A 230,686-nucleotide genomic window follows, 5' to 3' on the forward strand; every position below is an offset into this window, starting at 1 on the left:
TGTTTCGTTTTTGAAAGGAATTACTGCAATCCTGGAATTCTGAGGTAAATGGAATTTTGATGAGTCTTCTTTTTGAAAAAAATAAATTCCGAATGGAACTATGATCAAGAGTGTTATCCAAATCAAACTTTGATAGTTTTTTTTAGGACTTGAATCGCTATCCCAAGGCAATGGGATGGCTTTTTTTAGTAGTTCATGAATTTCCGGATGCAAATAAAATTCGTAGATATCTTTCCCTTTAGGGCTAAAGTTATCTTCCATTTTTTTGATCTCACCTGGACTAATTCCAATATCATCTTTGAAACACTTATTAAAGTATGAGGGGTTTTCAAAACCTACTTTATAACTAATCTCTGATCCGGTATAATCAGTTTTTAGCAGAAATTCATAGGCTTTGAGTAGTCTTATATATCTGATAAATCTACCCGTAGATAATGAAGTGGATTTTTTTAGTTTCCGATGAGTTTGTTCTCTACTTAGGGATAAAGCTGAGGCCAATTCATTTCCATTAAAATCGCTATCATCCAAATTGGACAATACTATTTCAATAGCTGAATGAATAAAACTTGAACTTTGTAAATCCATAATAAAAAAGTATTGTACTGAATTTAAGGTTTTTAAAGTTGGGATTGATGAATTTCAGACTGATTCCATTCCTAGGCATTTTTCGAAATGACCTTTTTGTTAAGAATTAGGCTTTCATTCCTACATCCTTGGTCCTATCTCATTCTTTCAAGGTATTTTAAAAGAGAACATGCTGAAGCCAAATAACCATGAAAAACTTTGCCCCCATTTTTTTATTGATCCTTATCGCAGGATGCACCCATACTGAAAAGCAATCAAGTGTTTCTGAACAACAAACCGTATCAAACGAGCTTCCTCAATCCCCGCATCACGTCAAATTGACCTGGGAAACTTCCCCAAGCACAAGTCAGGCAGTTTCTTGGAGAACTTCTGATGAAATCAAATCTGGAACCGTAGAATATGTAAAAGCAACGGCTTCTCCATTTTTTGAAGTAGATGTCCGCCAAATCTCAGCAGAAACAGACACCTTAACTTCAGATGACCGAACCTGGGCATATCACCAGGCAAATATCACTGGATTAGAACCTGGAACTACTTATTCTTATCGAGTGGGAAGTGGAGATTTTTGGTCTGAATGGTCGGAATTCACCACCGCCATCGGAACTGATGAGCCTTTTAAGTTTATCTATTTCGGCGATGTGCAGCGATTTATCTATTCCAAAGGAAGTAGGATTCTCCGCCAAGCAATTCTAAATGTTCCAGATGCTAAATTCATGGTTTTTGGTGGAGATCTGGTTCATCGAGGTGCTCAAAACATTGAAAATTACGGTGAGTTTTTTCCTGGGGGAGGCTGGATTTTTCAAAATATTCCAACCATCGCTACTCCCGGAAATCATGAGCATGATAATGCTAAATCAGGAATAGATTTGTCTGATCTCTGGTTCCAAAATTTCAATTTTCCCAAAAATAGCCCTGAAGGTCATGAGGAAGAAACCTACTTTGTTGATTACAACAATATCCGGGTCATATCACTCAACATGTGCCGCTATCGGTATGAGGATGATCGCAAAGAAATCTACGATTGGACCAAGGAAAGTCTTGAGGAATTTGAGGGAGATTGGGTATTTATCACCTTCCATTATGCCATGGATGCCTTGGCTAGAAATCGCGATGCCGGTATTCGCTTTCCGGAGTTCAAAGCCCTTTTTGAGCAATACAATGTTCCCTTGATTTTGACTGGACACGAACATTTATATGCTAGAGGAAGAATGGATGCTCCATTTCCAGTTTATGTAGTTTCAGTGGCAGGTCCCTACCAAAATGCAATCCGATTTGCAGATTGGATAGAGAGAGCAGGAACCAATATGCAGCTCTTCCAAGAAATAGAAGTAAGTCCAGATACCCTTCATTATTACAGCAAAACTGTCCTAGGAGATATTTATGATGAGTTCAAGATTGTCAAAGATGGAGCAGGAAAATTGACATTTATAGAAGGCAAAAATCTTCCTGAAGAATCATTGGAACCAACACAGGATTTTGAAGATCGCTATGATCAGGATTTGGTAGAATCCTATGAAAAGGATAGGGCAGAGTATTTAAATCGGAAGAGGAAATAATTTTGGAATGGGCTAAAGCACCATTCCTATTCATCATTCGGCCTCCGAAATTAAATTAAAACAATAGACCTTAATTCCTGCCTGGCGTTCTCTTTTCGTATTTCGTACATCGAATCTTATTCCATTTTCACCAACTCTATCTTTTTGCTAAAGCCCACTTTATCCAAAACAATCACTCCTTTATCAATCTGGTCAAAAACATACATTATTTCTGAGATATGGTAAGGGTTAAATTCCGGGTTTTTGGATTTCATCTTATCCAGCTCGAAAACGTACTTTTGAAAAACGATTTCTGAACTTCCATCTCCATCCAAAAAGTCCATTTTCATGGTATTGGTAACAATTTGACGCTGCAAAGCTGAAAACTCACTCAATAAAAAAGAAACCTGATTTCCTGCAGAATCAATCATTTGAATCCTTAGATCCAAAGGTTTTTCAGGCTCTTTTTTATCATTCTCCTCTTCCTCCATTTCTTCCTCTACTTCCTCATCATTTTCATTGGATTTTTCCGAAACCTCAAGCTCTTCATCGTCTTCGGACTCATTCTCATTTTCATTATTGTTGGAAATCCACTTTCCACCAGTTTTAGGATTGGAGCTTTCTTTGGATTCTGCCATTTCAAAGACAAAAACAGAGGTAGAATCCAATTGAAACTTTTCCAAATTCGGAAAAATGGAATAGGAAGCGATCAAAGAATCAGCTACTGCTTCATTCACTTTTTCTTCTTTCAAAGAATCAGCGATTTCGTAATTCCAGCCCAAGAAAACTGCACGAGTCCCTTTTTTATTATGCTTGAGATCGATTTCACCCTCTCTCCAAACTTTTAGATTTTCTCCAGAAATTTTCCCACCAAAACCGGTAGTGGTTACATCAAAATCTCCATTGAAATCTGTTATATATCTAGTATTAGAATCTTCAAATTGGTTCAGATAAATCGTCTCCGGCAACCATTGCTTCCCAGCTCTTGCATCCAAAAATAGTGGCAAATACTCCTTTTTGTCATTCAGCGTAATATCCAGAAAAGCAGAAATATAGACTTTGGCTATTTCCTGCTGGCTTTCGGCATCCATTTGCTGCTCCAAATTGAGTAAACCCTTCAATGGATTTCCAGTATCATTATCTCCCCAAGAAGTATTGAATTGACCATGATTGGCTCCTTGGATATACAGGCCGGTTTTGAAATGATAGGCACTGTCCTCAAATGTCACCCGCTCAAATTGCATTGATCCCATAAAAGAAGTCACATCTGCATCCTGAGATCCATGAAAAACGAAGTAATCGATATCCTTCAATTTTGTACGGGTATTCCCGGGTTGATACTGACCATCCACCGGTGCGATGGATACGATGGATCGAATGTTGAAATGATAACCCAAAGGAATAGAAGCATCATCAGGATAATAATCCAATTCATTGAGCATGGCTGCATGAGCGACTGCTTCACCACCTCGGGAGTGTCCCATCAAGGAAATACGATTCATATCAACTTTCCCAGCAAAAAGATGTTCATCCGCTCCATTCCACTTCTCCCAAACCTTCAGATGCTCCAATAACAACCAGCCACGAGCGTCATTTTCTTTTTCCAAGCCTCCAAATAAGTCAGACCAAGATCCATTGATGAAATTTTCATCCACAGACACCAAAATCATTCCCCGAGAAGCCAACAATTCTCCTAAATAATCATAGCCTGGATCCGAAAAATCTTGCATGGAGTGATTTCCATGAACTACCAAGACTAAAGGAAAAGGGCCATCTCCTTCCGGAAACCAAACTCTGCCATTGATCGGAAGAGATTTGGAATCAAAGCCCCAATATTTTTCTCTCCACCAACCACCTATGCCATCCCAATTATCCAAAAAGGCTACCCCATTTACTGAATCCGTTTTGAAGGTTACATCTTCTCCAAATTCCGGTCTATGCTTATCCTTTCCACTACCATAAGTCATTGTTAAGACTTCATAAGTTCCTTCTTTGGCAGGTGAATCACCAGGAATTTGAGGAATCTCGACATTGGAATAGAGTGCAGCATTTTCGATTTTTTCCATTTCTATTCCTTTCAAAGAATAGTAATAAATACTCAAGCCCAATCCTGCAATTCCCAAAATTGCACCTAGGATGAAAACCACTTTTTTGGGTGTGGTCAATGGCCTGAAACCTGTTTTCGAAAAAGTGAACCAAGTGGCTCCCAAAAAAGAACAAAGCAAAATGCTCCACCCGATCAATTTGATATTCCCAAAGTAGTTGATCAGGAAAAGGGGAAATGCCATCAACAACGCTATTCTATACCATTTAGGAATTTGATTTAGTTTTTTGATCAACCATGAATTAATGAATGCCAAAAGCGTGGCAGCCGCAATCATCAAAAGGCCTAAAACGAATATCCAAGGATCTCGAATATTGAAAGCTGACAAAAGAGCATAAATCAGCATCAAACCAATACTTCCGATCAATAACCCTACACCTGCTCCTTTGATGGCTGTCTGTCCGGGTGTAATTAATTTCAATTTAGCTTGAACCCAAGCCCAAGCTTGTTTGAATTTCTTCTTGATCATTTTCAGTAGGTTGATGATAAATATCTAAAAATTAACAGGTTCTCTAATCTACCGAAATTTTGGGATAGAACAGAAAATTCAGAAAATGGTCCAATTGTCAAAGTGGGAAATCAAAAAAACCCTCAGGAAACGAATCCTGGGGGTTTTAACTCTATCTATTTATTTGGTTTACTCTTAAATTAGAACGGATACTTGCCTTGAGCTATCATATAATCAGCGATCTCTCTTCTTAGTGCTTTGGTATTGATCAGATCCATTTTGGTAAATCTCTTCAATCCCATCAGCATCACCTTTTGTTCATCCCCTTTGGTAAAGGACGCAATAGCCTCTTTGGCTGCAGAGTTGATTTTTTCAACTGCTTCAAACAAATAAACCTGTGCCATAGAAATCTGATGCTTGGTCGCCTCCTCACCTTTCAAACTAACCAGTTTTTCAGATCTCAAAATCGCGGATTCGGCCGCATAAATCTCGATCATGATATCAGCCAAATTCATCATGATTTCTTGCTCGTCTTCGATTCTATCCTGTAGAGCCATGGCAGCTTTACCACCCACCATCAAGAATACTTTTTTCACTTTTTTCAATACTTCCTTCTCAGCTGCAAAAAGCTCTGAAGTATCGATCGTCTCAAAAGAAGGAACAGCTGTCAATTCATTGGATACTGCCATAGCTGGTTCGAAAAGATTGATCTCCCCTTTCATAGCTCTTTTCAAAACCATTCCAACCATCAGCATGCGGTTGATTTCATTGGTACCTTCATAAATTCTGGAAATTCTGGCATCCCGATAAGCTCTCTCCATTGGAGCTTCAGCAGAATAGCCCATACCTCCATAGACTTGAACCCCTTCATCTACCACATAATCCAAAACTTCTGAGCAATGAACTTTTGCCAGGGCTGCCTCAATGGCAAATTGCTCCAAGGCCTTCAATTTTGCTTCTGCATCAGACATACCCTCTGCAGCTAGACTGTTCATTTTATCTTCAATATCCTGACCAGCTCGATAGCATAGAGATTCAGCCACATAAGATTGGATTGCCATTTCCGCCAGTTTATGCTTGATAGCTCCAAAAGTATTAATGGCAACTCCAAATTGCTTTCGCTCAGAAGAATATTTAATCGCGTGAGATGTTACTGTTCTTACTCCTCCCAAAACTCCAGCTCCTAGTTTTACACGGCCAATATTTAAGATGTTAACCGCGATTTTGAATCCGTTGCCGCGTTCAGAAAGCATATTTTCAACTGGCACTTTACAATCATTGAAGAAGACTTGACGAGTTGAAGATCCTTTGATCCCCATCTTCTTTTCTTCTTCATTCATAGTGATCCCACCAAAGGTCTTTTCAACAATAAAAGCTGTCAGGTTCTTATCATCTTCAATTTTTGCGAAGACAATAAACAGATCTGCAAAGCCTGCGTTGGAAATCCACATCTTCTGTCCATTGATCAGATAGTGCTTCCCATCTTCAGTCAAAGTCGCTTTGGTTTTGCCACTATTGGCATCCGATCCCGCATCTGGTTCAGTCAGGCAATAGCAAGCTGCCCATTCTCCAGTGGCTAATTTTGGAAGATATTTTTGCTTTTGATCTTCAGTACCGTAATAAAGAATTGGCAAGGTTCCGATTCCAGTATGTGCACCATAAGTGGTCGAGAAAGAGCCTGCAGCACCAATAATATCGGCAATCAACATGGAAGTGTTAAAGCTCATTCCCATTCCTCCGTATTCTTCAGGAACGGAAATCCCCAAAAGACCTAATTCTCCAGCTTTTTTGAAAATGGAAGGGACCAAATCAGGATTTTTCATGCTGTCGATTTCTTCGATATTGGGAGTGATCTCTGTATCGATAAAATCCTGACAGGCCTGAGCCATCATTTTCTGTTCTTCGGTAAATTGTTCAGGAATAAAGATCTCTTGAGCATCTGTTTCCCTGATAAGGAATTCTCCTCCTTTTATAGTTTTGGATGTTATTGTTGACATGGTTTTAAAAGACTTTAGATTATAGACAATAGACTTTTAGGTTTCAATTCAATATTGAATTTCGAATGATGAATTCTGAATTCTGAATAATTATTTCAATAATTCGAAAACTCCAGCTACTCCCTGACCACCTCCTACACAGGCGGTTACCATTCCATACTTTTCATTTCTTCTTCTCATTTCATTGAAAAGCTGAACAGAAAGCTTGGCTCCCGTACAACCAAGCGGGTGACCCAATGCTACTGCTCCACCATTGACATTGACGATTTCCTCATCCATGTCCAAAGACTTGATGACTGCCAAAGCCTGTGCTGCAAATGCTTCATTCAATTCGATCAGACCGATATCACTTAGATTAAGCCCTGCTTGTTTCAATGCTTTTGGAACTGCTTCTTTTGGTCCAATACCCATGATTCGAGGGTCTACACCAGCTACTGAATAAGCCATCATGCGAGCAACTGGGTCCAAATTGAGTGACTTCATCAATCGCTCAGACATCACCACCACGAAAGAAGCTCCATCTGAAGTTTGGGAAGAATTTCCAGCAGTAACCTGACCTCCATTTTTAAATGCCGGTCTCAATCCTGCCAACACTTCCATCGATGTGCCTGCTCGAGGTCCTTCATCTGTATCAACCAAAAATTTTCGGGTCTTCTTTTTTCCCTTTTCATCTACATAGGTTTCTTCAACTTCTACAGGGACTATTTCATCTTTGAATTTCCCCTCGGCAATCGCAGCCAAAGCCCTTTCGTGAGACCTTACAGAAAATGCATCGGATTGCTCTCTAGTGATATCATAATCTTTGGCAAGCTCCTCTGCAGTCAATCCCATACTTAGATAATAGGAAGGATGTTCCGTTGCAATTTTGTAGTTAAGCACGGTCTTGTATCCCATCATCGGAACCAAAGACATAGATTCGGTACCTCCGGCAATAATACAATCAGCCATTCCAGCTTTGATTTTTCCTACTGCCAAAGCGATAGCTTCCAAGCCAGATCCGCAATACCGGTTGATAATGAAACCTGGATTATCTATTCCTAAAGCCATGAGGGAAATCATTCTACCCATCTGCATACCCTGTTCTGCTTCTGGTACGGCATTTCCAACGATCAAATCGTCCACCATACTTGCTTCCAAACCAGGCGTATTTGCAATCAGGTGTGTAATCACATCAGTTGCCAAATCATCAGGTCGATAAAATCGAAACCCTCCTTTTTTGGCTTTTCCTACAGCCGATCTATATCCATTTATTATATATGCGTCCATGTTATGTTAGTTATTCGTTATTTGGGAATATGTTTATAAGAATCGAGAACCAAGAGTCAAGATTTTAGACATTCAAGGTAGATTTCAGACCTATTATCATCTTTTGAATCTCAGCGATATCAGACTCAATCAAATTTGCCTTTTCAGTAGAAATTAGATTTACTCTTTCAGCAATTATCAATTGAGTTTCCAATTCAAAACTTTCTCCTAGACTAATCTCAAGAGAATTTGAAAAGGATTTGGATGAAGATTTTGCTGTACCCTCAGCAATAGAATTGAAACTCCAGCCCTTCTCATCTGAGAAGTGATACCAAACTTTTCAGAAGATGGAAATTCAGTAGTTGCCTGATAAATTTTTACGGCTAGGTCTACTGACTTTTGCCAAACCTTTAAATTTTTGAAATTATGCATAACTCTTAATTTTAGGATTAGTCTTGGTTCTAATTTCTTGACTCTAGCTTCTTGGTTCTTGATGCTAGTTTCTAAGTGGTTTTCCTTTGAACAAAATGCTGTGAATTCGTTCCAAAGTTTTCTTTTCACCGGTAAGGCTCAAGAAAGCTTCTCTTTCCAAGTCCAATAAGTACTGTTCTGAAACCATTGTCGGTGAGGACAGGTCACCACCAGACATCACCCAAGCCAATTTTCTGGCAATTTTTGCATCATGCTCAGAGATATATGCACCATAACTCATTCCTGTAATTCCCGCATCAAACAATGCCAAAGACTGCTTACCTAAAACCTGAATATTGGTTTGCTGAATCGGTTGAGTATAGCCTTCATTCGCCAATTCTAGGACTTTCTCTTTTGCTTCGGAAATCTGTCGCTTTTTGTTCATTGTGATTCCATCCTTTGCTTGGAGATAGCCCAATCCTTTGGCCTCCATAGCAGATGTCGAAACCTTCGCCATTGCTATGTTTAGGAATGACTCCTGAAGTCGATTTAACTCCACATCACCGGAAACAACAGAATTGGCAAATCTTCTGGTCATTTCTTTGGTACCGCCACCGGCCGGAATCAAGCCAACTCCAACTTCCACCAAACCCATATAAAGTTCAGCATGTGCTTGAATATGATCGGCATGAAGGGAAAGCTCACAACCACCTCCCAATGCCATATTGTGCGGTGCAACGACTACCGGGATGGAAGAATACCTTGCTCTCATCATGGTATTTTGGAATTGAGCAATCATTAGATTGATTTCATCAAAATCCTGATCTCCGGCAAACATAAAGAGCATGGCCAAATTGGCACCTGCTGAGAAGTTTCCTCCTTCGTTTCCAATGACCAATCCTTTGTAGGATTTCTCCGCCATCGTAATGGCTGTATTGATTCCTTCGACAACTTCCTGACCCATCGTGTTCATTTTGGAATGGAATTCCAATCCGATCACATCATCTCCTAAATCATAAACTGAGGCTCCAGGATTTCCCCAAATTTTCTTGCCAGCAGCGTTTAGGGTATCCAGAATGATAAATTCTTCGATTCCCGGAATTTCTTTGTAGGATTTGGAAGGGATATCATAGTAAAGCCTTTTTCCTCCCTCTACTTTATAGAAAGTATCATTTCCATTGTCGAGCATTTCCTGAACCCAATCAGCTGGCTTCATTCCCATGGAATTCATTTCCATGATTGTTTCTCTCAAGCCCAAAATGTCCCAATTTTCGAATGGACCATATTCCCATCCAAAGCCAGCACACACAGCTTGATCGATTCTGTATAATTCATCTGAAATTTCAGGAATTCTGAATGAGCAGTATCTGAAGAGATCATAAAAAGTGGTCTTGTAAAACTCACCTGCCTTATCGTCAAAATTGACCAGGAACTTGATTCTTTTCTTCAAATCCTCAATCTCTTTAGAAGCCTCTAAGGCTTTAAATTTTGGCTTTTCTACATTCTTATATTCGAATGTTTCAAAGTCAATCTCTTTCAGTTCTTTTCTCCCATCTTTATGACGGATCATTTTGAAATAACCCTGTCCAGTTTTATCTCCAAACCATTTATTGTTGTAAAGTACCTCTACAATTTTTGGAAGCTTGAAAACATCTCTGGATTCATCATGTGGTAGAGCTTTGTAAAGGTTGTTTGCCACGTTTACCGTAGTATCCAATCCAACCACATCCATGGTTCGGAAAGTCGCTGACTTCGCACGACCAATCACAGTTCCTGTCAGTTTATCCACTTCAGAAACGCCCATTCCCATTTTTTCAATGGTATGCATCGCTGAAATAATAGCATAAACCCCAATTCTATTGGCAATGAATGCAGGTGTATCTTTACAGAGAACCGTTTCTTTACCTAAATACAGATCCCCATATTTCATCAAGAAATCGATGATTTCAGGTTTTGTTTTTGGTCCGGGGATAATTTCCAAGAGTCTCAAATATCTCGGTGGATTGAAAAAGTGGGTTCCGGCAAAGTTTTCCTGAAAATCTTCGCTTCTTCCTTCACACATCATGTGCATCGGAATCCCAGAAGTATTGGATGTGATTAGGGTACCCCGTTTTCTATACTTTTCAACCTTTTCATACAGTTGCTGCTTGATGTCCAGTCTCTCTACGACTACCTCAATGATCCAATCATAATCTTTGATTTTAGGTAGATCATCGTCAAAGTTTCCGGTAGTTATTCTGGAAGCCAATCCGATCTCATAGATGGGAGAAGGCTTAGATTTTAATGTACTTTGAAGAGAACTATTTACAATTCTATTTCTCACAAGAGGACTTTCTTTCGTCAGCCCTTTTTTCTGTTCATCCTCAGAAAGTTCAAAAGGCACAATGTCCAGTAAAAGCACCTGCACACCAATATTGGCAAAATGGCAGGCAATTCTGGATCCCATTACTCCTGAGCCTAGGACGGCTACTTTTTTAATGGTTTTGTTCATTTTTTTGGGTTTTTGGTAGTCTCTGATTTATTCAATCAGGTTTAAAGTTCATAAATGGGTTTATTCACATCATTGCCACTAACCTGGTCAATGACCATTTGCAATTTTTCAAATACTGAGAAAAATGTTTCCAAATCAGATGCAGGAATTACCTCTCTGACTTGCTCATTGAAATCCATGATCGTTCTTACGGAGATTTCTTTTTTCTTTTTTCCTTCATCGGTTAAGAATATCCTAACGGATCTCTTGTCCACCAGATCTGGCTTTTTGTAAATAAGTCCCTTTTCCTCCATGGTTTTGAGCATTCGAGTCAAGCTACGAGTCTCCAAACCAATCATGGGGGCAATTTTCGTGGCTGGCGTTCCTTCCTTGGAGTTGATGTTGATCAATACAAATCCGATGGCTGTGGTAAAACCCTCTTCAGCTGCTTGCTGATTGTACATCCTAGATATGGCATGCCAGGCACTTTTAATATGGTAATCGACAGTTTCTTCTCTCTTCATAGGTAAACCCTTCAATTGAGCTCACCTAATTTAAAAAAATTATGTATGCATGCATACTAATTAAAGTTAAAAGTGATGCATGCATCACAAATTTTCCTTGGAAAAAACGAAGAATATGAAATTAACTTCCAAAAAATATTACAATCAGGAACCTAAGTAAAATTTTATTTAAATAAGTGCCATTTTTCGGAATTTAATTCTGAATAATTGGAATATGAAGAAATGATTACTTTTTGATATGAATCAAACTAGTCTTAGTTCTCATAAATACCCTCAATTTCTTGAGCATATTTTTGATGGATTATCTTCCTTTTTAATTTCATGGTTGGAGTCAATTCACCAGTATCAATTCCCCAGGCGCTTGATAAAAGTTTAAATCGCTTGATTTGCTCCCACTTTCCAAAGTATTTATTCAGTTGATCGATTTCTGATTGGAATTTCTCAATTATATCATCCCTTAGAATCATTTCCTCATCGGTAGTATAAGGGATTCCCTTTCGTACGCAATATTCCCGGAGAGCTTCAAAATTTGGAACAATCAGTGCTGAAGGATAATTTTTACCTTCACCAATTACCATGATCTGTTCAATCAGGACAAATTCTTTAAATTTATTCTCCATGACTTGAGGAGCAATGTATTTTCCCCCAGATGTCTTGAACATTTCTTTTTTTCGATCAGTAATTCTTAGGTAATCTCCGTCAAGCTCACCTATGTCGCCAGTGTGAAACCAACCATCCTGTAACACCTCTGCAGTAAGTTCAGGCTGTTTATAATAGCCCATCATTACATTGGGACCTTTTACCAAGATTTCTCCATCCTCAGCGATTTTAACAATTACATCATCCATCAATCTTCCTACCCATCCAATTCTTATTTCTTTATGTGTAGGAACTGAAGCTGTGATCACTGGTGATGTTTCTGTAAGTCCATAACCTTCGCAGATCTTAATCTGTGCTGCCCAAAATATTCTAGCCAATCTAGGTTGAAGAGCAGAAGCTCCAGAAGTAATCTGCTCGATATTTCCACCCAAAGCTTCTCTCCATTTTGAAAAAATCAACTTGTTGGCAAGTTTAAGCTGAAAATCATACCAAGCACCCATTTCTTGATTTGGTTCGTATTTCATCCCAAGATTCAAAGCCCAAAAGAAGAGCTGTTTTTTAATACCTTTTAGCTCATATCCTTTAGCCACTATCTTATCATATATCTTTTCAAGAAGACGCGGTACGCAATTGAACATTTGAGGTTGAACTTCGCGGATATTATCTCCAATCTTTTCTAGACTTTCAGCATAATAGATCGAAAAGCCTTTTTGCATGAAACAAAATGCTCCGGTCCTTTCATAAATATGACAAAGGGGAAGAAAACTCAATGCTTTTGAAACTCCTTCTTCTGGAACAAAATACTTGGATACAGCCTTTACATTGGAAAGAACATTTCTATGCGAAAGCATGACGCCCTTAGGTCTCCCTGTTGTTCCAGATGTGTAAATGATTGTAAAAAGATCCTCTTCTTTGACATTATCCTTTAAAGATTCCAAAACCGAAATATCTCCTGATTCTCCTAGAGTACTTACTGAAGTCCAATGCTCAAGATCATTAAGTTCATTAAAGGAATATATTTTCCTTTCGCCAACTACCTCGACAGCTTTTTCGTAGATCGTTTGATCTCCTACAAAAATCATCTCAACCTCAGCATGATCAAAAATATAGGCATAATCATCGCTTGAAATCGTTGGGTACATCGGAACTGATATAGCTCCAATCTGTTGAACTGCTAAATCAACAAAATTCCATTCTGGTCTATTTTCAGAAATTATCGCAACTTTCTTTCCAGGAGAAATTCCTAAAGAGATCAGACCCAAACTCAAATTGTCTACAATCTCTTTGACCTTTTTAGATGAATAAGTAATCCATTCTCCATTTTCTTTTTTTGCGAGCGAAATTTCTTTATCGAAAGTGGCGATTTGATAAGGAATCAAATCAAAGAGTCGTGTTAAGTTCATTTTGGGTTTCGGTGGGCTTCCATCTAATATAACCAAAATCTTCTTGCCTAAACAGTCTTATCCACAGTATCCACTCGCATATAACCCTATTAGATTAATTTTTAAAAAGTTTCTTATTAAGGTTATTAAGGCTGTGGAAATGTGGGTAAGTAGGATTTTTATTTTTCTCAACGTAGATCTTTTGTTTATACATGCCTTATCTACTACTTATCCCCAGCTTATCCACTTGTATGAATTTGAATAATAATTACTTATGTAATTTGATACTTTTTTGTGGATTATAGAGCTTTTATCCTTCGTGGTTAAATCTCCTGTGGAAATCTTGATTTTGGATTGTTGAAAATTGATGGTTTATCCCCGAAGTGAAAGTCCTTTGTTTTGATTTTGATACCTTCTGTGTATAAATGTGAATTAGCCACTAGTTTCCGTTGCTTTATCAACAGGTTTATTGAGGGTTTTCCACAGGTTTTTTAACCTCTACTCCGGTCGATTTTGATGGGTAAATATCTATGCCTTCATTAGTCCATCCCCCTCTTATTACAATGCTTTTACTTTTGGTTTCTGTATCTTGGTAATAGTAGACTTTCTCAGCTTGTCTGTTTTCAAAGAAATTGCTAGGGTCCCATCGGTGGTTCCCATTTTTATCTTCTATAACCCTTATTTGATAGGATCCAGCTTCTACTTTATCAAATTGGTAGGTATTTCCTTCATCTATGAATAGCTCTCTATAAAGGTTTCCTTTGGAATCTAAAAGCTGTACTATAAATGGTCCAGAAGCATCTATTATTGTTCCCTGGATTAAATCCGCTAAGGTTTCAGGTCGTATCTTTTTATAATTGGCCGTGATCGCTTTTTCGTTGTATTGACCTTGGATATCCTTAAAAGTCGAATCTGCAGCTGTAATGACAAATGATTCTATTTTGGTGCTGTCTGTTAAAGGAATTTTAAATTCAAGAATATTCCTCATTAAAGAATCCTTGAAATAGAACATTTCCTCTTTAATAGCGATTCTTGTAGTAGAATCAATTGGAATGAATAATGAATCCGTATTGATCTCTACAATGGGTCTGCTAAAAGTAAATGTGGCTCTGAGAGTGTCTATGAAATTCTTTCCAGCATTGGTTGATGTAGTTAGCTCATCTGGTTTTCTGTTGTTCTCTGGAAATTTTGCCCATATAAGCGTGTCTACTTTGTTACCAACAGAATCTATTAAATTGATTTGGTAGGAAAGACTGTCCTCTCTTACTTTATCTGAGAATAATTTGATTCGTTTATCTTCTTTGGTATAGAAGATAGATTGACCCAATTCTTCATTCTCCAGGCTGATTTCAATTGGATTTTTATTGAGTATGAAATCATAGCTTCCATTTGAATAGGATGATCTTAATAGCCTTAAAGGAGTTAAATCAGATAATGATAAATTGAAATTTAAGCCAGCAATGTTTTCATTGATATCTAATGTATCTAAGATGAAATCATTCTGTTCTGATTTGTATTCAGCTTTTAAACTGTTGTTTTCATCATTCCAAGCGTAAGCTCTATATCTCCCATTTTTGATGTTTGTGATCTTATAATTTCCTGCAGTATCTACTTGTGATATGTAATAAGGCGAAGCAGTAAATAAGTCTGTAGTGTCATTTTCTGGATAGAGACCAACGATTACATTTTTATATTCAGTTCTTCTTTCTGGAAAGTAATAATTGATAGAACCAGTTACTTCCAAACTATCTATGGTTGGACCTGTTGAGAAAACCAGCTTTAGATTTTCTGCTGGATTTCCCTCGGAAAAATCTTGAACAGATTTCTGGAAGTTGAAAACATAGGTTGTGTTTTCTTCAAGATCCTGATTCAATTTAATGTTGAGTGTATTCTTTAAAGCAGTTGTAACAATCTCATCTTTATTCAATCTAGGTGTGATGATGATATTCTTGCTAGGATTGTCCAGTTTTATATATTCATCAAAAATCAGATTGATCTCTTCAGGTTTCGTATTGAGACTTTGATCTACTGGATCAGCTTCCAAAAGTTGAGGTGGATCTTCATCCCTTGGACCTCCTTGTGGAGCACTTTGCTTTGCACAATTTGTTAGGCTTAATAGAAGAGATAGGAAGAATATGGACTGAAAAGATTTCACTTCTTTCTTAAGATGTAAAGGTTACTTGAATAATTGCCACTTTTAGATGCGGCTCTGTTTGACTTGAATCCCGCTATCACGGATTTCGAATAATTAGAAATAACGGATGCTTCTGGATTTTGATACTTTTCTGAAAGTAGTGAAACATAATAACTGTCGAAGACCATCGGTTTCTTATCAATTATCTCTAGATCATACTTTTCAGCTAGGTACTCTATAGAAGAATCATTGAAATGGTAGAGGTGTCTTGGAACATCCCAACCAGCCCAATATTTGCCATACTTTTCTGCATCCTTACTCTCATGATTTGGTACGGCTATTATGATATAACCATTTGATAATAAAGATGTTATAATTGATTTTAGACCTTTTTTAAGCTCATGTATATGTTCTAATACATGGAAAAGAGTAATAACTCCAAATTTCTGCTTTTCATCTAATTTCTCCAGGCTTTTAAGGACTTTTACACCTAGTTTTTCTGAAGCTTGAGTTCTTGCTTTCTTGTTAGGTTCTAGGCCTTTTACAGTCCAACCTTTGTCTTGGACATATTTCAGGAAATCTCCCGTTCCGCATCCAATATCCAAAATTGATTTCTCAGTATTTAGAGATTCTACCAGTTTGTATTTCTTACTAATGGCAAGATTCCTAACCTGTCCATAGATTACAGATGTCAATGATTTCCCTTCATTATTATGAGAGTAGTATTCTGGAAAATCGTAATAAGGTTGGATGGCGGTTTCTGTTGGACGTGGATTGGTAAATACCAATTGGCACTTGGTACACTTACATAGAATAAATGATTCCTTACTTACGGCAAAATCTGTTATCTCCGTATGATTAAGAAAAAGCCCACTCTTGCAAAGTGGGCATTTAGTAAGTCTTTCTATCTTTTTATTTTCCAAGGTATACTGTAAGTATAGATAGGTCAGCTGGTGATACACCGCTTATTCTTGATGCTTGACCTAGTGTTTCGGGTCTAATTTTATTCAGTTTCTGCTTTCCTTCTGCGGATAGTGCTGGTATAGCTAGATAATCAAATTTGATTGGAATTCGATAGTTTTCCATGTTTGAAAGCTTTTCAACCATTTGTTGTTCTTTCTCTATGTAGCTATCGTATTTGATTTGGATCTCAGCTTGCTCCATTATTTCTTTTGAATACTTATTGAGATAAATTTCTAAATCCTTATCCAAAGTTTTCAAATCATTAATTCCTACTTGAGGTCTTTTCAATAATTTTTCAACACTTATTTTTTCTTTAATTTCTGCAGTATTGATTGCATTCAAAGCTTCATTTACTTCGTCTGGAACAACCTTCTTTTGTTTCAAATCATTGATCAATTTGGCTGTTTCATCCCTTTTGGAATGCATTTTTTCCAATCTCTCCTCACTTGCCAATCCAATTTGATAACCAATATCAGTCAATCTCAAATCAGCATTATCCTGTCTTAAGAGCAATCTAAACTCAGCTCTTGAGGTAAACATTCGATAGGGTTCTTCTGTACCTTTGTTGATCAAATCATCAATCAATACTCCAATATAGGCATCAGATCTTTTTAGGATCAAAGGATCTTTTTCTTGGGTTTTTAAAGATGCATTGATACCTGCTACCAATCCTTGAGAAGCTGCTTCCTCATATCCTGTTGTACCATTGATCTGTCCGGCGAAATATAGATTCTCTACTAATTGAGTTTCTAATGTCAATTTCAACTGTGTTGGTGGGAAGAAATCATACTCAATAGCATATCCAGGCCTGAACATCTTTGCATTCTCAAAACCTGCTATTTTTCGCATAGCTTTGAATTGAACATCTTCTGGAAGGGAAGTTGAAAATCCATTTACATAGATCTCCACTGTATCCCAACCTTCCGGTTCTACAAAGATTTGATGTCTTTCTCGTTCAGCAAAGCGATTGATTTTATCTTCAATTGATGGACAATATCTTGGTCCTAGACCTTGAATTCTGCCATTAAACATTGGAGATCTATCAAAACCAGTTTCCAGCGTTTCATGAACTTCTTTATTGGTATAAGTAATCCAGCAGCTTCTTTGCTCTTTCAGAGGTGCTGTTGAGTCAGAATAGCTGAATTTTTCCGGATTTTCATCACCATATTGGATTTCCATTTTGGAATAGTCCAAACTTCTTCCGTCTACTCTTGGTGGTGTTCCAGTTTTCATTCTGCCTGATTCAAAGCCTAGGGATACCAATTGTTCAGTAATTCCTTTAGCGGCTGACTCTCCTGTTCTTCCTCCTCCAAACTGTTTCTCGCCTATGTGGATGATACCGTTTAGGAATGTTCCATTGGTAAGGACAACAGAATTTGCTTCTATTTCAATACCTATTCCGGTTCTAACTCCAGTAACTCTACTATCCTTTACAGTGATTCCGGTGACCATTTCTTGCCAGAAATCTACATTTGGTGTCGCTTCAAGTGCCAATCTCCATTCTTCAGCGAATCTCATTCTATCATTCTGAGATCTTGGAGACCACATTGCAGGTCCTTTTGATCGATTGAGCATACGGAATTGTATCATGGATTTATCAGAGATTATTCCAGACATTCCTCCTAGCGCATCAATTTCTCTTACTATCTGACCTTTTGCCACACCACCCATTGCTGGATTACATGACATTTGGGCGATAGTATTCATGTTCATTGTACATAATAATACACTTGAACCCATCTTTGCTGCGGCATGGGCAGCTTCACAGCCTGCATGTCCTGCACCTACAACTATGACATCATATTTTGGAAACATGATCTTATGTTTTACTGTTCCACGTGAAACATCTCTCTTTTCACGAAATTGTGATTGTTAGGTGTTCCACGTGAAACGTTTAATATTTCTTATATAAGTTGATAGCAAATTCCTCTTTGCTTCTCATTAATTCTGCTTCAGCTTTTTTCTTGTCTTTGTATCCCATTAAATGAAAGAGGCCATGACTAATTACTCGGCTTAATTCATCTTCTATAGGTACATTCAATTTGGAAGCATTTTCTTTTACTCTGTCTACACTAATGAAAATATCAGCTTCTATTTCGTTTTCTATTTCAGAATTGTCAAAGGTGATAATATCAGTATAGGTATCGTGATTTAAATATTCTACATTGATTTGATAGAGATATTCATCAGTGCAGAAAATGTAATTCAAATCGTTGATTGAATAGTTTTCTCCTTTTGCTATTTCCTTCAACCACTTTTTGCGATTGAGTTTTTGCTTTAGTTGAAAGGGTGTTTCTTCGGTAAAGAAGTGAATTGCCATCTTAATCCATGTAAAAGGATAAAACTGTTCTTTTTCCACCTTCTTCGAATTTGACTTCGTCTGTAAGGTTTTTGATCAAATAGATTCCTCTTCCACCTGGTTTTTCAATGTTTTCAGGAGCTGTGGGGTCAGGTAAAGATTCTATTTCAAAACCTTCTCCTTCATCTTCTATGATAAATTGAAGTTGATCCTCTTCAGCTTTCAATTCCAAATGAACCAATTTCTGCTTGTTGCTTTGATTGCCATGAATGATAGCATTGCTGATACATTCGGTCACAGAAATCATAATATTCCCATAGATATCGTCATTGATCTCGAATTTTTCTCGGGCATTATCAATAAAACTCTCTATGATTTTTATGTTCTCAATTAGAGATGGTATTGAAATTTTTATTGAATTCATTCTTTTTATATGCTATGGGTAATATTTTTTTGTATTTAATCTTCAATTTCCAATACAATTGGACAATGATCCGAATGGACTACGTTTGGCAAAATTACGGCACTTTTTAATTTGTTTTGCAAAGGTTCTGTTGCCATATGGTAATCAATTCGCCAACCCAAATTCTTTGCTCTCGCTCCAGCTCTATAACTCCACCAGGAATAATTGTGAGGCTCTTTATTGAAATGTCTGAAAGTGTCTATAAAACCTGATTCGGTGAACTTGTCCATCCAAGCTCTCTCATCAGGTAAGAAACCAGATGAATTCTTATTTGAAACTGGATTATGAATATCTATGGCTTTGTGACAGATATTATAATCACCACTCAAGATCAAATTGGGATGATCCTTTCTTAAGTCTTGCATGTAACCATAAATATCATCTAGGAATTCATATTTGAAATCCTGTCTGATATCTCCTGTGGTTCCAGAAGGGAAATAGGCTGATAGGAATGAGAAGTTATCAAACTCGGCCTGGATCAATCTCCCCTCATCATCGTACTTCCCTAAATCCATTCCTATTTTGACAGATTTAGGTTTGATTTTGGTGAAAATAGCAACTCCAGAATACCCTTTTTTGACAGCTGAAAACCAATATAATTCATAGCCCAAGTCTGTAAAAACACTGGGGTCTATTTGGGAAATATCTGCTTTAAGTTCCTGAATACCAATGATATATGGGTTTTCTTGCTTTAGCCATTCTACAAAACCTTTTTTCATGGCTGCCCTGATTCCATTGACATTATAAGATATAATCTTCATGCTTTATTTAATCTCTATTTGGTATTCCTTCTCAAAATATTCAAGAATTTGAATCTTTAGGAGCTTTTCCTGATCTAAAAGATCAAAATGGGGTAATTCTTTCATTAGTTTCCAATGTGGCCATCCTTCCTGATCCACAAAATCCAATTCATAGTAGCCTGCATAACTCAATACTTTGCAGACTGCAATATGCATCAGATCTTGCTTCTGTTCTTTTGAAAAAACCTTGGTTCCCTGACCCAACTCTTGTACTCCGATAAGAAAGAGTACGCCATTTAAGTCTTTGGGTTTTTTCCCAATGCTTTCTTCCAGTCCAGTTAATAATTTGGACCACTTTTTTTCTAAATCAAGATCTCTTTTAAACACTTTATATTATTGGTTTTCAAGTTCTTCCCAATATTCTACAGCTCTTCTAAGATGTGGAATCACAATGGATCCTCCAATAAGAGTTGCAATGGAAAATACTTCGAATATTTCTTTTTTGGTGAGGCCAACCTCATAGCATTTGCCCAAATGGTATTTGATACAATCATCACATCTCAATACCATGGAGCATGAAAGCCCAATCATTTCTTTGGATTTAATATCCAAAGCACCTTCAGCATAGGCATTGGTGTCCAAATTGAAAAACCTCTTGATTACCTTATTATCCTCCGCCATGATTTTATCATTCATGCGGGCTCTGTAATCATTGAATTCCTCTATCAAATTCATTAAATTAATAGTTAAGGATGAATTAACTGCAAATATACAGCATATAAGTCAGCAGTTTGAATAACAGAGCAAAGCGTCTATGCGTTTACTTTTTGTCAAAGATTTTTTAGATCTCATTTTTCCACGGAACTGTGAGCTTTGCGGTCGTAATTTGATCGATGCAGAAACCTGTCTTTGCACTCTTTGTCAGGGAAAATTACCCATTACTAATTATCATTTGAGATCCTGGGACAATGATTTAAAGTCCAAAATTGAAGGTTTGACAAAGGTTGGTCAGGTAATGGCTTTTTTAAACTTTTCTAAATCAGGTAAAAGTCAAGAAATACTGCACAAGCTGAAGTATAGAAACAAGCCAGAAATCGGAAGGTATTTGGGTAATTTGTATGGTAAATTATTGATAAATAGTGATTTCTTCTTCAATTGGAATGTAATTGTGGCTGTTCCACTTCACGAAATGAAACGGGTAAGAAGAGGCTATAATCAAAGTGATGAATTTGCAAGAGGCCTAAGTGAGGTTTTAAATATTCCAGTTGTACAATCTTTAAAAAGGGTAGTTTCTACAGAAACACAAACCAAGAAATCCAGATTGCAACGATTGGAAAATGTAGAGAATGTTTTTGTTGTCGAGAATCCTGAAAGTATTAAAGGAAAGAATATTTTGCTCGTGGATGATGTGATGACTACCGGAGCAACCTTAAGTTCTTGTGCCAATGTGCTTTTGGCTAGTCATGCAAAAAATGTAGATTTAGCATGTATCGCTGCAGGCGGAAAAATCTAAGAAAAATGACTGACATTGAATTCCTAAAATATCCCATTGGAAAATTCCAATTTGATCCAAATTCTGATGAACATAGCCTTCAAAAGGCAATAGAGACCATAAAATCATTGCCTGAACACTTGATGGAAACAGTCAAGTACTTGTCTGAACCGCAATTGGATACTCCCTATAGACCCGGAGGATGGACTGTAAGACAAGTGATTCATCATGTTGGTGATAGTCATATGAATGCTCTGATTCGTTTCAAATTGGCTTTGACAGAGGATAATCCGACAATCAAGCCTTATGATGAGGCAGCTTGGGCCAAACTTTCAGATTATTCATTCGAAATTGAATTATCTCTCGCTTTGATCCGATTGATACATGCAAAGTGGGTGGCAATCCTGGAACATATGACTGAAGCAGATTTTCAGAGAACATACTTTCATCCCGAAAGCCAAAAAGCACAGACCTTGCTTGAAGTAGCACACATGTATGCTTGGCATTCTCAGCATCATCTTTCCCATATTCAGCAATTGATGATTCGTGAAAATTGGACGACTCCGACGCCATGAATATTTCTTTAAAAAATCAACGAATTCTGGTAACTGGTGCATCTCGAGGAATTGGGAGAGCTATTGCCAAACAATTATCTGATTCAGGAGCTGAAGTGATCATTCATTTCAATTCCAATCAAAAAGAAGCTGAAAAACTGCTTCAAGAGCTGAAAAATCCAGCTTTTATAGAAAAATGTGATCTGTCCGATTCAGCTCAGGTTTCAGGATTTATTCCTTTTTTGGTTGAAAAATATGGCCATTTATCTGGATTAGTAAATAATGCGGGGATTGCTATATCGGCTCCTGATACTTTGGCAACTGATGATTGGTTGGCTATTTGGGAAAAGACAATGGCTGTGAATTCGACAGCCGTTGGGATTTTGTGCAAAGAATTTGTAGACCAGGCAAAGCCGCAAAAAGAAGGAAGAATAGTCAATATCTCTTCTAGAGCAGCATTTAGAGGTGATACAACAGATTATTTGGCTTATGGAGCCTCCAAAGGTGCTTTGGTAAGTTTGACCAGATCCATAGCAAGGCATTATGGAAAACAAGGAATTAAAGCCTTTTTGATAGCCCCAGGCTTTACTAGAACGGATATGGCTGAAGAAATTCTTTCTGAATACGGAGAAGAGTTTGCCTTGAATGATATTGCGCTTAATGAATTGACCCGCCCGGAGGATATCGCACCTATGGTCACATTGCTTTGCTCAGGTTTGGCAGATCATGCGACCGGCACATCCATCGATATTAATGCGGGCTCCTACGTTCGATAAAACCTCAAGAGCTTTGAAGAGTTTATTGAATTGAAAGCATCTAACCAGACCTGAATTTCAATTCATGGCTTCAAATGACCCAATTTTCACTCCTGAATTAGTCAAAATCATCAAAATATTTGGTCTAGCCTCGATTTTGATGGTTTTGGCTCTTTCTTTTTTCAATACCAAACGAGCCAATAATACTGGAGAGGATCATACTTTTCGGATGAGCGATTCGGCCAGATTGTATTTTTTGAATTTGAAAGCCATAGAATATAATCGGGAAGTTCGATTAGATGCAGGAATGACTCTGTTTAGACATCAGGATATCAATGCATTTGATAATTCCCCCTTCGTCAATTTGATTTTAATACTTAATCCTGTTCAGGATGAATCCTATTTATATTTAGAACCTGTAAACCTGGAATGGCCCATAGAAATTGAACTTCAAAATGACTCTGGGACTGAGACATTCATATTGGATGATGGAAACAAATTTCAGCATTTTGAAAATATTCAAAAGCTTATCCCCTATATCGAGTCAGATTCTCAATTCTTCATTTTTGATCAAGGACAAAAAATACCTCTTTGGGAGAAAGAAGTGGAAAAAGAAGGGCTGAAACGGATTTTGGAAGATTATTTTAGGATTCTTGAATCCTAAAAATAAGAAATGACAGCTCTCGATCTCTTTAAATCCCAAATCGGAAAAACTTTAGACAAAACTCCTTCTCCCGCTGGCAATTGGTTAGCCGGGACACTTTTGGAAATAGAGGTGGGTAAAATTAAAGTCTCCTATACTGTTCAACCTTACATGTGCAATCCCGCCAAAATCCTTCATGGGGGAGTCGCTTCTCTGATGATGGATGACGTGATCGGAATGGCTAATTACGTTGCCGAATCTGAATTCCTGATGACCACTGTCAATCTGCACGTAGACTTCCTTTCCTCCGCACAAATTGGGGAGACTTTAGAAGTGACTGCCAAGTTGGTAAGAAGCGGTTCCAACCTGAATCATTGGGATGTTGTAATTAAAAAAGAGTCGGGTAAAATCGTTGCCAAGGCCAGCTCCAATATGATTAAAACTCGGGTTAAAATTTCGGATCTAGGGTTTTAGTTTTATCATTGTGTTTAGTTAAACCACAATTTAATTTTACACAATGAAAAAAGTCCTATTTTTATTTGCTTTTTGTACTATTTCCACTCTGTCCTTTGCACAATGGGGTGTTTCCTACCATCAGAGTAATCTTCCTTTTATTGGTATAAATACTCAATTGGGAGAAAAATGGCTTCCTGAATTCCGAATAGGAACAGATAATTATGTGGAAAACTTAGGTTTTGAGCTCGTAGCCAATTATTTGATCAAGTCAGAGGAAAGTACTCAGATTTATGTTGGTGCTGGCGCAAGGGCTAACATATTTGGAGGAGCTGTAATTACATCAGGGATTAATTATTATCCATTCAATAAAAAAGATTTTGGCTTTCATATGGAAGCAGCACCTTTGATCAATGTAGAAAGCGGATTGATTTTCCGAGGATCATTTGGGATTCGATATCGATTCTTAAAGGAATAGAACCTATAAAGAGGAAAGGGAGAGTTTAATATTCTCCCTTTTGAGAATTTTATTCTTTTTTCCATCCTTTTTCTTGTAGGTGAAAAAGGACCAAAAAACCCACCGCTGTCCATTTTTGGGTTAAAATCAATTTCCTGCCCACACGTCGGCAAACTCCTCAATTTTGCATGGATTCTTGTCTAACCCTGAAGTTTGAGGAAGCAAAATTTTCGTCAAACAAGCCTCCTAATTTCAACCCTCACAATTGATTTCTTAACACCCAAAACTGGAAGGCGGGTCCTTCCAAAAGTTGAATTTCTGGACTCAATTTAAAGACTCCATTTTTTCCTTTTTAGGATGTTTAAAGAATTTGAAGGTTATAGGTGTGACAATCGGAAAAGATAAATTCTTTAAAACTGCTCCAACTTCACCATCAAATCCCAAACGGCAATCCCCAGGGAAACAGAAATATTCAAAGAGTGTTTGGTCCCCAATTGTGGGATTTCCAACACTTGATCGCAAGCTTTCAAAACGCTCTCTTCTACACCAAAAACTTCATTTCCGAAGATTAAAGCATATTTTTTATCCTTTTCAGGTTTGAATTCATTGAGCATCACAGATTGATCTACTTGCTCCAAAGCACAAAGTTGATATCCATCGGCTTTCAATTTATCGACAGCAATTCCGGTATTCAAGCAATATTCCCACTCGACGGATTCGGTTGCACCCAAAGCAGTTTTTTGAATATCTCGATGAGGGGGAGTACCAGTGATTCCGCAGAGATAGATTTTCTCTACACGAAAAGCATCACCAGTTCGGAAAGCAGAACCCACATTGTTCAAACTTCTCACATTATCCAAAACGATAACGATAGGCGATTTTTCTGTCTCTTTAAATTCTTCAACGGAGAGTCTTTCGAGCTCTTCCATACTTAATTTCTTCATCTTTTTTGATCTGCCTTGCTTATACTCTATTTTCAAACTTTATTCGTTCCCCCAAATTTAAGAGAATTAAACTGTACTCATGAGTAAAGCCAAAGACGGAAAAGAAACTCCCTTGATGAAGCAATACAATGCCATCAAAGCAAAACATCCAGGAGCATTATTGCTATTTCGGGTGGGTGACTTTTATGAGACATTTGGAGAGGACGCTGTCAAAGCAAGCAAGGTGTTGGATATCGTATTGACAAAAAGAGCCAATGGATCTGCTTCCCATATCGAATTGGCAGGTTTTCCACATCACTCCTTGGATAATTACTTGCCAAAGCTTGTTCGTGCTGGTAATCGAGTTGCGATTTGTGATCAATTGGAGGATCCAAAATCTGTCAAAGGGATTGTAAAGCGCGGTGTCACAGAATTGGTGACTCCGGGACTTTCTTACAATGATCAGGTATTGGATACTCGAAAAAATAATTACCTGGCATCTATCCATTTTGGAAAAGAGAAGCATGGAATCTCATTTTTGGATGTTTCCACAGGCGAATTCATGTGTGCAGAAGGTAATTCATCCTATTTGGAAAAATTGCTTCAGAGCTTTTCTCCTTCGGAAATTATTTTTTCAAAAGCTTCCAAAAAAGTAGCAGCTGATTTATTCAAGACGGATTATATCACTTTCCATTGTGAGGATTGGGTTTTCCAATACGATTATACCTACGAGCGACTAAAAACACATTTCGGCACTTCCAATTTGAAAGGCTTTGGGATCGAGGATTTGGAATTGGGAATCGTGGCTGCTGGTGCTATTCTTTATTATCTGGAAGAAACCGAGCATAAGGAGATTCAACATATTTCAGCTATTTCTCGAATTGCAGAGGAGAAATACGTGTGGTTGGACAAATTCACCATCCGAAACCTTGAATTGGTTTTCCCTCAGCATGAAGGAGGGGTTCCTTTGATTCAGATTTTGGATCAGACGGTGACTCCTATGGGTTCGCGAATGATGAAAAAGTGGATGGTTTTGCCGCTTAAGGAGAAAGCCCCTATTGAAGAGCGATTGAATGTAGTTGATTTCTTCTATCAAAACCCTGGAACAATTGATGAGATTGTAGATCAATTAAAGCATATCGGTGATTTGGAGCGATTGATTTCCAAAGTGGTGGTTGGTCGTGCCAATCCTCGGGAAATGAATCAAATCAAAAGAGCCCTGAAAGCAATCTTGCCGATCAAGGATCTATTGAAAAATCAGGAAAATCCTACACTAAAAAGACTTTCTGACCAGATTCATCCTTGTGAATTCATTCTTGAAAAGATCGAAAGGGAATTGCAGGAAGATGCTCCGATGCTAGTTCATCAAGGGGGAGTGATCAAGGATGGAGTTGATGCGGATTTGGATGAGTATCGCAACTTGGCCAATAAGGGCAAGGACTATTTGGTACAAATCCAGCAGCGTGAGATCCAGAATACTGGAATTACTTCTTTGAAGATCGCTTACAATAAGGTTTTCGGGTATTATCTGGAAGTGACTCATGCTCACAAAGATAAGGTGCCCGAAGAGTGGATTCGTAAACAAACTTTGGTGAATGCTGAACGGTATATTACCCAAGAACTGAAAGAATACGAAGAGAAGATTTTGAATGCTGAAGAGCGAATGATCGCTTTGGAGCAAAAGTATTTTTTGGAATTGGTAACTGAAACTGCTCAGTTCGTTACTCAAATCCAGCAAAATGCCCGAGTTATTGGGACTTTGGATGCATTGCTGTCATTTGCAAAAGTAGCCTTGACAAATAATTATTGCAGGCCGAAAGTATCTGATACAGAAACTCTGGAAATCAAGGACGGACGTCACCCAGTAATTGAAAAGCAACTTCCTCCAGGTGAAGATTATATTCCGAATGATATTTACTTGGATCATGATAGTCAGCAGATCATCATCATCACGGGTCCAAACATGGCCGGTAAGTCCGCTCTTTTGAGACAGACTGCCCTAATCGTATTGATGGCTCAAATGGGATCTTTTGTCCCTGCTTCTTTTGCAAGAGTGGGAATCATTGATAAAGTATTTACTCGTGTGGGAGCTTCGGATAATTTGTCTCGTGGAGAATCCACTTTTATGGTGGAAATGACAGAGACTGCCAGCATTTTGAATAATCTCTCTGATCGAAGCTTGGTCTTGATGGATGAGATAGGTCGTGGTACTTCTACCTATGATGGGATCTCTATTGCTTGGTCTATCGTAGAATACCTACATAATCATGAAAATTTCAAGGCAAAGACCCTTTTTGCCACCCATTACCATGAATTGAATCAATTGACTGAAGATTTTCCTAGAATCAAGAACTTCAATGTTTCTGTGAAGGAAGTGGGAAACAAAGTCATTTTTATGCGAAAGCTTAAGGAAGGCGGAAGTGAGCATAGTTTTGGAATCCATGTGGCTCAAATGGCTGGGATGCCAAACCCAGTCGTACTAAGAGCTGCAGAGATCATGGGGCATTTGGAAAAAGACAAAGCAGTGGCCCAGGATCGCGAAAATTTAAAGTCTGTTCCTAAGAATAATTATCAAATGAGTCTCTTTGAAATCGATCCAAAATTCAAGGATGCGAAGGAGTTATTGGACCAAATTGATATAAATTCTATCTCTCCAATAGAAGCTTTGTTAAAATTGCATGAGATAAAGAAAAAATTAGACTAGGATTGAATTTTTAGTATCTTATGCCTAGTAATTAGTTAATAGTGGCTGTATGGATAAGGTATTTTTAGAGGACCTTAAAAGGCAGGAAAAGTATTTAAAGTATTTTAAAAAGTGGTCGGATCAGGAATTCAAGAGCCATCCGAATGAAGAAGAGTTAATCAAAAACCTCAAAACCCTGAGTGAAAATCTTGGGATGAGGGATGGTTTAATGCTTTGTAGTTTTGACTATAGAAATTTGGACCTGGCCTTTTTTGCGGGAAGAATTGAAAAGTATACTGGAGTTCACCCTTCGGTTTTTGAGAAGATGGGTTTTGAGGCGACCATGTTTATCTTTCATCCGGAGGATAGAATGGAAATGTTGAAATTCTGGACCCTCGTCTTGGAGTCATTTCAACAGATAAGTATCAAAGAGCGTCATTCATTCGAGTATTCTTATACTACAAGAATTGTTCACCGGAAAACGAAGAAGGAAACTTGGATTGTCGGAAAAGTGAGACCTTATTTGATTGATGGTGATGGGAATTTTGTGATGGATTTACACATCATATTACCATTGATGAATACTCCCAAAATCAAAGAATATGATTGGAATTACTCTTTTACGAGTGATGAAGGAAATCGAGTCATCGTTTCTAAAACTTCACCGAGCAAAAGAGAGGTCAAGCTTACCAAAAAGGAGAAAGTGATTGTTGATTTGATGCTAAGTGGAGCTGTATCCAAAGAGATCAGCCAGCAATTGAATATTTCAGTAAACACCGTTGGGACACATCGGAAAAATATACTTCGGAAGCTTGGTGCCAGAAATATTGGGGAGGTTGCAAATATTTTAGCCTCTTATGATTTTTGAAAAATGGCTGATAATCAGTCAGAATGGACTTTTTGGAAAAAATCTTTAAAAAATTTCTCTTCCCAACTATTGTAAAAACCAATCTGGGTCTTACCTTTGCATCCACAATTCGCTCGGATCACGTTCCGAGTTAGTCCAAATAAGCGAGAGTAGCTCAGTTGGTAGAGCACGACCTTGCCAAGGTCGGGGTCGCGAGTTCGAATCTCGTCTCTCGCTCAAACAGCCCTTGATTCAAGGGCTTTGTTGTTTTAGGACAATAATAAAGCCTCTCTATTTTCGAATAGAGCAAGCCGGGATGGTGGCCCTCGATAGCTATCGGGGAGGTAACACCAAGAATTCAAATCTATGGTTTCCGAACCCTAGATGAAGCCGGGATGGTGGAATAGGTAGACACGCAAGACTTAAAATCTTGTGGCCTTTAGGCCGTGCGGGTTCGATTCCCGCTCCTGGTACTTTAAGCCTCGCCCCGATAATTATCGTGGGTGGGGCTTTTTGTATTTATAAGCCTTGCTGATTTCAAATTTTTTCAAAAACAATCCCATGTTCCTTGGGTCTGGTTATTAAGACTTATAAATTTGAATGACCATTCAACTTTTGCCTTTTTTCTATTTTATTCAAATTCCAAAAGGCTTAAAAAAATCCCAAGAAATGCAGACCATCCCTTTATTTATCGATAACAAACCTGTTGAAGGAATAGGTAAATCCTTTGATAACTTCAATCCTGCAACTGGTGAAAAGACACATCGAGTGACCAGTGCTTCGCAGGAGGATTTTGAAAAAGCCATAGAGTCAGCTAAGAAAGGCTTTAAAGTTTGGTCATCCATGTCTCCGACTGAGAGAGGAAGGATTTTGCATCGAACTTCTATGCTTTTGAGAGAAAAGAATGAAGAACTTGCAAGCCTGGAATGTCAAGATACCGGTAAACCAATCCGCGAGGCCATTGCAGTGGATGTGATCTCAGGCGCGGACTGTCTAGAATATTATGCTGGCCTTGCCCCCGCTCTTCATGGAGAGCATGTCAATCTGGGAGGAGACTTTGCTTATACCAAAAGGGAGCCTTTAGGCATCTGCGCAGGAATTGGAGCTTGGAATTACCCGATTCAAATAGCCTGTTGGAAAGCTGCGCCGGCATTGGCTTGTGGAAATGTCATGATTTTCAAACCGGCAGAATTGACACCTTTGACGGCATACAAATTAGCAGAGGTTTTCAAAGAAGCGGGAATGCCTGATGGCGTTTTCAACGTCATTCAAGGGGATGCCGAAGTAGGTAAAATGATGACGGCTCATCCAGCGATAGCCAAAGTCTCTATAACAGGAGAGGTTGGAACTGGCAAAAAAGTGATGGCTGCATCTTCCAATACATTGAAGCATGTTACTTTAGAACTGGGAGGTAAATCTCCAATTGTCATTTTTGAAGATGCGGATTTGGATGAAGCTGTAAATGGAGCATTACTTGGAAATTTTTATACCCAAGGAGAAATCTGTAGCAATGGAACCAGAGTTTTTGTCCATGAAAATATACGTGAGGAATTCTTGGAAAAATTAGTAGCACGCACCAAAGAGTTAAAAGTTGGAGACCCTACAGATCCTAAAACTCAATTAGGCGCTTTGATTAATGAGAATCATTTTGATAAAGTGATGCACTATATCTCTGAGGGAAAGAAAGAAGCAGAATTGATTTTGGGAGGAAATCAGAAAGAGGTAGCGGGTTGCGAAGGAGGATTTTTTGTGGAGCCTACAATTTTCCTTTGTGATTCAGATGATTTAAAGATCGTGAAGGAGGAAATATTTGGCCCGGTGATGTCTGTTTTGACTTTCCAATCAGAAGAAGAAGTAGTCGATAGAGCCAATGATACTCCATTTGGACTAGCAGCAGGTGTTTACACTCAAAATATCCGCAAAGCGCATCGAGTGGTTGGAAACTTACAAGCGGGAATGTGTTGGATCAATACTTACAATATCAACCCGGTAGAAATACCTTTCGGAGGATACAAACAATCAGGAATTGGTAGAGAAAATGGTTTGGCAGCAATTGAGCATTATTCTCAACTCAAAACGGTTTATGTTGCCATGAACGATTTGGGAGATCCCTTTTCTTAATCCTTGAAAATTCTGAAAGCCTCATAAAAAAGTGAGGCTTTTTAATTTCTACCTTGTCCTCTCCAATGCTTTTAGTTACATTTCTTTATGGAATTTTTCGACATCAATTGGGATGAGACTTATGGTACTCTCAAGATTCTAGGGATCTCTTTGGGGATTCTGATACTATTTTATTTTCTGGCTAATTATCTCCAAAAAACCCTCAAAAGGTGGCTAGTTAACAAAATGGATGATCCTCTTTTGGCTAATTTCCTATCTGTGATATTCCGGCTGGTTATCATTCTTGCTGGGTTTATGGTGGTCTTCAAATTTGTCGGCTTGTCGGGAGTAGTTTCAGGATTGCTTGCAGGTGCTGGGATTTCCGCATTTGTCATAGGGTTTGCTCTAAAAGATATTGGTGAGAATTTCCTCGCTGGAATTCTTTTGGCTTTCAAAAGACCTTTTCGAATTGGAGATGTGGTGAATATCAATGGTATGAGTGGAACTGTTTTGACCTTGAACCTAAGAGATACTCAAATCAAAACTGGGGATGGAAAAGATGTCTTTATTCCCAATGCTCAAATCATCAAAAATCCATTAATCAATTTTACAATTGATGGCTTCCTCCGCTATGATTTTATCATCGGTTTGGACTATGGTTCTGATTACAAAGGAGCCATGAAAGTAATTCTGGAGGCAATTAGCGATGTAAAAGGTGTTTTGAACAATCAGAAAAAGCCGAACGTCTGGATTTCAGACCTGGCGGAAAGTACCCTCAACCTTCAGGTAACTTTTTGGGTGGATACCTTCGATCGGGAAATTGGCGACATGGAGGTAAAAACAAATGCGATTGTCCAGGTCTTGGAGGAATTAGAAAAGGCAGGTTATAATTTACCTGCCCGTGTACTTGAAATCAAGAATTATAGAGATCAAGGCTTTAAAGAAGCCTAATTCTTATTTTTCCAATATTCCTTTCAAATCCGCTGGAGAATAATTCACGGACTTCAATGTCTTGTGATCTCCTTCTCTGAAAACAAGGAATAAGTCTCCTTCTTTTTCATAAAAACTAGGGGTTCCTTTTGCTTCATAATGAGCAACTGTAGCTTTTGCTTCCTCTTCAGTTTTACAAGCTTTGCTCATATTGGATCTCTGCACTTCATCAAAAAGAGTCTTGAACTTCTCTCCTAGCCCAAATTCCAAAATGGCTCCGGAAAGTACGTATTGCAAATCGCAAAGAGCATCGGCGATCTCTACCAAATCTTTGTTTTCAATCGCTTCTTCTAATTCTTTCAATTCCTCGGAAAGCAATGAAACTCTCAGGTTGCATCTGGTTTCAGATGGAATGGTTGGCTCCGGCAATACAGGGTGTTTGAAAGTTTCGTGAAATAAAGCGACGGAAGTAAGTGACTTGGGATCTTGCATGATGTTTTAAATTATTGCTCGAAATAAATGAAAAAGGCCGGAATTTCCGGCCTTTTTTTGATTCAATTCTATATTACATAGATGCTGCAGCAAATCTATCTGATACCATATTCCAATCGATGATATCCCAGAAAGCTGAAACGTAATCTGGTCTTCTGTTTTGATAATTCAAATAGTAGGCATGCTCCCACACATCCAATCCCAAAAGTGGTGTTCCTTTGAATTCAGAAATATCCATCAATGGATTGTCCTGATTTGCTGTGGATCCTACGGCTAGTTTTTTATCTGCACCGACTACTAACCAGGCCCATCCTGAACCAAATCTGGTTTTTGCGGCATTGTTGAATTCTTCAGAGAAGGCATCAAAGCTTCCAAATGAAGAGTTGATCGCTTCTGCAAGATCACCTTGTGGCATTCCGCCTCCTTCTGGAGACATGATTTTCCAGAACAATTCGTGATTATAATGACCACCTCCGTTATTTCTCATTTTGGTGGAATACTTGGAAATATTTGCCAATACATCTTCCAATGGCTTATTCGTATCCACACTTTCTTCTTCGATCGCAGCACCAAGATTTTTGGCATAGCCTGCCGCATGCTTGGTGTAGTGGATCTCCATTGTCATCGCGTCAATATTCGGTGCCAAAGCAGAATAATCGTAAGCTAATGGAGTTTGGGTGAAAGAAGTTGCCAAAATGGCCTTGTCTGCTCCTGAGGCAGAATTGCTGCAAGCGGTCAAAATTCCCGAACCTACTAATCCTACTGCCAAACCGGCTTTAGAGCTATTTGAAAGAAATTTTCTTCTGGATATTGCGTGATCTAATGGATTCATAATTAGTTAAACTGGTTTCGTTGGCTAAAATTTTTGATTAAAATAAAGTATGAAGCTAACCAATATCGGGTAGAATTGAAATTGGTTATCAGACATTAAGTCCGATTTTGTGACAAGTTGGTTATGTTTGCATCCGAACTAGGGCTTGGTTGGGTTTTTGACCAAGCATTTTATCGAATTATGCAGACAACCTTCTATAAATATCAAGGTACTGGAAATGACTTTGTCATGATTGATGACCGAAGTGAGAGTTTTGATGTTCAAGACTTGGCTTTGGTAACAAAACTTTGTGACCGAAAGTTTGGTGTGGGTGCCGATGGCTTGATTTTAATTAGAAATCATCCTGATTTTGACTTTGAAATGATTTATTTCAATGCCGACGGATCCCAGAGTATGTGTGGAAATGGTGCAAGATGTGCCGTTGCATTTTCAGGATTTTTGGGAATCATCCAGGTCAAAACCAGCTTTTTGGCTGTTGACGGACCCCATGAGGCGATATTGAAGGATGGGATCGTCGAGCTTTTGATGATCAATGTCCCTGGAATCGAAGCCAAGGGTGACGATTGTTTTGTCAATACAGGAACTCAGCACCATGTTCGATTGGTCGAGGATATCCAGAATTACCCGGTATTTTCCGAAGGTAAAAAAATGAGATACCATGAAATGTATGCTCCAGGTGGCACCAATGTTAATTTTATGGAGCCAATCTCGGAGGATGAAATTTTCGTAAGAACCTATGAAAGAGGCGTCGAAGATGAGACTCTTTCATGTGGTACGGGTGTTACGGCTGCAGCCATTGTTTTTGCTCAGGATAAGACTGATGCAGAAGTGAAAATCAAGACTTTAGGAGGAAACCTTTCTGTTCGTTTTCATAAAAATGAAGACGGAAGTATGGACAATGTCTGGCTAATCGGGCCGGCTACTCAGGTTTTCAAAGGAGAAATAGAAATTTAATCATCCAAATAGTCAACTGAGAGATCGGCTGGCGAATTATCAATTGTAATAAAAAGGGTTTAATTTTAGAGCCCGATTTTAGAATCACATAGAGCAGACATGTTAGATTTTATAGCAAAAGGATTAGCCAAAGTTTTTGGAACCAAATCCGACAGAGATATCAAAGAATTACTTCCCAAAGTTCAGGAGATCAACCAGATTTTTGCTGGATTCAAAAGCTTGTCAGATGATGAGTTGAGAGCAAAAACCATTGAGATCAAATCTGAAATCAATGAGCATCTGAAATCATTGGATGATCAAATCGCTAGTTTGAGAACAGAAATCGAAGGCTTGCCAGCGGAAGCAATCCACCAAAAAGATCAGCTTTTCACCCAAATCGAGCAAATCGAGAAGGATAGAGATACTTCCTTGGAAGAGGTTTTGGAAAGAGTTATGCCTACAGCTTTTGCTGTAGTCAAAGAAACTGCTCGCCGATTTAAGGAAAATGGAAAGTTGGTAGTAACCGCTACTATTCGCGATCAGGAATTGGCAGCTGTGAAGCAGAATGTCGAGATCGATGGAGACAAAGCTATCTGGCACAACAAGTGGCTAGCTGCTGGAAACGAAGTGGTCTGGGATATGGTCCACTACGATGTTCAGTTGATCGGTGGTATGGTTTTGCACAAAGGTAAAATCGCCGAAATGGCCACAGGTGAAGGTAAAACGTTGGTTTCCACCCTCCCATCTTATCTGAATGCATTGGCAGGTAGAGGTGTTCATGTAGTAACTGTAAACGACTACTTGGCAAAGCGTGACTCCGAATGGAATGCCCCATTGTTTGAATTCCACGGTCTATCTGTAGACTGTATTGATAAATATCAGCCAAACTCACCAGGACGTAGAAAAGCATACAACTGCGATATCGTTTATGGTACCAACAATGAGTTTGGTTTCGATTATCTAAGAGACAACATGGCTCGAGATCAGGGTGATTTGGTGCAAGGAAAGCATCACTTTGCAATGATTGATGAGGTTGACTCCGTATTGATTGATGATGCAAGAACGCCATTGATTATTTCAGGACCTGTTCCTCGTGGGGATGTTCATGAGTTTGATCAGATGAAGCCTCGTGTTTCTACTTTGGTGGAAGAGCAGCGTAAATTGATTCAAGGATATTTGGCATCAGCGAAAAAGCTGATTGCTGACGGAAATGAAAAAGAAGGTGGTTTGGCACTTTTCAGAGCATACAGAGGGATGCCGAAGTATAAGCCATTGATCAAGTACCTTTCCGAACCGGGTATCCGAGTGGTTTTGCAAAAAACTGAGAACTACTATCTCCAGGATAATAAGAGAAATATGCCAGAGGCGGATGAACCGCTTTTGTTTACCATCGATGAGAAAAGCAATGTAGTTGACTTGACCGATAGAGGTATCGAGACCATGACTACCAAAAATGAAGACCCTTCTTTCTTCATTATGCCAGACATCGGTGTTGTGATTGCCGAATTGGAAAAAGACGAATCTCTTGACGATAAAGAAAAATTGATCAAGAAAGAGGAAGTCATCAAAGATTATGGCGTAAAAGCTCAGCGTATACATACTGTAAATCAGCTTTTGAAGGCTTACTGTATGTTTGAGCGTGATACAGAGTACATCATCGTGGATGGAAAAGTGAAAATCGTAGATGAGCAAACTGGTCGTGTGATGGAAGGTCGTCGTTATTCTGACGGTTTGCACCAAGCGATCGAAGCCAAAGAAAATGTAAAAGTGGAAGACGCTACTCAGACTTATGCGACGATCACTTTGCAGAACTACTTCAGAATGTACCACAAACTGTCGGGTATGACAGGTACTGCAGAAACTGAAGCTGGCGAATTCTGGGAAATCTATAAGTTGGATGTGGTGGTAATCCCTACCAATAAACCAATCCAGCGTGACGATAGAGAGGACAAAGTTTACAAAACTGTCCGTGAGAAATTCAATGCAGTAGTTGACGAAATCAATGAATTGGTTGCCCAAGGCAGACCAGTATTGGTGGGTACTACTTCAGTAGAGATTTCTGAGGTATTGAGTAGAATGCTCACTTTGAAAAAGATCCCTCACCAAGTATTGAATGCGAAACAACACGCTCGTGAAGCGGATGTAGTAGCTGAAGCAGGTAAGGCTGGAACTGTAACCATCGCAACCAACATGGCGGGTCGTGGTACGGATATCAAATTGTCTGCTGAATCAAGAAAAGCAGGTGGTTTGGCGATCATTGGTACAGAAAGACATGAATCTCGTCGTGTAGATAGACAGTTGAGAGGTCGTGCCGGTCGTCAAGGGGATGTAGGTTCTTCCCAGTTCTTTGTTTCCCTGGAAGATTCTTTGATGCGTTTGTTCGGATCAGATCGTATTGCCAAGTTGATGGATAGAATGGGCTTGGAAGAAGGAGAAGTGATCCAGCATTCCATGATTACCAAATCCATCGAACGTGCTCAACGTAAAGTAGAGGAAAACAACTTCGGTACTCGTAAGAGATTGTTGGAATACGATGATGTAATGAACTCTCAACGTGAGGTAGTTTACAAGCGTCGTAAAAATGCCTTGAAAGGTGAGCGCTTGGAGCTAGACATCTTGAATGTGATGTATGATGTCTGCGAAAGCTTAGTCGAGATGGGTAAATCCACTGAGGATTTCGAAAATCTTCGAATGAACATTTTCACTTCTTTGGGATTGGATTATCAGATTTCAGAAAATGATCTGAAAACTAAATCAGCTCAGGCATTGACTGAAGAGCTATATGCTGCTGCTTTTGAAAATTACCAGAAGAAAAATAATCAGATTACTACTACTGCCCTTCCGATCTTGAGAAGAGTTCAGGAAGAAAGAGGTGCTACTGTGAAAGATATCATGGTGCCTATTTCTGATGGAATCAAGCAAATGGGTGTTGTGGTGAATTTGGAAAAAATGTTGGAATCTGAAGGTCAGGAATTGATCAGATCTTTGGAGAAAAATGTTACCCTTGCCATCATCGATCAAAACTGGAAAGAGCATTTGAGAGATATGGATGATTTGAAGCAGTCTGTACAGAATGCGGTTTACGAACAAAAAGATCCATTGTTGATCTATAAGTTTGAAGCATTTGAGATGTTCAAGAGATTCATCGGCAAGTTGAATGAGGATATGGTTTCCTTCTTGACTAGAGCTGATTTGCCTAAGCAGGATCCTACTCAAGTTCAGCAGGCTCAACCTCAAAGAGCTCCGGAGCCAAAAGTTCAGGCTTCTAAAGAAGAAGCTGGAAGTACGTTGAACCCAGGAGCAAATCGTGCGGCAGCAGCAGCTGCAAGTGCAGGAAGACCAGCGCCACAAGTGGTTGCTCCCCGTAAGTCAGACAAGTCCTACGGCAGAAACGATAAAGTTTCTGTTCAATACACCAATGGAACTACCAAAACGGACGTTAAGTACAAGAGTGTTGAGCAAGACGTTCAGGACGGAAAGTGTGTAATCATTGAAAATTAATAGTATGAAAAAGGGTCTTTGGATATTGGTTGCTATGGGATTGATGACTGCTTGTAAGACGAGCAGCTCTTCCGTGAAAAGTTCTTCCACATACGATTCATATTCCGAAGATCTCAGTGGGTCTTTGCCCACCTATCCAAGTTTTGAGGAGAAAATAAAGGCTCAGCAACCAGCTGAGCCGACTACCTCTCCCCAAGCGATGGATGCTAGATTGAATAATTTGGCCCAATCTCAATACGACAAGAATAAATCAGAGCCCTATTTCAATGGGTATAAAGTTTTGGTTTATTCTGGCTTGAACCGAGAAGAGGCTTTTGAAACTCAGGAAAAGATCAATGAGCTTTATCCTGAATTAAAGGCGGATTTGCAATACCAGCAACCGAGATATTTGGTGAAAGTTGGTCGATTTGCCTATAAGGTGGAGGCGCTGAAAAGCTTTAACCTAGTAAAAACAGAATTCCCATCAGCACGGATTATCCCGGACAGAATTCAAAGACAAGAATTCTCCGTGCCATCTCAAACCAGTGATGCTGAAAGACAAAATTAAATCTTTGGCGAAAGCCTATAAAGAAGAAGTCATAGCCAACAGAAGACATCTTCACTCCCATCCCGAACTTTCTTACCAGGAATTTGAAACAGCCAAATATGTGGCTTCAAAGCTGGAGGAAATCGGGATTTCTAATTTGGAGAAAAAAGCAAATACCGGATGGACTGCTTTAATCAAAGGGAAAAACCCTGAAAAGAAAGTAGTTGCTTTAAGAGCCGATATGGATGCATTGCCGATCATCGAGGCAAATGATGTTTCCTATAAATCCCAAAACCCCGGTGTGATGCATGCCTGCGGACATGATGCGCATACCGCTTCCCTTTTGGGAGCTGCCAAGATTCTTAATGAAGTGAAAGATCAGTTTGAAGGAACGATCAAATTGATTTTCCAACCTGGGGAGGAAGTTGCTCCGGGAGGTGCTTCCTACATGATTAAGGATGGTGCATTGGAAAATCCAAGACCCGCTGGTATCATCGGACAACACGTAATGCCTTTCATTCCTGCCGGAAAAGTAGGTTTCAGACAAGGGATTTACATGGCTTCCGCAGATGAAATCTATATCACAGTCAAGGGAAAAGGAGGACATGGCGCTATGCCTGAAACCTTGATTGATCCTGTATTGATTGCTTCTCATATGATTGTTGCTTTGCAGCAGGTAGTAAGCCGTGCAGCAAGTCCAAAAATTCCTTCGGTTCTTTCTTTTGGAAAGGTGGAGGCTTTGGGAGCAACCAATGTAATTCCAAACGAAGTTAAGATTCAGGGGACTTTTAGAACACTCAATGAGGATTGGAGAGCCAAAGCTCATGAAAAAATGCTTTCTATTGCCAAAGGTTTGGTCGAAGGTATGGGAGGAGAAGTTGACTTTGAGATCAGAAAAGGATATCCATTTTTGAAAAATGATCCGGAATTGACTGCTCGAGCCACAGATGCCGCAAAAGCTTATTTGGGTGAAGAAAATGTTGTAGATCTTGATATCTGGATGGCAGCGGAGGATTTCGCTTACTATTCTCAAGAAATCGACGGTTGTTTCTATCGATTAGGAACTAGAAATGAAGCCAAAGGAATCATTTCAGGAGTTCACACACCTACTTTCGATATCGAAGAAGATGCCCTTGAAATTGGAGCTGGTTTGATGGCTTGGTTGGCAGTAGCTGAGTTAGAAAATAGCCAATAGGAGCTCCTATTTTCATTTCATAAGAATTTACGATCAATTCATTTTCAGATAATTTCTCTGACTTACATTTGGGTAGAATTTTCCATTTATGAAGAAGTTAAAAACTGCCGGGATATTTATCCTTTTGCTATTTGTCCATAGCCAGACTTTCGCTTGGGGACAATTGGGTCATTATCTCATTGGCTTGATGGCTGAGATGCAAATGAAAAAATCCACTATTCGCAAGGTGGACAAGGTCATTTATCCTATGTCCATTGGAAGAAGTGGCACTTGGATGGATGAAATCAAATCCGATAGCACTTATAATTATGCATACTCTTGGCATTACTTGACTTCCAAGCATGGAGAATATGATCCAGCACACCAAGAAAAGACAGGAGATGCTTATGAAGCTATTCAGCGAATCAAGAAAGAATTGATGGCGGGTGGTTTGAGTCCTGAAGTTGAGGCTGAAAAGTTGAAAATGCTTATCCATATAGTGGAGGATATCCATCAACCTTTACATGTAGGGACTGGTGAAGATAGAGGTGGAAACGACGTAAGATTGGAGTTTTTCGGAAATCCAACCAATCTTCATGCATTATGGGACAGTGGCATGATTGATCGACAGGGAATGAGCTATACTGAGATTGCCAATGAGCTTTACAGGAGAATCACTCCAGAGATGCAAAAGAACTATCGTTCGAAATCCATGCAGGATTGGCTCGCTGAAGCTGTCAGTGTGAGAGACCGAGTGTATGACCTACCAGAAAACAAGAGAATTTCCTATCAATACATGTATTTCAAGTATCCGATTGCTGAGGAAAGAATGGTTGCGGCCAGTGTAAGACTTGCTCAGATACTAGAAGAGATTTACGGATAGTCCGTATTAAATCCATTGATTAACAGCCTTTCAGATTTTTTTCTAAAGGCTGTTTTTTTATTTTTAAAATTGGTTTTGCCGGCTCATGAAATATTTTTTTTCAACCCTATTCTTTTTTATTGTTGGGACTTCTTTTGCTCAAAATGCGGAGCTGAAGAAAGAGCTAGGTCGTATCTATTCCAATCCTGATTCTGCAGAATTTTATCTGAAGGAAGCTGAAACTAGACTCCAGTCAAGATCAGATTCAGGATTGTATTATTATTTCAAAGCTGAATCTTACAATCTGAAATTGGAAAATCAAGCTGCCAAAGATGCCTTTATTTATAGTCTTGATTACATCGACCCAAAGCTAAATCCTGAATTAGTTTCTCTAGCTTATATAAGGTTGACCAGACTTGATAAAGCTTCAGGGCAATTTGAAAAAGCACTCGAATTTTCCCAAGATGGGCTTAAGCATACGGAAAGTTCTTTGGACTCTAATTTCATGGGCTATCATTTGCTGGATATCGCTGTGATTTACCATGATATGGAAAGCTATGAGCAAGGGGTTGATTATGGGAAAAGAGCATTGAAAGTTTTGGAATCCTATTCAAAAGCTATTCCTGCCTACAGAGCTTTTGCCTTAAATAGTATTGCTATCAATTTTGACGATTGGAATAAGCCAGATAGTGCACTTTTTTATCACTACAAAGTCCTGGATGATATAGAAAATCTGGATAGTATGAGAGTGATTTTTACCTTCAACAATATCGGGAATACACTTTTGAAGCAAGAAAAATATGAGGAGGCCAGAAAGTGGGTGGAAATTGCTTTGGGTCTCAATCGGAAAGATGGATATCCTGCCTATGGATTAGCTACTAATTTCACGAACCTCGCCAACATTGCTTTCAATTTGGGAGAATTCGCCAAAGCCCGGCAAATGATGGATAGTGCGGCCTATTATGTTCAGGAAAGTGGTTCAACAGAGAAGAAAAGAGACTATTTATACGAAGAGTATCGCTTTCATAAAAAGAAAGGTGAATTGACCAGCGCCATGGACTTTTTGGAAAAGTATTCGGCCTTAAAGGATACTATTTTCCAGGAAGAAAGACTTCGTACTATGAGCGAAATGGAAGCTTTGTATGATGTGGAGCAAAAAGAACGTGAGCTGGCGGAATCCAGAGCTGAAGTTGCTGAACATGAACTGACAGTAAAAAGCAGAAATAATTTACTGCTATTACTTCTCATATTTCTTTTGGTTTCATTGGGTCTGGGATTTTTTATTTACTACAGGCAGAAAAACAAAACCCGCCACTTGCAGCAAGAAGCAAAACTTCAGGCCATTTATGCGGAACAGCAAACACAAAAGCGTCTTCAGGATCAGCGGGATTCCATCGCTTCGGATCTTCATGATAATATCGGCTCCCAACTGACCTTTATCGTTTCTTCATTGGGAAATCTCAAGTTTGGGAACCTGAGTAAGGAAGCTTTATCTACTAAAATCGATCAGATTTCAGGATTTACTGTTGAAACCGTGAATGAGCTTCGAGATACCATTTGGGCTATGAATAAGGAAAGCATTTCTATTGAAGAATTGCATTCCCGAATTCAAAATTTGTTTGCAAAAGCTCGTCAATCTTGTCCAACTATTCAGTTTGAATTCAATTTGGATCCCCATATCGATACAGATTTGAAATTGAATTCCATCGAGGGCGTTAACTTTTATAGAATAGTCCAAGAGGCTGTCAATAATTCTATCAAATATGCCAATGCTTCAAAAATTCAGGTTGATTTGTTTTTGGAGGATGAAAATATCAAATTAAAAGTTACCGATGATGGCGTGGGTATATCTGGAGAAAACCCGTTTGGAAATGGGATGAATACGATGAAAACTCGTGCTCAAAGGATCGGGAAAGAATTTGAGATTAAGAGCTCTGAAGGCCAGGGCACTGAAATATTGGTGAGCTAATTATTCTTTTTATGTCCATAAAAGTTGCTATCGCAGAGGACAATTCTTTTTTATTAAAAGCAGTTTTGGAAAAGCTGTCATTTTATCCAGACGTGGAAGTGAAGTTTTCTGGTTCGAACGGGCAGGAATTTCTTGAAAAGCTTGAAAAAGACCCCAATGTTCAAGTCGTTTTGATGGATATCGAAATGCCTAAAATGACAGGGATTGAGGCTGTTTCTAAAATTTCTCAGCTTTATCCTCAGATAAAAACGATCATGTTGACAGTCTTTGATGATGATGAGAATATTTTCAGATCGATTCAAGCTGGAGCAAATGGCTATTTTTTGAAGGAAGTAGACCCGCCAACTTTGTACCAGGGAATTCTGGATACTTTGGATGGTGGAGCTGCGATGACTCCTTCCATTGCTTTGAAAACTCTCAAATTATTGAGAAACCCGCCGTCTTTTGATGAGCCCAAAGAAGAAATTTCTTTGACCAAAAGAGAGATTGAAATTTTGGAACAAATAGCAAAAGGTCTCAACTACAATCAGATCGGGGAAAATCTATTTATTTCACCTAAAACTGTTCGGAAGCATATCGAAAATATCTACCAAAAACTCCAAGTTCATAGCAAATTGGAGGCTGTGCAGAAGGCAGTTAAAAATCGGATTATTGAAGGATGATCAATCCTGAATCCGAATTCTCCACTCTTTGGGATAGTAGTTATTTATTCGATTCCCAAGATTTTTGATCCAACCCAAGGGAAGTGAGTTATAGGTTACCATGATCCATCCCGTGGGCATATTTTCAATTACAGGATCATTTTTTCGCAGGAATTCCAATGCTTGATCTTTTTCGAGATTTACTACCTGAAATCCATTTTTTGGAAGTGTAGAAAGAGCCCATTCATGGGAAGGAATCCAGTCATTTTTCTGTTTTTTCCCAATTTCAACTCCAAAATATCGAATGCTCAAGTGCTGAGTAAGCTTTTCAAAATAGGCTTTCCATTCGGATTCAATTCGGAAATAAGAATCATTCAATTGGTAATATTGTCCGGAAAGCGGGAATCCCAATTCCTCATCAATTGAATTGGAATCTTTCGGACTTACTTCTTTCAAAAAGGGGTGTTTGTAATCTTTGATTTTTCCCGGAGGCAAAATATATGCATCATCTGGTCGCTGCATGACTGTCACAAAAAAGCCTTCCCCATCCACCAAATGCGGATAAAAGCGATATCCATAGAATGTACCGTCCTCAGTTTCTACCTGGGTTTCCCTGATATTCCAATTGGGATCCAATGGTATTCTTACAGGTTTATAGGAAAACTCTGAAGTCAGAAATTCGATCATTTCTTCATTTTCCTGCTCATTGAAAGTGCAAGTGCTATAGATTAGATATCCACTGGCAGCTACCAAGCTTCCCGCACGATCCATAATCCTTTTCTGTCTGGAAGCACAAAGTGTCACATGATCTGGAGACCATTCATTTCTTGCCTGAGGGTCTTTGCGAAACATCCCCTCACCAGAACATGGCGCATCGACTAAAACCAGATCAAAAAATCCCTCCAAAGGTTCGAAATGCTCCGGATCATTATTACTGACGAGCGTATTTCCCAGCCCCCATTTGATGATATTCTCTTTAAGTATCTGCGCTCTGGATTGGATCACTTCATTGGCCACTAGAAATCCATCTTTTCCCAAATAGCTGCTCAAAAGCGTAGACTTTCCACCCGGTGCTGCTGAAAGATCCAGAAACAATTCTTTGGGAACCTGAAGGGATCGCAGAATGTGATCAATAAACATAGAAGATGCCTCTTGTACATAATAAGCTCCAGCATGAAAACTAGGATCTAGCGTAAAAGAAGGCCTTTCATTCAAAAAGTAGCCATTCTGAGCCCAAGGAATCTGTTCAGAATCCTCTGGAGCCTGGCTTGATTTATCAGGATTGGTCCGAATGGATGTTTTGGAGTCCTGATTGATGGCTTTTTCAAAGAGTTCATATTCCGTTTCTCCCAATTGGGTTTTCATTCTGCTTTGAAAATCTGAAGGAAGAGAAATGGACATGAGATTGAATTTTTGCCAAAGATAAAAAATTGATCCATAGCAGTCTTTATCTAGGAATGAAGGGTAAGATAAGTAGCTAATAATCTTTAAATTCAGAAAAAATCAATTCTATGGAATATGTTCTGAAGGCTATTGTTCTGCTGGTTGCCATCCAGCATTTGTTTTTTCTTTGGTTTGAAATGTTTGCTTGGGAGACATTTGGAGCAAAGCTTTTCAAGGGAAACTCAAAGGAGTATTACTCCAAAACCAAAAGTATGGCCGCCAACCAAGGTTTGTATAATGGATTTCTTGCGGCGGGTTTGATCTGGTCTCTTCTACATGCAGACCCTTATTTTTCTCAGCAAGTAGCATTGTTCTTCCTTTCCTGTGTTTTGATTGCTGGAATTTTTGGAGCCTATTCAGTCAGTAAAAAAATATTCATCGTTCAGGGCATTCCAGCGCTGATCGGAGTTCTCTTGATCGTAATTTCTAATCTATAAATCCATAAACTTATTATTTATGAAATTGTATAAACTGCCCAGCCAAACACTTTTAGAAATTGAGTCCGAATTTCTACTCGGACCCGAATTGGATTGGGATGACTTATTGGGACGAGAAAATCTGAAGTCTCTCCTCACCAAAGAAAGTCAGACTTGGGATAAACTATCTAGCGCTGATGCTGAATCCCTAATCAAAGAAGAATTATTGGCTCCCATGGGCACGCAAGAAATTTGGGCTGCAGGTGTTACTTATTATAGAAGCCGAACTGCTCGAATGGAAGAATCTCAAGATGCTGGCGGAGCAGATTTTTATGACAAAGTCTATGCGGCAGATCGACCGGAATTATTTTTCAAAGCTACTCCTTCTCGAGTTTCATCACCAGGTGGAAAAGTAAATATCAGGAAAGACTCTACTTGGGATGTGCCCGAACCGGAGTTGACTATGTTGATATCTCCTTCGGGAAAAGTTCAGGGATTTACCGTTGGTAACGATATGAGTAGCCGAAGTATTGAGGGAGAAAATCCATTATATCTACCGCAAGCTAAAGTATATCAAGGCTGTGCATCTATCGGACCATGTATCCTGATTCAGGATTCTATCTCTGAAAGCACTGAAATATCCTTAGAAATCTATAGAAACGGAGAGTTGGCCGCTTCTGGAAAAACCAATTTGACACAATTAAAAAGGAAGCCACAGGAATTAGCCGGTTGGTTGTTCAGAGGAAACACATTTCCAGTAGGTTGTTTTTTAATGACAGGAACAGGGATTGTTCCGGATGATTTCACTTTGGCAAAGGGTGATGAGATTAAAATCTCAATTGAAGGTATTGGAACACTAGAAAATACGGTAGGTTTGATTTGAGTATTCTTGTAGCGAATGGAAGATTTAATGCGTGTGGATAAATGAATCCTAAATTTTCGAAAATGAGACGTTTTTTACTGCTTTCATTGTTAATTACTTCCTCTTTCTCCTGCTTGGATGATGAACTTCCCTTGCAAGCTGAATTTCCCCAGAAGTGGGTTTTTTCAGGAATTTCTTCTTCGTGGGTGGCTAATCCTGAAATCACCCCTGTAGTGGATTCACTATATTATTATGAATTGAGAGAGGATGGGACTTTTACCAAGTTCATCGGAGAGTTCGAGTTAAATGGCACCTTTGAAAAGGAAGGCGATCTAAGTAATGAAGCTGAATACCTAATCTTCAAATACGATCAAGAAACTTATTTAGAAGATAGAGAACGAGATGGTTTTGGTTTGATTCATTATTGTGGTCAGGATTTTGAACCTTTTTATTATGTTGATTCCAATACGATCAGAGGTTCTTGGGGAGCATGTGATGGACCAAACTTGTATTTCGAACTACAATAGACTTCTTAAGAAAAATCTAATTGAAATTTGAAGGCTGTTTTCTGAAATGAGGCAGCCTTTCTTTATTTTGTGGAATGAGTCAATTCTTTCAAAAACCACTGCAGCTTCCTCGCTATTCTCAGGGATACCATTTGATCACAGATATGATCGAGGATGCCATTCCTGAAATTCGTCAAATTAAAGTGGGATTTTTGCAGGTATTTATTCAGCATACTTCGGCTGCTTTGACGATCAATGAAAATGCTGATCCTACAGTTAGAAAAGACTTCCAAACCTTTGTAAATGAGTTGATTCCTGAAACTTATCCACGCTTTATCCACACTTATGAAGGTCCAGATGATATGCCTGCGCACATTAAAGCCAGTTTTTTTGATTCTTCGCTTCAAATCCCCATTTCTGGTGGAAAACTCGCTCTTGGAATTTGGCAAGGAGTTTATCTCTGCGAATTCAGGAAATTTGCCTCAGGAAGAAGGCTTTTGTTAACCGCCTATGGTAGTTCTTAAACCTTAGCTAAAATCCATTCCCACCACTTATAAAATTTTGTTCTGCTGGCCTAGAAACAATTTTATTTTTGTGGAATCAGCTATACTATGAGAATTTTATTACCCACCTGTCTTTTGGCGGTTCTACTGATTAGTGGATCTGCTTTTGGACAAGAGCATACTTCGAATGCTTTTGCCTTTAAAGTAAATGAACCCATTGTTTTGGATGGAAATTTGGATGAAGAAATCTGGGGGCCAGAAGGTTGGAATGGGGACTTTATGCAATATTTTCCATCTGACACTTCATTAGCGATAGCTCAATCTCGGATCAAGATCGCCTTTGACGACAACAATTTGTACATCGCTGCAGTGATGGAAAATTTGGGACCTAGAGAATATGTGTCTACTTCTTTGCGTAGAGATTATCGTGGTGCTCAAAATGACGGGATCACTTTTGTTTTCGATACATTCAATGATAAAACCAATGCTTTTCAGTTTGGTGTAAATCCTTATGGAGTTCAAAGGGAAGGTTTGATTTCAAATGGTGGAAATAGATCAGAAGATTTGAGCTTAGCTTGGGATAATAAATGGTATGCTGAAGCTAAAATTTTCGAAAATCATTGGCAGGTAGAGGCTATAATTCCTCTTTCCACAGTTCGATTTAAGGATGGGGCTCAAAACTGGAACATCAATTTTTATAGAATAGACAGTGATGCTGGAGAGAGAAGTTCATGGTCTCCTCTCCCAAGGAATTTCAACATGTCTTCCATCGCTTTTAATAGGAAGTTGATTTTTGAAGAGCCTTTGAGAAAAAACTCCGCTAATATTTCCTTGATTCCTTATGTCGCTGGTAAAACCTCTAAGAATTTTCTGGAAAATACCAGTGAACCCTTCAAGCCAGCAGTAGGTGGAGATGCGAAAGTGGGAATTGGTCCTGCTATGAATTTAGATTTGACTTTCAACCCAGACTTTTCTCAAGTGGAAGTTGATCAGCAGGTGACCAATTTGGACCGCTTTGAGATATTCTTTCCGGAGCGTAGACAATTCTTTCTTGAAAATGGAGATCTCTTTGACAGTTTTGGTCAGCCCAGATCCAAAGCTTTTTTCTCTAGGAGAATCGGTGTTGATATTGACTCAGCTACTGGTCAAAACGTCCAAAGTAAGATTATATATGGAGCTAGGTTGAGTGGCAAAATCAGTGAAGATTGGAGAATTGGAGCTATGAATATGCAGACTGCTACAGATTCTGAAGCAGGAATTGCCGGTAAGAATTTCTCTGTCCTGGCTATTCAAAAGAAGGTTTTTGAACGCTCTAATATCGGATTGATCTATGTGGATAAAGAATCTTTGGGTTTGGATGAATACAAATCATTATTTCACCCTGAAGAATATAACCGTCTCATTGGGATGGATTTTAATCTCAATTCAGCTAATGGGAAATGGACTGGGAAGGCATTTTATCATAGAACTTTCGAATCCCGAGAAACAGTAAAGCCTTATTCCTTCAATGCCTACATGCTTTTCAGTGATATTCACTGGGGAGGAAGTGTGAGTATCCAGGATATCGGAAAGGACTTCAATCCCGAAGTTGGCTTTTTACCAAGGTCTGATTTCAAGAGATTGAATCCGGACATCTCATACATGTTTTATCCCAATTCAAGTCTGATCAATAGACATGGGCCCAAACTGGAGTTTGAAGGATATTGGAATGAAACAATAGGCACGACCGATAGGGATTATAATATCAGCTATACCGTCCGATTTAATTCTTTTGCGGAATTGACAGTAACTCAAAAGAATAGATATCTGTATTTGTTTCAAGATTTTGATCCAACTCGAACAGGTGGTGAAAAATTACCTGCGGGAACAGACTACAATACAAAGACTCTTGGATTTGAATTCCGAAGTAATCCAAGGAATGTATTCAATGTGAAAATGACAGCAGACGGTGGAGAATATTATACAGGTAATTATTTCAGTTTGGTAAGTGAGCTTGGATTGAGGATGGGATATATGGCAAATATTTCCATGAACTTCAATTATGCCCGTATTCGACTTCCAGCTCCTCAAAGTGATGCAGACTTGATTCTTGTCGGTCCTAGAATCGATCTAACTTTTACCAAAAAGCTATTTTGGACTACATTTATTCAATACAATAATCAGATCGACAACCTGAATATCAATACAAGGCTGCAATGGAGATTTGCTCCGGTTTCAGATTTCTTCCTGGTTTATACTGATAATTATTTTCCTAGTGACTTCTCACCGAAGCAACGCTCCTTGGTATTCAAGCTGAATTATTGGTTAAATCTCTAATTGTAAAAGCCCTTTAGTCAGGGCTTTTTTCCATTTGTTTCCTTTTTTCTTTCAATTTCTCACAATTAGGATTCCAAAAGAGGAAATAAGATAAGAGTGACCAAGTAATGAGGTTGAAAATCAAGTAAAAGTATGTTTCTGGTTCTATTAGAGCATTCCAATTAAGATCTACACCAAGTCTAACAAATATTTTGGTAACAAAAACTTGGGCTATACAGCTTAATGGGATAAATAAAGAAAAGATTTTATAGCTGTAAAATTCCTTGAGATTTTGCCAGAATGTCATTTTCATGATGTTTAAAAAGATAACTTTAGGTCAATTAGCGGAGATTTTTTAAGTTTTCAAAATCAGGCTTGATTACCTTTTTCCTTTTTAATTCCATCTGATAAAGATATTCTCCCAATTCTGTGAAAAAAGGAAGTCCAATTTCCTCGTATTCATAATTGTCATCATTCAGGATCTCGTCCTCATTGGAGTAGACAACTGCAGAAACGAAAAACTCAACGTCATTTTCAAAATCTACGAAGTAAGTTCCATCGATCAGATAGCCATAAGACCAACCTGTTTTGTTGAAAATTCTGAATTGGTCCGGGATTGAATCCTTAGAGCTTCCAAACTTGAAGAACTTGGAATAGGAGTCGTAGAATTCGGGAAGCTCATATTTTGGAAAGTCACTTTCTCTAGGAAGTGTGCTCATATATTTCATCACAAATCCCCGCTGCTCTTCGGTAATATTGAATCGCTCTGCCTCCGGAAATGCCATCGGATAAATGATTCTTTGCACTACTCCATGCAAATCCGTTATGGGAAATTTATTCTTGTAAGTAAAATCCATGGGATCCTGAATCAGTGAGTCATTTTTGTAATGAGCTTTTCCAATCTGTGGCTTGCTGGGTACGAAATAATCTGTTTCAGTATGTCTTTCAGGTAATTCTAGTATAACAGAACCTGTGCTGTCCACAAATTTCACCGGATTGAAATACCGGTTCTCTTCAGGGCTAATTGGAAAACTTAACCGCTGACTGATAACGGTGTTTGTCAGTCCTTTCTCCTTAAGTTTTTGATTGATATAATCTAAGCCAAGAACTTCATACAACCTATTATAGGCGTCGTTATCTGAAACGATCAAGATCTTTTTGATGTAGTGTCCGATGCTAGGAAGTGAGTCTTCTGACGAAAAGTCCACATAAGCAGGAATCTGAGATGGGCGAACTGAATCAATCAGAAGTGTGGTATTCCTGTCCAAATTATCGATCCCCTGTTCATTGAGCCATTCCAAAGCGAGTAATGCCACTGGAAGTTTTACTGTAGAAGCTGGATAAAAGTACTTTTGATCATCTAGATTGAAAGTGTAATCTTCATAAAGCGGTAGACCATGTTCGTTTCGATCTATACTAGAAAATAGAATCTGCACTTCGTATTTATCCTTTTCAGAAAGTACTTTTTGAAGCGTGGGATAGTCTTCCAATCCATCTACAAATGGAATCTCCTCTTTTTGACTACAGGAGAAAAGAAATGAACATGCCACTAAAAGGATAAATAGAAGATTATGCTTCATTTGATTTCAATTCTTTGAGAGTTTGAACAAGATAGGAAATGTCCTCAGGTCGATGGAATGCCGAAATTATAATTCGATTGATCAATGGGCTATCTGGCTTTGGATATCTAAATGAGGAAATGATAATTCCCTTCTCCTCCAATTTCTGCACCCATGTATCCTTAGTAAATTTAAAAACCGGATAGTTTTCAGAACCTTCGATTTCTGGAGAGTCCGAAATGGCCGAGTGAAACTCCTTACAATTATTAAAAAGTTGATTTTGCTGGGACTCAAATTCACTCTGGCATTCTAAAAACGCTGCCAAATGAGAAGGAGAACCAGGAGAAGCCCCTCCATAGAGAGCAGTTCCTCTTAATTTTTGAATTGTTTCCCGATCTCCCAAGACTATTCCGGCTGGGATTGCCAGCCCTTTTCCCAGCGAACCACATACTACTAAATTGTAGGTGGGGGCATCCCATTGACTGTAGGTGCCGAAGATTCCTTTTCCTAAAACCCCAAAGGCATGGCTATCATCGACCAATAAGGTTACTTCATGATCGTTCGCAATTTCCTTTACCCAAGAGTAATCATGGATTTGGGCTGTAAAGGCATCCACAGCATTCCCAAGGATCAAAATTCTATGTGATTTTAGGCCTTTTGAAGTCTCTAAACACTCATTTTTCCATTGTGTAAAATTTAATTGAGTATTTGGGAAAAGACCTTCTGGCAGAATTGCTGGATGAGCATCTGGGGCAATCCAAATTTGATCAGCCTCTTTTGCCAAAAGTTGGGTTGAGGCGATTCCAGCTATAAAACCAGAACTTAAAGCAGCCGCATCCTCTGCCTCAGAATTGATAGAGAAATAAGTTTCGAATTCATCAAAAATCGGAATTCGAATGTTATTAAGTCTACTTTGTCCATGGTTAGAGCCCCATTTTTGAAGATTTTGAGAAATACTGTTCAAAAACTCGGAATTTTGGGTCATTCCCAAGTAAGAGGTACCACTGAAATAGAGAAATTCCTTCCCATCCAGCTGGATAATCCTACTGATTCCTTCTTCTAAAAAATGGATTTTTCCGGCCATAGATTATTTGGCAAAGATTTGACTTTCGTCCTGAAATGATTTGAACTCTAGTGCGTTTCCACAAGGATCCAAGAAAAACATGGTTGCTTGCTCTCCTACTTCACCTTTGAATCGGATATATGGTTCGATGACAAACTCAATTCCATGATTTTTCAATTTATCCGCGAGTTCATGCCATTCCTCCCAAGGGAGAATTGCTCCAAAATGACGTACAGGGACGTTTTTCCCGTCTACTTCATTGGTTTTGGCATTGGCAAGCTCCTCAGGTTTGATGTGCGCGGAAAGTTGATGGCCGAAGAAGTTGAAATCGATCCATTTGTCAGTACTTCTTCCGATATCGCATCCCAGAAGATCTCCATAAAAGGCTCTGGTTTCCTCAATATCCCGAATCGGGAAAGCTAGGTGAAAGGGTTTAAATTGGCCCATAATGTGTACTTTCGTTAAGTGATTTTTATTCCTTAAAGATATGTCAAAAAAGAAAAAAGTCTCATTGGTTTTGAGCAGCGGTGGAGCGAGAGGATTGGCACATGTTGGGGTGATTGAAGAGTTGGAAAAGCGGGGATATGAAATATCCGAAATTGCGGGTTGTTCTGCAGGAGCCTTGGTGGGAGGCATGTATGCCTGCGGTAAAATGAATGAGTTCAAAAATTGGATCTGCAATCTGGATAGGATCGACGTTTTTTCTTTGATGGATTTTACTTTCTCCAGTCGTGGGTTCATTAAGGGTGAAAAGGTTTATGGAGAATTGAAAAAAGTAGTGGCAGATTGTCAGATTGAGGAATTTTCGATTCCATTTTCCTGCAATGCAGTCAATGTCATCACTGGAGAAGAAGTAATTTTTAGAAAAGGGAGCTTGTTTAAAGCGATTCGAGCTTCTGGGAGTATCCCTTCGGTTTTTATTCCAGCGACTCATTCTAAATCTTCTTTGATTGATGGGGGTGTATTAAATCCTGTCCCGATTTCTTTATTGCAAAATCTTTCTGAAGAGAACTTGATCCTGGTGGTGGATGTGAATGGTTTGGATCAAGATTATATAAATCCACCCAAAAGAGATGAGGAAGGAAATGGTTTCATATCTATTCCGAATTGGTTGAAAGAATACCGAAATAAAATGGGGCAATTTTTTCCAGATGAAAAAGAAGCTGAAAAGGAAATCTCCTATTCCTCTTTGAATTTGGTGAAGCGATCTTTCGATTTATTACAGGATAGGTTCTGCGAATTGCTGTTACAGCAATATCCGGTAGATATTCAGATTAAGATTTCCAGAAAGCAAGCTGGCACCTTGGAGTTTCACAGGTCTGGTGAATTGATAGAAATCGGTAGACTCAAAGCAAAGCAAGCATTGGACAATTGGGAAAATGGAAATAGCTGAACTAAATCGTCTATTAGGCAACATTGATATCTATCTATTGGATCAGATTCTGAAGGGTAGGTTTACCAAGGAAATGAAGATCCTGGATGCCGGTTGCGGGGAAGGAAGAAATACTGTTTATTTCATTCGAGAGGGCTATCAGATTTTTGGAATTGATCCCAATGAGACAGCAATTCAGTATTGCCGATATCAGGCAAAAAGTCTGGATCCAACTTATGATATCCACAGGTTTCAAGAGGGTAAATTGGAGGATGTTCCCTTTCACAAAGATTCTTTTGATGCGGTGATCTGTTCAGCTGTTTTGCACTTTGCTCAGAGTGTGGATAACTTTTGGGAAATGATCGATGAAATCCAAAGAATCTTAAAACCGGGAGGAATTTTTTGGTTCCGGATGTGTACTGGATTTGGAGATATTTTATCCAAATCTGAGCCTATTGGCCAAGGAAGGTATCATTTGCCAGATAATTCGGAACGATTTGTCTTTACGGCAGAGTATGTGGATAAATTACTTTCGAAAGGTTTTAAATATATAGAAAACCCCAAATCTGTATTGGTTTTAGGCCAAAGGGAGATGGGAGTTTTTGTTTTGGAGAAGATTTGAGCTTATTTAATTATCGCGACAGATATGTTTTTATCGTTGGCGATTAAATTTTCTGCAACACTTCCAATCAACAGGTCTGAATCATCAGATTTTCCTTTTTTGGAGATGATTATTAAGTCAACTTTTAGCTCTTTTGCTTTCTTGAAAATAGCGACCCCAATGGGATCGTCTTCTGCTATGATGCTAAGCAAATTTCCATCGATATTGAGTTTCTTTTTGAGCTTTTCAAATTTGGAATCAGCTTCTTTTTGAAGGCTTTTTTGTATTTTCTTTTCATTGCCAAAGAATGGAAAATAGTGAATCCCAATTTTCAGGACGTGAAGAGGAATAAATTCTGATTTGGTGTTTTTGGCTATCAACTCTGATACCTCAAGCACTCGCTGAGTGTAGGAGGAAAAATCAATCGGAGTTAAAATTTTACTGATAACAGGTTTTGCGGTTTCCGGAACCAAGATCAAATTACAAGAAAGCAATCTCACCATTTTGCTACTAAATATGCCGGTACCATCCAGGCTTTTCTTTTTACCTAAGAAAAATAAGTCAAATTGGCTGTTGTTGATCCAATTGACCAACTCACTGAAATCCGGCTTAGGTTGAATATAGATATGAATAGAAGGTTTCAGTGATCCGAAAACCTCTATAACTGTTGACTCGATTTCATCTCTGATTAACTCTTCTAGCGTTTTGCTCTTTTTCTTGAGTAAGTTTTCCAAGTCTTCTGAAAGATCCTCTATTTCTATTTGATGTATGATGTGGAGTTCTTCAAAATCAAACAATGAATCATATCCTTTGATGAAATGAAGTAGTTTTTCATCCATTTCTGTCAAATCCGCTGCGAGGGCTATTTTTTTCAAGTTTTTCATCTCGTTGCTTTTCTAAAGGTTATTGATCGTTGGACTTTTTGGATTTTTCCTCCCGTTTGATCAAGGATTTCTCCAGCTTTTTCTCATATCGTTTTTTATCCGAAACTTGTTCCAATTCTTTCATTTGGAGATATTCTGATCGGAGACCTTTGTACAAGGAATAAACCATAAATATCAAAATAAAAAGAAACGGAAGTCCTGTGGTTATGGCTGCAGTTTGTAAGGCACCCAAACCACCTCCTACTAATAAAACTGCTGCAACTGCACCTTCGGCAGAGGCCCAAAATATCCGTTGAGGGACTGGAGAATCTAATTTTCCTCCAGAGGTAATATTGTCAATCACTAAAGATCCAGAGTCCGATGAAGTAACAAAGAATGATGTTACTAGGAACAAACTGATAATCGAACCAACTATACTAAATGGGAATTGCTGGATAAAAACGAATAATGCTGTGGTAGAATCCGATACGATTTCATTGGCTAGTTCGTGGGTTCCTGATTGTAAATCCAAATAGATAGCTGATCCTCCCATTGCTGTCATCCACAGAAAAGTCAATAATGCCGGAATTAAAAGAACGCCAAAGACAAATTCTCGAATTGTTCTTCCTTTGGATACCCGTGCGATAAACATCCCAACAAATGGGGACCATGAAATCCACCAGGCCCAATAGAATACAGTCCAATCGCCTTGCCAACCTGCATCTCGGAATGCTTCTGTCCATGTTGATACCTGAATGAAGTCTCCCATGTATGTTCCTACATTTTGGATGAAACCACGCATGATATACAATGTAGGACCGACGATTAGGATGAAAATCAGAAATATTGCTGCAATTCGAATATTCCATTCACTGAGAAACTTTACCCCTTTATCAATCCCAGAGACTACTGAAATAGTCGCAATTGCTGTAATAGATGCAATGAGAATCACTTGGGTGGTGGGCGTATTTGGAATATCAAAAAGGAATGATAAACCACCGCTGAGCTGCTGGACCCCAAGTCCTAAAGAGGTGGCTAATCCAAATAAGGTCGCCAGTACAGCAAAAACATCTATGACATCCCCAATCCATCCCTTGATTCTGTCTCCCAAAATGGGGTAGAATACCGAGCGAATAGTCAGAGGCATTTTTTTATTGTAGGCAAAAAAGGCGAGAGCGAGTGCAACCACGGCATAAATCCCCCAGGCATGTAGTCCCCAATGAAGAAAAACCAAATTCATAGCACCTTGTGCTGCTTCGGGACTGAAGTTTTCATGATTAGGTGAATTTGCGTAGTGATTGACAGGTTCGGCTACACCCCAAAATAGCAAACCGATTCCCATCCCGGCGCTAAAAAGCATGGCAAACCAGGCAGAAGTTGAAAACTCTGGTTTGGCATCTTTTCCTCCCAATCTGATCGAGCCGTACTTACTAAAACCAACATAGATGCAGAATAAAATAAACAAATTGACAACCAAAATGAATAGCCATCCGGTCTGGTCAGTGATGAAATCCTTCATGCTAACAAAGACCTGCTCCATCGGTTCACCCACCAAAAGGGTGATGGTGATAAAGACGACAATCAAAATTGTCGCTGGCCAAAAAACAGGAGGATGAATATCTAGGTATTTATTTTTCATAATCTTATGTATTAGAAGTAATAACCGAGGTTAATATTTAAGCGGGTGTTCCAATTGGGGTTTTGATCGATCGGATTAGTGGCACTAATGGGCTCCAAATAATTGATTCCTCTGCCTGACCCGATCGAATTTCCACCAAAAGAATCGGTGAGCCACGGCTGATTGATTCCTCTGGCAATGTCGAAATAGCAATAGATCTTGCCGGCACTGATTAAGGCTCCCGGGACGTGCATGTGAGTTGGGGCAAACTTTTGAGATTGACCATTGACTTCGACTTTCCCCATTTTTTGCATGTAGGTATAGTCGTTATAAAGCTGAATATTTCGAATAGGGCCCCATTGGACAGGAATATCATAGGCAATTCCGATGGTGTACATCGCAGCTTCAGCAGCTACATCATAGGTCCCAAAGCCATAGGCACCCATTTGGACCACGTCCAATTCATTGTTATTGTCGTCCCAGACATTTTTGAAATTGTAGTAAAGGGCCTGGGTTTTCAGGTTCCATCGTCCCCAATTGTTTTCAAAGTGAATGGCAGTGGCAAATTGCCTTCCGGTATGAGTCGTTTGTTGATTGTAAACCTCATGAGTTTGAAGAGAAAGTCCGATTTCTCCAGATTCGAGTTTTCTGGCCGCTCTTAAATTTATTTGCCGCCTTTCAATATTGCTGTTTCCGGGAATTGGAACCACATCGTAAGAGTAACGTGCCGAGCTGGCTACTCCATAACTCAATTCATTGGTGCCACGAGGTTCTGAAAGCAAGAAATAAGCAACATTGAATTTCCAGTGTTTGAAATCCTTGGTGAAATTGAATCCAATCTGATGATCATCTTCCAAGCCAACATAATAGGGAGTCATAAACCACCAACTATGGGAGGCATATGTCAAAAGCCCGAAAGGAACTTGGGTAATGCCAAATTGGAGATTTGTACTAGTATTGAATCGATAGCCAATCCAGCCGTATTTGATAAAATGAGTATTAAAAGTGGGGTAAAAACGGTATTCGAAAGAAAATTGAAGTCCGTCGCTATAGGAATCCACATTGATTCTCCAGGTATCCCAAGTCCAGTCATTGCGACCTTCAGTTCCTAGTGGGAAAGTTTTACCCTCATACTTGGCGTAAATGGTATTCAGTCGGAGAGCTCCTCCGATTTTTAGCCAAGAGGTGTCTTTTTTTGTTTCTAGAGCAGCAAAGTTGACATATTCCAAACTTGCCTTTGAGTGTCCATAATCCTTTTCAAAAATAGTCTGTAAGGTTACTCCTCTTTTGACAGAGTCCTCAGGAATATCTCTCGCTAAAATGGAAGTAGAAACGAGGATAAGGTTAAAAAGTAAGTAGAAACTATAACGGGTCATTGGCTATTTATTTTCCAACTTCTATAGAGAAGTCAAGCTAAACCTGTTCCTTCAAGGTAAAGCATCTAATGATTAAATGAAATTCATCTAAGATATTTTTAGGAGAAATTTGAGTCTTCTGATGTGGATTTGATTCCTTTTTTAATTGTAATTCTTGTTCTAATAGAAAAATTAAAACTCCAATAACAGTCCGATTGTTTGTCCTGATTGGAGTTTCGAGATCCTGAATTGAATATTGAAAAAGTCTCAAAAGGATCAATTTTATAGTAATTTTGGCTCTGAAAAGAATTGTGAACTGGATTGTATATTTTCTAAATCCAAAGGGATCAAATTCAAATTTTTATACTGGATAATATTTAATTGTAAACAATACAAAAAATGACACTTCAATATGCTCTCGAGTTAATCGGTACGTTCGTTTTTGCCATATCGGGAGCCTTGGCAGTGAGGGAGCGCGAGCATGATATATTTGGTGCTGGATTTACGGGCTTTATTACAGCGATCGGTGGAGGAACCTTGAGAGACATATTGTTAGATGCCTATCCTTTGGTGTGGATAGCCGATATCAATGTTCTTTATGCCATTTTGGTTGGGATCTTAGCTGCTTTTATTTTTCCCAATTTCCTAAGCAAGCTTAGAAAGACTCTGTTTTTATTTGATACTTTGGGAATTGCCTTTTTTACGGTTTTGGGTGTGGAAAAAGCATTAAGCCTTGGAGTAAGGCCTGAAATTGCCGCGATTATGGGAATGTTTTCAGCTGTGATGGGAGGCGTGATCCGAGATACCCTGACGAATGAAATCCCGATTTTATTCAGAAAAGAGATTTATGCCTCTGCATGTTTGGCAGGAGCCATTTTGTATTTGATTCTAAATTATTTTGGCCTGGAAAGAGATTGGAATCTTTTGATTTCTGTAGCAGCTATTATTGCTATTCGATTAGTTGCGATGAAATATAAATTGAGCTTGCCGAGATTGGATTGAGAAGGATGAAAATTGAATTCTGAAATCTGAATTTTCAAATTTCGAAAAGCTAAGATTCTATTCATTTGAAATGGTCGATTTCAAATCAAAAACGAAGAACTCCAAATCTTCAGTTTCTTTATTGAGGAAATAGAGTTTTCCTTTTCTTGTAAAGTAATTAGCTGAATTCTTCATATCTAGACTTGATAAATCCAATTCAGAAATCAGATTAAGCTCATGATCGAAAATCAGAAGGTAGACTTTTGTTCTTCCTTTATTTTCTGTTTGCTGGGATGCGATCCGGTAAAAACGTTGATTTTCTTCATCAAATACAATCTCCTTATAATCAATTTCTAAAGACTCTAATTCCAGTGCCTTAACTGCTTCTGATTTCTCGACATTTCTAGGAAAATTTCCGGCCTTCCTTTGGGGAGTTATTTCGGGCCTATTGTTTATGAATCGTTTATTTCCAGATTTTGGATCTATTTCATACAGGTCTATTCCATCACTGTGATAGACAAGGAGTTTTTCATTCAGGAATGTGCTGCCAATCATTCCTGAAACAATCATTCCATCTAGGGATATTTTATAATTTTCTCTATACTTCATACTATCCAGATCGCTTTCTTTCAAGGTATAATCCCCAAGATCAATCCAAACCAATTTTTGTTCTTGATTGAAGTCTGAAGTCAATCCATATAAATATTGAAGATTTGATGAAATTAAACTTGAGAACTGTGTCTCATTTTCCTCTGAAATCTTAACCAAGCTGTCTATTGGTTTACTAGTTTTAATCAGGTTGTTTGATAGACTTAAATCTTTAAAATTTTTCTTTGTAAAAAATCTGTAAGAACTGTCAGAAATCGGAATGTAATCGAATCGATTGTGATCTAAGACACCATTTGGCCCTTCTTTATCAAGGTATAAAGTATTTACCCCTTCTTTATTTTCTAAATCGATTTTTTCTATTGCATGATTTAAAGGATCATAAAAATGTAGAAATCTCTCTTTTTCAGATAGTTTGACCATTGGTATCCCATAGCCAACAAATAGCAAATGCTCTTTACTATCTATAGTTAGTGTGTCTATTGAATAGGTGAATTTTTGAAAAGGCTTATCTGCTGGTTTAGAATTATTACATGCAAACAGAAGGATTAAAAGTCCTAGATAGGTACTTCGGAATTTTAAATTCCAAGAAGTCAAAATCTTATTCATAAGAGATGCTCGGTTTTAGCCTGACAAAGGCAATTTGATCTCTAACATTCAAAAATGTATACAACATACCTTTGTGCACAAAGGTCTTATTTGCAAAGTATTCACCTGGTATAAAAACCGATAAATCCAGCTTTTCTTCATGTATCACATCTAGATCTGCATCAAAAACAGACAAGACAAACCTAAAATACCTCTTCTCTTTCTCTGGTTCCTGCTGCACCTCCCTGCTATAGCGATAGAAGAGCCGCTTTGTTGGATCCTTGATGATCGGTCCAAAGACTACTTCCTGAAATTTCCTTTTTTTGGCGGAATTCAAGTCTTGCATAGAGCCGACCTTTTTCCGAAAATTTCCTCGCTTGACGTTGGAGATCAAATTGCTTTTGTAAGCTCGGTAGAACAAAGAATCTTTCTTCGCATCATAGTACCACAATTCATTTTTGTAGGAGTTGGTTGCAATTATGTTGGGGCCATCCAATGTCAAGAATTTGTATTCCGGGACTAACATGTTTTTGCCTTCCCGATATTCCCATCGGATTAAATACTTCTCGGATTGATCTTTGAAATTCACAGGAATTAATTTCAGAGATTTGGAAACTAAATCTACTGTTGCTAAACCGAGGATGCGTCCATTTGAAGGAAAATAGCCGTAGTAACTAGCGAAAAAAGAGCCGTCTTCTGAGATTTCGCCCATGCCACTTATTTCTTGGCTTTCGCCCAGATCATCCCCTAAAAGTTTGTGGTTTTGAAGGCTATATGAATCTAACAATTTGGTGTCAGATCCCATTCTGAGTATTTCAAAGTAGTCTCTGATGATCAGATCTCCACTTTTGGTTTTCTTGATTCCAGTTGGGAAATACTTCTTGATTCCATTTGGGCCTGTCACTTCAAACTGAATGTGTTTTTTTAGCTTTTGGGCTTCAATATCATATACATCCACACGGCCAGTTCCGGGATTTAAATTATAAAGGAGACCTTCGGAGGGTACGTAATCCGAAGAAACCAAATCCATATCGAGATAAGGAAGGGAGTCACCCGAATCAATAAATACCGTGTCCAGCGTGTACTCAAAAGTATGGTTGTCAAATGCTTTGGGAATTTCTTGGGGCTTTTCCTTTTTGGGTGAACAAGAAAAAATTACTACCCAGAAAAGAAAAAGGAGAAACCGCTTCATTTTTTTAAAGTTGGTTTTAATCTAATGAATGCCAATTTGTCTTCCAAATTGATATAGGTATAAAGCAATCAGTCTTTTATGAATTTGATATATCGTTTAGGTTACCATTGAAATCTAATTTCTAATTGTGGATTTGGTTGGAGGAGCTATTTGTACTTTTTACATCTTAAGAGCATGAAAAATTTAAGATGGAGAAAAAGAAAATAGATTTTATTCATAAGAAATGGTTGGTTTCAACCTGACAAATGCCACTTCATCATCGATGTTCAAAAACATCCAAATCATCCCGTCTTTGACAAATTGCTTATACGGAAGTTCAAAATCCTTTGGTAACAAGGCTTCTCCCATTTGGTCGAATTGGCGATCAAATGCCGTCAAGACAGTTTTATAAAGGATCGTATCCCCATTCATATGATCCATTTCTTTGGTCAACCTCCAATAGACATCATTTTGAGGGTCAAATTTCATATCACCATAACTGACCTTTTTTTGAATTTCTTTCATCTCCTTTCGAAATTCTTCCTCCGTATCGACTCGCTTCATAAATGGAGAGGTTATTTCTGGACTCGTGAACTGGCTGCTATAACTTTTTGAGCTTAAAGAGTCTGTTTCTAGGTCATAGAAATACAGCTTGTTTTTAGCTCCGATGTTGAATATCAAAGAGTCATTTTGGAAGGCAATATTGGTTTGTGAAAAGGATGCCGAAACTGGCTGATCATTGAAATAAAGGTTGGTTTGATATTTTTCCCATTCCTGAAATATGGGCATCGGATAATATCTAACAGTTTTCTTTTCTAAATCAAACTTTGCAAAACCCTCATAAAAGTCATCCAACTTTTGACCTCCATAAAGAGCTATGAGCGTTTTACTATCATCTGATAAAGTTTCATTAAGCATGATTCTTTTGTCCTTAGGCAGTTTTTCACCTTCAAACTCCTCATCAGCATATACAAAGTTGGATAGCTTCTTTCCCTCCAAATCAAAATGAGAAACTACGTAATTATCGGAAATGTAAAAAGTGCCATCTTCCAATGTATAGACCTTTGAAATATAGGGAGATCGAATGCTGTTGGGACCTTCCAAAGTCATCGGAATAGTTTGATTCAATTTCAATTGATCCAAATCCAGGATTTCTAACCCGGGTTCTTGTGAACCTGTTTTGAAATTGTAAAAGTACCTGCCATCCTGTGAAAGATCCGAAGTAGTTAGGCTCCACTGCACATGGATAAACTCATCCCCGGCATCCACCATAACAGTGTCTAGTTTGTAGCTGATTTCTATGGAGCTATTATTCTTTTGTTCGGAATCATTACTTCCACATCCAAATACAGCCAGTGCAGAAATTGAAAGTAAAAAGTGAGTTCTATTCATAGCTTGGTTTGATTAAAGTAAAGCCCATTTCATCTTCCAGATTAATGTAGCTGTATAGGGTTCCTTCCTTGAAAAAAGAAAGCATTGAAGTGATATTAAAGTCTATTTTCTCCTCATGTATTTGATTGAGGTCTTTATCAAAAATGGTCAATATGTTTTTGGTTACTACAGAGTCAGCGATCATTCTGTCCATATCTGAACTGACTCTCCAAAACTTTTCATTCGTATCGTCATATATTAACTCGTTGAAATTGACTTCTTTATTTTTCTCTTTCATCGCCTTGCTCATTTCCTCATCACTATTCGTCTCCTTGGTATATAGGCCCTTTTTGGCATTATCTGTTATTGATGATTGAAACTCTTTTTTAAATAAGGAATCCAATTTCGGGTCATAGATAAATGCCTCATTTCGGGTGGAGTTTGTCAGATAGAGTTTACCATCCACCTCATTGAGCCATATTCTTTCAATGGTACTCATCATGGGTCTCCCGTCTTGATACTGGTTGATATTGAAGTCAACCAGGTTTTCGAGTTCTGGAATTGGGATTTTTTTCAAAGACATCTCATTCAAGTCAACGACGGCCAATCCGCCAATTTTTCCTTGAAACATCTGAACTGAATATGTTCCGAAAAAGTAATTGCCATCTTTGGAAGGAATGGCCCCAAAATCTATCCCTTCGTTCTCCTCCAACTTGTCTCCAGATAATTTATCAGCCTGAAAACTAAATCTTTTATACTGATCTAATTCTGGATTTGACTTGACTAAGGATTCATATCCGATAAAGAAAAAGTCACCTTGATCAGTGACAACTAAATCTGAAACATAATTTCCGATTCCCTCTGGACCTTCTTTTTCCAAAGGAATGGATTCTTGAAAGGACAAGGCGTCCAAGTCGATGATTTCCAGTTCTGGCGACTTTGGATTCAGGTTGTACAGAACCTTTTTGTCCAGAGAGGGAGTTGCTGTAGTCATATAGCCGGTGATATAGACCAAATGATCTCCCGGATCGACTTGAACGGTGTCTATAGAATAGGAAAAGTTAAAGTCTGATTTTCCGGAACTGTTTTCATCTTTTTCTCCACATGCGAAAAAGACAAGAAGTGAAAATAGTGGTGTTAGTTTTTTCATTTTTAAAAGTTGAAGTCAAAAATCGCGAAGCCAAGTTCGTCTTCAACATTAACGAAGGACCAAAGCTTTCCGTCTTTGAAGAATGGGAACTCAGGAGCTGAATCCATTTCTTCGATCTCCGTTTCTCCGATTAGATTTAGCTCTTTATCAAAGGCTAAGAGAAAGATTTTACTTTTGGAAGGGGCATCTTCCACTAGGCTCGGTACCAGAATACTGCCGATTCTAAAAAAGTAATCTTTGCTATCATCCCAGATCAAATCTCCATACGTGATTTGAGATCTCATTTTCTCTACCTCACTTCTCCATGCCTCTCTATCGGTAAATTCTGAGTGAGAAGGGGGATCTGATTTGTATTTGGGAGCATATTTTAAATCATAACTATAAAGTGTCAATGAGTCAGTTTCTGGATCGATGGTATAAATGTCACTTGTGACTGAAGAGGTGATATAGAAGTTCCCACTATGTTCGGAGAGAAAGTAGTCTTCCGCATAGATTTGCATCATAGTTCCTTCCTTGAAGGCGATTTTGTAAAGCCCTGTTTTGTCCATTGCAGGAATCGGAAGAATTTTCCCCTCTTTAGTTTCACTATTGATTAAGGCCAGTTCTACCGATGGCTCTCCATCATTGAAATCTGAACCAGGTACTGTATAGTACCATTTTAGATCTTCGCTTAATTTCAAGCGGTTGTTTTGAAGGGTCTTTCCTTTGATTCCTATGATTTCTTCTTCATCCAAATTGACGGATTCATGCTTGATACCCTGAAAATCAAATATTCCTGCGGTGTTAAATGTCTTGAGGAAGAATTGGTCATTCGAAACAAGGTCCAGACTCCAAAGGAAACTGCCCACTCCGTTGGGGCCCTCTTTTTCGTAAGGAATCTTTCGCTCCAGAGTTAGCTTATCAAGGTCTATGACTGAAAGCTTGTTTTCTCCCTCTACAAATAAATACAGCTTTTTATGATCGGAACTGAGGTCAGCAAGTCGCAAATGATTGGACAAGTCTATGATTTCTTCTCCCGGATCAACCACCACTGTGTCGACTGAGAAAGTCAGATCTTCAAGGATATTATTACTAGGTGAACTTTCATTTTCTTCTTTGCCAGAACATGAAAACAAGAGAATAATTAGAGAAAGGGAGATAAGGTTTTTCATTGGCTTAGAAATTAAATGTAAATACAGCGAAACCCAATTCATCCTCGACATTGACATAGGACCAGAGCTTGCCATCTTTGAAAAATGGAAAAGTCGGAACTTGGTCCAATTCTGGGATTTCGGTTTCCCCAATTAGGTTCAGCTGATCATCGAAAGCGAATAGAAAAATTTTGGATTTTGTATATCGCTCTTCTCCTTCCTTTTTTGGCTCATAGATTCTCCCAAAGCGATAAAATCGATTAGTTGACACATCAAATATTAGTTTCTCAAAGGATATTTGGGTTAAGGCTTTATCCATTTGAGCATCAAATTCTTCTTGAGATGAGACAGTATTTTGAATCGGAATTTCTTTTTCATTTGGAACAATTGAAAAATCAAATTCCAATAGTGAAAGAGAATCAGTGGAAAAGTTGAATTTGTAAATCTTATTGGTTGTCTGTCCAGAAATATACAATGCGTCACCTATCTCCTGGATGTTAATTGATTCAGCATAAACAGAAACTGCCTCCTCGGATTGAAGAATTATATTGTATTTTCCAATGATATCTAATGCTGGGATTGAGAGGACTTCTCCAGTGGATTCTTTCAGATCAATTTTGACCAATTTTCGAGTTCCCTGCATAAAATTACTTGGAAGGGAAAAAGCGGTAATTTGGTTTTTTGTTAAGGTAAGCTGGTTGTTCAAGTTCATTTTTTGGTTATCGTCCAACCCTTCTATTTCAATTTCATCAGGTTTGAGCCCTAGGTCCTTAAGTTTTTCTCCATCCTTGGAAAAAATTCCCGAATTTCTAAAACTTGTGAATAAAAACTCCTCACCTGGAAGAACGATGGCGCTGGAATGAAAACTGGTTCCGATTCCATTTGGGCCTTCTTTTTCGAAAGGAATCATTTCTACCAGCTTTAATTCATCCAAATTGACCTTGTTGACTATTCCTGCATTTCCATCCAATAAATAATAAAAGGTCTTGCTCTCATCGGTGGAGGCCAATCTGGCACCATAAGCCAGATTGATAATCTCCTCACCGGGATCTACTACAACTGTGTCTACTGAAAATGAAAAGTTTTCCAGAACATTTTTTGATTCCCGGTTTTCAGATTCTTTGCCGCTACAAGCAGCTAGAATGGCCAATGAAGAAAGTAAAAGGAGTTTTTTCATAATTATTAAAAATCAAAAGTGAATACTGCAAAGCCCAATTCATCCTCGACATTGACATAGGACCAGAGCTTGCCGTCTTTGAAGAATGCTTGAGTAGGAGACTTAGATAAATCATCAATTTTAGTCTCACTTAATAGGTTGAAATTTTTATCGTAAGCAAAAAGGAATACTTCGCTTTTGGATTTTGGATTTAGGTTTTCAGTTTTTTCAAGGATTGAACCAAAACGAAAATAGATTTCCCTCTGATCGTCATATAGTGGAGCTTGATATGCAATCTGGAAGCGTGTTGATTCATTGGCATCAATTATTTCTTGAATTGAAGAAATATCATTGGAAAATGGAGGGATTTGATCATTTGCCACGAGTTGATGCTTTGGTTCCTTATAGTCCAAAGAGCCATTCAAAAGATCATAGAGATAGATTTTGCTAGTTCCTTTGGAATAGATAATCGCTCTCGATTTTTCCATTTTGATTCCCAAGTCAGAGGTGTTGGAGACGTGATGTGATATCCCTTCAGAATAGATGAATACTAAATTGGTTAGAAAATCGAATTTGGGTAATTCTATCAGTTCACTTTGGTCCCTTTCAATATCATAAATTCCCAAATTAATCTTTTCATTTTCAAGGTTTTGGTTCAAAAAGTAAATGTGATTTCCGTCAAAACTGCTTGAAAGAGATTCATAAATTGGAAATGAACCAAATTGAACTAGTGATGGGAATTTATCCTCATTTATTTGATTGTTGTTAAGCTTTTGACCTTGAAAATTATAGGTTCCGAAATGTCTATAGTTCGCAAAGAAAATATTGTTGTTTCCCAATAGTTGAAATTTCCAGATTGGTGCAGGAACACCATTAGGACCCTCTTTTTCGAATTTAAAGGAGTTGGCAAATTCAAGTTTATCTAAGTCAAATTGGTAGAGGGTGTTGGTTTTGCTGTTAAGGGCATATAAATCAGTTTTACTTTCAGACAGATCAGAATTGAGTATTCCAAAAGGCAGGTAAATTAAAGTTCCTTTTGAATCGATTAAGACTGTATCAATTTGGAAAGAGAAATTCTCTAAAAAATTAGAGTCTATAAGTTTCTTTCTTTCAATTATTTCTGGTTTTTGATGGCTTTCTTTTTCTTGGAGTGGAGTAGAATCTAATTCAGTTCTCGGATTGAGGTCCTCAGATTCAGTTGGGGTTATATTTTTCTTAGGTACATCTATTTTGACTTCCTCTTTTTTGGCGCAGGATAAAAGAATTAGGAGAAGAAAATAGGTGTATAGATTTCTCATAGATTTAAAAATCAAAAGTGAATACTGCGAAGCCCAACTCATCCTCTACATTGACATAGGACCAGAGCTTGCCGTCTTTGAAGAAATAGAAGACTGGTTGTTGATCAAGGTCTTCGAGAAAAGTCTCCCCTAAAAGATTTAAATCTTTGTCATAAATAAACAAATAGACTTCAGCAGTATATGCATTGGGATCGTCCCCTTCCTTAGGAAGAATTTTCTTTCCAAATCTGAAAAAGCGATTGGATTTTTCATCCCAAAGCAATTTTTCAAAGCCAACTTGGGTGGAAGATTCCTGCATTTCTGCATAAAATTCTTCTTGGCTTGAGACCTCTCCTTTCAATTTTCCTGTTTTAATGCTTGGTACCAACTGATGGCTATAGGTAAATAGTTGAAGAGAGTCGGTTTGGTAGTCGTATTTGTAAATGGAGGAAGTAACTTCATTGGAAATAAAAAGTGCCCCATTGATTTCTTGAAGAATAGATTGGGGAACGAAAAACATGCTACCCTGATCACTTTGTAAAGAGACTGAAAAATCATTCGCTATTTCTAATGCGGGCAAGTCTATTAATTCCCCTGATTTGGTATTTGGATTGAGTTTGACCAAGTCCTTTGCTCCTTGATTATATAAGCCAGTTAATGAAAAAAGCCATTTGGAGTCGGAGGAAAGGAGAAGTTGATTTGAAAATTGAGTGTCTGGATCCAATCCGCTGAATTCTTTGGTGTTCAATTTAAACTCTTGAAGCTTGGAACCTTCTTTGTTAAAAATCCCGGAAGATTGATAATCTGTGATCAAAAACTGCTCTTCAGGTAATACTTGTTGTCTTTGGACGTAGGCCCCAGTTCCATTAGGACCTTCCTTTTCAAAATGGAAAACATCTAGTAATCTTGATTGATTTAAATCTATTTTTGAGATGGAATTATCATCATTATTCAAAAAATAAAGAAACTGATGGTTTTCGGAAAGACTGGAGGAGTTTCTCAATTTATAATCATTGGAAATTGCCAATACCTCCTCGCCTGAGTCCATGACTACAGTATCTACGGAATAGGATACGTTCTCCAGAATAATACTTTTTTTTGTCCCCTCAGATGATTCTTTTTCTGAGCAAGAATACAATACAGTAAGTAATGAAAGGGCGAATAATTTTTTCATAATCAGAAATCAAAAGTGAATACGGCAAAGCCCAACTCATCCTCCACATTGACATAGGACCAGAGTTTGCCGTCTTTGAAGAAAACATTGTAGTCGATTCTTTCCTTTTGATCCAGCTTTGTCTCACCCAGTAAATTGAATTCTTTATCATAAGCCAACAGGAAATATTCAAATTTATATTCCTCATCGGGGGTTTTGGGCATAAAAACCTTTTGCGCAAGTCTTAGAAAAATCTGTCTCTTTGGGTCCCAATGAAGCTTTTGATAATAAATCTGAGCATTCACTTTAGCCATTTCATCCATAAAACCTTCCTCTGATTCAGGCCGATTATTGATTTCCCCCGTCAGCTTATTAGGTACCAGATGATGATCGATTTGAATAAATTTTATTTCTTCAGTTGCTGGGTCAAACTCATAAAAATCACCCATTGCAGAGCAAGAAATCAGGATTTTACTATCGTGTTCGGACAGTTGAACTTCCTGAGGAGATACACGGAAAGATCCATTTTGCTCAAAGACAATGCTGTATTGGTCAACGATATCCATTTCAGGAGCTTCAATGATTTTGGCTGAATTGGATGCTAGATCTATTGTTATTAATCCCGGTTTCTGGCTTGAAGATTTGAATTCTGTATCAACAGGCCAGGAATAGATTTTTTCATTTTCCCAATCATAAATGCTATTTCCGTAAAGACTGAAATTGTTCTCAGCCAAATTTGGATCAATCCCCTCTGGTTTGTTATTCAGGTTTTCGATTTTTGTTCCGTTTTGATCAAAAACCCCATAAACTCCATTATTTCCTAGCAAGGCTAGTTTTCCATCTGGTCCCACTTGGATTGTCCCTACAAAAACACCAATTCCATTTGGGCCTTCGGGTTCAAAATCCGTTTTGCTGATTAGGATTTCTTTCTCCAAATCAACCTTCAGGAGTTTAGGAGGCATATTTTCAAAATAGTACAGGAATTTTTTGTCTTGAGAAAGGTCCAGGGATCGAATTCCCATTCCCAAATTGAAGATATCTTCCCCCGGATCCATTACCAGTGTATCTACAGTAAATGTCAGATCTTCAAGGATATTGGAAGATGAGGAGTCTTTATTTTCTTCATTTCTAGAACAGGAGAAAAGTAAAGCAATCAAAAATAGAACTGATAGATTTTTCATAATAAAGCGTTAAAAATCAAATGAATAGCGAATAAATCCTGCCTCATCTCCCATTGGGCTATAGGAGTAAAAGTCACCTTGTTGGAAATAGCCTTGGTATGGAATGTTTTCGAGATTATCCAAATAAGATTCTCCTATCAGATTGAAGTCCTCGTCATATGCAAAAATGTATGCGTCAGCACTTCTTTTAATTCCCTCTTGAGGAACGGGCATGACCGTGTTTTTAGTAGCAAATCGGAAATACATTTTCCTGGTAGGATCCCAGTAAAATTTATAGAAGGTGACCTGTTTTCTGATTTGGTTCACTACCTCCATTTGTCGTTCGCGGGAATCTACTTCGTGAGGGAATTCACCTTCTTTTCGGTTCTCCACCAAACTGTGGGAGAACGACACCAGCTTTAGACTATCTGTATGGTAGTCGTAAGTGTATATGTCTGCTGTGGATCCTGTGAAAGCGATAAATTGGTCATTGACTAGTTGAAGACTAACGGCATCCCCAAAAAATGAAGCAGAATTTTCTCTTTGCCAGATTACTTGATAATCATAAGTCATATCCAAGGCTGGTAATTTTAAGATTTTACCAGTTTCTGATTCGATTTCAATGACCGCAAGCCCTTCCACTGGTTTTCCAAAATTCATAGGAAGAGAAAGGAACTTTGATTTATCCGGACTCATATGAAATCCATTGGGGATAGAAAAAGGACCTTCAGTTTTAAAACCAATGGCTTTTTCCATATCTAGATCATATTGCTTTATTTTCTTACCCTCGATATTAAAAAGATTGGGTCCTTTTTGATCCAAAATCATGATCTTATCAGGTCCCATTACTTGCATATACATTACCCAACCATCGATTCCATCAGGCCCTTCCATCTGGAAAGGATGTCGTTTGATAAGCTTGAGATCTTCGATCGAAAATTCAAAAAACTCGAAATCATTCTCATAAAAGGCAAATAATCTATTTCCATCAGGGGCTATGGATTGTTGGAATAGACCATTTGGAACAAAGATTTCTTCTCCAGAATCAATAACTAGGCTATCAACTGTGACCTTTAAATTTTCCAAAACATTGGCCTGGATTTGTTCCTCAGGGGGATTTGAGCAGGAAAAAAAAGCAACCCAACTCAAGAGGAAAAAGTAGTTTCTCATACAAAAGATTTTAAACTATAAAGCTAAAATCTTGAGGCTAAAAACCTAGTGAAACTATGTTAAAATCGTACTGTCGTATGGTGATAATAGCTTGAATTTCAGCTCTGGAAAAAGACTCAAACCTAGTTGAGCCACCAAATGGAAAAATTCAAAAGGGATGCAAATGTGACCCAAGCCAGATAAGGAACCATTAATCCAGAGGCAATTTTTGATACTTTTTTAAACTGAATCACACAGATCAGGATCAATAGCCAAAGTGGAAGAATAATAAACAAACCCAACAATGGGGACTCTGCTCCAAAGAAGGCAGGCGACCAAATAGCATTCAACGCCAATTGGAAAAAGTAGAGGTTGAGTAATTTCTTTTTCTTAGGATGATCGCTTTTCCAAATCAGATAGCTGGCTATTCCCATCAGGACATACAAGAAGGTCCACATTGGTCCAAAAATCCAATTGGGAGGATTGAAACTCGGTTTATTCAAAGTGGTGTACCAGCCTTGGACTGCAGGAATAGTAAAGAATGCTCCCAAACCTCCGGCGATCTGAGGAAGGATTAGACTGATGACGAGTTTGAGCCAGTTGGGCATGTTGAAAACATTTAAACGATCATTCTTTTAAACCAAGGATGCCCTACTTTGTTTAATGGAGAATTTCTAATATAAAAAAAGCACAACCGAAAGGCTTGTGCTTAAGTATTGATCAGCTTGATTGGGCTGAAAACTTAAATAGCCTCTAGAAGCGTTCTAAATGCCAAAGCTTTTTCTCCATAACGCTGAAGAGTCTGATTTCTAAGTGCATTGGCAAATCTATTTTCGTATTCAATTAGCTTATTGGTGCTTTCTGCAAAGAACTGAACACTATAATTGGTGCTGCTATCGTCTGGGCTATTGAGCAGTCTGAAGAACTTATGCTCCACAAATAAACCTGTAGCAAAAATCTCAGGAATATGGGTTTCTTTCATCCATGCAACGAAGTCTTCGTCTATTTCATTTGCTACGCTAAAGGTGATGTTGTAGAGAATCATAGCTTGGTAAGGGATTATTTTCTTTTTTTGTTAACAAATTCTGAGTTGCAAAGTTAGGAATCCCAAGCCGAAAAACTCAATCCCATTCATTTTAGCAACAGCCCATGCACAAAGTAGTACCCGAAAGAGCTGCTAATTACAGTCTGAAAATCATTATTGCCAAAGTGATCATTGTCGTCTTGTACGCTGTGGGCTTGGTGGGGCTAAGTATTCCCGAATACCAAGATTGGTTTTTGAGTCTCACTCCAGTTCAGCTATTAGTTAGCTTGGTGCTCATTCTTTTATTCCACAGAGGATGGACAGATGCCTTTCCGATTTTTGCTGCAGCTGCTTTTTGGATAGGCTTCGTAGCCGAACTGATTGGAATCCACACCGGCTACCTTTTTGGAGATTATGTATATGGACCGACATTGGGCCCGATGCTCTGGGAGGTTCCAATTATTATAGGTGTGAATTGGTTTATTCTGGCTTACCTGACAGGTTCGGTCTTCAGAAATGTTGAAAATGATTATTACGCAGCCTTGTTGGGAGCTGTCGCAATGACCTGCCTGGATTATATCATGGAGCCAGTGGCTGTGGCCTTGGACTTTTGGTATTGGAAATTTGATGTGATTCCCGTTGGAAACTACATTGGGTGGTTTGGAGTGGCATTTCTGATTCATTTGATATTTAGAAAAGCCAATTTTGAAAAATACAATCCACTATCACTCATCATGCTTTTATGCATGATTTTCTTCTTTGCCATCCTGAATTTCACGGTTTTATAAGGATGAATTTAAAATCCTCTTAAAAAAATTGATTAGTTTGAAAACAATTTGCCTCCTTTTGGCTTTTACTGAAAAGGAAATAAATAGCTTGTTCATAGATGTTTAAAGCAATTGGATTTATTCTTATAGGATTTGGAGTTATGGAATTGTCTGGATGGTTTATTCACAAATACATTATGCATGGACCACTTTGGATGATTCACAAGACACATCACCAGCCTTCGAAATCATTCTTCGAGCTCAATGATTTGTTTTCGTTGTTTTTTGGAAGTGTCGCGGTAGTATTGATTTTTTTAGGAGTTGAATCTTTGGATTATAGATTTTGGATAGGGATAGGGATCAGCCTTTATGGAATGCTGTATTTCTTTCTCCACGATGTCTTGGTTCACCGAAGATTGAAGTGGTTTGATAGACCAAAAAACTCTTGGCTGATGGGAATATTTAAAGCTCATCAAGCACACCATAAAACCAATAAAAAAGAAGGAGCTGTATCATTCGGGTTGTTTTTGGTACCCAAGGAATATTTTAAAAAGGAGGAAAAGTGAGCACGTATTCAATAAAAGACCTAGAATTGTTGTCTGGTATCAAGGCGCATACTTTACGGATATGGGAACAGAGATATAGCCTTTTGAACCCCAAAAGGACGGAGACAAATATTCGCTATTATGATGATTCGGATCTGAAATTGATTCTGAATGTAGCTTTACTCAATGACAGTGGTCTGAAAATCAGTAAGATTGCCAAAATGTCACTGGAAGAGATCAGAGCTGAAGTCATCAAGCTGACTGATAGGTCCCTCACACATGATGATCAGATTCATGCCTTGACCATCTCAATGGTGGAGATGAATGAGGACAGATTTGACAAAATCCTGACATCAAATATTCTCAAAATTGGATTTGAGCAGACAATGCTTCATGTTATCTATCCTTTTCTCAACAAAATCGGTGTGCTTTGGCAAACTGCTGCCATCAATCCGGCCCAAGAGCATTTTATTTCCAATTTGATCCGACAGAAATTGATCGTGGCAATTGATGGACAAGTAGTAGATGGAGAGGGGAAAAAATTCATGCTGTTTTTGCCAGAAGGAGAATTGCACGAGATTTCATTGCTTTTTGCCACCTATGTGATCAAGAGTAAAGGCCATAAGGTCATCTACTTAGGTCAAAGCACTCCAATGGAGGATTTGATTTCGGTCTATAGCATTGTCAAGCCTGATTATTTATTGACTGTTTTCACTACTACTCCTGGAATGGAATGCGTGGAAACCTATGTTCGGGATTTGGGGAACAATTTCAAAGAGGCGCAAGTCCTTGTCTCTGGTTTTCAGATTATCGGTCAGGATATCGAGCTGCCTGCGAATGTTCAGCAATTGAATTATTTGGGTGAGATCAAGCAAGTTTTGGAACAAATGAATGAGTTTGTTTGAATAAAGGTTTAACAATAAGTAAAAAATATTAAACAAAAGGTGTTCTTTAAAGAATGCCTTTTTTTGTGCCTAATTGGCTTTTTAGGGCATTTTTTATGCTAATGGTCTAATGGTCATATCTTAAATGTTTAACTATTTTGAAAATTCTTTAAACATTTTCTTTGTTTTTTGTTTAATTAAATCTAGATTTGGTTAAACAAAGAATTCAGACACCATGACTACTTTAGAATTCAGTTACTCTTTAAACAAGTTGAGCTCTTCATTGAAGCCATTCGCTCTGAAGCTGACTCGAGATCGAGATGATGCAAATGATTTGTTGCAGGATACGATGGTCAAAGCTTTTACCAACCGTGACAAGTTCACCGATGGGACCAATCTGAAAGCCTGGTTGTACACGATTATGAAAAACACCTTTATCACCAATTATCAAAGAATGGTGAGACGGGCGACTTTCGTAGATACGACTGACAATCTTCATTTCATCAACTCCACTGATTCGAAAATCGAAAATGGTGCCTATGGCAGTTTTGCCATGGATGACATCACTGCTGCAATCGATGGATTGGAGGAAGTATATAAAGTTCCGTTTATGATGCATTTCCGTGGTTTCAAGTATCATGAAATCGCCGAGGACCTTCAAATTCCGATTGGAACTGTAAAGAATAGAATTCATATTGCTAGAAAGCTCCTGAAGGAGAACTTACTGGTGTATAGAAACTTGAATTAAGAAAATGGATCAAAAACATGTGGTGGTAATCGGATCCGGATTCGCCGGACTTTCCGCAGCCACCCATTTAGCAGAGCAAAGTTGTAAAGTCACCTTACTGGAGAAGAACGAAACCCCAGGTGGTCGAGCGAGGAAGTTTGAGCATCAGGGGTTTGTTTTTGATATGGGACCAAGCTGGTATTGGATGCCAGATGTCTTTGTGGACTACTTCGCTCATTTTGGAAAAAAAGTCTCGGATTATTACGATCTGATCAGACTTGATCCATCCTATGCGGTGATTTATGGCGAAAATGACCAACTGGATATCCCCGCTGATTTGGAGGAATTCAAAAAGATGTTGGAGGAAATTGAGCCGGGAGCTGGAGTTCAATTGGATAAATTTCTCGAGCAAGCCAAATACAAATACCAGGTTGGGATTCATGATTTGGTCAAAAAACCAAGTCGCTCACTGACGGAATTTGCATCTCCTGGTCTTTTGTTGGATGTGATCAAAATGGATGTGTTTCAATCCATGTCAAAGCATGTAAGGAAGTTTTTCAAATCAGAGAAAATTATCCGATTGATGGAGTTTCCGGTTTTATTTCTCGGTGAAACAGCTGAGAATATTCCAGCCCTATATTCTTTGATGAACTATGCAGATATCGCCTTGGGAACTTGGTATCCCAAAAAAGGAATGCATGAAATCATTCGTGGAATGGTGGAATTGGCTGTGGAGAAAGGAGTTTCTATCCGGTACGGTGCAGAAGTGGAGGAGATTGAAATCGAAAATGGTGTTGCGAAAAAGATCAGATTGATTTCCGGTGAAAAGATTGAAGCTGATGTGGTGGTTGCAGGAGCTGATTATCACCATGTGGATAAGCATCTCGTCAATCCCAAGTACAGTAACTATTCGGAAGAATATTGGGATAAGAGAGTCCTGGCTCCGTCTAGTTTACTCTTTTATCTGGGGATCGATAAAAGGCTTCAGAATCTTCGTCATCATAATTTGTTCTTTGATGAAGATTTGGGGCCGCATGCTGATGCAATTTATAGGAATCCGAAATGGCCAGAGAAACCGCTTTTCTATGCTTCGGTTCCTTCCCAGACGGACCCAACAGTTGCTCCCGAAGGAATGGAAAATATGTTTTTGCTGATTCCTTTAGCTCCGGATTTAGAAGATTCGGAAGAAATGCGGGAAAAGTACTTCCATATTATCATGGATAGATTGGAGAAAATTACGGGTCAGGAGATCCGATCTCATATAGTTTTCAAGAGGTCTTATGCGCATGCTGACTTCAAAAAAGATTACCATGCCTACAAAGGAAATGCCTATGGTTTGGCGAATACTTTGACTCAAACGGCCATTTTAAAGCCCTCTTTGAAAAACAAAAAGGTGAATAATTTGTATTACACTGGACAGCTGACTGTTCCGGGCCCTGGAGTTCCCCCCTCTTTGATTTCAGGGTATGTGGTTGCAAAAGAGGTGATTAAAGATCACGATTTGTCACAAAAAATGTAATTTAAACTATGGATGCTAAGGCCTTATACAACCAAACGAGTTTGGAATGTAGTAGACTGATTACTCAGCGGTATAGCACGAGTTTTACGCTGGGGATCAAAACATTGGACAAAAAATATCACATGCCTATCTATGCGATATATGGATTTGTCCGATTTGCAGATGAGATCGTTGACACTTTTCACGATCAGGATAAAGAGGGACTTCTAGAAAAATTCACAGCTGATACATTCGAGGCTATTGAAAAGGGATTTTCATACAATCCTGTATTGCAGGCTTTCCAGATGATCGTCAATGAATATGACATTGATTTTGAATTGATCAAGGCATTTCTCCATAGCATGGAGATGGATCTGGATTTCAAAAAATACAATGACAGTCGATACAACGAGTACATTTATGGCTCTGCTGAAGTAGTTGGTTTGATGTGTCTGAAAGTCTTTTGCAAAGGCGATTCAGGAATGTATAATAAGCTCAAAGAACCAGCTAGAAAGTTGGGGGCAGCCTTCCAAAAAGTCAATTTCTTGAGAGATATCAAAAGTGATTATGAGGAGCGAGGACGCGTTTACTTTCCGGGAGTTGATTATCGATTGTTTGATCTGACGATCAAAAAGCAAATCGAGGAAGATATCCAAAGAGACTTTGATGATGCGCAGATTGGAATCGAGCAATTGCCCGAAGGTGCCAAATTGGGTGTGCGTGTGGCTTACTTGTATTACCAAAAGCTCTTTGATAAGATCAAGTCTCTTTCTGCGGATGTGATCACCAAACAAAGAATCCGCATTCCAAATTCTCAGAAGCTTTCTCTTTTGGTAGGAACCTTTTTCGAAACAAAACTGGGAATCAGTTAATGGAAAAATATCTCTATTTGATATTGAATATCCTGACTATTTCCTTTCCATTAATCAGGTCTTTTGAACCCAAAATCAACTATTCCTCCAAATGGTCATTCCTATTTCCTGCCATTTTTTTCACAGGAGCGTTTTTTTTGGTTTGGGACCATTGGTTTACGGTGATGGGAGTTTGGGAATTTAATCCCAGATACCTTGTGGGGATTTATCTTTTCCAATTGCCAATAGAGGAGTGGCTTTTTTTCCTCACGGTACCTTTTGCCTGTGTATTCATTTACGAGGTTTTGATTTATTTCTTTCCGAAGGATTACTTCTTGCCTTTAGCAAAACCCTTTGTCTACGTGATGGTCCCTTTCCTGCTTGGATTGGCACTACTTCATTTGGACAAATGGTACACTTCGGTAAACTTCATTGTTGGCGCATTAGTGTTGGTAATTCACTTTCTGATTTTCAATGATCGGTTTTTGGGTCGATTCATCTTTGCCTATCTAGTCACTTTGATTCCTTTCATGCTTTGCAATGGAATACTGACCGGAGGAATCACAGAAGAGCCTGTGGTGATCTATAACAATGCCGAAAATTTGGGGATTAGAATATGGACTATACCTATTGAAGATACCATATACTGCATGACATTGTTACTCATGAATGTCAGCATTTTCGAAAGCCTTCGTTCCCGTAAACAATTATCACTTTCATAAGTTATTAGATCGAAATGAAGAACTTACAGGTAGATATAGATCAGCATTCCGGTTTTTGCTTCGGGGTAGTCTATGCCATCGAAATGGCTGAAGAAATCCTGGATCAGGAGGGATATTTGTATTGCCTGGGGGATATCGTTCATAATGATGAGGAAGTCAAAAGACTGACTCAAAAAGGTCTGAAAATCATCGATCATGGAGATCTTTATGGCTTGAGAGATGAAAAAGTCTTGATCAGAGCTCACGGTGAGCCTCCCTCTACTTATCAGCTTGCAATCCAAAACAATCTGACCTTGATAGATGCTTCTTGTCCTGTGGTGTTGAAGCTTCAAAACAGAATAAAGAATTCATTTGACAAGGATGAGCCAATCTATATTTATGGAAAACACGGACATGCTGAGGTGATTGGTTTGCTTGGCCAAACCAACAATCAGGCGGTTGTTTTTCAGGATATCAATGAGTTGGATTTGCCAAGTCTTCCCAAGAATTTGACTTTATACAGTCAGACGACCAAATCGACTGATAAATTCTATGAAATCAACCAAACCCTTCGGGATAATGGAATATCTGTCAATACGAATGATACCATTTGCCGTCAGGTGTCGAATCGGGATAAAGAGTTAAGGGAGTTTGTGAGTAGGTTTGATAAAGTGATTTTTGTAAGTGGAACCAAATCTTCCAATGGAAAAGTCCTTTTCAATGTTTGCAAAGAAAGGAATGCCCATACCTATTTTGTTTCCAATCCCAATGAATTGGAAGAGGGATGGTTTAATTTTGGTGATCGAATAGGAATTTGCGGAGCGACTTCTACTCCAATGTGGTTGATGGAGCAGGTCAAAGAAAGAATTCTTACCTTTTAAGATTTCGACCCATTTTATGTCATCTAAATCTTATCAAATATCGAGAAATGTCGATCCAAAAGGCCTTTTGATAGGTTGGGGAATTATCGGTATTTGGTTCATTTCACTTGTTTTTCTTTTACAGCTTCAAATCAATTGGACAAGCCCTTTGACTTATTTGGCTGTACTGGTTCAAATGCATCTATATACTGGACTTTTTATCACAGCTCATGATGCCATGCATGGAGTTGTTTCGTCCAATAAGACTTTGAATAAGTTGACTGGTTGGGTTGCTGCTACCTTGTTTTCATTTAACAATTATGGGAAGCTTTTTCCCAAGCATCATGAGCACCACAGACATGTGGCAACTGATGAGGATCCAGATTATCATCCTTCCGGGAATTTCTGGATTTGGTATTTTTCCTTTATCCGCCAGTATGTGACGATCTGGCAAATCATATTGATGGCCATTACTTTCAATATCTTGAAATTGTGGATAAGTACAGAGAATTTGATTCTTTTCTGGATGCTTCCGGCGGTTTTATCCACATTTCAATTGTTTTATTTCGGCACATTTTTGCCACATCGAGGTGAAAACCCAAATAAACATCACTCTTCTACCCAATCTAAAAACCATTTATGGGCATTTTTGAGTTGTTATTTTTTTGGATATCACTACGAGCATCATGATTCTCCTGGGACCCCTTGGTGGAGGCTTTGGAAGGTCAAGAAAAATCAAGTCTCTTGATCAAAATCAAAAATTAGTTCATTTATAAACCTTTTTCTCCAAAATTGATTTTGAAAGAAATCATCCCATTAAAAATGAAGAAAAGTCTACTCGTATTCATTCTATTTTTAGGCAGTATTTCTGTCTTTGCTCAAGGTGTTTTGAAAGGTAAAATCACCAACCCAGTTAATAATGAGCCGGTTTCCTTTGCCAATGTTTTGATTCTCGAAACGGATTTGGGAGCAATTACCGATGAGGATGGAAATTATGAAATCTCCAATGTCCCGGCTGGATTGTATAATGTCCGGGCCAGTTTTGTAGGTTTCAAACCTGTAACCAAATATGAGGTTCGAGTCACCTTGGCAAAAGCTGTTCAGCTAGATTTTGAGTTGGTGGAAGATGCCGCAGAACTAAATGAAGTAGTGGTAAGCTCTGAGTTTTCACGTTCTGAAGAGACTCCATTATCTGTAAGAAAGCTGAATTCGAATGAAATCGAACGTTATCCTGGCGGTAACCGTGATATTTCAAGAGTGATTCAGGCCTTGCCTGGTGTGGCGAGTACACCGAGTTTTAGAAATGATATTTTGATTCGTGGAGGAGCTCCTAATGAGAACAAGTTCTTTGTGGACGAAATTGAAGTTCCTGTAATCAACCACTTTTCCACACAGGGATCCTCTGGTGGTCCAGTTGGTATATTGAATGTGAATTTGATTAAAAATGTGGATTTGATTGCCGGAGGTTTTCCTGCAAATCGAATGAATGCACTTTCCTCCTTTTTTGAAGTATCACTTAAAGAAGGAAGAAGAGATCAAATGTTTACACAATTGACTTTGGGAGCATCTGAACTGACGCTTTCCAACGAAGGGCCAATTGGGGACAAAACCACGTATTTGCTTTCTGCAAGAAGATCCTATTTGCAAGGATTATTCAAATTACTTCAGCTTCCTTTCTTGCCAACATTCAATGATTTTCAGCTGAAGACGACCACTAAGCTGAATGATAAGACTGAGTTGACATTTTTGGGAATTGGTGCTGTGGATAAGTTTGTTTTGAATGAAGAATTGCCGGATGGTGAAAGTCAGGAGGAGCGTGAAAACAGGCAATATCTCTTAGGAGTGTTACCAGTACAGGAGCAATGGAATTATGCCACAGGGTTTAAATTGAAGCGTTTTCGGGAAAATGGCTATTGGACTTTTGTCTTGAGTCGAAATATGCTGAATAACCGTTCTTACAAATTTGCCAACAATGATGAAAGCTCTTCTGAGAACTTGCTTTTTGATTATTTATCTCAAGAATCGGAGAATAAATTCAGAGCTGAAAACTCAATTTTCGGATCTGGATATACCTTGAAGTATGGTGTGAATTATGAATACGCCCGCTATTTCATTGACAATTTTGATAGATCCTCTTTGGCATCTACCGGACAGACTATCGATGTGAATTCTACTTCTCACTTCAATTCCTATGGAGCTTTTGTCTCCGGGAGCAAATATTTTGATGGAGAAAGATTGTTGTTGACTGGGGGAATTCGAATGGATGGTTCTGATTTTGGAAAAACTGCCCAAAACCCTCTGAACCAGATCGCTCCAAGACTTTCACTTTCCTATCAATTAGGGTCGAATCTTTATGCCACTGCCAATGCCGGGATTTATTATCAAAAGCCTCCTTACACAGTCCTGGGATATAAAAATAATGAAGGGGACTTGGTCAATCAGGAAAATGATGTTCGCTTTATTAGAAGTTCGCAGTTGATCGGTGGGATTGAATTGCTGAAACCAGAAAAGAACAGAAGGTTTACCGCAGAGGCTTTTTACAAACACTACAGCAACTACCCATCATCGGTAAGAAACGGGATTGCCTTGGCTAATTTGGGAGCTGATTTTGGGGTGATCGGAAACGAACCAGTTGAGTCCAATGCCAAAGGGCGGGCTTATGGTTTGGAGTTGTTGGCTCAGCAGAGACTGTTCAATGATTTTTATGGAATAGCAGCTGTGACTTTGGTGAGAAGTGAATTTACCAACCCAAATACGGATGGTTACGCACCTTCCTCTTGGGATAACAGATTCATCATCAGTTTGACAGCAGGAAAGAGATTTGGGAAAAACTGGGAGTTGGGAGCTCGATGGAGATTCTTGGGAGGTACGCCATACACGCCATATGATTTGGAGGAATCAGCCTTGATTTCCAATTGGGATTTAAGAAATACAGGAATCCTAGATTATGATCAGATTAATGCCGTAAGGTTGCCCGCTTTCCATCAACTGGACTTGAGATTGGATAAGAAGTATTACTTCAAAAACTGGAACCTCAATTGGTATGTTGATATCCAAAACGCATACAATTTTGAGGCTCAGCAAGCGCCAATTTTGATACCTGTCCGAGATGATGCAGGATCTATTTTGGTGAATCCAAATGATCCGTCTAGGTATCAATTAAAATTGATAGAAAACACTGCTGGGAGTTTGCTCCCATCTGTTGGGATCATCGTAGAATTCTAATTAAGCTTGTTGAGGAGTTGGATGATTCGGTCAGCTTTGACTTCGTCATCTTTGGATTGGTAGATATATGCTATCCACTTCTTCTTGTCCTCAATATCCAAGGCATCAAAAAGTTGTAATTTCCCAGGATCATCGCGAAGACAGTCCAATAATTCATGAGGTGTATCCTGGGGAAGGGGCTTTTTTTCCACACGTAGGTAAACTTTTTCCCCAGCTTCTTTTTTGATCAGGTTTCTGATTTCCTTAGAGATAGGGATAAAAACGGTTCCATCTCCGGTTGGCATGAGGTGTTTTTTGTCAAAATTAAAGTCGTCAATTCTGCCTGATACTTGAGACATGCCGAAGTATTTTCCCGTAGGTGTGTACTCCTTGGGAATTCGGGCAAAGGTCCATCCTACTTTTCCTTGGAACCTTTCCAGATATATTTCGCCTTCGAAAATTACTTCCATAAAAAAAGCAGGGATATAAGTCCCTGCTTCAATTTTGATATTTAGTTAAATCGCCAACGGATATTCAAACCAAATCCGTCACCGTTAAATCTGGTATTCTCGAGAATTACCACAGTCGGCCTGTAGTCAGCACCAATTGTGATCGGAACGTCAGCAAAGGCGTATTCTATACCGATTTCGCCTGCTACTCCAAGTTGAAATGGGTCTCCTAAAAATAGGGAAGGACCAAAACCAGCATACCAGTTGAAGTCAGAACTACCTACTGGTCGGAAAATTGGATTCCAAAGTGCTGCAATACCAACACCGCCTCCTCCAAAACTTACGTCAGCGTGTACCCTGCTGAATTCACCTAGAGCAAAGATACCATCAATGGCTACGTTGTTACCTAGGTCATTTCCAAACCTTAGACCTACTTCCTGTGCATTGGCATTTATGCTTGCAACAAGACCTAAGAAGAAAACGATTGAGAAAATTTTTAAAAACTTCATGTGATAATTAATTAAGTGGAAAATTAGTCCTTGTCAGGAGCTAAAAACTTGTAAACAATTCCAGCCAAAATTGCGCCAATTATCGGAGCAATCCAAAAAAGCCAAAGCTGTTCTAAATGTATTCCTCCAGCAAAAATTGCTTGTGATGTGCTTCTTGCTGGGTTTACTGAAGTATTGGTCACTGGAATACTAATTAAATGTATAAGTGTCAATGCCAATCCAATTGCCAATCCTGCAAAACCAGCTGGAGCGTTTTTGTGAGTTGTGCCAAGGATTACAAATAGGAAAAAGAATGTCATGACAATTTCACATATCAATGCTGCCATCATCGAATATCCTCCCGGAGAGGCTTCGCCAAAACCATTGGCTGCAAAACTTCCAAGTTCGAACCCTGGTTTTCCAGAAGCAATCATGTAAAGAATTCCAGCACCGACAAGTCCTCCCAAGACTTGAGAAACTATATAGCCAGGAACCACCTTACTATCGATTCTACCACCAACCCACATTCCCATAGTCACTGCAGGGTTGAGGTGGCATCCGGAAATATGCCCAATTGCATAAGCCATAGTCAAAACTGTCAATCCAAAAGCAAATGCAACACCTACGAAACCAATTCCCAGTTCTGGAAAACCTGCTGCCAAAACAGCACTACCACAACCCCCTAGAACAAGCCAGAGAGTGCCAATAAATTCTGCTAGTAGTTTTTTCATTTTCGAAACATTAATTAAAAATCTAAATAATTTAAAAATTTAATTTCAAAAAATTAGAATTTTGGCGTAGTATATTGGCAATGAGGGTTTAATGCTAGTTTCGAGATTTGCTTTTTACTGTTTAATATTTTGGTCTTTCATTTCCTCCACAAATGAAATAAAGGAGTCTAAATCTTTTTGGATAGTGGCTATTCCTACAGAGACTCGAGTAGCTCCTCTCATTTTTTTCAAAGAATCGATCATATCCCAATAGTCACCAGATTTTCTGCTTGTAAAGTAGTTCACCAATTCTTCAGAAGTGATGCAATTATTGGTTTCATCTAATCCCGGATTGCAAAAGCATCCTGACCGAATAGAAATCTTTTTGGAGTTTGCCATTTTTTCTATTTTCTCAAACCCGATTTTGCTTTGGTCAGGATTTCTAAAGGAGATAATCATATTTCCACCACAATTTTCTCTGGATTTAGGACCAAATATTTCAACTTGTTTAACTCCATTGCTATGTTTTAATGACTCTAGACGATCGAAAAGGTAGCATGAAAGTGACTCTATCCTGTTTTTTAATCGATCCATTCCAATGGATTCCATATGCCTTAGGCCCAGGTTGATTGCCGGGATATCTAAATAATTGAGTGTACCGTTTTCGTATCTTTCATGATTTTCAGCCAAAAAATGGTATGGTGCATTGGCTGAGGCCAAGCTTACTGTCCCTCCTGCAAACCACTTTTTATGAAGCTTCTCAAAGGCTGATTTTTTTACCAAAAGGCATCCAATCCCTGTTGGAAACCCAAATATTTTATAAAAAGAGATAGATACAAATTCAGGTTGGAAAATGGACAAATCCAATGGGTTGGTAGGTACAAAAGCTGCAGCGTCCAATAATACGTCCCATCCGTGTTGTTGAGCTTTATCGATCCAATCCAAGCTATGCTTTACACCTGAAACATTGGATTGAGCCGGGTAAGCAAACAGTTTGTTTTTCGCATCGGATTTTTCGAGTTCTTCTTGAAGTTTTTTCTCAGGGATTCTCAGATCCTCAATATTGATGGGAATGTAACTGGTAACTCCTCCCTTTGAGTTGCAATACTCTCGGATTCCATTGACCGAATTGTGATTGTCTGCCAATAGAAGAAATTTCCCCTTTTCTTCGAATGGATAACATTCCCCTACGATTTTGAGAGCCATTGAGGCATTTTGGGTGAAAATGCAGTAATAATTTTTTGCCCTGAAAAATTCAAGAACTTTATTTCTAGCCTCCTGGACAAGTATCGTGGAATAAGTAGATGTGGGGTTGGTAGAATGTGGATTTCCAAAAATATTTTTACTCAAGGCCTTAAAATGCTTATCCAACTGAGATTGAGAATATAGCCCGCCTCCCGTATAGTCCAGATAAACATGTCCTTGATCATCCAACCTATTATACTCGATTTGCCTTAGCTTGCTGAAAAGGTCTTCATATAATATTTCTGAGGATGTTTTTGAAATGGTTTTTTTAAAAAGCCATTGAAACATTACTAAGTACTTAATATTTGCTAAAAATTTCTAAGAAAACAGGGCTTACTTTTTAAAGTAAAGAAAAAATTAGATGAATTGAAAAGATAGGTAAAATAATCAGTTAGTCAGAATTGATTCAAGATCTATTTTGCATTTGATCCAAAATAGATAAAGCCTTCTTTTATTGAATGGTAGTAGTATTTTTTGTTTCGAAGTTGTAGATTAAAAGCCCTTGAGCTTTTGAATCTAAGTTTGATAAAAGCTCCCCTTTTGAGCTCCAAACGGCACTTTGACCTGCACTCATGAAGTTGTCACAGAATCCTACAGTATTCACCATCAAAACAGGTATTTCAAACTCCTGAGCAATTTTTGGAAAATGAATGAAGGCTTTGTCTACTCCTTTTTGAGACTTGGCAACGGAAGCTAAATATAAATTTGCTTCTAATTCTTTTGCTGCAGATGCATGATTTGTTTGAAGCGATTCGTAGCAGATTGCTGGAGCTATTTGAATATCGTTTTGATTTATAATAATCTGTTCAGTCCCTTCAATGAAAAATGGTAATTCATCCGAATGAAGCATTTGTTTGGAGTAAATCTTTCTCGTTTTTTTGGGTTGGAAAATCAACATGCTGATCAAAATTCCATTTTCAGCTTGAGTCGGAGCACCCAAAGCGATGCTGATTTCATTTTGATCACTGAAATTTTGAAAAACATTTAGCCTAAGATCATCGGCATCCAAGGCCAGTTCCTTGGCAAATTCAGGCTCATACCCTGTCAGGGAAAGTTCAGGGAATACAATCAAATCAACATCCTCCTTTACTGCTTTTTCAATCCATTCTAGGTGCAGCAGAATGTTTTGTTGGATATCTCCTTTGAAGGGTTTGATTTGAGCTAATCCGATTTTCATTTGAAGCGGGTAGGTTAGGCATTTAAATCAGTGTAAAGATCAAGAACGCGGCAATCAATCCAATACTGGTTGTCAAAATCCCAATTTTTTTGGATTGAAGCCATCCCGAAAGACTTATCACAGTGATTAGTGAATAGATTCCCAAGAGGAAAGTAATTGAACCTACTATCCTTGCATAGAAAATAGAATGGTCTGGATTTGGATAATCTGGTGTTAAAACCATCTGGATCTTGTTCATCCCAAATACTGCAACTATGAATGAAACTGCAGCCAATGAAAGTAAAATTATCATCCAGTTGAATATTTTACTGTCCTTTTTTAAGACGATCAAAGTACCCAAAATAGTGGCTGAAATTCCTCCTAAAAAGACACTGATAAAGCCGATTTGTTCGGCTAAAACTTTCAAATAAGAAATTGGTAATTCATTCATAAATCCACAATTAGTTCAAGGATAATTTCATCAATCCACTTTTTCTAAAACCAATAATCTAAAATCAATAAAATCCTGATTATTTATCTCTTTGGCTTTCAAGGTCAAAGGATGATGCCCTTTTTCTAGATGGATTTCTCCCATTTCCAAAATAATGTACTCTTTTTCGTATGAATTTTTCCGTGGGTATCGATCAAATTCCACTGAAATAGGACCGGAATCATATGCTTCTGTTATTTCTGCTTCAACTTGATTTTTTCCTTCCATGAGTTGAAGAATGGATCCAATAGCTGCCTCTTTGCAACTATAATAGACAGAGGCTTTGTATTTACCCGTTGTCAGGATCTCAGTATCGAAAGTAATGCTGTCAGACTCTGAAGTCCAGTTGGTAAAGTAGGACGAATTTGGGAATTGGTTGGATCGCTTGATATTTCCATGAGCTACTCCATCTCTCGCTGGAAGTTGGGTAAACTTACTTCCTGGAAAACCCACTGGAAAAATCTCCTCCTTTTGACGGTCAAGTTCACTTAAAACGTTTTTCTTCCAACTTTCCTTGGCCTCAACAAATGCTGTCATCAAGGAATCTGAAGGATCTAAAATTGGTGAGTATTGCCCTGGATCTTGGGTTAAATCAAAAAGTTGATCGTCTTTGTCAAGGATATATTGTTGATTTCTGAGACTCACAGCTCCATTCCAATGGGAAAAAATAAAGCGATCTGGGAGGGTTTCCTGTTTGCCAGTCAAAAGCGGTTGGAGACTGACTCCGTCTAATGGATTATTGGGCGTGATGGAGATCCCAGTTAGATCGGCCAAAGTTGGTAAGATATCAATGGTAGCGGCAATATTTTGGATGATTGAAGGCTGAATATGCTTTTTCCAAAAGATAATAAAGGGAGATCTTACACCTCCTTCATCAGTATGACCTTTGATTCCTTTCATTCCACCATTATATCTCCAGCCGTTAGGGCCATTGTCTGACATGTAGATGACAATAGTATTTTCGAGCTTACCTTGATTGGCTAAGTCATCGATCATCCGACCTACATTCCAATCAATATTTTCGCATAAAGCCCAAGCAGCACGGGTTTCATCTGGATTTTCTTTTTCCTGAAACCTATGAGCAGGAATAGTGGCATTTTTATATTTATCCCACCATTCATCTGGAACCTGCAAAGGGCCATGGGGTGTATTGTAAGCTAAAAAGACGAAAAAGGGTTGATCATCTTCAGCCATAAAATCTATGGCGTGATTGGTAAAATCATCTATTATAAAACCTTCTCCTTTGACGATTTGGCCATTTTTATCCAGCATGGGACTGAAATAATTTCCCCAATGACCTGATGCAAACCCATAAAATTCCTCAAAACCTCGGTTATTGGGATGATAGGGAGATTGAGTTCCATTATGCCACTTTCCAAAAATTCCAGTTCTGTAGCCATTGGCTAGAAAAAATTCTCCGATTGTCTCTTCGTCCAAATCCAGTCTTTCTCCTCCACTTGATGTATCATATACGCCCCCTCTTGGGTGATATCTACCCGTCAATATTTCTGCCCGAGTAGGAGAACAAACAGGGCTCACATAGAATCTTGTAAAAATTGCACCAGCTTTACCAAGACTATCAATTCTAGGGGTATTCAATTGATTATTTCCATGAATTCCTAAATCTCCCCATCCTTGATCATCCGCTACTATTAAAAGAATATTGGGTTTTTGGCTGACGTCTGGCTGCTTCTGGCAAGATTGTAAAGCCATTACAAGAAGCGGGATAATCAATAGTTTAGCTTGGAAAGGATAACTTTTTAGAAAATGAATATTCATGAAATAGCTAGCAATAAAAATGGAATGAGGCGTTGGTTTTCAAGAAATTATCCAAACTACCTGCTTTTTAAATGTACTAATAAAAATCCTACTAAACTGGCTGCTTTTTGGCTAGGTTTTCTTCAATTCCATATTTCAGTCATGTTTTATATATCGAGAGAAATTAGAGCCATGCAAAAAGTATTTATAAAAATATTTGATTCATTCTTATGTTTTAGAGTAACAAAATGAAAATAATTGGATAGCACTCACGAGAATTTTGGAAGCAAAATATTTTTAGTCTAGGACCATTTAGTTTGCTCAACTTTAATCAAACCCGGGTTATTAATCTCATTTCTTATAATTTTACTTGAGGCCAATAATAAATGGCCTCAAGTTTTATTCTACACTTATTTTACTCAATGAAAAAAAGAAACGCTTTTTTAATTCTATTTGGGCTTGGAGCTTTGTTTTCTTGCACTAAGCCTGCTGCTCAGGTAGAGGAGGAAGTTCAAAAACCCAATGTAGTCCTGATTTATACAGATGACGTAGGTTATGGAGATATTTCTGCTTATGGCGGAAAAGTCCCTACTCCAAATATTGACAAACTGGTAGAAGGAGGATTGAAATTCACCAATGCCTATGCAACAGCAGCGACCTGTACTCCATCGAGATATGCAATGTTGACTGGGGAATATGCCTGGAGAGCAAAAGGTCGGGGGGTTGCTCCGGGTGATGCTTCGGCTTTGATTCGACCAGGGGTGGAAACTTTGCCTTCTGTAATGCAAAGGGCCGGTTATAGAACAGCCGCTATTGGAAAGTGGCATCTCGGTTTAGGAGGTGATGAAGGGCCAGATTGGAATGGAGAGATCAATCCTGGACCATTGGAGATAGGCTTTGATTATTCTTTTATAATCCCTGCTACAGGGGACAGAGTCCCTACAGTTTTTGTGGAAGATCATCATGTGGTGGGGCTTGATCCTAATGATCCAATCGAGGTGAATTATAGAGAAAAGGTAGGAGATAGACCAACGGGAAAAGATAACCCTGAGCTATTGAAAATGATGTGGTCTCATGGACATAATCATACCATCGTCAATGGAGTGAGTAGAATTGGCTTTATGGCTGGTGGGGAAGCTGCACTTTGGAGAGATGAGGATTTTGCTCAAACTTTTGTGGATAAAGCCACAGATTTTGTGGTAGAAGAATCGGAAAAACCGTTTTTCATGTATTTTTCTACTCATGATATTCATGTTCCTAGAATTGCCCATGAAAGATTTCAAGGAGCTTCAGAATTAGGGCCTCGTGGGGATGTAATCTTGCAACTGGATTGGACTGTTGGGGAAATCATGAAGCTTCTTCAAGAGAAAGGCTTGGAAGAAAATACGATCGTGATATTCACCAGTGACAATGGACCTGTTTTGGATGATGGATATGTAGATCAAGCGAGAGAGTTTTTTGAATATGAGGAAGTAGGTGGAGGATTAAGCGGTGGTAAATACAGTGCATTGGAAGCAGGAACAAGAGTTCCATTTATCGTCAAATGGCCGAAATCAATTCAGGGAGGAAAAGAATCTAATGCCTTGTTCAGCCAAGTGGACCTATTGGCATCTTTTGCTTCAGTTAATCAAGTTTCATTTGATTCAGCCCAAGCGGTTGATACTGAGAACCACTGGCCTGCTTTGATTGGAGCAGATTCCAAAGGACGATATGCCTTGGTTCAAGAAGCTTTATATACCAATTTGGCATATGTAAGAAATGATGGATATAAGCTTATTCCAGGAAATGAAGGACCTAAAATGGTTCCGTGGGGCCCTCAAATTGAAACTGGTTTTGATGCACAAGATCAATTGTTTGATTTAAATTCTGATCCTACTGAAAAAGTTGATTTGGCAGAATCCAAACCAGAGATTCTTAAAGAAATGAAAGACGAGTTGATCAATATTATGATCAAAGAATGATTTGAATAGAAAAGTCCGCTAGAGATAGCGGACTTTTATTTTTTATGGAATTGAAATTTCATGAAGGGGTTTCACCTGGATGTTTCCGTTGGTTGGTGTAAGATTACTCCAGACCCAATTGTAGTGCTGAATTACAGATTTGGAGTCCATAAATGGCCATTCACCGGTTGTGTGCCCATCTTCAATCACGGTTATATTAAAATCTTTGACTAAGGCGGATTGGATGGTAGACTCTACACAAAAATCAGTGGCGCATCCAGTGATATACAGTTCAGATATCCCTAATTCAGACAATTTTTCAACCAATTCAGTTTTGTAAAATGCATCATTGGCCGTCTTGGAAACTATCAAATCTGAAGTTTTTACCTCTAATTCATCTAAAAGCTCCCATTCCCAAGAATCCTTTTCAAATTCCCCAATTCCTTGATGCTGGATAAAGATTACCGGAAGATTTTTTGATCTGAAAATCCTTGTTAGTTGATTGATTCGATCAATTACTCCCTCAGCATCAAATCTGGGAGTTTCTGAAGTAAATGAACCCTTTTGCATATCAATGATCAATAGGGCTTGGATATTCTTCATAAAATGAAAGATAAAACGATCTAAGGTAAATGAAATTCCTTTTAGCTCATCGAGTGGATCCCGATCATATTTCCCTCTGTGTCGGTCGCCAAAACCATAAATCCAAACTCGCCTATGGCAGTTTTAGGTTGAAAAACCTCTCCTCCAGCCTCTTTGACTCTGGAAGCTTCAATACCACAATCTTCACTCATGAAATATACAATAGTGCTGCTACCTCCAGCTTTGAAACCTTCCATTTGCACTAGGGCCCCAGAGGCAGTATTTTTTGATTCCATATCACTTGGAAAAAACAACATCTTCATATCATCGTCTATTGCTTCAGGCATGGGCATTTCAACCAAATCTAGATCAAAAACCTTCTCATAAAATTTTTTGGCTCTTTCTAGATCATCGACATAAATCTCAAACCAAACGACTGGATTTCCTTTTTTCATAGCATTCTTGATTAAGTTAAAAGTTTAATTTTTAAAAGAATAGACCTACTATAAATCTAAGAAAATAGTCAAATAATTGATAAGGAGGATTTTAGAATTAATTTTTCTCAAAAGTTAAATAGTCAGTGACACCGTTTCCACCACTGATATCTATTAGCTCAATTTTAGAAGAAGTTTGAGTCAAAATATCCCAATCATCATTCAGATCTTCAAAATCATTAGTAAGACTGAAATTGATATTGAAATCAAGATCGTCTAAACTGTCATCATCACTATTACTATCCGTAATACTCCAAGTTCCTTCGTAAGAATTTGTACCATTTGAGGCACTCAAAACACCAGAACTATTGAAGGTAAAATTGTATCCGGTAAAATGATTCGTTTCATCCTCATCAGAATCAATGAATTTGGTAATTCTCCAAGTTCCATTTGATGCGTTAGAAATGATTTCATCCTTAGTCGTATCATTTGGACTATCATCATTATTACAGGAAGTCAAAGAAAATACACCTAGAAGGAGTATAAGAAGTCCAAATTTTAAATGTTCTGGGTTCATGTTTTTTAGTGTTTAGGATGCCCCATCTTTTTATTTTATAAAGTCTATGAAACCAAATTTCCGAATTTACATTTGATAAGGTGTTTAACGGTAGAAATGGCGCCAGTGATATAAAAAGAAAAAATATTAAATGGCTAAAAATCAGCCATAAACAATGTTCTTTCTATTTGGTCACAATAGGAAATAAGCTCTATTTTTTAAGAGAATAAGTCTACTATTAAATTAAGAAATTTATTTAAAATCTGATTAGAAATATTTTAGTAAATGTTTGAAAATCAGGTTATGAAAGTTTTTCCTAAAACATACCCATCTGTATTATTTCCTGTTAAGGAATCGGCCATGTTCCCTGCAAGACTATTAGAAAAGACCATGTCTGTTTCATTTTTTTGGTCGGCAGGTCCTCTATAGTGTTTTGTTGAATAGATTACGTTGACTTGGTTTTCTTCAAAAGCTATCTGAGAGACCAATAAAGATTTTTCGTTTTTATCTAATACTTCCACGTGAATATGAGGCGCTCTCCCTTGGTACCAACCCGGGAAAATACTGATAAAAGATACTTGACCATTAGAGTCGGTAGTTTGACGCCCTCTTAAGAAATGCTTCTTTGTGTAATCCTTTTTTTGCATGGGAATATCCCCGTACTCCGAGTAATTTCCATCGGCATCGCAATGCCAAATGTCTACAAAAACATCTGCTAGCGGATTACAATTGTCACTTTTGTTTTTGATACTTAAATTGATCAATAAGGGTATGCCTTTTCTATCCACAACAATGTTTTCCCTAACAAGCTGGGCTGGTGTTTTGATTGGAAAAGGCCCAGCAGTTTCTTGGGGAGAGGTAGGGCAAGTTCCACTTCCATCCCAGGGCTCAGAATCCATCATTGGTGGAGGCATTCCACCAGGAGGAAGTGGAGGCATACCCGGACCAAAACCTTGTGGTTGATTTGATTTACATGCGTAGAATGAGGGGAGAGCAATGATACTTCCCAGACCCGCAATGCTTTTTTTGATAAATTTTTTTCTATCCATTTTTCGCAATTTTTTTTGGACACACTGATCCAATGGTTAAAAATTAATTCAAGAAAAATTGCGGGTTTTGGAATTCAATTAACTCACTAAATTAAATCGGAGTATTGAAATTAAGTTGACACAATATTATTGAGACTTTGTTTGAGTTCAAATAAAATTTTGACAGATGGTTCTGGAAAAGCAAAAGTGATTAGTTTTTATCATCAGTTTAAATCTCTGAAATTCAACCCCATCAAGTGGATGATAAGCCCGTGTCTTTCCTGACTTTTTCAATCAGTTTCCCCTTTTTCTTCCACCTTTTTTTAAACCGGTAAGAGGATGGATGGATGTTCAATTTTTTAAGGATGAAATCGAGAGGTAATCCCATCACTCTTTTTACAAGGACTTTTGGCTGGAAAAAAAGGTGTTCCTGAAATTTTTTGTAACCAAATATTGCTGCCTGTTCCAACATTTGGGCTTTTAACTCGGGATCGTTCAGTCTAGGAGAAAAATACTCATGTTCTGGACTAAACTTCTTTTTATAGGAATTCTTTCGCTCCCCACTCAATATGATCATTACCCCAACTCTAGATGGAAAATTAAATTTGATTCCTTTTTGAAAAGCCCTAAAAATCCACTCCTGTGAAGGAGTATAATACAAGTCCTTTTCCATTTCCCATTGCCCTATTTTCTCGGTTACACTTCGTTTTAGAAACCAGGTTGAGGCAACACTGAAGACATTGGTTGAAAATTTTCCATCTGGGTGGACGCTGCTGATATCTGTTTTTATTTGATTGGGATCAAAGCCATTTGGCCCTGGAGGGAGAATTTTGATGCCTGGAATAATTAAAAAATCAGCTTTGGATTCTTTCATTTCATAGATGCATTTTTCTAAATGATCAGGAAAAAATAAATCATCTTGGTTTAAGAATGCGAGGTATTCACCTTTGGCTTTTGAAATACCAATATTGTTAGGTTTGGCTTGCTGACCACTATTTTTTTCTAGATTAAAAAAAGAAATTCGATCATCATTAAAGCCCTTGACAACTGCACCAGTATCATCTGTGCAACAATCTCCTACCACTATCAACTCCCAGTCATGAAAACTGGAGTTGATAATGGATTGGATGGCATAACTAAGAAGATGACTGCTGTTGTAGGTTGCAATGACGATAGATATTTTAGGAGAGTGCATAAGCTTCTTTTTTACCAGCAACTCTATCTGCCACTTCCATCGCTAGAAAAGGAATGAGGGTGTATTTTCCAGTGTCTATTGTATGATATTTCCCAAATGATCTCAGACCAATTTCAAAACGATCATGTAATCTACTTTTTTCAACATCCACATCGGAATTTCCCAGAGCTAGGATAACCCCTCCGACTGGATCAACAGTTTCAATTGGGAAATTTAATCTTTCCAGGCTTGGAATCCTTCTTTTAAGTTCTTCAAAACTGTCTTTGAATACCTTCATTCTTTGTTGTTCAGAGTACATGGAATCCCACTCTGGAGCCCTGTAGTCTGTAGACCAGCCTGTTCGTCCTATTGGATACCAGGAACAAAACGCACCTTTGTCTCGGAAATTGACTGTATCCCCAAACGGTCCAAGAACCATGGTGGCTGATGGGAGGTCTGAATCCTCTAATGGAATCAGGATTTTATTTCCAAACTTATAGCGATGAGACCATTCTCCAATAGGTTCGATTCCCATCGTTCGATCTATTTCAAGTAAGCCATTCCAGGCCGTGTTGACCACTTCATCGAATGTCTCCGAATAGATTTCTCCTTCTTGTTCAAATTTGATTTTGAAGCCATTTTCTTTCTCTGAAACTCCAAGAACTTTGGTAGATAGATGAACGGTCAAGTTAGGGTCATCCATCAAAGCTTCAGTCAGCTTTTGGGCTACATATCTTGGTTCTAATGAATACTCACTGGTTTTGAAAACATCATCAATGAATTCTGGATTTCCTATGCCTTCCATTTGATTTCTGGGAAGAAGACTTGCCTCCAAATCATCAAAAATTCCCAGATATTTTTTCTGGGTTTTAGAATGAAGCTCTGCAAAATAATCCGCACATTTTTGGTAGTGCTGGTTCAATTGCTCCGCATTGAGTAGAGATTCTTTGTGGACCAAATAATAAAATGGAGTAGAAATACATTCTTCTGGATCTATATCAGCCCATCTTTGGATGTAATCCATGAAGTGGATCGCTCCATCCAGCATTTTTTTTGCTGTTTGGAAGCTTCTATCCATTGCAAAAATGAACCCCACGTGGATTTTTCCTTCGTTGGCATAGCTAGCTTTCTGAATCGGGGTATGGTGTTCTTCAAAAATCTCAACTTTATATCCTCTTTTGGAAAGTTCAAGGGCTGTGCAAACCCCTAATCCACCAGCTCCTATGATGGCAATTCGTTTTTCTTTTTTAGTCAATTTTATTGAAAATTAAATAGTTTATGGGCTTCAGGTTTGGGATGGTATTCCCTAAAAAATCAATGAATACATTTCTTCTAGTTTGCTGACTTGAAGAACCTGGATTTTAAACTTCTTTAAATCCAGACCTTTTACAGCATATTTGGATACAATGATTTTTTGAAAGCCTAGCTTTTCAGCTTCTGCAATTCGGTTTTCTATTCGTGAAACAGCCCGGATTTCGCCTCCCAATCCTACTTCACCAGCAAAGCAAATTTGCTCTGATACTGGACTGTCTTCATAGCTGGAAATCAAGCTGGCGCAAACCGCCAAATCCAAAGCGGGGTCATCTACTCTAAGCCCGCCTGCTACATTCAAAAATACATCCTGATTTCCTACTCTCATTCCTCCCCGCTTTTCCAAAACAGCCAATAGCATGTTCAATCTCTTGGCATCGTGTCCGGTGCTACTACGCTGTGGAGTTCCATAGGTAGCAGGGCTGACCAAAGACTGGATTTCTATTAATAGAGGTCGATTTCCCTCCATCATGGCTCCTATGGCTACTCCATTTAGAACTTCTTCCCTTTGGGTTAGCAAAATCTCTGAAGGATTCGCAACAGTTCGGAGTCCTTCAGCGCGCATTTCATAGATTCCCAATTCATGGGTAGAGCCAAATCGGTTTTTGGAAGTACGGAGGATTCTGTAAGTCATATGTCGATCTCCCTCAAACTGCAAAACAGTATCCACCATGTGCTCCAAAACTTTTGGTCCTGCAATGGAACCGTCTTTGGTGATGTGGCCAATCAAAAAAACTGGAGTTCCCGTTTCTTTGGCAAATTTCATCAGTTCTGCGGTACACTCTCGGACCTGTGAAACAGATCCTGCAGCTGATTCCACGTACTGACTATTCAATGTTTGAATAGAGTCAATGATTAGAAAATCAGGTTTCAGTACATCGACTTGCTGAAAGATTTGTTGAGTATTGGTCTCAGAAAGCACGTAGCAGCCCGGATTTTTGGCTTCCATGCGGTCTGCTCTCATTTTGATCTGGCCTTCACTTTCCTCACCAGAAACGTAAAGAATTGTCTTTTCCTTTAAAGTCAAGGCTATTTGAAGCATCAAGGTGGATTTTCCGATTCCAGGCTCTCCTCCGATCAGTACCAATGAGCCCGGTACAATTCCTCCTCCCAAGACTCGATCCAATTCTGGATCTCCGGTGATCCATCGAGCTTGTTCTTCGTACTTGACCTCTCCTATTTTTTGAGGTTTACTAGCCTTCTTTGTAGTATTTCCCGCTGGCTTCCAGCTTCCTTTTCCACTTTCCTCCTTTTGGATTACTTCTTCTACATAGGTATTCCATTCTCCACAAGCGGGACATTTACCCAGCCATTTGGGACTTTGAGCACCACAGTTTTGACAGAAAAAGGAGGTTTTTACTTTAGCCATAAAGAAATACAAGGTGAGAGGTGCGTAATACGAATTGGCTTAATTTTCAATTTTAAAATCCTAATGTGCTTCCAACCAATCATTTCCGATTCCAACTTCCACTTCCACTGGCACAGCCATTTTGATAGCGTTGGACATTAATCCGGGAACATTTTTCTTGAGAATATCGACTTCGTCTTTATGTGCATCAAAAACCAATTCATCGTGTACCTGAAGGATCATTTTGGATTTGAGATTTTCCTTTTTCATCCAGTCATGCACGTGGATCATGGCAACTTTGATCAAGTCTGCAGCAGATCCCTGAATTGGGGCATTGATGGCATTTCGCTCAGCAAAACCACGCATGGTCATATTTCGGCTGTTGATATCTCTCAAGTATCTTCTTCTGCCTAAAATAGTCTCCACGTATTCGTCTTTACGAGCCTTTTCAATTGCTCCATCCATGTACTCTTTCACGGCAGGGAATTCTTTGAAATATGCGTCGATGATTTCCTTGGCTTCAGTTCTGGAGATAGAAAGTCTCTGGGAAAGCCCAAAAGCAGAAATCCCATATATAATCCCAAAATTGGCTGTTTTGGCCTTTCTTCTCATATCTGAAGTAACTTCATCCAAAGGCACCTGGAAAATCTTTGCAGCAGTAGTCGCGTGAATATCACGTCCATTTTTGAAAGCTTCGATCATGGATTCATCACCAGAGAATGCTGCCATGATTCGGAGTTCAATCTGGGAATAATCCGCTGCCAAAAGCACGTGATTTTCATCCCTTGGGACAAAAGCTTTTCTAATTTCACGCCCCCTTTCTGTTCTGATCGGAATATTTTGAAGATTCGGATTGATAGAAGAAAGTCGTCCAGTGGCTGCTACGAATTGGTTATAGGTAGTGTGGATTCTTCCTGTTTTGGAATTGATCATGGTAGGCAAAGCATCTACATAGGTAGATTTCAACTTGACCATTTGTCTATAATCCAAAATCGCTCGAGCAATCTCATGCTCATTGGCCAATTTGCTCAAAATCTCTTCTCCCGTGGCATATTGACCGGTTTTGGTCTTTTTAGCTTTGGGATCCAACTTTAGTTTTTCAAACAATACATCTCCCAATTGTTTTGGGGATGCCAAATTAAAATGAACTCCGGCGATTTCGTAAACGCGTTTTTCAATTTCTTGACTTTCAGTTTCCAAAGCTTTGGAAAGCTCTGCCAAGCTTGCCGTATCGATTTTCACTCCTTCAAACTCCATGTTAGTCAAGACAGGGATCAAAGGGTTTTCCACTTCATTGAAGAGTTTCTCCAGTTCGTTTTCCTTCAGAATTGGATCAAATTTCTCCTTCAGTTGTAAAGTGATATCAGCATCTTCAGAGGCATAGGCTGTTACTTCATCCTCATCGACATCACGCATATTGCCCTGATTTTTGCCTTTCTTTCCTATCAATTCTGTGATGGAAACAGGCTTGTAATTCAAGTAATGTTCTGCCAACCAGTCCATACCATGCTTTCCTTCAGGCTCGATGAGGTAGTGAGCCAGCATCGTATCGTAGAGAGCTCCTTTGACATTAATCTGATAATTTTTGAGTACCAAAAGATCGTATTTGATATTTTGGCCAATTTTCAAGATGTTTTCATCTTCGAAAAATGGTCTCAATAATTCCAAGATTTCTTGTGTTTCATGAGCATCGGATGGACATGGAATGTAATAGGCTTCTCCAGTCAAATAGGCAAAAGACAACCCCACCAATTCAGCCTCCATTGCATTGACAGAAGTTGTTTCGGTATCAAAACAAACTGCCTTCTGGATCATCAGATATTCCATCAATTCTTTGATGGCATCCGGACCTTTTACTTTATGGTAATTATGACGATTGGAATCAATTGTTTGAGGAACTATCGGAGCAGAAGTATTGACGGTTTCTTCCTCAAATTCAATTTCCGGAGCTGAAGTAGTAGTTGCTGTGGCTTCTCCAAATAGACCTAATTGCTCATTTTTCTGGATGACTGCTTTTTTGCCTTCTGTTTTAAAAATCCTGTTGGAAAGAGTCCTGAATTCTAGCTCTGTAAATATTGCTTTGAGCTTTTCTTCATCAAATCCATCATATCTAAGATCTTCTTCTACAAAATCAACCGGGACATCAATTTTGATTGTGGCCAATTCTTTTGAAAGCAATCCTTGTTTGGCAAAGTTCTCCACATTTTCCTTCTGCTTTCCCTTGAGTTGATCCGTGTTTTTGACCAATTCTTCAATCGTTCCGAACTGTTTCAACAATTTGGTAGCTGTTTTGGCACCGATTCCAGGGATTCCCGGGATATTGTCCACTGCATCTCCCATTAGGCCTAAAATATCACGAACCTGATCCACATGCTCAATATCCCATTTGGCACAAACTTCTTTGGGTCCCATGACATCCACTCCATTTCCCATAAAGGCAGGCTTATATAGGAATATATGATCATCTACAATCTGACCATAATCTTTGTCCGGAGTCATCATGTAGACGGTATAGGATTCTTTTTCGGCTTTTTTGGCAATCGTACCGATGATATCGTCTGCCTCAAACCCTTTCATTTCTAAAAGAGGAATATTGAATGCTTTGACAATTTCTTTTACCCAAGGAATGGAAACAGTAATATCCTCCGGTTGCTCTTGTCGATTGGCTTTGTAGGCCTCAAACTGCTCATGTCTAAAAGTAGGCCCAGGTAAATCAAAAGCTACAGCAATATGACTGGGCTTTTCCTTTGTCAAAACTTCCAGAAGAGTATTGGTAAAACCGAGCATGACACCGGTATTGAGCCCTTTTGAGTTGATTCTGGGATTTTTACTAAATGCAAAATGAGCCCTATAAATCAGGGCCATGGCATCTAAAAGGAATAATTTATGAGGTTGACTTTGAGACATGTTCTTTTTTTTCGGATGAAAAAAGGCCAATTATTTAGCCTTCCAAGGTACAAAAATACCCTCGGATTGAGGATATAGCTTAGCTTGAATGTTGGGATTCAGAATGATTAATATTGACATTTTGATTCTGAAAAATTAAGGCCAGTAGTTATAATAGATCTAATAAATAACTGAAAACTAAATTTTTATAGAATTTTATTGATCATAAGGAAAAAGTTGAGCATTTTAAAGGAACATTCACATAACCATTAATCTATATGAAAAAACTTTTAATGATTTTCGCCCTGATGATGTCTGTACAGATGTTGCAGGCTGAGCCTTTGAATAAAGATTCGAAGAACAATGATAAGAAAGAGGTTAAGCTAACTGAGGAGGAACAAGCCCAGGTAGATGAGATGAAAGCGAGATTGGATGAGATCAAAGCCATGGATTTCGCCAATATGTCTCGTGAAGAAAAGAAAGAAATTCGTGAAGAGTTGAAAGAAATGAAAGCAGTTGCTAGAGAAGGCGGAAAAGGAATTTACCTTTCTGTTGGGGCAATTATTATCATCATTTTGCTTTTGATTTTGATCCTTTAATAAAACAAAAGGGGCTTTCGCCCCTTTATTTTTTTTCTAGTTTTTTACAAGCATTTCTCCGGCAAGCCTGTCAGGAAGTTATAGCTTTTCACTAGGGTCTCTTTTGGGGTAGTGGTCATGTCTTTTTCAACAAAGAAATGCTTGGCTCCTGACTTTTGAGCTTGATCCACTATCGCACAAATATCCAAAACTCCGTCTCCGGCATCAGCTAGATAAGAAAACATGCCAAAAATCTCAGACATATCCTCCCCACCATTTGCAAAGGTTTTGATTTCAGTCATGTCCTTGATATGAAATAATTCAAACCTACCTGGATTATTTTTCAGATATCCGAGAATATCCGCTCCTGCAGCTGTAAACCAAAAAATATCCATTTCCATTTTCACCAAGTCAGGGTCTGTTTCATCCAGCATCAATTGAAATGGGATTTTTCCTTCTAGCTCTCGATGGCCATATCCATGATTATGATAGTGGAATGTGAGTCCTCTTTTTTTTGCCGCCTCCCCAACTTTGTTGAATTCCTCAGCCATCTTTTTATATCCATCCAAGTTGGGTCTCAATTCTTGGGGAATCATTGCAATTCCGATTTCTTTGGCTCCTGTAATATGCGCTGATTCCGCTATTTGATCCATTCTTTTGGTCAATGTTTCCCAGTCTAAATGCATGGAAGTTGCTTGGAGACCTAGATCATCCATGATGGTTTTAATTTCATGGTCACTTCTTCCAAAAAAACCACTTCCTTTTATGCCTAGGGAGCCTGCCATTTGATTAAAGCTCGTTTTGGCAGAATCAGTACTGAAATCAAATGGACCAAAAAACTCTAATTCTTTGTATCCAACTTCGGCGATGAGCTTTAATGTTCCAAGAAAGTCTTCACCTAGGGTTTGTGGTAGAGTGAATAATCCTAGTCCAACGTTTTGAATAGCCTTTTTCGGTTGGGAGGCAAGAGAAAGGTTTGGTGCTAAGAGTCCACCAGCCATTGCCATGGAGGATTTCTCCAAAAATGATCGTCTATTCATAAGGGTTTATTGTTTCTTTAAGATACAATAAAAACCTTATTTCTTAATTAATTAGGTAGGAATCTCAAATGAAAATTCATTTACTCTATTTCATTTTCCTCCAAATAGGATTTTACCTGAAGAGCTCTAAGGAAAACAATAGTCAAAGGGATCAACCAGAAAATTTCATTGAAAAACAAATGGAAGGCAGTCCTTTTGTTCCAAGTCAAGTCTGGTAAAAAGCCTAAAGCAAACCAACATGCGAGGATTATTTTTCCCGTGATTCCAGCGATTATTAGATAAACCCAAGTCACAGGGTAAAATGCTGAAATGAAAATAATAAAGCCGAAAATCAACCCAATGGACCCATACCAATTGGTTGGAAGTCCTTCAATCACTCCTGAGTCCATAGCAAACCAACTCATCAAAGCTGGACCAAACCATTTGAAAAAAGCCGACCAAGCAACGGTATACATGCCTGCAAGCAGAAGCATGCCTCTAAAATGCATTGGAAAAATAGGAAAGGCTGGTTTTTGATCCATGGGTGGTTTGATTTTGAACTGCTAAATAAACACCTTAGGCTGGTGTTTGTTAATGCCTAATACAAATCTAAGATATGGAAAGAAAAAACCGCCTACGTTCCGCCTCCTTTATCGCCCTTGGAGCTGCTTCTTGTTTGGCTTTGGGATTCACATTTGGAAAAATAGCTGGAGAAATTACTCCTCAGTCAATAGATGGAGCCTCAGATTTGATTGGTTTGACTTTTTCCCCTGCGGAAAAGGACAGCATGATCAATACCCTCAAAAACCAACTCAATAATATTGAGAGTTCCAGAAAGGTTGAATTGGATAATTCGATAGCGCCTTCTTTAGTTTTTAATCCTTTGCCACAAGGCTTTCACCCTTCTACAGAGCAAATGCCATTGAATTGGGGATTGGAAAAAGCTATTGAACTACCTGCCAGCGATGTGGACATTGCTTATTCACCTGTCCATCAATTAGCTGTTTTGATCAAAAGTAAAAAGCTTAGTAGTGAGCGATTGACAAAGATCTATTTGGACCGGATCAAAGCTCACTCTGATACGCTTCAGTGCCTGATTACTTTAATGGAGGATTCTGCCTTGGAAAAGGCTCGTGAAATGGATGCAGAGTTAGCTGCTGGAAAATATCGAGGTCCTTTGCATGGAATTCCTTATGGTATTAAAGATTTGTTGGCTGTAAAAGGGACAAAAACCACCTGGGGAGCAATGCCATACAAGGATCAAAAAATTGAAGAAACCGCTGAGATAGTTACCAAATTGAATGATGCCGGTGCTGTTTTGGTTGGAAAATTCACTTTAGGAGCTTTGGCTATGGGAGATGTGTGGTATGGTGGAGTGACCAAGAATCCTTGGAATCTAAAACAAGGTTCTAGTGGGTCTTCTGCAGGATCCGCTTCTGCGGTGAGCGCCGGATTGGTGCCTTTTGCTATCGGAACAGAGACTTTGGGGTCCATTGTCTCACCTTCAACTCGGAATGGAGTAACGGGTCTGAGGCCTACATACGGTCGAGTGAGTAAGCATGGGGCCATGGCTTTGAGCTGGTCCATGGATAAAATTGGTCCAATTTCCAGATCTGCCTTGGATAATGGAATCATCCTATCTGTGATCAATGGAAAAGATGAAAAAGATGCAAGTTCCATTGCAGCGGCATTTAATTATGACGCGAACCAGGATCCCAAAAAGCTAAAAGTAGGTTATTTCAAACCATTTTTTGAGACTGAACGAACTTCTGAAAATGATAAAAAGGTTTTGGAAGAATTAATAGGCCTAGGGATTGAATTGCATCCTTTGGAGCTGAAGACATCCGTTCAGGCTGGTCCAATTGTGATGATGCTGATGGTGGAAGGAGCTGCTGCTTTTGACAATTTGACTCGATTGGGTTGGGATGATCAATTGGTAGCTCAGCATAAAAATGCCTGGCCAAATTTGTTTAGAGCAGCTCGATTTATTCCTGCTGTAGAATATGTGAATTTAAGCCGTCAGAGAACTCTTTTGATACAGGAAATGCATGAATTGATGAAAGATTATGATGTCGTGGTGACTCCTTCATTTGGTGGGCCCCAGCTTCAAATAACCAATTTGACTGGACACCCAGCTTTGTGTATTCCTAATGGATTTAATGACAATGGAAGCCCTACCTCAATTACCCTTTTGGGTAATCTTTTCGAAGAGGATAAGTTGGTTTTGCTAGGAAATTATCTTCAGAAGAATACCGATTGGCAGGCAAAAAGACCTCCTCTTTTCAATCGATAAATTGGAATAAAAAAAGGCCTCAGAAATTAATCTGAGGCCTTTTTTTATTTTACAGCACCCTGGATTTTCATGTTGTTTGGTTTGAGAAACCAAATCTTCTGCGTGCTTTCTATTTCGAAGTGATCAATTCTATCTTCTCTGTTGTTCATGTAGATTCCTCCATTTATAAATGAAGTATAAAACATACTTTCACTGGAGCCTTTGAAGGTGACCCATATTGGTCTATCATCCACTATTCTCACTATGATTTCTTTGATTGTAGTCTTCGCTCCCGGCTTAGCCCTATGAATCAACATATCTTTTTGCAGTTCAGTAGTGTATGAATCAATCAAAGAAGGTTTGTTGATGTCTGCTTCAAAGAAAGCTCCCAATTCATCCTTCCATTGATCAGATGTGAATGTTTTCTCAGAGATTTCTTGAACCCCGTTGACTCTCGAGGTTAAAGTAACTGTTTTACCGTCTAGCTTTGGTATCTCTTGCTCTACAAGACCTTTCAGGTCATAGTAAGGTAGGACATCCATTTCTCCAGATGATTCTCCAGAAATGTTCGTACAGGAACTTAGGACTCCAATGAGAAGAAATAAAACTGCTACTAATTTTATCCTCATTCTTTGATCAAGATATCACCTGTCATTTCAGCAGGCTTTTCAATTCCCATTAGTTTCAAAATAGTCGGTGCCAAATCACCTAACTTGCCATCGTTTACTTGAATCTGATCTTTATTATCGACCATTATGAATGGGACCAAATTCGTTGTATGGGCTGTGTTTGGAGTACCATCTTCATTGATCATCATGTCACTGTTTCCGTGATCAGCTATTACAATGATGGTATACTCGTTATCCAAAGCAGAAGTGATTACGTTGTTGGCACATTCGTCCACTGCTTCACAAGCTTTTACAGCAGCATCAAAATCTCCCGTATGACCCACCATGTCGGCATTTGCAAAGTTTAGACAAATGAAATCAGCACTTTTCTTCTTCAATTCTGTATTGATTTTAGAAGCGATTTCATAAGCACTCATCTCTGGCTTCAGATCATAAGTTGCCACTTTTGGAGAAGGGCACAAGATTCTGCTTTCCCCTTCGAATTCTTTCTCTCGACCACCGGAGAAGAAGAAAGTAACGTGAGGATACTTCTCAGTTTCAGCGATTCTGATTTGCTTTTTGCCTGCACTTTCCAAGACCTGACCAAGGGTGTTGTTCAAGTTGTCTTTTTCAAAAAGCACTTTGACATTCTGGAAAGTCTCATCATAGTTAGTGAAAGTGATGTAGTCCAAATCCAGTTTCTTCATGTGATAATCTTCAAAATCACGCTGAGTCAAAACTTGAGTGATTTCTCTACCACGGTCCGTTCTAAAGTTGAAACAGATTACCAAGTCACCTTCTTCGATTTTAGCCAAAGGCTGATTATCCGCGCCCACATGGATGATTGGGCGGATAAATTCGTCAGTAACATTGTTGTCGTAAGATTTTTTGATGGAAGCTAGAATGTCCTTTGACTTTTCTCCTTCTCCTTTGACCATTGCATCATAAGCCAACTTCACCCTTTCCCATCTATTATCACGATCCATGGCATAATATCTACCAACTACGGTAGCGATTTGGCCAGTGGAGTTTTCAAGATATTGCTGCAAGTCTTCCAAATACTTGATACCACCTTTTGGATCGGTATCACGACCATCTGTAAATGCATGAATATAGGCTTGATCCAAGCCATTGAATTTGGCTGCATCACAAAGACCTTTCAAATGATTAATATGAGCATGAACTCCTCCATCAGAAACCAATCCGATGAAATGGGCTTTCTTTCCGCTAGCTTTCACCTTTGCAAAGGCTTCTTTCAATACCGGATGCTCATTCAATTCTCCATTGGCTACTGCCTGGTTGATTTTCACTAAATCCTGATAAACAATTCGTCCGGCACCGATATTCATATGCCCCACTTCAGAATTTCCCATTTGACCAGCCGGTAGACCTACTGCTAAACCAGAAGCTTCCAGTTTTGCATGAGGGTACTTTGTATATAGGCTATCTACAAATGGAGTCTTGGCTTTGTCGATGGCAGAAACTGCAGGGTTGGTTGCGATACCCCAACCATCGAGAATCATTAAAAGTACTTTCTTTTCCATGTGGCAAATATATTATTTTTCTATCCATTCTAACCCGATTCTTGATGCGGGTAGTTCATTTGACTTAGCAAGAATAATTCCTAAAAATGAATTTTCGATCATTGATTTTGGCTTAGTATTTGCCAAATGAGGGTTAATGTTTCTAAACCAACTCATATTATCCTTTTTACTTTGGATTGCAGTACCCTTGGAAAGTCCAGAAATGGAAAAGTCCATCGATCCAGTAGTGATAGCAATTGACAGTGGCTCAAGCTCTGAGTTGGCAAGATACTTTGATTCCAGCATATCTCTGAATATCAACGGTCAACAAGGGGATTATTCTAAAAGTCAAGCTGAATTAGTTGTGAAAGATTTTTTCAAAAAGAATCCTCCGATGAGTTTTTCCTTGGTTTTCAAAAGCGAAAATAACCCAAGTACCAGCTCTTATATCGGAGAATATTCTAGTGGACGGGGAAATTTCAAAGTCTTTATCAAAGCCAATCAAAATGGCTCCGATATGAAAGTTTATAGCTTGGAGTTTGTAAAAGCCTGATCAATTTTTAGAAAAAGGCCACCCATCCAAGTCAATATGCCTATTTTTGCGGCATGAAGCCCTCCTATTTAACAGATCAAGCCATTCAGGATTTTATTCAGTCAGCATTTGCTGAAGATATTGGTCCTGGAGACTATTCTTCCTTAGCTGCGATTCCAGAAGATAAGACTGGAAAAGCGAGACTTTTGATCAAGGGAGATGGTATTTTGGCTGGTGTGGAGATGGCCGAAAAAATATTCAAAGCCTATGATCCAAGATTGGATGTGGAGCTCTTGAAGAAAGATGGTGACGAAGTGAAATTTGGAGACATCGGAATAATAGTTTCAGGACCTTCCGCATCTATACTTTCGGCAGAAAGATTGGTACTCAATTGCATGCAGCGAATGAGTGGGATCGCTACTTTGACTCATCGATTGACCCAAAAAATCGTCCATACCAAAGCCAGATTGATGGATACCCGTAAGACAACTCCAAATTTCCGAATTATGGAAAAATGGGCTGTACATATCGGTGGAGGTGTAAATCACCGCTTTGCTTTGTATGACATGGTGATGCTCAAAGACAACCATGTGGATTTTGCAGGAGGTATTCGACAGGCGATTGAGAGGACGCATGAATATCTAAAATCCCATCATCTTGATTTGAAAATCGAAGTAGAAACTCGAAACCTTCAGGAAGTGAAAGAGGTGTTGGAAACTGGTGGTGTGGATTATATCATGTTGGATAACATGGATTACGAAACCATGAGAGAAGCTGTTGCTTTGATTGATGGAAGAATCCAGACTGAAGCCTCAGGCGGAATCACCGAGGAAACTTTGGCTGATGTAGCTGAATGTGGTGTGGATTTTATTTCCATGGGAGCGTTGACCCATTCTGTTAATAGCATGGATATCAGCCTGAAAGCCTTTTAAAAAGAGTTTATTGAGGTTATTGTTGTGACTTTTGGCTTGATTTCTGTCTAAAAGAGACAAAGAAACTAAACCAAACATGAAAAATTTACTTTATCTATCAGCCCTTCTTTTTATATTTTCCTGTAGCTCCAAATCTTTCCCAGATGCCAAATGGGAAGGAAAGCATTGGACTTTAGTAGAAATTTCAGGTATTCCAGTTCAAACTTCAGGTTCGGAAAAAGATGCTCATTTAGTATTTGACTCCAGAGACAAAGAAGTAACAGGAAGTGGAGGATGCAATCAAATTTTTGGGCCATACGAAATCGACAAAAAGAATGTCCTTCGATTCGGTGAGATGGGTGCTACCAGAATGGCTTGTCAAGATTCTCCTTTTGAAAATAAATTTTTGGAAACCTTGAAGTCAGTTCGATATTATGAATATTCTGAAGGAGAGCTTTTGTTGAAAAATGGAGATAAAAAAGTAATTCTCAAGTTTCAGTAAATCATATTAAAGAGGTTGTCTCATTGTGCGTCCCGACAGATGTACGGGATCGAAATGTAATATTTCTGAAAAGGCTTTGACTCAGCTCAGCCTGATAAAATTTTTTAAACTTCTCAAATTTCCAATTAAAGCCACTTCTTAAACCTGAAGAAAATCAACATCCCCACTACTGAAATTCCCATTCCTCCCAAGACATAGAAATAGCCGTATTTCAAGTGGAGCTCGGGCATGTTGTCGAAATTCATACCATAAACTCCAGCCACAAAGCTCAATGGAATAAAGATGGTCGAGATGATGGTAAGGACCTTCATTACATTGTTCATTCTATTGGAAATGATATTCATATAAAGGTCCAAAACTCCTGAGGCCATATCTCTGAAAATTTCCATTGTTTCCACAACCTGGATGGTATTTTCATATAAATCACGAATAAAGGGCTTCACTTCATCAGAGATTTGGTGTTCGGCATATTTAGTAAAAGAACCGACTACCTCACGAAGTGGATAAATTGACCTTCTTAAGTCCATTATTTCTCTTCTTTGAGCATATAATGAGTTCAATACTTCATTTCCTGGATTAATCATAGCTTGAGATTCCAGGTCTTCAATCCGCTCTCCGACATTTTCCAGGACTATGAAGTAGTTGTCTATTACCGCATCCAATAAGGCATAAAGAAGGTAGTCAGCTCCTCTTTGTCGAATTGGTCTTTTTGGATCTGCTAGCCTTTCTCTGACAAACTGAAACACATCACCTTTCTTTTCCTGGAAGGTAAAAAGGATGTTCTTTTTCAAAATAAAACTGACTTGCTCTTCGTCGATTGGAGATTCTGGACTAGGACATTGGATCATCTTCAAAGTGGCAAACAAGTAGTCCTCAAAAACCTCCAATTTTGGTCTTTGATCTGTACTGACTATGTCTTCTAATGTCAATTTGTGGATACCGAAAAACTTACCCACATTTTCCAGAATTTTCACATCGTGCAAACCTACAATGTCTACCCAAACCACATTTCTTAGAAGCATGGGATGTTGCTCCAGCTGCTCAAAAGCAACCTTTTCTTCGTGAAGGCTTTGGTTATCATAGGAGATCAAAGTGATGGTTACTATCTCCTGTTTTTTGTCTCCTGTATAGATTAATGAGCCAGGAGGAAGGCCGATTTTATGTGCGGGTTTCTTTTTTTTCTTGATTCCTAAAAGTTTTTGGAATTGCTTGATACTAGAGTTTTTCTTTGCGCACATACGAGAATTTAATCGTTTGAAATAAGAAATTCGATATTTCTACTCAATCCAGCAAATTTGGTGCGTTTTAGAGGTGATTTTTTGAAAACCTTTCTAAAGGTATCTTCAGTCATTTCAATCCAATCTTGATTTGAAAAATCTCTTAATTCTGGATCAGGAATAAATTTGGGTTCGGAATGAGGTTTGGAAAAGCGATTCCAAGGACAGACATCCTGACAAATATCACAGCCAAAAACCCAATTCTCCATTTTTCCTTGAAATTCACTGGGAATGGCATCTTTCAACTCAATGGTTAGGTAAGAAATGCAGCGGGAGCCGTCCACTACTCCTGCTTTTGCTATTGCATCAGTCGGGCAAGCATCTACACAGGCTGTGCAAGTACCGCAATAGTCTTTGGAAAGTGGAGTATCAGGTTGAGCTTCAAGGTCAATAATCAGCTCCGCCAAAAAGAAAAAACTACCCATCTTTCGATTGAGCAAAAGACTGTTTTTCCCTAGCCATCCTAATCCGGATTTTTGTGCCCATTGCCGCTCCATGACTGGAGCCGAATCTACAAAAGCCCGTCCTTCTACCTCACCGATTTCTTCTCGGATGAGTTCTATAAAGGTTTTGAGCTTGTCTTTGATAACAAAATGATAATCCTCCCCGTAGGCATATTTGGCCAATTTGATGGAATCAGTGTCTTCAGGAAGTTTATTTTCAGGGTAATAGTTATAAATCAGAGAAACTACTGTTTTCGCGCCGGGAACGAGTTTGGTAGGGTCGAGTCGCTTGTCAAAATGATTGGCTAAATATCCCATTTCCCCCTGATAGTTCTGGTTCAACCAGTTTTCCAAGCGTGGTGCTTCCTCTTCCAAAAAACCAGCTTTTGCTATCCCACAAGCCTCAAATCCCAGTCGCTGAGCGATGGATTTTAGAATTTGGGCATTTTTTTCTGGGGAAAGCATGGAGTAAAGATAGGATGCTTCTTTTTCTTAAAAGAATTTAAAAATGCTCAAATTATTCTTATGAACGCTTTTTGTAGTTTAAATTAAAATGAGTTTGATCTGTGTCTGACTCAAATAGAGGTTCAAGAGATCGTATTATGATTCAATTTTCGGCTATTATTTACCTTCTTTTTTATGCTTGGGTAATGCCCTTTCCGGGTAAACCTAAATACATTATAACAATTGAAAAGTCCAACCCGAAGTATTTCAGAATCAAACAGAAATCCAATAAAGACCTTTCGGATAAAATGATCAACATATCTGAAAGTTGTTTTAATGGAGCTGGTAAGGAACTGATGCTAGTCAAAAAAAGGTCTGAGGACTTACCTGAAGAGGAAAAGAAGCAGTTCAGGGAGTTCGGATTAGTCGGGATTTTTTATCTTGATGACCATGGGAAAATTGGACAAATGGAATTTTGGACCTCAAAAGACCCTACACAGATCTTGCCTTTGATAGCCAAAGTGGAGAAACACTATAAATCGGAATTTCAAATAGAGAATTCAGACTGCAAAATTGAAGAAGGAAAGTTTGTTAGAACTCACATGGCTATTGCGATAAATGAACGTGATCGGAATAGATAATCCTGTGAATTAGATTTAAAACATGTTTCGATTGAGTACTTTTACTAATTCGCTAAACAAAGAGAGAGTGAAAATTCTCTCTTTTTTTATTTTAATAAATCCGGCCTATCCTGATACCACTGTTCCTCAAAGGTTTCCTTAATTTCTATTGGAGCCAAAAGAATAGAAACTGTCATCCAAATCATCAATATTGGGGAGAATATAAAAATCAACCAGATCAATGGCTTTGCTACCTCGAACTGGATTAAAGTGACAAAAACTATCAATACTCCTGTCACTATTCCCACGACTTGAAGATAATTTCTCATCTTTTTTGAGATTTTCTCTACTTAGTTAAACTACCTGACCTTCCTATTTGTTACCTCCTTGGCTGAGAATATTAACAAGAAATTGATTATTGATTCTTAGTCATTTACCTTTTATCTTAAAATATTAAGCCCAGAACCATAGGTCTTGATTCTATTATCTAAAATCTAAAAAAATGAAGGGTTTCCGCTTTACTCAATTTGTTCCACCTCAAGATCCTGAGAAAAATACCTTTGAGAACCTTCTCAATATTTTTCTTCAACTGGTCACCATGACCGGTGGAGATGCTGCGGAGGCTTTGAGTTGGTTGAGTAATCTGGACAAGCGCTATAATTTGACCAATCCCAACTATGGGATCGGCGATTTCATAGAAGAGCTCAAATCAAAGGGGTATCTCACTGAGGAGAATCAAAAAGGAGAATTTAAGATCACTGGAAAAGCCGAGCAATCCATTCGAAAGTCAGCATTAGAGGAGATTTTTGGGAAATTGAAGCGGGGGAAATCAGGTCAACACAAGACTACTCATTCTGGCCAGGGAGAAGAGCGTGGCTCAGACCGAAGGTCATATCAGTTTGGTGACAATTTGGATCAGATTGCATTAACGGATTCATTGAGGAATGCCCAGGTAAACCATGGTTTTGGAGGAGATTACTTACTGACAGAGGATGATTTGGAGATCGTGGAAAATGAATATAAATCCCAGACTTCCACTGTTTTAATGATCGATATTTCCCATTCCATGATATTGTATGGAGAAGACAGAATCACTCCTGCAAAGAAAGTCGCGATGGCTTTGGCTGAACTCATAAAGACTCGTTATCCGAAAGACACCTTGGATATCATTGTTTTTGGAAATGATGCCTGGCAGATAGAGATCAAAGACTTGCCCTACTTGCAGGTCGGTCCTTATCATACCAATACGGTTGCAGGATTGGAGTTGGCGATGGATCTTTTGAGAAGAAGAAAAAATCCCAATAAGCAGATATTTATGATTACAGATGGCAAGCCTACTTGCCTCAAAATAGGAATCAAATACTATAAGAACGCTTTTGGGATAGATAGCAAGATCTTAAATCGGACATTAAAACTTGCCGCCCAGTGCCGAAAGTTGAAGATTCCGGTTACCACCTTTATGATTGCTTCCGATCCTTATTTGAAGGAGTTTGTGAAGGAATTTACCAAAGTAAATAACGGAAACGCCTATTACAGTAGCCTAAAAGGATTAGGCGACCTCATTTTTGAAGATTTTAGAAGAAACAGAACCAAACGCTTTTAATCAGCATGGACTACCAAAAACTAACTGGAAAAGAACTCACCCAAATCAAAACACTTGGCCAATTAAAGGCTTCTGGATATCAGCCTAAATCTATCAAAGAAGAACTTCGAGACAATTTGATCCTAAAGATCAAGCGAAAAGAAAATGTCTTTGAAGGAATTTGGGGCTATGAGGACACCGTAATCCCGGATATCGAGAGAGCCATTTTATCGCGCCATAATATCAATTTACTGGGACTTCGTGGTCAGGCTAAAACCAGGATTGCTCGAATGATGACTCAACTTTTGGATGAGTATGTACCCGTGGTTTATGGATCGGAATTAAACGATGACCCACTTGCACCTTTATCCTCTTTTGCGAAAAGTCTGATCGATGAGCGCGGAGATGATACACCGATTATTTGGTGGCATCGCGAAGATCGATATACTGAAAAGTTGGCTACTCCTGATGTGTCGGTGGCTGATTTGATTGGAGATGTGGACCCGATAAAGGCGGCAACTTTGAAATTGAGTTACAATGATGAGCGAGTGATTCATTATGGACTCGTTCCGCGATCCAATCGTTCCATTTTTGTGATCAATGAATTGCCGGATTTACAGGCAAGAATTCAAGTTGCTCTTTTCAATATTTTACAGGAAGGAGATATTCAGATTCGTGGTTTCAAATTGAGACTTCCTCTAGATATCCAGTTTGTATTTACTGCCAATCCTGAAGATTATACAAACCGTGGAAGTATCGTAACTCCCCTGAAAGACCGAATTGAAAGTCAAATCATCACCCATTATCCAAAGTCTATTGAGATAGGTAAAAGGATCACAGCTCAGGAAGCCAATTTGGAAGGAAAACCTGTGGATAAGATTTTTATCCCCGATTTGATGAAAGATTTGATCGAGCAAATTGCAATCGAAGCAAGGCACTCTGAATACGTGGATGAAAAAAGTGGGGTTTCTGCAAGATTGACGATTTCAGCATTTGAAAATTTAGTTTCAGCTGCTGAAAGGAGACTTTATCTAAATGGAGAAGAAAATACTGTTGTAAGAATTTCCGATCTGATTGGTGTGATTCCAGCCATCACAGGGAAAGTAGAACTGGTTTATGAAGGAGAGCAAGAAGGCGCAGGTCTAGTTGCATACAATTTAATTGGAAAAGCAATTCGATCTCAATTTGTGAATTACTTTCCTTCACCTGAAGAGAAGAAAAAAGCCAAGGAAGGAAATCCCTATGTAATTCCTTTGGCTTGGTTTGGAGAGGGAAATGTTTTAGATCTGGTAGCTTCTCTTTCTGATAAAGAATACAAGACTCTTTTACATTCCGTGCCAGGGTTGGAAGAAGTAGTAACTCAGCTTGTAGGTATGATCCCTGAGAATGAAAAGGAATTCTTTATGGAGTTTGCGCTTCATGGATTAGCCGAATATTCTCAATTGAGTAAAAGAATGCTGGATACTGGATTGCAGTTCAAAGACCTATTCAGCTCCATGTTTGATATGGGGTCGGGAGATGATGAAGAGTTTGATGATGATGATTATTAAAATCGTTAGTAGTATTTGATTAAAAGGCCATTCCATAAGGATTGTCCTTTGTTTTTTCTGATGAAATTTTTGTAATAGATAAAATCCCACTTGATGGCTTGCAATCAAACTTTTCACTCCTACCTTTGTCATTAGATCATAAGGGGTGCCCTAAAATCACGGGCTGAGATCATACCCATATTACCTGATCCGGGTAGTGCCGGCGAAGGGAGATGAACAAACAGAGTAAAATAGATAGTGAAGCTTTTGGTACCGTAGTGCCACTATGTTTTTTGCTTTGGAACCGGGTAAACAATCACGGAAGACTTCCCCTAAGTTTTCCCATGTTTAACTCAAAACCCGAAAGGGATTTTACACATGAAAAATTTTGTATTGGCTTTAGCTGCATTGTTGCTAAGCCTGTCTGCTTGGGCTCAATCCAGTCTTAGCGGAAAAGTAATTGATTCCCAGACTGGTGAACCATTGGAAGGAGCATCTATTTGGGCTGAAAAAGTCGGAAGAGGGACAATTTCGGATCGAAATGGAGATTTTACTTTGAGCAAATTGCCTGATGGATCCGTCGATTTAAGAATTTCATTTCTTGGATTTGAAACCCATAGACAAACTTTTTCCATTCCTTTTTCAGGTTCTTTGGAAATCAAATTGAACAGTAAGGATTTCCTAAGTGAAGAATTTATCGTTTCTGCCACCAGAGCCTCTGAAAGTACTCCAACTACCTTTAAAACCATTGGGAAAGAGGATATTGCACAGCGGAATTTAGGTCAGGATATTCCGATTTTATTGAACTTCACACCTTCCGTGGTAACCCACTCTGACGCAGGTGCTGGTGTGGGTTATACTGGCATGAGAATCCGAGGTACGGATCAAACTCGTATCAATGCTACTGTCAATGGTATTCCATTAAATGATGCGGAATCTCATGGAATTTTCTTCGTGAATATGCCAGATTTTGCCAGCTCTGTGGATAACGTTCAAATTCAAAGAGGCGTTGGAACTTCCACAAATGGTGCGGCTACTTTTGGAGCTAGTTTGAATTTCCAGACAGATACCCACAAGGAAGAGGCTTATGCACAGGTAGATAATAGTTTTGGATCATTCAATACTTGGAAACATACCGTAAAAGCAGGGACAGGGCTATTGAACAATCGCTTTGCTTTTGATGCAAGATTGTCCAAAATCAATTCAGATGGCTATGTGGATAGAGCCTATTCTGACTTGAAATCTTATTTTCTTTCCGGAGGTTATTTTGGTAAAAATCATGTGATCAAAGTGAATGTTTTCTCTGGGAAAGAGCAAACATATCAGTCTTGGTGGGGCCTGCCGGAATCCAAACTGGAAGATGATCGAACCTGGAACTATTACACCTATGATAATGAAACCGATAATTACCAACAGGATCATTATCAGATGATTTATACAGGGAAAATCGGTTCCAATTGGAAAACTAATTTGGCACTGCATTATACTTATGGCCGTGGCTACTATGAGCAATATCGTGAAGATGATGATTTCGCCAGTTATGGATTACCTCCTGTGACTATCAATGGAGAGACGATTGAAAGCACAGACATCATACGTAGAAGGTGGTTGGATAATGATTTTTATGGTTTCGTTGGGTCTGTCAATTATGTCTCTGACAATGGAGCTTGGGATGTAGTCTTAGGTGGAGGAGCAAATCGCTATGATGGCGACCACTTTGGAGAAATCATTTGGGCAAGAATCGCTGGAGGTACGCAAATCCGTGATCGCTATTACGACAACAATGCCGTAAAAGATGATAGAAATATCTATGCAAAAGTAACTTATGAATTAAAAGAGGGGTTGAATCTTTTTGGCGATTTGCAGGTAAGAGGGATTGATTACAGTTTCTATGGTGTAAATGATGATCAGAGAGTAGTAGATGGTCAGGAAAATTATACCTTTTTCAATCCCAAGTTTGGAGTGTCTTATGAAAAAGGAAGCCGAACCTATTATGCGAGTTATGCGGTAGCCAATCGGGAACCAACCAGATCAGACTTCACGGATAATCCGATTACTGAAGTGCCGAGACCAGAAAGGTTGAATAATATTGAAGCTGGTGTACGAGCGAGATCCGGGAATTTTAGCTACAATGCCAATTTCTATTACATGGATTACAAGGATCAGTTGATCCTAACAGGTCAAATCAATGATGTGGGAGCCTACATTCGAGAAAATGTCACTTCTTCCTATCGAGCTGGAATAGAATTGGATGGTGCATATCAACTATCTCCTTCTTGGACTTTCGGTGGAAATATTGCCTTCAGCCAGAATAAAATTGCTGAGTTTACAGAGTATATCGATGATTACAGCACTGATGAATTTCAGCAAGAGGCGATTACTTATAAAGACTCGGATATAGCTTTTTCACCAAATGTGGTGGGATCTGCCATGATTGAGTTTAAGCCAGTTAAAAGTCTTTCCGTCAACTGGATGAGTAAGTATGTCGGACAGCAGTTTTTGGACAATACTTCCAATGATGGAAGAGCGCTGGATGCTTTTTTCACCAATGATCTTCGAATCAGCTATACTGCTCAACCGAGATATTTCAAAAACCTAGAGATCAATTTCTTGATCAATAATATATTCAATGAAATGTACGAGCCTAATGGGTACACATTCAGCTATTATGTTCCTGGAAATGTGGACAAAGACTTGATTACCGAAAACTATTATTATCCACAGGCAGGAACCAATTTCTTGCTGGGTTTGAGTATGAGATTTTAAAACTATAGACTCTGATAAAGCCAAAAGCCCTGAATTATTTTCAGGGCTTTTTTTGTGTTAAACGAATATGAGACATCTTATTCAGAAACATTTGCCAAGTCAGAATTTGAAACTTGAGTGTCCATGATTCTCTTGACATCAGGATGAACCATCCAAAGTCCAATAGGCCAAATAAAAATTAATCCCGCCATTCCAATGCTTTCCCCGAAAGTGACCTTTCTTCTGGATTGAACAGTTTTTAAAACCCTCATTGCAAAGAGGAATACATAAACAGCTGCAAAAAATAAATAGAATACCGGGATGGCCAGGAGTCCATTGAATGTAACTTCTTTTCCATCAAATAGGATCATAACCATTGACATCATGGCGATCCAATAAAACCAATTGAATACAAAGAAGCCAGTTTTGATTTCTAATTTTTTTGGAAGATAGTCCGTTAAAACATATCCAATACTTAGAGGATAGACCCCGTACATCACTATTCCTAAGACCTTTAATAAGGAGTTGATAAAAATATCGTCGGTAAGATTAAAAGTATAAAGGATAAATGATGAAAAAAGGTAGATGAAAATAGCCGCTGTAGGTGCCTTAAGGAGTTTTTCCATTTAGATTTTATTTGAAAATGAATTTTGGACTGAAAATAAATAAAACTCCTAGAAGTGGAATATCTAAACATAAAAAAGCCCTGAATTTAAATTTTCAGGGCTTTTTCGTATAGTATAAAACTAAATTGTTTCAAATTTATTTTTCCTCTTTCTCTTCGAAAATAAAGGTTTCATCCTGCAGATAATGTGGATAGATCTTCAAGTGTTGCTTTTTAACCTCCTGAACTAGCCTTTCTCTAAACTCCTCTACATTGACTCCTGATCCCGCAGCCATGAATACAGGCTTGATTCCGGTTTTCTTTTCATAGGCTTCTGATAGCGCATCAAAATCTTTGAAGTCAGCCTCTTCCAATTCCATCTCAGTCATTTCCATGATTTTCTCCTCAGAAGGCATGGTTTCCACCAAGTCAATCTTGTTGAAAACCAATAGCATCGGCTTGTCTCCAGCTTTGATTTCTCTAAGTGTTTGGTCCACTACTGCAAAATGATCCTCAAAACTTGGATGAAAGATATCTACCACATGAACCAACAAATCGGCTTCACGAATCTCATCCAAAGTGGATTTGAAAGATTCAATCAAGTGAGTTGGTAGCTTTCTAATAAATCCAACGGTGTCTGAAAGAAGGAAAGGAATGTTTTCCAAAACTACTTTGCGAACTGTCGAATCTACAGTCGCAAAAAGTTTATTCTCCGCCAGAATATCTGTTTTGGTGATCAAGTTCATCAAAGTACTTTTGCCTACGTTGGTATATCCAACTAATGCGACTCTGACAATTCCCTTTCTGCCCTTCCGCTGGGTTTCACCCTGTTTTTCGATTTCTCTCAGCTTTTGTTTGAGGAGAGTGATTTTATTTCGGATGTCTCGCTTATCCGTTTCGATTTCCTTTTCACCGGCACCACCCCGTGTGGAAGTTCCCCCTCGCTGTCTTTCTAAGTGAGTCCACATTCTAGTCAATCGAGGCAATAAATATTGGAAGCGAGCCAATTCAACCTGAGTTTTGGCTTGAGCTGTTTGTGCTCTATTGAGGAAAATATCCAAAATAAGCAGAGAACGGTCATAGACTTTGACCTTCAGCTCGTTCTCCAAATTTTTCATTTGGGATGGAGACAAATCATCATCAAAAATGACCATGTCCACTCCAAAGTGCTCAATATAAGACTGGATTTCCTCTAGCTTCCCTTTCCCAACAAAAGTCCTGATATCAGGCTTCTCCATTTTCTGGGTGAATCGGTAGACTGCTTTGACACCTAGTGTTTCTGTCAAAAAAGCCAATTCATCCAAATGCTCCTCTACAACAATATCGGTGTCAGTTTGGCGAATTACCGAAACTAAAACTGCGGTTTCTTGTACAGGTGCTGTATCGTATAATTTTTGAAGTTTTCTTGAAAATTTACCCATTGCTACGTCCTTTCAGAATTTTAAGCCTTCTCTCAGTTAAATAGTTTCCTTTTAAGGGCTTTCCTAATAAAATTGAGGCTTGAAAGGACAAAGTTCGACATATTTCCTCAAATTAGATTAGGATTGTCTTTGGGCTAGTAGTTATTTTGTCGGATTGACAAATTTTAGCTCGTATGGCCCTGATTTCGGAATCAGTTATTTCCGGCGTATTAGAAATTCACCCAAAAGTCTTTGATGATTCCAGAGGCTATTTCTTTGAATCTTATAGGGAAGATTGGTTTACCTCCAATGGGATCACTCATGGATGGATCCAAGACAATCAATCATTCTCCCAAAAAGGGACTGTGAGAGGACTACATTTTCAAAGAGAACCATTTGCTCAGGCAAAATTAGTCCGAGTGATTCAGGGAGTTGTGAAAGATGTGGTGGTAGATTTAAGGAAAGACTCTTCCACTTTTGGAAAATCATATTCAGTGATTCTGGATTGCAAAAAACATAATTTACTGTATGTTCCAGGTGGATTTGCTCATGGATTTTCAGTTTTGGAGGATGCTATATTTGCCTATAAATGTTCGAATTTTTACAACCGAGAAAGTGAAGGAGGAATACTCTGGAATGATCCGGTATTAAATATTGACTGGGAAGTAGAAAATCCCATTCTTTCTGAGAAAGACCAGCTATGGCCAACTCTGGAGGAATTTAAAACTCAAAGTGGAGGAGGATTGTAAATGGGATTATTTGATCTGTTTAAAAGAAAACCCGAGGTAATTGAAGACTTGGATCTCAGTTGGCTGGAGATCGATATGCATTCCCACTTGATTCCAGGAATTGACGATGGTTCCAAATCAATGGAAGAATCTTTGGAATTGATTCAAAGGTTAAGTTCCTATGGTCTAAAGAAAATCATCACCACTCCACACATCATGTCTGAGTATTATCGAAATACTCCGGAGATCATCCGAATGGGCTTGGAAGATTTGAGAAAGGCTGTCAAAAAAGAAGGGATATCTATAGAAATTGATGCTGCTGCAGAATACTATATGGATGAGATATTCCTAGACAAAGTCAAAAATGGAGGAGAACTTCTGACTTTTGGAGATAATCATATTTTGGTTGAGACAGGCTTTATCAACCGTCCTCAGATGCTATTGGAAACCTTCTTCCAATTGGAAATGGCAGGTTTTAAACCAGTATTTGCACATCCCGAGCGATATCAATATCTATTGGCAGATAAAAAATTGCAGGAAGACCTAATCGAGAGAAATACCATTTTACAGATAAACCTTCTATCATTGACTGGGTTTTATTCCAAACAAGTGAAGGATTTTGCTGAGGTTCTGCTAGAAAAAGGAAATGTGCAGTTCTTTGGAACGGATTGCCATAATCCTCGCTATCTGGATATGTTGGAAACTTTGCCAAAGTCCAGAAACTACAATCGTATTAGAGAAAAAATCTGGAAAAATTCTTCCCTCTAAGGATCTATGAAAATCTTGATAACCGGCATCACTGGCTTATTTGGCAGTTATTTGGCAAAAGAGTTTTCTTCTTTGGGAGAAATCCATGGGCTGAAAAGAGAGGGTTCATCAACTCGGCTTTTAGATCAAGCTGATTTTCCGATTCAATGGCACGAAGGAGATTTGAATGATTTTGATTCCTTAGAAACTGCCTTACAAGGAATGGATTTGGTGATCCATGCTGCTGGAATGGTTTCTTTTTCTCCCAGTGATTCCAATGAATTGTATCAAGTGAATGTCAAAGGGACTGCAAACCTGATTGATGCAATGCTAGCTGCTGGTATCAAAAAGCTAATCCATATCTCTTCCGTAGCTGCTATCGGCAGAAGTTCCGAGACAAATACCATTGATGAAAAATTCAAGTGGGTAGAATCCTCACTCAACACTGAATATGCGGTTTCGAAATATTGTGGAGAGCTGGAAGCTTGGAGAGGTGAGCAAGAAGGAATTGAATTGATCGTTGTCAATCCATCTATTCTCTTGGGAAAAATTGAAGATGAGAGAAGCAGCACTACGATTTATGATTATGTGCTTGAGGAGCATAAATATTTTCCCGTTGGAAATGTAAATTTTTTGGATGTCAGAGATGCAGTAGAAATGACCAGACGACTTTATGAAAAGGGTGTTTGGGGAGATCGCTTCATTCTCAATGCTGGGAGCATTCCTTATTTTGACTTTTTTCAGCAAATGGCACAGGTTTTTGGGAAAAAGGCACCTGCAAAAAAAGCAACCGGCTTTCTTCTGAATTTGGCAGTTTGGTTTGCAGGATTTAGTCGATTTTTGGGTTTGAGCAAAAATCCATTGAATAAAAAAACGGCTTTAATTTCTTCTCAAAAGATCTCCTACGATAATTCCAAAGTGACTGGACTTTTGAATTTTGAATATCGTCCTCTAAAAGAAACCTTTCTTTGGGCGAAGTAAACTTATTTTAAACCGAAATCGTTATCCATTTTCGCTGGAATTACCCGTTGATTATTTATTGAAAAAATTAACAAATCAGCGTTTTGAGAGACCATAATATTTGGTATCTTAAGTAAACCTTAACCTATTCGAATGACCGGAGATCACGATCACGACTGGGAAGAAGACAAAAAGCTCGTTGAGCGTTTTGAAAATTCCCTAAAATCCAATCTGGATTTATTCTTCGATGAAGAGGAACTGGAAGACATCATCCGATTCTACTTTGATCAGCAAAAGTTTCTGAAAGCTTTAAGAGCATCTGAATTTGCCCTGGAAAAATTCCCTTTTTCTGTGGAGATTAAGTTGCTGATGGCTCAGTGCCTTATTTTCAATGATGAGTTGGAGGAAGGTTTGACTATCCTTGAAAACCTGAATAATATTTCTCCAAACAATGAGGAGATTATTCTGGCTTTGGCCAATGCATATATCCTTGCTGGAAGTCCTCAGGAAGGGATTGAGTTGCTAGAGAGATTTCTTCCACTAGCCGAAGATCAGGCTGAGGTTTATTATTCTTTGGGAAATCTTTTCAGAGCCAAAGGAGACAATGATAAAGCCAGTCACTATTTCAAAGAGGCGGTGAAAATCAGAATAAATCACGAAGATGCCCTTTTTCAGTTGGCGATGATCACTGAAGAAGAAGGCTCTTTTGATGAAATCCTCCATTTCTATCAGGAATTTATTGACCAGGATCCTTACAGCGCTGGGGCTTGGTATAATTTGGGAGTTGTCTACAATCGCCTCGGCAGATTCGAGGAAGCAATCAAAGCCTATGATTATGCGATCATCATAGATGATTCATTTGCTTCGGCTTATTTCAATTTGGGCAATGCCCTGATGAATACCAAGCAATATGATTTGGCTTTGGAAGCCTATCAAAATACGATCAATTGTGAAGGTGCCAACGCAGAGAACTGCTGCTATATGGGTGCGGCCTATGAAAAATTGGGCAAAATCGATGATGCTTTTAAATATTTCAAAAAGTCTGCAAAGTTAGACGAAGAGTATGACGATGCCTGGTTCGGTCTGGGTATGTGCATGCTCAAAAAGGAAAAATATTTTGAGGCGATCCATTATTTCAAAAAAGCTATCAATCTGAGCAAAGAAAATCCAAATTATTGGGTTGGATTGGCAGATGCTGAATTTAATCTGGGAAATCTGCAGTCTAGTTCTGAAGCCTATGAAGAGGCCATCAACTTAGAACCGGGCATCATGGAGACCTATGTGAATCTATCTGTGATTTATTTTGATCAGAACAGATTTGAGGAGGCCGTGGATGTAATAGGTGAAGGAATTGAGGAGCTTCCAGAGGAGGCAGAGCTCTATTATCGCATGGTTGTTTACCAGATCAAGCTGGGCAAATACAAAGAAGCGTTTTCTTATTTGGAAAATGCTTTAACTTTGGATTTCGATAGGCATACAGTTTTGTATGAGTTGATGCCAGAGCTCAAGCAGCAAAAGGCTATTTACAAACTGATTGCTCAGTATCGGGACGATAAATTATTGCCCTAAATTTTAAAATCAATCGAATGAATTATGTGCTAAAGAATATCCCAGTGCGTACTGAGAAGCCACGTACCTCGGGATTTACTATGGCGATGGACAAAGGTCTCAGCCTCAGAGGAGTAGAGGATTTTGTAGAAAGCTGCGCGGATTACGTAGATATTGTTAAACTTGGCTGGGCAACGTCCTATGTGACCAAAAATCTCAAGGAAAAAATTGCCATCTATAAAGACGCTGGAATCCCTGTTTACTTTGGGGGAACCTTGTTTGAAGCTTTTATCGTAAGAGGTCAGTTTGATGACTACCGAAAAGTTCTTGATAAGTTCAAATTAGAGTTTGCAGAGGTATCTGATGGCTCTATTTCACTTAATCATGATAAAAAATGTGAATTTATTTCCACTCTTTCCGAGCAGGTGACTGTTCTTTCGGAAGTAGGTTCTAAAGATGCTGCGAAAATCATCCCTCCTTACAAATGGATCGAGCAAATGCAGACTGAATTGGATGCAGGTGCATGGAAAGTAATCGGTGAAGCCCGTGAAGGTGGAAACGTAGGCCTTTTCAGAGATTCAGGTGAGGTAAGACAAGGATTGGTAGAAGAGATTTTGACACAGGTCCCTGAAGAAAGAATCATTTGGGAAGCTCCTATCAAATCTCAGCAAGTTTGGTTTATCAAATTGCTAGGTGCCAATGTGAACTTGGGAAATATTTCTCCATCTGAAGTAATTCCTTTGGAAACCATCCGTTTGGGATTGAGAGGTGATACTTTTGATCACTTCTTGGGAGAAATTAAATTATAAGAAATACCACATACTTTTAGGCTGATCGATTGATTCTCGGTCAGCCTTTATTTTTGTCTTATGGATAGGATAAAGAACTATTTGCTCACTTATCTAAAGGGAATGGCAATGGGAGCAGCCGATATTGTTCCTGGAGTTTCCGGTGGTTCCATCGCCCTGATCACAGGAATTTATCAGCGCCTACTGGATAGTATCAACTCTATTAATGGAGAGAACCTTTCTCTTCTACTAAAGCTTGAATTCAAAAAGTTTTTTAAAGCTGTCAATGGCTCTTTCCTTCTAAGTCTCCTTTTGGGGATTATGACTTCGGTTTTTACCCTATCGAAGTTGATAACCTATTTGATGGATGAACATCCAATTCCACTTTGGTCATTCTTCTGTGGATTGATTTTGGTCAGTGCTTTTATTATCCTCAAAGAAATCAAAAGATGGCATTTGGGAGTTGTAGTTGCTCTGATTTTGGGAATAATTATCGCTTGGTGGGTAACTAGTTTACCTCCAACCAGTTCTCCAGATGCCATTTGGTTCACATTTGTGGCTGGGGCAATTGCCATTTGCGCCATGATCTTGCCTGGCATCAGCGGGAGTTTTCTCTTATTGATTTTGGGAAAATATGAGATGATCCTGCAGGCAGTTTCTGAAAAAGACATTGTGACTTTGGGGGTTTTTGCTTCGGGATGTATCGTCGGTATCTTGTCATTCAGCCGATTGATTTCTTTCTTGTTGAGAAAGTTTTATGCCACGACTATTGGTTTGCTTTCAGGTTTTATGCTTGGTTCGATCAATAAACTTTGGCCTTGGAAAATTGTCACTCAGTATAGAACCTCCTCTTCTGGAGAGCAGAAGCCATTTTTGACTGAAAATCTTTGGCCATCCGATTATCTCCAAAAAGTTGGTGAAGAACCGAACTTAGGATTAGCTATTGCTGGGTTTTTAGGAGGTATTTTGCTTGTAGTTGGAATAGATTTGTTGGCGGATTATTTTAAGAAGAAATGAGAAAGTTCGGATTGATCGGTTTTCCTTTGGGGCATTCTTTTTCCAAGAAGTATTTCACTGAGAAGTTTGAAAAAGAAGGAATCTCTGGCTGTCAATACGATTTGTATGAAATTCCATCAGCTGTTGAATTGAAAACCATCTTGGAAGAAAATTCTGAATTGGAAGGGATCAATGTGACGATTCCTTACAAACAAGATGTAATCCCCATGATGTCCGAATTGGATCCCGCTTGCGAGACCATTGGGGCGGTAAATTGCATCAAAGTCCAAGATGGAAAGTTGAAGGGCTACAATACGGATTATATAGGCTTTAAAGAATCTCTGACGGCTTGGCTGGGAAATACCGAAGTGAAAGCTTTGGTATTGGGTACTGGAGGTGCTTCCAAAGCTGTGGTTCAGGCATTGAGAGATTTGGAGATTGAATTTTTATATGTTTCCAGAACGCCAGGAGCCAATCAAATCTCTTATCAACAAATTCAAAATGATTCCGCTATTCTGGAAGATTATAAATTGATCATCAACTGTACTCCGTTAGGGACTTATCCGAAGGTGGAAGGAATTCCTGATCTTCCAATTGATCAATTTACTTCAGAGCATTGGGTCTATGATTTAGTCTATAATCCTCCGACCACTTCCTTGATGCAAGCCTGCTTGGATCGTGATGGAAAAGCCAAGAATGGACTGGAAATGTTAATCTTACAAGCTGAAGCAGCTTGGAAAATTTGGAACGAATAAATGATTCCATGCCCCGCATAAAATGAAATAACATGAAAAAGGCAATTCTCATCATTCAGTGTCCCGATCAAAAGGGAATAGTTGCTGCTGTTTCTCAATTTTTGTTTAAGTATGATGGAAACATACTAGAAGTCGATCAGCATGTGGATGAGGAAATGGGGATGTTCTTTATGCGTGCAGCCTGGGAGTTTGAAAGCTTGTCTTTACCTAAAGATGAAATCGCTTCCAGATTTGAAGAAGAAGTCGGAGCTTCATTTGGGATGAGCTTCAAGCTTCATTTCAATTTCCCCAAGCCAAGAATGGCTTTGTTTGTCAGCAAACTATCTCATTGTCTTTTTGATATTTTGGCTAGGCACCATGCCGGGCAGCTGGACATGGATATTCCTTTGGTGATTTCCAACCATCCAGACTTGAAACAAGTCGTTGAGTCTTTCGGAATTCCTTATGTTCATTTACCTGTTACAAAGGAAAATAAAGCAGAAGTAGAAGCCTGTCAATTGGAGCTTTTAGAAGAAAATAAGATCGACTTTATTGTTCTTGCCCGGTATATGCAAATTCTTTCTAGCAAATTGATTGAGCAGTTTCCGAATCGAATTATCAATATTCACCACTCTTTCTTACCCGCTTTCGTAGGAGCGAAGCCTTATCATGCTGCCTATGAAAGAGGTGTGAAAATCATCGGGGCTACTGCCCATTACGTGACCGAAGAGTTGGATGCTGGCCCGATCATCGAGCAGGATGTTGCTCGAGTTAGGCATCATAATACTGTCCCTGAGCTAGTTCAAATTGGCCAAGATGTAGAAAAAGTAGTGCTTTCAAAGGCAATCAAATACCATTTGGATCGAAAAGTCCTCGTCGTGAATAACAAGACGGTAATTTTTTATTGAATGATCCTTCTTGGAATGTCTTGGGGAAGACGGGTAAGGAGTTCGTAGTTCACCTGTTGGGTCGATTCTGAGAATGATGCTACGGTAATTTCTTTATTCTTCTGACTTCCAATCATCACCACTTCATCTCCAACCTGAATGTTTTTGACCTTTGTGATATCCACAGCAATGGCATTCATAGTAACTGTCCCGACTACTTGGCAATATTGTCCTCCAATTAACACTTGTCCTGAATTGGAAAGTAGCCTGCTATATCCATGTCCGTATCCGACGGGAACGATAGCTAAGCTCATGTTATGTAAAGCCATAAAGCTGTTCCCATAACCAACAAACTCGCCCATTTTCACTTTTTTGAGACTCATTACCTGACTTTTCCAACTGATTAGGCGTTTGAGAGGGTTTTTATTGGTTTTGGGTAAGTCTTTAAGCTTCGCAAAGTAAGTTTCCTTAGTAGGCCAAAACCCATAGCCAGCGATCCCGATTCGAACCATATCCATGATAGTTTCAGGAAAGATCAAAGTAGCTGCAGAACAAGCTGTATGATACTTTCGAAAGAAAAGATTGTGTTCAGAAAGATAGTTTTTGAAATCGTAATAGACAGAAATCTGATTTTTTACTCTGACGAAATTGCTGACGCTTTCTGCTCCTGCATAATGCGTGCAAAGTCCTTCTAAAATGACATGGTTTTTCCCTTTTTGAAGAGTTTCCACCAATTTTTCTCGCTGCTCCCAATCAAATCCTGTCCGATGAAATCCTGTCTCCACTTCTACATGGATTTTAGCAGGAACTCCAATCCTTTCTGAGATTTCTATGGCTTTTTCCAATCTCTCAAAATCGAAAACATAAAAGCTAATTCCAGCATTAATCAGGGCTTCTAGTTCTTCCTCGTAAAGCATCCCCAGGATCATAATTTCAGATTGTTTGGTTGAATTTTTCTTCACCATCCATGCTTCATCCGAACTAAAAGTACTGAAATGACGAATGCCTGCTTTTTCTGCTATCTCAACCATTTGGGCAATTCCATGTCCATAGGCATTTCCTTTGACTACGGCTGAAATGGTGGGTTTGGGCCCAATTTCTTTTCGGATATACCTTATGTTTTGACGGTAAGCTTTGGAACTGATCTCAAGGAAAGAGGTTGCAATCATATTTTTGGGACACTTTGAGACGCAAAAAATAATTGGACCAAATTCCAATTCCCAATTTTCCCTACATTTAATTCCAAAAGCTTTTTAAATGGAAATGAAAGAAGAGAAAAGGTGTGGCTGGTGCTTAGGATTTGAGGAATATATCCAGTATCACGATAAAGAATGGGGAGTTCCGGTTTATGATGATCGAGTACATTTCGAATTTTTGATTTTAGAATCTGCCCAAGCTGGGTTGAGTTGGTCGACAATCCTCAGGAAAAGAGAAGGCTATCGAAAAGCTTTTGCCGATTTTGACTATGAAAAAGTGGCCCAATTTTCTGAAGAAAGAGCCGAGGAATTGCTGCAGGATCCAGGGATTGTAAGGAACAAATTGAAAATCAATGCAGCCATCAATAATGCTAAACGCTTTAAGGAAGTGCAAAAAGAGTTCGGCTCCTTTTCAAACTATATCTGGTCGTTTGTTGGTGGAAAACCTATCCAAAATGCTTGGGAAAATTATAAGACAGCACCTGCAACTACTCCAGAGTCAGATAAACTGGCAAAGGACTTAAAGAAAAGAGGTTTCAAATTTTTAGGCTCTACCACGATCTATGCTCATATGCAGGCAACCGGTCTAGTGAATGATCACCAGATCGATTGTCTTCAATATGAAATTGTGAAAGCTTTAGGCGAAAGCAAAGAATACTAGCCACACCAAGAATAGAAGTGGGAGTAAGATTGGAAGTGAGAATCTGATGATATAGCCAAAGAAGGATGGCATTTTGATTCCGCTTTGCTCTGCGATTGATTTTACCATGAAGTTTGGACCATTTCCGATGTAGGTCATAGCACCAAAGAATACGGATGCCACAGCAATAGCCATCAATTCAAAGGCTGAATCATGAAAGCCGTCAGCTGCAAACTGTCTAACTTCTTCAATATTATTGATAGAAGCTCCTTTAGAAGCCATCGCTGCAGCTAGGAAGTTTAAATAAGTTGGTGCATTGTCCAAGAATCCAGACAATGTACCCGTTCCCCAATACAAAGTGTTATGAGAAATCATAGCAGCCCCTTCCGGTGATTTGGCGAAGTTTCCAACCAGTTCCAAAGCAGGCATCATGGTTCCGAAGATACCAATGAAAATAAAGGCTACTTCGCGAATAGGTTCAAAGTTGAATTCATTCCCTTTGATAGCTCTTTGATCCGCAAACTTGTAAGAGAAGAATGCAACAGAAAGCATAATTACCTCACGAAGGAAGGAGAACTTTTGACCATCGTAATGGATTGCTGGAACCCATTCGATCACATTTGGATCAAGGAATACGGAGCAGATTACGATAAATAACCAACCGAAATTCTTGATGCCAATCATTGAGAATTTATTGGTATACGTCACCGGTTCCAACTCAGAATCATCAGCAGCTTTTCCGAATTTTTTATCAATAAAGAAGAATACCACTGCCAATACTCCCAACGCAAAAATCCATGCTGGCCAGTTGTGAGTTAAGGTCCAGAAGAAAGGAATCCCTTTCAAGAAACCAAGGAATAGCGGAGGATCACCGATTGGAGTTAAAGATCCGCCGACATTACTTACCATGAAGATGAAGAAAATGATATGGTAAGCCTGAATGTTTCCTTTGTTTAATCTGATGAAAGGTCTGATCAAAAGCATGGAAGCTCCTGTAGTACCGATTAAGTTTGAAATCAAAGCGCCAATCAATAGCAATGTCACATTGGCCATTGGCGTGGCCTTCTTGTCTATTTCTATCAAAATACCACCTGAGGCGATGTAAAGTGATGCTAGAAGGGCTATAAATTGGACATATTCAGCCAGGGCATGGACTGGAGCATGCACGTTTCCTAAAACAAATAAATAATAGAGAACTACCAAAATAGCCAATCCTACCGCGATTTTAGGGTAATTGTGATGCCAGAAATGTTCGTAGAATAATGGCCCTGTAGCGATCATCAATAGAAGCGCAACGAATGGAATAACCAACCATCCCGGAGGAGTATGATGCTCTTCTTCTCCATGATCTGCATCTGCATGCATTTCTGGAGAATCATGGCTTTCCTCTTGATCATGATCAGCTTGGGCAATTAGGGTACTCGAATTTGCGGTTTCCATAGCCATACTTTCGGTGGCTTGGATTCCGGTAAAAAATAAAATTCCGAAAAGTATTGAAATGCCAAATATATAGTTCTTCATATTCTGTAATTGGGTATGCCGGGTAGTCTTTTCGGTTGAATTATACAAATTTTTGTTGGTAGTTGGCGTCACAAATGTGTTTTGCTAAACTACAGATTTTGTTCGAAATGGCACAACAAGAAAACTCTGCCCGGATGAATTAATCAAAAATTAATGTCTCCCGGGCAAAGGTCAAGAATGGTTTTACACGAGTTGAGCCAGAGCTATTTTAAAGGAGCTTTCAGCTATGTTTGTTTTGCTCGGATTTTCGGAATGAGTCTTTTTCAAGGCTTTCTCTATGGTCTTGCTGACATCTTTGAAAATCGCTTGATCAGTGACTTCCGCCTTGGAGCTCATAAGATATGCAAACACTCTTGCCATCCCACAGTTAGCGACAAAGTCTGGAATCACTGACACTTGCTGATCAGTCCAGGTGCCGATAGGTCCAAAGAATATCTCAGGATCTGCAAAAGGCACATTCGCACCACAAGAAATCACTTCAAGTCCTGCTTTGATCATTCTTTCTGATTGCTCACGTGTGATAAGCCTAGATGCCGCTGCAGGAATGAAAATTTCACTTTCCAAATCCCAGATTTTTTGATTGATTTCGTCAAATGAAATCAAATTTGGAGATACTAATTTATTGCCATTTCTGGTGACAAACAATTCTCTGACTTCATCTAAGGTGAAGCCATTTTGATTGATTAGCCCGCCATCTCGATCTATGATTCCGACAATTTTGACACCTTCAACTGCTAAGAAACATGCAGCTGCAGCTCCAACATTTCCCCAACCTTGTATGACAGCTCTTTTCCCTTTTAGCTCTCCTCCCCAAATTTTGTAATAGTGCCTTACTGCCTCAGCTACACCAAAGCCAGTGATCATATCAGCTACAGTGTATTTTTTGGGACCATTTGGAGTATAGTGAGGATCTTCCAATACTTTGGAAACCCCTTGTCTTAATTGACCGAGTTTTTTGATTTTTTCCGGTTCCGTGGCATGGAAATGTCCATTTACGATTCCTTCTTGAGGATGCCAAATCCCAAAAGATTCTGTGATTGGGATTACCTCATGGATTTCGTCCACATTCATATCTCCTCCAGTACCATAGTAGTTTTTCAAAAGTGGAGTAACGGCCTTATACCATCTTCTCAACACTTCATCTTTTCGAGGATCACTAGGATCGAAATTGATCCCAGATTTTGCTCCTCCAATAGCTGGACCTGAAACAGTGAATTTGACTTCCATGGTTTTGGCCAATGACTCCACCTCTCTCTTGTCCAGTCCTTTGCGCATTCTGGTGCCGCCTCCAGCAGCTCCTCCTCTTAGTGAGTTGATGACTACCCAGCCTTCGGCTTCAGACTCTGAATCTGACCATTCAAAGGTGATTTCAGGTTTTTGATTTTCAAACCTTTTTAATAATTCCTGCATGTAAAATTTGGGTTTATATGCAGGCAAAAATATAAAAATTCCTAGGCTCTCCTAGTTTGAAATTAGAACGTAATTATTCGTAAATCACTCCGCCACTGGAATTTCTGCTTGCCCCTGTGACTGAAGCGAGACAATTGTCTTGGCCTAGAATTCTCAATAAACCTAGAAGAGCGAAAATCAAAGCCTCTTTAAATTCGATCAGCTTTTTCTCTGCAGGGGAAAAATTCCATTTGCCTTGAAGATGAAAGTCCAATCTTTCTATAAAGTATAAGTTATAAGCTCCGCCTCCGGTGATAAGGACGGACGGTTTTTCTTTTTCTGATTTTTCTTGAATTGTCTTGGCTATTTGAAATGCATAATGCTCCAAAAGGGTCGCAAGCTTATCTTTTTCTGAAGCCTCAAAATGCTCAATCAATGGGATGAAATCATTTTCCATGTCCTCTCTTCCCAATGATTTGGCTCCGGACTTTTGGTAAAAAGGCACTTCGTTTAGTTGATCTAGCAGTTCGGTTTGAACCTTGCCCTCTGAAGCCCAAATTCCCTGATCATCATAGGGAGCTCCCAATTTCTCGGCAATTGGATTGAGAAGAATATTAAATGGACTGATATCGAAAGCAATCCTTTTGCCTTGATATTCCATGCTAATATTGGAAATCCCACCCAGATTGATGCAGAAATCTTTATCAGAAAAGAGTTCTTGGTCGCCAATAGGTACCAAAGGTGCTCCCTGCCCTCCTAGTTGGACATCCTTCATCCGAAAATCATTGATGACTTTCAACCCACAAGCAGATTGGATGGCCCATCCATTTCCAATTTGAAGACTCAATCCTTTTTGAGGTTGATGAAAAACGGTATGTCCGTGAGAACAAACAGCAAGAGGGGAATAGTCATGTCTATTGCAGAATTCATTAACCTGCTCCCCCATCCATTTTCCAAATTCCACATCCAAAAGGTTTAGATCCAAAGCTGGTAGCAAATGTGAATTCATCAACTTTTCTCCCAATCCTGAGGGAAAAGGGACCGTCTCAGCCTTGATAATCTGAAAAGACCATGAGTTTTCTTTATAAAATTCGCAAAAAGCAATGTCCAATCCATCGCCTGAAGTGCCAGACATCAAACCTATCACCTGGTATTTTTGTGGACTCATGGGTTAATATTTGTTAAGTGAGGGAGGATATAAAGATAATTTTAGAAATCAGAAAAAGCCCTGTTTTTTTAAATGGCTAATTTGCAAACAGAATTCTAGTCATGCCCAATCTCATTATCGACATAGGAAATACCCGCATCAAATCTGCCCTTTTTAAAGAGGGTAATGTGATTTGGGAGCAATCTTTTCCCAGTTTGGAAAAGGCAAAAGCTATTTGGAAGGAGCTGGAATTTACCAATTGTTTAATTTCTTCTGTTAAGTGGGAAGAGGATGAATTGAGAAGAGATTTGGATTTTGACTTTCTTTTTTTGACAAAATCAACACCTTTGCCGATCCAAAATGGCTATGGAACTCCGGAAACTTTGGGTTTGGATCGCCTTGCAGCGGCAACTGGAGGCTGGCAATTATCAAAAGGTGAAGCAACTTTGGTTGTGGATTTGGGAAGTTGCATGACTTTCGAATTAGTCAATGACCGAAACACCTATCTAGGCGGCGCGATAAGCCCAGGCTTAGAGATGAGAGCCAAGGCCATGAACCAGTTTACGGCTAGGCTTCCTTTGATCGAAGTTGGAAAAAAACCAGAATCACATTTAGGAGATTCTACCAAATCTTGCATGCAGTCAGGAGTATGGTACGGAATAGCCTTTGAAATAATGGGTCAAATTCAGGCTTATAGGGCCGAATTTCCTGAAATTAAGGTCTTTGTTTGCGGAGGAGATGCACAATCTTTTGAATCATTGGCAAAAGACCACATATTTGTAGTCCCAAATTTAGTCCTGCATGGACTGAATTGTATTCTAAACCACAATGTTGAGTAAGATCAAATTGCACTTGTTGGGTGTGTGTTGCACCCTTTTGTTATTTTCTGAAGCGCAGGCCCAAGGCAGTGCGTCCACCTATTCCGCTTTGGGTATAGGTGAATTTAATTATTCTGGATTGACTCAAAACCAAGGAATGGGAGGCCTTGGAATCAGTTTTGGTACTGGTTGGAACCCAAATGTGGTCAATCCCGCTCTTCAAACAAGAAATACGATTTTTAACTTTCAAGCAGCATTGAACTATAAGAAAATCAATGCAAGCAATGGCTCTGAATCTTCAGACGTCGATGGTGGAGGTCTATCCTATATAGCAATGTCTCTGCCTTTCAAACCTGGAAAGTTTGCAATGGGCATGGGGTTGAATCAGATCACCTCTGTTAATTACCGACTTCAGGTTTCAAGCATGGTAAGTGGAACAGAAATCGAATCCTTCAACAATATCGAGGGAGATGGCGGTATCAGTGAGGCTTATTTGAGTGCGGGCTTCTTGTTAGCCAAAAATTTGAGTATCGGTATTCATGGATCCTACCTATTTGGATCTACTATTCGAACTAATCAGCTATCACTTTTTGATCAAGATGGCGTCTCAGTGGGCAACTCATCAGAATATTATGAAAGATTAACAGTTTCAGATGTTGGGGTGAAATTTGGAGCTCACTATTACTTCAAAGTAGGTGACAAAAGTAATCTACACCTTGGTGCCATTTATCAGGGACTAGGTGACGTTAGTGGAAAAGCTTTTGCCAAACTGGCTGCATTTGGTGAAGCTAGCGATCCCGATTCGGAAGGAGATCTAGTTTTCAACGATGAAAAGGGAAGTATCTATATTCCAAGTCGTTACGGATTTGGGGTCAGCTATGAAAAGATCAATAAATACGTTATTGGACTAGAAGGACAATACCAAGATTTCAAAGATTTCAAGAATTTCTTGGGAAATGAATTGCAATTAAGAGAGACTGTGAAAGTAGGTTTGGGTATGCAAATCGTGCCAGATTTCTTAGAGGTGGACAACCTTTTGAAGAGAGCTACCTATAGGTTTGGATTCGAGTTTCAGCAGACTCCATACTTCCTAAACCAGACAAATATCAATGACCTTGGCATTAACTTTGGAGCTTCAATTCCAGTTAATCAATTGTCTTTATTAAATTTCGCAGTGAAAGTGGGACAAAGAGGAACAACCTCTGCAGGATTGATTCGAGAGAACTATGTGAACTTCACCCTTGGCTTCTCATTGAATGACAACTCCTGGTTCTACAAAAGAGTATTTGATTAAAAAATTAACCTGTTTGGGAATCCAAACAAAAATAGAAGAGCGTAATTAACCGAATTAAACAAGTCAAACCATGAAAATTAAATCAACCCTTCTGGGGCTTTCTGCCTTGCTTTTCGCCGGAATGGTGCAAGCACAGGATGGATGGAATTTTCCAACTGATCCTGCTGAGGAAGCCAAAGCCAAAGAATTGAACGCTGCTTACACTGATTACATGAAGTCTGAGCAGTTTGTAGAAGCTACCAAGCCATTACATTGGTTATTGGTAAATGTACCTGAGCTAAATGAGTCCATCTATATCAATGGTGTGACTGTTTACAAAGGTGCCGCTGATGCTACAGCTGATGAAGCAAAAAAGAGAGAATATCAAGATTCAGTAATTTGGGTCTATAATAAGCGTGATGAAATTTATGACAACGCACCTAAGTGGATTGAAAACAAAGCTTATTACGGATATGGATTCTATAAAGGAGCAAAAGAAAAATTAGCCGATGTTGTTGGTGACTTTGAAAGAGCCAAGGAATTGAATGGTGAACTTTCATTGACAGCTCTTTATCCTGCATATTTTGACGCAGTCAGAAGACACGATGCATACAACGATGCTTATACCGATGAGCAAATCTTGGATATTTATGCAAGCATTCAAGAGGATTTGGATAAAGCTGAAGCGGGTGGAAAAGATGTTTCATCTCCAAGAAGCCAAATGGAGCAGTTGTTAGTTGCTATGGAATTGATCGATTGTGACTTTATCGAGAATACTATGGGACCTAAATTGGCTGCAGATCCAACCAATGAAAAATTGGCTCAACAAATCTTCCAGTATTCTGTACAATACAAGTGTTTGTCATCTAATGCTTTCTTGTCTGCTTTGGAATTGATTGACTCCAATAATCCTACCTATGCTACTTCTCAAGTAAGAGCAATGAGATATATCCAGGAGAAAGACTATGAAAAAGCTCAACCAGTATTGGAGAAAGCTTTGACATTGGCTGAAAACGATGTTCAGAAAGCTGAAATCCAAATGGACTTAGCGAAAGTACATGCAAACTTGGGTAGAAAATCTGCTGCAAGAAACGCTGCTAAAGAAGCTGCTGCTTTGGATCCGGAAAGAACCAAAGATGCATATTCAATGATCGGTGGATTGTACATGAACTCTTTCAATGATTGTAAAGGTGGTGTTTCTCGAGTGAAAGACCGTGCTATCTACATGGCTGCTTATAATGCATACCAGAGAGCTGGTGATTCTCAAGGAATGGCTCAAGCAAGAGGCCAGTTCCCTTCTAAAGAAGAGGTATTTACTGAAGGCCTTCAGGTAGGTGGATCCATCAGCACTGGATGCTGGATCGGAGAGACCGTATCTATCTCCACTAGAGATTAATTTAACTTCATTTATATAGGAAAAGGCAGCCAATTGGCTGCCTTTTTTCGTTGGGTACACTCAAAGGAAAAATATAGTTTATCTTTGTGCCATGAAGAATTTATACCTTCTAGTTTTAAGTATTTTCATTTTTGCAGCATGTGATCAGGAGATAGATTCCTCTGCCTTGGAGGTTTATGATGGACCCATAAGAATGGGGACTAATATCCATTTGATCAGGTCTGATTCTGCGGTAGTCAGGTCCGAGATCAAGGCACCGAAACAAATGCAATTTTTGAATGGAAATATGGAGTTTCCTGATGGGATCTTAATCGAACATTTTGAAGTGGATGGTAAGAAAAGCACCATTTTGAAAGCAGATAGAGGATATTTTGACAAGGAAAAAAATCTTTATCGTGGCGAAGGTAATGTTCAAGTAGATAATATTTTGGAAGATCAGCACCTCCAAAGCGAAGAGTTGTTTTGGGATCCCAATAAGCAAAAAATCTATACAGATAAGTTTGTGACCATTAGAGATAAGGAGACTTTATTCAATGGGACAGGAATGGAAGCAGATCAGAATTTTAAAAATTACACATTAAAAAAATTGAGGGATAGTAGGACTATTCTACCGGGAGAAGATCTATGAAATTAGCAGATGTATTGATATTGTCCTTGTCATTGGCTTTGATTATCATTGGAATCCACCAGACGATGACAGTAGGAATTGGCTATTCTTACTCTATATTTATGTTTGCTGTGGCACTTTTGTTTTGGTTTCAATACAGAAGAATGAAAAACCCACCGCCAACTGATATTCCTGAAAAAATGAAAAAGAAAAAACGGAAACACTAATTATGGATACAAGCTACTTGATCTATGTCATTATCACTTTGCTGTTTTCGGCTTTTTTCTCAGGAATAGAAATCGCCTTTATCTCTTCCAATAAACTTCAGATTGAGCTCCAGAACAAACAAGGAGCTTTCAGCGGTAAAATCCTAAGTAATTTCATTCAACATCCTGGGCAGTTCATAGGAACTACCTTAATGGGAAATACCATTGCTTTGGTCCTTTATGGTATTTTCATGGCCTATTTGCTTGAAGATCCTTTGAGGATGCTTTTGGGTAGCCTTGCGAATGAGGGCTTTATTTTGGTGCTTCAAACACTGATTTCTACGATCGTTGTATTGATCACTGCTGAGTTTTTGCCAAAAAGTCTCTTCATGCTCAATCCGAATAATATGCTGAATATTTTCGCTTTGCCGATGCTGGTGATTTATTACCTAATGTATCCGGTGGTTTGGGCGGTAGTGGGCCTTTCTAGATTTTTTATCACCAAAGTCCTGCGCTTGGAATACAGCGAGGATAAGCCTGTATTTACGGTAACTGATCTCAATAGCTTTATTCAAACACACATGAATCAGGCAAAAATTGAGGGAAAAGCAGAAATTGATACAAAGATTTTTGATAATGCCGTGGAATTCAAGACTGTGCGTGTGAGAGAATGTATGGTGCCTAGGACAGACATTGTTGCGGTTGAGGTTGACGATAGCATTGAGGAGTTAAAAGAAATTTTTGCTGAAAGTGGTCATTCTAAAATCATCGTTTACAGAGAAACTATTGACGATGTCATTGGGTATTGCCATCAGCTGGAGCTTTTCAAAAAGCCAAAAAGCATTGAAGAAATCCTGACACCTATCATCATTGCTCCAGAATCTGCTTTGGCCAATGAATTATTGATTGAATTTATACAGGAGCGAAAAAGCTTGGCGTTGGTAGTGGATGAATTTGGCGGAACAAGTGGAATCGTCTCGATGGAAGATATCATTGAGGAGATTTTTGGAGAGATCGAAGACGAATATGACAGTGATGATTTGATCGAGCAAAAGATCGGAGATCAGGAATATTTGCTCAGTGCACGTCATGAAATTGATTATTTGAACGATAAATATGAATGGGATTTGCCTGTCGGAGAATTTGAAACCCTTTCTGGGCTAATTCTTTCCTACACTGAGAATCTTCCCAAAAAGGGCGAGTCAGTGGCAATAGGGCCATATACGTTCACGGTTGTGTCGAAGCAAGACCATAGAATTGACTCAGTTAGGCTCAAAATTGGTGCCTCAGGTATTTTTTAGGTAATGGTTTGATTCAGAATATATTTTGAATTTCGTTACTAATGCTATTATTTTGCGACACTTCTAAAAAAGCGTAGTAACAATAATGGCGTTAATTAAACAAATTAGACAGCGGACAGGTCTCGCAATCGGTGTAATTGCCGGCGGGTTAATTTTATTCCTTTTGGGGGGTGATCTATTGAGTCCAAATTCCACCTTGCTAAACTCTAGCCAAAACATCGTTGGTGAGATCGCAGGTGAGGACATCACATATGAAGAGTATGTGGCCAAAGTAGAAGAATTCAGAATCGCATATCAGCAGCGTACTGGTCGCGCTCCATCTGAAGTGGAAATGTTCACTGTCAGAGAGCAGGCTTGGCAAGCAATGATTGTTGAGAGAGTATTCAAAGAAGAGTATGAAAAGTTGGGCTTGACTATTTCTCCTGCTGAATTGGTAGATATGGTTCAAGGAAAGAACATCGTACCTGAACTACGTCAACAACTAGTAAATCCACAAACTGGACAATTCGATAAGTCACAGTTGATCACGTTCCTTCAGTCTTTGGAAACTGCAGATCCTGCTCAGCAAGCTTTCTGGGCTCAACAAGAGCAAATCTTCGCGGATTCTAGATTGAGAATCAAGTATGACAACATGTTGGCTACTTCTGAGTATGTAACTACTGCAGAAGCCAAAATGGAATACAATGCAGCAAACTCTATTGCTGATGCATCTATCCTATTTGTTCCTTACTATGCTGTGGAAGACGATGCAGTGACTATTTCTGATTCTGAACTTCAGTCTTATTTGAACAGTCATCAGGATATGTTCAAAACAGGTAATACTGCCAACGTTGAATATGTAAGCTTTAGCATTCTTCCAAGTGGAGAAGATTCTGCCGAGGTGATTGCTAATATCCGTCAATTGACAGACGAGTTGAGAACTTCTGACAACGATTCAGTTTTCGTAAACAGAAATTCTGACCTAAGACCTGCATTCTACACCTTCCGTCCAGGCGATCAGCTTCCTGCTGATTTGACCAATAACGTGGATGCTATCGAAGCCGGAGAGACTTATGGTCCATTCGTTACTGCAAACGGAACTTATGTTTCTTTCAAAGTTACTGACCAATATTCTGGAACTCCAAGAATGAGAGCTTCTCATATTTTGTTCAGTACAGAAGGAATGGATGATGCTACCAAAGCTCAAGTGAAAACTCAGGCTGATGAAGTTCTAGCTGACCTTAAAAACGGAGGTGACTTTGCTTTGACTGCTAGACAATATGGTCAGGATGGAACATCTCAAACTGGCGGTGACCTAGGATGGTTTGCAAAAGCTGATTTTGTAGACGCATTTGCTGAGGCTACTTATGCTAGAAACTCAACTGGACTTCTACCAAACTTGGTGGAAACAGAATATGGATACCATATCATTGAGGTAACTGAGCTTCCTCAATCTGAATACACAAAACTTGCAGTTCTTCAACTTGAACTGGTTGCTTCTGATGCTACCAGAAATGAGGCTTTCAGAAATGCAGACTCTTTTGCTGCTGAATCTGGAAACAGAAATGAATTCACTGAGAATGCAGTCGATCAAGGTTACAGAGTTCTTCAGGCTAATAACATTGATGCAAGTGCTAGAAACTTGAACAACCTACAAAATGCTAGAGAAGTAATCCGTTGGGCTTTTGCTGAAGCTTCTACTGGTGAGGTTTCTCCAGTATTTGAATTGGACAATGCATACATTGTGGCTTCTTTGGTAAGTAGAAAAGAAGAAGGTGATGCTAAATTGGAAGATGTTCGTGCTCAAGTTGAGGGACAAGTTAGAAACGAAAAGAAAGCTGAAGTAATCAAGCAAGCTTTGGCTGGAAAGTCTTCTTTGGAAGATATGAAAGCTGTATATCCTGAAGCTGCTTCATTGAATGAGATCCCTGATTTGAAACTGAGCTCTTCAGTAATTCCAGGAATCGGCTTCGCGCCAAAAGCTGTTGGAGCTATTTTCGGAATTTCTCAAGGTGAAACTACACAACCATTGACCGAGGATATCGGAGTGATTGTTGCGAAATTAAACGCATTGACCCCAGCTGCTGAAATCGGAGACTACTCCGGGTATCAAGCGCAACTGGCGCAGAATGCTGCTCAAAGGTCATCTTATCAAGTGATGATGGCCTTACAGGATCTGGCGGATGTGAAAGATTTTAGATACAAATTCTTCTAAGAATCAAAAATTGGAACCCATGCCACACAGCATGGGTTCTTTTTTTGTAATCCATTTTAATAAATTAGTAGGATGCAAAAGCAATTTAATACCCAAGCCTTCAAGGAGAAGTTGGAAGCCAATGGTGAGTTTCCACAATTGTATATGTTTAAGTTCATCGTCCCTAATGGGAAAGAAGATGAGGTTAAAGCTCTTTTCCCCAACCATGAAGTGGTTCTAAAACCAAGTTCAGGAGGGAAATATATCAGTACAACTATTCAGGTGATGGTTGACAGTGCTGATGATGTAATTGCATACTACGAGCAAGCTTCCTCGATCGAGGGATTGTTGTCACTTTAATACTAGGAATATGTGGAAAGAGGAAAACAATAGGCTCAAGAAGACATTTAAATTCCAGGATTTCCAGGAGGCATTTGCCTTTATGACTCGGGTGGCATTTTTGGCAGAATCTCAGCAGCATCACCCTAACTGGTCCAATGTCTACAATACTGTAGAAATTGAATTGACGACACATGATGCTGGAAATACTGTGACTGATAAAGATCGCCAATTGGCAAAAGCTATAGACGCCATACTTGCATGAGTGAAAGTGTTATCAATTTGTTTTTGGTTCCTACTCCTATCGGAAACCTGAAAGACATTACACTTCGAGCATTGGAAGTCCTGAAAACCGTGGATGTAATCTTGGCGGAAGACACCCGGACCACAGGGATGCTTTTGAAGCATCTGGAGATTTCTAATAATCTACAATCTTATCATATTTTCAACGAACACAAAGCTGTTGAAAAGCTTGTGGAACGAATGAAGAAGGGAGAAGTTTTTGCCTTGGTTAGTGACGCAGGTACTCCAGGGATATCTGACCCGGGGTTTTTGTTGGTTCGAGAGGTCTTGGCAGCTGGCTTGGACGTTCAATGCTTACCTGGTCCCACCGCTTTCGTTCCTGCCTTGGTAAATTCTGGACTTCCCAATGATCGCTTTGTATTCGAAGGCTTTCTTCCGCACAAGAAGGGTAGAAAAACAAGAATCGATGCTTTGATAGAAGAATCGAGAACGATGATATTCTACGAATCCCCTCACAGGCTTATTAAGACCTTGGAGCAGCTTTCTGAGGCCTTCGGGCCGGATAGGCAAGCTTGCGTCTCCAGAGAGCTCACAAAGCTTCATGAGGAGAATGTGCGTGGAAGTTTGGAAGAGTTGATTGAATATTATGAAACCAATCTGCTAAAGGGAGAGATCGTTCTGACTGTAGAAGGAGTTTCGGTGAAAAAAGAAACAAGAGAAGAAAAGCAAGCTCGTTATCTGAAGTCCGGGAAAAGCGGGAAATGAATTTTTGAAAGAGAATAAGAGCTGATTTTTTACTAATAACAAATACCTATTAACTAATTAAAAACCACCAATCACCACTATGCTTACCCAAGAAAAGCTACAGCAAGTCCTAGAAGAGACGAAAGTAATTGCCAAAAAAGCGGGTGCATTTATACGTCAGGAAAGACAGCACTTCGATATGGATGCTGTGGAACACAAAGGCTTCAATGATCTGGTTTCCTATGTGGATAAGGAAGCTGAAAAGTTAATTGTGGAAGGATTAAGGAAAGTGCTGCCTGAAGCCGGTTTTATTACTGAGGAGGGTACTAGTACTACTCAATCGGATGATTTGAATTGGATTATCGATCCTTTGGATGGGACAACCAACTTTATCCATGGTATTCCGGTATTTTCTGTGAGTATTGCTCTGATCCAAAAGGATGAACTGATTTTGGGTGTTGTTTACGAGGTAAATTTGGATGAGTGCTTTTATGCGACAAAAGGCGGTGGAGCTTTTTGTAATGAAAAACCGATTCATGTAAGCAAGGCTCCTGATTTATCAGCTTCCTTGATTGCGACGGGTTTTCCCTATTACAATTTTGATTTGATTGATCGCTATTTGGCTACATTGAAATCATTGATGCAAACGACCCATGGTTTGAGGAGGTTTGGATCAGCCGCAGTTGATTTAGTTTATGTGGCCTGTGGAAGGGCCGAGGGCTTTTTTGAGTACAATCTGAATTCCTACGATGTAGCAGGAGGTGCCATTATTGTCCAGGAAGCTGGAGGAATGGTTACTGATTTTTCCGGAGGAAAGGATTTTGTTTTTGGGAGACAGATTTTGGCTACCAATGGAAATATCCACAGCGAAATATTGGATGAGCTGAGCAAGGATTGGTCATCCTAAAAAGAAATACCAAAGCAGAATACTTCCAATAGATATTACCATTCCCAAGCCCGATAGTAAAGCTGCAAGTCTTGGGGCCAAATGGTAATTAATAGCTACAATAGATCCTGTGATCATAGGAGCCATGGCTGATTCTAATACAGTGACTTTGAAGGTAAGCCCGACTGGATTGAGGAAATTTCTATAAATCAAGAAGACCAATGCTGGAGCCAAAATCAACCGGTAGCCCAATCCATACCAGAAAAACTTAGAGGTCAAATCCGCTTTCTCAACTTTGAAACGGAGCCCAATGGCGAGAAGGGCTATGGGTGCCATGGTTTTTCCGATCAATTGTAAAGTAGGAATTAAAAACTCCGGTGTTTTCCACCCTATCAAACTCATGATTAAAGTTGCGATTAAGAATCCGAAGGGAGGAAATTTGAGAATTTTCCAAGGTATCTCTGAGAGGTTGCCACTTTCATGGCTGTAGATTGAGCCAATTACAATTGCTACGGAAGACACCAAAAGAAAAGAACCTCCTTGATCCATGAGTAAGGCTACTGGTAGGCCAGTTTTGCCATAAAGCGCTTCCACTACCGGAAATCCCAAAAAGGATGTGTTTGCTAAGCCTGCAACGATGGATAGGCAACCTGTTACTTGAGGGCTCCAATTGAAAATTCTTCCTAGACTTCCAAATACCAGCCAAGAAAGGAAGAATGTAAACCATGCCGCTGAAATGGGGATCAATAAATCCCATCCTGGCTTGATCTGAGGAATGTATAACAAAGCCAAGGCAGGCAAGACAATGTTGAAAAGATAAGAGTTGACCCAACGGATAGCTTTCTCGACCGGAAAATCAGGGCGTCGCTGAAAATAAAGGCCTGCTGCTAAAAATAGAAATGAAACTATGGCTCCAATCATCCCGGCAAGATATGAAACTCAGCTTTTTTTAACATAAAATTAATTTGGCATAATTGTAGTGATCTGAAAATCAGTATACTTTTGAATCGAAATAGCCCTTAACCTATGACTAAACTTATACCGATTTTTATCAATGGGAGTAAATGGATTCAATTATCGCAGCTTTCCAAGGATCAGGAAAGGAAATTGAAATCTTGGCTACCTGTCAATTGTCTGAAGAAAGTTCTTTACAACGGCATTGAGTTGAAGGATTGCATTGACTTTGAAACATACGAGTATTGGTTTCAAAGCAATCAGGTGACTTACCAAAGGCAAGGAGCACTGGACATCTAGTCTAACCCAAAACTTTTACGCTTCTCTTCAAAGTATTTTTCCAGATCTGGATAGTAGCTACTTGTGGCTTCAGGGATTCCATCTAAAACCAATTCCATATTCCCTTCCATCTCATCCTGATTGACTTGCATGCCTTCGATCAGATATATCAAATCCTCCAAATTCATAGGCTCTTCTATTTTTGAAGGGTACAGCATGTATTCATTTCCATAAAAATCTACTGCTTCCAAATGAATTTTGAAATCCATTTGATGAGCATAAATACTGATTTGCTCTCCCCAAGTTGACTCTGGGAAATTCAATTTTACGAGCAAAACCGAGGTTATTTCCTCAGAAAAGTAGGTATCAGGCTGAAATTTGAAATCGACCATAGGCCGAATTTACGAAGGAGTGGGAAGCTTTTCATAGAAAGAAAAAGAACTTCCTATTTTTCAATCCTATTCTACATTGGATAATAAGGACTTTCAGGCTATTTTTGGACCTGATTTGAACCAGGCATGCGCCTGATTTCTCCCATTATCGGCTTTCAAAATCAAAATTATGAAAAGAGATTCGGTTGTATTTGACCTCATCGCCCAAGAAGAAGACAGACAGAAGCGTGGCATCGAGCTAATTGCTTCGGAAAATTTCACCAGCAAGCAGGTCATGGAGGCCGCTGGAAGTGTTTTGACCAACAAATACGCGGAAGGATTGCCTAAGAAGCGATACTATGGTGGATGTGAAGTGGTCGATGAGATCGAGCAAATTGCAATCGATCGTGCTAAGAAGCTTTTTGGTGCTACTTGGGCTAACGTACAGCCGCACTCTGGTGCCCAGGCAAATGCCGCTGTAATGTTGGCTTGTTTGAAAGCTGGAGATCCAATTTTGGGTTTTGACCTTTCTCATGGTGGTCACTTGACTCACGGTTCGCCTGTAAACTTCTCTGGTAAACTTTATGAGCCTCATTTCTATGGTGTAGAAGAAGAGACTGGAGTAATCGATTACGATAAAGTCGAGGCGAAAGCTTTGGAAGTGAAGCCTAAGATGATCATCTGTGGTGCTTCTGCTTACTCTAGAGATTGGGATTATGAGAGATTGAGAGAAATCGCAGATCAGGTTGAAGCTATTTTGTTAGCTGATATTTCTCACCCATCTGGTTTGATCGCAAGAGGATTGTTGAACGATCCATTGGAGCATTGCCATATCGTCACTACCACTACACACAAGACTTTGAGAGGTCCAAGAGGTGGTTTGATTGTGATGAGAGAAGATTTTGACAATCCTTGGGGATTGACTACTCCAAAAGGAGAAATCAGAAAAATGTCTTCTTTGTTGGATATGGGAGTATTCCCAGGAACTCAAGGTGGTCCGTTGGAGCATATTATTGCTGCTAAAGCTGTTGCTTTTGAAGAGGCCTTGTCTGACGAATACATGGCATATATCCTTCAGGTGAAAAAGAATGCATCCGTAATGGCGGAAGAATTCGTAAGTCTAGGATATCAATTGATTTCTGGCGGAACCGACAACCATTTGATGCTGATCGATCTTCGCAATAAGGAATTGACCGGAAAGATTGCTGAAGAGACTTTGGGTAAAGTAGATATTACTATCAATAAAAACATGGTGCCTTTCGACACCAAATCACCTTTTGTCACTTCTGGAATGAGAGTGGGTACCGCAGCTGTCACCACGAGAGGATTGAAAGAAGAAGACATGAAAAAGATCGTTCATTTGATTGACAGAGCTTTGCAAAATCATGCTGACGAAGCAGTTTTGGAAAGCATTCGTAAAGAAGTCAACGATTGGATGGTTCAGTTTCCATTATACTAAAAGCGTAAATTACCACAGTGGCATTAGACCAATATCAAGAAGAGGAAGAGGAAGGAATGTCCTTTTTGGACCATCTGGAAGCTCTTCGCTGGCATTTGCTTCGCTCAGTAGCAGCAATTCTTATACTTTCAATCATTGCCTTTCTTTCTAAAAGCATAGTCTTTGGAATGGTGATCTTGGGTCCATCAAAAGTGGACTTTATCACCTATAGGCTATTGTGTGATTTGGGAGATTACATGGGGATAGCAGCCTTATGTATCGATGAATTGCCATTTACTATTCAGAGTAGGCAGATGACTGGCCAGTTTTCCATGCACATGACTTCCAGTTTTGTGGTGGGATTTGTAGTCGCTTTCCCTTATGTGTTCTGGGAGTTTTGGAGATTTATCAGTCCAGGGCTTTATGATCAGGAGAAAAATGCCGCTAGAGGAGCTGTTTTCTTTGTGAGTTTGTTGTTCTTTATGGGAGCTTCTTTCGGATATTTTATCCTTTCTCCCCTTTCGATCAACTTCCTATCTAACTATCAGCTGGATCCGACTATCCTCAATGAATTTGATATTGGATCCTATGTGACCACTTTGATTATGTTGGTAATGGCTTCTGCGATTATGTTCCAGTTGCCAGTGGTGATCTACTTCCTTTCTATGTCAGGATTGGTGACTTCATCGATGTTGAGAGCGTATAGAAGGCATGCAATTGTTGTCATCCTTGTGGTTGCAGCGATTATCACTCCTCCAGATGTCATCAGTCAGTTGTTGATCGGTATGCCAATATTAGTCTTGTATGAGGCAGGTATCAGCATTGCTAAGCGTTTGGAGAAAAAGCGTGCGATCAAAGAAGCTGAAGAGCAAAAGAAAGATGCTGAATTTGAAAGACAAGAAAGAGAATCCGAGCAAAATTTGACTAAAGAACAGTCCAAACCATCCGAAGAAGAAAAAAAGGATGAGGATGATAAAAACGAGCGATTCGAGGATTGATCAATAAATAAAGGAAATCATGGCTAAGAAAATTGCGATAGGCGGAGATCATGCCGGCTTTGAATACAAAGGGAAATTGATCCAAAAACTGGAAAGTCAAGGCTACGAAGTGAAGGATTTTGGACCTTTTTCAACCGCTTCGGTGGATTATCCTGATTATGTTCACCCATTGAGTACGGCTGTAGAAAATGGCGAATATGATCTAGGAATCGTGATTTGTGGTTCTGGAAATGGTGTAGCTATTACAGCCAATAAGCATCAGGGAATTAGGGCTGCTTTGGTTTGGAATAAGGAGCTGGCAGCATTGGCAAGGCAACATAACAATGCCAATGTGGTAGCCCTTCCTGCTCGTTTTATTGCCTATGAATTAGCTGAAGAGATTACAGAAGTATTCTTGACAACCGAATTCGAAGGTGGCCGCCATGCCAATAGAGTTAATAAGATAGCTTGTAGCTAATCAATATTTAGAAAAATGTAAAAGCCCATCTTATGAAAATAGGATGGGCTTTTTCTGTAAATCAGGATTTTTATTTCTTTGATTTGAAGCCTACTGGAATTTTTAAATCTCCTTCGTCATATAGGTTCAGATATAAATTGACAGTGTCTTTGGTTCCCCAATAGACGCGATATAAGTCTAGTAATCCTGAGTCACCCATTAGTCCATTTGGTGTTTTGAAACTACAGCAACTACCCAATCTATAATAACCGACTTCCTCTCCATGAGGACCTAAAAGAGCGTTTAGGAATCTTTGTTGATTTCTGGCTCCATTTTCTATTACTCCTCCCACATTAATCGGGTTGGACTCCTTATATCCATAGGTTTTGTCATCGCTCATTTCAGTCAGGAGAAATGTGTTGGCATTTAGATACGCTACCGGGATCTGGCGGGTATCACCTAGTGACCTTTCTTCCGATGAGTCACTTACAACATTTGATTTGTTTGAGGCACAGGCAAATAGAAAAGTCAAACAAATAATTAGCAAAGAGGGCTTTTTCATTTTAGTTGAATTTGGTTAACTAAAATTTACCACATAACAAACTATGTAAAAAGTTAAAAGATATTGAATAAGACCAGTCTCTGTTAATTTTAATTAATCCCTTTCCACCTTAAACTCAGCCATCACCGGAAAGTGATCTGAGAGAGTGTCTGGTATTCCATGGTTGAAAATTTCCACCTTAACACATTTTTGAGCCAATTCTGGACTTGTCAAAATATAGTCGATTCGAACCCTGTATTGAATGATTGTTTCTGCGGTTTGATCATAGAGCCCAATCAAAACAGGAGATGGGAAAGTAAAACTCTTTTCTAGGTCTATTTTATTCAAACTGACATCAACTGCAGGAATTGAAAAGAACTCTGAAATTGGGGCATAATCAAATTGTCCTAACCTCAAATTATCGTATTTGTCACCTTCCTTTTTTTGATTTTTTGCTCTCAAATCACCCTTTTTCTCAAGCCAATAAGCGTCCAACGGAGAATGAGAATTAAAATCACCCAATACTATAAAGGAGTCACTTTGAAGTTCCTTAATTCGGGATTTGATTTGTCTAGCCTCTCTTAATCTAATGTCAGAATCTGAAGGAGAAAGATGGACCACAAAAAAATCAAGGCCAAAAGTTTTGACATGAAGTAGGCCATGCCAAAAGTTATCCACATTCTTTTCGATGAGTTGAATTGGCTCTTTGGATGTTAATGCTGTGGGATATCCACGTTCTTTTAAGATTTGCACATAAGGATGTCCCCATTGGGCTGCATCCTTTCTAAGCTTTTCTTCATCATATCCACAAAGTTCTTCCAAAGCTAATACATCTGGATTTTGCTCTTTTACCCAATTAATCAGGTTTTTCTGTCTCAAAGTGTCTTTTCCCCAATCAAATCCATTCCAGATATTATAGGTCATTACTTTGAGTGAAGATTCATTAGTTTGTGCAAAAAGAAAATGACTCAATCCAATTGTAAACAATATTAAAAATAGAAATTTGATTTTCATCGGAAAAGATTTTTTTGGTTTGATGGCCTAAAAATGGAAATTCATTTTTAAATCTCTATCCTATTAACAAAAAAATAGCCCCGACTTTCAAGCCGGGGTTGAGATTACAGAAGCGGTTTAAATTGCCGCAAGAACCTGACATCATTTTCCGTAAAGAGTCTTAGATCCTTGATCTGATATTTCAGCATCGCAATTCTTTCGATACCCATACCAAAGGCAAAACCTGTATATTTTTTGGAGTCAATTCCACAGTTTTCTAAGACATTCGGATCGACCATACCAGATCCACCGATTTCTACCCAACCGGATCCCTTACAGACATTACATCCTTTTCCTCCACAGATCAAACAAGAAATATCAATCTCTGCACTTGGCTCCGTGAATGGGAAATAGGAAGGTCTGAAACGAACCTTAGTTTCTTTTCCAAACATCTCTTTGGCGAAGTGGTAAAGTGTGTTCTTCAAGTCAGCAAAACCTACATTTTCATCCACATACAATCCTTCCACTTGGTGGAAAATGCAATGAGCTCTAGCGGAAATTGCCTCGTTTCGATATACACGTCCTGGTGAAAGAGTCCGGATCGGAGGTTTTTGATTTTCCATCACTCGAACCTGCACGGATGAAGTGTGCGTTCTCAAAGCAATGTCTGGATTCTTTTCAATGAAGAATGTGTCCTGCATTTCCCTGGCCGGATGGTTTTCCGGGAAATTCAATGCGGTAAAGTTATGCCAGTCATCCTCGATTTCTGGTCCTTCAGAAAGGTTGAAACCAATTCTTTCAAAAATTTCGATGATTCTTTGACGAGTGGCTGTCAAAGGGTGAATTCCTCCAATTTCTTGATTGGAAGGAGGTAAAGTCAAATCTATATCAGCCGATTTAGCTTTTTTGCTAGCGGAATTTACCTTTTCAATCAATTCCTGGAATTTAGCTTCAGCGAGTTGCTTGACGCTATTTACCAATTGACCATAGGCCTTTTTTTCCTCGTTTGGGATTTTACCCATTTCTGCAAAAAGCCCCCCAACCACACTTTTCTTGGAGATATACTCCATTCTATAGTCTTCGAGTTCGTCTGGATTGTTGGCATCCGCTGCCGCAATTGCTGCCTTAATGGCTTCGATTTTTTCCTGATACATGTGATTCAGATTAATCAAGCCACAAAGCTAAGATTTTTGAGGGTTTTCGAGGAAAATCAGGATTGATTATTTGAAAAGGTAGAGCTCATTTCATTTTCGGGTAAATCCAATCATGCTGAATAGGTCGTATTTCAATTCAAATCAACAAACAAATGAAACCATGAACAATTTCTTAAAAGTAGCCCTTCTAGCCTTTGTTTTTTTATCCGCAAACATGGCTTATGCACAATTGGAAAAGACTGTCGAAGTAGGCGGAGCACCTATGTATCCTTCCAAAAATATTGTTGAAAATGCGGTGAACTCTGCAGACCATACCACCTTGGTAGCGGCAGTAAAAGCGGCAGGTTTGGTAGAAACATTACAGGGAAAAGGCCCATTTACTGTATTTGCTCCAGAGAATTCAGCTTTTGAAAAATTACCTGATGGAACGGTTGAAACACTTTTGAAGCCGGAAAATAAAGGTCAATTAACAGCTGTGTTGACTTACCATGTTGTTGCTGGTAAAATGGGTTCAAAGGATATCGCCGAAGCAATTAAAGCTGGTGGTGGAAAAGCAACATTGAAAACAGTCCAAGGAGGTGAATTGACGGCCTGGATGAAAGGAAAGAAGTTTTATATCACTGACGTGAATGGTAATTCTGCTCAAGTTACGATTGCTGATGTATGGCAATCCAATGGGGTAATCCATTCTATTGACACTGTCGTTTTACCAAAAATGTAAGTACCTAATCTATCTTTTGAATTAAAAAGCTCCTGGATTTCTGGGAGCTTTTTTTATTTAATGAGGAAAAATAAGGCAAATGGCCTATTTTAGAATATTGATTAGTAACAACCGAAGTTAAATGCATACCAAGCCCAGAATAATTCTTTCGCTTTTCCTTTTCTGTTTTTCCCTTTCTCTTTTGGCTCAAGACCAAAAGGTGTTTTTTGTTTCACCCAATGGAAGTGATGCAAACTTTGGTATTTCAGAATCTCCATTTCTGACTATTGATAAAGCAAAATCAACTATTAAGTCGCTGAAGGAAGAAGGGGCCAAAGATGCTTTCTCCATCATTTTGAAAGAAGGGACTTATTTTTTGGAAGCGCCTTTGGTCTTTGGTCCTGAAGAATCAGGAACAATTGATTCCCCTTACTTAATAAAAGCTGAAAAATCTGGGAAAGTCAGGATTTCTGGAGGTAAAGAAATTAATGTCAATTGGAAAAAGTATAGAGGTTCAATTTGGGTTGCCAAAGTACCCAAAGGAATGGAGTTCTCAACATTAAGTATTGAAGGAAATCCTCAAATCCGTGCTAGATATCCTGATTTTCAAGAGGGGGTTTTTCCTTATGGAGGATATGCTGAGGATGCACTTTCTACTGAAAGAATTAAATCCTGGAAAGATCCGGAAGGTGGATATATCCATGCATTGCACAAGGGAAGATGGGGAGGAATGCACTATCGAATCACTGGAAAAAATCCTGATGGAACCTTAAGCTTCGAAGGAGGCTGGCAAAATAACCGGGAAAGTGAAATGCATCAAAGCATGCGTTTTGTGGAGAATATCTTTGAGGAGTTGGATAGCCCAGGTGAATGGTTTTTGGATGAGAAAAAGTCTTTGCTCTACTATTATCCAGTTGAGGGAATGAATATTTCTTCGATTTCTACTATTGAAGTTTCCGTACTGGAAAATCTGATTACCCTGAAAGGTTCGGTTAAAAATCCAGTTCAGCATATTCAAATCGACGGAATTATCTTTTCTGAAACTGTTCCGACATTTATGAAAACTGAGGAGCGTCTGATGAGAAGTGATTGGACAATTTACCGTCAGGGAGCGATACTTATGGATGGAACAGAAGACTGTTCTGTTTCCAATTCAGAGTTTAGGCATTTGGGAGGTAATGGAATTTTTATCAGCAACTATAATAGAAAGGCCAAAATCTCAGGGAATTTGATTGAATACATCGGAGGAAGTGCAATCAGTTTTGTTGGAAATCCCGATGCTGTCAGATCTCCAAGCTTCAATTACCATGAATTTGTGGAGGCATCAGAAATGGATACTATTCCTGGTCCAAAGTCGCCTGATTATCCCTCGGGATCTTTGGTTTTTGATAATTTGATTCATGATATCGGATTGATTGAGAAGCAGGTAGCTGGAGTTCAAATCCAAATGGCTATGGACTTGAGAATTGCTCATAACTCAATTTATAATGTCCCTAGAGCTGGAATCAATATCGGTGATGGAGCTTGGGGAGGACATATCATTGAGTACAATGATGTCTTCAATACCGTGATGGAAACAGGCGATCATGGTGCTTTCAACTCTTGGGGAAGAGACCGGTTTTGGCACCCCAACCGTGGAATTATGGATTCCTTAGCTGCGGTTCACCCTGATTGGATACGCCTAGATGCCATCAAAACTACTATCATTAGAAACAATCGCTTCCAGTGTGATCACGGCTGGGATATTGATTTGGATGATGGATCCAGCAATTATGAGATTTACAATAACCTTTGCCTGAGCGGAGGATTGAAATTACGTGAAGGGTTTTATAGAACTGTTTATAATAATGTGTTGATCAACAATGGCTTTCATCCACATGTTTGGTTCAAGGAAAACCATGATGTGTTTACGAGAAATATCGTGATGACTCCTCATAAAGCTATTCGTGTTGATTATTGGGGTGACAAAGTGGACCAGAACTTCTTTACTACTGAGATTGATTTAGAAAAGTCCCAAGAGTTTGGAATTGAAGCAAGTGGGATTAGTGGAAACCCTGAGTTCATTACACCAGAAAGCGGAGATTTTCGAGTAGAATCCACTTCTGCGGCATTAAAAATGGGATTTGTAAATTTTGAAATGAATGAATTTGGTGTGGAAAGTCAAAAACTAAAACAATTGGCTTCTCAACCCTCAATTCCTCAGCTACTTCTAGAAGATCAGGATCAAAATGATCAAGTTTTCAATTGGAGAGGCTATCAAATTAAGAATGTTGCAACATTGGGAGAGCAGTCAGCGGCTGGATTAAATGAAGCTTCCGGTGTTTTGATATTGAAAGTCCCAGAGGAAATTGAAGATCAAGGAATTCAAGTAGGTGATGTGATTTTGGAATGCTGGGGAGAAAAAGTGAGGAATGTGATTGATCTTCAGAAGATAGAAAAAGCAAATATTTGGAGGGGTAGGATTGAATTGAAGGTTTGGAGAAATCAGGGAATGGTTGAAGTTGAGATTTGATTGATGAGAATTGATATTCCTTTTTCGACTTAAATAACTAGACTTCTTATTTAAGAAAATGGAAAAAAACTTAAATAACTAGGTTTCTTATTTAAGAAATTGAGTAAAAAATTAAATAATGGATATCTTTATGAAAGAAATCTTGCTAATATGAAGAAGTTTATCTCTGGGAAATATATCAATCAAGGATCCTACAAAAGTTTTCAACCAGATAAAATAGGAAGAGAATGGAAAGTTGAAAACATGGAACTGATTCAACTTTTAAGCCAAGCAGATAGGCAATTGGGCAGATTGGATATGTATTCGGAGTACATTCCAAATATTGATCTGTTCATAAGTATGCACGTACTCAAAGAAGCAACTCAGTCCAGCAAAATTGAAGGAACAAAAACCAATATTGAAGAGGCATTATTAGACAAAGATGATATTTCTGAAGAGAAAAGGGATGATTGGGAAGAAGTTCAGAATTATATCAAGGCTTTAAATCAGGCAATTTTAAAGCTTAATGACCTTCCGTTTTCATCAAGATTGATCAAGCAAACTCATGAAATTTTGCTTTCAGGAGTTAGGGGAAAACATAAACTACCAGGAGAATTTCGTACTAGTCAAAATTGGATAGGAGGAGCAGGAATATCTGATGCGATATTTGTTCCTCCTATCCATTCTAGCATTGGAGAATATATGGGAGATCTTGAAAATTTTGTACACAATGACGAGTATTTTTTCCCAGAACTCCTGAAGATAGCCCTAGTGCATTATCAATTTGAAACGATTCACCCATTTTTGGATGGTAACGGGAGAGTGGGAAGGCTAATGATTACTCTTTATTTGGTAGAAAAGGGCATTTTGAAGAAGCCGATTCTATATCTATCTGATTTTTTTGAAAAAAATAGGACCCTTTATTATGATAATTTAATGAGGGTAAGAGAAAAAAATGACATTTTACAGTGGTTTAAGTTTTTTTTAGTTGGTGTAGTTGAAACTGCTAAAAGTAGTATTCAAACATTTGACAGCATTCTAAAGCTACAAAAACAAGTAGATGCCAAAATTCAGACTTTGGGAAGTAGATCATCAAATGCTAACCTTTTGATCCAATATTTATATCAACATCCAATTCTTGATTCTCAAAAAGCCAAAGAGTTGACCGGTTTGTCCTTTCCTTCTGTATATAAGCTGTTGGAAGAATTGGAAACACAACAAATCCTCAAAGAAATGACTGGAGGTAAACGGGGAAAAATTTATTTGTTCAAAGACTACATCAATCTTTTTAATTCCAAAGAGTAAAACGGTTTTGCTATCTATTAAGGCAAACGCCCTAAAAAATACTTGTTAGGAAGTAGATTCCCATTTACCTTTAGGATCTGAGATCATTCTCAACCCATTTCAATTATTAAAAATGTCCATTATGAACCGTAAATCGATTGGCCTAGTGGTTTTGGCCTTGATGATTTCCCTCGGAATTCAAGCACAAAATACCATTCACCCAACCTCCTCCGAATACGAATATCCAACTGATCCTAAGGTTCAGGAAAAGCTGGAACAATGGAGAGATCAAAAATTTGGGATTCTAATTCACTGGGGAATTTATGCTGTTCCCGGGATTGTTGAGTCCTGGAGTATTGTCAATGAAGATTGGATCAATAGAAAAGATACCACTCAGAGCTACGAAGATTACAAAAAGTGGTATTGGGGCTTAAAAGATGATTTTAACCCAACTGGATTTAATCCTGAGCAATGGGCTGATGTAGCAGAAAAAGCAGGGATGAAATACGTGGTTTTCACCACTAAACATCATGATGGCTTTAATATGTTCGACACTCAGTTTACTGATTATAAAATCACTGACGGTCCTTTCAAAAACAATCCAAAGGCGGATGTAGCCAGGTATGTTTTTCAGGCTTTCAGGGACAAGGATATGATGATTGGGGCTTATTACTCTAAGCCGGATTGGCATTCGCAATATTTCTGGTGGGATTACCGAGCTACTCCAGACCGAAATGTCAATTATGATATCAGAAAGCATCCATGGAGATGGAATCAGTTTGTGAATTTTACCCACAATCAATTGAACGAAATCACCAGTAAGTATGGATCTATTGATATTCTTTGGTTAGATGGTGGATGGGTTCGTCCACTGGAAACTGTAAATGAGGAAGTATTAAGCTGGGGAGCCCCAATTCCTGAATTTTCTCAAGAAATCAATATGCCTAAAGTGGCAGAAATGGCAAGAAAAAATCAAGAGGGAATCCTGATTGTGGATAGAACGGTTCATGGACCTTTTGAAAATTATAGAACTCCAGAACAAGGCATTCCTTCAACCATGTCTCCAGATCCTTGGGAGAGCTGCATCACCCTTGGAGGTGCTTGGGGATATGTTCCGAATGATAAATTCAAGCCCTCACGCAAAGTGATTCATTTGTTGGTGGAGATCGTGGCAAAAGGAGGAAATCTATTGTTGGGAGTAGGTCCTACAGCAGATGGTATTTTCCTTCCGGAGCAAGTTTCGAGATTAGAAGAAATCGGAAAATGGCTTGAGGTAAATGGACAAGGGATTTATGAAACCAGAGCGATTGAAACTTTCCAAGATGGTGATGTTTATTTCACTCAAGGGAAGGAAAAAGAGCTTTATGCGATTTTACGGATTCAAGAAGGAGAAAAGCTAGGTGAAAGCATCACTTGGACTTTAAACCCACCTAAGAAAGGGGCCAAAATCCAAATGCTGGGTCAAAAAGGAAACCTTAAGTGGAAAACAGTAGATGGAAAAACAGTAGTTTATATTCCTCGAAGTCTTCAAAGCAAACTAGCTGATTCGCCAGCTGTTGTGTTGACTTATTCAGGAGAGTAAAAAAGAAACCCCGGATAAAAAAAAATCCGGGGTTTCTCTTTTTCAAATTTTAATATTTTTTCTTTTACCAAGTTCTTCCTCCTCTAGGCGGACCTCTAAATGGACCTTGAGGTCTATCACTTTGATCTTGCTCTTTGAAGTTACCGATGATATAGGTAAAGGTCAATAAGCCATATCTAGTCAAAACATTGGTGTAAACGTCAGTGACTGCTACATCCGAAACAGTTCTTGAAATGCTATTGTTTTGATTCAACAAATCAAAAATTACCAATTTCAGCTCCGCCTTGTTGTTTTTGGCAAAGCGATATCCTGCCTCGATATTCCATAACCATACAGACTGATCAAAGCCTTCTGAAAGTCCACTGTAAAGGGTGTTATTCACATTATTTCCAACGAATAGCTTTCCATCATTTGGTGAATAATACAATCTCAAGTTGGATTCCTGAATGTAGTAATTTTGATCTAGGTTGGCCTGAAGACTTGAATTAACAATTGTATACGTTCCAGTTGAACTCAATGTAAAATCAAAGTTCTTGCTGATGTTAGAAGTGAAGGTCACACCTTGTCCCAAGCTGATATTATCGTTTTTATTCAACTCTCCATTGATCAAACCTGGAGTTCTTCCATATCCCAATCTTGTATTGAAATTCACATTGGTTTTGATGCCTTTAATAGGAGTCCCATAATTCATGAAGAGCCTTGAATTGAAGTTACCATCCAAGTTGACTGGCATTGAAATCTGACCTCCTGGTCTTAACAAAATCTCCCCATTGATCAATGTGTCACTTGCGGCAACATAGGTACTACTTCCGATATAATTGCTAGTTGTGGAAAAGTTTGCAAACATGAAGAATGTCTTATTTTTCTCCATATTGAATTTACCAATATTAGCGAAAATGCTATGTTCAAAACTCTGAGCCAATGTAGGGTTACCCACACTAAGATTCAATGGATTTTGATTGTTGACAACATTTTGAAGTTGGCTTACAGAAGGTTCATCAGTATTAGTTCTATAACGAACCCTGAAGTTCAATCCCGACTCTCGATTTCTATAGCTCACATGAGCACTAGGCAAAATGTTGTTGAAGCTTCTGTTGAAAACTCCTTCTGATGGGAAGAAAGCTTCATTGTCCAATTTGGCATTTTGGTAGTCCAAATTGAAGTTCAAATTCCAGCCATTGCTATTATATGCATAGCCTGTTCTTAATCTCTGAGTGATGAATTTGTTGATAAATACATTGCTCAAAGCAGTGTCTAGTGCTGGAAGATTTTCTTCATCCAAAACACGTGTTTTTTGGTCAGAATCAGTTTTGTTATTTCCGATTTGATAGCCTAATGTACCTTGAGATTTCTCACCAAATTTCTCTGTGAATGTTAGGTTGATCCTATAATTGAAGCCATTGTAAAGCAAGTTTGTTTCTTGTGTTGTAGTATCCAATAAGCTTTTACTGTAATCATTACTTGCTGCCAACAATTCCGAGTTTTGATCTCTATTATTCCAGTTGGTATAAATATCTGTGGATAAAGTACGTCCTGGCTTGTCAAATTTGTATCGATAAGTCAGGTTATTGGAGATATTATAGGAGTTGGTCTTTGCGTCAGTAATAGACCTCAAAGCTGAAAGCGAATCTCCGGCACTGTTCATCGTCAATGCATCTCTGTCACTGTAGGTATTGTTCGTTTGGAAAGAGATGTTTGGTCGGATGATCAAGGAATTCTTCTCGTTGATATCTGCTTCAATTCGAGCATCTGCTCTATGATTATAATTGTCCACGGTATTAATCAGGTTTTCCTGATACAATTGGGAAAGACTTTCGTTAATTACAGTCTCTCTATTTGTGATTTGGCGAAGGGTATTCTGTGTATTGTTAAAGAAATAACTACCTGTAAAGTTGACTTTCGATCCCCATTTATCACTATAGTTCAACCCTAGTGCATTTGTGGTAATTGTTCCAATATCATTTCCTCCGTAAAAGCTGCCTCCGCCGCCTCCCCAGCCACCACGGCCTCGTCCTCTTCCACCTGATGCATTGGCATTTACTCCAGCAAGGTCCTGACTTGAGAAGTTTTGTTGGTTGATATTATTAAATAACCCAAGAATGGAAAACCTTCTGTCTCCAGAGAAAAGGTTTACACTTCCTCCTGCCGAGTATCGATCATCCGTACCATAACCACCATATACACGTCCGAATTTTCCACTTTTGTGATCTTCTCGAAGTATGATGTTGATAGTTTTGGTATAAGTACCATCATCAAATCCCGTAAGACGAGTTTGATCCGATTTCTGATCCAAAACTTCCACTCTGTCAATGGCATCTGCGGGTAGGTTTCTCAAAGCAATATTTGGATCAGAGCCAAAGAATTCACGTCCATCTACCAAGATTTTTTGAACGGCCTCACCTTGTGCTTGAACTTCTCCATTGGCTATGGTGACGCCTGGGAGTTTTCGAACGAGATCTTCTGCCATTCCATTTTCTTTGGTTTTGAATGCAGAAGCGTTAAATGAGGTGGTATCACCTCTCATTTCCCCAACAGGAGTTTGTCCTTCGATCAATACCTCGCCCAATACTTGAGTGTCTTCCACCAAAACAATTTCACCCAAGTCTAAAGGCTCACGCATGCTGTGGACTCTAGATATAGTCTTGTATCCAATAAATGTAATCTCAACTTTTACTTGAGGAATATTAGGTCGTACAATTTCAAATTTTCCTTGTCCATCAGTTACAGTTCCTCTCAAAAGTGAGTCGGTTACAGTCTTTATTTGGACATTGGCACCTATCATGGGTTTATTGATCGATCCATCGATCACAGTCCCGAATAGTTTTCGCTCGGGACGAGCCTGACCTTCAGATCGTTGGGCATAGACTGACCCAATCAGTAAAAGGCTAAAAATCAGGGTCAATAAAGAGTAGTTCTTTTTCATAATTTGCAAAGTTCACTACTTTGACTGAATGAAAAAGGCAAAGGTTTAGTCTCCTATTCTCAAAAAATAAGAATGGATGAATGATAGGATAAATGGCTTGATAGCCGTTTAAAAAACATATTAAATTTTATCCATAATATCTGGATAGGAGATTCCAAAGTGGGAATTATCATAAATGGCCACACCGTCTCTGATGATAAGTACCTGTGGGGATTCATGGGGAACATGGAAAACCTCTTCCACCAAATTGGAAATTTGTCGATAGGCAACTAAATCCAAATAGTAAGGCACTATCTTTTCTTCGTCTTCAGATTTCCAATTTCTAAGCAATCTATCGAGAGACATACTACTGACAGAGCAGCGTGTACTATGCTTGAAAATCAAAATCGGTCTTTCTTGACTCAAAGTTTTGATCTCTTCTATTTGCTCAGCCGATGTCAATTTTTTCCAATTCATAAGATATTCTCTTTTTTGGGACAATACTTGCAGGGGAAATAAAGTTCCCTTATTGACATTCAATTTATATATGAAACTTCAATTCCGCTATACTCTCCAAAAGTATTCATTTTGGATCGTAATACTTAGTTTTTCATTGGCTTCTTGTAAGAGTCTCAACATATCCAATCCTGGACCTTTGGCAGAATTGCCTCCGTCAAATTCCAATGTGAATGTGCCTTTGGAAATCCCAAAATCAACCTTGGATCGAATTTTCAATTCACAAATTCCAGTGAATCTGATCGATGAGGAAAATATGGAATTTGGAAGTGGAATTGAAGGAAGTCTTTTGCTGAAGAGAAAAGGAACCATTACCTATACTTCATTGGATAGCCAAGTAATCGAGATGAAAATGCCTCTTGAAGTCAAAGGGGAAGTTGGATTGAAAAGAGGTGGCTTGGGTAATCTTTTTAAAGGTAAAGTGCCAATTGATGAGAGCTTTGCACCAGTGGTCAGACTCAACCCACAAATCAATCCTGATTGGACGTTGAGTGTGGATAACTTTGAACTAGTGGAGCTTGGAGGAAATCTGACACTTGATGTATTGGGCATGGAAGTGGATTTGAGCCAAATGATGGAGCGACAGATCAAGGGTTGGGCTGAAGAAAATCTCAATGGAGATCGCAAACTGGTGAATTTGAAACCCATGATTGATTTGGCCTGGCAACAAGCAGGGAAGGCATTTACTGTGGATTGGGATGGAAATTCGAAGGTCTTTTCAATTCAACCGGAAGCTGTGAAGCTAAAAGAGTTTTTCGGAAAAAATGATTCTTACAACGTATGGTTGGGAATGGATGGTAAAATCAATTCGCATCCAGTTGGTGCAGCTCCTAGTCGTGCTTATCCTTTGCCAAATTTGACTCCAAACTCTCAATCAGAGAATGAACTGGAAATCGAACTCCCTTTTGAGATCAGCTATGAGGAACTTGATCAATTATTGGGAGAAAATTTGAATGGAAGAAGTTTCAGGGCTGATAAAAATACGATTATGACTCTAGATCAGCTTAAGTCGCAACCCTTTGGCGAGCTTTTGGCCATAACCTGTGATTTTGTAGCTGAGAGAGAAAACGGAGAGGATCTGGAAGGAAGCTTTTTTGTAGTTGGAAAGCCCGCTTATGATTCCGAAACGCAGAGTTTATATTTTGATGATATCAATTTCAAAGTACTCAGTGATGATTCCAAGGCTAAGCTAGGAGTGGCTTTGAAAAAGAGAAAAATTATCCGACAAATAGAAAAGAGAGCTGTTTTTCCAGTTGGAGGTTTGTTGGAGGATAGTATAGGAGGGATTCAGGAAAGATTGGGGCTAAGTACTCCGATCGCTGATTTGAAAGTGGATGATTTAGAAATAGAGCCAGCAGGGTTTTATCCTACTAAAAATGGGCTTTCGGTGTATATGAAAGCGAAAGGAGAAATTGCTGTGAATTGGAAATAATAAAAGCCGGATTTGATTCCGGCTTTTTCATGTTATTTCATCTTTATCAAGATGCCTTTCGCTTCTTCAAGTATATCCTTCTCATGAAAGGATTTTGAGATTTTGTCAATTTTGGGTTTGAGCTTTTTCTCCAGTTTCAAGGATGAGGCTGACCTTAGGGCGAATTTTACAACTGAAGGATCCATATCATCCAATGATTTGTTTAAAATAGCTTCAGCAATTTCCGGTTTTTTCATTCTCGCACCATATGCAGCGGCTATTCTCACTGGGGCAGAACCTTTGTCTGCTGCTTTTTCCAATATTTCAGTAGATCCGTCTTCATCAATATAGCCTGCTAAATAGGCTGCTTTGATCGCAAGATTTTCATCTGATCCATTGACTAGGTCTCCCAAAAGAGGAAGCGCGTCTTTTCCGAATTTCTGAGCTCCAGCCGGATAATCCAATTCATCCAATCTCAGAAACTCCAATAATTCCTGCGGGTCAAACTGCCCAGCGGGTTTGCTTGTTCTTTTTGCCATGATTTCTAAGAGTTTGGTTAGATATTGGTACTTAAACTGCTGTTTCTCATTGTAGAGGATTCTGAGCTAGTCAGGTTCGGTGGAGGATTGGTGATGTTAAATGTTCCATTCCCAGTCATCAAACGATCATTGTTATTCACATGATTCAAACCTAACACATGCCCAAATTCATGTCCTAAAGTCCATCTACTGGCAGACCTTACTACCACACAACCCGGTTTGCCAGATGGATGCGAGGCACAACCGTTATACCCAGGCACAGTACTTCGGACATAATAAACCACCAGATCTTTAGAACCTACAAAATCCCTATTGTTGAACAAAGAATTTTGCTCTGAGGTGGTAGATCCCATCATACAACTTCCGACATCGACGTCATTGAGGCTTGGAAGACTTAAGTTTTGAGTTGAAGCACAGTCTACCCGAATCCCTGCAATGGCAAAGACTTCTTGCATTGCTGCAAATTGCTCATCAAGGGTAAAGGAGGTTGGCGCTGTCAAGATTTTCACGTGGACTCTGACTTTTTCTTTCAAGACTCTAATTCCTGCTGTCGGAGACCAGTAGATACTTCCGCCTTGGAAATGGCTGATTCTTCCTGCTCCACCAAAAACTACCAATTCATCAGAAATAGGGTATTTTAAGAAACTTTTCTCCCAGCCTAAAGAGGCCCAATGTGCTCGGATTGCTCCATGAACTTCATGAGCTCCTGTACTTGGTGTCCAGTAAATGCTTCCGCCCTGGAAATGATTAAATCTCCCTACTCCATCAGGAGTGGTGGTTTCATTGGTTAGTGGATATTTCAGAAAACTTCTTTCCCATCCCAAACTGGCATATTTGGATCGGATTGCTCCGTGCACTTCCCATGCACCAGTACTTGGAGACCAATAAATACTACCTCCTTGGAAGTGATTGAATCGCCCGATATTATCAGGAGTTTTGGTTTCGTCAGTTTTTGGATATCCCAAAAAACTTCTTTCCCAACCCAATGACTTCCACCTAGCTTTTATTAATCCATGAACTTCATGCGCCCCTTCGGAAGGGTGATAGTAAATGGAACCGTTGACATAATGCTGGAACTGACCAACTCCATCAGGGCAAGTTAGAATGGATGTGGTATGGGTTCCAAGCCAACCACTTGCGCCTCCTAGTTGCCAATATTTGACAGTGATAGGGTGAAGTGGAGTGAAATTTAAATCCTTGATTAGCTTTTCATGCAGGGTAGCATCCAAGACCAATTGTGGATCAATTCGAAATTTTGACATAGGCCTAAAAATTTTAATTTGATTGAAAAATTATCTACAAAAAGGTAAAAAAAATCTAGAAAAAAATCAAATAAATATTTGGTTTTCAGGAGATTACGATTTTATTAGTTCTCCATAAGTTTGAATGCCTTTAGACTGAGCTATTTTCAAAAGTTTGAGGAAAAGCTGGGCTGTCAAAAAAGCATCGCCAGACGCTGTATGTCTGTCTTCAGTTTGAATACCATATCTCTCACAAAGTTGATCCAAGCTATAATCTTTACTGTTTACATGATTCCAATTTGCTTGAGGTCCCTTTTCCAATCGTAAGGCAAAATTCGCAGTATCAATCATTGGATTGGGAAAAGAAGGAATCCCAGTAATTTTTTCCAGCATAGATTTATCAAAATGTATATGTTGACCAACGAGGATGGAGTTTCCCAAATATGGCAGTAGAGTTCTTGAAAATTCTTCTTGGCTGATGGTTTCGGGTCTTTGGGTAATCCCGTGAATTTCAGCCGATTTCCCTATTTCTCGATCTGATTCAGGATAAAGCTCAAGGCTTGAATTGATTCTAATTTTGCCTTCCTCGATTTTGACTGCTCCAAAAGAGAGGATATGATCTTTGGCAGGATTGAGGCCTGTGGTTTCTGTATCCAATACTACAAAGCTCAATTGTTGGATAGATCGTATGCCAGGGGTTTTGACTTTCGATTGTTCCAAAAATTCCTGAACGAAAGTTCTTGAGTCTTCTTTTTTCTTGGAAAATGGCCACCAACTCATGATCTGAGCAAGTCTAGTTGAAATCTGATCCTGACGATTTCCTGCAATTCTGAAATAGGTGCAAAAGTACTTTTAAGCAACTGACGCTGCAATTTACCCATGTTTTCAGGACGAATGTATCGTCCGTTATTTTGATTTTCCAAACCTTCTAAGGCTCTCATTCTCATCAAAATTTCATAAGCTTTTCCTGCTTGAGTGAAGAGTTGGGCATTTTGAGGTTCCAATTCACATAGCTTTTCAAATCTTTTGAAGGTATTGTTAATACCTACCACTCCGTAGCTTAAAATGAGTAGTCTAGCCAAGTCAGTCAAAGGCATCATGGCTCTTGCCTTAATATCAAATTGATCTCGATGTTCTTGGCTTTTTTCTACAATAAAATCCTTGAAGAATCCCAGTGGAGGTGGAGATAAAAATGCATTTTGACCTAGATAGGATAGGAATCCCTTTTTCTTTTGAATGTTTTCATAAACATGAAGAGATAGTTCCTCAGAAAGACCATTAAATCCAGCAATAGGTCTGAAATCATAAAAAATAGAGGCCCGCAACAGGGCTTCAGGTGTTGGAGTGAGGATCCAATCTGAAAAATATTTTTTCCATCGGCTTAAAGGTTGATTCCACTTGGGATTGGAAGCCATGATTTCACCCGGACAAGGCGAAAACCCACAAGCCAATAGAATTTCGACCACTTCTGTTCCTAATTGTAAGAAATAATCTGCTGCGATTTTCTCGAGTTCTTTAGGTACATCTTCATATAGAATTGCATTATCCAAATCAGTTCGAAGTAATTGCTCTTCCCTACCCTCGGATCCCAAACATAGAAATACGAAGCGAATAGATTTCATCTGAGGAAACTCTTCAGATAGTTTGTTTTGAGCAATTTTTACGGCTTGTTGTATAATCACATCGTTGATTTCTGTCAGGACAGACGCCACAAAGTCCATAGAAACCTCATTTTCCAAGTAATATTTCAGCATTGTTTCTGCCCTATCCCGAATGGATTTCATTTCTGAGACCATTTCAGTATTGAGCAAAGCATGAATCAAAACCGCTGGACTATTTCCCATGGAGAGCAAGACATCGTGGTCTGAAAGAATCCCACAAATAGGACTGTTTGGGCTTCCGTCCTCTGTCAATATCAAATGATGGAGTCTGTTTTTGATCATGGAAAGATAAAGGTCCGAGAAGCCGGCATCTTTCTTTTTGGTAATGACCGGACTGCTCATGACATGATCTACTTTCGTATTCAAAGGTAAGGCTTGAGCAACCACTTTACTTCGGAGGTCCTTGTCCGTGATGATTCCCAAAGGGATTTGGTTCTCCCCGCAAACGACGATCGAGCTTACAGATTCAGAAGCCATTTTTTGTGCTGCCTCCTGAACAGTGGCATTGAGGTCAATGTGGATAACTCTTTCTGAAAATTGGATTTGACTAGGATCTGAGAAAATCAAAAGGGAGTGATCCTGATTGTCTTTTTTTAGAACTCCTCGTGCCTTTTGGCCTGTGGATAAGTCCTGTCTTACTACCACTTGACCAGATGCGAATCCTGCAGCAAAGTACAGGGCAACCTTTGAGTTTTTTTCTAATATCTCTTCAAATACAGATACTGGAATACTATAGACCAAAGAATCAACTTCGACCTTTGCCTCATAGATATAGGGTCTTTTTCCTAAAAGTGCTAGAACACCAAATACATCCCCCTCATCGCAATAATCCTTGATTTCATTTTGATCATAGAGTCCGATCTGACCTTCTTTTAAGATGTAAAAGTGTGGTCTAGCAGCTTCATTTTTCTTAAAAAGTATCTCTTCTTTTGCCAAAAACTGGACTTCCACTTGGCTGGCCACTAGTTCAAGATCAGAGGGTTTCAAAAATGAAAAAGGGGGGAACCTTTTCAAAAACTCCTGAACTCGCTTGACAATTACATTGGCCATGTGATGAAAATACTGATTTCAATTTAGAAAATTGCTGACAGAATGTCTTAGACTAAAATTGGTTCTAAATTTGATTTGTAAATTCCTTTAAATCAGATAAATGATGTCAGGAAGAGCCGTTTTTAGAAGTATTAAAAATCTCCTTTGGGCCTTAATTGTAGCCTTTATGGTTGGGGTTCATAATTTTTACAAGCAAGAGATGGATTCTCCAGATTCTATTGTTTCCTCTATTGAAATAGATGCGGAAGAGGAAGATGACACTCCCAAACTCTAAGGCTTTAAAAAACAATAGACACCAGAAATTCTAGTGTCTATTGTCTTGAGTTTGATGTCTATTTTATTTCCTTCCTTCAATAATCTGCTTCACTACTTCTGGATCAAGGAGAGTACTAGTGTCTCCCATATTGTCCAGGCTGTTTTCAGCAACTTTTCTAAGGATACGTCTCATAATTTTACCTGATCTAGTTTTTGGCAAACCAGGTACCAATTGAATTTTATCTGGTTTCGCAATTGGACCAATGATTTTAGAAACCGAATCCTTGATTTCTTGAATCAAGTTTTCTTCGGTTCTATTAGTCAAATCACAAATCACATAAGCATAAATGCCTTGTCCTTTGACCTCATGTGGATAACCTACCACCGCAGATTCAATCACTTTAGGATGCTCATTGATCGCGTTTTCAACTTCTGCAGTTCCCATTCTATGTCCAGAAACGTTGATTACATCATCTACACGACCTAGGATTCTGTAGTATCCATCATGATCTCTTTTCACACCATCTCCGGTGAAATACATATTTGGATAGGTTGAGAAATATGTTTGTTTGCATCGGTCATGGTCGCCGTATGTTGTTCGGATCATCGATGGCCATGGGAATTTGACACAAAGGTTTCCTTCCACTCCATTTCCAGTTAGTTCATTTCCATCTGCATCAACAATACAAAGTTGGATACCAGGAAGTGGTAGAGTTGCATAGGCTGGTTTGGTTGGAGTAATTCCCGCCAATGGTGAAACCATGATTCCACCAGTTTCAGTCTGCCACCAGGTATCCACGATTGGACATTTGTCTTTTCCGATATGCGTATGATACCAGTGCCAAGCTTCTTCGTTGATTGGCTCTCCTACAGAACCCAATACTTTCAATGAACTCAAATCATATCCTTGAATAGGTTCGGTACCATATGCCTGCAATGCTCTGATAGCAGTTGGGGCTGTGTAGAATTGGTTGACTTTATGCTTTTCCACTACCGCCCAGAAGCGACCGGCATCTGGATAAGTAGGCACTCCCTCAAACATCAAGGTTGTAGCTCCACACAAAAGAGGACCGTAAACGATATAAGAGTGACCAGTGATCCAGCCAATATCCGCTGTACACCAGTATACATCTCCAGGAGAGTATTGGAATACATTTTCGAAGGAATATTTGGTATAGACCATGTATCCTCCAGTCGTATGGACTACCCCTTTTGGTTTACCGGTGGAACCTGAAGTATATAGGATAAATAGCATATCCTCTGAATCCATCTCTTCTGCGACGTTGGTGTCTGCTTGATCAGCTACTGCATCATGCCACCAGAAGTCACGACCTTCTTTCATGGTAATTTCCTGATGAGTTCTCTGATAGACAATCACCGTGTCTACAGGAGATTTTTCCAAAGCTTCATCTACTAGACCTTTGACTGCGATTTTTTTGCTTCCACGGAAGTTTCCATCTGAGGTAAGTACAGCTTTTGCTCCGCAATCCTTGATTCTATCTGCCAATGCTGAGGCCGAAAATCCTGCAAAGACTACTGAGTGGATAGCTCCAATACGTGCACAAGCTAGCATTGCAACTGCCGCTTCAGGTACCATCGGCATGTAGATGATTACTCGGTCCCCTTTTTCGATTCCTTTTGCCTTTAAGGCATTGGCAAAGCGGCAAACCTCGTGGAAAAGTTCCTTGTAGGTAAGTGTTCTGCTGGCTTCATTCGGATCATTGGGTTCCCAGATAATAGCTGGACGATCCGCCATGGTGAACATGTTTCTTTCGAAGATATTCTCAGTGATATTCAGCTTTCCGTTGACAAACCACTTGACATCCGGATCTTTAAAATTCCATTTTAAGGTCTTAGACCATCTTTTTCTCCAGTAAAAGGAATCTGCGATTCTAGCCCAAAACTCCTCAGGCTGAGTCACACTTTTTTGATATTCGTACAAATAACCGCTTAGGGTATGTAATCTATCACTCATGATGAAACTTAGGTTTATTGTAAAAGGAGTAAACTCCCGTATAATCTTTTAATGATCGCTGGCTTGTCCAGCCCCTCTTGGAATTCGGATATCTTGTACCATTTCCTGAACTTCTTTTGGAGGTGCAGGGGTAAAGCTGGAAACTAAGATACAAACAAGAAAGTTGAGGATCATGCCTATGGAGCCTATCCCTTCCGGAGAAACTCCAAACCACCAATTCTCGGCGGTATTCAATTCAGGACTGATGAATTTGAAGTAAATAATATACGCCAAAGTGAATACTAAACCTGTCAACATTCCAGCAATAGCACCTTCCTTATTTATTCGGTCGGAGAATATTCCCATAATAATGACAGGGAAAAAAGAAGCTGCTGCCAAGCCAAATGCAAATGCTACCACTTGTGCTACAAATCCCGGAGGGTTGACACCAAAATAACCCGCCAAAATCACTGCTCCTGCCGCTGCTATCCGTGCAATTCGAAGTTCTTTTTTCTCGGATATTTCTGGTTTAAAAGTTTTGAATAAATCTCTCGAAACTGAAGTGGAAATGACAAGCAGAAGCCCTGCTGCTGTGGATAGTGCTGCAGCCATAGCACCAGCAGCTACCAATCCCACTACCCAGTTTGGCAATTCTGCTATCTCAGGGGAAGCCAAGACCATGATATCCCGGTCGATGCTCAATTCATTCTTCTCTTGATCAGGTAGGTACTGCACGATTCCATCTCCATTTTTATCATCTACTTTGATCAAATCAGTCTTTTGCCAAGTACTGATCCAAGCTGGCAATTCGCTCACTTTTTTCTCGGAGGTAGAATTGATGGCATTGTAAATTCCGAATGCAGCAATGGCTGGTGCCGTCGTGTATAGAATAGCAATGAAGACCAAAGCATATCCTGCTGATAGCCTCGCATCTTTTACTTTTGGAACTGTGAAAAATCGGACGATCACATGAGGAAGACCTGCTGTTCCCACCATTAATGCCAAAGTGATCATAAACATGTCCATCATTCCTTTTCTTCCTGAGGTATATTCAGCAAATCCCAAATCCGCCAATACGCCGTCAAGCTTGTCCAGTAGGTAAGTCCCATCTGAAACTTCACCACCCAAGCCTAATTGAGGAATCGGGTTTCCGGTCAATTGCATTGAAATGAAAATCGCTGGAACCATGTAGGCAAAGATCAAAACGCAATATTGGGCGACTTGAGTGTAGGTGATCCCTTTCATTCCTCCCAAAACAGCGTAGAAGAAAACGATGCACATTCCAATGACTACTCCCCATTCGATAGGAACTTCTAGATAGCGGGAAAAGACAATTCCCACTCCTCTCATTTGTCCTGCGACATAGGTGAAAGAGATAAATAGAGCGCAAATGACAGCGACGATTTTGGCTGTTTTTGAATAATATCGGTCTCCCACAAAATCAGGAACAGTGAATTTTCCGAATTTCCGAAGGTAAGGCGCTAGTAATAAAGCTAACAGTACATAACCTCCAGTCCATCCCATGAGGTAAACTGATCCATCATATCCTGCAAAGGCAATGATTCCTGCCATGGATATAAAGGAGGCTGCAGACATCCAGTCAGCGGCTGTTGCCATTCCATTGGCTAATGGAGATACGCCTCCTCCAGCAACATAAAATTCTTTGGTAGATCCGGCACGTGTCCAGATTGCGATGCCTATATATATGGCAAATGATATTCCGACTAATAAATAGGTCCAGGTAAGGATTTCCATGTGATTTTGGGATTAATCTTCGTGAACATCAAATTCCTTGTCCAGCTTGTTCATTCGATACACGTAGACAAAAATCAATAAGACAAAAACATAAATGGATCCTTGCTGGGCAAACCAGAATCCCAGTTTAAATCCTCCCAGACGGATTTGATTGAGTTCTTCTACCCAAAGGACTCCGAAGCCAAATGAGACTAAAAACCAGATGAAAAGTAGGATAAATAAGGTTTGGAGATTTTTCCTCCAGTATCCTTTTGTATTTATTTTGGGTTCGGAAGGCATAGATTGTTTTGCTTATGCTGTGGTTGAGCATATAAAGTAGCAGGTCTAAGTATGCAAAAGCAACCCTTTTGGGGAAAATTTAAAAATTTTAATTAAGTCTTAAGATCTTAATGAATTTTTAGAGCAAAAACTCTGAAATAATTGCCAATCCAGCAGCCAAGAAACTTACCATAAGCTTGCTGATTTGGAGCTTGTGGTGAGGACTGCTTTCGAAGAAAATAGTGGTAGATATGTGAAGAAAACCACCTGCAACCAAGCCATACAAAATTCCGATTCCTTCTTTGCCTATTAGATCATTTTGGAAAAGGAAAGAGCTTGAAAACATTCCCAAAGGAGAAGAAAGAGCGAATAATGTCAAAAGGATAAGCGTCCATTTTTTACTCATCACAGAGGATAAGACTGCTGCCAAAGCAAATGCAGCTGGGCCTTTATGCATGATAATTCCCAGGAGTACCGACTTTCCGCTGTGTACATGGCCAACTGATGAAGAAACATCCTCAATCAAAGTGCCATGCGAAAGTAAAGTCCCTTCCAAAAAGGAGTGTATGAATAGCCCTAACATAACTGTCAAAACACCACTTTTTCCATGGCCATGGTGGTGTAAGTGAATATGTCCGTGCTCGATTCCGCTGGAAAGAAATTCCAAGATTTGTTGGAATAGGAAACCAATCAGAATGTATAGCCCCATTTTGGAGGCATCGGTTGCACTTGAAAAAAGCTCAGGGATAATATGGATGATAGTAATCGAGAAAAGATAGGATCCCGCAAAAACCAAGACCAATTTGAAGTATTTATCCTTGAAGTTTGGGGCAAAAAACACCAAGGAGCCCGCAATCATGGCTGTTAGAAAAAGAAGAATAAAGTTTAGTCCCATGCAATTTTCAGCTTTTCCAATTGGTTTTGGGGAAAAGCTTGATTGATAACCTCCGCAAAGGTAATAAAATTCAATAATGTTGCATTTATTTCAAACTTCTTGAAAATCCTTATTCAGTTATAAAGGAAAGATAAGGTTTTAGGCTTTCGCTAGTGTAGGACCCATATGTGCCATCAGGCTTACTGAAGATTAAAAACACTTCCAATTCAGAATGAGAATCGGCCAATTTGATAGCCTCATCTGTTCCCATCACCATCATGGCAGTGGCAAAGGCATCAGCAGTCATGCAGTTTTTCGCCAGAACAGTCGCGCTAAGTAAGTTGTGTCTAACAGGGTAGCCAGTTTTTGGATCGATCGTATGAGAGATTTTCACTGAGTCTTTAACATAGAAGTTTCTATAATTTCCAGAGGTCGCCATTCCTCTGTTATTCAATGCAATAATGCTGAAAAGCTCCGACGCATTGGATTCTTCCTCTGGTCTGTTTACACCAACTTTCCAAAGTTCCCCCTTATCATTGGTACCTCTCGCTACCAGCTCTCCTCCGATTTCTACCAGGAAGTTTGAAATTCCTTTGCTCGTCAAAAACTTACCTACTACATCCACTCCCTGACCTTTAGCGATAGCTGAAAAGTCAAGATAGATTTCGTGATTTTTCTTGATGACTTTCTGATTGTCAAATTCAATTTTATCAAAACCGACACTTCTCACCATGGTTTGGATGTCCACAGAGTCTTTCAATTCAGGACCTGTTGGTCCAAATCCCCAGATATTTACCAAAGGACCCACAGTCGGATCAAATGCCCCGTTTGTTTGGGTGTAGATAGCTTTGGAAGCATTTAAAATCTCTGGAAAAAAAGGCAAATTGAATTCCAGCGTATCTTTTTGGTTGAATTGGCTAAGTTCAGAATCTGGAATATAGGTAGATAAACTTTGGTTGAAAACCACTAAAAGGGAGTCAATGGAGTTTTGAAAGTCTCTGTTTTCCTGATCCAAATAGGTGATGTTGTAGGTGGTCCCCATCGTCTTGCCTGCAAGAGTGATTTTACCTGCTTCAGATGGCTCATCCAAAGTTACTTCTGGAGTTTGTTCTCGGTTTCTCCAGGTATAAACTAGAGCCACCATCAAAAGAAGAACTAAGGAATAGACGATATTTTTACGGGTATTGGATCGCATGGATTTTCAAATTTGCTGCAAAGTTAAGGCTTATTTTTGCTTACAAAACTCGTTAGATGAGGCAAAAAGTAAAAGTTCCGCTATCTTAAATTTCTATATTTGTAGGCTAAGAAGAATCCATGAGAGAAGACTATTTGCAGGGAGATGAAGAGCATTTGAGCCCGAAGGATCGGGAATTTGAAAGAGCACTTCGTCCATTGAGTTTTGAAGATTTTACAGGTCAGGCAAAAATTGTCGAGAATTTGCGCGTATTTGTATTAGCTGCCAAAAGGAGAAATGAGCCTTTGGATCATGTCCTGCTGCATGGTCCTCCGGGATTGGGCAAAACTACCTTAAGCCATATCATCGCCAATGAGCTTCAGGCAGGAATTAAAATCACTTCAGGTCCAGTTTTGGATAAACCTTCTGATTTAGCAGGCTTGCTGACGAATTTGGAGGAAGGCGATGTACTTTTTATTGATGAGATCCACCGATTGAACCCTATTGTGGAGGAATACTTGTATTCTGCGATGGAGGATTTCAGAATCGATATCATGTTGGATTCAGGGCCGAATGCCCGCTCAGTTCAGATTTCTTTGAGTCCATTTACTTTGATTGGAGCGACTACCAGATCAGGATTGCTGACATCTCCATTGAGAGCAAGATTTGGAATCAATTCCCGATTGGAATATTACGATGCTAAGCTCTTGACAGATATCGTGTCTCGATCCTCTGGGATTTTGGAAACTCCAATTGAGGAAGTTGCAGCTTATGAAATCGCCAGAAGGAGCCGTGGAACACCCCGTATTGCAAACATGCTTTTGAGAAGAACCAGAGATTTTGCTGAGGTCAAAGGAGACGGAACGATCACTTTGGATATTGCCAAAATAGCTTTGAATGCACTTGATGTGGATGAAAATGGGCTGGATGATATGGATAACCGAATATTGACGACCATCATTGAGAAATTCAAAGGTGGGCCAGTTGGTTTGGGAACAATCGCCACAGCATGCGGTGAGGAAGCAGAAACAATCGAGGAAGTATACGAGCCCTTTTTGATTCAGGAGGGCTATATGAAAAGAACTGCCAGAGGTCGAGTTGCGACAGAATTGGCATATAAACATTTGAATATCAAGCCTAACTCCGGGACAGGGACTTTGTTTGAAGGCCTCTAATTCCCATTTCCTCTGGAAATTAAAAGGGCAAGGTTGAAAGAGAATTTCAACCTTGCCTTTAATTTTTTAGAATTGATTTTGACTAAATCAGCTGATTTTTTCAGCAGCATCTTTATCCATAAACCAGATCAGTTTTCCGCTTGTGGGATTGACCATGCTGGCAGGATAAGAATTGAATTCTCCTTCCCTTTTGATGACCTCACGAACCTTCTCTTTCTTGCTGGCTCCTGTTACCAAAAAGGCTACTTCTTCAGCTTGATTAATAATACGTCCGGTGATTGTCACTCGTTTTTGTCCTGAGTCAGGATGAGTAGCAACTTTACAGTTTCTAGAAGAATCCCATAGGTAAATGGAATTTGGGAAAATGGATGCTGTATGTCCATCATCTCCCATTCCCAAAATTACTAGGTCGAATTGAGGGATTCCTTTTTCCAGTGGAAGGGTGTTTTCTAGGACTTCTCCATATCGAACAGCCTCCTCCTCAGGATCATTTTCTCCCAAAACTCTGAAAATATTCTCATCAGGGATTGAAATTTTAGAAAGCAGATGATCCACAGTCATTTTGTAGTTACTCTCCGAATCTGTTGGAGGGACACACCTTTCATCTCCCCAATAGAAATAGATTTTATTCCAATCGATCTCTGTTCCGAAATTCTCAGCCAAATAGTCAAAAACTATTTTAGGGGTACTTCCTCCAGACAATGCCACGTGAAGCTTTTCTTTGGTTTTAGCCAATTGGGCAAAGTATTCCGAAAAAGTTTTAGCTACTTCCTGCTTGTTTTCCAAGACTTGGATTTCCATGATGAGGTATTTTTATTTTTTAATCAATTAACACAAAACGCAGAACCCTGACTCATCTGTCAAAAGATCTCCTGGGTTCCTCCAACCAAAGCTATCTTCGATCAAATCGTCTGAATTTCTAGGTCCCCAAGTTCCTGCCGCATATCCGTAAGTATTGACAGCCGGATGATTTTCCCAACAGTTCAGAATAGGATCCACAAATCTCCAAGCAGCTTCTACTTCATCCGCACGGGCATAAAGCGTGGTATCGCCTTGCATTGCATCCAAAAGCAATCTTTCGTAGGCATCCATTACTTGAGCAGAATCCAAATCAGAATAATAAAAATCCATATTTGCCTGCTCCACATGGAAGCCTAGACCTGGCACTTTCACGCCGAATTTCAACAAGATTCCTTCGTCTGGCTGGATCCTGATGATCAATTTATTGTCTTTTCTATAGACATCCTGACTCTTGAACACCTCGTGATGAGGAGTTTTAAAGTGAATGACTATTTCAGTCACTTTAGTTGGCATTGCCTTTCCAGTTCTCACATAGAACGGAACGTCTTTCCATCTCCAGTTGTCCACAAAGAACTTGATGGCAGCGAAAGTCTCAGTTGTAGATTCTGGATTTACACCAGTTTCTTCACGGTAGCCTTTTACTTTCTTTCCATTGATCGTAGAGCTTACATATTGGCCTCGAAGTGTATTCTTGATGATGGTTTCTTCATCCTTCATGATTCTAATTGACTTCAAAGCTTTCACTTTTTCATCACGAATCTCTTCAGGATCAGCGCTAATTGGCGGCTCCATCACGATCAAGGATACTATCTGAAGCAAGTGACTTTGGAACATGTCACGGAAAGCACCAGATTTATCATAATAACCACCTCTTTGCTCTACGCCTACGGTTTCAGCATTAGTGATTTCGATATGATGGATATATCGGCGATTCCAAAGGGGTTCAAAAATCGAGTTGGAGAATCGGGTTACCAGTAGATTTTGGACTGTTTCCTTACCTAGGTAGTGATCAATTCTATATACTTGCTCCTCGTGGAAATAAGTGTGAAGACCTTGATTCAACTCCTTTGCAGACTTCAAATCATACCCAAACGGTTTCTCCACGATAATTCTTTTCCATCCTCCATTTTCTTGAGTCAATCCCTGGTCATGAAGATTTTTGGCGATGGTTTCATATAAGCTAGGTGGTGTAGAAAGGTAGAAAATTAGATTTCCCCCAGTCTTATAGTCCTTATCCAGCTCATTAATTCTTTTAGCAAGCTTTTCGTAGCTAGTATCGTAAGCAGTCCCTAGATCTTCATAGAAAAGCTTATCAGCAAATTTCTGAATGAATTCAGGATCCTCTTTAGCTATTTTATCTTTTAAAAATTCACTTTCTAAAACGACTTTAGACCTGAATTCCTCGCTGTCCATATTGCTACGGCTTACCCCTAAAACCACAAAATTTTCAGGTAAATGGCTTCCTTTATAGAGGTTGTAGATTGCAGGAATCAGTTTTCTGGCCGTCAAATCACCCGAAGCTCCAAAAATGATTAGCATTTGGTTTTGGGTCTTTTTCATGAAGTCAGTAGAGTTAATAGGGAGTAGTCCAGAAAATCATTTTTGGACTGGTTATGAATACTTTTTTGGAAAAAAGCGCGCATGCTCCGCAGGATGAGTTAATTTTGAATTTGAAGCCGTAAAAATAGGGCTTATTTATTTTAAACTCGCGCAACAAAAAAAGAATGCTACAGGAAATTGTAGCTAGAATAACATCATGGAGCAAAAAGATTTCGATTTTGGATTGGTTGGTCTGGGAGTCATGGGCCGAAATTTTATCTTAAATGTCGCTGACAATAAGTTTAAGGCTTTTGGTTATGATTTAGATCCTGAAAAAGTTTCAGCATTGATTGAAGAGGGAGGAAATCCTGATCAGGTGAATGCAACCTCAGACTTGAGCACTTTCGTAGGAGCTTTGTCTACTCCAAGAAAAATCATGCTTTTGGTCCCTGCGGGCAAAATCGTAGACCAGGTGATCGAAAGTTTGTTGCCGCATTTGGACCAAGGAGATATCATCATTGATGGTGGAAACTCGTTCTACACGGATACGGATCGCAGAGAAGCCTATTTGAAAGACAAAGGCTTACACTTTTTTGGATCTGGTGTCTCTGGTGGTGCCAAAGGCGCAAGAAGAGGTCCGAGTATCATGCCAGGCGGAGACAAGGAAGCTTATGAGCATGTAAGACCAATTTTCGAAGCTGTTGCTGCTAAATATAAAGGTGAGCCTTGCGTAGCTTATTTGGGACCGAAGTCTGCAGGTAACTATGTGAAGATGGTTCACAATGGAATCGAATATGCCATGATGCAGTTGACATCAGAGATCTATGATTTGTTGAAAAAATCAGCTGATCTAAGCAATGATGAGTTGCATGAGGTATTTTCTTCTTGGAATCAAGGACGTCTTCAATCCTTTTTGGTTGAAATCACTTCTGAGATTTTCCTTCAAAAGGATGATTTGACTGATGCTCGCTTAGTCGATATGATTTTGGACAAAGCAAAGCAAAAAGGAACTGGGAAATGGACATCTCAAAATGCAATGGATTTGGGTATTCCTGTACCGACCATCGATATGGCTGTCAGTATGCGTGAGATTTCAGCATTGAAAGATGAGCGAGTGAAGGCTGACGAATTGTACGATAGACCTGCTGTACAGCATATTGAAAAGGCAGAATTGATTGAGCTTGCTGAAAAGGCATTGTATTTCTCTTTTATCCTTTCTTATGCTCAAGGCTTGAATCAATTGGCTGAAGCTTCCAAGGAATATGGTTATGAGTTAAATATGTCTCAAATCGCCAAAATTTGGAGAGCTGGATGTATTATCAGAGCTGGATTGTTGGCAGATATCGCTGATGCTTTTGAGGCAAATCCAGGTTTGACGAACCTTTTATTGGCACCTTCATTTGTAAAACAGGTTCAAGAAACTCTTCCTGCTGTTCGTGAAACAGTGGCTTTTGCTGCAAAAAGCGGGGTTCCAGTTCCGGGACTATTTTCAGCCTTGAGTTATTTTGATGCCTTTACTTCAAGCAAGTTGCCATTGAACTTGATCCAGGCGCAAAGAGATCATTTCGGTTCACATACCTATGAAAGAATTGACAGAGAAGGAATTTTCCACACCGAGTGGGGAGCTTGAGAAGTTTGCAGGGATCAGTCTCAGTAGGCAGAAAAAAGGAAGTCAAAAATTTGGCTTCCTTTTTTTATCCTACTTTCAGTTTGAGTTCTCCTTGTCTTTTGACAACCTTGAGATCAAAGAACTGATTGATAAATGCTTTGCAGTGATTTTCTGACCATTCGGCTCTGGATTCGGTATCAAACAAAATAGTCATTCTCAGCATGGTCTTTACATATTGCTCATGCTGTCCCAATTCTTGAACGTATTTGATGAAAGACCTTTCCCAATCTTCCTTGAACTTGTCAAAGTGAGATCTTCCATCAAATAATAATTCCAATTGATTGTCTCCATGTTTGTAGCGGTATACTCCACAAAGTTGGCGATAGATCATTCGGATTCTTTCAACCGGGTATTCATTGGTATCCAAGATCTTAGCGTAAGTTTCATCCATCAATTGCAATGGATTGTACAAAAAAGTATAGGATCGCTTCAACTCATAAACCATTTGCTCCAAAAGCTCTTCTTCCATGACAAACTGAGCTTGTCTTAGAATATAGTTTTTGTCTAATGGAAAGAGTTTTTCGATCATCTTGGATTTTTCTAATCCACAAAAATAGGGAATTACTTTAAAAAGAGAATGGAGATTAAGAGAAAAGAGATTCTGAAGGAGATTTAAAGTATTCTACGGATTTTTATTGTTTAAGTGCTCTTTCTTTAAATAATAGATAAAACCATTAAGGACCTTGAGTGATTCAAGAACCATTTCACGGAATTTTAAGTAGGTTTCATTTGAAATATAATTTTCATCTTTTGCCTCTATCAAATGGTCCAATAACTCTGAAATTGACCCTCTGGCATTGTAATAAAATTTATTCGAATCCAGAAAATGATACCTTCCCCAACCTTCTGCAATATTTGCAGTTGATGACCTAGCTGCTCTTAAAATTTGGGATTTGAGATCATATTTTTCTGAATTTGGAATAAGAGGTAAAACCTTAATTTTTAATTCCTTTTTTAAAGCATATACAAGCTGCCAGCACTTTAGGTTTTCAAAAGTTTCAGACCTATCCATAAAAATTGGGGATGTAGATTCAATTAAAACTAATAAAATAATTATATAGTTTTAAACCTTTAACATTAATATCTAATCTCCATTCTCTAATCTCTTAATCTCGTATTCTCTAATTCAGATTTTACCAATCTGCCGGCCTCTTTGCTTGGTAAGCTGCCATCTGATCCAATAATTCCACAGGATCATCCGAAACGATCAGCAACTCTTCTTGCTCCGGATAAAGAAATCCTTCCTCCATAGCATGATTCAAGAAGTCAATCAATTTGTCGTAATAGCCATTGATATTATATAGCGCCAAAGGCTTTTGGATATAGTGCAGTTGGTTGAGAGTCATGATTTCAAAAAGCTCTTCCAAGGTGCCGATCCCTCCAGGCATAGCGATAAAACCATCCCCTCTTTCAGCCATTAGCCATTTTCTGTCTCTCATGGTCTCTACCACGATCAATTCAGTACATCCCGTATGAGCAACTTCTCGATCCACGAGCTTTTGGGGAATGATACCCAACACCTCTTTTCCTGCAGATAGGAGTTCATCCGCAATGATGCCCATCAGCCCAACTCTTCCTGCGCCATAGACCAAGGAATGATCTCGTTTGATCATTTCTTGAGCCAATGCTCTTACACCTGATTCATACACTGATGAATTTCCCGTTCTTGACCCACAATAGACCGTTATTTTTTTCATGAGGATTGGTTTTTGCCTTTACTCGAAATTAGCTGTTTGCGGCTATTCCCCAAAATTTGAAAATTAACAAGACTTTATTTTTTGACTATTTTTGAACTATGAAAATTTGCTTTGCTACCAACAACAAGAAGAAAATAGAAGAGGTGAAGGCCGCCTTGGGTTCAGAGTTTCAAATTGTTTCACTTGAAGATATTGGTTGCCATGAAGAGCTGCCTGAGACTGGTGATACATTAGAGTTCAACGCTTTTCAAAAAGCTCGTCATGTCAAAGATCATTATGGAGTGGATTGTTTTGCCGATGATACCGGACTTGAAGTGGAGGCTTTAGATGGAGCTCCTGGTGTTTATTCTGGTAGATATGCTGGGGAGCCTAGATCAGATGAGCGTAATATTGACAAATTACTCGATAGCATGACAGGCAAGGAAAATCGTCAAGCGAGATTCCGAACTGTTATAGCACTTCTATTAGATGGAAAAGAATATCAGTTTGATGGAATAGCTAAAGGAGAGATTTTGGATCACAGAGTTGGTGAAAAAGGATTTGGCTATGATCCGGTTTTTAGGCCTGAAGGCTATGAATTGACTTTTGCAGAAATCAGTCTGGAGGATAAAAACAAAATTTCCCATCGTGGAAAAGCCGTAAAAGCATTGGTAGAATTCCTTCGCCAAAGAAAATTCTGAAAAACGCCTAAAAAAAGTTTTAACTTTGTGCTCATGCAAAAACCTTTCATCGTAGGCATTACAGGCGGATCCGCCTCTGGGAAAACATTATTTTTGGAGCGACTGCTTAGTACTTTTGAGCCAGGTGAGGTTTGTTTGATCTCTCAAGACAACTATTATAAGCCTCGCCACATGCAGCCGGTCGATGCCCAAGGTGTGCATAATTTTGATACTCCGCATAGCATTGATTTTGAAGCTTATGCTGCAGATATTCGAAAAATTCAGGCAGGAGAAACAGTAGAGCGTGAGGAATATACATTTAATAATGCCTCCAAAAAGCCTAAAATGCTCACTTTCAATTCTGCTCCAGTAGTGGTTGTGGAAGGCATTTTTGTTTTATACTATCCAGAGTTGGCGGATCTATTGGATTTGAAAATTTTTATTGATGCAAAAGATCATATCAAGCTTAAAAGAAGAATCATTCGAGACAAAGTAGAGAGAGGCTATGATCTGGATGATGTTCTTTATCGCTATGAGATGCATGTGATGCCAACCTACGAAAAATACATTGAGCCATTCAAAAGTGATGCAGATCTGATCGTTCCAAACAATCATGATTTTGATAAGGCGCTCGATGTAGTACGATCTTATTTGCGCTCAAAATCAGGTAAATAGGAAAAAATACCTCTAAAACAGCTTGAGTTTCAAATATTGGCTATATTTGCGGCGCATGAGTTCCAAGAAATCAAATAGCAAATTAATCCAACAGCGCATTGCAGTGATGCTGGCGTTATTGCTATGCTTCTTTATTTCTTCGGTAGAATACTCATCACTTGAAGAGACTGTTCAAACTGAGCAACACAGTGATTCTGATCAGAATCAGACATTTCTAAATGTAGCTGTAGATGCAGTAGTGCCTTTCGCAGTGCATGTTTCTCATTCAGTTTTCTATTTGATTTATGAAATCATCAGTTTCGAGCCTACTTCTTTTGTAGCCGATATGATTTCTATTCCCCAGCCCAATCAACTGGGAGAAATACTTTTTGAACGGATTATATCCACTAAGGGGCCCTAAACTCACTCTTTTTCCTGCCTAATTAATTTAGCATGCTGCGTTGCAGTAATGCCTTCTCGTGTATTCTCAATAATAATTTAATATCTAATTCCTATGCAAAACAAAGGTGTCATTGTGTTTTTGACAGTTGTGATTACGGCCTTGTGTCTGTATTACTTGTCATTCACATTTGTATCTAATGGCATCCAGCAAAAAGCAACAGCTTATGCGACGGATGCTTCTGGCAATGTTGATTTTGGCCAGAGAAGAGCTTATCTAGATTCCATCTGGAGAGAGCCAGTTTACAATTTCCTAGGTGCTGATTTCACCTATCAGGAAATCAAAGAAACCGAATTGGGTCTTGGTCTTGACCTTCAAGGTGGTATGCATGTTACTTTGGAAGTTTCCCCTGTGGAAATCGTCAAAGGACTTGCTGGTAACCCAAAAGATGCTGGTTTCAATAAGGCAGTTGACGAAGCCAAAGAAGCTTCCAAAACTTCTACAGACAAGTTTGTAAACCTATTCTATTCTGCTTGGCAGGCTAATAACTCTGGAAAAAACCTAAGTAGCATTTTCGCTACAGCGGCAAACAGAGGTAGAATCTCATTGGAATCTTCTGATTCTGAAATTTTAGAAATCATCGATACTGAAGTTGAAAATGCGATTGATCGTTCTTTCAACATTTTGAGAACTCGTATTGACCGATTTGGTACTTCTCAGCCAAACATTCAGAGAATCCAAGGTTCTGGTAGAATTCAGATCGAATTGCCAGGTGTGGATAACCAAGAGCGTGTTAGAAACTTGCTTCAAGGTGTTGCAAAACTTCAATTCTGGGAAGTTGCTGAAGTAAACGAATTGGGTGGTGGCCTTGAGGCTATCAACTCTGCTTGGGTTTCTTCAAATAAGAGTACTTCTGCTTCTTCTGATGAAACTGGAGCTACTGAAGAGCTTTCTACTGAGGACTCCCTAAGAAATGCTTTGGAAGAGCAATTGGCGGAAATTGACCCATTGAATCCAAGTAATGATGTTTCTCCAATCTTCAGCCTATTGTATCCAAACTATGGATTGGCTTATGAAGTGAGAGATACCATGATTATCAACAGAATTCTTAAGAATCCTGATTACAATGTTCTTTTGCCTCGTGATATCAAATTGCTTTGGGGTGTAAAACCATTCACTCCAGAAGGTACTTCTGATGAGGTGTTGGAACTATATGCTATCAAAGCTCCAAGAGGAACAGATGAAGCTCCTTTGGAAGGTGATGTTGTGACTGATGCTCGTCAAGCATTGGATCAAACTTCAAGACCAGCTGTATCTATGCAAATGAATGCAGAAGGTGCCAGAAAGTGGAGAGCTTTGACTGCATCAAACATTGGACGTAGAATCGCTGTTGTATTGGATGACTATGTTTATACTGCTCCAGTTGTAAACGGTGAAATTCCTTCTGGTCAGTCTGAAATCTCTGGTAATTTTACCCTTCAGGAGGCACAAGATTTGGCGAATATTTTGAAGTCTGGTTCCCTACCAGCTCCAACTCAAATCGTAGAAGAAAGCATCATTGGTCCAACTTTGGGTAAAGAAGCTCAAAGCCAAGGTATCATCTCTATGGTTGCCGGTTTGGTAATCGTAGTAGTATTTATGGTTGCTTACTATGCAAAAGGTGGTTTGGTTGCTATCTCTGCATTGGTATTCAACATCTTCTTCATCTTGGGTATTTTGGCTCAGTTGGGAGCAGCATTGACCTTGCCTGGTATTGCTGGTATCGTACTGACAATCGGTATGTCGATTGATGCGAACGTATTGATCTTTGAGCGTATCAAAGAAGAACTTCGAAATGGTGCTGGCCTGATGGCAGCAATCAATGCAGGTTACAACAAGGCTTTCTCTGCAATCCTTGACTCCAACGTAACTACCTTCTTGACTGGTGCGATCCTTTATGCATTGGGTCAAGGTCCTGTTAAAGGATTTGCTATCGTATTGATGATCGGTATTGCATCCTCTTTCTTCTCAGCAGTATTCATCACGAGAGTGATTGTTTCTTGGATGAGCAAGAAAGGTGACAATAGCTCAATCAGCTTTGCTACTCCATTTGCGAAAAACGCGCTTACTGGAATCAACTTTGATTTCTTGAGCAAGCGTAAAGTAGCTTATTTGATCTCTACAGGTATCATCGTAGTTGGTTTGGCTATCGCAGCTATCAGTGGATTGAAATTCGGTGTTGACTTCACAGGTGGTAGATCTTACATCGTAGCATTCGAGCAGCCTGTTGTTCCTTCTGACTTGAAAGTTGGTTTGGATTCTGAATTTGACGGATCTGTGGAGGTGAAAACTTACGGTGCAAACAATGTATTGAAAGTGACTACCTCTTACCTAATCAATGAAGATGATGACGCTTCCAATAAAGAAGTAGAAGAAAAAGTAAAAGAAGGTATCACCAACGTGACAGGAATGACTTTCACAGAGGATGCTGAAAATTTGGGAGCAAATCAATTTGCTATCACTGGTTCTTCTAAAGTGGGAGCTACAGTAGCGGATGACATCAAAGCTTCTTCTGCTGAGGCAATGATCGCAGCATTGATCGCTATCTTCCTTTATATCTTGGTAAGATTCCGTAAGTGGCAGTTCTCTCTTGCTTCTATCATTGCGTTGATTCACGATACTTTGTTTGTGATCGCGGCATTTGCAATTGCTAGTGCATTTGGGGCAACATTCGAAATTGATCAGGTATTTATCGCGGCAGTATTGACGGTGATTGGTTACTCTATTAACGATACTGTGATTGTATTTGACCGTATTCGTGAAAACCTTGAAAATAGAGGTACAGGTAAATTGGTGAAAGTATTCAATGATGCGATCAACCAAACTTTGGGTCGTACTTTGATCACTTCATTTACTACCTTGATCGTAGTACTTGTACTATTGGTATTCGGTGGTGAAGTATTGAGAGGTTTCTCTTTCGCACTATTTATCGGTGTGGTTGTAGGTACATATTCATCAGTTTACATTGCTACTCCTATTGTAGTGGATTTGATGAAAAAGGAACTTGATCAAGAAAAAGAAAAGCAAAAAGCTTAAGACAAGCTGAATTATAAAAAGAAGGCCAGCCCAATTTTGGGTTGGCCTTCTTTTTTGGTATTTATCTTAGAAAAACTCTTAATTCAGGGAGTTTTAATTTTATAAACTTTCCCGTCAAATTTTGTCATCAGGTAAAGTTGACCTGTTTTATCCTGACCAAATTTCAAGTCAACTCTTTTGCAGTCGCAAAGCTCTTTGATAGTCATTTCTTTGCCATTGTAGATGACTTTCCATGATTCCACTTTTGGCTGATCCCCTTTCAAATCACTGATATACAATTTTCCGCCCGGTACATCTCCAAACAAGAAATTGCCTTCTAATTCTCCTGATGGGATAAAGTATCCTGCAATAATTGCATTGAGCTCATCATGATCCAATTGGATCAAAGGATAGGTTGATCCTAATTCTGCATCATCGGCAGGCAATGGGAAAAGATCACTCATATTGCCATATGGGTTAATCAAAAATGTACCTTCACGCTGCGGCCAGCCATAGAATTTACCAGGTTCGATTTTATTCAATTCTTCGATGTTGTGATGGCCGATTTCCGATGCTAATAGCTGACCATCAGGACTCCAAAAGACTCTGTTTGGGTTTCTGAAACCATAGGCATAAACTTCACCTGCTTTGTTAGGATCACTTGCAAAAGGATTGGATGCAGGGATTCCATACTTTCCATTTTTACTGTTTCTTCCGCTTGGGTCAATTCTTAAAATACTGCTCCAAGGGAGTCTTCCTTGATGATCTGGAATAAAGGCAAAACCATTTTCTGCACTGCCTCCATCTCCTACACCGACATACAAAAGCCCATAATCCTCATCCCCTGGCTTTGACTTAGGATTGAAAGCCAATTCCTGGACACCATGGATTTGAGTCGGGACGTCTATTCTGAAAAATTCTCTTCCCTCTCCGACATATGGAGTTCCTTTTGGATTATTAGTTTTCCATTCTGTCAACACCCATTGCATCTTGACAGGAATACTGTCTGCATAAGCAAAATCCGCAGGAGCTGTTCCACCAGGTACTGTGTGAGAGGTGTAAAGTATTCCATTATTCACAAAATCTGGGTGAAAAGCCCAGCTTCCAAAGCCTGTAGCAAGTCCGGGCTTGGAGACCATTTCTGGTCTTAGTTTTTTGAGATTGAGGTATTCAACTGGCTTGCCATTGATGATTTCATACATCACCCCATGCTGATCTTGGAGGAAAGTTCTTCCAAAAACTGGTTCGGATTCCAGTTTGGTGATTTTCGCAAGTGGTGTAATTGTGTCTGTTGGAGGTACCTGAAAGAAAAACTCCAATTCCATCCGAATTCCTGAATCGACTACAGAATCCGGGATGGGATCTTCAATTTTATCAGCACTTTGCTCAACGGCCTTTTTCTCATAAGTATGTAGGTAGCTGAGAATTTGATCCATTTGTTCATCTCCTAGGTTAGGAAAGGCGGGCATATAGGTTTTGTATGCAGCAAAAGTTGCTTTTGCTCTTTCATCACCTGATTCAATGATCTGTGTTGGATTCTTGATGAAATTCTTGACCCATTCGGAAGTCATTTCATGAGTGACTCCACTAAGATTTGGACCGATAGCATTTTGGGTAAAATTGTGGCAGGCGGCGCAGTTTTGCTCAAAAAGAGACTTGCCTGCTGTGATTTGTTCCTGGTCTGTGGAAATGTCCCAACCGGGATTTTTTTCTCCGGAACATGCCGCAAAAAGGGCTAAGGCAGGAAGAAAAAATTTTACAGAATTTTTCATAATAGCTAATTAATCGATTTTCCGAATCGATCAAAATCAAAAGCTATTGGAATTAAATGAAAATGCGGAATTGATTTCGAATAGCAGATCTCCATCAACTATTCAAAGGCAACCTCAAAAAACTCAGGGCTTTCTGACTGTAGTATGAATCAAGTTTAAATAATGTCTTGCCTTAGGATATTCCGAATTCAATTCCAAAGCATTTTTTAGCCATTTTTCAGCCTCAACAAACTCAGAGATGCTACACAAAATGACCCCTTTTTCTGTCATTATCTGATAGTTTTCGGGATAAATTTTTAAGATTAAATCGTATTGTTCAAGCCCCTTCTCGATTTGTCCAGAAGTAATGTAATTTAGACTGAAATGCCTTCTTATCTCCAGATTGTCCGGATTTTTGGCCAATGCTTTTTTATAGGCATTTTCTGCCAAACCGTGATTTCTTAGATGATATTCGCACTTGCCAATTTGAAACCAAACCTCGGCGCTGCTATTCAAAGTTGCTAAAATTTCCAGGGCTTTTTCAAACTCCTGATTGAGCATCAAAACCTTGGAAAGACCCAAATAGAATTCCTCCTTTGGATTGGATTGGATTGCTTTCTCCCAATATTGAATAGCATCTTGGATTTCATTTTGATGAGTTTTCAATTTTGCGAGACTAACCCAAGCATTGGCATAATTTGGGTCAATTTTTAGTGCCAGAAAGTAATTTTCTTTTGCACGATCCAACTCTCCCTTCATTGCAAAACTATTGCCCGAATTGAGATAGAATACGGGTTTTTCTTCGATGGAAATCGCCTTTCTAAAATAGTCAATAGCTTGATCAAAATCCTTGAGCTGGTGGTATAGTAACCCAAGATTATTTAAGGTAGTCGTGTTTTCAGGATTCTCTTCCAAAGCTTGAAAATATAAGCCTTTGGCTTTTTCCGAATCCCCTTTAATAAATGATTCGACCCCTTGATTATTCAGTTCCTTTGATAGGTTGGTTTCCATTTTTTAGAAAATATCATCTTTTACATCCCTTGCAAGACCAGAGGCCATATTGATAATATCCAAATCTGGATAAATGACTTCCAAATCATCAAAAGAAATGCTGAATGCCTCTCCTTCACGATAATGAATCGGGAATACAATACCGAACTGGATATCTGGCCCCCATTCGTATGAAGCAAGATTATGTCTCCATGTTTCTGAAATAGAGAACCATCCAATACCCAGACTAGCTCTTGCAAATGCGTTTAGTGCAAATACAAATTTAGGATTGACAGTTATCCTACCCAATGCATCGATGGTCAGGCCTTCCAAAGGACTCCAATTGACATCCACTGAAGCAAGTGCTTCCCCTTCAAGTCCCAATGAGCCTTCGAGCTCGATTCCTCCAGTCAAACTGGCGATTCCTGCACTGACACCCAAACTTAAATCACCACGTAAAGTAAGACCCGCATCCGCAGGAATAACAAACTCACCATGTCCATTTAAGGTTGTCTCATTTTCTCTTTCAGGATTATAGGTGATTTCGGCTGACATATTTCTTAATGCTCCCGGTCCAAATCCTGCTGTGAAGTCTAATCCACCACCAATCTGAGCTACCAATCCTATACTTCGTGGTCCGAGTGGAATAGCAAAAATTGGGATTTCTATAGTTGGAGCTCTGAAGAGGTTTCGATTGACCTCACGTCTTCCAAATACTTCGTATTCGTCTGAAGACAGTCTAGCGGTGACCTCTAGTTCACCATTTGGAAGGAATTGAACTTCGGCAGTGGCTGCAAGCCAAGGTGTAATCTGCAATGTTAAGCTTCCCCCTCCGTAAATCAGGATGGTATCTGTTGGATCACCGGAAGGCTGTCCATCTTCTCCAATTGCTCTGTTGGTTGCTCCTACATTGACACTTCCTGAGAGCATTCCTCTACTATAGTCTGCCGAGCCTTCGATGGTCAAGGCACCATCTTCATAGGTCACGGTCAATGTTGAATTGATTCCAGGAATGTCTGGTTGGGCAGTTCCTGTTACAAACACATGATACTCTTCATCCTCATTGGTTTTGGAAACTCTGGCCTCGACACTTCCTCCGGTGATTCCTGGTACCTCACTGCTTAAATTGAAACTACCACCAATTGAGAAGCCATTTTCTCCGTACTCGATAGACATTCTTCCTCTCTCGATTCCTGGAATATCCAATTCAGCTTCCCCTTCAGCTGCAAATACATTTTCGCTATAGGTGGCATTGATTGTGGCGCTTTTGACACCTCTGATCTTCCCTTCTGGGATACCTACAGTACCACCGATGGTCCAGATTTCATTTTTGTATTCAACCCGAATCTCAGCTGGATCAAAAAGTTCCGAATCAAAATTGAAGGCCCCTTCCAATTCAAAACCTCCAGAGGTAGATGCCGCAGCACCGATATGACCTTCACCTACACTCTGGATTCCGAAGTTGACAATGCCTTCTAGGCCAATACCATCGGTTCCAGCAAAAATCTCTAAAGAACTGTTGTGAAAATCAAAAGGACTAGGGAATGAGAAATCAGAAGCTGTAAATATTTTAGAAATACGAACACCTTCTTCGTTTATGGTTATTTGAATATTGGAGTTTCCAATAAAAGGAACTGTAGGCGCAATTGTACCACTTGCAACCATCCCTATATCATCATTTAGTTCTACACTCGTCAAAGTAATTGGACTTAATGGCTTAAATTCTAATACTCTTTCCATAGCAGATTCAGTACTGCTCCTGGATATCACTCCTCCATATTGGACGCCCTCTTTTCTGTTTATCTCAAAAACCAAGTCTGTTTTTTCCTCAATCAATCCTGTAGATCCTGGAAATGCGGTTACTCTTATAGATCCATTTCCTCCCTCTCCTTCACTTTCACTAGTGGTTGATTGATACCGGACAGCATTAATGATCATTCGTGCCCCTCCTCTTTTTCCTATGAATAAATTCAGGGATTCTAGACCATCTCTGCCACCATTATCTAATGCTTCTTGGCTCCAAGGAATTCGAATTGGAAGTCCTCCCATTACATTTGTATAGATCATTAATTCATTCGGACTTCCTCGAAATCCACCTTGTGAAACCTGTGCCTCTGTCAAAAATCTTAATCCTCTTAATTGTCTGCCTTGTTTGATCCTCTCCAAGGTCCAATTTTGATTTGCATTGGCATCAGATGGCAATCTCATTCCTCTCCCTCTCGATACGCCTTCGGTGAGAGTAATGGTATAATTTTCCTTTACAGCTTCATGACTTGGAGGTGAAATAAGATTTTCTGAACTACCAGTTAAAAGAGTTCTTATCCTTGCGTTAATTTCATTGTTAATTAAGGAGCCAGAAGATCTGTTTGCGGAGGATTCCAACATCCAAAGATTCCCGGTATCTGTTTCATCTCCACCTAATTGAAGTTCTCTTTTATGATCTACATCATGTGGTTTAAATTCGCCACTTGCATTCCAATATGGTCTAGTTAATCTTCGCTTTATTTGTGCCTCGGTACCAAAAATAACTCCTGATTCACCTCTTCTTGAAGATGCTGCACCTCTATTACCTCTAAGAGTTAAATAGTATATTGGATTATCATTTTGTTCTAGTTGTGGAGGATTTTCCTGATGAATTTTTTCTTCAAAATCTGATGTAAATCCTGAGCCAGTCATAGCATCTGATTCCCATGATTCTATATGTGTTCCTGACCTTACAGTTTTTTTGAATGATTCTCCTCTTCCTGGGCCATATCTAACTTTGAACCCAGGAACTCCAAGAGTTGGGAAAGTTGCTGTTTGATTTTCGGTATTTATAGAATAGGTCTTTGCAGGACGACCAACAGTAAAGCTAAATTCATTGGTTTTTACTATTTCTTCTTCCTCTTCCTCCTCCTTCTGTACCATTGGCATTCTTTGAACTACAGCACTTTTTTGCTGAATTGTATGCGTCAACTCATGTGCTAACAAATGCTTTCCTTTGGAGGATTCAGGACTATATTTCCCTTCATTGAAATAGACATCAGATCCATGGGTAAAAGCCTGAGCCCCCAATGCATTACTCATGGATGTGGCTTGTGGTCCGGTATGAATTTTTACTCCAGAGAAATCAGCACCTATTTTCTGCCCCATTTCGGATTGGACAGCAGGAGCCATAGGACTTCCACCTCCCGTACCACCTTGAATTTGTGTGGAAACAGAGGCAGGGACCTCGCCATTCCCTCCCATCATTTGAAGAGATTCTTCTTCTTCACCTTTGAGTTGAACAGTTTCTTCCTCCTCTTCTTTCAATTGAAGTTCCTCTTCCTCTTCCGGACTTAGGGAAATCATGGAGATACCAGCTGAAAGAGGCATCATTTGTACCGATTTCTCTTCTTCAGATTTAGGTTGGATGGCTTCTTCTTCCTCCTCTAATTGGACTCCTCCAGAACTCCCAGTCATTATCGGAGTTTGTGGAGTGCTTGGCATCATCATTACCTGATCGGCAACCGAGTCTGCTTCTTTTTCATATTTATCGCCTGGTTTCCCGACTTTGAGGGAAGGTTGGATTATAGCAGCTCCAGCCCCGAACAGGCGGGATTTAGGTGGGGCTATTTTTTTTGCTGCTGCTCCCATGGATATTATTTTTTAAGAGGAGTCATTGCTTCTCCAGGTTCTTCAGTTTTCATCCCTTGGCGTTCTTTTTCCACAGGACTCATTTTTTCCTTTTCATTTTCTACTGCCTTTTCTTTGTCAACCATGATGACAACTGGCTCTTTTTCAGGCTCCTGTTCAGGCTTTTTTCGAACTTTACGTTTCATTTCGCACTCCTTAAATTGTTCTTCCTACTTTTTGAAATTCCTTTCTGACACCTTCTGTGATATCTTCCATCCGGATGATTTTATCATCGTGTTCCAGAGCCATCAAAAGGCTATGTTGAATCACATTGATAATGCTGCCGCCACTGAGATCATAGGAAGAGGCCAATGACATCAAATTTACTTTCGGTTCAAGCTGAGCTCTTTCTGGAAAACCATTTTTCCAAAGTTGAAGTCGTTCTTCGGCTTGGGGCATGGGGAAAAATATGCTCGATTGGAAGCGGCGCATAAATGCTTCATCAAGGTTCCCTTTTAGATTGGTAGCCAAAATGACCAAGCCATCATACTCTTCGATCCTTTGCAAAAGATAGGAGACCTCTTGGTTGGCATATTTGTCATGGGCATCATTGACAGAGGTTCGTTTGCCGAAAATGGCATCTGCCTCATCAAAAAACAGAATCCAGTTTTGCTTTTCTGCCCGGTCAAAAATCTTCCCCAAGTTCTTTTCTGTTTCTCCAATGTATTTGGAAACAAGCCTCGATAGATCTATTCGATAGACATCCAAGCCCATTTTTTTGCCCAAAAGGGCTGCAGTTAAAGTTTTTCCAGTGCCTGGGGGACCAAAAAATAAAGCTTTATATCCGGGACTTAGTACTTTGCCCATTCCCCATTCATTAAGCAAAAAGTCCTTATGCTTGAGCCAAATCTCTAATTCTTTCAGCTCAATTCTAGTGTCTTCTGGCAATACCAAGTCTTCCCAATCCAAAGCTGTGTGAAGTCGCTGTGCAGGGAAATCATTGTTGAAACTTGGCTTCTGAATCCGTCCTGTGGTGATGAGATCCAAAATTTCTCTAGATATGGCTAAAGTGCCAGATAGGAAAGATTCATCCGTTTCCACATCGCTCAATTTGAGTATTCCTTCTTTAAATAAGGTGCCCGTTCCATCAAGAAGATTTTGGTATTGAAATCGTTTTTTGAGGTCATTTCCAGCCAAAATGAAAAGGATAGTCTCTCCAGTTGGAATAAATCCATTGTGAGATTTGGCTTTTTTGCCACCAAATTCCGTGTAGATCTGCTGAGTCAATTGATTCCTACTCATAAACATATCCAGTAATTGTGGACGGATATGAGGGACAGCAGCTAGGATTAATAGAAATCTATCTTCTGGTCCTAAACGGTGTTTTTTGATCAAATCAGAATATGGGGATTCTAGATTATCCAGCTCGGGTGGAGGAATATGGAGAAGGTCTTGGTTGGCCGTATCTGGTTTTGCATTGATAGCAGATCTTGCCTTCAAGATCTGCTGAAGCCAGTCCATTTCCAATTGGACGAATTGGGCATTATCGTGTGCTTTGCTTACCATTCTGTAAAAAGTGTTTCTTCCATCCAAGGATGTTTGATGATACTGATTCCCCAAGGGAGCTGGTTCAAAAGAATGTCAATAGATGTCCTTGGAATGATCAACTGAAAACCTTTTTCAACTTTCCGAAGACTTCCTTCCCGATGAAAAAATCCTTTGGAAATGGATTTCCCTGATGAAGTTTTTAAAGCTTTCCACCTCTGCGCTAAAGTGTCCAAAAGGTTTTTCATCTCCTCTTTTTCCAAATCTGTGGGTTCAAACTTTACCTCAATAACCTTTGAGCAAGGAATTCCACAGAGGATTTTGTTCAGAAGTAGATCGCTTTCCTCAAACTGATTGCTTTCATCTAGCAGACTTTGCAATAGCAAAGCGGCCCTGTTTTGGGCTCCATCAGAGGCAAATTCTTTTTCTTTGGTCAAATTCAAACCTTCGAAAAAGTATGGCAGAAAAGGAGCCGTCAACACCAATCCTGCATTGGAAATCGGGAAAGTTTCGTCTTGCTCCAATTGATCTTTGGATCGATATAGATCTTTTTCTTTTGATTTAATAGACTCCTCAACCGAATGAGACTTTATAAGAACCGTTCTCGCTAGTTGAATAAATAGATCTGATTCAGATTTTTCCAAAAACTGGATCTTCGGTTTCTGTGAAATTTTTGATCCCTCATAAATGGGAGTTTGAGACCATTCTAGCCATACTTTTTCAATAGCTTTTTGATCAATTTTTTTGGATTTGACCTCAGCCAAAAATGTTAAGATCAGGTCATTTAATTCACTAGAATTCGGTTTGCTTGGATTAGATAAAATCAAAGAATCCAACGTTTTTGAAAAAGAGTTGAGATGGCTTTTTTCAAGGAAAATAGCTTCTAAAACAGCCTTGATAAAGATTGAATCCAATTCTTTTGATGATGAAAAACTGGGAACCAAAGTGGTTTTGAAACTTTTGAAAAGGGATTCTATGAGCTCAACTTTTTGCGGATTAAACCAACTCAGGAAGTTGATCAGATCTTTATGAGAAATATGCTTAGAAAGTCTAGAAACAGCATTTTCACTGAGCTTTTTCTTTTCTATCCATGATTTGAAAGCCTGATTTTTTTCTTGAATTAACTTTCTGAAAATCGATTTTAAAGTGCTTTGAGAAGATTGATCTGACCACCATGGCTTTCTCCCAAATTCCAAGAGATAAATGAGAAGCTCAACTTCTTTATTCTGATCAAAATTGTCTTTTTGAATAAATTGAGGTCCTTCTTTTTTGATTTTCGATGTTGATAATTCAGGGTACCTACGAAGGATTAGGGTTTTCAACTCCTCCCGGAGTCGATTTCTCAATAAATCAGGATCTAATTTCGAATTGATTCTGCCCAAATTAATTTCGAGTTTGTCTATCCGAATCGTCTGGTCCGGAATATCCACCTCTTCCAGAACCTCTTCGATAATAGGTTGAAGTTGAGTTTGGAATTTTTCTCCCCAATGAGCCAAATCAGTCCTTGCTTGAATCGCATCGCTGTAATTCAAGTCTAGAATCTGCCTATGAATCAAGAGCCGACTCATTTTTTGGTAGAGATTATTTCAACCAAACTCGCCTTAGTGGAATTGCTACGATATTGAAGGTCATTTTCGTCAGCGATTACCTTGAGGGTATCGTTTTTCAACAAGCTTAATTCCTCATTTGCTAGTGATATTTCCTGCTTGTCATCCTGAAGCAAAACAATCAAATCGTTCTTATCTGGAGTCGCTGTCGCATCTGTGATCAATCCTCTAGAAGAGGCAAGTTTAAACATATCAGTGGCATCTAAAGTCGCCACTGAAGTTGAAACACCTGTAACTGCTGGCTGGGAAACCCTGACGGAGGTCAAAATATGAGTGATTTGGGTTTCATCGCATATATCTCTCGTGTTTGATACAAAACCAACAGCGGCAAATTGGAGTGTTACCCCTGGATTTGGGAATTGAAGTGTAAACCTTCCATCTAGATCAGTGACCGTACCTATTTGTCCTCCTTCTATTGTGATCTGGACACCTGAAATTGGCTCTCCAGAGGCGTCTATAACTTGTCCTATCACTCCTGTGGAAGTACAAGTAGGCTCTGGCTGAGCACCGCAATTGGCCGCTTGATAATCTAGGATTGCCTGTCTCATTTCAGCTTGCGTCATTCCATCGACTAGAAGTTGTAGGCAGTTGAGTAGTTGCTCCAAAGCTTGTTGGCTCGACAAAATTCCATCTTCCATTTCTGCGAGTGTGAATCCGGAAGTTTCTCTTAGGCTATCCAATAGGGTTTGAGTTGGATTATTACTTGAATCCAAGTTTCTTCCACTTAATGCTTTTGTTACATTGTCTATTCCCCAGCAATTCAGAATATCCTCAGTATAGCAAACGGTAGGGTTGGCTTCTTTGACCCAAATGGTCACTCTTCCGACATCTGATAATTCACTGGCTTTATCCACTAATTTATAGTTGAATGAATCATCACCTGAGAATCCTTCTGGCGGTTCATAAAGGAAAGTTGAGCTAGAGCCTATTTGAGAAACTTTTCCTCCTTTTTCTGTGAATTCGGATAGCAATTCCACCACATATTCCCTCTCAATTGGCAAACGATCATTGATGACGACTGGAATTTCCACTGGAGTATTTTCCATCGTCACGGCGTAATCTGGTCGGGCAAATGGAGGTAGAAGATTCCAATCATCTCCCTCACAAGAATCAATACATTGACAATCACAAGCAGCTCCTGGAAGACTAAAGTCCCCAATTACCCTTTGTGAACTTGTCATGTAGAGAAGGATAAATGTTCCTCCCTTGTATACTCCAGCCTCGTGATTGACTCCCGGGTTTTGTTGAATGTATTCTGTAAAGCGTTTCGAATTATGAAGCTTTTCTTTTCGATGAAGGTAACTTAGGAAAAGGCGCTGGATTTTAGTGAAATAGAATAAATCCAAAACCCGATAAACTATTGGGGAAGCTCTCGCTATCAAACCACTATAAATATTCTGAAGCGGTATTTCTTTGTCGTCTGTTAAATCTATATCGTCCAGTAGAGTCATTTCGATCAAGAAAATATCCAAAAGCCTTTGGAGAATTTTCTTATAGGATTCCTGAAAAATATCCCAGTCCAAATCTTCCAGGCATTCGGGTAATGATTCGTTCCAATCTTGAAATAATTTGAAAGCCTCCAATACTTCGCTTTCTTGTTCTTCGTCATAGATTGGATCGTCTGAATAATATTTTATATTGATTTCCCTGAAATACTCAATGCCTTCGCTGATATCTCTGATCAATCCCAATAATAAAAAACGATGATGCATGTATTCTTCCTGAAGATCATTCCACCCACAATTGCTATCTGTCAAAGTTCCTCCTGCATCTAAATGCAATGCTTCTAAATGAATAGGAAGGTTGAATTGATTAATCAGGTTTTGTATTGCTGTTTTTGCATCCTCGATATTATGTCCCAGATGTCCTTCGATCCTCAAAAATGGATAAGGATCCCAGTTGAAATTCAATGGGGATTCTAAAAAATCTGGATTCGCAACTGGAGTATCCGGTTGATTGTCATAGGCTAAAACTTCTGGCCGATCACTGCTCCTGAGTTGTAAGGTTCCTGGTGCTTTCCAATTCTTTTCCAATGAAAACCAGCTTCCGAAACTTCCTTTTCCATTGATATCGTAGTAATAAGGAATAGACCTGCTTCCCAAATCATCATATTTCTCAATGCTTGGAGTGATTTTAATAGGAAAGTCTTCTGGACTTGGCTCTCTGAGTATTCCCAATTCCAAATTCTCAATCATCAATACCAATCGGCGATATTGCTGATTCAATTTTTCCTGAAGCAGCTTCTGCCCATTGAAAATTGGAGGCTGAACCAAGCCGTGACGGTATTTGTAAAATTCCTCTGCGGTTTCACTAGCCGGTATAGCTCTCCCAAGCATCAAGTGTAAAGGGAATAAAGAGGGGTCTGTCGGACAGGAATACCATAATGATAGTCCTGTTTCCAAAAACTCATCCCAAGCCAGATTCAATTCTTTGAAGAAATCATAGAGATATTGGATTCCCAAGACTGTTACGGGAGCATCTGTCAAGCTTTGATTGATTTGGTCGATTTTATTGATGACAGGGGCTGAATCGAATGGATTTGAAAAGCCAAAACTCTTGGCTAAAAGTGGTTCAAAGACTTTGTATCCTTGCGCTAGATTATCCCAATATTCCGTCGTCACTGTCTCCGTAATTGTATTTTGATAATGGCTGATAAATGGGCCAATTAGAGTTGATTCAGGAGTTGAAGGACTGAAAAGTGGCTTTTTGAAATGGTAATTTTTTAAATCAGGATCCGCTGAAAATTCTCCTGAAACATTGGAGGAGCGAGTCAAAATAATATCCAAATCGGCTTTGGAAACAACCAGTCTTCGAAGGGTTAAAAGTCGATCTTGTCCTTTGTCATCACAGGCATTTCCCAGACAGGATTTGAGGTCTTTGTCAAAGATTTCAAGGTAGAGGAGGACAAATTTATTGTTGAGGAAGGTGGCAGGATTATTCAGTTTTTTGACATCTGTCTCATCTTCTGGCTCCTCAGATAGTAGCTCCCAAAGCGTTACATCTTGCTCTGGGAAACCAAATGGCTTATAACTGACGCCTTCTGGCAGCGTGTAAGGTCGATAGTGAGTGGCATCAAACCTTTTTCCGTTTTGAATCAAGAAGCCCTCGGAGGTAATCCCTAAACCTTTTGAAATGCTGAGTCCATTTGGAAAGGGTTGGATTTGAAGCCCGCACACAATTCCCATTCCAATCAACTTGGATCGGGTGAGCCTATTTTGCTGATCAAGGTACGCGCTGAGCTGGTTAAGCTGATCGCTGGTCAGGACCTGACTACCTTCAAAAATTGGATAAGTGGAAATGATCTGGCTCATAATAATATTGTTTAAAATTCTCCCAGTGATGAAAAATTGAGGATAATGGCATCGGCAAGGCTGTCACTTTCGGCACAGTCATGAAGACTTCCTGAAGGATAGACATTGCGGACTTTTTCCAGTTCCTCTATCACTTGGGATAGTGCAGTGGAAAGATTTTTGGGATGTATTGTGGGCTTCAAAGACTCAAGCTGCCAAATTTTCCAGGCCCGCTCCAGTCCATCCATATGCTCTGGGCTGATCCAGCAAATCGTCAAAAAGACATGGGATGGAGCCTCAGTTTTAAATTTATTTTCTAAGAATCTTCGGAAATCCCGATTGGTAAATCGCCCTGGCCAAAATGGTAAAATCACATGGGCTATGCAGGTATATGGATCGTCCAAAGTGCAATGGCATTCCTCCTGGAAATGTGAATCCAAAAGCCTGTCTTCAATGGTTTCAGTAACCATCACTCCTCCTTCATCCAGGAATTTATACTTGCCTTTTAGCTTAGGGCGGAGTAAAATATGTTCAAATAGATGTGTGCCTTCATGGCTGAAAAACTGGTTGGAAATGAATGCTTGAAGGGCCAAAATTGCCAACTGCTCTTCACCTCCCGCAACCAAGAATGTATCTCCATCAATTGAAAGAACATCAAAAGTCTTCATTACTAATAATTGTCCTTCCATCAAATCAGTTCGTAGCTCTTCTTTGGTAATCAGTTCTGTTTTACCGTCAACCAAAGCGATATCGAAAAGGCCATAATTAACGAGGTAATCTCCTTCATCAAGGGCAAGGCTGATGGTGATTTCTTCCAATGAAGAAAATAAATCCAAATGATCGCCATCAATCACCAGTTTGTGGGAGGCAAGATCAAGGCTTTCAATTTCAAAGCTTCTTGAAAAGACAACTTGATCTCCTGGATTTGGGATGAGATCAGCCTTTAGTCGAATTTTGGATCCAAAAGATTCTGAAGTATCCAAAACCATGGAGGCAGGAGGAAATCCTTCTTGAATTAGCCATAAATCTCCCCATGTGCCATCGAGAAGTTGGGCTGCCAGATCAGCATTGAAATCAGACTCAACTGTCTGGGCTAACACTCCGCCCCGAACTGGGTCGATTATGGATATTTTGTATGGAACGTCATCATCTGTAGGAAGTTGATAACCTGAGGCTTTGGCCGCCGCCGCTACAATCCTCCAAATATGGTCTTGGATATGCGCTTCTGCGAGGTTTTCCAGTTCGGTTTCATCCACCGCATCAGGCACTTCTTGCTCTATTTTTCCACTCAAAATTGCATTACCAGTTCCAAATGGGGCATCAAAGATTTCGAATTCCACCTCATATTTTGGTGGAGCAGGAGCCATGGATGTTGTGATGGTATATTCATACCAATGTTGAAGACCAAGGCTCAAATTTTTCCGATTAGCTCGAGGGTTTTCTAAAAATTCATCCTTGAATAGTGTAATCAATTCCTCAATAGCCAATGCCGCATCTGATTCTAAAGCAAAATCTTTTTTGATGCTTTCGCCGATGATTTCCTCCTCAAAAACCAACTCAGCCAAAAAGCTTCCTGGCTCTCCAGAAATACTCCAATGAGAATCTTCAGAGGCAATCAGCAGGATTTTTTCTAAAGCCAATGCGGCATCTTCCTTGGATTCAAATTCCTCGAAGATTTCAAAAACTGGTTGATCAACAAGGTCATTGACCGAAATGGTCCAGATTCCAGAGTTTACTGTGAAAATAAAGTGAGGTCTAAAAATCAACCAATCGGCTTTTTTGGCTTTGATTCCATAAAGTCCGCCGATTCTATTTTCTAGTCCTGAATGATTTTCACGATGGTAAAAGCCATCTTTCAAACCATAATTATAGCCTAAGCCTCTTCCGGCGCTGGTCTGTGGATACTTGTTCAAAAACTCCAGTTTATCCTCAATTAATTGCTCTTTTCCCGCGATACCATTGAGTCGGATAGAAAGGAGAGAATAGTCTGTCAGAGACTCAGCAAACCTTCCCAAGAGGTGATTCAAAAATTGATTTCTGCGATCCAAATAGGCTACATGGGACTCAGTCATGTCCGCGAGCAATGTCTTTAGTCCGGCAAGATCTTTCCATAAATCTTCGCAATCAGGAACGATAGTTTCTAGAGACTGTGAAAAATAGGTATTTGAAATCAGCGGGTTACCAAATGGGTCTTTGTTAGCAGAAATGGAAAAAAGGTCTTTGACATGAGCCAATTGAGCCAGATAATTTGCCAAAAACTGCTCAAAAACAATCAGATAGGCTTTCAGTTGCTTGACCTGAAATGTTTGAGGTCTTCCTTGGCTTTTTGGTAGCATTCCCTCTTCTCCTATGCCATACACCAAAGGGAAATCATTTTGGATCGAATAATAATCACCTGAGTCAGTGAATTCTCCCAAAATCAACTCAAAATCCAGATTTGGATAGTGGATTTTTTGAGGCCTTTTGTCATCCTCAATCTCCTTCAGCAGGTCTTCCACCAATTCACGGTCTGCTTTAAAAGGAAGTCCCTCCTTGTAGTACATGAGTTTGCTTAGCTCGGTATTCAGGCGAGGTACATAGTTCTCTTCCATTGCCAGATCGAGACACCATCGAACGCTTTTCGAAGGAATTTTTCCTTCAGGATCATCTTGAGGCATGTTTGCTATCTGGATGCTTTTTACAGCTTTAACCCCATCGATATCCATGATGATATGGATCAAGTCGGAGACATGAATGCTGGATTTGCGATCTGCCAACTTCAATTCTTCCTCATCGATGAATCCATGTTTTAAAAGAGGCCCTTCAAAGATTTCTTCTGTAGGATTGCATTGTTCTTCCTCCCAATTTCCAAAATAAATACTGTCATCATCTCGGATCAAAGGACTTGAAAAATTGGGACTGAGGCTTATTTCGGCCAGTTTTGGGTTTTTTGGAGCAGTTTTAATCTCCAAAATCTCGTAGGTGCCCACATTGTTGCCTGATCCTAGGATACTTACCTGAGTACTTGCTTTTGGATAATTATCTTCCTCCAATTCCAACCAAAGTTTGGCCGGGTTCTGCTGGATTTTAGTGATTGGCAAAGAGTCAGCTTTACAACCGTGAAGTCTTTCTTCTAGGGTGTAGAAATTGACCTGCGGTGATAGAAAGTCCGCAATAGCCGAAAATATCAAAGCCTCTGTCAGCTCTACATCTGCCTCCTGCTCCAATTCTATATCCGAGCAGACCAAAATCTCCTCCACTCGTAATGCGTGATATTCCACGAAATCCTCACACAAATTGCGGTTTGCCATCAATGTAGCTTTGACCTGCAGCAGGATTTCTTTGATTTTCTCGATTTTGAGAAGATAGAAACTCATGACTCCGTCTTCATCTTGGAATACAAAGTCATTGACTAGATTAGTTACTGCTACCAAATCCTCGATTTCTTCCAATCCAGATGGAGTCAATTCAGTGCCTTCCAGCTCAATATAATTGGTTTGGGAAAGAGAGAAATCCATTTCAAAGCCACTGGGAAGGTTTTGAAATTGAATGGAAATACTTTGAATTGCTTTTCGAATTTCAGTTCGATTTTCCCAGTCTATTTTTGCATCCCAGCGAGGAAATTCCACTTGAATATCAATGACAACACCACTCAGGCTGATGTGCTCATCAATGCTGATTTCCATACTCAGCTTGTTTTCATTGAGATCGCCTAGGCCTTCTGTGGTATCAAACTCAAGTAGCACATCGTAGAGAATTCCCATTTGCAGGGCTTCCTCTGTTGCTGGAAATGGCTTATAGGCAAGACTTTTCTCTTTTCGATCTGGGTAAACTGGGATTTCATTGGATTCTCTCAATTCTATCCAGGCATTTTTTACTCCTGCAAAAGGAGCAGGTTCATCTTCCTCTCCGACTACTTCCACATCCATGAGAAGTTTGCGATAATCATTCAACGTGAGCGGTTTGGAAGGTAGAATTTCTGAAGCTTTGAAAAACTGTCCTGCCAATGAACCATCTGGATCAGCCAATAAATCTTGAATCGGTTTATTGGTTCGGAAGCTTAGATCTGTAATGGCATAGCAAAGAACCTCCAGAATTGTCACCCCTGGGTCATGGGTATTGTAATCCGTCCAAACCTGGCCAGATAGCTTTTGGATATAGGCCAAAGCTTCCGTTCTCAGAAGTTCAAAGTCTGAGGCCGGACTGGCAGGAGCTGCTTGCGATATGGTGATTGGTTTGGTCATAAATTAAGTTGGAAAAGCTTCGTCCATATCTGAATCTTCACTGCTTGCGATGCTTGCAGTTGCTGCTATTTCATTATCCTCACATTCACAGTCATCTGTCTCCAAAATCTCTATGATATGATCTCCATAGGTGTCAATATTCCCTGTGGAACCTAAAAGTGATACGCCTGTACTTCCTCGTGCTTCTTCTACCTTTTCTTTGGAAATAATAGATCCGTCGATGGGATTTTTGACGATGTGGTAGAGCTCAAAACAGGTCAAATAGTCCACATAGGATAGTTTTTCTATAAAATGTAAAATGACTGAACCATGGATATTTCCTGTGAAATTGAAGCTTTCTACTCCTTCAAATGCCCATGGCGAAAGGAATGCTTTCAACTCATCTTCCAGCTTTTTTGCAAATAGACTTCGGTCCACTCCTGTTAGGAATTTGACTTTGGTTTTTACCTGAAGCTCTTCATAGACTGGGTTAACTACATGTAGAAAAACCCCTGCCGAATTTATTTTGGAAAGTGACTCATGGACATTTGAAATCAGGGAAACGCTCGCTTTGGGACGAAGCGGATCCAATGCATTTTTATTTTGAACATTGGCCACCAATACCACCGTCACATGGCGAGGGGCTAAAGCCCGATATTCTTCCAAATTCCCTGTGTATTCGGTGTGATTTTGGACTTTTACCTGATAGATTTCTGGAAATTCTTCCAAAACCAAATGCTCATAATCCCATAAAGTGATTGCCCGTTGCTTGTGCCGCAATCTTTCGGATACTCTTTGATAAAAATCCTCTGAAGCTTCCGGAGTTTTTCCTCCAAATGATGCAAAAGGTTGAGTAATCTTGCTGACTTGAGGTTGAGACAATTTGAGCTTAGCTATAGTTTCTGCTGGAAGCGAAACTGCCAATCTATTGGGGTCATTTCCTTTGTCTTCGAAAGTTACCTTAATCGCCTGAGCCAGAATCTGGGTGAAATCAGGAATAGCATCAGAGTTTTCACTCACACTTGCCCGAATCCAAGTCAATCCATCATCCAGAATTGAGTGTGAGGTGTTGGCAGCTCGAGGCATGGTGAAGCCGACTAAACCTGTTTGGATCAATCCATTGGTTTCATCCAAGACCAAGTCAAGCTTTTCAAATTTGATCCACTCATTATTCGCTAAATAGTCCCATTTTACTTCAGGAACAGCTTTTTCTGGATTTCCACTTCCATCCAAAACATGGACAAGCATTTGGATCGATTGAGCAATTTGATGGTTTTTCAATCCAATATGTAAAAAGCCTTCGCCTTGATAATCTGGAACCAGAAGGGAAGGAGATTGCTCTTGAATAGCCACTCCAAATACTCCAATATTGAAAAAGGAATCCCAGTCATGATTTCCTGGAACAAAAGTGTCCTCGGCAGTATAGTCTAGTTTTACACTGCTAAGCTCTGGGGTATATGGTTCATTTGGAATTGATAAGTCAGTGGCATCAGTCGTTAGGGAAATCACAGCCTCAGAGAATAGTTTGGGATATTCCTTATGTCCAAATCCATGGGTAAGGCTGAGTTTTAGAAATCCTCTTTTTGTTGCTGGAGTCCATTGCAATACTTCTTCCAATTCGGGCTCGGCTTCTAACCCAGTAAAATGGGAACTACTTAATTCATATTCCTGAGAACTGCTTAATGCTCCGTCTTCCTTAAATAATCTGAAAGTACTCTTCAGAGACCCAAAAGACCTGTCGTCCAGAAAATAGCTCTTCACTTGGAAGGATGAATTTTCAAAATCGTCGTATTCTGCATAATAATCCTCAAATCCGTCTTCATCCTCTGGAAGTCCATGCCAGTTGAAATGGAGGTTCATGCTTTGGAGCTTTTTTGAAAAAGCTTCATAACTTCCAATGTAAAAACTGGATCCTGGAAGCGGTCTGGGACCAAAGGGGTTAATGTTTTTCCCTACTGGAAGAGTACTCAAGTCATTTTGGAGAATTAGGTTTTCTACGCCGCTGACATCTACATTTATTTTTACTTCTTGAACTTTTGCTCCTTGAAGGAGCGGATAAGCATAGCTTTGAAGTGTATTGGCAAGTTCAATTTTTAGTACAGGTTGAACGGTTTTGAATTTCTGAAGTAGAGTTTCCTCATCGTATCCCACCACTGCATCTTGGTCAGAGATCAAGTGACATTTCAAAATCAACTCAATGGTATCACCCAAATCTTTGATTTCATGCTTTTGACTTCGGAATGAATATTTTAGATCCTCAATTTTATCCTCACCCACTCCTCGGACTGCTCTCACTTGAATCAGAGAGGTGAATTTTTGGCCTGGGAGAGTAGATCGTTTAGCGAGAATATTTTTGGCAGTAACTTCCCCGATGTCATAGCCATTAAAGGGCTTGTGCTTGCCAAATTCAGGATTGTCAAAAACAGGTCCCGCTTGTGGTTCAATTGCCGCGATATCCTGCCATTTTTTGGCATTGTTCAGGAATTTCAAGGCCTCTTCTTCAATTTCTTCTTCGCTTTGAAGATCAAAACCGGCCGTGGCTTCAATCCATTCTTTTTCTCCACTTAAGAAAAACCTGAAAGTTGAATTGAGATGTAGTTCTTTTAATTTTCCTAGCAGACCTTCCTCTTTGGGAAGTAGGAGGGTCAAAGTGATTTTTCTTAGCCCTTCCTCTAGAGCCAATGTGGGAGAAGAGACAGCAAATCCTAAAACGGCAAGGCTCCTGTCAGAATCAGGAAAAAGTGTTTTAGGTCTTCCAAAAGGGTTCCACTGACCTTCTGTGGTGGTGATTTCAGCTCCTAATCCATCAGCTGAATTTGCCACTGGCGAGGAATAGATTCTTCCATTTTCATCCTTGAAAAAGGATTTGATGGAGCTGATTTCTGATTTGTTCAAGGATTCATCTTTGAGGTTTTTGAACAAAACCTCCACCCCTGTATCATCTTTTCCAGCCTTGAATTCAGAGTTTTTGGGCAAAAGGTAAGCCGCAGTAGCTTTTGCCAATTGGATAATCAAATATGCCTGATCTGCTTCAGCTGGCTTTTCTTTCAAATGAAGAACGTCTCGATAGAAAAAGTCCAGATGCTTTTTAGTCAGTCCATTGATGTCATTTTGAGCCAATTTGAAGTTTTGCAAAAAGGCCAAAAACAAAGCAAAATGAGGGTCTGTTCTTTGTTCTTGTTTGATGGATTTTTCAAAAAATTTCTTCCAATCACCATCCCAACCCGCTTGAGTTTTAAATTTCAATTCCGTTGCCAGATTGACAGCAAATGACTTTAATTCATCGATTTTTCGGGCATCAACAGCTACATACTCCGGAAGCAGAGTCTTGAGCAGCCGATTGACCCGATTGGTTCCGCTAGTGGGTACTTGGACGCTATGACAATTGTCTAAACTCATAGATTGGTGTCAGTTGCTTCGATGATGAAATAGGGGTAAACCAAGTTTTTTCGATTGTTGGTGGCGATGATCGTGTACTTCACGAGTACTTCTACTCTACCTTCCTGATAATCAGGTCGCAGGTCTATATCATCCGCTTTGATTCTAGGTTCATGGAATAGAATTGCCTTTTTGATTCGATTGATAATGATTGTAGCTGTGGTGACATTGAGCGTTTCGAAAAGAAGGTCTTCCATATTTGCTCCGTATTTAGGTCTTAGCACACGTTCTCCCAATGTGGTGTTCAGTAATATGATCAGGCTCTGACGAATGTCTTCCTCATCCTCCACCAATTTGGCCTGCTTAGAACCAGAGCTAAATTCTACTGGAAATGCCCACCCTCTACCTAAAAATGAATTTTTCTCACTCATATCATCCTATCATTACTGTAGGTTCTCCTACTGCTACTGATGCCCCACAACCGCAAACATCCCCAGCTCTTAAAGCAGGTTTTCCTCCAATCAAAACTGTGGCGCTTCCCATTGCAAATGGACTTGCCGTTGGTTGGTGTGTATTTGGTGGCAAAGAGCAAACATGATTATCTCCCAAAACCGCAGCTGGCATTCCTCCAATCAAAACTGTGGGTTCTCCTGGCCCCATGACCGTTCCTCCATGATTTGTCGTGTCCAATACTCTCGCTGCAGCTGGCATATTTTTAATTGATTTGAACTATTGAACCACTGATTACTGTGGAACCTGAAGATGAAATCTCAGCTCCTGCACTTCCCTCCCCTTTGAGTTGGGCATTAGCTGTGAGATTCACATTCGTTCCTTCTATAGTGACATCTCCAGAAGCTTTGATGATGAAATCCTTGGCTGATTCCAATTGGATTCCATCAGAGCTCATGGTGACTTTATTTCCGTTTTCATCTTCCAAAAGAATACCGCCTTCATCATCACTTATTATGACTTTGTTTCCATTGGGCGTTTCAAAAGTGATGGACTTCATATCATCGTCAAAAACCAGTTTCAATTGGCTTTTGGTGACGATTCCTTTTTGGAAATTATCCTCATTTTGTTCGAAAGGAGCTGGTTTTGCTGAGCTATACAATTGGCCCAAAATCACGGGATCCCGAGGGTCTTCATTGATAAAACCCACTATTACTTCATCCCCTATTTCAGGTACAAAAAAGATCCCTCTGGCGTCGTCTCCTTCACCAGCATCCGGAGTGGATACTCTGGCCCAAATCCCCTCAGAATTGGGGTCGATTACCGGGATAAATACCCGAACTCTGAATTCTCCATCTGGATCTTCCAGTTCGGTGACTTTTCCAATATGAAGCCCTTTAATGGCGGGAATGACACCGGCAGCCGGAACATCTAAAATGTCATCGTAGAGCCTGGAAATGAATCTCGAATCCAGTCCCAAACCTAAATGGGTAAACCATTTTTGGTTGGGAGAAATCTCATGATAGACTGAAGAAACAAAGGCTTTCCCATTGAATCGGCTTCCAAAACCATCCAGATTCACCATGTCACCCGGTTTGATGGTATTATGGCCTTTTATTTTGACTTGGCCTTGGATTTTAGAAAGTCGACTGCGTAATAATTTGGAGTCAGCCCATGCCTGAAGCTCTTGATCATCCACATTGCCAGAATGTTGTAGTCTGAAGTCACTCAATCCGATTACGTCAGACAAGTCAGCACCGCTAAGATCACTTTGTAAGTCAATTCCCGGATCAGCTCCTTCTATTTCTTTGATCTCTTGATTTGCTTGGTCCCAAGAGAAGCTCTTACTAGCCGCATATTGGGTTCTTGCATCCATCTCGGCCTGGAATTCAACGACATTCATGGCGTATTGGAGGTCGATTATCGGATCAGCGCTTACTTCCGGTTTGATGATTTTGATAGTTTCATCCTCGATCAATGCAATTTTTCCATTGATCTCGGCTCGAGTAAGAATAAAGTCCCAATCTGTCACATAGTACTGCACCATTTCTGGATGAGAACCGGTTGTGCTTTCCACATCAGCACTCAGACCAGAATAGGATCCAATGATTTCCTCAATGATTTCATAGTCAGCAGAGTCAAAAAAGTATTTGTTTTTCCTTCCGACAGTCATTTTTACTGCCTCACTTTTCAATTCTAAAATCAATTTGGAAGAACTATCAGTCACTTCAAGTCCATGACGGATAATGATGCCTTTGAAAATAGTTTCCTCAATCCCATGATACCCCGCCTTAATTTCAAGTGCTTTCCCTGGGACAAAAAGATCTCCAGCGCTTAATTTGAAATCAGATTCAGCTACACTTCCATCAAACAAAACAAGTCTTGCAGATGGGATTTTATTGACTGCCTTCTGGACAATAATAGTCGCTATCCCCACCTCTGGTGGAAGTGCGTTGCCATCCGAAAGGATAGTATAAGAGACGATGTCTTCTTTATTTTCAGTATTTACAGGCACTAATGGCATTGATTAAGCTTTGGCTAATGGTGGAAAGAAGAGTTCTTGACCTACTTCCAGTTTTCTAAAATTTTTAAGCTTGTTGGCTTTGGCTACTTCCAAATAGAATTCCTGAGTTCCATAAACTCTGAAACACATAATTGGAAGGGTATCTCCAGATTTGACAGTCCGGATATGTGTGAGATCCGGGGAGGTTCTACCTGCTTCTGCAGCTTGCTCTTCTCGAGGAATGCTTTGGATAAAACTCGCAGAGACTGTTGCTCGGATTGGGAGGCCTGATGAATTGAAAAGCTTATAATTGATCGTTGCCTTTTCCAGTACACCTCTGAATTGAAAAGCTCCCCAATTGATCTGTAAGAAGTTTGGGCTATGGGATGCAGATTGAACTTTTTGCGTCAGCTCCAGAAACTTCTGAATAGCGCGATCCACATGTCGATCCTCCTGAATAATATCCACCGCATTGATTTTCTCGCCACTGATTTTATCCAAATTAGGTTTACTGTCACCTAGGTAAGAAAGATCTACATCTCCCGGAACATCTTTTCCCGGAGGGGAAGTCAAAGTAGCATCAAACAAAAACTCAAAGGAAACCGATTCAGACTGGTTGGATTTGAACTGGTTTTGAGCCCCATCAGCTAGACCTTCCTCGGGTATCCACTTGTTTGTCACTTCCTGAGAATAGGTAGTTGGATTGTACATCACGACATAAGTCCCGGTCGATTGATCGTATGAATCATCCGAGAATGCTGTGATTTTGAGTTTTTCCAAACCACCCAGAGGAGAGAATATGTCTACAAGAGCCATGTTTTATCGTTCGTTTTTTTCTTTGACCAGTCGGGTCAATTCCTTGATGCCTTCAAGTACAGCCTCGGTTTTTGGACTGGGCTTGCTTCTACCAGATGGACGCTCTTCGGCAGTATCCACTGTTGTTCTGATGATCAATTCTTTGATTTCGATAGGCATAGTCTAAAAAGGCAAAAGGTCTGTTGGAGAGATTCTCCTGAAGTATTGATAGGCAAATTCGATGGACTCAATCATCAGGGTGTTTTCCATGGCGTTGAGGCCTTCGATATTCCATTTGACTGGCCAAGCATTGATAAAATTCCAAGCCTGAATCGGAATATGTTCTTCATTGAGAAGAATGACTGTGATATCATTAGCCTCAAATTGAAAAGCCTCCACTGAATCCTTAAACCATTTGGCCGCTTGAGAATCAATGAGCATCCCTCTTTTTAAAGTCAAATTGGGATAGGCTACTGATCCCGGCATTCGATGTTTGAATCTGTTTTCACCTCCCTCAGCGTATTCTTCGATTCCAATTTCCACACTCAGTCCGCCCACTTCCTGAAATCCTATATCTGGGATACTAGGGTATTTCAAAAGAAGCCCTTCAAAGCGGACCAAAAAATGAAAGCCGGTAGGGGGGTAAAAAAATGCCATGAGAATTAAGGAGTTTCGATAGCCAATCCTTCGTGACAGATTTCAATAGTTTCGACGGCGACTTCATTTCCTGTAGAGTTCAGGGTTGGTCCCTCAACTTTACATGGGAATGCGTCTTTCACCTTCCAAACCATTACTGGTTCATGTTCTTCGTTCAAAAGAGAGATTGTCAAATCCCTTCTTTCAATGTTGTTTTTCTTGACGGTATTGAGCCATTGGAAAAACTCATTGTCTGCACGGAAAACCCCTCTTTTCAATGTGATATTACTGTATTGGGGAATGCCTGGCATTTTTGAAACGTGATATTCCAATGAACTACCTTCCCGATAATCGATAGTTTGTAATTCGATGGAAAGTCCGGAGACTTCTGTAAATCCTATTCTGGTGCCGCCCCATTCTACCTGAAAATGAAAGACGGAAACTGGATATGCTACTGCCATGATATTTGGTATTTAGATTTCTGAAAAAGGTTAAGATTCTTGGAGTTTATGAGAGAATTTAAGAATGATAAATTCCGCTGGACGAACAGCTGCCATTCCTATTTCTACATTCATTCTGCCTTCTAAAATGTCCTGGGCGGTCATGGTGACTCCCAATCCCACTTTTACAAAAAAGGCTTGCTCTGGCTTGGCACCAGCCAATGCGCCATCTCTCCAAAGTTTTGAGAGGAAGTTCTCAATCATTGTTTTTACCCTGAGCCAGGTGTTGGCATCGTTGGGTTCAAACACGACAAATTCTGTTGCTTTTTTGACGGATTCCTCGACGAAAATGAAAAGTCTTCTAACTGGGACATATCTCCATTCATTGTCGTTCCCAGCTAGGGTTCTCGCTCCCCAAATCAGGGTTCCTTTACCTGTAAAGGACCGAATGGCATTGATAGATTTTCCTGAAGAAGCGTCAATGTTTAAGCTTGCTTGTTGCTCATGGGTTACTTTGACTGCAGGTCCAATGATTGAACGGATATCTACATTTGCAGGTGCTTTCCAAACCCCACGTTGGCTGTCAACTCTTGCATAAACTCCAGCAACCGCTCCAGATGGAGATGCTTTGGCATATTGTTTTGCGAGTTCAGCAGTCAGAGATCTGAAAAGACTTGGGTCTGCTGTTTCTAGAGCATCCAAATTGGAACCATCCGCTGCATTTACAATAGCTGGAGCTGGGGTTCCTGTTCCGATATAATTGTCAGATTGATTGATAGTTACAGAGCTGGAAGCATATCCTAAAGGGATTGCAGTTTTTAGGTCCGGATAGTAGGCTGCACCATATTTGAGATTTCCAGTTCCAATCCCATTATTTCTAAAATTCCCTGCATCGGCAAAAGGATCAGTGGTGTTTTCTTTGACATCCATGACGGTAAATCGGTCTTGAAGCTTTGCACATTGTGCCAGTGCTGCCTCATAGACTGTTTTTGCATTTGCTACAGTTAGATTATCTGGGAACAAGAGCATTGTTGGCTCGTCCACTTTTTCCACGGCAGCCAATCCCCACAATAATGTATTGGCTGTGGTGCTGTCACCTACAGTCGGGGGAGCGGTGAAATTATTCACTGAAATGATGTAACATGGACCGCCCCCATTGTCAAAAAACAAGCGGAGGGCATAGTACATTTTATATGCACTTTGGGTAGGTGGAGTTACAGCGATCGTTCTGGAAGCCAGTGTTGCCGGCTGACCATCAGATCCTGTGTAAGTATCTGCTATAGATACTGTAATTGATTCAGTATTTGCTGTTCCAAAAATTGATTCATATTCCAACATGGAAGTTATCCGGGTTGGAACTCCGCGAACGTCTTCGCCATTTTTGGTGGCAAGGTCAGTATGACCTATAAATGCCGGGATGGCAGTCTCTACCGCTGCTATGGATGCGGGGAGAGTGGAGATTTCTTCTATATAAACTCCAGGAGTTGAGTAATTGGCCATTATTAAAAGTTTTTTGGTTGTCGAAACTGATTAGGATTCCTGAAGCTTATGAGAGAATTTCAGGATGATAAATTCCGCCGGTCTTACTGCCGCCAGTCCGATTTCTACATTCATTCTTCCTTCCAAAATATCAAGAGCTGTCATGGTCTGACCCAAGCCAACTTTGACAAAAAATGCCTGTTCTGGTTTAGCTCCGGCAAGAGCGCCATCTCTCCAGAGGTTAGAAAGGAAGTTTTCAATCATAGTTTTTACCCTCAGCCAAGTATTGGCATCATTGGGTTCGAAGACTACAAACTCAGTCGCTTTTTTGACTGATTCTTCTACAAAAATGTATAGCCTTCTTACAGGCACAAATCTCCATTCATTGTCATTGCCTGCTAAGGTTCTCGCTCCCCATACCAGATTTCCTTTTCCAGAGAAAAAGCGAATTACATTGATGGATTTACCAGAAGTGGCATCAATATTTAGAGTTCCTTGTTCTTCATTGCTTACCGGTATGGAAGGACGGAGAATGGATCTTACATCTACGTTTGCTGGAGCTTTCCAAACACCTCTCTGGGAGTCTACCCTTGCATATACTCCCGCAACAGAAGCGGAAGGATAAAGTTCTAATAGTTTGCCTTGTAAAATGGCAAGGATGTCATAATAGAGTGTTTTGTCTGGAGCAACCCATGAAAAAGTACCTGCCCCTGAAATTACAGCTCCTCCATCTCCATTATCGTTGTAAGTTAAAGGAATCGTTGCGCCTCCATCTGCTGGAGCTGTTGCTGTCAATGTAATGGTATCTCCATCTCTTTGTGAAGTATATAAAGGGTCCGCAGCGGTATTTATGGCCACATAGAGTGCATCAGCAGTAGTTGCTGGGCCAGCAGCTAATGCAAATTCTACTCCTTCAGTAAAAGTATTCGCCCCAATGGTAAAAGAATCTCCAGCAACATTCGCATTAGTGGTAATTCTAATGGTCGCAAAAGCAAAATCTTGTCCTGTGTTTACTTGTGCTAAGGGGATTCCCTGAAGAGGACCAGCACCAATGCCACCTCTATCATCTTGAATCATCAGGGAATTTTCATTAAAATTTCTATACAAAATAGATTTCATCCCCGGATAATAGGACGCACCATATTTCAAATTGGAACTTCCAACTTCGGCTCGGAAATCCTCTCCATCTTCTACTACAGTATTTCCATCATAATGGAGAGCATCAAAAATTGCAAAGCGATCCTGAAGTTTTGCACATTGAGCAAGCATCTGATCGTGGAGGCTTTTTCTGTTGATGTCTGATAAATGAACTGCTTCAGGAACTACCAACAAAGTGGGTTCATCTTCTTCCTCCAAAACGCCCAGTCCTGCCAATAAATCTGCCACATCTATATCATCTCCAGTAGGAGTTGCTACAAAATCACCAACTGAAACAATCCAACAAGGACCTCCACCATTTGCGAAATAGAGGTAAACCTGATAAGTCATCAAGTATTGTGAAAATTCTGTAGGGTCGGTAATTGTAATGACCGGGCCATCAGTAATAGTAACAGTATACAGTTCATAAAAAGATTCTCCAAAAATCTGGAGGTATTCCAAGTATGATGTGACTCTAGTAGGAATATTAACTCCAAATGTGGCTCCGTTTCTGATTCTACTGCGAGTATACCCTACAAATGCCGGGATGGCAGTAGCTACCGGTACGATGGATGCTGGAAGGGTGGATATCTCCTGAATGTACACCCCAGGGGTTTTATATTCTGCCATGATTTATTGGATTAGATGTATACATAGATTTCTGAAATTTCTTCACCTAGATCTACCTTTTGAATATTGCTGGATGAAGGATTGGGCATGTTGGAAATGAGAACTTTGTTTCCGGGTTTCCTGCTGAGTTCCAATTTTATCTTTGGTACTTCAAAAAATGGAATAGGGTCTTGTGATTTGAATAAGACCGTATCCGAATCGTTTATTTTAATGTCTGTATTGGGAGCAGCACCTATTTGATCAAAAGCATAAAGAGCATAAGGTGGAGTTACAGGGGCACTCTTGTCCGAAATAGCAAGCTGAGCAGATGATACGTCTACCTTGTTAGACTGACTGACGATATAATAAAGCCATTTGGTGGATTTTCTTTTGAAGTCTAAAGCATAGAATTCTTTGGTGCCATATAAGTGGTTTGGTGCCGATGCATAGCTGATTTTGACAACTCCCAAAGCCCGTGACCCAAATACTTTTTCAGTTAAAAAGTACTCTTTCTTCCAAAGGTCAGTCGTATCACCTTCATCCCTTAATAGGAAAGTGTAATTACCCTCCGATTTTCCGGAGAGGTTTATTTCAAAAGAAAAATGATCCTGATCATCGGGAGTTAACTCCATATCCAGAGGCGAGGGGTTTCCATTTGCATCCAATCCAGATGGTATGGAATTCCCTACTGGATCCAAAACCCTTAAAATCACTTTGCTTGGAGTTGGATTTAAAGTGACCCTTTGGCTTGTATGTTTTGCTATAATCCCATCCCAAATTGATAATGATATATTTTCAGGACTAGCGGAGTCATTGGATGCAGAAGAAGGATCATTGCTAAACGATACAATTTCTTGATTTTTTAGTTTTCTGGACCCTTCTGACAAATCTGTTATTCCAAAGAAATTAGGACCACCTTGAAGATGGATGAAAAAATAGAAATCTATTGGAGACGTCAAGGGTACCAAAGGAGTGGTGAGATCATCTTCAGCCTTATATAGAACAACCAGGCCAGTTGGCGTTTCCCTCGAAATCATTCTTCCTTTGGATAAAAGCCATTGGGTTTCTTCAGTTGGAGCTAGATGAATCCCTTTTGCAAATCCATCTTGGAAATAATCATGCAAAATGCTCAATTCAAATAATCGGGAATAAATGATATTCATGACTTATGGAGTGAATTGAGAAAAATTTGTTCGATTGGATCTCCACTTTCCTGAATGGCATTTTCCTGGATCTGGATAGTTTTGATTTTGTAAAGAACACTCGGCAGATATTTAGCTCCTACCACTGACCAGAAGTTGTAAAGCTGCTCGAATGAGTAACTGTAAAGCTCTACCACGATCTTTTTTAGGTTGGGATCAAATCCAGCCATTGCTGGACTATTTTCTGGGGTAAAGACATTTTTGCTTTGAAAAAATGCAATGGCATAGCTCAATTGCTTGAGCCCCTCGACATAATCATCAGTATCATTCAATTGGGCCTTGTTTTGAAAATTGGCTGTGATCAATACATATAGATTCAGGAGAATTTCTGGATTCCTCTTCTCTACTTTTCCTACCGAATTGATGAATTTGCTTTGCTGCTCTTTTGCAGTTCGTTCCTCCTCAATATTTATAAGTGAAAGTCCTAATGATTGGTCAGGAATTGCAATCCCTGTTTCGTTGGTTACTCCGGATAAATAAATTCGGTCTTGTGAGGGATCACCTACTTTTAATTTGATAAACCCATTGATCTCTTGGGTCAAAAATTCTAAAACTGAATGAAGCATAAATTCTAAAAGTCAAAATCAAAAAGCTTAATACTTGGACTTAAGTTAGATAGATAAATAGTTGATTGTTAGGAAAAAAAATCAAAAAATAACTCGGAAAATCAATCTTAATGAAATATAAATAAATGATAATGAGGTAATTAAGTGGAGTCCTGATAATAATAATAACCTCTCAAAACCTTAGGGTTTAGGCCTCTCAAAATTTTGGGTTTTTTCGGGAAAATAGAATTATACCATGATTCATAAGATTCATGAAAATTGCCTAGAAATAATCCAATTGTCCAGCCTGATTAGTTCAAAACCAAACGGATCCCATGAACAAGATTTTTCCCAGGCATAAATATTTTCTAAATCAGAATCGGATTGTTTCCTGGATTTGCTACCAGAACCATATAGTTTGTTTATAGTCTGAAATGCTAATATGATTCTTTGACTTGCAACATTTTTCCACCTGGAGAGGAGTTTCCGGTAATTTTCAATTTTATATTCTAACCAATCTTGATCTCCTTGTTCGATTAAAATAATGATTTCAAAAAGTTTGGAAGCCAGATAATATTGAGTTGATTTTTTTAATTCAGACTGACTTGCATGCAAGAGTTTCAATGAATGTGGATATTCCTTTTGTTTCAACTTGATCAATGCTAACCAATATTGCCACTTCCAGTTTTGATCAGGAAAAAAAGGTAGAAAATGGTTCTTAATAATGCTTTGGGCTTGTTCCCAATGGGCTTGGTAAAAATGAGCAAGGAAATAAAACTGGAAAAACTCCGCAGGTGCCTCCAAATCATGTTTTGTATTACTATTGTGTTCCTGACAAATCCGACAAACCTCCTTGTAGTTTTTTTGAAGAATAAGAAGCTCCATTTTCGCTAAGAGAAATTGCCAGTAAACAGTAGAGTCTTCCTCTTGATATATTTCCTGAGGTTCGACCCCATTTATGATTGAAAGTCCTTCCTCCAAATTATCGTCAATGATTGAGCTCCTGATAGAATTTACTAGTCTCCAGTGTTCATTATTTGAATTGATTTGATGAACTAGCTTTGACAAAAGCTCATTTTTTGACTCTGATTTTCCTACCGGAGTTTCATTTTGAAATTGGTTGACCAAGTTTTGTAAATGACTTTTGATGGCAATTTCAATTTTGGGGAAATCCTTTTTGGAAAGAACCTCTGGGATATCGTTGTCCTGAGCAATTGAAAAAATAGTTAAGACTAGGTCATGGAATTGATAGTCAACAGCCGATTTTAGACATTTTTCTAAAAGTTTTGCCCCCTCATTTTTCAATCCTCTTGATAAGATTAATTGGCTTTGGAGAATCAATTCCAGACATTGGATTCGATGGTGGCATTTGTCAGGTAACCTATTTGGCTTCACCAAAACCATGATTTCCTCGATTTCATCTTTGAGCCTTTTTTTCAATTGAGGGAAAGCCTTTTTTTCTCCAATTCCATAGATTTTTTGAGAATAAAACGAATCTGAGCTTTGTGGCTTTTCAAGGATCAGCTGAAATAGCTTTAATTTTTTTGAGTTGGGGCTATTCCTACTAGAAGCTATCTTAAATAATTGTTCTTTTTCAGTTGGGGAAAATTGATTTAAAATCGATTGAACAGTATCCATAAAAATTCAGGTAAAAAATTGAAACAATTCCTGAATTTACTATTTAAGGCGCTGTTTTACAAATGATTGGGACTTACTTGATTTGGTACTTCCCTGGAGATACCACTTGATATTCTCTTTCCAATTCTGGATAGTCTATAAGTAGTTTGGCAAACTCGCCTTCCTGATCCAAAATGATTTCGGGACTTTGTCCTTTGATCATCTGGAAAAGTTTAGCGCGTTGAGGTAGACTTCTCTCTTTTTCCAGGAATAGTTTGCTGAGATGAAAGTTTAGAAATGGCCCTTCAAAAATTCCATATCTATATGGACTCAAATCATCTCCGAGAACCATTATTCCTTTTCCCATGTATTCAGTAGAATTGGTTTCCTTGACGAAATAAGTTGACTCTTTTTGGATTTCCTGATTCATATACCACCAGCTCAATACAGGCACCCCAATGACTAGTAAATAAAATGCTGGACTAATAATTTTCCGATTTTTAATGTTGAGGAAAAACTGAGTAATTAAGTAACTCAAACCTGGCAAAAGAATCACCCATTGGAAAGAAGCCTGACGTTTTGAAAAGATCACTCCTATGCAAGAAATGATGACCCAAACCACCATGAGCTGCCTTTGTTTTTGTTGGTTGATAGTGGCTCCTCGGAGTACCGAACTGATGAAAAAGCCGATGACAGCCAGTAGAACTGGAAATGCAGCCAAGATCCCCCAAGAAACCAAAGATTGATAATAGTATTTCTCAGAGAAGAAGATCAAAGGCCATACTTCAAAGGCTTCATCCAGTCCATTATTCCAGTAGTAAAACACTGAAATCAAAAGAATTGGAAGGAAATATCCTGTTAATGAAAGGAGTAGCTGCCTAAATGTAAATCCACTTATAGCAATGCCTCCAAAAATCAAAAATGGTAGAAATAGAATGTAAATCGGATGAAATCCTGTCGCAATTCCGCCATAGATCCCGATCAATAAAGTAGACTCACTACTGTCTTTCTGGAGTAGTGTTTGTGAAAAAAGCTGGGACAATGCCAGCATCAAAAAGGTACCTCCCAACAATGCTGGGGAAATACTCAACATGTCGAAGTTCAGGTGAAACAAGGCGAGCATGATGATTCCTGGCAAATAAGTGTTTTCATCAAAAACCCGATATTTAATGAGAGTTCTATTCCAATAAATTACTTGAAAAAACACCAATGCCCTACCAAATAGCTCTAATGCCAATGGGCTCCTTCCAAAAAGGAAATCCATAATAAAGAAGAACCCTCCGGAAAGTGGTCCGGTATCATCAAGAATATGTTGATATAGAAAGTATCCATCGCCCAAACGCTCTCCCAATAGCATCCAATTGAGTTGAGTGGAGGTCAGAGGGAAATTCGAAAACACTAAATAGACGACAGTCCAAATAATCAGAAATAGAAATAATCCGATTATTCTAAATGGGTCGTTTACTTTGAAAAATTGAAACAAGATATAGGGTATTTTTGAAGCTAAGGCCCGAAATTAAAGCTTGCCCAAGTATTTCGCTAAATTTGTACCACAAATACTTTATATGGAAAGTAAAAGACAACAAAAACACGCAAAATTAATCCAAAAGGAACTGGGAGAGATCTTCCAAAAGGAAGCCAGACATTTGATCGGAAAAGCAATGGTCACAGTGACCCGAGTAATGGTCAGTCCAGACTTAAGTGTCGCCAAGACTTATTTAAGTTTCTTGCTTGCTGATCCTGCTGCTACTTTGGAGTTGATCAATGATCATAAAAAGGAAGTAAGACTTTATCTGAGCAAAAGAATCGGGAAATCGGTAAGAATTATTCCTGAGTTGGCGTTCTTCCCTGATGAATCAGCCTCTTATGCCCAGCATATGGATAAGGTCATTTCTGGATTAAATATTCCTGCCGCTCCAGAAGAGGAAGACGAAGAAGAAGATTAAATTCGAAACTTGAATCTAAGTTACTTCATAGCGGCTCGGTATTTCCGAAGTAAGAAAAAGCGGAATTTCATTACTGTTTTATCCACCATTTCTATGGTGGGTGTTGCAGTGGGAACTATGGCATTGGTCATAGTCATGTCTGTTTTTAACGGTTTGGAGGACCTTATCCGGGAGATTTTCTCAAGTTTTGATGCTGAGTTGAAAGTGGAGGCGACTTTGGGGAAAAGTTTTGAAGTATCAGAGGATTGGCTAGGTGGTATCCGAGATATCGAAGGAGTTGCAATCTTGACTGAAGTTATCGAGGATAATGCACTTTTAGATTATAACGGAAACCAGCTCGTCGGAACCATCAAAGGTGTTTCAGACAATTTCTTGGATCAAAACCGCTTCTCAAAAGGCTATTTCTGGGGCGATACTACTTTGGGAACGGATAAAAGACCAGCCGCCATATTGGGTCGAGGAGTTGGATTTTTTCTTTCGGTCAATCTGAAAGATATTAATATTCCACTGAAGGTGTTTTATCCAAAAGCACCAAGAAGTGCAGGCTCTTTAGATCCTAGTCAAATGTACTCCTCAGATTTTTTGGATCCAGTGGCATTCTTTTCTGTGGAGAGACAATTTGATGATGAATACATCATCGCTCCCCTACATTTTACCAGGGATTTATTGAATTATGGAGACCGAAGGACCTCTTTGGAAGTCAAAGTTGCTGATGGATATTCCATATCTGATGTACAGGATCGATTGAAAGAGCATTTGGGAGAAGATTTTTCAGTAAAAAACACAGATGAGCAGCATGCTGGACTCTTGAGAACGGTGAAACTTGAAAAGCTCTTCGTTTTTTTAACTCTGACATTTATCCTTGCGATCGCTTCTTTCAATATTTTCTTTTCTCTAAGTATGTTGGCTATCGAAAAGAAAAAAGATATAGCTGTTCTCAAAGCTATGGGAGCTCCCGACCGATTGATTCGAAAAATTTTCCTGAAACAAGGAGCTTTGATTGCTTTTTCAGGGGCTTTGGTAGGATTGGTTTTGGGATATTTAATTTGTTTGGCCCAACAATATTTCGGTTTGGTATCATTGGGAATTTCGTCTGCTGTGGTAGATTCTTATCCTGTCAAGGTGGTTTGGTCAGACTTTATCTGGATCAGCATCTCAGTTATAGCTATTACCATGTTGGCATCCTGGAGACCTGCTCATATCGCTTCCAAAGTCAATACGATTACTGAACTTTAATTTTCTCCACAGATTTTCTTCTGGATTTCTTCTATCCCAGGCATTCCAAACTCTAGGGCTTTATTGAGATCATCGCATGCCTCTTGGCTTTTGTCTAATCGATAAAGAGTGATTCCACGATGGTAATATGCGGACGGATTAGAGGGGTCTATGGCAATTAATTGAATAAAATCAGCAAGAGCTTCTTCCGGCCTGTTGAGATAATAGCGAGATTGACCTCTACCCAAAAGAGCTTCAGGATCTTGCTCATTTATAAAAATGACCTCTTCAAAATCAGCTTCTGCAGCCTCCCAATTTTTAAGTTTCGCGTAAGCTTTGGCTCGGTAGAACCAGCCTTCTGAATCCTCCGGTAAGATCTGTATGGCTTCAGTATAGTCTTCAATAGCTCCTTCCCAGTCATTTTGAGAGAATTTATAAAAACCACGAATTTTCCAGCCTTGTGGGTCTTCTGGATCTTTGGCGATAGCCAAGGTAAGCTCCTCCAGTTGATCGACATTTTCTCCCTTTTCCAGAATATTGATCCGCTGTCTAGCCAGAAAGTGGTCCGGGTTGATTTCAACAGCTTGATGAAGTGACTTAAGCGCATTTTCTGTCTGATTTTGCTTCATCTCGACATGGCCTTTTTCAGCCCAGAAATCGGATTCATTAGGTGTATAATAGATTGCGGAGTCTAAAAGTGTTTTTGCTCCAGCATAATCCTCCATCCCTATTTTGGCAAGGGCCAGATGATAGAGGATTTGAGATGGATTGGGACTTTGGGCAGTGAAAATTCCAGAAACCCCTTTGTCTGTTGAGCTTTTACGATAAATGATTTGGGTTGTCTCACCTTTTGGGATTTGTCTGTAGGATAAGAAATCATTTTCGGCATCTTGGAATCTTTTTAATCTGAGATAAAGCCTTCCTCTAGCCAAATAGGCTTCAGCCAATTCGGGATCCAAACTCAAGGCTTTTTGATAATTCTCCAATGCTAGATTTAGGCTAGGACCGTCAAATTGCTCATAAATCTGACCTAGATAAAAGTATCCCTGAGGATCCCTTGAATAAACTCGTAGCCAATCATCCATCATTAAATAGGCACTTTCATAATCCCCTTGATTGTAGGTAGCAACCGCTTTTTCGAAGTCGGATCGGTCTTGGGCAAATGAATAGCCAGCTATTAAAAAGATAATACCAAGAAAAATTAATCTCATGAATTGGAAGAATTTTTTCCAAATTTCAAACTACCTAATCCACGATCCAAAAGTGCATAAAGGCTTCCTAAAAGACCAAGAGAACCGGTTAGGTAGGTATAAGCTTCGGAAAAGAAATTTTTGTCAAAAATACCGATCAGGGCAAAACAGATCAATACAAAACTGATCAAAGAAATCTGTATGGAATTAGAGTTTCCATTCTTTTTCTCATATCGTTTGAAAGCTTCTTTCTCTTCTTCAGTGCTATGATCTAGGACATATTTTCGGAATACCGGACTAAATAACCTCCATTCTTTCCATGAAGAATCATTCTTAGTTTTTCTTTTCGGTTCATATTCAGCACTTTTTTGGACTAAAATTCCTTTTTGTGCTAAGCCTATCATGACTTCTTTTCGATTGATATTGAAGAAGCCTTCTTTTGCATAGGCATAGGCGACCATCTTTTCTTCAAAGGACATTTCTGTCCACATATTAGTATAAAATGCCTTTTTATGTCTCAAACTTTTGAGTAAAACTTCTGTTTTTTCTTCAGAGGTGTCTTTTAAGATAGGTTCATTTTTAATAGCCAATGACTTGAAGGAAAAATCAGAAAAAGTTTCTGAGAATCGAACCTTGTCCAATGGATCCTTAATCTTAGAGAAAATATCCTTCCATTGTTTTCCTGAGCAAATCCAGATTTTCTTTTCCAAATCATGAAGACGCTCCAAAATAGGAATGCTATCTAATGGGTCGGCAAGACAGTGGTAATTTTTGAGGATATAAACGTCTTTGGTTTCGTCCAGTTTGAATTGCCAATCCAGTGTTTCTATCAAGAAATCGATAGTTTCTAAATTCTCATCAATTTGAGAAAACACCTTTCCTACAATCTCCTCTAGGTGAGAAGAGTCGATACTACAGATGTATAATAGTTGCTCAGAGCTTTCGAAGTCATCTTCATATTCCTCCTCGAATGAAAAGAAGATGATTTTTTGTAAATAATAGATCAGGGAAGCTAAAAGACCAAGAATCAATGCCAGATAGAGTAAATTCCAATCAAGTCTCAAATTGCCTGCGCTACCTGCCCAAGCCGCTTCAAAAGATTTTTGGTCAGGAGCAATAAATTCCTTGATCTTTGGATCAAAAGGGTCTGTTAAGGCGACCATCAAAGATCTCCTAGCTTCCTCATATTCCTTGAATCTGGTGGTTTGTAATTTGTCATCAATTTGGTTTCTTCCATCCCAAATTTGACTTTCGAAAAGTTGAGTTTTGGACTGAATCAAATATCCAGGGATAAAACCAATCACCAAAAACCAAGAGATCAAAAACGTGGGCAATGCTTGGTTAGGTGCTATTAAATTTTTTACCAAATCTTTTCCTCGGACTTTCAAAACCCAAATGAGAATGATCAAGGCGGAAGCAAATTGGAGGATTAAGGCTGTGATGGAGCTTACCAAATCATATTTTACGAAGATTACTCCTAATAGAACTGAATAGACAAGGGTTGGTAAAGAATATGGAGGAATCAAAGGTTGATTGGCTTCAGTTTCTTTTTTGGATAGTTTGGAAGTCGCCAAATTGATAAATGAGATCAATGACGATGAAAAGACCAGTGTGGCGACTAATTGAATGTGGTTGAGTTTCTCCAGATAATAAATTGCCAACAACAATCCAGCAAAAAGAAAATATGCGACTGATAGATATTGGAGTTTATGCAAATTGTTTTTGGTTGGCTTTAGCCAGTCAAAAAAGAATATTTTGAAACCAAAGTCGGTAGTGAGATCCTTTGAAAACTTTTGGAGGATCAGATTGAAAATCAGTGAAAGAAAATAGAATGCAAGGAGAATAATGGCCTCTAAAGATGTCAAGGAGGAAAAAACATGGGCGACATTGTGATTGACTAGGAAGAAAAGCCAAATCGGCTGATCAAACTTTTGCCCAGAAATCTGAGATAAAACCCCAGTGTAATGATTGCCAATAAGGTACAGTGGAACCTCTATAGCTTTGTGTTGGCTTTCATCTCTATTCTTCTTCATTAAGGTTTCGATTTCAACCCATGAGTTAGCATTTACACCTTCTTTTAGATTAGAAATAGGCGAGGTGATCTTGTCGCTTTTGTGGAGGATTGTTCCGTCTTCTTTAATCACCAAATAGCGATATTGGTCTTTCAATTTTTCCAGTGAATTTAGCCCGAAGGTCACTGCAGTCACATCCCCGTCTTTGTTTAGCATAGAAATGACCGATTCTAATTCTCCATTGCCTCTGCTATAATGGGAGTTCAAAAAATGATTTTTTCCTGAAGTACCAGAATTAAAATAGGTGAAGTAGGCCCTGGTTCGAAGATCCACGGGAGATTTTTCCTTATTAAAGTTGAAGGTTAATGAATCATGTTTGAAGATTATTGTTTTTGCCAAACCGTTGGATTCAAAAAGGATAAACTCATTGAATGGGAGCAATACTTTTTCGTTGTTGTTCCAATCCGAAAGAGCTGAATTGTAATTGACCAGTTTGTTATTTAAATCCTCTTCAATCTGAGTTTGCTGAGCAATTGAATTTTCTACTGGGTCTGGTTGGTTTTTGAAAAAAGAGATAGCGAAACCCAAAATCAGAGTCAAACCCATTAAAGAAATCCCCAATTGGAGCACTTTGGTCTGGGTTAGATTGTCACCTTTACTAAGATTTAAAATCCCTAGAATGGGGACTGAGGCGATTAAAAGAATTAAAAAGAAAATTAAAGTGCTCAAAAGTTTGAAATTGAGCCGAAGACCTACTTTTAAAAAATGATTCTGGTTGATTGTTCCTACAGCGAACAATTGAAGATTTTCTAATGGGATGGGTGCAACATAGAACCGGTTTTGATTCCCAGAATATTCGACTTCTTCGAAATATACTCCAGAGTGAATTTTTCCGACACTATCTTGACGAATGACATGAGGTTTAAATATTTCCTGTCCAAAATCAGAATTGGGATAGATTACATTTCCATCTTGATCTGTCAAAAAGAATTTATCGAAGATTTTGTTATTCTCTTGTTTGCGGAGCAAAAGACCAATATCAAATGAAATGGTGACAATGAGAGTTTCAGGGAAACTGATGGATTGCGCTTCAAATTTTTCGTAAAAAGCTAGATTGTTGATTTGCTGAATAGTAGATACCGGAATGGCTAGTGTAAGATCGCTAACAGTCAATCTGTTTCCTTCCAAGCTTATTTTTTCAGTTGTTGGATTGTCCAAGGTTCCAAATCGAATGGACTGAATATCTGGCTCAAACCCTTTTAAGAGATCTCGAATCCCGCTTGCGTTAATTTGAAATGTGGAATCAGGATCCATCGCAAAAGCTTCCCTCAGAATATATCCCTCAACTCGGCTGTAATAATCTGGTAGAGCTAAAAGGATGTCATTTCGGATTGCCTCCACACTTCGTAAGTGCTGCTCTTCTAGCTCTGAAATGTTTTTGTTGGATTGGACAAAAAGAAATACTCCTATGATGCCAATGATAGGTAGTAAAAAAAGCCAGACTTTTAGGGTCTTTAATCTCATCGAAAAAAATGTCAGGTAAACATTTTAATTTACTCAGTAAATTGCTGAAAATCAATTTGTAAGATTTTATTCAATTCCGTATAAGTGCCAGAGTTTAAAAAAAACAGCCTATTTTTGTGTCTTAAGGCACGTTTATTGAATTTCTGCTGCCTCACCCAATAAGTAACATAATTCCCCAATCATGAAAAAAATTGCCCTCGGCTTATTGTTCGGTATCTTCCTAATCAGTACTGCAAACATTCAGGCTCAGGAGTCCGCTGAATCCAAAGGTTCTCTCAACTCAGGGACCATCGATTCCCAATTTGATTACATCTATAGTGTCTCTAATAATTTTCAGGAATACAAAGTGGTCAAGCGAAGCAATTTGGACAAGCTTCAATCTAATATTTTGGATTCCATGAAAACTATGAGATCTGAAGTTTTGCAGTTGAAAACTCAGATTGGAAGTAAAAACGATTCGATTTCTTCATTAAATCAGGTTCTGGGTCAGACCGAGACTGAAAAGCAAGAGGCGATTGCTGCGAAGGATAATTTCACAATTTTCGGAATTGGGATTCATAAAGCGGTTTACTCTTCCTTCATGTGGTTATTGGTAGGAGCCTTAGCAATCGCGTTGGGTTTCTTCTCTTTCCAGTATTTCAGAAGCTTCAAAAAGATCAGAAAAGCCCAAAAAGATTTGGAAGAAGTGCAAGAGGAATTTGATCAGCACAGAAAGAACACCTTGGATCGTGAGCGCAAACTGAAAAGAGAGCTCATCGATGCCCAAATGGGCAAAGCGTAGAAGTTTGCCCTGAATTTCCTCAGGAGCTTGAGATTGGATTTAATAGTAACTAATCTCGATAAAAATATTTGTGCCAATATGGAAAAGGGATTTCCCAACTTTCCATGTTGGCATTTATTTTTTTAAATAGTCTGTGAAAAGGTTTGAGGGCCTTTCCTTATTTTCGAAAAAACAGCCTTATGAAAAAGGTAGACATTGCCGTAATAGGACTAGGAGCAGTCGGTTCAGCTGCATTATATTTTTTATCGAAATCAGGAAAGAAGGTGATTGGGTTAGATCGCTTTGATCCGCCCCATTTTATGGGATCTTCCCATGGTGAAACCAGGATTACCAGATTGGCAGTAGGAGAGGGAGAGGAGTATGTGAGCTATGCCAAAAGATCCCAAGAAATATGGAGAACCTTGGAGGCTGAGACTCAAATTCAACTTCTGGATCCTTGCGGAGGGATTTTGATGGATTCGGGCACCACTCCTTGGGGTAAACATGGAGGTGATGGATTTTTCCAAAAAACAGTTGATATAGCGAAATCATCGCTGATTCCTCATTCAATTTGGAACCCAAGTGAATTGAAAGCGAAGTATCCCCAATTCCTCTTGGAGGAGACGGAGAAGGCCTATATTGAACCTTCGGCTGGTATAGTTTTTCCTGAAAGAATTATCCAAACTCAACTCGAGTTGGCCAGTAAGAATGGAGCAGAAATCAAGGTCTATTCCCCTGTAAATTCAATCAGTACAAAGAATGGTTCAGTAATTCTTGATCTGAAAGAATATCAAATTGAGGCGAAAAAGGTATTGATTTCAGCTGGAGGATGGATCAAAGATTTTCTGCCAAAAGAAGAAAAGTTAGGTTATAAGATTTGTCGGCAAGTATTGCATTGGGTTGAAATTGAGGAGGGATATTCTCATTTCGAGAAGTCTCCAGTATTTATGTGGGGTTTTGGAAAAAATCCGGAGGACTTCATTTATGGCTTTCCCACCCAGGATGGTCGGTCGATCAAGATGGCTTCTGAATCGTTTCTTGAAACTTCCCATCCGAATGATCTGGATAGATCCGTTTCAAAAGAAGAGCAGGAGACATTCTGGAAAGAAAAAGTAAAAGGGAGGATTTTTGGACTAAAAGATCAATTTTTGAAGTCTGAAGTATGTTTTTATACTGTGAGGAGTGATTCCAAATTTGTTTTAAAACAGCACCCTTCAGTATCAGAGGCATTAATGGTTTCTGCATGTTCTGGCCATGGATTTAAGCACTCAGCAGCCTTAGGAGAAGAGTTAGCAGAAAGGATTCTTTCCTCAAGTTGACACTTATTCCATAATTCCTCTTTTTTCTCCTTAAAAGGCCTATTTTTGCGGATTGAAGTGCAAGCAAAATGGCGAAAAAAAGAGGATCTGGTCTAGAAGAACATGAAAAGAGAAAACTCAACAAACAGAGTTTTCAGAAATTAAGTGGGATTTTCAGGTTTCTCCTACCTTACAAATGGACCTTTATTTTAGGTCTTGTATTCCTGTTATTATCTTCCCTGACACTACTTACCTTTCCGTATGTAGCTGGAAAATTGATAGATACAGCGCAGGGTAAGGACTGGTATGTGACGGATATCAACTCCATTGCTTTGATCCTCATTGCGATTTTGGGTGTTCAGAGTTTGTTCTCTTTTTTCAGAGTTTGGACTTTTGCATTGGTTTCTGAGCGTTCCATGAGGGATGTGCGATTGGCACTTTATAGCCGATTGTTAAGGCTTCCAATGACATTTTTTGACAAAAGGAGAACTGGAGAATTGATTTCTAGGATTACTTCTGATGTCAGCCTACTTCAAGATACATTCTCAGTAACCTTGGCGGAGTTATTTCGACAGGTAATCACCTTGATTGCCGGGATTGTATTTTTGATGGTCACTACTCCAAAATTGACTTTATTTATGTTGGGGACTTTCCCTGTTTTGGTTCTATTGGCTATGTTTTTTGGAAGATTTATCCGAAATCTTTCCAAGAAGACCCAAGACGAATTGGCTTCTGCAAATGTCATCGTAGAGGAAACACTTCATTCAATAAGTACAGTCAAATCTTTCGTAGGTGAAGGTTATGAATCCAATCGATATCATCGTGGCTTAAACAATGTTGTTGATGTTGCATTGAAAACCGCCAAATATCGTGGGGCCTTTATTTCTTTTATCATTTTTGCCCTTTTTGGTGGTATTGTCGCAGTGATGTGGTATGGTGCGAGTTTAGTAGCATCTGGCGAAATGAGCATCGGTGAACTGGTCTCATTTGTCCTTTACACAACCTTTATAGGTGGCTCCATTGCTGGATTGGGAGATATCTATAGTCAGGTACAAAAGGCGATTGGTAGCTCAGAAAGGGTTTTGGAGATTCTGGAAGAGCCAATCGAAAAAAGTTCAACTTACCACAAATCTGAACTGGAAGGAAAAATTGAATTTGAACATGTAAGCTTCAGGTATCCTACTCGTCCTGAGGTCGAGGTACTTAAAGATTTGTCTTTCTATGTCAATCCTGGAGAGAAGATAGCCTTGGCTGGTCACTCTGGGGCTGGAAAGTCTACAATCATTCAGCTCCTATTGAAATTTTATGATCTCGATTCAGGGGAAATTCTGGTTGATGAGAAAGGACTTGATACTTGGGATCTAGAAAAGCTTAGATCGCATATCGGAATGGTACCACAAGAGGTATTGCTTTTTGGAGGTAGTATTCGAGAAAATATTGCATATGCTAGACCAGATGCCTCGGAAGATGAGATTATCCTGGCAGCTAAAAAAGCAAACGCTTGGCAATTTATCTCCAAGTTCCCTGAAGGACTGGATACTATGGTTGGTGAAAGAGGAGTGAAGCTTTCTGGCGGGCAAAGGCAACGAGTGGCTATTGCAAGAGCAATCTTAAAAGATCCTTCAATTTTGATTTTGGATGAAGCTACCTCCTCCTTGGATGCTGAATCTGAACACCTTGTTCAGGAAGCATTGGACGAATTGATGAAAGGAAGGACAACTATCATCATTGCGCATCGATTGGCTACAATCAGAAAAGTTGACAGAATCTATGTCTTAAGTGATGGAAAAATAGTGGAGCAAGGTAGTCACACTGAACTCCTCAATGAGCAAGATGGCTTTTATGCTAACCTTGTTAAGCTTCAATTTGCTGAAAGCTAAGATTAACTCAAGCCTTGATTATAGATTGTGGGCGGTGATTGATTTTGTCATCCCCACCCAGTTTTCCTTGTAGATCTGACAATCGGGAAATAAGATTTTCATTTCCTTTTCATCCAGCAGCCGGATTTCATCGAGGTATTGCTTAGCGTCTTCCACAGACCACTTTTTTAATCTACTCAGTCTGGTTTTGGTCAAAATGAACTCCATCCATGATTTAGGAAGGTTTTGAGCAAATGGAAGAGCATAATGGGCTTCAATTGGAAAATGCTTGTTAGGAGTTTGGATATAGTATTTTTTTCCAACGCGAAGAATTTCATTTGCCATCTTTTGTTGGTTTTCCCAATTGTAAAGATGTTCGATTACAGAATTGGAAAAAACTAAATCAAAGTGATTGTCAGCGTATTCAGGCATATTGGTACCATCACCAACCCGACCTTTTATAGTGTCAGTACAGATATGTTGATTCACCAAATTGAGAAGAGTGATTTCAATATTAGGAAGCTTGGGTAAGCTACTTTCTTTCCAAAAATAGTCTGTGCCACCTACATCTAAAATTCTGATAGGCTGTGTCTTATCGAAATTTTTAAAAAATAAGGATTCAAAATTTGCTAAGCGCTTTTGTCTAAATTTTGCTCCTAATGAGTTTGAATTATCCGAAGAAGCAAATAAATCTGAAATTGAAATCATGCTGGGCCTTTGGGGCTTTCTTTTTATGAATTAGGGGCAAAAGTAATCATGCTTGGGGATTCTTTTCGTAATTTTATACAACGAAATCCAAATTCCTTTAAAAATGTATAATTAGCAAGGTCTTTGATTTAAAGGTGACGTTGGTTTAAGTTTTTATGAGACACAGATTTGATAAGTATTTTCCTTGGCTTTTTATAGGAAGTGATTTTTTGTTTGCGGCTTTTTCCATTTTCGCTTTATTATCCATTTTTAATGCCACAGATTTATTCAAAGAGGTTGGGTTAAAAGAAATGCTGCCACTTTTCTTTTTCTGGCTGTCTGTTTCCACTCTTAGAAAAGATTATGAAATAGGAAGAACAGAAGGCTTTGATAAAACCTTGGTTCATCTTACAGGGACTATTTTCTGGTTCCTAGGAGCTGCTGCAGTTTTGTGGGAACCTTTTCATTCTCCAAACTTTCAACTTATATCAATTGGTCTCCTTGGATTAGGAATGTTCTTCTTCATGGGAGCCTTTCGAATATGGATTCATATTATTTTGAGAAGGTATCGTGCGGGTGGAGGCAATATTAGAAACGCTGTCATATTAGGTAAGGAAGGTTCAAGTTCTCGACTTGTTGAAATCTTAAATGTAAAGAAGGAATTTGGAGTTAATTTTTTGGGGTATTTCGATGATGCCTCTGATTGTGAAGATACCAAAGGAAAAATAGAAGACTTTTTTGTACAAGCTCCTTTATTGGATCTTGATTTTGTTTACATCAATGCTGACTTAGATCCATTTGAAGTCAAAAGGATTATTGATTTTGCGGAAGAGCATCACATTAAACCAAAACTAATTCCAAGGGCTAGTTTGCAATTGGGGAATAACCTTTCTTTTTCAAGATATGGGGATTTCTTTGTGGTAAATATCAATGAAATCCCACTTGACAATTATTTCAATAGCTTGTTGAAAAGGCTCTTTGACTTGGTTTTTTCTAGCTTAGTGATCGTTTTTATCCTCTCCTGGATGGTTCCGCTTTTTGGGATCCTTATAAAAATGGGATCTAAAGGTCCTGTTTTCTTTGTCCAGAAAAGAAATGGAGTTGGTAATAAGGAATTCAATTGCCTTAAGTTTCGATCCATGAGGGCCAATAAAAATGCGGATACACAACAAGCTACTAAGAATGATCCAAGAGTAACCAAATTCGGGGCCTTCCTTAGAAAAAGCTCTTTGGATGAGATGCCTCAGTTCCTAAATGTATTTATGGGTGATATGTCAGTGATAGGACCTCGTCCTCATACTGTACCTATGAATAAAACATTCCAGACTAAAGTAGAACGATATAATTCCAGACATAAAGTGAAGCCTGGAATTACAGGTTTGGCACAGATAAAAGGGTTTAGAGGAGAGATTGATAATCCTGTTCAGATTAGATCCAGAGTGAAACTTGATACTTTTTATGTGAACAATTGGAGCTTTATGATGGATATGAGTATCATTATCGAAACTGTTCAGAAAGTATTTTTTAACCAAGAAAATGCCTATTGATTCTACACCTTCTAGGTGCCTTTATTGTGATTCGACAGATTTAGTTGAGTTTTCTGCCCAAGAAAGAATGTTTGGTATGGGAGACTCTTTTTTATATCTGGAATGTAAGGATTGTTGGTCTATTCAGATTAAGGATGTACCCTCAGATTTGGGGGCCTATTATTCGGGTGATGAGTATTATTCATTTATACCTCTTGTCAAATCAGGATCAGTATCCAACCTTTTTAAGTCTTTAAGATTAAAAGGATTTTTAAAATTGAAGCTTAATCAGTTTGACCCGAAGGTATATGGCTATTGGCTCAAAGAGGTGTTTACAAGCTTTGATGCATCCATCGCAGATGTTGGTTGTGGAAATGGTCAGCTTCTTTACGAATTATATGCTGGCGGTTTTAAAAATCTCACTGGATTTGATCCTTTTTTAAAGAGATCTACTGAAATAGCAAATGGGCTAAATTTATTGAAATCTGAATTGAAGGATTCTGATCAGATGTTTGATCTCATTATGTATCATCATGCATTTGAGCACTTGGTGAATCCGGAAGAGGAATTGAAAATTTGTTTTGATCGATTAAAACCTAATGGGAAAGTTTTAATTCGGATTCCAGTGACGGATTCTCAAGTCTGGAAAAATGAAAGGGAATTTTGGGTTCAGTTAGATGCTCCTAGGCATTTAACTATCCCAAGTGTAAAAGGGATTTCCACCCTTTCCGACAGAACAGGATTTAAAGTGGACGAGGTAGAGTTTGATTCCACTGAATTTCAATTTTGGGGAACTGAGCTCTATAAAAAAGGAGAAAAGTTAAAAAGTAGTGGTGTAGATGAGTTTTCTCAAGCTCAGATAGAGGAGTGGAAAAAGAAAGCCCTCAGCTATAATAGTGAGGGCTTAGGGGATCAAATTTGTTTGTTTCTATCAAAGCCTGAATAAGGCATCGAAGAATCCCATCGTTTCACCTTTCTTCTTAAAGATGAGCATAGGGAGTACATTATTGGCCTTGATAACTTTCTCTGCAGTACTACCCAATAATATTGCAGCAGATTTTGTTCTACCTCTAGAGCCCATGATGAACATATCCACGCCGAGCTTCATAGCTTCTTTTAGTAAAAGTTCACCGACATCTTCTCCTTCATCTAAGACAAAGTCACATTCCAATTCAGGATGGTCATGCTGAGCTACAAATGCTTCAAAATCCTTCTTAGCATTAGCTTTCATGATTTCTGCAAACTCTTCATAAGATTTCCCTGTTTTAGAATACCCATGAGGCACCTGATAAATATGAACGGGAACTAATTGTGCTTTCAATTGGTCGGCAATTCTTTCTCCAAACTTGTAGATCATGTGATTGTGCTCGGAGAAATCCGTAGGAACCATAATCTTTTTTGGAAGGCCAGCTGGACGTTTTTCCTGCAATAGCATCACAGAGCAAGGAGCTTTTTTAGCCACACCATTTGCAAGAGCTCCAGTGCCTTTCAGGGTCTCTTTTCTACCCATTACGATAAGGTCGACATCCTTGATTTTAGCCCATCTGAGTACTGTATCTAATGGATGATCGCCTTCTTCTGCAAAAACTTCAATTTCAATGGAGTCAGGAAAAGCCTTCGACTTGATTTTATTCATCATAATGGCTTCCACCGATTCATCGCCAGCAGCCAAAAGATCTGGATATTCTCTCAAAATTTCGTCTGGGATGGCAAGGCTTTTAGCAACATGGACAAAATAACATTTCTCCACTCCCCAGAATTTGAGGAATACTACTGTCTTTTCGATTAGAATTTCATCCATCTCGGTCAAATCAAGACCGATCATTACTTTAGAAAAAAACTTCATGGGCGCGTATTATTTGTAGCCTTTAATTTAAAATTTTGATTTAGTTATTTAAATAGTTTTTTTGTTTTTGCCTTTTGGGAAGTACCCAAGGTAATTAATTGAGATGAGAAGCTTACAAAAATATTTTTTAGCCATCCTTCCACCCCAAGAGTTTTTGGATCAGGTGACAAAACTAAAACTTGACATCAAGAATGAATTTGGAGTCAAATATGCGTTAAAATCCCCAGCACATATCACCCTGAAGATGCCATTTTTATTTGATGAAAATAAAATCTCAAAATTGACGGACTCACTTTCTGATTTATTTAAGGATTCTAAGCCTTTTACGATTCAGATTTCAGGTGCAGATCAATTTAGAAGAAGAGTCATCTTTTTGAAAGTTGGAAAATCAAGTGAAATGATGGCACTTCAGGAAAAAATCAAAAAGCATTTGAAAATAGAGCATCACTTAGTTGAAGAATTGAGCGATAAAAATTATCACCCTCATATGACTGTTGCCTATCAGGATATTAAGAAAGGGCAATTTGATCCATTGTATCAATTCATTTTAGAGAGAAAGTTAGAATTTTCTTTTGTAGCCAATTCAATAGTACTTCTCAGAAAAGACGAGGGGATTTGGAAAGGGGACAAATCCATAGATTTGCATTTTAAATAGGGAAATAGTGACTTTTTGACCCCAGTGATTAAAAAAAACGCACATTTTATTAAAAATTACTCTAAAAATTAAATTCTGAGTATTAATTATTTGTGAACTCTTTATTTGGTGGACACTTTTTTGATTTCGGACACCTCGAGAATTAAATGTCGAAACATCTATTTTTTTAACAATATTTCAGAATAAAATATTGATTTTAACATGATTTCATATTCTTAATTTTTGTTGAAATATTTTTAGAATAGGAATAAAACACCTGAAATCTTCAAAAATTCAAAATTTTTAACTGGATAATTATAAAAAGGAAAAATAAGAGATATGCGAACACTGTCCGATCATGTATTGGCTAGAATAAAAGAATGAAAAAATAGAAAATACGATATAATATTTCAAAATATCCTTCATATCCAAAGAATACCAAATTTGTTCCTTTTCCCAATTCCTCCGTCCTTAGCTTCTTGAAAATTAAATCATCTACAAAAATTTAACCTATGAAGAAAGTTTTACTGGGTTTTGTGTTTACCCTACTGACTACTTTGTCAGTACTAGCACAAAACAAAACGATCACCGGTAGGGTGACTTCACCTGACGAACCAGAAGGCCTTATCGGGGTCAACGTACTGGTGAAAGGAACAACAATCGGAGTAGTAACCGACCTTGATGGTGGGTTCTCTTTGTCTGTTCCAGAAAATGCAACTACGCTTGTATTTAGCTACATTGGCTATTCAAGTGTAGAAGAGGTGATTGGTAACAGATCTGTTATCAATGTATCTATGGAGCTAGATTCTCAAAATCTAGACGAAGTAATTGTTACCGCATACGGTACTGCTGACAAAGGAAACTTTACTGGTTCTGCGATCGCCCTTAAAGGTGACCAGATTGCAAACAGACCAATCAACAACGTTGTAAACGCGATTGAAGGTCAGTCTCCAGGTGTAATTACCACATCTGCTTCAGGGCAACCAGGTTCAACTCCAGGTGTTCGTATCCGTGGTATTGGTTCTGTTAACTCTTCAAGCTCCCCGCTTTATGTAGTTGACGGTGTTCCTTATGATGCTGCAATCTCTAACTTGAATCCAGATGACATCGAGGATATGACTATCTTAAAAGATGCTGCATCTGCTGCATTGTATGGTTCTAGAGCGGCTAACGGTGTGATCATGATCACTACCAAAAAGGGTAAAAAGAACAAGTCTAACTTCAATTTCAGAGTTCAGACTGGTACAGCATCTAGAGCTCTTCCTGAGTATGACAGAGTAAATGCTGGTCAGTATTATCCTTTGGTATGGGAATCTTTGAGAAATGCTCAACTAGGAAATGGTGCTACTGAATCTGATGCTGCAGCTTACGCGTCTTCTAATTTGATTGACAACGTGTTGGGTTACAATGTTTACAATGTGCCAAACGATCAAGTTGTTGGTGCAGATGGTACTTTGAATCCAAATGCTGTGAATAATTTCACTGATCTAGATTGGTTTGATTATGTAGCTGGAAGCGGTGGAAGACAAGAATACAACATGACTTACTCTGGCGGTACTGAGAAATCTGATTTCTATACCTCTGTAGGTTATTTGGATGAAAAAGGTTTCGTCGTTAATTCTGATTTCCAAAGATGGACAGGTAGATTAAATGTAAATACCAATCCTACCAAATGGTTCAAGACTGGTGTAAACCTTTCTGCTACCATGAGTGAAGGAAACAACGCTAGAACTGGTGGAAGCTCTTCTTATGTAAACCCAATGTTCTTTGCTAGAAACATGGGACCTATCTATCCAGTATATGCTCAAAATAACATGACTGGTGGATACATTTTTGATGAATTCGGTGGTAAAATCTTCGATACAGGTGACTTGATCAACTATGGTCTTCCAAGAAGAGGTACCGGAGGTTCTCCAGGACGTCATGCTTACCAAGAAGCATTATTGAACGTAGACAGAATTGACAGAGATGTGA

General features: G+C 39.2%; 203 protein-coding genes, 2 tRNA genes, 1 pseudogene and 1 riboswitch (2 of these 207 cut by a window edge). Of the genes and pseudogenes, 93 read left to right on the top strand and 113 right to left on the bottom strand.

What is annotated here, in order from left to right:
* Positions 1–585, bottom strand: partial view of a helix-turn-helix domain-containing protein gene (locus BUF13_RS09130; RefSeq protein WP_073571463.1) — the start only. Its footprint begins 1,554 nt before the window's first position; 585 of the gene's 2,139 nt are visible here — the first part of the coding sequence; the start codon lies at positions 583–585; its stop codon lies beyond the left edge, outside the window.
* A gap of 188 nt (positions 586–773) precedes the next feature.
* Here BUF13_RS09130 and BUF13_RS09135 point away from each other — a divergent pair, with 188 nt between their 5' ends.
* Positions 774–2,141 carry a purple acid phosphatase family protein gene (locus BUF13_RS09135; RefSeq protein WP_073571464.1) on the top strand — a complete coding sequence of 456 codons (1,368 nt, stop codon included), beginning with the start codon at positions 774–776 and terminating at the stop codon, positions 2,139–2,141.
* A gap of 116 nt (positions 2,142–2,257) precedes the next feature.
* On the opposite strand, the gene BUF13_RS09140 is transcribed toward BUF13_RS09135, so the two are convergent.
* From BUF13_RS09140 to BUF13_RS09210, 15 genes and pseudogenes are all read right to left on the bottom strand, one after another.
* Positions 2,258–4,693, bottom strand: a complete 2,436-nt coding sequence (locus BUF13_RS09140; RefSeq protein ID WP_073571465.1) for a hypothetical protein — start codon at positions 4,691–4,693, stop codon at positions 2,258–2,260.
* 179 nt (positions 4,694–4,872) lie between these two features.
* A complete protein-coding gene (locus BUF13_RS09145) occupies positions 4,873–6,669 on the bottom strand; it encodes an acyl-CoA dehydrogenase family protein (RefSeq protein WP_073571466.1) in 1,797 nt (598 codons plus the stop codon).
* A gap of 90 nt (positions 6,670–6,759) precedes the next feature.
* Positions 6,760–7,935, bottom strand: a complete 1,176-nt coding sequence (locus BUF13_RS09150) for a thiolase family protein (RefSeq protein ID WP_073571467.1) — start codon at positions 7,933–7,935, stop codon at positions 6,760–6,762.
* 64 nt (positions 7,936–7,999) lie between these two features.
* Positions 8,000–8,346: pseudogene (locus tag BUF13_RS09155) on the bottom strand (four helix bundle protein).
* 64 nt (positions 8,347–8,410) lie between these two features.
* Complete coding sequence (locus tag BUF13_RS09160) at positions 8,411–10,816, bottom strand: 3-hydroxyacyl-CoA dehydrogenase/enoyl-CoA hydratase family protein (RefSeq protein WP_073571468.1); 2,406 nt, start codon at positions 10,814–10,816, stop codon at positions 8,411–8,413.
* Between the two features lie 41 nt (positions 10,817–10,857).
* A complete protein-coding gene (locus BUF13_RS09165; RefSeq protein ID WP_073571469.1) occupies positions 10,858–11,319 on the bottom strand; it encodes a MarR family winged helix-turn-helix transcriptional regulator in 462 nt (153 codons plus the stop codon).
* 254 nt (positions 11,320–11,573) lie between these two features.
* A complete protein-coding gene (locus tag BUF13_RS09170) occupies positions 11,574–13,322 on the bottom strand; it encodes an AMP-dependent synthetase/ligase (protein ID WP_073571470.1) in 1,749 nt (582 codons plus the stop codon).
* 445 nt (positions 13,323–13,767) lie between these two features.
* Entirely contained in the window at positions 13,768–15,456 is a 1,689-nt protein-coding gene (locus BUF13_RS09175) for an Ig-like domain-containing domain (protein WP_083586413.1), read from the bottom strand.
* Positions 15,453–16,358, bottom strand: coding sequence for a class I SAM-dependent methyltransferase (locus BUF13_RS09180; RefSeq protein ID WP_244547795.1), 906 nt, complete (start codon positions 16,356–16,358; stop codon positions 15,453–15,455). Before BUF13_RS09180 ends, BUF13_RS09175 begins: the two co-directional genes overlap by 4 nt.
* Entirely contained in the window at positions 16,348–18,213 is a 1,866-nt protein-coding gene (gene mnmG / locus BUF13_RS09185; RefSeq protein WP_073571471.1) for a tRNA uridine-5-carboxymethylaminomethyl(34) synthesis enzyme MnmG, read from the bottom strand. Before mnmG ends, BUF13_RS09180 begins: the two co-directional genes overlap by 11 nt.
* Positions 18,214–18,292: 79 nt before the next feature.
* The gene (ybeY, locus tag BUF13_RS09190; RefSeq protein ID WP_073571472.1) at positions 18,293–18,718 is read right to left on the bottom strand and encodes an rRNA maturation RNase YbeY; all 426 of its coding nucleotides are present in this window, start codon (positions 18,716–18,718) and stop codon (positions 18,293–18,295) included.
* 1 nt (position 18,719) lies between these two features.
* Entirely contained in the window at positions 18,720–19,121 is a 402-nt protein-coding gene (locus BUF13_RS09195) for an ATP-binding protein (protein ID WP_073571473.1), read from the bottom strand.
* Between the two features lie 35 nt (positions 19,122–19,156).
* Positions 19,157–19,921 (bottom strand): exodeoxyribonuclease III, encoded by a 765-nt coding sequence (locus BUF13_RS09200; RefSeq protein WP_073571474.1) that lies wholly within the window; start codon positions 19,919–19,921, stop codon positions 19,157–19,159.
* Positions 19,922–19,924: 3 nt separating this feature from the next.
* On the bottom strand, positions 19,925–20,287 hold the full coding sequence (locus BUF13_RS09205; RefSeq protein WP_073571475.1) for a hypothetical protein: 363 nt from the start codon (positions 20,285–20,287) through the stop codon (positions 19,925–19,927).
* A 6-nt stretch (positions 20,288–20,293) separates the two neighbouring features.
* Positions 20,294–20,635, bottom strand: coding sequence for a carboxymuconolactone decarboxylase family protein (locus BUF13_RS09210; RefSeq protein WP_073571476.1), 342 nt, complete (start codon positions 20,633–20,635; stop codon positions 20,294–20,296).
* Between the two features lie 79 nt (positions 20,636–20,714).
* Between BUF13_RS09210 and BUF13_RS09215 the strand changes: the two genes are divergently transcribed.
* The 6 genes from BUF13_RS09215 to BUF13_RS09240 all read left to right on the top strand — a co-directional run bounded on the left by BUF13_RS09215 (position 20,715) and on the right by BUF13_RS09240 (position 24,275).
* Positions 20,715–21,413 (top strand): ComF family protein, encoded by a 699-nt coding sequence (locus BUF13_RS09215; protein ID WP_073571477.1) that lies wholly within the window; start codon positions 20,715–20,717, stop codon positions 21,411–21,413.
* Between the two features lie 5 nt (positions 21,414–21,418).
* On the top strand, positions 21,419–21,967 hold the full coding sequence (locus tag BUF13_RS09220; RefSeq protein ID WP_170865141.1) for a YfiT family bacillithiol transferase: 549 nt from the start codon (positions 21,419–21,421) through the stop codon (positions 21,965–21,967).
* Positions 21,964–22,722 (top strand): SDR family NAD(P)-dependent oxidoreductase, encoded by a 759-nt coding sequence (locus tag BUF13_RS09225; protein ID WP_073571478.1) that lies wholly within the window; start codon positions 21,964–21,966, stop codon positions 22,720–22,722. Before BUF13_RS09220 ends, BUF13_RS09225 begins: the two co-directional genes overlap by 4 nt.
* Before the next feature lie 64 nt (positions 22,723–22,786).
* Entirely contained in the window at positions 22,787–23,365 is a 579-nt protein-coding gene (locus tag BUF13_RS09230; protein ID WP_073571479.1) for a hypothetical protein, read from the top strand.
* Between the two features lie 9 nt (positions 23,366–23,374).
* On the top strand, positions 23,375–23,818 hold the full coding sequence (locus BUF13_RS09235; RefSeq protein WP_073571480.1) for a PaaI family thioesterase: 444 nt from the start codon (positions 23,375–23,377) through the stop codon (positions 23,816–23,818).
* 43 nt (positions 23,819–23,861) lie between these two features.
* Positions 23,862–24,275: a hypothetical protein gene (locus tag BUF13_RS09240; RefSeq protein ID WP_073571481.1), complete on the top strand. Its 414-nt coding sequence runs from the start codon at positions 23,862–23,864 to the stop codon at positions 24,273–24,275.
* 389 nt (positions 24,276–24,664) lie between these two features.
* Here BUF13_RS09240 and BUF13_RS09245 read toward each other — a convergent pair whose 3' ends face one another.
* Positions 24,665–25,198: an RNA methyltransferase gene (locus tag BUF13_RS09245; RefSeq protein WP_073571733.1), complete on the bottom strand. Its 534-nt coding sequence runs from the start codon at positions 25,196–25,198 to the stop codon at positions 24,665–24,667.
* A 79-nt stretch (positions 25,199–25,277) separates the two neighbouring features.
* Between BUF13_RS09245 and mutS the strand changes: the two genes are divergently transcribed.
* The 6 genes from mutS (at position 25,278) to BUF13_RS09275 (ending at position 31,758) form a co-directional block, all read left to right on the top strand.
* Positions 25,278–27,881, top strand: a complete 2,604-nt coding sequence (gene mutS, locus BUF13_RS09250; RefSeq protein WP_073571482.1) for a DNA mismatch repair protein MutS — start codon at positions 25,278–25,280, stop codon at positions 27,879–27,881.
* 49 nt (positions 27,882–27,930) lie between these two features.
* A complete protein-coding gene (locus tag BUF13_RS09255; RefSeq protein WP_073571483.1) occupies positions 27,931–28,728 on the top strand; it encodes a helix-turn-helix transcriptional regulator in 798 nt (265 codons plus the stop codon).
* Positions 28,729–28,871: 143 nt separating this feature from the next.
* Positions 28,872–28,944 (top strand) — tRNA-Gly (locus tag BUF13_RS09260).
* Positions 28,945–29,096: 152 nt separating this feature from the next.
* Positions 29,097–29,180 (top strand) — tRNA-Leu (locus tag BUF13_RS09265).
* Between the two features lie 196 nt (positions 29,181–29,376).
* Entirely contained in the window at positions 29,377–30,828 is a 1,452-nt protein-coding gene (gene betB, locus BUF13_RS09270) for a betaine-aldehyde dehydrogenase (RefSeq protein ID WP_073571734.1), read from the top strand.
* 87 nt (positions 30,829–30,915) lie between these two features.
* Complete coding sequence (locus tag BUF13_RS09275; protein WP_073571484.1) at positions 30,916–31,758, top strand: mechanosensitive ion channel family protein; 843 nt, start codon at positions 30,916–30,918, stop codon at positions 31,756–31,758.
* A 3-nt stretch (positions 31,759–31,761) separates the two neighbouring features.
* Here BUF13_RS09275 and BUF13_RS09280 read toward each other — a convergent pair whose 3' ends face one another.
* Positions 31,762–32,229: a pyrophosphohydrolase domain-containing protein gene (locus BUF13_RS09280; protein WP_073571485.1), complete on the bottom strand. Its 468-nt coding sequence runs from the start codon at positions 32,227–32,229 to the stop codon at positions 31,762–31,764.
* A gap of 73 nt (positions 32,230–32,302) precedes the next feature.
* Complete coding sequence (locus tag BUF13_RS09285) at positions 32,303–33,061, bottom strand: superoxide dismutase (RefSeq protein WP_073571486.1); 759 nt, start codon at positions 33,059–33,061, stop codon at positions 32,303–32,305.
* 180 nt (positions 33,062–33,241) lie between these two features.
* Here BUF13_RS09285 and BUF13_RS09290 point away from each other — a divergent pair, with 180 nt between their 5' ends.
* The 7 genes from BUF13_RS09290 to BUF13_RS09320 all read left to right on the top strand — a co-directional run bounded on the left by BUF13_RS09290 (position 33,242) and on the right by BUF13_RS09320 (position 42,688).
* Positions 33,242–34,015 (top strand): diaminopimelate epimerase, encoded by a 774-nt coding sequence (locus BUF13_RS09290; RefSeq protein WP_073571735.1) that lies wholly within the window; start codon positions 33,242–33,244, stop codon positions 34,013–34,015.
* A 99-nt stretch (positions 34,016–34,114) separates the two neighbouring features.
* Positions 34,115–37,495, top strand: coding sequence for a preprotein translocase subunit SecA (gene secA, locus BUF13_RS09295; RefSeq protein ID WP_073571487.1), 3,381 nt, complete (start codon positions 34,115–34,117; stop codon positions 37,493–37,495).
* Between the two features lie 4 nt (positions 37,496–37,499).
* Entirely contained in the window at positions 37,500–38,042 is a 543-nt protein-coding gene (locus tag BUF13_RS09300) for a hypothetical protein (RefSeq protein WP_073571488.1), read from the top strand.
* Entirely contained in the window at positions 38,023–39,216 is a 1,194-nt protein-coding gene (locus BUF13_RS09305) for a M20 metallopeptidase family protein (protein ID WP_073571489.1), read from the top strand. The genes BUF13_RS09300 and BUF13_RS09305 overlap by 20 nt, the downstream gene beginning before the upstream one ends.
* An 88-nt stretch (positions 39,217–39,304) precedes the next feature.
* On the top strand, positions 39,305–40,078 hold the full coding sequence (locus BUF13_RS09310) for a S1/P1 nuclease (protein WP_073571490.1): 774 nt from the start codon (positions 39,305–39,307) through the stop codon (positions 40,076–40,078).
* 85 nt (positions 40,079–40,163) lie between these two features.
* Positions 40,164–42,026 (top strand): tetratricopeptide repeat-containing sensor histidine kinase, encoded by a 1,863-nt coding sequence (locus tag BUF13_RS09315; RefSeq protein WP_073571491.1) that lies wholly within the window; start codon positions 40,164–40,166, stop codon positions 42,024–42,026.
* An 11-nt stretch (positions 42,027–42,037) separates the two neighbouring features.
* Complete coding sequence (locus BUF13_RS09320; protein ID WP_073571492.1) at positions 42,038–42,688, top strand: response regulator transcription factor; 651 nt, start codon at positions 42,038–42,040, stop codon at positions 42,686–42,688.
* Here the strand turns inward: BUF13_RS09320 and BUF13_RS09325 are convergent, their stop codons facing one another.
* Positions 42,689–44,068: a methyltransferase RsmF C-terminal domain-like protein gene (locus BUF13_RS09325; RefSeq protein ID WP_073571493.1), complete on the bottom strand. Its 1,380-nt coding sequence runs from the start codon at positions 44,066–44,068 to the stop codon at positions 42,689–42,691.
* Positions 44,069–44,178: 110 nt separating this feature from the next.
* Between BUF13_RS09325 and BUF13_RS09330 the strand changes: the two genes are divergently transcribed.
* From BUF13_RS09330 to BUF13_RS09350, 5 genes are all read left to right on the top strand, one after another.
* Positions 44,179–44,547 carry a DUF1304 domain-containing protein gene (locus BUF13_RS09330; RefSeq protein WP_073571494.1) on the top strand — a complete coding sequence of 123 codons (369 nt, stop codon included), beginning with the start codon at positions 44,179–44,181 and terminating at the stop codon, positions 44,545–44,547.
* A gap of 19 nt (positions 44,548–44,566) precedes the next feature.
* Complete coding sequence (locus tag BUF13_RS09335; RefSeq protein WP_073571495.1) at positions 44,567–45,409, top strand: fumarylacetoacetate hydrolase family protein; 843 nt, start codon at positions 44,567–44,569, stop codon at positions 45,407–45,409.
* A 62-nt stretch (positions 45,410–45,471) separates the two neighbouring features.
* The gene (locus tag BUF13_RS09340) at positions 45,472–45,915 is read left to right on the top strand and encodes a hypothetical protein (RefSeq protein ID WP_134204375.1); all 444 of its coding nucleotides are present in this window, start codon (positions 45,472–45,474) and stop codon (positions 45,913–45,915) included.
* A gap of 74 nt (positions 45,916–45,989) precedes the next feature.
* Positions 45,990–46,418 carry a secondary thiamine-phosphate synthase enzyme YjbQ gene (locus tag BUF13_RS09345; protein ID WP_073571497.1) on the top strand — a complete coding sequence of 143 codons (429 nt, stop codon included), beginning with the start codon at positions 45,990–45,992 and terminating at the stop codon, positions 46,416–46,418.
* A gap of 87 nt (positions 46,419–46,505) precedes the next feature.
* Positions 46,506–48,713, top strand: a complete 2,208-nt coding sequence (locus tag BUF13_RS09350; RefSeq protein ID WP_073571498.1) for a DUF5916 domain-containing protein — start codon at positions 46,506–46,508, stop codon at positions 48,711–48,713.
* A gap of 320 nt (positions 48,714–49,033) precedes the next feature.
* Here the strand turns inward: BUF13_RS09350 and BUF13_RS09360 are convergent, their stop codons facing one another.
* From BUF13_RS09360 to BUF13_RS09370, 3 genes are read right to left on the bottom strand one after another with little or no spacing between them, the layout of a single operon-like run.
* Positions 49,034–50,272: a serine hydrolase gene (locus BUF13_RS09360; protein ID WP_073571500.1), complete on the bottom strand. Its 1,239-nt coding sequence runs from the start codon at positions 50,270–50,272 to the stop codon at positions 49,034–49,036.
* A complete protein-coding gene (locus BUF13_RS09365) occupies positions 50,262–51,335 on the bottom strand; it encodes an aminotransferase class I/II-fold pyridoxal phosphate-dependent enzyme (RefSeq protein WP_073571501.1) in 1,074 nt (357 codons plus the stop codon). The genes BUF13_RS09360 and BUF13_RS09365 overlap by 11 nt, the downstream gene beginning before the upstream one ends.
* Before the next feature lie 3 nt (positions 51,336–51,338).
* Positions 51,339–51,761 (bottom strand): VOC family protein, encoded by a 423-nt coding sequence (locus tag BUF13_RS09370; RefSeq protein WP_073571502.1) that lies wholly within the window; start codon positions 51,759–51,761, stop codon positions 51,339–51,341.
* 40 nt (positions 51,762–51,801) lie between these two features.
* Here BUF13_RS09370 and BUF13_RS09375 point away from each other — a divergent pair, with 40 nt between their 5' ends.
* On the top strand, positions 51,802–52,707 hold the full coding sequence (locus BUF13_RS09375) for a patatin-like phospholipase family protein (protein ID WP_073571503.1): 906 nt from the start codon (positions 51,802–51,804) through the stop codon (positions 52,705–52,707).
* On the top strand, positions 52,694–53,308 hold the full coding sequence (locus BUF13_RS09380) for a class I SAM-dependent methyltransferase (protein ID WP_073571504.1): 615 nt from the start codon (positions 52,694–52,696) through the stop codon (positions 53,306–53,308). Before BUF13_RS09375 ends, BUF13_RS09380 begins: the two co-directional genes overlap by 14 nt.
* 2 nt (positions 53,309–53,310) lie before the next feature.
* On the opposite strand, the gene BUF13_RS09385 is transcribed toward BUF13_RS09380, so the two are convergent.
* From BUF13_RS09385 to BUF13_RS09395, 3 genes are read right to left on the bottom strand one after another with little or no spacing between them, the layout of a single operon-like run.
* Positions 53,311–54,171, bottom strand: coding sequence for a universal stress protein (locus tag BUF13_RS09385; RefSeq protein WP_073571505.1), 861 nt, complete (start codon positions 54,169–54,171; stop codon positions 53,311–53,313).
* Positions 54,172–54,190: 19 nt separating this feature from the next.
* Positions 54,191–55,789, bottom strand: a complete 1,599-nt coding sequence (locus BUF13_RS09390; protein ID WP_073571506.1) for a BCCT family transporter — start codon at positions 55,787–55,789, stop codon at positions 54,191–54,193.
* An 11-nt stretch (positions 55,790–55,800) separates the two neighbouring features.
* Positions 55,801–57,144, bottom strand: a complete 1,344-nt coding sequence (locus BUF13_RS09395) for a hypothetical protein (protein ID WP_073571507.1) — start codon at positions 57,142–57,144, stop codon at positions 55,801–55,803.
* Positions 57,145–57,522: 378 nt separating this feature from the next.
* Between BUF13_RS09395 and BUF13_RS09405 the strand changes: the two genes are divergently transcribed.
* On the top strand, positions 57,523–58,125 hold the full coding sequence (locus BUF13_RS09405) for a trimeric intracellular cation channel family protein (protein ID WP_073571509.1): 603 nt from the start codon (positions 57,523–57,525) through the stop codon (positions 58,123–58,125).
* Positions 58,126–58,182: 57 nt separating this feature from the next.
* On the opposite strand, the gene BUF13_RS09410 is transcribed toward BUF13_RS09405, so the two are convergent.
* The 12 genes from BUF13_RS09410 to BUF13_RS09465 all read right to left on the bottom strand — a co-directional run bounded on the left by BUF13_RS09410 (position 58,183) and on the right by BUF13_RS09465 (position 71,060).
* Complete coding sequence (locus BUF13_RS09410; protein ID WP_073571510.1) at positions 58,183–59,319, bottom strand: DUF4221 family protein; 1,137 nt, start codon at positions 59,317–59,319, stop codon at positions 58,183–58,185.
* The gene (locus tag BUF13_RS09415) at positions 59,312–60,490 is read right to left on the bottom strand and encodes a DUF4221 domain-containing protein (RefSeq protein ID WP_073571511.1); all 1,179 of its coding nucleotides are present in this window, start codon (positions 60,488–60,490) and stop codon (positions 59,312–59,314) included. The genes BUF13_RS09410 and BUF13_RS09415 overlap by 8 nt, the downstream gene beginning before the upstream one ends.
* A gap of 210 nt (positions 60,491–60,700) precedes the next feature.
* Positions 60,701–61,861, bottom strand: coding sequence for a DUF4221 family protein (locus BUF13_RS09420; protein ID WP_073571512.1), 1,161 nt, complete (start codon positions 61,859–61,861; stop codon positions 60,701–60,703).
* On the bottom strand, positions 61,854–62,990 hold the full coding sequence (locus BUF13_RS09425; protein WP_073571513.1) for a DUF4221 family protein: 1,137 nt from the start codon (positions 62,988–62,990) through the stop codon (positions 61,854–61,856). Before BUF13_RS09425 ends, BUF13_RS09420 begins: the two co-directional genes overlap by 8 nt.
* Before the next feature lie 2 nt (positions 62,991–62,992).
* On the bottom strand, positions 62,993–64,141 hold the full coding sequence (locus tag BUF13_RS09430; RefSeq protein ID WP_073571514.1) for a DUF4221 family protein: 1,149 nt from the start codon (positions 64,139–64,141) through the stop codon (positions 62,993–62,995).
* Positions 64,142–64,145: 4 nt separating this feature from the next.
* Positions 64,146–65,297 (bottom strand): DUF4221 family protein, encoded by a 1,152-nt coding sequence (locus BUF13_RS09435; protein ID WP_073571515.1) that lies wholly within the window; start codon positions 65,295–65,297, stop codon positions 64,146–64,148.
* Positions 65,298–65,302: 5 nt separating this feature from the next.
* Positions 65,303–66,574 carry a DUF4221 family protein gene (locus BUF13_RS09440; protein ID WP_073571516.1) on the bottom strand — a complete coding sequence of 424 codons (1,272 nt, stop codon included), beginning with the start codon at positions 66,572–66,574 and terminating at the stop codon, positions 65,303–65,305.
* A gap of 4 nt (positions 66,575–66,578) precedes the next feature.
* A complete protein-coding gene (locus tag BUF13_RS09445) occupies positions 66,579–67,727 on the bottom strand; it encodes a DUF4221 family protein (RefSeq protein ID WP_073571517.1) in 1,149 nt (382 codons plus the stop codon).
* A 2-nt stretch (positions 67,728–67,729) separates the two neighbouring features.
* Complete coding sequence (locus BUF13_RS09450) at positions 67,730–68,887, bottom strand: DUF4221 family protein (RefSeq protein WP_073571518.1); 1,158 nt, start codon at positions 68,885–68,887, stop codon at positions 67,730–67,732.
* A 9-nt stretch (positions 68,888–68,896) separates the two neighbouring features.
* Positions 68,897–70,036: a DUF4221 family protein gene (locus BUF13_RS09455; protein WP_073571519.1), complete on the bottom strand. Its 1,140-nt coding sequence runs from the start codon at positions 70,034–70,036 to the stop codon at positions 68,897–68,899.
* 122 nt (positions 70,037–70,158) lie between these two features.
* Positions 70,159–70,623, bottom strand: a complete 465-nt coding sequence (locus tag BUF13_RS09460) for a TspO/MBR family protein (RefSeq protein WP_073571520.1) — start codon at positions 70,621–70,623, stop codon at positions 70,159–70,161.
* A 134-nt stretch (positions 70,624–70,757) separates the two neighbouring features.
* Positions 70,758–71,060, bottom strand: coding sequence for a DUF4286 family protein (locus BUF13_RS09465; protein ID WP_073571521.1), 303 nt, complete (start codon positions 71,058–71,060; stop codon positions 70,758–70,760).
* Between the two features lie 104 nt (positions 71,061–71,164).
* Between BUF13_RS09465 and BUF13_RS09470 the strand changes: the two genes are divergently transcribed.
* The 10 genes from BUF13_RS09470 (at position 71,165) to BUF13_RS09515 (ending at position 81,097) form a co-directional block, all read left to right on the top strand.
* Entirely contained in the window at positions 71,165–71,827 is a 663-nt protein-coding gene (locus BUF13_RS09470; RefSeq protein WP_073571522.1) for a carotenoid biosynthesis protein, read from the top strand.
* Positions 71,828–71,925: 98 nt separating this feature from the next.
* The gene (locus tag BUF13_RS09475; RefSeq protein WP_073571523.1) at positions 71,926–72,372 is read left to right on the top strand and encodes a sterol desaturase family protein; all 447 of its coding nucleotides are present in this window, start codon (positions 71,926–71,928) and stop codon (positions 72,370–72,372) included.
* Entirely contained in the window at positions 72,369–73,256 is an 888-nt protein-coding gene (locus BUF13_RS09480; protein WP_073571524.1) for a MerR family transcriptional regulator, read from the top strand. Before BUF13_RS09475 ends, BUF13_RS09480 begins: the two co-directional genes overlap by 4 nt.
* Positions 73,257–73,470: 214 nt before the next feature.
* Entirely contained in the window at positions 73,471–73,983 is a 513-nt protein-coding gene (locus BUF13_RS09485; RefSeq protein ID WP_073571525.1) for an RNA polymerase sigma factor, read from the top strand.
* 4 nt (positions 73,984–73,987) lie between these two features.
* Positions 73,988–75,481 (top strand): phytoene desaturase family protein, encoded by a 1,494-nt coding sequence (locus BUF13_RS09490; RefSeq protein WP_073571526.1) that lies wholly within the window; start codon positions 73,988–73,990, stop codon positions 75,479–75,481.
* A gap of 8 nt (positions 75,482–75,489) precedes the next feature.
* Entirely contained in the window at positions 75,490–76,332 is an 843-nt protein-coding gene (locus tag BUF13_RS09495; RefSeq protein ID WP_073571527.1) for a phytoene/squalene synthase family protein, read from the top strand.
* On the top strand, positions 76,332–77,033 hold the full coding sequence (locus tag BUF13_RS09500; RefSeq protein ID WP_073571528.1) for a lycopene cyclase domain-containing protein: 702 nt from the start codon (positions 76,332–76,334) through the stop codon (positions 77,031–77,033). The genes BUF13_RS09495 and BUF13_RS09500 overlap by 1 nt, the downstream gene beginning before the upstream one ends.
* Positions 77,034–77,047: 14 nt before the next feature.
* Positions 77,048–77,893: a 4-hydroxy-3-methylbut-2-enyl diphosphate reductase gene (locus BUF13_RS09505; RefSeq protein ID WP_073571529.1), complete on the top strand. Its 846-nt coding sequence runs from the start codon at positions 77,048–77,050 to the stop codon at positions 77,891–77,893.
* A 16-nt stretch (positions 77,894–77,909) separates the two neighbouring features.
* Positions 77,910–78,620 (top strand): fatty acid desaturase, encoded by a 711-nt coding sequence (locus BUF13_RS09510; protein WP_073571530.1) that lies wholly within the window; start codon positions 77,910–77,912, stop codon positions 78,618–78,620.
* A 74-nt stretch (positions 78,621–78,694) separates the two neighbouring features.
* Entirely contained in the window at positions 78,695–81,097 is a 2,403-nt protein-coding gene (locus BUF13_RS09515) for a TonB-dependent receptor (RefSeq protein WP_073571736.1), read from the top strand.
* Here BUF13_RS09515 and BUF13_RS09520 read toward each other — a convergent pair.
* The 7 genes from BUF13_RS09520 to BUF13_RS09550 form a co-directional block, all read right to left on the bottom strand.
* Positions 81,094–81,546, bottom strand: a complete 453-nt coding sequence (locus tag BUF13_RS09520) for a DUF1905 domain-containing protein (protein ID WP_073571531.1) — start codon at positions 81,544–81,546, stop codon at positions 81,094–81,096. The two genes, BUF13_RS09515 and BUF13_RS09520, sit on opposite strands and share 4 nt — an antisense overlap.
* A gap of 41 nt (positions 81,547–81,587) precedes the next feature.
* Complete coding sequence (locus BUF13_RS09525) at positions 81,588–82,034, bottom strand: outer membrane insertion C- signal (protein ID WP_073571532.1); 447 nt, start codon at positions 82,032–82,034, stop codon at positions 81,588–81,590.
* A 23-nt stretch (positions 82,035–82,057) separates the two neighbouring features.
* Positions 82,058–82,744 (bottom strand): aquaporin Z, encoded by a 687-nt coding sequence (gene aqpZ, locus BUF13_RS09530; RefSeq protein WP_073571533.1) that lies wholly within the window; start codon positions 82,742–82,744, stop codon positions 82,058–82,060.
* Positions 82,745–82,858: 114 nt separating this feature from the next.
* A complete protein-coding gene (locus BUF13_RS09535) occupies positions 82,859–84,256 on the bottom strand; it encodes an aminotransferase class V-fold PLP-dependent enzyme (RefSeq protein ID WP_073571534.1) in 1,398 nt (465 codons plus the stop codon).
* Positions 84,257–84,419: 163 nt separating this feature from the next.
* Positions 84,420–85,145 carry a carbon-nitrogen hydrolase family protein gene (locus BUF13_RS09540; RefSeq protein ID WP_073571535.1) on the bottom strand — a complete coding sequence of 242 codons (726 nt, stop codon included), beginning with the start codon at positions 85,143–85,145 and terminating at the stop codon, positions 84,420–84,422.
* 22 nt (positions 85,146–85,167) lie between these two features.
* Positions 85,168–85,575, bottom strand: coding sequence for a hypothetical protein (locus tag BUF13_RS09545; protein WP_073571536.1), 408 nt, complete (start codon positions 85,573–85,575; stop codon positions 85,168–85,170).
* Positions 85,576–85,605: 30 nt separating this feature from the next.
* Positions 85,606–87,327, bottom strand: a complete 1,722-nt coding sequence (locus BUF13_RS09550) for an arylsulfatase (protein WP_134204373.1) — start codon at positions 87,325–87,327, stop codon at positions 85,606–85,608.
* 467 nt (positions 87,328–87,794) lie between these two features.
* On the opposite strand from BUF13_RS09550, the gene BUF13_RS09560 reads away from it, so the two are divergent.
* On the top strand, positions 87,795–89,333 hold the full coding sequence (locus BUF13_RS09560; protein ID WP_073571539.1) for a sulfatase family protein: 1,539 nt from the start codon (positions 87,795–87,797) through the stop codon (positions 89,331–89,333).
* A 42-nt stretch (positions 89,334–89,375) separates the two neighbouring features.
* Here the strand turns inward: BUF13_RS09560 and BUF13_RS09565 are convergent, their stop codons facing one another.
* The 8 genes from BUF13_RS09565 to polA all read right to left on the bottom strand — a co-directional run bounded on the left by BUF13_RS09565 (position 89,376) and on the right by polA (position 98,652).
* The gene (locus tag BUF13_RS09565) at positions 89,376–89,915 is read right to left on the bottom strand and encodes a cysteine hydrolase family protein (RefSeq protein ID WP_083586416.1); all 540 of its coding nucleotides are present in this window, start codon (positions 89,913–89,915) and stop codon (positions 89,376–89,378) included.
* Positions 89,916–89,956: 41 nt separating this feature from the next.
* Entirely contained in the window at positions 89,957–90,349 is a 393-nt protein-coding gene (locus BUF13_RS09570) for a VOC family protein (RefSeq protein ID WP_073571540.1), read from the bottom strand.
* 97 nt (positions 90,350–90,446) lie between these two features.
* A complete protein-coding gene (locus BUF13_RS09575; protein WP_208327362.1) occupies positions 90,447–90,905 on the bottom strand; it encodes a hypothetical protein in 459 nt (152 codons plus the stop codon).
* Between the two features lie 275 nt (positions 90,906–91,180).
* On the bottom strand, positions 91,181–91,933 hold the full coding sequence (locus BUF13_RS09580) for a dioxygenase family protein (protein ID WP_073571739.1): 753 nt from the start codon (positions 91,931–91,933) through the stop codon (positions 91,181–91,183).
* Positions 91,934–92,165: 232 nt separating this feature from the next.
* Complete coding sequence (locus tag BUF13_RS09585; protein WP_134204371.1) at positions 92,166–93,107, bottom strand: glycosyltransferase family 2 protein; 942 nt, start codon at positions 93,105–93,107, stop codon at positions 92,166–92,168.
* Entirely contained in the window at positions 93,094–94,341 is a 1,248-nt protein-coding gene (locus tag BUF13_RS09590) for an FAD-dependent oxidoreductase (RefSeq protein WP_073571542.1), read from the bottom strand. The genes BUF13_RS09585 and BUF13_RS09590 overlap by 14 nt, the downstream gene beginning before the upstream one ends.
* Positions 94,342–94,392: 51 nt before the next feature.
* Positions 94,393–95,766, bottom strand: a complete 1,374-nt coding sequence (gene radA / locus BUF13_RS09595) for a DNA repair protein RadA (RefSeq protein WP_073571543.1) — start codon at positions 95,764–95,766, stop codon at positions 94,393–94,395.
* Positions 95,767–95,826: 60 nt separating this feature from the next.
* Entirely contained in the window at positions 95,827–98,652 is a 2,826-nt protein-coding gene (gene polA, locus BUF13_RS09600; protein ID WP_073571544.1) for a DNA polymerase I, read from the bottom strand.
* 257 nt (positions 98,653–98,909) lie between these two features.
* Between polA and BUF13_RS09605 the strand changes: the two genes are divergently transcribed.
* A complete protein-coding gene (locus BUF13_RS09605; RefSeq protein WP_073571545.1) occupies positions 98,910–99,230 on the top strand; it encodes a hypothetical protein in 321 nt (106 codons plus the stop codon).
* Positions 99,231–99,274: 44 nt separating this feature from the next.
* On the opposite strand, the gene BUF13_RS09610 is transcribed toward BUF13_RS09605, so the two are convergent.
* A complete protein-coding gene (locus BUF13_RS09610; RefSeq protein ID WP_073571546.1) occupies positions 99,275–100,249 on the bottom strand; it encodes a sugar phosphate isomerase/epimerase family protein in 975 nt (324 codons plus the stop codon).
* An 80-nt stretch (positions 100,250–100,329) separates the two neighbouring features.
* The gene (locus tag BUF13_RS09615; RefSeq protein WP_073571547.1) at positions 100,330–100,770 is read right to left on the bottom strand and encodes a hypothetical protein; all 441 of its coding nucleotides are present in this window, start codon (positions 100,768–100,770) and stop codon (positions 100,330–100,332) included.
* Positions 100,771–100,844: 74 nt separating this feature from the next.
* Here BUF13_RS09615 and BUF13_RS09620 point away from each other — a divergent pair, with 74 nt between their 5' ends.
* Complete coding sequence (locus BUF13_RS09620) at positions 100,845–102,521, top strand: amidase (RefSeq protein WP_073571548.1); 1,677 nt, start codon at positions 100,845–100,847, stop codon at positions 102,519–102,521.
* Between the two features lie 44 nt (positions 102,522–102,565).
* On the opposite strand, the gene BUF13_RS09625 is transcribed toward BUF13_RS09620, so the two are convergent.
* Entirely contained in the window at positions 102,566–103,129 is a 564-nt protein-coding gene (locus BUF13_RS09625; RefSeq protein ID WP_073571549.1) for a hypothetical protein, read from the bottom strand.
* Positions 103,126–104,652: a 2,3-bisphosphoglycerate-independent phosphoglycerate mutase gene (gpmI, locus tag BUF13_RS09630; protein ID WP_073571550.1), complete on the bottom strand. Its 1,527-nt coding sequence runs from the start codon at positions 104,650–104,652 to the stop codon at positions 103,126–103,128. Before gpmI ends, BUF13_RS09625 begins: the two co-directional genes overlap by 4 nt.
* 136 nt (positions 104,653–104,788) lie before the next feature.
* On the opposite strand from gpmI, the gene BUF13_RS09635 reads away from it, so the two are divergent.
* The 3 genes from BUF13_RS09635 to BUF13_RS09645 all read left to right on the top strand — a co-directional run bounded on the left by BUF13_RS09635 (position 104,789) and on the right by BUF13_RS09645 (position 106,576).
* Positions 104,789–105,184 carry a DUF4783 domain-containing protein gene (locus BUF13_RS09635; protein WP_073571551.1) on the top strand — a complete coding sequence of 132 codons (396 nt, stop codon included), beginning with the start codon at positions 104,789–104,791 and terminating at the stop codon, positions 105,182–105,184.
* Between the two features lie 53 nt (positions 105,185–105,237).
* Entirely contained in the window at positions 105,238–106,095 is an 858-nt protein-coding gene (gene nadC, locus BUF13_RS09640; RefSeq protein ID WP_073571552.1) for a carboxylating nicotinate-nucleotide diphosphorylase, read from the top strand.
* Positions 106,096–106,171: 76 nt separating this feature from the next.
* Positions 106,172–106,576: an META domain-containing protein gene (locus BUF13_RS09645; protein WP_073571553.1), complete on the top strand. Its 405-nt coding sequence runs from the start codon at positions 106,172–106,174 to the stop codon at positions 106,574–106,576.
* 125 nt (positions 106,577–106,701) lie between these two features.
* Here BUF13_RS09645 and corA read toward each other — a convergent pair whose 3' ends face one another.
* On the bottom strand, positions 106,702–107,814 hold the full coding sequence (gene corA / locus BUF13_RS09650) for a magnesium/cobalt transporter CorA (RefSeq protein WP_073571554.1): 1,113 nt from the start codon (positions 107,812–107,814) through the stop codon (positions 106,702–106,704).
* Between the two features lie 8 nt (positions 107,815–107,822).
* Positions 107,823–108,761, bottom strand: a complete 939-nt coding sequence (gene queG, locus BUF13_RS09655; protein ID WP_073571555.1) for a tRNA epoxyqueuosine(34) reductase QueG — start codon at positions 108,759–108,761, stop codon at positions 107,823–107,825.
* A gap of 137 nt (positions 108,762–108,898) precedes the next feature.
* Between queG and BUF13_RS09660 the strand changes: the two genes are divergently transcribed.
* Positions 108,899–109,381, top strand: coding sequence for a hypothetical protein (locus BUF13_RS09660; RefSeq protein WP_134204369.1), 483 nt, complete (start codon positions 108,899–108,901; stop codon positions 109,379–109,381).
* Between the two features lie 86 nt (positions 109,382–109,467).
* Here BUF13_RS09660 and BUF13_RS09665 read toward each other — a convergent pair whose 3' ends face one another.
* Entirely contained in the window at positions 109,468–109,689 is a 222-nt protein-coding gene (locus BUF13_RS09665; RefSeq protein WP_073571557.1) for a hypothetical protein, read from the bottom strand.
* A gap of 173 nt (positions 109,690–109,862) precedes the next feature.
* On the opposite strand from BUF13_RS09665, the gene BUF13_RS09670 reads away from it, so the two are divergent.
* From BUF13_RS09670 to BUF13_RS09680, 3 genes are all read left to right on the top strand, one after another.
* The gene (locus BUF13_RS09670) at positions 109,863–110,963 is read left to right on the top strand and encodes a vWA domain-containing protein (protein WP_073571558.1); all 1,101 of its coding nucleotides are present in this window, start codon (positions 109,863–109,865) and stop codon (positions 110,961–110,963) included.
* A gap of 5 nt (positions 110,964–110,968) precedes the next feature.
* A complete protein-coding gene (locus tag BUF13_RS09675) occupies positions 110,969–112,492 on the top strand; it encodes a magnesium chelatase (protein ID WP_073571559.1) in 1,524 nt (507 codons plus the stop codon).
* Between the two features lie 131 nt (positions 112,493–112,623).
* A riboswitch (TPP riboswitch) is annotated at positions 112,624–112,720 on the top strand.
* A 129-nt stretch (positions 112,721–112,849) separates the two neighbouring features.
* Positions 112,850–115,237 (top strand): TonB-dependent receptor, encoded by a 2,388-nt coding sequence (locus BUF13_RS09680; protein WP_073571560.1) that lies wholly within the window; start codon positions 112,850–112,852, stop codon positions 115,235–115,237.
* 77 nt (positions 115,238–115,314) lie between these two features.
* On the opposite strand, the gene BUF13_RS09685 is transcribed toward BUF13_RS09680, so the two are convergent.
* On the bottom strand, positions 115,315–115,842 hold the full coding sequence (locus BUF13_RS09685; RefSeq protein ID WP_073571561.1) for a hypothetical protein: 528 nt from the start codon (positions 115,840–115,842) through the stop codon (positions 115,315–115,317).
* Positions 115,843–115,978: 136 nt separating this feature from the next.
* Positions 115,979–117,241: a GTPase HflX gene (gene hflX, locus BUF13_RS09690; RefSeq protein ID WP_073571562.1), complete on the bottom strand. Its 1,263-nt coding sequence runs from the start codon at positions 117,239–117,241 to the stop codon at positions 115,979–115,981.
* Positions 117,242–117,414: 173 nt separating this feature from the next.
* Between hflX and rfbC the strand changes: the two genes are divergently transcribed.
* The 8 genes from rfbC to purU all read left to right on the top strand — a co-directional run bounded on the left by rfbC (position 117,415) and on the right by purU (position 124,629).
* The gene (gene rfbC, locus BUF13_RS09695; protein ID WP_073571563.1) at positions 117,415–117,969 is read left to right on the top strand and encodes a dTDP-4-dehydrorhamnose 3,5-epimerase; all 555 of its coding nucleotides are present in this window, start codon (positions 117,415–117,417) and stop codon (positions 117,967–117,969) included.
* A complete protein-coding gene (locus BUF13_RS09700) occupies positions 117,970–118,716 on the top strand; it encodes a tyrosine-protein phosphatase (RefSeq protein ID WP_073571564.1) in 747 nt (248 codons plus the stop codon).
* Between the two features lie 6 nt (positions 118,717–118,722).
* Positions 118,723–119,676, top strand: a complete 954-nt coding sequence (locus BUF13_RS09705) for an NAD-dependent epimerase/dehydratase family protein (RefSeq protein ID WP_073571565.1) — start codon at positions 118,723–118,725, stop codon at positions 119,674–119,676.
* 132 nt (positions 119,677–119,808) lie between these two features.
* Positions 119,809–121,224, top strand: a complete 1,416-nt coding sequence (locus tag BUF13_RS09710) for a tetratricopeptide repeat protein (RefSeq protein WP_073571566.1) — start codon at positions 119,809–119,811, stop codon at positions 121,222–121,224.
* A gap of 17 nt (positions 121,225–121,241) precedes the next feature.
* Positions 121,242–122,012, top strand: a complete 771-nt coding sequence (locus BUF13_RS09715; RefSeq protein ID WP_073571567.1) for a phosphosulfolactate synthase — start codon at positions 121,242–121,244, stop codon at positions 122,010–122,012.
* Between the two features lie 60 nt (positions 122,013–122,072).
* Positions 122,073–123,008 (top strand): DUF368 domain-containing protein, encoded by a 936-nt coding sequence (locus BUF13_RS09720; protein ID WP_073571568.1) that lies wholly within the window; start codon positions 122,073–122,075, stop codon positions 123,006–123,008.
* Positions 123,005–123,742 (top strand): shikimate dehydrogenase family protein, encoded by a 738-nt coding sequence (locus BUF13_RS09725; RefSeq protein ID WP_073571569.1) that lies wholly within the window; start codon positions 123,005–123,007, stop codon positions 123,740–123,742. Before BUF13_RS09720 ends, BUF13_RS09725 begins: the two co-directional genes overlap by 4 nt.
* A gap of 32 nt (positions 123,743–123,774) precedes the next feature.
* Positions 123,775–124,629: a formyltetrahydrofolate deformylase gene (purU, locus tag BUF13_RS09730; protein WP_073571570.1), complete on the top strand. Its 855-nt coding sequence runs from the start codon at positions 123,775–123,777 to the stop codon at positions 124,627–124,629.
* Here purU and alr read toward each other — a convergent pair.
* Entirely contained in the window at positions 124,623–125,777 is a 1,155-nt protein-coding gene (gene alr / locus BUF13_RS09735; protein WP_073571571.1) for an alanine racemase, read from the bottom strand. The genes purU and alr overlap by 7 nt on opposite strands.
* Positions 125,778–125,865: 88 nt before the next feature.
* On the opposite strand from alr, the gene BUF13_RS09740 reads away from it, so the two are divergent.
* Positions 125,866–126,465, top strand: a complete 600-nt coding sequence (locus BUF13_RS09740; protein WP_073571572.1) for a DNA-3-methyladenine glycosylase I — start codon at positions 125,866–125,868, stop codon at positions 126,463–126,465.
* Here BUF13_RS09740 and BUF13_RS09745 read toward each other — a convergent pair.
* The 3 genes from BUF13_RS09745 to BUF13_RS09755 form a co-directional block, all read right to left on the bottom strand.
* A complete protein-coding gene (locus BUF13_RS09745) occupies positions 126,442–127,965 on the bottom strand; it encodes a sodium:proton antiporter (RefSeq protein ID WP_073571573.1) in 1,524 nt (507 codons plus the stop codon). The two genes, BUF13_RS09740 and BUF13_RS09745, sit on opposite strands and share 24 nt — an antisense overlap.
* A 183-nt stretch (positions 127,966–128,148) precedes the next feature.
* On the bottom strand, positions 128,149–129,375 hold the full coding sequence (locus BUF13_RS09750) for a Glu/Leu/Phe/Val dehydrogenase dimerization domain-containing protein (protein ID WP_073571574.1): 1,227 nt from the start codon (positions 129,373–129,375) through the stop codon (positions 128,149–128,151).
* Between the two features lie 73 nt (positions 129,376–129,448).
* The gene (locus tag BUF13_RS09755; protein WP_073571575.1) at positions 129,449–130,522 is read right to left on the bottom strand and encodes an anhydro-N-acetylmuramic acid kinase; all 1,074 of its coding nucleotides are present in this window, start codon (positions 130,520–130,522) and stop codon (positions 129,449–129,451) included.
* 101 nt (positions 130,523–130,623) lie between these two features.
* Between BUF13_RS09755 and BUF13_RS09760 the strand changes: the two genes are divergently transcribed.
* The 11 genes from BUF13_RS09760 (at position 130,624) to BUF13_RS09810 (ending at position 140,508) form a co-directional block, all read left to right on the top strand.
* Complete coding sequence (locus BUF13_RS09760; RefSeq protein WP_073571576.1) at positions 130,624–131,340, top strand: type III pantothenate kinase; 717 nt, start codon at positions 130,624–130,626, stop codon at positions 131,338–131,340.
* Positions 131,330–132,613, top strand: coding sequence for a BamG family beta-barrel-assembly machinery protein (gene bamG / locus BUF13_RS09765; protein WP_073571577.1), 1,284 nt, complete (start codon positions 131,330–131,332; stop codon positions 132,611–132,613). The genes BUF13_RS09760 and bamG overlap by 11 nt, the downstream gene beginning before the upstream one ends.
* Positions 132,614–132,683: 70 nt before the next feature.
* A complete protein-coding gene (locus BUF13_RS09770) occupies positions 132,684–133,988 on the top strand; it encodes a tetratricopeptide repeat protein (protein ID WP_073571578.1) in 1,305 nt (434 codons plus the stop codon).
* A gap of 91 nt (positions 133,989–134,079) precedes the next feature.
* Positions 134,080–134,616, top strand: coding sequence for an LPS export ABC transporter periplasmic protein LptC (gene lptC / locus BUF13_RS09775; protein WP_073571579.1), 537 nt, complete (start codon positions 134,080–134,082; stop codon positions 134,614–134,616).
* A complete protein-coding gene (locus tag BUF13_RS09780; RefSeq protein ID WP_073571580.1) occupies positions 134,613–134,822 on the top strand; it encodes a hypothetical protein in 210 nt (69 codons plus the stop codon). Before lptC ends, BUF13_RS09780 begins: the two co-directional genes overlap by 4 nt.
* A 2-nt stretch (positions 134,823–134,824) precedes the next feature.
* Complete coding sequence (locus tag BUF13_RS09785) at positions 134,825–136,102, top strand: hemolysin family protein (RefSeq protein WP_073571581.1); 1,278 nt, start codon at positions 134,825–134,827, stop codon at positions 136,100–136,102.
* Between the two features lie 85 nt (positions 136,103–136,187).
* The gene (locus BUF13_RS09790; protein ID WP_073571582.1) at positions 136,188–138,296 is read left to right on the top strand and encodes a peptidylprolyl isomerase; all 2,109 of its coding nucleotides are present in this window, start codon (positions 136,188–136,190) and stop codon (positions 138,294–138,296) included.
* Between the two features lie 72 nt (positions 138,297–138,368).
* Positions 138,369–138,635, top strand: a complete 267-nt coding sequence (locus BUF13_RS09795) for a DUF493 family protein (protein WP_073571583.1) — start codon at positions 138,369–138,371, stop codon at positions 138,633–138,635.
* 10 nt (positions 138,636–138,645) lie between these two features.
* Positions 138,646–138,879 carry a 4a-hydroxytetrahydrobiopterin dehydratase gene (locus BUF13_RS09800; RefSeq protein WP_073571584.1) on the top strand — a complete coding sequence of 78 codons (234 nt, stop codon included), beginning with the start codon at positions 138,646–138,648 and terminating at the stop codon, positions 138,877–138,879.
* Positions 138,876–139,622 carry a 16S rRNA (cytidine(1402)-2'-O)-methyltransferase gene (gene rsmI / locus BUF13_RS09805; protein WP_073571585.1) on the top strand — a complete coding sequence of 249 codons (747 nt, stop codon included), beginning with the start codon at positions 138,876–138,878 and terminating at the stop codon, positions 139,620–139,622. The genes BUF13_RS09800 and rsmI overlap by 4 nt, the downstream gene beginning before the upstream one ends.
* A gap of 79 nt (positions 139,623–139,701) precedes the next feature.
* Positions 139,702–140,508, top strand: a complete 807-nt coding sequence (locus tag BUF13_RS09810) for an inositol monophosphatase family protein (protein ID WP_073571586.1) — start codon at positions 139,702–139,704, stop codon at positions 140,506–140,508.
* Here BUF13_RS09810 and BUF13_RS09815 read toward each other — a convergent pair.
* A complete protein-coding gene (locus BUF13_RS09815; protein ID WP_073571587.1) occupies positions 140,500–141,408 on the bottom strand; it encodes an AEC family transporter in 909 nt (302 codons plus the stop codon). The genes BUF13_RS09810 and BUF13_RS09815 overlap by 9 nt on opposite strands.
* A 105-nt stretch (positions 141,409–141,513) precedes the next feature.
* On the opposite strand from BUF13_RS09815, the gene BUF13_RS09820 reads away from it, so the two are divergent.
* Positions 141,514–141,741 (top strand): hypothetical protein, encoded by a 228-nt coding sequence (locus BUF13_RS09820; protein WP_073571588.1) that lies wholly within the window; start codon positions 141,514–141,516, stop codon positions 141,739–141,741.
* On the opposite strand, the gene BUF13_RS09825 is transcribed toward BUF13_RS09820, so the two are convergent.
* Positions 141,738–142,112, bottom strand: coding sequence for a UDP-glucuronosyltransferase (locus BUF13_RS09825; protein ID WP_073571589.1), 375 nt, complete (start codon positions 142,110–142,112; stop codon positions 141,738–141,740). The genes BUF13_RS09820 and BUF13_RS09825 overlap by 4 nt on opposite strands.
* Positions 142,113–142,281: 169 nt before the next feature.
* Here BUF13_RS09825 and BUF13_RS09830 point away from each other — a divergent pair, with 169 nt between their 5' ends.
* The 3 genes from BUF13_RS09830 to rpiB are packed head-to-tail and all read left to right on the top strand — an operon-like array spanning position 142,282 to position 144,984.
* Positions 142,282–143,550 (top strand): serine hydroxymethyltransferase, encoded by a 1,269-nt coding sequence (locus BUF13_RS09830; RefSeq protein ID WP_073571590.1) that lies wholly within the window; start codon positions 142,282–142,284, stop codon positions 143,548–143,550.
* A 17-nt stretch (positions 143,551–143,567) separates the two neighbouring features.
* Positions 143,568–144,527, top strand: coding sequence for a twin-arginine translocase subunit TatC (gene tatC / locus BUF13_RS09835; protein WP_083586418.1), 960 nt, complete (start codon positions 143,568–143,570; stop codon positions 144,525–144,527).
* A gap of 19 nt (positions 144,528–144,546) precedes the next feature.
* The gene (gene rpiB / locus BUF13_RS09840; protein WP_073571591.1) at positions 144,547–144,984 is read left to right on the top strand and encodes a ribose 5-phosphate isomerase B; all 438 of its coding nucleotides are present in this window, start codon (positions 144,547–144,549) and stop codon (positions 144,982–144,984) included.
* Positions 144,985–145,054: 70 nt separating this feature from the next.
* Here rpiB and BUF13_RS09845 read toward each other — a convergent pair whose 3' ends face one another.
* The 3 genes from BUF13_RS09845 to BUF13_RS09855 all read right to left on the bottom strand — a co-directional run bounded on the left by BUF13_RS09845 (position 145,055) and on the right by BUF13_RS09855 (position 147,651).
* The gene (locus BUF13_RS09845; RefSeq protein WP_073571592.1) at positions 145,055–145,525 is read right to left on the bottom strand and encodes a hypothetical protein; all 471 of its coding nucleotides are present in this window, start codon (positions 145,523–145,525) and stop codon (positions 145,055–145,057) included.
* Positions 145,526–145,618: 93 nt separating this feature from the next.
* Positions 145,619–146,518: an endonuclease/exonuclease/phosphatase family protein gene (locus tag BUF13_RS09850; RefSeq protein ID WP_073571593.1), complete on the bottom strand. Its 900-nt coding sequence runs from the start codon at positions 146,516–146,518 to the stop codon at positions 145,619–145,621.
* Positions 146,519–146,622: 104 nt separating this feature from the next.
* A complete protein-coding gene (locus BUF13_RS09855) occupies positions 146,623–147,651 on the bottom strand; it encodes a phenylalanine--tRNA ligase subunit alpha (protein ID WP_073571594.1) in 1,029 nt (342 codons plus the stop codon).
* 160 nt (positions 147,652–147,811) lie between these two features.
* Here BUF13_RS09855 and BUF13_RS09860 point away from each other — a divergent pair, with 160 nt between their 5' ends.
* The 4 genes from BUF13_RS09860 (at position 147,812) to BUF13_RS09875 (ending at position 153,708) form a co-directional block, all read left to right on the top strand.
* Positions 147,812–148,372 carry a fasciclin domain-containing protein gene (locus BUF13_RS09860; protein ID WP_073571740.1) on the top strand — a complete coding sequence of 187 codons (561 nt, stop codon included), beginning with the start codon at positions 147,812–147,814 and terminating at the stop codon, positions 148,370–148,372.
* 121 nt (positions 148,373–148,493) lie between these two features.
* Complete coding sequence (locus BUF13_RS09865; protein ID WP_073571595.1) at positions 148,494–150,863, top strand: PDZ domain-containing protein; 2,370 nt, start codon at positions 148,494–148,496, stop codon at positions 150,861–150,863.
* Positions 150,864–151,013: 150 nt separating this feature from the next.
* Positions 151,014–152,147 carry a Fic family protein gene (locus BUF13_RS09870; protein WP_073571741.1) on the top strand — a complete coding sequence of 378 codons (1,134 nt, stop codon included), beginning with the start codon at positions 151,014–151,016 and terminating at the stop codon, positions 152,145–152,147.
* A 121-nt stretch (positions 152,148–152,268) separates the two neighbouring features.
* The gene (locus BUF13_RS09875) at positions 152,269–153,708 is read left to right on the top strand and encodes an alpha-L-fucosidase (RefSeq protein WP_073571596.1); all 1,440 of its coding nucleotides are present in this window, start codon (positions 152,269–152,271) and stop codon (positions 153,706–153,708) included.
* Between the two features lie 64 nt (positions 153,709–153,772).
* Here the strand turns inward: BUF13_RS09875 and BUF13_RS09880 are convergent, their stop codons facing one another.
* Positions 153,773–156,631 carry an outer membrane beta-barrel protein gene (locus BUF13_RS09880; protein ID WP_073571597.1) on the bottom strand — a complete coding sequence of 953 codons (2,859 nt, stop codon included), beginning with the start codon at positions 156,629–156,631 and terminating at the stop codon, positions 153,773–153,775.
* Positions 156,632–156,751: 120 nt separating this feature from the next.
* Positions 156,752–157,087: a bacillithiol system redox-active protein YtxJ gene (ytxJ, locus tag BUF13_RS09885; protein ID WP_073571742.1), complete on the bottom strand. Its 336-nt coding sequence runs from the start codon at positions 157,085–157,087 to the stop codon at positions 156,752–156,754.
* 70 nt (positions 157,088–157,157) lie between these two features.
* Here ytxJ and BUF13_RS09890 point away from each other — a divergent pair, with 70 nt between their 5' ends.
* Positions 157,158–158,558: a DUF4403 family protein gene (locus BUF13_RS09890; protein ID WP_073571598.1), complete on the top strand. Its 1,401-nt coding sequence runs from the start codon at positions 157,158–157,160 to the stop codon at positions 158,556–158,558.
* 32 nt (positions 158,559–158,590) lie between these two features.
* Here BUF13_RS09890 and BUF13_RS09895 read toward each other — a convergent pair whose 3' ends face one another.
* From BUF13_RS09895 to BUF13_RS09910, 4 genes are all read right to left on the bottom strand, one after another.
* On the bottom strand, positions 158,591–159,076 hold the full coding sequence (locus BUF13_RS09895) for a HEAT repeat domain-containing protein (RefSeq protein WP_073571599.1): 486 nt from the start codon (positions 159,074–159,076) through the stop codon (positions 158,591–158,593).
* Positions 159,077–159,093: 17 nt separating this feature from the next.
* Entirely contained in the window at positions 159,094–160,338 is a 1,245-nt protein-coding gene (locus BUF13_RS09900; RefSeq protein WP_073571600.1) for an LGFP repeat-containing protein, read from the bottom strand.
* A 93-nt stretch (positions 160,339–160,431) separates the two neighbouring features.
* Positions 160,432–161,097 carry a 3'-5' exonuclease gene (locus tag BUF13_RS09905; RefSeq protein WP_073571601.1) on the bottom strand — a complete coding sequence of 222 codons (666 nt, stop codon included), beginning with the start codon at positions 161,095–161,097 and terminating at the stop codon, positions 160,432–160,434.
* Positions 161,094–163,028: a DUF294 nucleotidyltransferase-like domain-containing protein gene (locus tag BUF13_RS09910; protein ID WP_073571602.1), complete on the bottom strand. Its 1,935-nt coding sequence runs from the start codon at positions 163,026–163,028 to the stop codon at positions 161,094–161,096. Before BUF13_RS09910 ends, BUF13_RS09905 begins: the two co-directional genes overlap by 4 nt.
* Positions 163,029–163,131: 103 nt before the next feature.
* Between BUF13_RS09910 and BUF13_RS20605 the strand changes: the two genes are divergently transcribed.
* Complete coding sequence (locus BUF13_RS20605) at positions 163,132–163,302, top strand: hypothetical protein (RefSeq protein WP_208327372.1); 171 nt, start codon at positions 163,132–163,134, stop codon at positions 163,300–163,302.
* Positions 163,303–163,365: 63 nt separating this feature from the next.
* Here BUF13_RS20605 and acs read toward each other — a convergent pair whose 3' ends face one another.
* The 5 genes from acs to BUF13_RS09935 form a co-directional block, all read right to left on the bottom strand.
* A complete protein-coding gene (gene acs / locus BUF13_RS09915; RefSeq protein WP_073571603.1) occupies positions 163,366–165,258 on the bottom strand; it encodes an acetate--CoA ligase in 1,893 nt (630 codons plus the stop codon).
* A gap of 48 nt (positions 165,259–165,306) precedes the next feature.
* A complete protein-coding gene (locus BUF13_RS09920) occupies positions 165,307–166,992 on the bottom strand; it encodes a sodium:solute symporter family protein (protein ID WP_073571604.1) in 1,686 nt (561 codons plus the stop codon).
* 12 nt (positions 166,993–167,004) lie between these two features.
* Entirely contained in the window at positions 167,005–167,271 is a 267-nt protein-coding gene (locus BUF13_RS09925) for a DUF4212 domain-containing protein (protein WP_073571605.1), read from the bottom strand.
* Positions 167,272–167,389: 118 nt separating this feature from the next.
* Positions 167,390–168,145: a ZIP family metal transporter gene (locus BUF13_RS09930; RefSeq protein WP_073571606.1), complete on the bottom strand. Its 756-nt coding sequence runs from the start codon at positions 168,143–168,145 to the stop codon at positions 167,390–167,392.
* Positions 168,146–168,254: 109 nt separating this feature from the next.
* Positions 168,255–169,319 carry an FAD:protein FMN transferase gene (locus BUF13_RS09935; RefSeq protein WP_073571607.1) on the bottom strand — a complete coding sequence of 355 codons (1,065 nt, stop codon included), beginning with the start codon at positions 169,317–169,319 and terminating at the stop codon, positions 168,255–168,257.
* A gap of 119 nt (positions 169,320–169,438) precedes the next feature.
* Between BUF13_RS09935 and ruvB the strand changes: the two genes are divergently transcribed.
* The gene (gene ruvB, locus BUF13_RS09940; RefSeq protein WP_073571608.1) at positions 169,439–170,473 is read left to right on the top strand and encodes a Holliday junction branch migration DNA helicase RuvB; all 1,035 of its coding nucleotides are present in this window, start codon (positions 169,439–169,441) and stop codon (positions 170,471–170,473) included.
* 87 nt (positions 170,474–170,560) lie between these two features.
* On the opposite strand, the gene pgl is transcribed toward ruvB, so the two are convergent.
* A complete protein-coding gene (gene pgl / locus BUF13_RS09945) occupies positions 170,561–171,274 on the bottom strand; it encodes a 6-phosphogluconolactonase (protein WP_073571609.1) in 714 nt (237 codons plus the stop codon).
* 27 nt (positions 171,275–171,301) lie between these two features.
* Positions 171,302–172,834, bottom strand: coding sequence for a glucose-6-phosphate dehydrogenase (gene zwf, locus BUF13_RS09950; protein ID WP_073571610.1), 1,533 nt, complete (start codon positions 172,832–172,834; stop codon positions 171,302–171,304).
* A 196-nt stretch (positions 172,835–173,030) separates the two neighbouring features.
* On the opposite strand from zwf, the gene gndA reads away from it, so the two are divergent.
* Positions 173,031–174,443, top strand: a complete 1,413-nt coding sequence (gene gndA / locus BUF13_RS09955) for an NADP-dependent phosphogluconate dehydrogenase (RefSeq protein WP_073571611.1) — start codon at positions 173,031–173,033, stop codon at positions 174,441–174,443.
* Between the two features lie 64 nt (positions 174,444–174,507).
* On the opposite strand, the gene BUF13_RS09960 is transcribed toward gndA, so the two are convergent.
* The 3 genes from BUF13_RS09960 to BUF13_RS09970 form a co-directional block, all read right to left on the bottom strand.
* Entirely contained in the window at positions 174,508–175,011 is a 504-nt protein-coding gene (locus BUF13_RS09960) for a hypothetical protein (RefSeq protein ID WP_073571612.1), read from the bottom strand.
* 93 nt (positions 175,012–175,104) lie between these two features.
* Positions 175,105–175,494, bottom strand: coding sequence for a four helix bundle protein (locus BUF13_RS09965; protein WP_073571613.1), 390 nt, complete (start codon positions 175,492–175,494; stop codon positions 175,105–175,107).
* 121 nt (positions 175,495–175,615) lie between these two features.
* On the bottom strand, positions 175,616–176,179 hold the full coding sequence (locus BUF13_RS09970) for an LOG family protein (RefSeq protein WP_073571614.1): 564 nt from the start codon (positions 176,177–176,179) through the stop codon (positions 175,616–175,618).
* 98 nt (positions 176,180–176,277) lie between these two features.
* Between BUF13_RS09970 and BUF13_RS09975 the strand changes: the two genes are divergently transcribed.
* From BUF13_RS09975 to secDF, 4 genes are all read left to right on the top strand, one after another.
* A complete protein-coding gene (locus tag BUF13_RS09975) occupies positions 176,278–176,859 on the top strand; it encodes a non-canonical purine NTP diphosphatase (RefSeq protein WP_073571615.1) in 582 nt (193 codons plus the stop codon).
* Between the two features lie 33 nt (positions 176,860–176,892).
* Positions 176,893–177,513 carry a uridine kinase gene (gene udk / locus BUF13_RS09980; RefSeq protein WP_073571616.1) on the top strand — a complete coding sequence of 207 codons (621 nt, stop codon included), beginning with the start codon at positions 176,893–176,895 and terminating at the stop codon, positions 177,511–177,513.
* 55 nt (positions 177,514–177,568) lie between these two features.
* The gene (locus BUF13_RS09985; protein ID WP_073571617.1) at positions 177,569–177,913 is read left to right on the top strand and encodes a hypothetical protein; all 345 of its coding nucleotides are present in this window, start codon (positions 177,569–177,571) and stop codon (positions 177,911–177,913) included.
* Positions 177,914–178,006: 93 nt separating this feature from the next.
* Positions 178,007–180,967 carry a protein translocase subunit SecDF gene (gene secDF / locus BUF13_RS09990; RefSeq protein WP_073571618.1) on the top strand — a complete coding sequence of 987 codons (2,961 nt, stop codon included), beginning with the start codon at positions 178,007–178,009 and terminating at the stop codon, positions 180,965–180,967.
* A gap of 83 nt (positions 180,968–181,050) precedes the next feature.
* On the opposite strand, the gene BUF13_RS09995 is transcribed toward secDF, so the two are convergent.
* The 22 genes from BUF13_RS09995 to BUF13_RS10095 form a co-directional block, all read right to left on the bottom strand.
* Positions 181,051–182,718, bottom strand: a complete 1,668-nt coding sequence (locus tag BUF13_RS09995) for a PQQ-dependent sugar dehydrogenase (RefSeq protein WP_073571619.1) — start codon at positions 182,716–182,718, stop codon at positions 181,051–181,053.
* Between the two features lie 123 nt (positions 182,719–182,841).
* Complete coding sequence (locus BUF13_RS10000) at positions 182,842–183,708, bottom strand: tetratricopeptide repeat protein (protein ID WP_073571620.1); 867 nt, start codon at positions 183,706–183,708, stop codon at positions 182,842–182,844.
* A 3-nt stretch (positions 183,709–183,711) separates the two neighbouring features.
* Entirely contained in the window at positions 183,712–187,302 is a 3,591-nt protein-coding gene (locus tag BUF13_RS10005) for an eCIS core domain-containing protein (protein ID WP_073571621.1), read from the bottom strand.
* A 5-nt stretch (positions 187,303–187,307) separates the two neighbouring features.
* Positions 187,308–187,487, bottom strand: coding sequence for a hypothetical protein (locus tag BUF13_RS10010; RefSeq protein WP_073571622.1), 180 nt, complete (start codon positions 187,485–187,487; stop codon positions 187,308–187,310).
* A gap of 10 nt (positions 187,488–187,497) precedes the next feature.
* Positions 187,498–188,847 (bottom strand): ATP-binding protein, encoded by a 1,350-nt coding sequence (locus tag BUF13_RS10015; protein WP_073571623.1) that lies wholly within the window; start codon positions 188,845–188,847, stop codon positions 187,498–187,500.
* The gene (locus BUF13_RS10020) at positions 188,841–190,394 is read right to left on the bottom strand and encodes a contractile injection system tape measure protein (RefSeq protein WP_073571624.1); all 1,554 of its coding nucleotides are present in this window, start codon (positions 190,392–190,394) and stop codon (positions 188,841–188,843) included. The genes BUF13_RS10015 and BUF13_RS10020 overlap by 7 nt, the downstream gene beginning before the upstream one ends.
* A complete protein-coding gene (locus BUF13_RS10025; protein ID WP_073571625.1) occupies positions 190,391–193,744 on the bottom strand; it encodes a carboxypeptidase-like regulatory domain-containing protein in 3,354 nt (1,117 codons plus the stop codon). Before BUF13_RS10025 ends, BUF13_RS10020 begins: the two co-directional genes overlap by 4 nt.
* An 11-nt stretch (positions 193,745–193,755) precedes the next feature.
* The gene (locus tag BUF13_RS10030; protein WP_073571626.1) at positions 193,756–197,946 is read right to left on the bottom strand and encodes a hypothetical protein; all 4,191 of its coding nucleotides are present in this window, start codon (positions 197,944–197,946) and stop codon (positions 193,756–193,758) included.
* Positions 197,947–197,949: 3 nt separating this feature from the next.
* A complete protein-coding gene (locus BUF13_RS10035) occupies positions 197,950–201,324 on the bottom strand; it encodes a baseplate J/gp47 family protein (RefSeq protein WP_073571627.1) in 3,375 nt (1,124 codons plus the stop codon).
* Positions 201,321–201,734 carry a GPW/gp25 family protein gene (locus BUF13_RS10040; RefSeq protein WP_026956148.1) on the bottom strand — a complete coding sequence of 138 codons (414 nt, stop codon included), beginning with the start codon at positions 201,732–201,734 and terminating at the stop codon, positions 201,321–201,323. Before BUF13_RS10040 ends, BUF13_RS10035 begins: the two co-directional genes overlap by 4 nt.
* 1 nt (position 201,735) lies before the next feature.
* A complete protein-coding gene (locus BUF13_RS10045; RefSeq protein ID WP_073571628.1) occupies positions 201,736–202,014 on the bottom strand; it encodes a PAAR domain-containing protein in 279 nt (92 codons plus the stop codon).
* A gap of 4 nt (positions 202,015–202,018) precedes the next feature.
* Positions 202,019–203,776 carry a type VI secretion system tip protein VgrG gene (vgrG, locus tag BUF13_RS10050; RefSeq protein ID WP_073571629.1) on the bottom strand — a complete coding sequence of 586 codons (1,758 nt, stop codon included), beginning with the start codon at positions 203,774–203,776 and terminating at the stop codon, positions 202,019–202,021.
* 3 nt (positions 203,777–203,779) lie between these two features.
* Positions 203,780–204,571: a CIS tube protein gene (locus tag BUF13_RS10055; protein WP_073571630.1), complete on the bottom strand. Its 792-nt coding sequence runs from the start codon at positions 204,569–204,571 to the stop codon at positions 203,780–203,782.
* A gap of 3 nt (positions 204,572–204,574) precedes the next feature.
* Entirely contained in the window at positions 204,575–204,730 is a 156-nt protein-coding gene (locus BUF13_RS20610; RefSeq protein ID WP_157366938.1) for a DUF5908 family protein, read from the bottom strand.
* 3 nt (positions 204,731–204,733) lie between these two features.
* On the bottom strand, positions 204,734–205,207 hold the full coding sequence (locus BUF13_RS10060; protein WP_026956151.1) for a phage tail protein: 474 nt from the start codon (positions 205,205–205,207) through the stop codon (positions 204,734–204,736).
* Between the two features lie 5 nt (positions 205,208–205,212).
* Entirely contained in the window at positions 205,213–205,647 is a 435-nt protein-coding gene (locus BUF13_RS10065) for a phage tail protein (RefSeq protein WP_026956152.1), read from the bottom strand.
* Positions 205,648–205,677: 30 nt separating this feature from the next.
* Positions 205,678–207,126, bottom strand: coding sequence for a phage tail sheath family protein (locus tag BUF13_RS10070; protein WP_073571631.1), 1,449 nt, complete (start codon positions 207,124–207,126; stop codon positions 205,678–205,680).
* Positions 207,127–207,156: 30 nt separating this feature from the next.
* Complete coding sequence (locus tag BUF13_RS10075) at positions 207,157–208,872, bottom strand: phage tail sheath family protein (protein ID WP_073571632.1); 1,716 nt, start codon at positions 208,870–208,872, stop codon at positions 207,157–207,159.
* A gap of 11 nt (positions 208,873–208,883) precedes the next feature.
* Complete coding sequence (locus BUF13_RS10080) at positions 208,884–210,014, bottom strand: hypothetical protein (RefSeq protein WP_073571633.1); 1,131 nt, start codon at positions 210,012–210,014, stop codon at positions 208,884–208,886.
* A complete protein-coding gene (locus tag BUF13_RS10085) occupies positions 210,011–210,619 on the bottom strand; it encodes a Pvc16 family protein (RefSeq protein ID WP_073571634.1) in 609 nt (202 codons plus the stop codon). Before BUF13_RS10085 ends, BUF13_RS10080 begins: the two co-directional genes overlap by 4 nt.
* A 249-nt stretch (positions 210,620–210,868) precedes the next feature.
* The gene (locus tag BUF13_RS10090; protein ID WP_134204367.1) at positions 210,869–212,038 is read right to left on the bottom strand and encodes a hypothetical protein; all 1,170 of its coding nucleotides are present in this window, start codon (positions 212,036–212,038) and stop codon (positions 210,869–210,871) included.
* Positions 212,039–212,309: 271 nt separating this feature from the next.
* Positions 212,310–213,698 carry a hypothetical protein gene (locus BUF13_RS10095; protein ID WP_073571636.1) on the bottom strand — a complete coding sequence of 463 codons (1,389 nt, stop codon included), beginning with the start codon at positions 213,696–213,698 and terminating at the stop codon, positions 212,310–212,312.
* Between the two features lie 82 nt (positions 213,699–213,780).
* On the opposite strand from BUF13_RS10095, the gene rbfA reads away from it, so the two are divergent.
* Together rbfA and BUF13_RS10105 are read left to right on the top strand one after the other, a co-directional pair.
* Positions 213,781–214,161: a 30S ribosome-binding factor RbfA gene (gene rbfA / locus BUF13_RS10100; protein ID WP_073571637.1), complete on the top strand. Its 381-nt coding sequence runs from the start codon at positions 213,781–213,783 to the stop codon at positions 214,159–214,161.
* Between the two features lie 9 nt (positions 214,162–214,170).
* Positions 214,171–215,397 carry an FtsX-like permease family protein gene (locus tag BUF13_RS10105; protein ID WP_073571638.1) on the top strand — a complete coding sequence of 409 codons (1,227 nt, stop codon included), beginning with the start codon at positions 214,171–214,173 and terminating at the stop codon, positions 215,395–215,397.
* On the opposite strand, the gene BUF13_RS10110 is transcribed toward BUF13_RS10105, so the two are convergent.
* Together BUF13_RS10110 and BUF13_RS10115 are read right to left on the bottom strand one after the other, a co-directional pair.
* Positions 215,394–216,587 (bottom strand): tetratricopeptide repeat protein, encoded by a 1,194-nt coding sequence (locus BUF13_RS10110; protein WP_073571639.1) that lies wholly within the window; start codon positions 216,585–216,587, stop codon positions 215,394–215,396. The genes BUF13_RS10105 and BUF13_RS10110 overlap by 4 nt on opposite strands.
* Complete coding sequence (locus BUF13_RS10115) at positions 216,584–220,102, bottom strand: hypothetical protein (protein ID WP_073571640.1); 3,519 nt, start codon at positions 220,100–220,102, stop codon at positions 216,584–216,586. Before BUF13_RS10115 ends, BUF13_RS10110 begins: the two co-directional genes overlap by 4 nt.
* 181 nt (positions 220,103–220,283) lie before the next feature.
* On the opposite strand from BUF13_RS10115, the gene BUF13_RS10120 reads away from it, so the two are divergent.
* From BUF13_RS10120 to BUF13_RS10130, 3 genes are all read left to right on the top strand, one after another.
* Complete coding sequence (locus tag BUF13_RS10120) at positions 220,284–220,883, top strand: hypothetical protein (RefSeq protein WP_073571641.1); 600 nt, start codon at positions 220,284–220,286, stop codon at positions 220,881–220,883.
* A gap of 179 nt (positions 220,884–221,062) precedes the next feature.
* Positions 221,063–222,181, top strand: a complete 1,119-nt coding sequence (solA, locus tag BUF13_RS10125) for an N-methyl-L-tryptophan oxidase (RefSeq protein WP_073571642.1) — start codon at positions 221,063–221,065, stop codon at positions 222,179–222,181.
* A 68-nt stretch (positions 222,182–222,249) separates the two neighbouring features.
* The gene (locus BUF13_RS10130) at positions 222,250–224,040 is read left to right on the top strand and encodes an ABC transporter ATP-binding protein (protein ID WP_073571643.1); all 1,791 of its coding nucleotides are present in this window, start codon (positions 222,250–222,252) and stop codon (positions 224,038–224,040) included.
* A gap of 18 nt (positions 224,041–224,058) precedes the next feature.
* On the opposite strand, the gene BUF13_RS10135 is transcribed toward BUF13_RS10130, so the two are convergent.
* A complete protein-coding gene (locus BUF13_RS10135) occupies positions 224,059–224,727 on the bottom strand; it encodes a methyltransferase domain-containing protein (protein WP_073571644.1) in 669 nt (222 codons plus the stop codon).
* Positions 224,728–224,882: 155 nt separating this feature from the next.
* On the opposite strand from BUF13_RS10135, the gene BUF13_RS10140 reads away from it, so the two are divergent.
* Positions 224,883–226,253, top strand: a complete 1,371-nt coding sequence (locus BUF13_RS10140) for an exopolysaccharide biosynthesis polyprenyl glycosylphosphotransferase (protein ID WP_073571645.1) — start codon at positions 224,883–224,885, stop codon at positions 226,251–226,253.
* The gene (locus BUF13_RS10145; protein WP_073571646.1) at positions 226,243–227,178 is read left to right on the top strand and encodes a class I SAM-dependent methyltransferase; all 936 of its coding nucleotides are present in this window, start codon (positions 226,243–226,245) and stop codon (positions 227,176–227,178) included. The genes BUF13_RS10140 and BUF13_RS10145 overlap by 11 nt, the downstream gene beginning before the upstream one ends.
* On the opposite strand, the gene BUF13_RS10150 is transcribed toward BUF13_RS10145, so the two are convergent.
* Complete coding sequence (locus BUF13_RS10150) at positions 227,164–228,078, bottom strand: universal stress protein (RefSeq protein ID WP_073571647.1); 915 nt, start codon at positions 228,076–228,078, stop codon at positions 227,164–227,166. The genes BUF13_RS10145 and BUF13_RS10150 overlap by 15 nt on opposite strands.
* Before the next feature lie 103 nt (positions 228,079–228,181).
* Here BUF13_RS10150 and thpR point away from each other — a divergent pair, with 103 nt between their 5' ends.
* Both thpR and BUF13_RS10160 read left to right on the top strand, forming a co-directional pair.
* Positions 228,182–228,733 carry an RNA 2',3'-cyclic phosphodiesterase gene (gene thpR, locus BUF13_RS10155; protein ID WP_073571648.1) on the top strand — a complete coding sequence of 184 codons (552 nt, stop codon included), beginning with the start codon at positions 228,182–228,184 and terminating at the stop codon, positions 228,731–228,733.
* 491 nt (positions 228,734–229,224) lie between these two features.
* Positions 229,225–230,686: the beginning of a SusC/RagA family TonB-linked outer membrane protein gene (locus tag BUF13_RS10160; protein WP_073571649.1), read on the top strand. Its footprint extends 1,676 nt past the window's final position; only the first 1,462 of its 3,138 coding nucleotides appear in the window; the start codon lies at positions 229,225–229,227; its stop codon lies off the right edge, out of view.

It is taken from the genome of Algoriphagus zhangzhouensis (assembly GCF_900148515.1).
Lineage (GTDB): Bacteria > Bacteroidota > Bacteroidia > Cytophagales > Cyclobacteriaceae > Algoriphagus > Algoriphagus zhangzhouensis.

Excerpts from the sequence above, each read along its gene's own strand:
- BUF13_RS09245 (WP_073571733.1), bottom strand. The coding sequence starts at position 25,198 with ATGAAGAAATTAAGTATGGAAGAGCTCGAAAGACTCTCCGTTGAAGAA.
- BUF13_RS09900 (WP_073571600.1), bottom strand. The coding sequence starts at position 160,338 with ATGTCAAAATTTCGAATTGATCCACAATTGGTCTTGGATGCTACCCTG.
- BUF13_RS09790 (WP_073571582.1), top strand. The coding sequence starts at position 136,188 with ATGGCGTTAATTAAACAAATTAGACAGCGGACAGGTCTCGCAATCGGT.
- BUF13_RS09745 (WP_073571573.1), bottom strand. The coding sequence starts at position 127,965 with ATGAAGAACTATATATTTGGCATTTCAATACTTTTCGGAATTTTATTT.
- BUF13_RS09460 (WP_073571520.1), bottom strand. The coding sequence starts at position 70,623 with ATGCCCAACTGGCTCAAACTCGTCATCAGTCTAATCCTTCCTCAGATC.
- BUF13_RS09490 (WP_073571526.1), top strand. The coding sequence starts at position 73,988 with ATGGATCAAAAACATGTGGTGGTAATCGGATCCGGATTCGCCGGACTT.
- mnmG (WP_073571471.1), bottom strand. The coding sequence starts at position 18,213 with ATGTTTCCAAAATATGATGTCATAGTTGTAGGTGCAGGACATGCAGGC.
- BUF13_RS09235 (WP_073571480.1), top strand. The coding sequence starts at position 23,375 with ATGACAGCTCTCGATCTCTTTAAATCCCAAATCGGAAAAACTTTAGAC.
- BUF13_RS09170 (WP_073571470.1), bottom strand. The coding sequence starts at position 13,322 with ATGAACTTAACACGACTCTTTGATTTGATTCCTTATCAAATCGCCACT.
- BUF13_RS10040 (WP_026956148.1), bottom strand. The coding sequence starts at position 201,734 with ATGAGTGAGAAAAATTCATTTTTAGGTAGAGGGTGGGCATTTCCAGTA.
- mutS (WP_073571482.1), top strand. The coding sequence starts at position 25,278 with ATGAGTAAAGCCAAAGACGGAAAAGAAACTCCCTTGATGAAGCAATAC.
- BUF13_RS09930 (WP_073571606.1), bottom strand. The coding sequence starts at position 168,145 with ATGGGACTAAACTTTATTCTTCTTTTTCTAACAGCCATGATTGCGGGC.
- BUF13_RS09330 (WP_073571494.1), top strand. The coding sequence starts at position 44,179 with ATGGAATATGTTCTGAAGGCTATTGTTCTGCTGGTTGCCATCCAGCAT.
- BUF13_RS09230 (WP_073571479.1), top strand. The coding sequence starts at position 22,787 with ATGGCTTCAAATGACCCAATTTTCACTCCTGAATTAGTCAAAATCATC.
- BUF13_RS09455 (WP_073571519.1), bottom strand. The coding sequence starts at position 70,036 with ATGAGAAACTACTTTTTCCTCTTGAGTTGGGTTGCTTTTTTTTCCTGC.
- hflX (WP_073571562.1), bottom strand. The coding sequence starts at position 117,241 with ATGGGTAAATTTTCAAGAAAACTTCAAAAATTATACGATACAGCACCT.
- BUF13_RS09290 (WP_073571735.1), top strand. The coding sequence starts at position 33,242 with ATGCAGACAACCTTCTATAAATATCAAGGTACTGGAAATGACTTTGTC.
- BUF13_RS09225 (WP_073571478.1), top strand. The coding sequence starts at position 21,964 with ATGAATATTTCTTTAAAAAATCAACGAATTCTGGTAACTGGTGCATCT.
- BUF13_RS10085 (WP_073571634.1), bottom strand. The coding sequence starts at position 210,619 with ATGCTTCATTCAGTTTTAGAATTTTTGACCCAAGAGATCAATGGGTTT.
- BUF13_RS09810 (WP_073571586.1), top strand. The coding sequence starts at position 139,702 with ATGCTTACCCAAGAAAAGCTACAGCAAGTCCTAGAAGAGACGAAAGTA.
- BUF13_RS09505 (WP_073571529.1), top strand. The coding sequence starts at position 77,048 with ATGAAGAACTTACAGGTAGATATAGATCAGCATTCCGGTTTTTGCTTC.
- BUF13_RS09285 (WP_073571486.1), bottom strand. The coding sequence starts at position 33,061 with ATGAATCCATTAGATCACGCAATATCCAGAAGAAAATTTCTTTCAAAT.
- BUF13_RS10075 (WP_073571632.1), bottom strand. The coding sequence starts at position 208,872 with ATGGCAGAATATAAAACCCCTGGGGTGTACATTCAGGAGATATCCACC.
- BUF13_RS09520 (WP_073571531.1), bottom strand. The coding sequence starts at position 81,546 with ATGGAAGTAATTTTCGAAGGCGAAATATATCTGGAAAGGTTCCAAGGA.
- BUF13_RS10015 (WP_073571623.1), bottom strand. The coding sequence starts at position 188,847 with ATGGTAAGCAAAGCACACGATAATGCCCAATTCGTCCAATTGGAAATG.
- BUF13_RS10005 (WP_073571621.1), bottom strand. The coding sequence starts at position 187,302 with ATGGGAGCAGCAGCAAAAAAAATAGCCCCACCTAAATCCCGCCTGTTC.
- BUF13_RS09475 (WP_073571523.1), top strand. The coding sequence starts at position 71,926 with ATGTTTAAAGCAATTGGATTTATTCTTATAGGATTTGGAGTTATGGAA.
- ruvB (WP_073571608.1), top strand. The coding sequence starts at position 169,439 with ATGAGAGAAGACTATTTGCAGGGAGATGAAGAGCATTTGAGCCCGAAG.
- BUF13_RS09570 (WP_073571540.1), bottom strand. The coding sequence starts at position 90,349 with ATGAAAAAAGGAAATCCAGTCGTTTGGTTTGAGATTTATGTCGATGAT.
- BUF13_RS09440 (WP_073571516.1), bottom strand. The coding sequence starts at position 66,574 with ATGAGAAATCTATACACCTATTTTCTTCTCCTAATTCTTTTATCCTGC.
- BUF13_RS09975 (WP_073571615.1), top strand. The coding sequence starts at position 176,278 with ATGAAAATTTGCTTTGCTACCAACAACAAGAAGAAAATAGAAGAGGTG.
- BUF13_RS09325 (WP_073571493.1), bottom strand. The coding sequence starts at position 44,068 with ATGTCCATTTCTCTTCCTTCAGATTTTCAAAGCAGAATGAAAACCCAA.
- BUF13_RS09470 (WP_073571522.1), top strand. The coding sequence starts at position 71,165 with ATGCACAAAGTAGTACCCGAAAGAGCTGCTAATTACAGTCTGAAAATC.
- secA (WP_073571487.1), top strand. The coding sequence starts at position 34,115 with ATGTTAGATTTTATAGCAAAAGGATTAGCCAAAGTTTTTGGAACCAAA.
- BUF13_RS09580 (WP_073571739.1), bottom strand. The coding sequence starts at position 91,933 with ATGGATAGAAAAAAATTTATCAAAAAAAGCATTGCGGGTCTGGGAAGT.
- BUF13_RS09430 (WP_073571514.1), bottom strand. The coding sequence starts at position 64,141 with ATGAAAAACCTTATCTCCCTTTCTCTAATTATTCTCTTGTTTTCATGT.
- BUF13_RS09715 (WP_073571567.1), top strand. The coding sequence starts at position 121,242 with ATGAATTATGTGCTAAAGAATATCCCAGTGCGTACTGAGAAGCCACGT.
- betB (WP_073571734.1), top strand. The coding sequence starts at position 29,377 with ATGCAGACCATCCCTTTATTTATCGATAACAAACCTGTTGAAGGAATA.
- BUF13_RS09905 (WP_073571601.1), bottom strand. The coding sequence starts at position 161,097 with ATGAGTTGGTGGCCATTTTCCAAGAAAAAAGAAGACTCAAGAACTTTC.
- BUF13_RS09740 (WP_073571572.1), top strand. The coding sequence starts at position 125,866 with ATGGAAATGAAAGAAGAGAAAAGGTGTGGCTGGTGCTTAGGATTTGAG.
- BUF13_RS09390 (WP_073571506.1), bottom strand. The coding sequence starts at position 55,789 with ATGAAAAATAAATACCTAGATATTCATCCTCCTGTTTTTTGGCCAGCG.
- BUF13_RS09545 (WP_073571536.1), bottom strand. The coding sequence starts at position 85,575 with ATGAATGAATTACCAATTTCTTATTTGAAAGTTTTAGCCGAACAAATC.
- BUF13_RS09575 (WP_208327362.1), bottom strand. The coding sequence starts at position 90,905 with ATGAACCCAGAACATTTAAAATTTGGACTTCTTATACTCCTTCTAGGT.
- BUF13_RS09795 (WP_073571583.1), top strand. The coding sequence starts at position 138,369 with ATGCAAAAGCAATTTAATACCCAAGCCTTCAAGGAGAAGTTGGAAGCC.
- BUF13_RS09670 (WP_073571558.1), top strand. The coding sequence starts at position 109,863 with ATGAAGGGTTTCCGCTTTACTCAATTTGTTCCACCTCAAGATCCTGAG.
- BUF13_RS09845 (WP_073571592.1), bottom strand. The coding sequence starts at position 145,525 with ATGAAAAAGCCCTCTTTGCTAATTATTTGTTTGACTTTTCTATTTGCC.
- BUF13_RS09415 (WP_073571511.1), bottom strand. The coding sequence starts at position 60,490 with ATGAAGCGGTTTCTCCTTTTTCTTTTCTGGGTAGTAATTTTTTCTTGT.
- BUF13_RS09165 (WP_073571469.1), bottom strand. The coding sequence starts at position 11,319 with ATGAAGAGAGAAGAAACTGTCGATTACCATATTAAAAGTGCCTGGCAT.
- BUF13_RS10010 (WP_073571622.1), bottom strand. The coding sequence starts at position 187,487 with ATGAAACGTAAAGTTCGAAAAAAGCCTGAACAGGAGCCTGAAAAAGAG.
- rbfA (WP_073571637.1), top strand. The coding sequence starts at position 213,781 with ATGGAAAGTAAAAGACAACAAAAACACGCAAAATTAATCCAAAAGGAA.
- BUF13_RS09220 (WP_170865141.1), top strand. The coding sequence starts at position 21,419 with ATGACTGACATTGAATTCCTAAAATATCCCATTGGAAAATTCCAATTT.
- BUF13_RS09870 (WP_073571741.1), top strand. The coding sequence starts at position 151,014 with ATGAAGAAGTTTATCTCTGGGAAATATATCAATCAAGGATCCTACAAA.
- BUF13_RS09215 (WP_073571477.1), top strand. The coding sequence starts at position 20,715 with ATGCGTTTACTTTTTGTCAAAGATTTTTTAGATCTCATTTTTCCACGG.
- BUF13_RS09280 (WP_073571485.1), bottom strand. The coding sequence starts at position 32,229 with ATGCAAGATCCCAAGTCACTTACTTCCGTCGCTTTATTTCACGAAACT.
- BUF13_RS09255 (WP_073571483.1), top strand. The coding sequence starts at position 27,931 with ATGGATAAGGTATTTTTAGAGGACCTTAAAAGGCAGGAAAAGTATTTA.
- BUF13_RS09140 (WP_073571465.1), bottom strand. The coding sequence starts at position 4,693 with ATGATCAAGAAGAAATTCAAACAAGCTTGGGCTTGGGTTCAAGCTAAA.
- BUF13_RS09680 (WP_073571560.1), top strand. The coding sequence starts at position 112,850 with ATGAAAAATTTTGTATTGGCTTTAGCTGCATTGTTGCTAAGCCTGTCT.
- BUF13_RS09315 (WP_073571491.1), top strand. The coding sequence starts at position 40,164 with ATGAAATATTTTTTTTCAACCCTATTCTTTTTTATTGTTGGGACTTCT.
- BUF13_RS09880 (WP_073571597.1), bottom strand. The coding sequence starts at position 156,631 with ATGAAAAAGAACTACTCTTTATTGACCCTGATTTTTAGCCTTTTACTG.
- solA (WP_073571642.1), top strand. The coding sequence starts at position 221,063 with ATGAAAAAGGTAGACATTGCCGTAATAGGACTAGGAGCAGTCGGTTCA.
- BUF13_RS09800 (WP_073571584.1), top strand. The coding sequence starts at position 138,646 with ATGTGGAAAGAGGAAAACAATAGGCTCAAGAAGACATTTAAATTCCAG.
- BUF13_RS09210 (WP_073571476.1), bottom strand. The coding sequence starts at position 20,635 with ATGAATTTGATAGAGGAATTCAATGATTACAGAGCCCGCATGAATGAT.
- BUF13_RS09300 (WP_073571488.1), top strand. The coding sequence starts at position 37,500 with ATGAAAAAGGGTCTTTGGATATTGGTTGCTATGGGATTGATGACTGCT.
- BUF13_RS09370 (WP_073571502.1), bottom strand. The coding sequence starts at position 51,761 with ATGGGCCAATTTAAACCCTTTCACCTAGCTTTCCCGATTCGGGATATT.
- ybeY (WP_073571472.1), bottom strand. The coding sequence starts at position 18,718 with ATGGCAATTCACTTCTTTACCGAAGAAACACCCTTTCAACTAAAGCAA.
- BUF13_RS09920 (WP_073571604.1), bottom strand. The coding sequence starts at position 166,992 with ATGGAAATCCTTACCTGGACCTATTTATTAGTCGGAATATCATTTGCC.
- BUF13_RS10135 (WP_073571644.1), bottom strand. The coding sequence starts at position 224,727 with ATGATTTCAATTTCAGATTTATTTGCTTCTTCGGATAATTCAAACTCA.
- BUF13_RS10115 (WP_073571640.1), bottom strand. The coding sequence starts at position 220,102 with ATGAGATTAAAGACCCTAAAAGTCTGGCTTTTTTTACTACCTATCATT.
- corA (WP_073571554.1), bottom strand. The coding sequence starts at position 107,814 with ATGTGCGCAAAGAAAAACTCTAGTATCAAGCAATTCCAAAAACTTTTA.
- BUF13_RS09450 (WP_073571518.1), bottom strand. The coding sequence starts at position 68,887 with ATGAAAAATCTATCAGTTCTATTTTTGATTGCTTTACTTTTCTCCTGT.
- BUF13_RS09585 (WP_134204371.1), bottom strand. The coding sequence starts at position 93,107 with ATGCACTCTCCTAAAATATCTATCGTCATTGCAACCTACAACAGCAGT.
- BUF13_RS09535 (WP_073571534.1), bottom strand. The coding sequence starts at position 84,256 with ATGTTTCAATGGCTTTTTAAAAAAACCATTTCAAAAACATCCTCAGAA.
- BUF13_RS09780 (WP_073571580.1), top strand. The coding sequence starts at position 134,613 with ATGAAATTAGCAGATGTATTGATATTGTCCTTGTCATTGGCTTTGATT.
- BUF13_RS09410 (WP_073571510.1), bottom strand. The coding sequence starts at position 59,319 with ATGAATAAGATTTTGACTTCTTGGAATTTAAAATTCCGAAGTACCTAT.
- BUF13_RS09360 (WP_073571500.1), bottom strand. The coding sequence starts at position 50,272 with ATGAAGCATAATCTTCTATTTATCCTTTTAGTGGCATGTTCATTTCTT.
- udk (WP_073571616.1), top strand. The coding sequence starts at position 176,893 with ATGCAAAAACCTTTCATCGTAGGCATTACAGGCGGATCCGCCTCTGGG.
- BUF13_RS09310 (WP_073571490.1), top strand. The coding sequence starts at position 39,305 with ATGAAGAAGTTAAAAACTGCCGGGATATTTATCCTTTTGCTATTTGTC.
- BUF13_RS09960 (WP_073571612.1), bottom strand. The coding sequence starts at position 175,011 with ATGATCGAAAAACTCTTTCCATTAGACAAAAACTATATTCTAAGACAA.
- BUF13_RS09435 (WP_073571515.1), bottom strand. The coding sequence starts at position 65,297 with ATGAAAAAACTCCTTTTACTTTCTTCATTGGCCATTCTAGCTGCTTGT.
- BUF13_RS09860 (WP_073571740.1), top strand. The coding sequence starts at position 147,812 with ATGAACAATTTCTTAAAAGTAGCCCTTCTAGCCTTTGTTTTTTTATCC.
- BUF13_RS20610 (WP_157366938.1), bottom strand. The coding sequence starts at position 204,730 with ATGCCTATCGAAATCAAAGAATTGATCATCAGAACAACAGTGGATACT.
- BUF13_RS09645 (WP_073571553.1), top strand. The coding sequence starts at position 106,172 with ATGAAAAATTTACTTTATCTATCAGCCCTTCTTTTTATATTTTCCTGT.
- BUF13_RS09445 (WP_073571517.1), bottom strand. The coding sequence starts at position 67,727 with ATGAAAAAATTATTCGCCCTTTCATTACTTACTGTATTGTATTCTTGC.
- BUF13_RS10060 (WP_026956151.1), bottom strand. The coding sequence starts at position 205,207 with ATGGCATTTTTTTACCCCCCTACCGGCTTTCATTTTTTGGTCCGCTTT.
- BUF13_RS09200 (WP_073571474.1), bottom strand. The coding sequence starts at position 19,921 with ATGAAGATTATATCTTATAATGTCAATGGAATCAGGGCAGCCATGAAA.
- BUF13_RS09875 (WP_073571596.1), top strand. The coding sequence starts at position 152,269 with ATGAACCGTAAATCGATTGGCCTAGTGGTTTTGGCCTTGATGATTTCC.
- BUF13_RS09465 (WP_073571521.1), bottom strand. The coding sequence starts at position 71,060 with ATGATTCTCTACAACATCACCTTTAGCGTAGCAAATGAAATAGACGAA.
- BUF13_RS09895 (WP_073571599.1), bottom strand. The coding sequence starts at position 159,076 with ATGGCAAAAAGAACAAGCAAACCCGCTGGGCAGTTTGACCCGCAGGAA.
- BUF13_RS09720 (WP_073571568.1), top strand. The coding sequence starts at position 122,073 with ATGGATAGGATAAAGAACTATTTGCTCACTTATCTAAAGGGAATGGCA.
- BUF13_RS09145 (WP_073571466.1), bottom strand. The coding sequence starts at position 6,669 with ATGTCAACAATAACATCCAAAACTATAAAAGGAGGAGAATTCCTTATC.
- BUF13_RS09820 (WP_073571588.1), top strand. The coding sequence starts at position 141,514 with ATGACTAAACTTATACCGATTTTTATCAATGGGAGTAAATGGATTCAA.
- vgrG (WP_073571629.1), bottom strand. The coding sequence starts at position 203,776 with ATGCCATTAGTGCCTGTAAATACTGAAAATAAAGAAGACATCGTCTCT.
- BUF13_RS10000 (WP_073571620.1), bottom strand. The coding sequence starts at position 183,708 with ATGGAAACCAACCTATCAAAGGAACTGAATAATCAAGGGGTCGAATCA.
- BUF13_RS09755 (WP_073571575.1), bottom strand. The coding sequence starts at position 130,522 with ATGAGTCCACAAAAATACCAGGTGATAGGTTTGATGTCTGGCACTTCA.
- rpiB (WP_073571591.1), top strand. The coding sequence starts at position 144,547 with ATGGCTAAGAAAATTGCGATAGGCGGAGATCATGCCGGCTTTGAATAC.
- BUF13_RS09405 (WP_073571509.1), top strand. The coding sequence starts at position 57,523 with ATGACACTTCAATATGCTCTCGAGTTAATCGGTACGTTCGTTTTTGCC.
- BUF13_RS09395 (WP_073571507.1), bottom strand. The coding sequence starts at position 57,144 with ATGACCCGTTATAGTTTCTACTTACTTTTTAACCTTATCCTCGTTTCT.
- BUF13_RS09850 (WP_073571593.1), bottom strand. The coding sequence starts at position 146,518 with ATGAAAATCAAATTTCTATTTTTAATATTGTTTACAATTGGATTGAGT.
- BUF13_RS09665 (WP_073571557.1), bottom strand. The coding sequence starts at position 109,689 with ATGAGAAATTATCTTCAAGTCGTGGGAATAGTGACAGGAGTATTGATA.
- ytxJ (WP_073571742.1), bottom strand. The coding sequence starts at position 157,087 with ATGAATTGGAAAAAATTGACATCGGCTGAGCAAATAGAAGAGATCAAA.
- BUF13_RS09135 (WP_073571464.1), top strand. The coding sequence starts at position 774 with ATGAAAAACTTTGCCCCCATTTTTTTATTGATCCTTATCGCAGGATGC.
- gndA (WP_073571611.1), top strand. The coding sequence starts at position 173,031 with ATGGAGCAAAAAGATTTCGATTTTGGATTGGTTGGTCTGGGAGTCATG.
- BUF13_RS09385 (WP_073571505.1), bottom strand. The coding sequence starts at position 54,171 with ATGAAAAACTTGAAAAAAATAGCCCTCGCAGCGGATTTGACAGAAATG.
- purU (WP_073571570.1), top strand. The coding sequence starts at position 123,775 with ATGAAAAAGGCAATTCTCATCATTCAGTGTCCCGATCAAAAGGGAATA.
- BUF13_RS10045 (WP_073571628.1), bottom strand. The coding sequence starts at position 202,014 with ATGCCAGCTGCAGCGAGAGTATTGGACACGACAAATCATGGAGGAACG.
- BUF13_RS09725 (WP_073571569.1), top strand. The coding sequence starts at position 123,005 with ATGAGAAAGTTCGGATTGATCGGTTTTCCTTTGGGGCATTCTTTTTCC.
- BUF13_RS09150 (WP_073571467.1), bottom strand. The coding sequence starts at position 7,935 with ATGGACGCATATATAATAAATGGATATAGATCGGCTGTAGGAAAAGCC.
- BUF13_RS09965 (WP_073571613.1), bottom strand. The coding sequence starts at position 175,494 with ATGGATAGGTCTGAAACTTTTGAAAACCTAAAGTGCTGGCAGCTTGTA.
- aqpZ (WP_073571533.1), bottom strand. The coding sequence starts at position 82,744 with ATGAAAAAACTACTAGCAGAATTTATTGGCACTCTCTGGCTTGTTCTA.
- BUF13_RS09510 (WP_073571530.1), top strand. The coding sequence starts at position 77,910 with ATGTCATCTAAATCTTATCAAATATCGAGAAATGTCGATCCAAAAGGC.
- acs (WP_073571603.1), bottom strand. The coding sequence starts at position 165,258 with ATGAGTGATAGATTACATACCCTAAGCGGTTATTTGTACGAATATCAA.
- alr (WP_073571571.1), bottom strand. The coding sequence starts at position 125,777 with ATGATTGCAACCTCTTTCCTTGAGATCAGTTCCAAAGCTTACCGTCAA.
- BUF13_RS09340 (WP_134204375.1), top strand. The coding sequence starts at position 45,472 with ATGAGACGTTTTTTACTGCTTTCATTGTTAATTACTTCCTCTTTCTCC.
- BUF13_RS09425 (WP_073571513.1), bottom strand. The coding sequence starts at position 62,990 with ATGAAAAAACTAACACCACTATTTTCACTTCTTGTCTTTTTCGCATGT.
- BUF13_RS09970 (WP_073571614.1), bottom strand. The coding sequence starts at position 176,179 with ATGAAAAAAATAACGGTCTATTGTGGGTCAAGAACGGGAAATTCATCA.
- BUF13_RS09635 (WP_073571551.1), top strand. The coding sequence starts at position 104,789 with ATGTTTCTAAACCAACTCATATTATCCTTTTTACTTTGGATTGCAGTA.
- BUF13_RS09615 (WP_073571547.1), bottom strand. The coding sequence starts at position 100,770 with ATGGATCAAAAACCAGCCTTTCCTATTTTTCCAATGCATTTTAGAGGC.
- BUF13_RS09710 (WP_073571566.1), top strand. The coding sequence starts at position 119,809 with ATGACCGGAGATCACGATCACGACTGGGAAGAAGACAAAAAGCTCGTT.
- BUF13_RS09865 (WP_073571595.1), top strand. The coding sequence starts at position 148,494 with ATGCATACCAAGCCCAGAATAATTCTTTCGCTTTTCCTTTTCTGTTTT.
- BUF13_RS10035 (WP_073571627.1), bottom strand. The coding sequence starts at position 201,324 with ATGAGTTTAGACAATTGTCATAGCGTCCAAGTACCCACTAGCGGAACC.
- lptC (WP_073571579.1), top strand. The coding sequence starts at position 134,080 with ATGAAGAATTTATACCTTCTAGTTTTAAGTATTTTCATTTTTGCAGCA.
- BUF13_RS09380 (WP_073571504.1), top strand. The coding sequence starts at position 52,694 with ATGGAAATAGCTGAACTAAATCGTCTATTAGGCAACATTGATATCTAT.
- BUF13_RS09305 (WP_073571489.1), top strand. The coding sequence starts at position 38,023 with ATGCTGAAAGACAAAATTAAATCTTTGGCGAAAGCCTATAAAGAAGAA.
- BUF13_RS09320 (WP_073571492.1), top strand. The coding sequence starts at position 42,038 with ATGTCCATAAAAGTTGCTATCGCAGAGGACAATTCTTTTTTATTAAAA.
- BUF13_RS09830 (WP_073571590.1), top strand. The coding sequence starts at position 142,282 with ATGAAAAGAGATTCGGTTGTATTTGACCTCATCGCCCAAGAAGAAGAC.
- BUF13_RS09935 (WP_073571607.1), bottom strand. The coding sequence starts at position 169,319 with ATGCGATCCAATACCCGTAAAAATATCGTCTATTCCTTAGTTCTTCTT.
- BUF13_RS09345 (WP_073571497.1), top strand. The coding sequence starts at position 45,990 with ATGAGTCAATTCTTTCAAAAACCACTGCAGCTTCCTCGCTATTCTCAG.
- BUF13_RS09705 (WP_073571565.1), top strand. The coding sequence starts at position 118,723 with ATGAAAATCTTGATAACCGGCATCACTGGCTTATTTGGCAGTTATTTG.
- queG (WP_073571555.1), bottom strand. The coding sequence starts at position 108,761 with ATGCTTTCCCCAGAAAAAAATGCCCAAATTCTAAAATCCATCGCTCAG.
- BUF13_RS10030 (WP_073571626.1), bottom strand. The coding sequence starts at position 197,946 with ATGACCAAACCAATCACCATATCGCAAGCAGCTCCTGCCAGTCCGGCC.
- BUF13_RS09785 (WP_073571581.1), top strand. The coding sequence starts at position 134,825 with ATGGATACAAGCTACTTGATCTATGTCATTATCACTTTGCTGTTTTCG.
- BUF13_RS09825 (WP_073571589.1), bottom strand. The coding sequence starts at position 142,112 with ATGGTCGATTTCAAATTTCAGCCTGATACCTACTTTTCTGAGGAAATA.
- BUF13_RS09515 (WP_073571736.1), top strand. The coding sequence starts at position 78,695 with ATGAAGAAAAGTCTACTCGTATTCATTCTATTTTTAGGCAGTATTTCT.
- BUF13_RS10055 (WP_073571630.1), bottom strand. The coding sequence starts at position 204,571 with ATGGCTCTTGTAGACATATTCTCTCCTCTGGGTGGTTTGGAAAAACTC.
- BUF13_RS10020 (WP_073571624.1), bottom strand. The coding sequence starts at position 190,394 with ATGAGTCGGCTCTTGATTCATAGGCAGATTCTAGACTTGAATTACAGC.
- BUF13_RS09815 (WP_073571587.1), bottom strand. The coding sequence starts at position 141,408 with ATGATTGGAGCCATAGTTTCATTTCTATTTTTAGCAGCAGGCCTTTAT.
- BUF13_RS10130 (WP_073571643.1), top strand. The coding sequence starts at position 222,250 with ATGGCGAAAAAAAGAGGATCTGGTCTAGAAGAACATGAAAAGAGAAAA.
- BUF13_RS09625 (WP_073571549.1), bottom strand. The coding sequence starts at position 103,129 with ATGAGGATAAAATTAGTAGCAGTTTTATTTCTTCTCATTGGAGTCCTA.
- BUF13_RS09350 (WP_073571498.1), top strand. The coding sequence starts at position 46,506 with ATGAGAATTTTATTACCCACCTGTCTTTTGGCGGTTCTACTGATTAGT.
- BUF13_RS10110 (WP_073571639.1), bottom strand. The coding sequence starts at position 216,587 with ATGAGATTAATTTTTCTTGGTATTATCTTTTTAATAGCTGGCTATTCA.
- BUF13_RS09610 (WP_073571546.1), bottom strand. The coding sequence starts at position 100,249 with ATGAATAGACGATCATTTTTGGAGAAATCCTCCATGGCAATGGCTGGT.
- BUF13_RS09420 (WP_073571512.1), bottom strand. The coding sequence starts at position 61,861 with ATGAATAGAACTCACTTTTTACTTTCAATTTCTGCACTGGCTGTATTT.
- BUF13_RS09500 (WP_073571528.1), top strand. The coding sequence starts at position 76,332 with ATGGAAAAATATCTCTATTTGATATTGAATATCCTGACTATTTCCTTT.
- BUF13_RS09375 (WP_073571503.1), top strand. The coding sequence starts at position 51,802 with ATGTCAAAAAAGAAAAAAGTCTCATTGGTTTTGAGCAGCGGTGGAGCG.
- BUF13_RS09160 (WP_073571468.1), bottom strand. The coding sequence starts at position 10,816 with ATGAACAAAACCATTAAAAAAGTAGCCGTCCTAGGCTCAGGAGTAATG.
- BUF13_RS09685 (WP_073571561.1), bottom strand. The coding sequence starts at position 115,842 with ATGGAAAAACTCCTTAAGGCACCTACAGCGGCTATTTTCATCTACCTT.
- BUF13_RS09485 (WP_073571525.1), top strand. The coding sequence starts at position 73,471 with ATGACTACTTTAGAATTCAGTTACTCTTTAAACAAGTTGAGCTCTTCA.
- rfbC (WP_073571563.1), top strand. The coding sequence starts at position 117,415 with ATGGCCCTGATTTCGGAATCAGTTATTTCCGGCGTATTAGAAATTCAC.
- BUF13_RS09540 (WP_073571535.1), bottom strand. The coding sequence starts at position 85,145 with ATGAAAATCGGATTAGCTCAAATCAAACCCTTCAAAGGAGATATCCAA.
- bamG (WP_073571577.1), top strand. The coding sequence starts at position 131,330 with ATGTTGAGTAAGATCAAATTGCACTTGTTGGGTGTGTGTTGCACCCTT.
- BUF13_RS10150 (WP_073571647.1), bottom strand. The coding sequence starts at position 228,078 with ATGAAGTTTTTTTCTAAAGTAATGATCGGTCTTGATTTGACCGAGATG.
- radA (WP_073571543.1), bottom strand. The coding sequence starts at position 95,766 with ATGGCTAAAGTAAAAACCTCCTTTTTCTGTCAAAACTGTGGTGCTCAA.
- gpmI (WP_073571550.1), bottom strand. The coding sequence starts at position 104,652 with ATGGAAAAGAAAGTACTTTTAATGATTCTCGATGGTTGGGGTATCGCA.
- nadC (WP_073571552.1), top strand. The coding sequence starts at position 105,238 with ATGAAGCCCTCCTATTTAACAGATCAAGCCATTCAGGATTTTATTCAG.
- BUF13_RS10025 (WP_073571625.1), bottom strand. The coding sequence starts at position 193,744 with ATGAGCCAGATCATTTCCACTTATCCAATTTTTGAAGGTAGTCAGGTC.
- BUF13_RS09760 (WP_073571576.1), top strand. The coding sequence starts at position 130,624 with ATGCCCAATCTCATTATCGACATAGGAAATACCCGCATCAAATCTGCC.
- BUF13_RS09995 (WP_073571619.1), bottom strand. The coding sequence starts at position 182,718 with ATGAAAAATTCTGTAAAATTTTTTCTTCCTGCCTTAGCCCTTTTTGCG.
- BUF13_RS09620 (WP_073571548.1), top strand. The coding sequence starts at position 100,845 with ATGGAAAGAAAAAACCGCCTACGTTCCGCCTCCTTTATCGCCCTTGGA.
- BUF13_RS09770 (WP_073571578.1), top strand. The coding sequence starts at position 132,684 with ATGAAAATTAAATCAACCCTTCTGGGGCTTTCTGCCTTGCTTTTCGCC.
- BUF13_RS09550 (WP_134204373.1), bottom strand. The coding sequence starts at position 87,327 with ATGGCTTTACAATCTTGCCAGAAGCAGCCAGACGTCAGCCAAAAACCC.
- BUF13_RS09660 (WP_134204369.1), top strand. The coding sequence starts at position 108,899 with ATGATTCAATTTTCGGCTATTATTTACCTTCTTTTTTATGCTTGGGTA.
- BUF13_RS09855 (WP_073571594.1), bottom strand. The coding sequence starts at position 147,651 with ATGTATCAGGAAAAAATCGAAGCCATTAAGGCAGCAATTGCGGCAGCG.
- thpR (WP_073571648.1), top strand. The coding sequence starts at position 228,182 with ATGAGAAGCTTACAAAAATATTTTTTAGCCATCCTTCCACCCCAAGAG.
- BUF13_RS10065 (WP_026956152.1), bottom strand. The coding sequence starts at position 205,647 with ATGGCAGTAGCATATCCAGTTTCCGTCTTTCATTTTCAGGTAGAATGG.
- BUF13_RS09700 (WP_073571564.1), top strand. The coding sequence starts at position 117,970 with ATGGGATTATTTGATCTGTTTAAAAGAAAACCCGAGGTAATTGAAGAC.
- BUF13_RS09335 (WP_073571495.1), top strand. The coding sequence starts at position 44,567 with ATGAAATTGTATAAACTGCCCAGCCAAACACTTTTAGAAATTGAGTCC.
- BUF13_RS09365 (WP_073571501.1), bottom strand. The coding sequence starts at position 51,335 with ATGGCCGGAAAAATCCATTTTTTAGAAGAAGGAATCAGTAGGATTATC.
- BUF13_RS09565 (WP_083586416.1), bottom strand. The coding sequence starts at position 89,915 with ATGAAGAATATCCAAGCCCTATTGATCATTGATATGCAAAAGGGTTCA.
- secDF (WP_073571618.1), top strand. The coding sequence starts at position 178,007 with ATGCAAAACAAAGGTGTCATTGTGTTTTTGACAGTTGTGATTACGGCC.
- BUF13_RS10080 (WP_073571633.1), bottom strand. The coding sequence starts at position 210,014 with ATGAATATCATTTATTCCCGATTATTTGAATTGAGCATTTTGCATGAT.
- BUF13_RS09525 (WP_073571532.1), bottom strand. The coding sequence starts at position 82,034 with ATGAAGTTTTTAAAAATTTTCTCAATCGTTTTCTTCTTAGGTCTTGTT.
- BUF13_RS09495 (WP_073571527.1), top strand. The coding sequence starts at position 75,490 with ATGGATGCTAAGGCCTTATACAACCAAACGAGTTTGGAATGTAGTAGA.
- BUF13_RS09985 (WP_073571617.1), top strand. The coding sequence starts at position 177,569 with ATGAGTTCCAAGAAATCAAATAGCAAATTAATCCAACAGCGCATTGCA.
- polA (WP_073571544.1), bottom strand. The coding sequence starts at position 98,652 with ATGTCTCAAAGTCAACCTCATAAATTATTCCTTTTAGATGCCATGGCC.
- BUF13_RS09240 (WP_073571481.1), top strand. The coding sequence starts at position 23,862 with ATGAAAAAAGTCCTATTTTTATTTGCTTTTTGTACTATTTCCACTCTG.
- BUF13_RS09925 (WP_073571605.1), bottom strand. The coding sequence starts at position 167,271 with ATGCCTTCCGAACCCAAAATAAATACAAAAGGATACTGGAGGAAAAAT.
- BUF13_RS09605 (WP_073571545.1), top strand. The coding sequence starts at position 98,910 with ATGAAAAAACTTTTAATGATTTTCGCCCTGATGATGTCTGTACAGATG.
- BUF13_RS09675 (WP_073571559.1), top strand. The coding sequence starts at position 110,969 with ATGGACTACCAAAAACTAACTGGAAAAGAACTCACCCAAATCAAAACA.
- zwf (WP_073571610.1), bottom strand. The coding sequence starts at position 172,834 with ATGAAAAAGACCCAAAACCAAATGCTAATCATTTTTGGAGCTTCGGGT.
- BUF13_RS09560 (WP_073571539.1), top strand. The coding sequence starts at position 87,795 with ATGAAAAAAAGAAACGCTTTTTTAATTCTATTTGGGCTTGGAGCTTTG.
- rsmI (WP_073571585.1), top strand. The coding sequence starts at position 138,876 with ATGAGTGAAAGTGTTATCAATTTGTTTTTGGTTCCTACTCCTATCGGA.
- BUF13_RS09910 (WP_073571602.1), bottom strand. The coding sequence starts at position 163,028 with ATGGCCAATGTAATTGTCAAGCGAGTTCAGGAGTTTTTGAAAAGGTTC.
- BUF13_RS09750 (WP_073571574.1), bottom strand. The coding sequence starts at position 129,375 with ATGCAGGAATTATTAAAAAGGTTTGAAAATCAAAAACCTGAAATCACC.
- pgl (WP_073571609.1), bottom strand. The coding sequence starts at position 171,274 with ATGGAAATCCAAGTCTTGGAAAACAAGCAGGAAGTAGCTAAAACTTTT.
- BUF13_RS09275 (WP_073571484.1), top strand. The coding sequence starts at position 30,916 with ATGGAATTTTTCGACATCAATTGGGATGAGACTTATGGTACTCTCAAG.
- BUF13_RS10070 (WP_073571631.1), bottom strand. The coding sequence starts at position 207,126 with ATGGCCAATTACTCAACTCCTGGAGTTTATATAGAAGAAATCTCCACT.
- BUF13_RS10120 (WP_073571641.1), top strand. The coding sequence starts at position 220,284 with ATGAAAAAAATTGCCCTCGGCTTATTGTTCGGTATCTTCCTAATCAGT.
- BUF13_RS09890 (WP_073571598.1), top strand. The coding sequence starts at position 157,158 with ATGAAACTTCAATTCCGCTATACTCTCCAAAAGTATTCATTTTGGATC.
- BUF13_RS20605 (WP_208327372.1), top strand. The coding sequence starts at position 163,132 with ATGTCAGGAAGAGCCGTTTTTAGAAGTATTAAAAATCTCCTTTGGGCC.
- BUF13_RS09195 (WP_073571473.1), bottom strand. The coding sequence starts at position 19,121 with ATGAATTCAATAAAAATTTCAATACCATCTCTAATTGAGAACATAAAA.
- BUF13_RS10145 (WP_073571646.1), top strand. The coding sequence starts at position 226,243 with ATGCCTATTGATTCTACACCTTCTAGGTGCCTTTATTGTGATTCGACA.
- BUF13_RS10140 (WP_073571645.1), top strand. The coding sequence starts at position 224,883 with ATGAGACACAGATTTGATAAGTATTTTCCTTGGCTTTTTATAGGAAGT.